At 39.4% G+C, this 230,686-nt stretch carries 242 protein-coding genes, 5 tRNA genes, 1 other RNA gene, 1 riboswitch and 2 other annotated features (1 of these 251 cut by a window edge); of the genes, 49 read left to right on the top strand and 199 right to left on the bottom strand.

Annotated elements, in window-relative coordinates:
* The 22 genes from NE558_RS01235 to NE558_RS01135 form a co-directional block, all read right to left on the bottom strand.
* Positions 1–1,083, bottom strand: partial view of a minor capsid protein gene (locus NE558_RS01235; protein WP_256148096.1) — the 5' portion only. It extends 420 nt beyond the left edge of the window; 1,083 of the gene's 1,503 nt are visible here — the first part of the coding sequence; the start codon lies at positions 1,081–1,083; its stop codon lies off the left edge, out of view.
* Positions 1,073–2,599, bottom strand: a complete 1,527-nt coding sequence (locus NE558_RS01230) for a phage portal protein (protein WP_256148095.1) — start codon at positions 2,597–2,599, stop codon at positions 1,073–1,075. Before NE558_RS01230 ends, NE558_RS01235 begins: the two co-directional genes overlap by 11 nt.
* Before the next feature lie 4 nt (positions 2,600–2,603).
* Positions 2,604–3,836 carry a PBSX family phage terminase large subunit gene (locus tag NE558_RS01225; RefSeq protein ID WP_256148094.1) on the bottom strand — a complete coding sequence of 411 codons (1,233 nt, stop codon included), beginning with the start codon at positions 3,834–3,836 and terminating at the stop codon, positions 2,604–2,606.
* Positions 3,823–4,281, bottom strand: coding sequence for a terminase small subunit (locus NE558_RS01220; protein ID WP_256148093.1), 459 nt, complete (start codon positions 4,279–4,281; stop codon positions 3,823–3,825). Before NE558_RS01220 ends, NE558_RS01225 begins: the two co-directional genes overlap by 14 nt.
* A gap of 65 nt (positions 4,282–4,346) precedes the next feature.
* Positions 4,347–5,090 (bottom strand): copper amine oxidase N-terminal domain-containing protein, encoded by a 744-nt coding sequence (locus tag NE558_RS01215; RefSeq protein WP_256148092.1) that lies wholly within the window; start codon positions 5,088–5,090, stop codon positions 4,347–4,349.
* A gap of 567 nt (positions 5,091–5,657) precedes the next feature.
* Positions 5,658–6,086 (bottom strand): hypothetical protein, encoded by a 429-nt coding sequence (locus NE558_RS01210; protein ID WP_256148091.1) that lies wholly within the window; start codon positions 6,084–6,086, stop codon positions 5,658–5,660.
* An 11-nt stretch (positions 6,087–6,097) separates the two neighbouring features.
* Entirely contained in the window at positions 6,098–7,354 is a 1,257-nt protein-coding gene (locus NE558_RS01205) for a phosphoadenosine phosphosulfate reductase family protein (RefSeq protein ID WP_256148090.1), read from the bottom strand.
* Between the two features lie 75 nt (positions 7,355–7,429).
* A complete protein-coding gene (locus tag NE558_RS01200; RefSeq protein ID WP_256148352.1) occupies positions 7,430–7,804 on the bottom strand; it encodes a hypothetical protein in 375 nt (124 codons plus the stop codon).
* On the bottom strand, positions 7,776–8,198 hold the full coding sequence (locus NE558_RS01195; RefSeq protein ID WP_256148089.1) for a hypothetical protein: 423 nt from the start codon (positions 8,196–8,198) through the stop codon (positions 7,776–7,778). The genes NE558_RS01200 and NE558_RS01195 overlap by 29 nt, the downstream gene beginning before the upstream one ends.
* A gap of 10 nt (positions 8,199–8,208) precedes the next feature.
* Entirely contained in the window at positions 8,209–8,604 is a 396-nt protein-coding gene (locus NE558_RS01190) for a RusA family crossover junction endodeoxyribonuclease (RefSeq protein WP_256148088.1), read from the bottom strand.
* Positions 8,601–8,831 (bottom strand): hypothetical protein, encoded by a 231-nt coding sequence (locus NE558_RS01185; protein ID WP_256148087.1) that lies wholly within the window; start codon positions 8,829–8,831, stop codon positions 8,601–8,603. The genes NE558_RS01190 and NE558_RS01185 overlap by 4 nt, the downstream gene beginning before the upstream one ends.
* A gap of 300 nt (positions 8,832–9,131) precedes the next feature.
* The gene (locus NE558_RS01180) at positions 9,132–11,165 is read right to left on the bottom strand and encodes an AAA family ATPase (protein WP_330643338.1); all 2,034 of its coding nucleotides are present in this window, start codon (positions 11,163–11,165) and stop codon (positions 9,132–9,134) included.
* A complete protein-coding gene (locus NE558_RS14540) occupies positions 11,132–11,335 on the bottom strand; it encodes a PriCT-2 domain-containing protein (protein WP_330643337.1) in 204 nt (67 codons plus the stop codon). Before NE558_RS14540 ends, NE558_RS01180 begins: the two co-directional genes overlap by 34 nt.
* A 27-nt stretch (positions 11,336–11,362) precedes the next feature.
* A complete protein-coding gene (locus NE558_RS01175) occupies positions 11,363–12,943 on the bottom strand; it encodes a DEAD/DEAH box helicase (protein ID WP_256148086.1) in 1,581 nt (526 codons plus the stop codon).
* A gap of 18 nt (positions 12,944–12,961) precedes the next feature.
* Complete coding sequence (locus NE558_RS01170) at positions 12,962–13,462, bottom strand: DUF669 domain-containing protein (protein ID WP_256148085.1); 501 nt, start codon at positions 13,460–13,462, stop codon at positions 12,962–12,964.
* Between the two features lie 12 nt (positions 13,463–13,474).
* Positions 13,475–13,624, bottom strand: a complete 150-nt coding sequence (locus NE558_RS01165; protein WP_256148084.1) for a hypothetical protein — start codon at positions 13,622–13,624, stop codon at positions 13,475–13,477.
* Between the two features lie 15 nt (positions 13,625–13,639).
* A complete protein-coding gene (locus NE558_RS01160) occupies positions 13,640–14,788 on the bottom strand; it encodes an ATP-binding protein (protein WP_256148083.1) in 1,149 nt (382 codons plus the stop codon).
* A complete protein-coding gene (locus NE558_RS01155) occupies positions 14,788–16,077 on the bottom strand; it encodes an ATP-binding protein (protein WP_256148082.1) in 1,290 nt (429 codons plus the stop codon). Before NE558_RS01155 ends, NE558_RS01160 begins: the two co-directional genes overlap by 1 nt.
* A 31-nt stretch (positions 16,078–16,108) precedes the next feature.
* Positions 16,109–16,369, bottom strand: a complete 261-nt coding sequence (locus NE558_RS01150) for a hypothetical protein (RefSeq protein ID WP_256148081.1) — start codon at positions 16,367–16,369, stop codon at positions 16,109–16,111.
* A gap of 62 nt (positions 16,370–16,431) precedes the next feature.
* On the bottom strand, positions 16,432–16,755 hold the full coding sequence (locus NE558_RS01145) for a hypothetical protein (protein ID WP_256148080.1): 324 nt from the start codon (positions 16,753–16,755) through the stop codon (positions 16,432–16,434).
* The gene (locus NE558_RS01140) at positions 16,739–16,975 is read right to left on the bottom strand and encodes a helix-turn-helix domain-containing protein (RefSeq protein WP_256148079.1); all 237 of its coding nucleotides are present in this window, start codon (positions 16,973–16,975) and stop codon (positions 16,739–16,741) included. Before NE558_RS01140 ends, NE558_RS01145 begins: the two co-directional genes overlap by 17 nt.
* Before the next feature lie 11 nt (positions 16,976–16,986).
* Positions 16,987–17,172, bottom strand: a complete 186-nt coding sequence (locus tag NE558_RS01135) for a helix-turn-helix domain-containing protein (protein ID WP_256148078.1) — start codon at positions 17,170–17,172, stop codon at positions 16,987–16,989.
* 121 nt (positions 17,173–17,293) lie between these two features.
* On the opposite strand from NE558_RS01135, the gene NE558_RS01130 reads away from it, so the two are divergent.
* Positions 17,294–17,539 (top strand): hypothetical protein, encoded by a 246-nt coding sequence (locus NE558_RS01130; RefSeq protein ID WP_256148077.1) that lies wholly within the window; start codon positions 17,294–17,296, stop codon positions 17,537–17,539.
* Here the strand turns inward: NE558_RS01130 and NE558_RS01125 are convergent.
* Positions 17,517–17,735 carry a hypothetical protein gene (locus NE558_RS01125; protein ID WP_256148076.1) on the bottom strand — a complete coding sequence of 73 codons (219 nt, stop codon included), beginning with the start codon at positions 17,733–17,735 and terminating at the stop codon, positions 17,517–17,519. The genes NE558_RS01130 and NE558_RS01125 overlap by 23 nt on opposite strands.
* Before the next feature lie 74 nt (positions 17,736–17,809).
* On the bottom strand, positions 17,810–17,986 hold the full coding sequence (locus NE558_RS01120) for a helix-turn-helix domain-containing protein (RefSeq protein WP_256148351.1): 177 nt from the start codon (positions 17,984–17,986) through the stop codon (positions 17,810–17,812).
* A gap of 230 nt (positions 17,987–18,216) precedes the next feature.
* Between NE558_RS01120 and NE558_RS01115 the strand changes: the two genes are divergently transcribed.
* Positions 18,217–18,600 (top strand): helix-turn-helix domain-containing protein, encoded by a 384-nt coding sequence (locus NE558_RS01115; RefSeq protein WP_256148075.1) that lies wholly within the window; start codon positions 18,217–18,219, stop codon positions 18,598–18,600.
* A gap of 350 nt (positions 18,601–18,950) precedes the next feature.
* Positions 18,951–20,153, top strand: a complete 1,203-nt coding sequence (locus NE558_RS01110; protein ID WP_256148074.1) for a tyrosine-type recombinase/integrase — start codon at positions 18,951–18,953, stop codon at positions 20,151–20,153.
* 148 nt (positions 20,154–20,301) lie between these two features.
* On the opposite strand, the gene NE558_RS01105 is transcribed toward NE558_RS01110, so the two are convergent.
* Positions 20,302–20,375, bottom strand: a tRNA-Pro gene (locus NE558_RS01105).
* A gap of 408 nt (positions 20,376–20,783) precedes the next feature.
* Complete coding sequence (gene aspS, locus NE558_RS01100; RefSeq protein WP_256148073.1) at positions 20,784–22,595, bottom strand: aspartate--tRNA ligase; 1,812 nt, start codon at positions 22,593–22,595, stop codon at positions 20,784–20,786.
* A gap of 279 nt (positions 22,596–22,874) precedes the next feature.
* Between aspS and NE558_RS01095 the strand changes: the two genes are divergently transcribed.
* A complete protein-coding gene (locus NE558_RS01095) occupies positions 22,875–23,477 on the top strand; it encodes an AAA family ATPase (RefSeq protein WP_256148072.1) in 603 nt (200 codons plus the stop codon).
* Positions 23,478–23,862: 385 nt separating this feature from the next.
* Here NE558_RS01095 and ilvC read toward each other — a convergent pair whose 3' ends face one another.
* The 3 genes from ilvC to ilvB are packed head-to-tail and all read right to left on the bottom strand — an operon-like array spanning position 23,863 to position 27,066.
* The gene (gene ilvC / locus NE558_RS01090; protein WP_256148071.1) at positions 23,863–24,849 is read right to left on the bottom strand and encodes a ketol-acid reductoisomerase; all 987 of its coding nucleotides are present in this window, start codon (positions 24,847–24,849) and stop codon (positions 23,863–23,865) included.
* Between the two features lie 32 nt (positions 24,850–24,881).
* A complete protein-coding gene (gene ilvN, locus NE558_RS01085) occupies positions 24,882–25,397 on the bottom strand; it encodes an acetolactate synthase small subunit (protein ID WP_256148070.1) in 516 nt (171 codons plus the stop codon).
* 10 nt (positions 25,398–25,407) lie between these two features.
* Positions 25,408–27,066: a biosynthetic-type acetolactate synthase large subunit gene (ilvB, locus tag NE558_RS01080; protein WP_256148069.1), complete on the bottom strand. Its 1,659-nt coding sequence runs from the start codon at positions 27,064–27,066 to the stop codon at positions 25,408–25,410.
* Between the two features lie 720 nt (positions 27,067–27,786).
* Between ilvB and NE558_RS01075 the strand changes: the two genes are divergently transcribed.
* Positions 27,787–30,090 (top strand): SpoIID/LytB domain-containing protein, encoded by a 2,304-nt coding sequence (locus NE558_RS01075; protein ID WP_256148068.1) that lies wholly within the window; start codon positions 27,787–27,789, stop codon positions 30,088–30,090.
* A 454-nt stretch (positions 30,091–30,544) separates the two neighbouring features.
* Here NE558_RS01075 and NE558_RS01070 read toward each other — a convergent pair whose 3' ends face one another.
* Both NE558_RS01070 and NE558_RS01065 read right to left on the bottom strand, forming a co-directional pair.
* A complete protein-coding gene (locus tag NE558_RS01070) occupies positions 30,545–32,932 on the bottom strand; it encodes a M56 family metallopeptidase (RefSeq protein ID WP_256148067.1) in 2,388 nt (795 codons plus the stop codon).
* Positions 32,932–33,327 (bottom strand): BlaI/MecI/CopY family transcriptional regulator, encoded by a 396-nt coding sequence (locus NE558_RS01065; protein WP_256148066.1) that lies wholly within the window; start codon positions 33,325–33,327, stop codon positions 32,932–32,934. The genes NE558_RS01070 and NE558_RS01065 overlap by 1 nt, the downstream gene beginning before the upstream one ends.
* A gap of 138 nt (positions 33,328–33,465) precedes the next feature.
* Here NE558_RS01065 and asnA point away from each other — a divergent pair, with 138 nt between their 5' ends.
* Positions 33,466–34,473 carry an aspartate--ammonia ligase gene (gene asnA / locus NE558_RS01060; RefSeq protein ID WP_256148065.1) on the top strand — a complete coding sequence of 336 codons (1,008 nt, stop codon included), beginning with the start codon at positions 33,466–33,468 and terminating at the stop codon, positions 34,471–34,473.
* A gap of 284 nt (positions 34,474–34,757) precedes the next feature.
* Positions 34,758–35,522 carry an alpha/beta fold hydrolase gene (locus NE558_RS01055; protein ID WP_256148064.1) on the top strand — a complete coding sequence of 255 codons (765 nt, stop codon included), beginning with the start codon at positions 34,758–34,760 and terminating at the stop codon, positions 35,520–35,522.
* Between the two features lie 74 nt (positions 35,523–35,596).
* Here the strand turns inward: NE558_RS01055 and NE558_RS01050 are convergent, their stop codons facing one another.
* The 15 genes from NE558_RS01050 to NE558_RS00980 all read right to left on the bottom strand — a co-directional run bounded on the left by NE558_RS01050 (position 35,597) and on the right by NE558_RS00980 (position 49,643).
* A complete protein-coding gene (locus NE558_RS01050) occupies positions 35,597–36,076 on the bottom strand; it encodes a tetratricopeptide repeat protein (protein WP_256148063.1) in 480 nt (159 codons plus the stop codon).
* Positions 36,077–36,336: 260 nt separating this feature from the next.
* Entirely contained in the window at positions 36,337–37,536 is a 1,200-nt protein-coding gene (locus NE558_RS01045) for a pyridoxal phosphate-dependent aminotransferase (RefSeq protein ID WP_256148062.1), read from the bottom strand.
* A gap of 518 nt (positions 37,537–38,054) precedes the next feature.
* A complete protein-coding gene (locus NE558_RS01040; protein WP_256148061.1) occupies positions 38,055–38,735 on the bottom strand; it encodes a V-type ATP synthase subunit D in 681 nt (226 codons plus the stop codon).
* Positions 38,736–38,741: 6 nt separating this feature from the next.
* Positions 38,742–40,118, bottom strand: coding sequence for a V-type ATP synthase subunit B (locus NE558_RS01035; protein ID WP_256148060.1), 1,377 nt, complete (start codon positions 40,116–40,118; stop codon positions 38,742–38,744).
* Positions 40,115–41,890 carry a V-type ATP synthase subunit A gene (locus tag NE558_RS01030; protein ID WP_256148059.1) on the bottom strand — a complete coding sequence of 592 codons (1,776 nt, stop codon included), beginning with the start codon at positions 41,888–41,890 and terminating at the stop codon, positions 40,115–40,117. The genes NE558_RS01035 and NE558_RS01030 overlap by 4 nt, the downstream gene beginning before the upstream one ends.
* A 24-nt stretch (positions 41,891–41,914) precedes the next feature.
* Positions 41,915–42,232 (bottom strand): V-type ATP synthase subunit F, encoded by a 318-nt coding sequence (locus NE558_RS01025; protein ID WP_256148058.1) that lies wholly within the window; start codon positions 42,230–42,232, stop codon positions 41,915–41,917.
* Complete coding sequence (locus NE558_RS01020) at positions 42,225–43,202, bottom strand: V-type ATP synthase subunit C (RefSeq protein WP_256148057.1); 978 nt, start codon at positions 43,200–43,202, stop codon at positions 42,225–42,227. Before NE558_RS01020 ends, NE558_RS01025 begins: the two co-directional genes overlap by 8 nt.
* A gap of 15 nt (positions 43,203–43,217) precedes the next feature.
* Entirely contained in the window at positions 43,218–43,778 is a 561-nt protein-coding gene (locus NE558_RS01015; RefSeq protein WP_256148056.1) for a V-type ATP synthase subunit E, read from the bottom strand.
* 30 nt (positions 43,779–43,808) lie between these two features.
* Entirely contained in the window at positions 43,809–44,294 is a 486-nt protein-coding gene (locus NE558_RS01010) for a V-type ATP synthase subunit K (protein ID WP_256148055.1), read from the bottom strand.
* Positions 44,287–46,281, bottom strand: a complete 1,995-nt coding sequence (locus NE558_RS01005; RefSeq protein ID WP_256148054.1) for a V-type ATP synthase subunit I — start codon at positions 46,279–46,281, stop codon at positions 44,287–44,289. Before NE558_RS01005 ends, NE558_RS01010 begins: the two co-directional genes overlap by 8 nt.
* Positions 46,268–46,594, bottom strand: a complete 327-nt coding sequence (locus NE558_RS01000; protein ID WP_256148053.1) for a hypothetical protein — start codon at positions 46,592–46,594, stop codon at positions 46,268–46,270. Before NE558_RS01000 ends, NE558_RS01005 begins: the two co-directional genes overlap by 14 nt.
* Before the next feature lie 657 nt (positions 46,595–47,251).
* Complete coding sequence (locus NE558_RS00995; protein ID WP_256148052.1) at positions 47,252–47,695, bottom strand: NUDIX hydrolase; 444 nt, start codon at positions 47,693–47,695, stop codon at positions 47,252–47,254.
* A gap of 39 nt (positions 47,696–47,734) precedes the next feature.
* Positions 47,735–48,613 carry an Hsp33 family molecular chaperone HslO gene (gene hslO, locus NE558_RS00990; protein WP_256148051.1) on the bottom strand — a complete coding sequence of 293 codons (879 nt, stop codon included), beginning with the start codon at positions 48,611–48,613 and terminating at the stop codon, positions 47,735–47,737.
* Between the two features lies 1 nt (position 48,614).
* Positions 48,615–49,373 carry a class I SAM-dependent DNA methyltransferase gene (locus NE558_RS00985; protein WP_256148050.1) on the bottom strand — a complete coding sequence of 253 codons (759 nt, stop codon included), beginning with the start codon at positions 49,371–49,373 and terminating at the stop codon, positions 48,615–48,617.
* Positions 49,374–49,421: 48 nt separating this feature from the next.
* Positions 49,422–49,643 carry a small, acid-soluble spore protein, alpha/beta type gene (locus tag NE558_RS00980; protein ID WP_066053663.1) on the bottom strand — a complete coding sequence of 74 codons (222 nt, stop codon included), beginning with the start codon at positions 49,641–49,643 and terminating at the stop codon, positions 49,422–49,424.
* A 147-nt stretch (positions 49,644–49,790) separates the two neighbouring features.
* Positions 49,791–49,968, top strand: a riboswitch (Lysine riboswitch).
* A 350-nt stretch (positions 49,969–50,318) separates the two neighbouring features.
* Here NE558_RS00980 and NE558_RS00975 point away from each other — a divergent pair.
* The 3 genes from NE558_RS00975 to dapB all read left to right on the top strand — a co-directional run bounded on the left by NE558_RS00975 (position 50,319) and on the right by dapB (position 53,208).
* Positions 50,319–51,317, top strand: a complete 999-nt coding sequence (locus NE558_RS00975; protein ID WP_256148049.1) for an aspartate-semialdehyde dehydrogenase — start codon at positions 50,319–50,321, stop codon at positions 51,315–51,317.
* Positions 51,318–51,355: 38 nt separating this feature from the next.
* Positions 51,356–52,240, top strand: a complete 885-nt coding sequence (dapA, locus tag NE558_RS00970) for a 4-hydroxy-tetrahydrodipicolinate synthase (RefSeq protein ID WP_256148048.1) — start codon at positions 51,356–51,358, stop codon at positions 52,238–52,240.
* Positions 52,241–52,455: 215 nt separating this feature from the next.
* On the top strand, positions 52,456–53,208 hold the full coding sequence (dapB, locus tag NE558_RS00965) for a 4-hydroxy-tetrahydrodipicolinate reductase (RefSeq protein ID WP_256148047.1): 753 nt from the start codon (positions 52,456–52,458) through the stop codon (positions 53,206–53,208).
* Positions 53,209–54,173: 965 nt separating this feature from the next.
* Here dapB and NE558_RS00960 read toward each other — a convergent pair.
* The 6 genes from NE558_RS00960 to NE558_RS00935 form a co-directional block, all read right to left on the bottom strand.
* Positions 54,174–54,659, bottom strand: a complete 486-nt coding sequence (locus tag NE558_RS00960) for a cob(I)yrinic acid a,c-diamide adenosyltransferase (RefSeq protein WP_256148046.1) — start codon at positions 54,657–54,659, stop codon at positions 54,174–54,176.
* A 17-nt stretch (positions 54,660–54,676) separates the two neighbouring features.
* Positions 54,677–55,342: a single-stranded DNA-binding protein gene (locus NE558_RS00955; protein ID WP_256148045.1), complete on the bottom strand. Its 666-nt coding sequence runs from the start codon at positions 55,340–55,342 to the stop codon at positions 54,677–54,679.
* A gap of 151 nt (positions 55,343–55,493) precedes the next feature.
* Positions 55,494–55,805: a hypothetical protein gene (locus NE558_RS00950; protein WP_256148044.1), complete on the bottom strand. Its 312-nt coding sequence runs from the start codon at positions 55,803–55,805 to the stop codon at positions 55,494–55,496.
* Between the two features lie 161 nt (positions 55,806–55,966).
* The gene (uvrA, locus tag NE558_RS00945; protein WP_256148043.1) at positions 55,967–58,801 is read right to left on the bottom strand and encodes an excinuclease ABC subunit UvrA; all 2,835 of its coding nucleotides are present in this window, start codon (positions 58,799–58,801) and stop codon (positions 55,967–55,969) included.
* A gap of 30 nt (positions 58,802–58,831) precedes the next feature.
* Positions 58,832–60,805: an excinuclease ABC subunit UvrB gene (gene uvrB, locus NE558_RS00940; protein WP_256148042.1), complete on the bottom strand. Its 1,974-nt coding sequence runs from the start codon at positions 60,803–60,805 to the stop codon at positions 58,832–58,834.
* Positions 60,806–61,394: 589 nt separating this feature from the next.
* The gene (locus tag NE558_RS00935; protein WP_256148041.1) at positions 61,395–62,090 is read right to left on the bottom strand and encodes a 4Fe-4S binding protein; all 696 of its coding nucleotides are present in this window, start codon (positions 62,088–62,090) and stop codon (positions 61,395–61,397) included.
* A gap of 113 nt (positions 62,091–62,203) precedes the next feature.
* Between NE558_RS00935 and NE558_RS00930 the strand changes: the two genes are divergently transcribed.
* Together NE558_RS00930 and NE558_RS00925 are read left to right on the top strand one after the other, a co-directional pair.
* Complete coding sequence (locus NE558_RS00930) at positions 62,204–62,878, top strand: Crp/Fnr family transcriptional regulator (RefSeq protein WP_256148040.1); 675 nt, start codon at positions 62,204–62,206, stop codon at positions 62,876–62,878.
* A 145-nt stretch (positions 62,879–63,023) separates the two neighbouring features.
* Positions 63,024–63,248, top strand: coding sequence for an alpha/beta-type small acid-soluble spore protein (locus NE558_RS00925; protein ID WP_256148039.1), 225 nt, complete (start codon positions 63,024–63,026; stop codon positions 63,246–63,248).
* A 336-nt stretch (positions 63,249–63,584) separates the two neighbouring features.
* On the opposite strand, the gene NE558_RS00920 is transcribed toward NE558_RS00925, so the two are convergent.
* On the bottom strand, positions 63,585–64,166 hold the full coding sequence (locus NE558_RS00920; protein ID WP_256148038.1) for a LysE family transporter: 582 nt from the start codon (positions 64,164–64,166) through the stop codon (positions 63,585–63,587).
* Positions 64,167–64,502: 336 nt separating this feature from the next.
* Between NE558_RS00920 and NE558_RS00915 the strand changes: the two genes are divergently transcribed.
* Entirely contained in the window at positions 64,503–65,669 is a 1,167-nt protein-coding gene (locus NE558_RS00915; protein WP_256148037.1) for a GGDEF domain-containing protein, read from the top strand.
* Positions 65,670–65,790: 121 nt separating this feature from the next.
* Here the strand turns inward: NE558_RS00915 and NE558_RS00910 are convergent, their stop codons facing one another.
* The 7 genes from NE558_RS00910 to ruvA form a co-directional block, all read right to left on the bottom strand.
* A complete protein-coding gene (locus NE558_RS00910; protein WP_256148036.1) occupies positions 65,791–66,954 on the bottom strand; it encodes a D-alanyl-D-alanine carboxypeptidase family protein in 1,164 nt (387 codons plus the stop codon).
* A gap of 69 nt (positions 66,955–67,023) precedes the next feature.
* Positions 67,024–67,716, bottom strand: a complete 693-nt coding sequence (sfsA, locus tag NE558_RS00905) for a DNA/RNA nuclease SfsA (protein ID WP_256148035.1) — start codon at positions 67,714–67,716, stop codon at positions 67,024–67,026.
* 197 nt (positions 67,717–67,913) lie between these two features.
* A complete protein-coding gene (gene rbr / locus NE558_RS00900) occupies positions 67,914–68,447 on the bottom strand; it encodes a rubrerythrin (RefSeq protein ID WP_256148034.1) in 534 nt (177 codons plus the stop codon).
* 137 nt (positions 68,448–68,584) lie between these two features.
* Positions 68,585–68,800 carry a hypothetical protein gene (locus NE558_RS00895; protein WP_256148033.1) on the bottom strand — a complete coding sequence of 72 codons (216 nt, stop codon included), beginning with the start codon at positions 68,798–68,800 and terminating at the stop codon, positions 68,585–68,587.
* Between the two features lie 217 nt (positions 68,801–69,017).
* Positions 69,018–69,281: a hypothetical protein gene (locus NE558_RS00890; RefSeq protein ID WP_256148032.1), complete on the bottom strand. Its 264-nt coding sequence runs from the start codon at positions 69,279–69,281 to the stop codon at positions 69,018–69,020.
* A gap of 49 nt (positions 69,282–69,330) precedes the next feature.
* Positions 69,331–70,350: a Holliday junction branch migration DNA helicase RuvB gene (gene ruvB, locus NE558_RS00885; RefSeq protein WP_256148031.1), complete on the bottom strand. Its 1,020-nt coding sequence runs from the start codon at positions 70,348–70,350 to the stop codon at positions 69,331–69,333.
* 19 nt (positions 70,351–70,369) lie between these two features.
* Positions 70,370–70,969 (bottom strand): Holliday junction branch migration protein RuvA, encoded by a 600-nt coding sequence (gene ruvA, locus NE558_RS00880; protein ID WP_256148030.1) that lies wholly within the window; start codon positions 70,967–70,969, stop codon positions 70,370–70,372.
* An 83-nt stretch (positions 70,970–71,052) separates the two neighbouring features.
* Here ruvA and NE558_RS00875 point away from each other — a divergent pair, with 83 nt between their 5' ends.
* Positions 71,053–71,322, top strand: coding sequence for a hypothetical protein (locus NE558_RS00875; protein WP_256148029.1), 270 nt, complete (start codon positions 71,053–71,055; stop codon positions 71,320–71,322).
* A 64-nt stretch (positions 71,323–71,386) separates the two neighbouring features.
* Here the strand turns inward: NE558_RS00875 and NE558_RS00870 are convergent, their stop codons facing one another.
* The 7 genes from NE558_RS00870 to NE558_RS00840 all read right to left on the bottom strand — a co-directional run bounded on the left by NE558_RS00870 (position 71,387) and on the right by NE558_RS00840 (position 78,030).
* Complete coding sequence (locus NE558_RS00870) at positions 71,387–71,833, bottom strand: deoxycytidylate deaminase (RefSeq protein WP_256148028.1); 447 nt, start codon at positions 71,831–71,833, stop codon at positions 71,387–71,389.
* Between the two features lie 163 nt (positions 71,834–71,996).
* Complete coding sequence (locus NE558_RS00865) at positions 71,997–73,304, bottom strand: acetyl-CoA hydrolase/transferase family protein (protein WP_256148027.1); 1,308 nt, start codon at positions 73,302–73,304, stop codon at positions 71,997–71,999.
* Positions 73,305–73,730: 426 nt separating this feature from the next.
* Positions 73,731–74,147, bottom strand: a complete 417-nt coding sequence (locus NE558_RS00860; RefSeq protein ID WP_256148026.1) for a twitching motility protein PilT — start codon at positions 74,145–74,147, stop codon at positions 73,731–73,733.
* 221 nt (positions 74,148–74,368) lie between these two features.
* Complete coding sequence (locus NE558_RS00855) at positions 74,369–75,316, bottom strand: ROK family glucokinase (RefSeq protein WP_256148025.1); 948 nt, start codon at positions 75,314–75,316, stop codon at positions 74,369–74,371.
* A 1-nt stretch (position 75,317) separates the two neighbouring features.
* Complete coding sequence (locus NE558_RS00850; protein WP_256148024.1) at positions 75,318–75,842, bottom strand: GNAT family N-acetyltransferase; 525 nt, start codon at positions 75,840–75,842, stop codon at positions 75,318–75,320.
* A 27-nt stretch (positions 75,843–75,869) separates the two neighbouring features.
* Complete coding sequence (gene feoB, locus NE558_RS00845; protein WP_256148023.1) at positions 75,870–77,792, bottom strand: ferrous iron transport protein B; 1,923 nt, start codon at positions 77,790–77,792, stop codon at positions 75,870–75,872.
* A gap of 1 nt (position 77,793) precedes the next feature.
* Positions 77,794–78,030 carry a FeoA family protein gene (locus NE558_RS00840; RefSeq protein ID WP_256148022.1) on the bottom strand — a complete coding sequence of 79 codons (237 nt, stop codon included), beginning with the start codon at positions 78,028–78,030 and terminating at the stop codon, positions 77,794–77,796.
* 137 nt (positions 78,031–78,167) lie between these two features.
* Here NE558_RS00840 and NE558_RS00835 point away from each other — a divergent pair, with 137 nt between their 5' ends.
* Positions 78,168–79,427 (top strand): stalk domain-containing protein, encoded by a 1,260-nt coding sequence (locus NE558_RS00835; protein ID WP_256148021.1) that lies wholly within the window; start codon positions 78,168–78,170, stop codon positions 79,425–79,427.
* A 175-nt stretch (positions 79,428–79,602) separates the two neighbouring features.
* Here the strand turns inward: NE558_RS00835 and ybaK are convergent, their stop codons facing one another.
* From ybaK to NE558_RS00815, 4 genes are read right to left on the bottom strand one after another with little or no spacing between them, the layout of a single operon-like run.
* A complete protein-coding gene (ybaK, locus tag NE558_RS00830; RefSeq protein WP_256148020.1) occupies positions 79,603–80,082 on the bottom strand; it encodes a Cys-tRNA(Pro) deacylase in 480 nt (159 codons plus the stop codon).
* A 5-nt stretch (positions 80,083–80,087) separates the two neighbouring features.
* Positions 80,088–80,927 (bottom strand): DNA-3-methyladenine glycosylase family protein, encoded by an 840-nt coding sequence (locus NE558_RS00825; protein ID WP_256148019.1) that lies wholly within the window; start codon positions 80,925–80,927, stop codon positions 80,088–80,090.
* A 22-nt stretch (positions 80,928–80,949) separates the two neighbouring features.
* Positions 80,950–82,182 (bottom strand): hypothetical protein, encoded by a 1,233-nt coding sequence (locus NE558_RS00820; protein WP_256148018.1) that lies wholly within the window; start codon positions 82,180–82,182, stop codon positions 80,950–80,952.
* Positions 82,172–82,588, bottom strand: a complete 417-nt coding sequence (locus tag NE558_RS00815; protein ID WP_256148017.1) for a DUF6762 family protein — start codon at positions 82,586–82,588, stop codon at positions 82,172–82,174. The genes NE558_RS00820 and NE558_RS00815 overlap by 11 nt, the downstream gene beginning before the upstream one ends.
* Before the next feature lie 565 nt (positions 82,589–83,153).
* On the opposite strand from NE558_RS00815, the gene nth reads away from it, so the two are divergent.
* The 6 genes from nth (at position 83,154) to NE558_RS00785 (ending at position 90,372) form a co-directional block, all read left to right on the top strand.
* Complete coding sequence (gene nth / locus NE558_RS00810; protein WP_256148016.1) at positions 83,154–83,798, top strand: endonuclease III; 645 nt, start codon at positions 83,154–83,156, stop codon at positions 83,796–83,798.
* 55 nt (positions 83,799–83,853) lie between these two features.
* Complete coding sequence (locus tag NE558_RS00805; protein WP_256148015.1) at positions 83,854–84,699, top strand: DUF6612 family protein; 846 nt, start codon at positions 83,854–83,856, stop codon at positions 84,697–84,699.
* Between the two features lie 559 nt (positions 84,700–85,258).
* Positions 85,259–85,693 (top strand): hypothetical protein, encoded by a 435-nt coding sequence (locus tag NE558_RS00800; protein ID WP_256148014.1) that lies wholly within the window; start codon positions 85,259–85,261, stop codon positions 85,691–85,693.
* A gap of 115 nt (positions 85,694–85,808) precedes the next feature.
* Complete coding sequence (locus NE558_RS00795) at positions 85,809–87,002, top strand: CaiB/BaiF CoA transferase family protein (RefSeq protein ID WP_256148013.1); 1,194 nt, start codon at positions 85,809–85,811, stop codon at positions 87,000–87,002.
* A 115-nt stretch (positions 87,003–87,117) separates the two neighbouring features.
* Positions 87,118–87,975 (top strand): MerR family transcriptional regulator, encoded by an 858-nt coding sequence (locus NE558_RS00790; RefSeq protein ID WP_256148012.1) that lies wholly within the window; start codon positions 87,118–87,120, stop codon positions 87,973–87,975.
* Between the two features lie 957 nt (positions 87,976–88,932).
* On the top strand, positions 88,933–90,372 hold the full coding sequence (locus NE558_RS00785) for an APC family permease (protein WP_256148011.1): 1,440 nt from the start codon (positions 88,933–88,935) through the stop codon (positions 90,370–90,372).
* Positions 90,373–90,734: 362 nt separating this feature from the next.
* Here the strand turns inward: NE558_RS00785 and NE558_RS00780 are convergent, their stop codons facing one another.
* Positions 90,735–92,024, bottom strand: a complete 1,290-nt coding sequence (locus NE558_RS00780) for a cytochrome c biogenesis protein/redoxin (protein WP_256148010.1) — start codon at positions 92,022–92,024, stop codon at positions 90,735–90,737.
* 193 nt (positions 92,025–92,217) lie between these two features.
* Entirely contained in the window at positions 92,218–95,331 is a 3,114-nt protein-coding gene (ileS, locus tag NE558_RS00775; protein WP_256148009.1) for an isoleucine--tRNA ligase, read from the bottom strand.
* A 203-nt stretch (positions 95,332–95,534) separates the two neighbouring features.
* Positions 95,535–95,779: a binding site (T-box leader), on the bottom strand.
* Positions 95,780–96,190: 411 nt separating this feature from the next.
* Between ileS and NE558_RS00770 the strand changes: the two genes are divergently transcribed.
* The gene (locus NE558_RS00770; RefSeq protein ID WP_256148008.1) at positions 96,191–97,645 is read left to right on the top strand and encodes a nicotinate phosphoribosyltransferase; all 1,455 of its coding nucleotides are present in this window, start codon (positions 96,191–96,193) and stop codon (positions 97,643–97,645) included.
* A gap of 114 nt (positions 97,646–97,759) precedes the next feature.
* Here NE558_RS00770 and NE558_RS00765 read toward each other — a convergent pair whose 3' ends face one another.
* From NE558_RS00765 to rpsT, 5 genes are all read right to left on the bottom strand, one after another.
* Positions 97,760–98,317, bottom strand: a complete 558-nt coding sequence (locus NE558_RS00765) for a GNAT family N-acetyltransferase (protein WP_256148007.1) — start codon at positions 98,315–98,317, stop codon at positions 97,760–97,762.
* A 163-nt stretch (positions 98,318–98,480) separates the two neighbouring features.
* On the bottom strand, positions 98,481–99,659 hold the full coding sequence (locus NE558_RS00760) for a phosphopentomutase (RefSeq protein ID WP_256148006.1): 1,179 nt from the start codon (positions 99,657–99,659) through the stop codon (positions 98,481–98,483).
* 20 nt (positions 99,660–99,679) lie between these two features.
* Positions 99,680–100,981, bottom strand: coding sequence for a thymidine phosphorylase (locus NE558_RS00755; protein ID WP_256148005.1), 1,302 nt, complete (start codon positions 100,979–100,981; stop codon positions 99,680–99,682).
* A gap of 307 nt (positions 100,982–101,288) precedes the next feature.
* Positions 101,289–101,702: a C-GCAxxG-C-C family protein gene (locus NE558_RS00750; RefSeq protein ID WP_256148004.1), complete on the bottom strand. Its 414-nt coding sequence runs from the start codon at positions 101,700–101,702 to the stop codon at positions 101,289–101,291.
* Positions 101,703–101,877: 175 nt separating this feature from the next.
* Positions 101,878–102,138 (bottom strand): 30S ribosomal protein S20, encoded by a 261-nt coding sequence (gene rpsT / locus NE558_RS00745; RefSeq protein ID WP_066047813.1) that lies wholly within the window; start codon positions 102,136–102,138, stop codon positions 101,878–101,880.
* 244 nt (positions 102,139–102,382) lie between these two features.
* Between rpsT and gpr the strand changes: the two genes are divergently transcribed.
* The 3 genes from gpr to NE558_RS00730 all read left to right on the top strand — a co-directional run bounded on the left by gpr (position 102,383) and on the right by NE558_RS00730 (position 105,848).
* Positions 102,383–103,396 (top strand): GPR endopeptidase, encoded by a 1,014-nt coding sequence (gpr, locus tag NE558_RS00740; protein ID WP_256148003.1) that lies wholly within the window; start codon positions 102,383–102,385, stop codon positions 103,394–103,396.
* A 311-nt stretch (positions 103,397–103,707) separates the two neighbouring features.
* Entirely contained in the window at positions 103,708–104,271 is a 564-nt protein-coding gene (locus NE558_RS00735) for a PadR family transcriptional regulator (protein WP_256148002.1), read from the top strand.
* Positions 104,268–105,848, top strand: coding sequence for an NAD(P)H-dependent oxidoreductase (locus NE558_RS00730; protein ID WP_256148001.1), 1,581 nt, complete (start codon positions 104,268–104,270; stop codon positions 105,846–105,848). The genes NE558_RS00735 and NE558_RS00730 overlap by 4 nt, the downstream gene beginning before the upstream one ends.
* 118 nt (positions 105,849–105,966) lie before the next feature.
* Here NE558_RS00730 and NE558_RS00725 read toward each other — a convergent pair whose 3' ends face one another.
* The 14 genes from NE558_RS00725 to NE558_RS00660 all read right to left on the bottom strand — a co-directional run bounded on the left by NE558_RS00725 (position 105,967) and on the right by NE558_RS00660 (position 117,279).
* A complete protein-coding gene (locus NE558_RS00725; RefSeq protein ID WP_256148000.1) occupies positions 105,967–106,263 on the bottom strand; it encodes a phage holin in 297 nt (98 codons plus the stop codon).
* Between the two features lie 257 nt (positions 106,264–106,520).
* The gene (gene accD / locus NE558_RS00720; RefSeq protein ID WP_256147999.1) at positions 106,521–108,218 is read right to left on the bottom strand and encodes an acetyl-CoA carboxylase, carboxyltransferase subunit beta; all 1,698 of its coding nucleotides are present in this window, start codon (positions 108,216–108,218) and stop codon (positions 106,521–106,523) included.
* Between the two features lie 5 nt (positions 108,219–108,223).
* A complete protein-coding gene (locus NE558_RS00715; RefSeq protein WP_256147998.1) occupies positions 108,224–109,546 on the bottom strand; it encodes an acetyl-CoA carboxylase biotin carboxylase subunit in 1,323 nt (440 codons plus the stop codon).
* A 4-nt stretch (positions 109,547–109,550) separates the two neighbouring features.
* The gene (gene fabZ / locus NE558_RS00710; protein ID WP_256147997.1) at positions 109,551–109,967 is read right to left on the bottom strand and encodes a 3-hydroxyacyl-ACP dehydratase FabZ; all 417 of its coding nucleotides are present in this window, start codon (positions 109,965–109,967) and stop codon (positions 109,551–109,553) included.
* Between the two features lies 1 nt (position 109,968).
* A complete protein-coding gene (accB, locus tag NE558_RS00705) occupies positions 109,969–110,424 on the bottom strand; it encodes an acetyl-CoA carboxylase biotin carboxyl carrier protein (protein WP_256147996.1) in 456 nt (151 codons plus the stop codon).
* 2 nt (positions 110,425–110,426) lie between these two features.
* The gene (fabF, locus tag NE558_RS00700) at positions 110,427–111,659 is read right to left on the bottom strand and encodes a beta-ketoacyl-ACP synthase II (protein ID WP_256147995.1); all 1,233 of its coding nucleotides are present in this window, start codon (positions 111,657–111,659) and stop codon (positions 110,427–110,429) included.
* A gap of 9 nt (positions 111,660–111,668) precedes the next feature.
* Positions 111,669–112,403, bottom strand: a complete 735-nt coding sequence (gene fabG / locus NE558_RS00695; RefSeq protein WP_256147994.1) for a 3-oxoacyl-[acyl-carrier-protein] reductase — start codon at positions 112,401–112,403, stop codon at positions 111,669–111,671.
* Positions 112,385–113,314 carry an ACP S-malonyltransferase gene (locus NE558_RS00690; RefSeq protein ID WP_256147993.1) on the bottom strand — a complete coding sequence of 310 codons (930 nt, stop codon included), beginning with the start codon at positions 113,312–113,314 and terminating at the stop codon, positions 112,385–112,387. The genes fabG and NE558_RS00690 overlap by 19 nt, the downstream gene beginning before the upstream one ends.
* The gene (locus NE558_RS00685; RefSeq protein WP_256147992.1) at positions 113,302–114,252 is read right to left on the bottom strand and encodes a nitronate monooxygenase; all 951 of its coding nucleotides are present in this window, start codon (positions 114,250–114,252) and stop codon (positions 113,302–113,304) included. Before NE558_RS00685 ends, NE558_RS00690 begins: the two co-directional genes overlap by 13 nt.
* A gap of 17 nt (positions 114,253–114,269) precedes the next feature.
* Positions 114,270–114,494, bottom strand: coding sequence for an acyl carrier protein (locus NE558_RS00680; RefSeq protein WP_082754207.1), 225 nt, complete (start codon positions 114,492–114,494; stop codon positions 114,270–114,272).
* A gap of 62 nt (positions 114,495–114,556) precedes the next feature.
* Positions 114,557–115,510, bottom strand: coding sequence for a beta-ketoacyl-ACP synthase III (locus NE558_RS00675; RefSeq protein ID WP_256147991.1), 954 nt, complete (start codon positions 115,508–115,510; stop codon positions 114,557–114,559).
* Between the two features lie 188 nt (positions 115,511–115,698).
* The gene (locus tag NE558_RS00670; RefSeq protein WP_256147990.1) at positions 115,699–116,007 is read right to left on the bottom strand and encodes a zf-HC2 domain-containing protein; all 309 of its coding nucleotides are present in this window, start codon (positions 116,005–116,007) and stop codon (positions 115,699–115,701) included.
* The gene (locus NE558_RS00665; RefSeq protein ID WP_256147989.1) at positions 115,991–116,497 is read right to left on the bottom strand and encodes an RNA polymerase sigma factor; all 507 of its coding nucleotides are present in this window, start codon (positions 116,495–116,497) and stop codon (positions 115,991–115,993) included. The genes NE558_RS00670 and NE558_RS00665 overlap by 17 nt, the downstream gene beginning before the upstream one ends.
* A gap of 122 nt (positions 116,498–116,619) precedes the next feature.
* The gene (locus NE558_RS00660; RefSeq protein WP_256147988.1) at positions 116,620–117,279 is read right to left on the bottom strand and encodes a B3/4 domain-containing protein; all 660 of its coding nucleotides are present in this window, start codon (positions 117,277–117,279) and stop codon (positions 116,620–116,622) included.
* A gap of 155 nt (positions 117,280–117,434) precedes the next feature.
* Here NE558_RS00660 and NE558_RS00655 point away from each other — a divergent pair, with 155 nt between their 5' ends.
* A complete protein-coding gene (locus NE558_RS00655) occupies positions 117,435–118,352 on the top strand; it encodes a LysR family transcriptional regulator (RefSeq protein WP_256147987.1) in 918 nt (305 codons plus the stop codon).
* Between the two features lie 220 nt (positions 118,353–118,572).
* Here the strand turns inward: NE558_RS00655 and megL are convergent, their stop codons facing one another.
* Positions 118,573–119,766 carry a methionine gamma-lyase gene (megL, locus tag NE558_RS00650; protein ID WP_256147986.1) on the bottom strand — a complete coding sequence of 398 codons (1,194 nt, stop codon included), beginning with the start codon at positions 119,764–119,766 and terminating at the stop codon, positions 118,573–118,575.
* A 194-nt stretch (positions 119,767–119,960) separates the two neighbouring features.
* Between megL and NE558_RS00645 the strand changes: the two genes are divergently transcribed.
* Positions 119,961–120,368, top strand: coding sequence for a hypothetical protein (locus NE558_RS00645; RefSeq protein ID WP_256147985.1), 408 nt, complete (start codon positions 119,961–119,963; stop codon positions 120,366–120,368).
* A 124-nt stretch (positions 120,369–120,492) separates the two neighbouring features.
* Here the strand turns inward: NE558_RS00645 and NE558_RS00640 are convergent, their stop codons facing one another.
* The 9 genes from NE558_RS00640 to NE558_RS00600 form a co-directional block, all read right to left on the bottom strand.
* Positions 120,493–121,137, bottom strand: a complete 645-nt coding sequence (locus NE558_RS00640) for a cyclase family protein (RefSeq protein WP_256147984.1) — start codon at positions 121,135–121,137, stop codon at positions 120,493–120,495.
* A 91-nt stretch (positions 121,138–121,228) separates the two neighbouring features.
* Positions 121,229–121,891, bottom strand: a complete 663-nt coding sequence (locus NE558_RS00635; RefSeq protein ID WP_256147983.1) for a hypothetical protein — start codon at positions 121,889–121,891, stop codon at positions 121,229–121,231.
* Between the two features lie 126 nt (positions 121,892–122,017).
* Positions 122,018–122,743, bottom strand: coding sequence for an AAA family ATPase (locus NE558_RS00630; protein WP_256147982.1), 726 nt, complete (start codon positions 122,741–122,743; stop codon positions 122,018–122,020).
* A gap of 91 nt (positions 122,744–122,834) precedes the next feature.
* Positions 122,835–123,251 carry a DUF3788 family protein gene (locus tag NE558_RS00625; RefSeq protein ID WP_256147981.1) on the bottom strand — a complete coding sequence of 139 codons (417 nt, stop codon included), beginning with the start codon at positions 123,249–123,251 and terminating at the stop codon, positions 122,835–122,837.
* 379 nt (positions 123,252–123,630) lie between these two features.
* Entirely contained in the window at positions 123,631–124,698 is a 1,068-nt protein-coding gene (locus NE558_RS00620) for a stalk domain-containing protein (RefSeq protein WP_256147980.1), read from the bottom strand.
* Positions 124,699–124,907: 209 nt separating this feature from the next.
* Complete coding sequence (locus tag NE558_RS00615) at positions 124,908–125,609, bottom strand: response regulator (protein WP_256147979.1); 702 nt, start codon at positions 125,607–125,609, stop codon at positions 124,908–124,910.
* Positions 125,602–127,137, bottom strand: coding sequence for an ATP-binding protein (locus tag NE558_RS00610; protein ID WP_256147978.1), 1,536 nt, complete (start codon positions 127,135–127,137; stop codon positions 125,602–125,604). Before NE558_RS00610 ends, NE558_RS00615 begins: the two co-directional genes overlap by 8 nt.
* Positions 127,138–127,398: 261 nt before the next feature.
* Positions 127,399–128,043, bottom strand: coding sequence for a potassium channel family protein (locus NE558_RS00605; RefSeq protein WP_256147977.1), 645 nt, complete (start codon positions 128,041–128,043; stop codon positions 127,399–127,401).
* Positions 128,044–128,066: 23 nt separating this feature from the next.
* The gene (locus NE558_RS00600; RefSeq protein WP_256147976.1) at positions 128,067–129,407 is read right to left on the bottom strand and encodes a TrkH family potassium uptake protein; all 1,341 of its coding nucleotides are present in this window, start codon (positions 129,405–129,407) and stop codon (positions 128,067–128,069) included.
* A gap of 437 nt (positions 129,408–129,844) precedes the next feature.
* Here NE558_RS00600 and NE558_RS00595 point away from each other — a divergent pair.
* A tRNA-Pro gene (locus tag NE558_RS00595) sits at positions 129,845–129,918 on the top strand.
* Between the two features lie 488 nt (positions 129,919–130,406).
* Here NE558_RS00595 and NE558_RS00590 read toward each other — a convergent pair.
* Together NE558_RS00590 and NE558_RS00585 are read right to left on the bottom strand one after the other, a co-directional pair.
* Positions 130,407–131,141: a copper amine oxidase N-terminal domain-containing protein gene (locus tag NE558_RS00590; protein ID WP_256147975.1), complete on the bottom strand. Its 735-nt coding sequence runs from the start codon at positions 131,139–131,141 to the stop codon at positions 130,407–130,409.
* A gap of 473 nt (positions 131,142–131,614) precedes the next feature.
* The gene (locus NE558_RS00585; protein WP_256147974.1) at positions 131,615–131,740 is read right to left on the bottom strand and encodes a hypothetical protein; all 126 of its coding nucleotides are present in this window, start codon (positions 131,738–131,740) and stop codon (positions 131,615–131,617) included.
* 217 nt (positions 131,741–131,957) lie between these two features.
* On the opposite strand from NE558_RS00585, the gene NE558_RS00580 reads away from it, so the two are divergent.
* Positions 131,958–132,170: a cold-shock protein gene (locus tag NE558_RS00580; RefSeq protein ID WP_256147973.1), complete on the top strand. Its 213-nt coding sequence runs from the start codon at positions 131,958–131,960 to the stop codon at positions 132,168–132,170.
* Between the two features lie 751 nt (positions 132,171–132,921).
* Here NE558_RS00580 and NE558_RS00575 read toward each other — a convergent pair.
* From NE558_RS00575 to NE558_RS00505, 15 genes are all read right to left on the bottom strand, one after another.
* On the bottom strand, positions 132,922–133,368 hold the full coding sequence (locus NE558_RS00575; protein ID WP_256147972.1) for a MarR family winged helix-turn-helix transcriptional regulator: 447 nt from the start codon (positions 133,366–133,368) through the stop codon (positions 132,922–132,924).
* 105 nt (positions 133,369–133,473) lie between these two features.
* Entirely contained in the window at positions 133,474–134,022 is a 549-nt protein-coding gene (locus NE558_RS00570) for a glutathione peroxidase (RefSeq protein WP_256147971.1), read from the bottom strand.
* Positions 134,023–134,339: 317 nt separating this feature from the next.
* On the bottom strand, positions 134,340–135,182 hold the full coding sequence (locus tag NE558_RS00565) for a histidinol-phosphatase (RefSeq protein WP_256147970.1): 843 nt from the start codon (positions 135,180–135,182) through the stop codon (positions 134,340–134,342).
* Complete coding sequence (gene hisIE, locus NE558_RS00560; RefSeq protein WP_256147969.1) at positions 135,179–135,829, bottom strand: bifunctional phosphoribosyl-AMP cyclohydrolase/phosphoribosyl-ATP diphosphatase HisIE; 651 nt, start codon at positions 135,827–135,829, stop codon at positions 135,179–135,181. Before hisIE ends, NE558_RS00565 begins: the two co-directional genes overlap by 4 nt.
* 11 nt (positions 135,830–135,840) lie before the next feature.
* Positions 135,841–136,599, bottom strand: coding sequence for an imidazole glycerol phosphate synthase subunit HisF (gene hisF, locus NE558_RS00555; RefSeq protein ID WP_256147968.1), 759 nt, complete (start codon positions 136,597–136,599; stop codon positions 135,841–135,843).
* Positions 136,596–137,321, bottom strand: coding sequence for a 1-(5-phosphoribosyl)-5-[(5-phosphoribosylamino)methylideneamino]imidazole-4-carboxamide isomerase (hisA, locus tag NE558_RS00550; protein ID WP_256147967.1), 726 nt, complete (start codon positions 137,319–137,321; stop codon positions 136,596–136,598). The genes hisF and hisA overlap by 4 nt, the downstream gene beginning before the upstream one ends.
* 643 nt (positions 137,322–137,964) lie before the next feature.
* A complete protein-coding gene (gene hisH / locus NE558_RS00545) occupies positions 137,965–138,576 on the bottom strand; it encodes an imidazole glycerol phosphate synthase subunit HisH (RefSeq protein WP_256147966.1) in 612 nt (203 codons plus the stop codon).
* Positions 138,577–139,164 (bottom strand): imidazoleglycerol-phosphate dehydratase HisB, encoded by a 588-nt coding sequence (hisB, locus tag NE558_RS00540; protein ID WP_256147965.1) that lies wholly within the window; start codon positions 139,162–139,164, stop codon positions 138,577–138,579.
* Between the two features lie 10 nt (positions 139,165–139,174).
* Positions 139,175–140,239 carry a histidinol-phosphate transaminase gene (gene hisC / locus NE558_RS00535; protein ID WP_256147964.1) on the bottom strand — a complete coding sequence of 355 codons (1,065 nt, stop codon included), beginning with the start codon at positions 140,237–140,239 and terminating at the stop codon, positions 139,175–139,177.
* Positions 140,236–141,519: a histidinol dehydrogenase gene (hisD, locus tag NE558_RS00530; RefSeq protein ID WP_256147963.1), complete on the bottom strand. Its 1,284-nt coding sequence runs from the start codon at positions 141,517–141,519 to the stop codon at positions 140,236–140,238. The genes hisC and hisD overlap by 4 nt, the downstream gene beginning before the upstream one ends.
* Positions 141,520–141,528: 9 nt before the next feature.
* Positions 141,529–142,155 carry an ATP phosphoribosyltransferase gene (gene hisG / locus NE558_RS00525; RefSeq protein WP_256148350.1) on the bottom strand — a complete coding sequence of 209 codons (627 nt, stop codon included), beginning with the start codon at positions 142,153–142,155 and terminating at the stop codon, positions 141,529–141,531.
* The gene (locus tag NE558_RS00520; RefSeq protein WP_256147962.1) at positions 142,148–143,275 is read right to left on the bottom strand and encodes an ATP phosphoribosyltransferase regulatory subunit; all 1,128 of its coding nucleotides are present in this window, start codon (positions 143,273–143,275) and stop codon (positions 142,148–142,150) included. The genes hisG and NE558_RS00520 overlap by 8 nt, the downstream gene beginning before the upstream one ends.
* Before the next feature lie 455 nt (positions 143,276–143,730).
* Entirely contained in the window at positions 143,731–144,801 is a 1,071-nt protein-coding gene (locus tag NE558_RS00515) for an anti-sigma factor family protein (RefSeq protein ID WP_256147961.1), read from the bottom strand.
* Positions 144,798–145,439, bottom strand: a complete 642-nt coding sequence (locus NE558_RS00510) for a sigma-70 family RNA polymerase sigma factor (RefSeq protein ID WP_256147960.1) — start codon at positions 145,437–145,439, stop codon at positions 144,798–144,800. Before NE558_RS00510 ends, NE558_RS00515 begins: the two co-directional genes overlap by 4 nt.
* A gap of 399 nt (positions 145,440–145,838) precedes the next feature.
* Positions 145,839–147,431, bottom strand: a complete 1,593-nt coding sequence (locus NE558_RS00505) for a peptide chain release factor 3 (protein ID WP_256147959.1) — start codon at positions 147,429–147,431, stop codon at positions 145,839–145,841.
* Positions 147,432–147,721: 290 nt separating this feature from the next.
* On the opposite strand from NE558_RS00505, the gene NE558_RS00500 reads away from it, so the two are divergent.
* On the top strand, positions 147,722–148,099 hold the full coding sequence (locus tag NE558_RS00500) for a RidA family protein (RefSeq protein ID WP_066047710.1): 378 nt from the start codon (positions 147,722–147,724) through the stop codon (positions 148,097–148,099).
* 277 nt (positions 148,100–148,376) lie between these two features.
* Here NE558_RS00500 and ssrS read toward each other — a convergent pair.
* Positions 148,377–148,566: non-coding RNA, 6S RNA (gene ssrS / locus NE558_RS00495), on the bottom strand.
* Positions 148,567–148,623: 57 nt separating this feature from the next.
* Positions 148,624–149,073 carry a signal peptidase II gene (locus NE558_RS00490; protein WP_256147958.1) on the bottom strand — a complete coding sequence of 150 codons (450 nt, stop codon included), beginning with the start codon at positions 149,071–149,073 and terminating at the stop codon, positions 148,624–148,626.
* Positions 149,074–149,221: 148 nt separating this feature from the next.
* Between NE558_RS00490 and fba the strand changes: the two genes are divergently transcribed.
* From fba to NE558_RS00475, 3 genes are all read left to right on the top strand, one after another.
* Positions 149,222–150,169 carry a class II fructose-1,6-bisphosphate aldolase gene (gene fba / locus NE558_RS00485; protein WP_256147957.1) on the top strand — a complete coding sequence of 316 codons (948 nt, stop codon included), beginning with the start codon at positions 149,222–149,224 and terminating at the stop codon, positions 150,167–150,169.
* Positions 150,170–150,398: 229 nt separating this feature from the next.
* Positions 150,399–151,286, top strand: coding sequence for an MBL fold metallo-hydrolase (locus NE558_RS00480; RefSeq protein WP_256147956.1), 888 nt, complete (start codon positions 150,399–150,401; stop codon positions 151,284–151,286).
* 195 nt (positions 151,287–151,481) lie between these two features.
* Entirely contained in the window at positions 151,482–152,840 is a 1,359-nt protein-coding gene (locus NE558_RS00475) for an MATE family efflux transporter (RefSeq protein WP_256147955.1), read from the top strand.
* A gap of 114 nt (positions 152,841–152,954) precedes the next feature.
* On the opposite strand, the gene NE558_RS00470 is transcribed toward NE558_RS00475, so the two are convergent.
* The 6 genes from NE558_RS00470 to NE558_RS00445 all read right to left on the bottom strand — a co-directional run bounded on the left by NE558_RS00470 (position 152,955) and on the right by NE558_RS00445 (position 158,382).
* Positions 152,955–154,130 (bottom strand): M20 metallopeptidase family protein, encoded by a 1,176-nt coding sequence (locus NE558_RS00470; protein ID WP_256147954.1) that lies wholly within the window; start codon positions 154,128–154,130, stop codon positions 152,955–152,957.
* Between the two features lie 124 nt (positions 154,131–154,254).
* Entirely contained in the window at positions 154,255–155,127 is an 873-nt protein-coding gene (locus NE558_RS00465) for a MetQ/NlpA family ABC transporter substrate-binding protein (RefSeq protein WP_256147953.1), read from the bottom strand.
* A 74-nt stretch (positions 155,128–155,201) separates the two neighbouring features.
* Entirely contained in the window at positions 155,202–155,879 is a 678-nt protein-coding gene (locus NE558_RS00460) for a methionine ABC transporter permease (protein WP_256147952.1), read from the bottom strand.
* Positions 155,876–156,907 carry a methionine ABC transporter ATP-binding protein gene (locus NE558_RS00455; RefSeq protein WP_256147951.1) on the bottom strand — a complete coding sequence of 344 codons (1,032 nt, stop codon included), beginning with the start codon at positions 156,905–156,907 and terminating at the stop codon, positions 155,876–155,878. The genes NE558_RS00460 and NE558_RS00455 overlap by 4 nt, the downstream gene beginning before the upstream one ends.
* A 60-nt stretch (positions 156,908–156,967) precedes the next feature.
* Positions 156,968–157,222 (bottom strand) — a binding site (T-box leader).
* Between the two features lie 345 nt (positions 157,223–157,567).
* Entirely contained in the window at positions 157,568–157,864 is a 297-nt protein-coding gene (locus tag NE558_RS00450; protein WP_256147950.1) for a hypothetical protein, read from the bottom strand.
* 71 nt (positions 157,865–157,935) lie between these two features.
* Entirely contained in the window at positions 157,936–158,382 is a 447-nt protein-coding gene (locus NE558_RS00445) for a S1 RNA-binding domain-containing protein (RefSeq protein WP_256147949.1), read from the bottom strand.
* Between the two features lie 102 nt (positions 158,383–158,484).
* Here NE558_RS00445 and rlmD point away from each other — a divergent pair, with 102 nt between their 5' ends.
* From rlmD to NE558_RS00415, 6 genes are all read left to right on the top strand, one after another.
* Entirely contained in the window at positions 158,485–159,855 is a 1,371-nt protein-coding gene (gene rlmD, locus NE558_RS00440) for a 23S rRNA (uracil(1939)-C(5))-methyltransferase RlmD (protein WP_256147948.1), read from the top strand.
* 172 nt (positions 159,856–160,027) lie between these two features.
* Positions 160,028–160,726, top strand: coding sequence for a transglutaminase-like domain-containing protein (locus NE558_RS00435; protein ID WP_256147947.1), 699 nt, complete (start codon positions 160,028–160,030; stop codon positions 160,724–160,726).
* 93 nt (positions 160,727–160,819) lie between these two features.
* Positions 160,820–161,419, top strand: a complete 600-nt coding sequence (locus tag NE558_RS00430; RefSeq protein WP_256147946.1) for a DJ-1/PfpI family protein — start codon at positions 160,820–160,822, stop codon at positions 161,417–161,419.
* Positions 161,420–161,480: 61 nt separating this feature from the next.
* The gene (locus NE558_RS00425) at positions 161,481–161,801 is read left to right on the top strand and encodes a hypothetical protein (RefSeq protein ID WP_256147945.1); all 321 of its coding nucleotides are present in this window, start codon (positions 161,481–161,483) and stop codon (positions 161,799–161,801) included.
* A 19-nt stretch (positions 161,802–161,820) separates the two neighbouring features.
* Positions 161,821–162,672, top strand: coding sequence for a hypothetical protein (locus NE558_RS00420; RefSeq protein ID WP_256147944.1), 852 nt, complete (start codon positions 161,821–161,823; stop codon positions 162,670–162,672).
* Between the two features lie 62 nt (positions 162,673–162,734).
* Positions 162,735–162,914, top strand: a complete 180-nt coding sequence (locus NE558_RS00415; RefSeq protein WP_256147943.1) for a hypothetical protein — start codon at positions 162,735–162,737, stop codon at positions 162,912–162,914.
* A 233-nt stretch (positions 162,915–163,147) separates the two neighbouring features.
* On the opposite strand, the gene NE558_RS00410 is transcribed toward NE558_RS00415, so the two are convergent.
* The gene (locus NE558_RS00410) at positions 163,148–164,161 is read right to left on the bottom strand and encodes an alpha/beta hydrolase family protein (protein ID WP_256147942.1); all 1,014 of its coding nucleotides are present in this window, start codon (positions 164,159–164,161) and stop codon (positions 163,148–163,150) included.
* Positions 164,158–164,766, bottom strand: a complete 609-nt coding sequence (locus NE558_RS00405) for a GNAT family N-acetyltransferase (RefSeq protein ID WP_256147941.1) — start codon at positions 164,764–164,766, stop codon at positions 164,158–164,160. Before NE558_RS00405 ends, NE558_RS00410 begins: the two co-directional genes overlap by 4 nt.
* 91 nt (positions 164,767–164,857) lie before the next feature.
* On the opposite strand from NE558_RS00405, the gene NE558_RS00400 reads away from it, so the two are divergent.
* The 3 genes from NE558_RS00400 to NE558_RS00390 all read left to right on the top strand — a co-directional run bounded on the left by NE558_RS00400 (position 164,858) and on the right by NE558_RS00390 (position 169,415).
* Entirely contained in the window at positions 164,858–165,670 is an 813-nt protein-coding gene (locus NE558_RS00400) for a MerR family transcriptional regulator (RefSeq protein WP_256147940.1), read from the top strand.
* A gap of 126 nt (positions 165,671–165,796) precedes the next feature.
* A complete protein-coding gene (locus tag NE558_RS00395; RefSeq protein ID WP_256147939.1) occupies positions 165,797–166,696 on the top strand; it encodes a hypothetical protein in 900 nt (299 codons plus the stop codon).
* A 973-nt stretch (positions 166,697–167,669) separates the two neighbouring features.
* Positions 167,670–169,415: a methyl-accepting chemotaxis protein gene (locus NE558_RS00390; RefSeq protein WP_256147938.1), complete on the top strand. Its 1,746-nt coding sequence runs from the start codon at positions 167,670–167,672 to the stop codon at positions 169,413–169,415.
* 299 nt (positions 169,416–169,714) lie between these two features.
* Here NE558_RS00390 and NE558_RS00385 read toward each other — a convergent pair whose 3' ends face one another.
* The 6 genes from NE558_RS00385 to yhbY all read right to left on the bottom strand — a co-directional run bounded on the left by NE558_RS00385 (position 169,715) and on the right by yhbY (position 179,380).
* Complete coding sequence (locus NE558_RS00385) at positions 169,715–171,199, bottom strand: glutamate synthase subunit beta (protein ID WP_256147937.1); 1,485 nt, start codon at positions 171,197–171,199, stop codon at positions 169,715–169,717.
* 17 nt (positions 171,200–171,216) lie between these two features.
* Positions 171,217–175,770 (bottom strand): glutamate synthase large subunit, encoded by a 4,554-nt coding sequence (gltB, locus tag NE558_RS00380; protein WP_256147936.1) that lies wholly within the window; start codon positions 175,768–175,770, stop codon positions 171,217–171,219.
* Positions 175,771–176,340: 570 nt separating this feature from the next.
* Positions 176,341–176,676, bottom strand: a complete 336-nt coding sequence (gene rsfS, locus NE558_RS00375; protein ID WP_256147935.1) for a ribosome silencing factor — start codon at positions 176,674–176,676, stop codon at positions 176,341–176,343.
* Positions 176,677–176,687: 11 nt separating this feature from the next.
* Positions 176,688–177,920 carry a nicotinate-nucleotide adenylyltransferase gene (gene nadD / locus NE558_RS14535; RefSeq protein WP_330643321.1) on the bottom strand — a complete coding sequence of 411 codons (1,233 nt, stop codon included), beginning with the start codon at positions 177,918–177,920 and terminating at the stop codon, positions 176,688–176,690.
* Between the two features lie 11 nt (positions 177,921–177,931).
* On the bottom strand, positions 177,932–179,062 hold the full coding sequence (locus tag NE558_RS00360; protein WP_256147934.1) for an Mbeg1-like protein: 1,131 nt from the start codon (positions 179,060–179,062) through the stop codon (positions 177,932–177,934).
* A gap of 18 nt (positions 179,063–179,080) precedes the next feature.
* Positions 179,081–179,380 (bottom strand): ribosome assembly RNA-binding protein YhbY, encoded by a 300-nt coding sequence (gene yhbY / locus NE558_RS00355; protein ID WP_066047668.1) that lies wholly within the window; start codon positions 179,378–179,380, stop codon positions 179,081–179,083.
* Between the two features lie 410 nt (positions 179,381–179,790).
* Here yhbY and NE558_RS00350 point away from each other — a divergent pair, with 410 nt between their 5' ends.
* Entirely contained in the window at positions 179,791–180,342 is a 552-nt protein-coding gene (locus NE558_RS00350) for a cupin domain-containing protein (RefSeq protein ID WP_066047664.1), read from the top strand.
* Positions 180,343–180,536: 194 nt separating this feature from the next.
* On the opposite strand, the gene NE558_RS00345 is transcribed toward NE558_RS00350, so the two are convergent.
* From NE558_RS00345 to NE558_RS00310, 8 genes are all read right to left on the bottom strand, one after another.
* On the bottom strand, positions 180,537–181,508 hold the full coding sequence (locus NE558_RS00345; protein ID WP_256147933.1) for a dipeptidase: 972 nt from the start codon (positions 181,506–181,508) through the stop codon (positions 180,537–180,539).
* Positions 181,509–181,548: 40 nt separating this feature from the next.
* Positions 181,549–182,766 (bottom strand): DUF819 domain-containing protein, encoded by a 1,218-nt coding sequence (locus NE558_RS00340; protein ID WP_256147932.1) that lies wholly within the window; start codon positions 182,764–182,766, stop codon positions 181,549–181,551.
* Positions 182,767–183,492: 726 nt separating this feature from the next.
* Positions 183,493–183,885, bottom strand: coding sequence for a 30S ribosomal protein S9 (gene rpsI / locus NE558_RS00335; protein WP_256147931.1), 393 nt, complete (start codon positions 183,883–183,885; stop codon positions 183,493–183,495).
* 18 nt (positions 183,886–183,903) lie between these two features.
* The gene (rplM, locus tag NE558_RS00330) at positions 183,904–184,341 is read right to left on the bottom strand and encodes a 50S ribosomal protein L13 (RefSeq protein WP_256147930.1); all 438 of its coding nucleotides are present in this window, start codon (positions 184,339–184,341) and stop codon (positions 183,904–183,906) included.
* A gap of 179 nt (positions 184,342–184,520) precedes the next feature.
* Positions 184,521–185,297: a tRNA pseudouridine(38-40) synthase TruA gene (gene truA, locus NE558_RS00325; RefSeq protein WP_256147929.1), complete on the bottom strand. Its 777-nt coding sequence runs from the start codon at positions 185,295–185,297 to the stop codon at positions 184,521–184,523.
* 144 nt (positions 185,298–185,441) lie between these two features.
* The gene (locus tag NE558_RS00320) at positions 185,442–186,266 is read right to left on the bottom strand and encodes an energy-coupling factor transporter transmembrane component T family protein (protein WP_256147928.1); all 825 of its coding nucleotides are present in this window, start codon (positions 186,264–186,266) and stop codon (positions 185,442–185,444) included.
* Positions 186,263–187,120 (bottom strand): energy-coupling factor transporter ATPase, encoded by an 858-nt coding sequence (locus NE558_RS00315; RefSeq protein WP_256147927.1) that lies wholly within the window; start codon positions 187,118–187,120, stop codon positions 186,263–186,265. Before NE558_RS00315 ends, NE558_RS00320 begins: the two co-directional genes overlap by 4 nt.
* The gene (locus NE558_RS00310; RefSeq protein WP_256147926.1) at positions 187,096–187,962 is read right to left on the bottom strand and encodes an energy-coupling factor transporter ATPase; all 867 of its coding nucleotides are present in this window, start codon (positions 187,960–187,962) and stop codon (positions 187,096–187,098) included. Before NE558_RS00310 ends, NE558_RS00315 begins: the two co-directional genes overlap by 25 nt.
* 364 nt (positions 187,963–188,326) lie before the next feature.
* Here NE558_RS00310 and NE558_RS00305 point away from each other — a divergent pair, with 364 nt between their 5' ends.
* Positions 188,327–188,506, top strand: a complete 180-nt coding sequence (locus tag NE558_RS00305) for a hypothetical protein (protein WP_256147925.1) — start codon at positions 188,327–188,329, stop codon at positions 188,504–188,506.
* A 166-nt stretch (positions 188,507–188,672) separates the two neighbouring features.
* Here NE558_RS00305 and NE558_RS00300 read toward each other — a convergent pair whose 3' ends face one another.
* From NE558_RS00300 to NE558_RS00100, 41 genes are all read right to left on the bottom strand, one after another.
* Positions 188,673–189,074 (bottom strand): hypothetical protein, encoded by a 402-nt coding sequence (locus tag NE558_RS00300; protein WP_256147924.1) that lies wholly within the window; start codon positions 189,072–189,074, stop codon positions 188,673–188,675.
* Positions 189,075–189,262: 188 nt separating this feature from the next.
* Positions 189,263–189,805, bottom strand: a complete 543-nt coding sequence (locus NE558_RS00295) for a bL17 family ribosomal protein (protein WP_066047640.1) — start codon at positions 189,803–189,805, stop codon at positions 189,263–189,265.
* A gap of 106 nt (positions 189,806–189,911) precedes the next feature.
* Positions 189,912–190,871 carry a DNA-directed RNA polymerase subunit alpha gene (locus NE558_RS00290; protein ID WP_256147923.1) on the bottom strand — a complete coding sequence of 320 codons (960 nt, stop codon included), beginning with the start codon at positions 190,869–190,871 and terminating at the stop codon, positions 189,912–189,914.
* Between the two features lie 90 nt (positions 190,872–190,961).
* Positions 190,962–191,564, bottom strand: coding sequence for a 30S ribosomal protein S4 (gene rpsD / locus NE558_RS00285; RefSeq protein WP_072743737.1), 603 nt, complete (start codon positions 191,562–191,564; stop codon positions 190,962–190,964).
* Between the two features lie 20 nt (positions 191,565–191,584).
* Entirely contained in the window at positions 191,585–191,986 is a 402-nt protein-coding gene (rpsK, locus tag NE558_RS00280) for a 30S ribosomal protein S11 (protein ID WP_066047634.1), read from the bottom strand.
* Between the two features lie 24 nt (positions 191,987–192,010).
* Entirely contained in the window at positions 192,011–192,379 is a 369-nt protein-coding gene (gene rpsM / locus NE558_RS00275; protein ID WP_066047632.1) for a 30S ribosomal protein S13, read from the bottom strand.
* A 215-nt stretch (positions 192,380–192,594) separates the two neighbouring features.
* Positions 192,595–192,708, bottom strand: a complete 114-nt coding sequence (gene rpmJ / locus NE558_RS00270) for a 50S ribosomal protein L36 (protein ID WP_004034721.1) — start codon at positions 192,706–192,708, stop codon at positions 192,595–192,597.
* Between the two features lie 16 nt (positions 192,709–192,724).
* The gene (gene infA, locus NE558_RS00265; RefSeq protein WP_066047631.1) at positions 192,725–192,943 is read right to left on the bottom strand and encodes a translation initiation factor IF-1; all 219 of its coding nucleotides are present in this window, start codon (positions 192,941–192,943) and stop codon (positions 192,725–192,727) included.
* Positions 192,944–192,956: 13 nt separating this feature from the next.
* On the bottom strand, positions 192,957–193,232 hold the full coding sequence (locus NE558_RS00260; RefSeq protein WP_256147922.1) for a KOW domain-containing RNA-binding protein: 276 nt from the start codon (positions 193,230–193,232) through the stop codon (positions 192,957–192,959).
* 28 nt (positions 193,233–193,260) lie between these two features.
* The gene (gene map / locus NE558_RS00255) at positions 193,261–194,010 is read right to left on the bottom strand and encodes a type I methionyl aminopeptidase (protein ID WP_256147921.1); all 750 of its coding nucleotides are present in this window, start codon (positions 194,008–194,010) and stop codon (positions 193,261–193,263) included.
* A 1-nt stretch (position 194,011) separates the two neighbouring features.
* Positions 194,012–194,650 (bottom strand): adenylate kinase, encoded by a 639-nt coding sequence (locus NE558_RS00250; RefSeq protein ID WP_256147920.1) that lies wholly within the window; start codon positions 194,648–194,650, stop codon positions 194,012–194,014.
* Positions 194,651–194,736: 86 nt separating this feature from the next.
* A complete protein-coding gene (gene secY, locus NE558_RS00245; RefSeq protein WP_256147919.1) occupies positions 194,737–196,002 on the bottom strand; it encodes a preprotein translocase subunit SecY in 1,266 nt (421 codons plus the stop codon).
* Positions 196,002–196,442, bottom strand: coding sequence for a 50S ribosomal protein L15 (gene rplO, locus NE558_RS00240; protein ID WP_256147918.1), 441 nt, complete (start codon positions 196,440–196,442; stop codon positions 196,002–196,004). Before rplO ends, secY begins: the two co-directional genes overlap by 1 nt.
* Positions 196,443–196,459: 17 nt before the next feature.
* Positions 196,460–196,639, bottom strand: coding sequence for a 50S ribosomal protein L30 (rpmD, locus tag NE558_RS00235; protein WP_256147917.1), 180 nt, complete (start codon positions 196,637–196,639; stop codon positions 196,460–196,462).
* Between the two features lie 13 nt (positions 196,640–196,652).
* Complete coding sequence (gene rpsE, locus NE558_RS00230; RefSeq protein ID WP_066047622.1) at positions 196,653–197,156, bottom strand: 30S ribosomal protein S5; 504 nt, start codon at positions 197,154–197,156, stop codon at positions 196,653–196,655.
* An 18-nt stretch (positions 197,157–197,174) separates the two neighbouring features.
* Positions 197,175–197,543: a 50S ribosomal protein L18 gene (gene rplR, locus NE558_RS00225; protein ID WP_066047620.1), complete on the bottom strand. Its 369-nt coding sequence runs from the start codon at positions 197,541–197,543 to the stop codon at positions 197,175–197,177.
* A 68-nt stretch (positions 197,544–197,611) separates the two neighbouring features.
* The gene (gene rplF / locus NE558_RS00220) at positions 197,612–198,154 is read right to left on the bottom strand and encodes a 50S ribosomal protein L6 (protein ID WP_066047618.1); all 543 of its coding nucleotides are present in this window, start codon (positions 198,152–198,154) and stop codon (positions 197,612–197,614) included.
* Between the two features lie 31 nt (positions 198,155–198,185).
* Positions 198,186–198,587, bottom strand: a complete 402-nt coding sequence (rpsH, locus tag NE558_RS00215; RefSeq protein WP_256147916.1) for a 30S ribosomal protein S8 — start codon at positions 198,585–198,587, stop codon at positions 198,186–198,188.
* 19 nt (positions 198,588–198,606) lie between these two features.
* Complete coding sequence (locus NE558_RS00210) at positions 198,607–198,792, bottom strand: type Z 30S ribosomal protein S14 (protein WP_066047615.1); 186 nt, start codon at positions 198,790–198,792, stop codon at positions 198,607–198,609.
* Positions 198,793–198,806: 14 nt separating this feature from the next.
* Positions 198,807–199,346, bottom strand: coding sequence for a 50S ribosomal protein L5 (gene rplE, locus NE558_RS00205; RefSeq protein WP_256147915.1), 540 nt, complete (start codon positions 199,344–199,346; stop codon positions 198,807–198,809).
* A 21-nt stretch (positions 199,347–199,367) separates the two neighbouring features.
* Entirely contained in the window at positions 199,368–199,679 is a 312-nt protein-coding gene (gene rplX, locus NE558_RS00200; RefSeq protein WP_256147914.1) for a 50S ribosomal protein L24, read from the bottom strand.
* A 13-nt stretch (positions 199,680–199,692) separates the two neighbouring features.
* Positions 199,693–200,061, bottom strand: a complete 369-nt coding sequence (gene rplN / locus NE558_RS00195; RefSeq protein WP_066047605.1) for a 50S ribosomal protein L14 — start codon at positions 200,059–200,061, stop codon at positions 199,693–199,695.
* 25 nt (positions 200,062–200,086) lie between these two features.
* The gene (rpsQ, locus tag NE558_RS00190) at positions 200,087–200,344 is read right to left on the bottom strand and encodes a 30S ribosomal protein S17 (RefSeq protein ID WP_066047601.1); all 258 of its coding nucleotides are present in this window, start codon (positions 200,342–200,344) and stop codon (positions 200,087–200,089) included.
* 31 nt (positions 200,345–200,375) lie between these two features.
* Positions 200,376–200,585, bottom strand: coding sequence for a 50S ribosomal protein L29 (gene rpmC / locus NE558_RS00185; protein WP_256147913.1), 210 nt, complete (start codon positions 200,583–200,585; stop codon positions 200,376–200,378).
* A complete protein-coding gene (gene rplP / locus NE558_RS00180; RefSeq protein WP_066047596.1) occupies positions 200,582–201,019 on the bottom strand; it encodes a 50S ribosomal protein L16 in 438 nt (145 codons plus the stop codon). Before rplP ends, rpmC begins: the two co-directional genes overlap by 4 nt.
* A 2-nt stretch (positions 201,020–201,021) precedes the next feature.
* Positions 201,022–201,681, bottom strand: coding sequence for a 30S ribosomal protein S3 (rpsC, locus tag NE558_RS00175; protein ID WP_256147912.1), 660 nt, complete (start codon positions 201,679–201,681; stop codon positions 201,022–201,024).
* An 11-nt stretch (positions 201,682–201,692) separates the two neighbouring features.
* A complete protein-coding gene (gene rplV / locus NE558_RS00170; protein WP_066047593.1) occupies positions 201,693–202,082 on the bottom strand; it encodes a 50S ribosomal protein L22 in 390 nt (129 codons plus the stop codon).
* 28 nt (positions 202,083–202,110) lie between these two features.
* Positions 202,111–202,395: a 30S ribosomal protein S19 gene (rpsS, locus tag NE558_RS00165; protein ID WP_066047591.1), complete on the bottom strand. Its 285-nt coding sequence runs from the start codon at positions 202,393–202,395 to the stop codon at positions 202,111–202,113.
* A 64-nt stretch (positions 202,396–202,459) separates the two neighbouring features.
* Positions 202,460–203,290 (bottom strand): 50S ribosomal protein L2, encoded by an 831-nt coding sequence (gene rplB, locus NE558_RS00160; RefSeq protein WP_256147911.1) that lies wholly within the window; start codon positions 203,288–203,290, stop codon positions 202,460–202,462.
* Positions 203,291–203,369: 79 nt separating this feature from the next.
* Entirely contained in the window at positions 203,370–203,669 is a 300-nt protein-coding gene (gene rplW, locus NE558_RS00155; protein WP_066047586.1) for a 50S ribosomal protein L23, read from the bottom strand.
* Positions 203,669–204,289 (bottom strand): 50S ribosomal protein L4, encoded by a 621-nt coding sequence (gene rplD / locus NE558_RS00150; protein WP_066047585.1) that lies wholly within the window; start codon positions 204,287–204,289, stop codon positions 203,669–203,671. Before rplD ends, rplW begins: the two co-directional genes overlap by 1 nt.
* A gap of 27 nt (positions 204,290–204,316) precedes the next feature.
* A complete protein-coding gene (rplC, locus tag NE558_RS00145) occupies positions 204,317–204,946 on the bottom strand; it encodes a 50S ribosomal protein L3 (RefSeq protein ID WP_256147910.1) in 630 nt (209 codons plus the stop codon).
* A 177-nt stretch (positions 204,947–205,123) separates the two neighbouring features.
* The gene (gene rpsJ, locus NE558_RS00140) at positions 205,124–205,438 is read right to left on the bottom strand and encodes a 30S ribosomal protein S10 (protein WP_066047582.1); all 315 of its coding nucleotides are present in this window, start codon (positions 205,436–205,438) and stop codon (positions 205,124–205,126) included.
* Between the two features lie 530 nt (positions 205,439–205,968).
* On the bottom strand, positions 205,969–207,348 hold the full coding sequence (locus NE558_RS00135; RefSeq protein ID WP_256147909.1) for a hypothetical protein: 1,380 nt from the start codon (positions 207,346–207,348) through the stop codon (positions 205,969–205,971).
* Between the two features lie 308 nt (positions 207,349–207,656).
* Positions 207,657–209,015 carry a PFL family protein gene (locus tag NE558_RS00130; protein WP_256147908.1) on the bottom strand — a complete coding sequence of 453 codons (1,359 nt, stop codon included), beginning with the start codon at positions 209,013–209,015 and terminating at the stop codon, positions 207,657–207,659.
* 17 nt (positions 209,016–209,032) lie between these two features.
* Positions 209,033–209,305 (bottom strand): ACT domain-containing protein, encoded by a 273-nt coding sequence (locus NE558_RS00125; RefSeq protein WP_256148348.1) that lies wholly within the window; start codon positions 209,303–209,305, stop codon positions 209,033–209,035.
* A 131-nt stretch (positions 209,306–209,436) separates the two neighbouring features.
* Positions 209,437–209,991 carry an RNA 2',3'-cyclic phosphodiesterase gene (gene thpR / locus NE558_RS00120; RefSeq protein WP_256147907.1) on the bottom strand — a complete coding sequence of 185 codons (555 nt, stop codon included), beginning with the start codon at positions 209,989–209,991 and terminating at the stop codon, positions 209,437–209,439.
* A gap of 93 nt (positions 209,992–210,084) precedes the next feature.
* Positions 210,085–212,067, bottom strand: coding sequence for a transketolase (tkt, locus tag NE558_RS00115; protein ID WP_256147906.1), 1,983 nt, complete (start codon positions 212,065–212,067; stop codon positions 210,085–210,087).
* A gap of 39 nt (positions 212,068–212,106) precedes the next feature.
* Complete coding sequence (fsa, locus tag NE558_RS00110) at positions 212,107–212,754, bottom strand: fructose-6-phosphate aldolase (RefSeq protein ID WP_066047572.1); 648 nt, start codon at positions 212,752–212,754, stop codon at positions 212,107–212,109.
* A 336-nt stretch (positions 212,755–213,090) separates the two neighbouring features.
* Entirely contained in the window at positions 213,091–214,557 is a 1,467-nt protein-coding gene (gene thrC, locus NE558_RS00105) for a threonine synthase (protein WP_256147905.1), read from the bottom strand.
* Positions 214,558–214,663: 106 nt separating this feature from the next.
* Positions 214,664–216,001, bottom strand: coding sequence for an RsmF rRNA methyltransferase first C-terminal domain-containing protein (locus tag NE558_RS00100; RefSeq protein ID WP_256147904.1), 1,338 nt, complete (start codon positions 215,999–216,001; stop codon positions 214,664–214,666).
* Positions 216,002–216,194: 193 nt separating this feature from the next.
* On the opposite strand from NE558_RS00100, the gene NE558_RS00095 reads away from it, so the two are divergent.
* Positions 216,195–216,776: a flavin reductase family protein gene (locus NE558_RS00095; protein WP_256147903.1), complete on the top strand. Its 582-nt coding sequence runs from the start codon at positions 216,195–216,197 to the stop codon at positions 216,774–216,776.
* A gap of 34 nt (positions 216,777–216,810) precedes the next feature.
* Positions 216,811–217,044: a hypothetical protein gene (locus NE558_RS00090; RefSeq protein WP_066047566.1), complete on the top strand. Its 234-nt coding sequence runs from the start codon at positions 216,811–216,813 to the stop codon at positions 217,042–217,044.
* 164 nt (positions 217,045–217,208) lie between these two features.
* Here NE558_RS00090 and NE558_RS00085 read toward each other — a convergent pair whose 3' ends face one another.
* The 3 genes from NE558_RS00085 to NE558_RS00075 form a co-directional block, all read right to left on the bottom strand.
* Positions 217,209–217,898: a metallophosphoesterase gene (locus tag NE558_RS00085; RefSeq protein ID WP_256147902.1), complete on the bottom strand. Its 690-nt coding sequence runs from the start codon at positions 217,896–217,898 to the stop codon at positions 217,209–217,211.
* 16 nt (positions 217,899–217,914) lie between these two features.
* Entirely contained in the window at positions 217,915–218,724 is an 810-nt protein-coding gene (locus NE558_RS00080) for a GTP pyrophosphokinase (protein WP_256147901.1), read from the bottom strand.
* 70 nt (positions 218,725–218,794) lie between these two features.
* Positions 218,795–219,328 (bottom strand): GNAT family N-acetyltransferase, encoded by a 534-nt coding sequence (locus NE558_RS00075; RefSeq protein WP_256147900.1) that lies wholly within the window; start codon positions 219,326–219,328, stop codon positions 218,795–218,797.
* Between the two features lie 380 nt (positions 219,329–219,708).
* Here NE558_RS00075 and NE558_RS00070 point away from each other — a divergent pair, with 380 nt between their 5' ends.
* From NE558_RS00070 to NE558_RS00060, 3 genes are read left to right on the top strand one after another with little or no spacing between them, the layout of a single operon-like run.
* Positions 219,709–219,993 carry a DUF2325 domain-containing protein gene (locus NE558_RS00070; protein ID WP_066047560.1) on the top strand — a complete coding sequence of 95 codons (285 nt, stop codon included), beginning with the start codon at positions 219,709–219,711 and terminating at the stop codon, positions 219,991–219,993.
* A 31-nt stretch (positions 219,994–220,024) separates the two neighbouring features.
* Positions 220,025–220,618 (top strand): DUF3793 family protein, encoded by a 594-nt coding sequence (locus NE558_RS00065; RefSeq protein WP_256147899.1) that lies wholly within the window; start codon positions 220,025–220,027, stop codon positions 220,616–220,618.
* A gap of 2 nt (positions 220,619–220,620) precedes the next feature.
* Positions 220,621–221,037, top strand: coding sequence for a flavodoxin domain-containing protein (locus NE558_RS00060; protein WP_256147898.1), 417 nt, complete (start codon positions 220,621–220,623; stop codon positions 221,035–221,037).
* Positions 221,038–221,414: 377 nt separating this feature from the next.
* On the opposite strand, the gene NE558_RS00055 is transcribed toward NE558_RS00060, so the two are convergent.
* The 12 genes from NE558_RS00055 to NE558_RS14715 form a co-directional block, all read right to left on the bottom strand.
* On the bottom strand, positions 221,415–223,562 hold the full coding sequence (locus NE558_RS00055; RefSeq protein ID WP_256147897.1) for a methyl-accepting chemotaxis protein: 2,148 nt from the start codon (positions 223,560–223,562) through the stop codon (positions 221,415–221,417).
* Between the two features lie 269 nt (positions 223,563–223,831).
* Positions 223,832–223,969, bottom strand: a complete 138-nt coding sequence (locus tag NE558_RS00050; protein WP_256147896.1) for a FeoB-associated Cys-rich membrane protein — start codon at positions 223,967–223,969, stop codon at positions 223,832–223,834.
* Between the two features lie 16 nt (positions 223,970–223,985).
* Positions 223,986–226,154, bottom strand: coding sequence for a ferrous iron transport protein B (gene feoB, locus NE558_RS00045; RefSeq protein ID WP_256147895.1), 2,169 nt, complete (start codon positions 226,152–226,154; stop codon positions 223,986–223,988).
* A gap of 76 nt (positions 226,155–226,230) precedes the next feature.
* Positions 226,231–226,452, bottom strand: a complete 222-nt coding sequence (locus tag NE558_RS00040) for a FeoA family protein (RefSeq protein ID WP_256147894.1) — start codon at positions 226,450–226,452, stop codon at positions 226,231–226,233.
* A gap of 12 nt (positions 226,453–226,464) precedes the next feature.
* Positions 226,465–226,674 carry a FeoA family protein gene (locus tag NE558_RS00035; protein ID WP_256147893.1) on the bottom strand — a complete coding sequence of 70 codons (210 nt, stop codon included), beginning with the start codon at positions 226,672–226,674 and terminating at the stop codon, positions 226,465–226,467.
* A gap of 442 nt (positions 226,675–227,116) precedes the next feature.
* Positions 227,117–227,188 (bottom strand) — tRNA-Gly (locus NE558_RS00030).
* 6 nt (positions 227,189–227,194) lie between these two features.
* A tRNA-Phe gene (locus tag NE558_RS00025) sits at positions 227,195–227,270 on the bottom strand.
* Positions 227,271–227,295: 25 nt separating this feature from the next.
* A tRNA-Leu gene (locus NE558_RS00020) sits at positions 227,296–227,379 on the bottom strand.
* Positions 227,380–227,549: 170 nt separating this feature from the next.
* Positions 227,550–228,164 carry a hypothetical protein gene (locus NE558_RS00015; RefSeq protein WP_256147892.1) on the bottom strand — a complete coding sequence of 205 codons (615 nt, stop codon included), beginning with the start codon at positions 228,162–228,164 and terminating at the stop codon, positions 227,550–227,552.
* The gene (locus NE558_RS00010) at positions 228,154–228,873 is read right to left on the bottom strand and encodes a permease prefix domain 1-containing protein (RefSeq protein ID WP_256147891.1); all 720 of its coding nucleotides are present in this window, start codon (positions 228,871–228,873) and stop codon (positions 228,154–228,156) included. The genes NE558_RS00015 and NE558_RS00010 overlap by 11 nt, the downstream gene beginning before the upstream one ends.
* Positions 228,860–229,198, bottom strand: coding sequence for a PadR family transcriptional regulator (locus tag NE558_RS00005; RefSeq protein ID WP_256147890.1), 339 nt, complete (start codon positions 229,196–229,198; stop codon positions 228,860–228,862). The genes NE558_RS00010 and NE558_RS00005 overlap by 14 nt, the downstream gene beginning before the upstream one ends.
* 298 nt (positions 229,199–229,496) lie before the next feature.
* The gene (locus NE558_RS14715) at positions 229,497–229,724 is read right to left on the bottom strand and encodes a DUF4367 domain-containing protein (RefSeq protein WP_420314579.1); all 228 of its coding nucleotides are present in this window, start codon (positions 229,722–229,724) and stop codon (positions 229,497–229,499) included.
* Positions 229,725–230,686: the final 962 nt, after the last annotated feature.

Below are 230,686 nucleotides of genomic sequence, written 5' to 3'. Positions count from 1 at the left end.
GTAGAGATTTCTGAGCATTCTTTCCTGTTTCTGTATGTTGGGATTTGTTTTTACATACTGTTCGTACCAATCAGCATACTTTATATCCGCAGGTAAGAAATGAGTTTTTTCGTTTTCACCTCTGGCAGCTCGTTCTTCTCCATAGGTGAATTCATCATCAAAGTAGGGGACTGTGGTACTACGGCAGTACACATGCAGAGGGGGTGCATTCAGTCCTACTTTATACTCTGATCTGTTGAACACCTTACCATCCATACTACGGCACAAGCTGCTGGTTTTCAAATCCAAAGTTGCCACAAACTCATATTGCTCGACTTCTAACGTTTGATAGGCATCTAAGCGGGAGGCAGATGCAAAGTAAGCACTCTCTGTTAATACCAATCTTCTAGCGGCATTCTTAGAGGATTTTAAGGCTCTTGAAATATCCTTTACTATCCCGTCCAAACCCTCACCACGAATAATACCTTGCGTCAGCCTCGTTTCCAATTGATAAAGAAGCGTGGTTCTATCATCGCCCCATATTCTTTGTGAGAAATTTTTGCCATCAGGCGCCCAGGGCTTAGACAATACCTTTTCAAGCTTCGTGGCATCCAACACAGCAAAAGCGTTGCCTGCGCCGATACCTCTTTGAATTTCATAAACCGTGTGATAATACCCCTGTTCATATGTTTTTTCTAATACTTCGTGGATTTTCTTTTCTTTCTCAGTCTCAAGCAGTTCAATTTGTTGTCGCATTTGGATCTGTAATGCTTTCAGACGATCCATGCGGTAAATGGTGCTGGCGTTCTCCAATTCTTTCATCCATCGTTGGTCTATGGCATTTTCTTTGCCTTTTTGAATGTAATCTTCTAGAATAAGCTGAAACTCCTGTCTTTGGTCAGAATCAAGAATTTTCTTAGCATCTGCATAAGTAAGTTCATTTTCTACCGCAAACCTACGGTAAAACACCTCAATCTCTTTCTGGATGTTAGATATAGCCACATCATAGCGTTTTTCTATGTAAGGGATACTCTCCTCGCCGATATGTAGCAGCTGTTCATTAAGGGCTTCAAATCGTCCCTTCCAATACTCACTATTCCTCACCGCCATCACCTAAATTCTGATATTCAGCATACTTTTTAATGTTTTGCTCTTCCTGCTGTTCTAACTCAATCAGCTCTGCATTTACATCATCTACAAAGGGGTGCTTGCTCAGCAATGTTTTGTCAGAAACAATGCCCTTGCTTACTGCTATCATCTGTACAGTTTCCAGATCATTTGTAATCATGGTCTTGTTAATAGATAGCTGGATATCTGAAACGCTATAATCCGTACCACTTAGCCTATTGCAATGGTCAGTATAAAACCAGAGTAATTCCTTGATTGCTTTTTTGAGTTTAGCGGAAAGAGCATTGGCCTTTAGATCCAACAGAGTATATCTAAACTTCAAACTAACCCCTGATGGTGCGTTACCAAATTTTTCAGAATCAGTATCAATCCCCTGTCCAAAATGATAAATGTCTCTACGCAACATTTCTAGGTATGCTATCCTACCCTCTACAGGAAGGGATACCTGCTTTGCTTCAACCTTCCCTGCGGAATCGTTGACATGCACTGCCCGATTGATGCGCAATCTTTCAGCTATGGCGTTGGCTGTCTCACCACCATACCCTTGGATAACCCAATATAGCTCTACTAAATCCAAAAAGTTATTTGTGCCTTCACTGGATAGTAAGTCATATGCATCAATTAAGCCTTTTATGGCTTGTAAATCTGTAGTTGCTTTACTATTGTTGCGCAAGATGATAAATGGTACCCTGCCCCACGAATGCTTCTCTCTTCGCTTTTCAAACCCATTCAGCTTTGTAATATCCCACCAATGGGGAGCGGGATTATATGGCCTCTCCATATCCTTGATAAATCGGTGATTATCTATTTCGGTGTAGTAGGTTACCTCTGTTTTTGTCCACCATTCCACTCTTTTTCTAAGATATTTCTCTTTTCCTTTAAACACAGTAATATCATAGTAGCGGACAACTTCTTGTAAATCTGTTTCATGCACCGAATCGTAAATCGGTATGATTTCGTTTGCCGGTGCAATATTGTACCGAAATTCTCCTGCTTCGTCATAGTAAACGTGAACGCACTCGAACCCCTTGTTGCTGGTCCCGATAACCCAATCCGAAAGCAGCTCATTAAATCCCTCATCGGCAAACTCTGACAAAAGACCTTCATAAGCCTTTTTTCCACTGTCCTTTTCTGCCCCTATAATGGAAATGGTGGGCTCCCGTCCAATCAGATAAGAGGCTTTCTGATCAACCAGAATCTTATGAAAAGGATTTACATTATGGTGATTGCTCCTATTTGGATTTACAAAGGGGACTCTGCGCCCCCTGGTAGTATCTTCGTATTCATTTTCACCCTCGGAAATAATTGTTTTCTTAAAATCCTTTTGGAGGACATCGTGCTCACAAACATAGTACTTCTCACCCTCTTTCATTAGTTGCTTTTGTGGGCTTAAAATATCGTCTCTGAGTAATGCCTCAACAATCTCACTATCATTCAATTTACTACCTATAGTCAATCTCAGATTAATCAAATCGGTTTCTGTTAAAAACACATTATCACCTTATCCTCACGTTTCTCATATCCATTTCACGACTGTAGCGAACAGCGTCAATGCTGTGATTATCCTTATCGGGGAATTTCGCTTTGAACCCACCATTGTTGTCTTTTTCTAGTTCATAGGAATTAAATTCCCTTGCAGTATTAGGACATCGTACAGGATCAATGATAATCTCCTCCAAATCCTGCAACCACTTGATTCCATATTCCACACTGTCAGGACCCTTTTTTGCGCCAATTACCCTGAGACCATATTCTGATACCTCTGCAATGCTTTTCGGCTCTGCACTATCACAGACAATCAATGCATTGCTCTTATTCTCCTGCTTGACTAATTTAGCCGCCTTTCGGTTGCTCAAATTTACAAGCTGGATTTCCCGGAAAATATAGAGCCGTCTTCGGGTCTTATCATAATGGTTGACTGTATAATGGAATGGATCCGTAGCGTATCCCCAGTCCAACCCTCTGGCGATTCTATCGAATCGTTTTATCTCTTCATCAGATATTTCTCGGATCGTAAGGTTATGGAATACTTCGCCTCCTGTACCGGTTACCTCTCCAAGATATTCATGTTTATAAGCATCCTCATTGACACTTTTCAAATGTTCAGCCTCAATGAAAAACTGTTTCCCCAACCAATGTTCGGGCACTTGCAAATAAGTACTGTGGTGTACAAATTTATCATCCTTCTTTTCAAGGATTTCTTTGTTCACCCAATTTCTCTGGCTTTTAGGCGGGTTATAGGAATAAAAAACGCAGAAGCTTTCGCCTCCACGCATTAGACTTTGATTGATTGTTCTGATTTCTTCCATTCCTGCGAACTCATCAACTTCCTCATACCATATGTACTTGCAATACCCATGGCGAAACTTAGTTGACTTAATTTTCTTTGGCTTGTCAGCACCTCGGAAAATAATCCTTTGCCCTGTAGGTATGTATATAAGCTCTAACGGGCTTAATTTTGATTGCCAGTAATTTTCTACCCCAAGCACCTTTATGGCCCATTCTAGCTGCTCATACACGCTATCTTTAAGGTTTAACCCAACTTTACGCAGAGCTACGCAATTGGCATGCGGATCCTTCATAATTCCTAAAATAATTTCAACAGACGCAAAAGAAGATTTCGTGGATCCACGGCCACCATTTAACCAATAATGGGTATACTTTTGCAGTTTTAAGTATTGATGTACCTCATAGAAAGAAGGTGCAATCACGCTATCAAGTTTTATCATTGCTGTCTCCTTTCGGGATATTATCAAGAATCTGTACGACCGAGCTGCCTTCAACTTTCACTTTGTCGGTAAAAATTCCGTAGCGCTTGCCGAGAAGCTCAGCAGCTTTTAATCGTTCTTTTTCGTCCGGAGCCTTTTCGATTCTCTTTGCCTCCGAATACCCATCTCCACACCCTTCGACTACAACCATCTCTGCCTTACTTTCCCCACGCAGTACCATCGTTAGATATTCCATAACCTCCGTTGCATTTGCAATCTTAGCATTAGATATTTCCTGAAGCTGTTCATCTATATAGTTTTTGACGTTAACATTGGTTAACATTCTACTCGCAGCTGCTTTCGCCACATCATCTTTCCTTACATTCGGATACGCCACTTTATATGCTCTGGTGGCATTAAGGTCAATTAAATATTCATCTGCAAATCGTTTCTGTTTTTCGGTCAATAATACCACCTCACTTTCTTCGCATTAAAAAAGCACCTATCAGATAATAAGTGCTTTCTGTTCAACTATTTTCGCTTGAACGATTCTATCATATTTTCTAATTGTTTATCTGATTCACTACTATCTTTTGTACTGCAATACATTACAAAAACAATGTTTGCTCCAGACTCAATAAAATAACCAGATTTTACTTTCACATTAACTCCGTTGTATTGTTTTTCAACATTTATATCAACTTTTTTGCCCTTAATATCACCAATTGTAAAATTCTTTTTATTATACTTATTACTATTACTATCAATAGCTTTATCAGATTTTAGAAATCCAGTTAAAAAACCATCAATTCCTCCATTCTCAAGTTCGTCATACTCTGTATCACGCCAACTTTCCATTAAGATAACTCCGTCATTAAGATAATAGGTAAATGACTCATCAGCTTTCTCTTCTTTCCATGTTTCTGGAACTGCAAAAGATAGGTTACCAATAGTTCTACTTACTGTTTTCATCTCTGATTTATTTGCAATTTGGCTTGCCTCACCTAAAATTACCGTCTGCGTTTTACTATCCCATTTTACATCCTTGCCAACAGCCTCAGCTACCGCTCTAACAGGTAAATAAGTTGTCCCCTCATATGTGAAAGGCTCCTTGCCAGTTTTTAGCTCCTTACCATCAATAACAACTTTAATGTTATTGAAACTGACTGGAATGTTCATTTTGCTCTCTTTTGCGAAAGCAGTGGGTGCAGTTCCAACTATTAATGTTGCAACCATAGCTACCATAATCATGTCTTTCAATCTTTGATATTTCATCATAACCCCTCCTGTTTTTTCTTCACTCTATAGTCTTCGACACAGAACAGTAAATTCCTACCATTTGTCGGAAATAGTTTTGTACAACAAATGAAAAAAGTATACCCTAAGGCCTCCTTAATCAAATATCTATCTATCGTACTCAAATGGCTTGCCACACTTTTTACAATGCTTGGTTCCGCTCTTTGACCATTGTGCTGGGGCAAGTGTTTTCCCACAATTGGGGCACCTCCGATAGAGGAAACTAATAATAACAGACAACATTGCAAACACTATCGTCACATAGCACCAGAACAAAGGAATTGATGGTGAATAGAAAAAAAATGAAGCTATCCAGCAAGAAACAGATAGAATCATAAGAACAATACACGCTCTTGCATAAGACCTTTTCAGCACACTCCCACCCCCAAAAGTATTTTAAATATTATACCATATTTTACAAATATATCAAGAAAAGGCACCAGCTTTCGCCAATGCCAAATAGGAGGTGTTGTATTGATTATACACTTCTAACTAATACCATTGTACTATATTGAAAACGGACATGCAGGACAATTGAAAAATAAATTAAAATCTTTCAAAATTTTTCCTAACACTTTCACCGGTTGCATTCCCCCCCATCTTATCTGCAACGGCGTTCCATGAAAGCTTATCAATAAACCTGTATCTTATAATCCGCCTCATACGGCAGTCTTCAATGGAATTTATGTATTTCTCAACTTCGCTTACCAACTCCACTACTCGCTTTTCGGAATTTCGCAGCTGGGATCTATAGCGGTACAGACGATCCAGTTTTTCATCCAGACAAATTACAGGAAAACCTTCAATACGGATATTTCCAATGGTACCATCTTTCCTTGTCCCCCTCACAGAATCTAATACCGTACCGCCTGCCTGTATGCGTTCTATCTGCGATTCAGTTTTTAGAATTCTGCGTTGCAAATCCTCAATTTCCGCTTGAAGGTCAGCGTACTGCGACAATAATTCTTTCTCCAACGCCACCACCTCTAATCTACATCCCCGTCATACTCGCTCATTGTCGTTTTATCCTTCACAATCCCAATATCATCAAACGCACATGGGCTGATTTCCCCAAGCTGTTCCGCATCCTTGAAATAATCCATTTTGGAAATCTTGCTTCCCTTCACCCTATGGAGTTTCATAATTTCATTTCCTAATCCTGTTTTCAGCATATACCCCTTCCATAGTCGTGGATGGGTTTTCCGCAGTGCCGCCATATGATTATTTTTAAATGCAATATCCGTTGCACAACCCACACACCCATTTCTTTTAATCTTAACCATGCGCCCCTTCTCGTCCTCATATTCAATATCGTAAAGAGGAGAATATGGCACATCGTATCTGTGTATGTACTCCCATATATCATCGTCTGTCCAGATCGCTATTGGCGAACAATGGAAGAAGTCTCCACAGTGAGGACGCTCAGATTGGAACAAATAACCTCTCGTGGCAAAATTCAAGTTTCGCATCTGGCTTTCACAGGCCATTAACCCCTTGAAAATAACGTCAACCATAAGCTTTGCCTGCAGCTTCTCGCTGGGCTCTTTTTTTAAAATGGCACAGCAGTGGTTGCTTATTTTTACCTGTCTCAGCAAATCATAATATTCCAACAGCTCCGGATCCTCACTTGCAGAGGTTGAATATTTCAAAAAACAATCTATGTTAATTCTCCGTGCTGTTAATTTTCCGCTGACAGCCTTCCCCAAAATCGGGTACCCGTACTGATCAGCGCACCAAAAATAATTTTTTCGGGTACCGGCTTTCCAAATGAGATTCCTCCGTTTGAAATCTTCGTACATTTCCGCAGGGCACACTTTTTGCAAAATGCCCGTCGACTTAAGCTTTCCGTCTTTTTTTAGCACAAGGTCAAGCTGTTTCGTATCCTCCAGCCACTTCAAAACCTCACATTGCGCCTCATATTTCAATTCATCCTTTTTCAATTTTTCCGGCTGTGCTTCAAAAAAATCATCACCGCCCCATTCCTCGCCCAACTTCCGGGCAAAATTAAGGCTTTCCGGAAACTCAACCCCAGTATTGCCGAATATGATGTAATACTGCTTTTCAGGGAAATGTGTCTTGATTAAATGCCAAAGAACCGTGCTGTCCTTCCCGCCGCTAAACGCAATAGCAGGATGGTGCTTGCTCGCAGAAAATCCCTCTTTAATTTCCCGTACAGCCACCTCAATTTTATAATCCAGGCTTTTCTTCTGTTCCTTTGATATATTGCTAAAATTCATAAACATTTTGATTCACAGGAGTAAACAGCTGTTTTCGGTCGACCAAACCTCTTTACTCCTTTCTTGTTTTTTCAATACTCCTTACTCATTATGTGGTATTGCAATCACCATCTTTGTTTTCTCCTGAATATCCTTCACAATATCGCCCCAAGTCACCATATCCTCAAGGAGACAGTCCACTTTGCTATTAAACCTATCCCTAAAACGATTTAACCGCACTGTACGGAAATCAAACTCATCGTATAAAACATGAATGGACATGGCCAACATTGTGGCAATCGTGTGCTCCTTGATAGGGGCAAGTGCTTTTTCCAAATCCTTTTGTGCTAACGGTGTATGTATATTACTAACCCCCCGAAACTTTATTTCCTTCTCCAGCGCTTCGATACCGTCCTCTTTTACAATTTTCAATGCAAGGGCAAGGCCGTCATTCCTGCCCCTGCTGTAATCCGCCATTTTCACTTTCAGTCCCCCTTTTGATACGCTTGTCAAAGTAATCTACCACACAGACTATGACGTCCTTGTACTCCTCATTTGGTTTTATTTGACCCATACCTTTTATCAGACAGTCACAAGCCTCTTCTAACCGACTCTGTCTAAGCTGCCATTCCGTACTAGCCATTACTACCCCGATTTTTTCAAGTGCCTCACAATGCTGACAGGCCCCTTGATAACTTTCACGCATGAGCAGCTTTTGTGCTGAAGCTTGTTCCTGAGATATACTGCCCTGGCGAAAATGAAGTATCAATTCACAAAAGTCAATCAGCACATCATTTTCCAGCCACGACAGATCCCCCGGCTTTGGAATATCCCCAAAAGCAATGTTTTCTATCTCATCAAAACTCCTCACGCCTATCGCCTCACAATTCTTCAATGCGTATGTATATTCCGGGCGGATCGTTCCAAAACTTTTCGCTTATCTCCGAAGCCACCAAAGCATCATCCGTCCAGTAGCGAAGATCCGTCATTACGTCTTTCAGCAGCTTTTGCAAATTATCTGTATCCGGCTTTGTTATTTTATACTCGCCATTCTTATGTTTCCCGTCACTAGGAAAACACCACTTTGTAATTATCCTTACTGCGCCGGTATATTTCTTTTCCGGAACATGCTTACTCAAGTGAGCCGCTAACTTTGCCCTTGCCTCCTTAAGCTCAGGTGGTTCATAAAACATCGGTTTACCATTCACCACCCGAACTTTCTTTTCTTGATGTGTACAGGTAGGCGGCACCATTGCCATGAAAAACTCAGTTATCATAATTTGATTCCCTTCAATGCACACATAGTGCAAACCGCCTTAACCTTTGGTTCTGATTCTATTATCTTTTGATGTGCATTAGATACCCAACATTCAGTATCACAAGCCGGGCATGTTGTTTTTCTCCAATCCGAATGTTTCTTATCCGCATCGGGTAGGTTACTTACAAGTGGCATGCATAATATTCCTGCATCGCCTTTTTTGTGAGGCCCAATTTTAATATCCATTCACTTCACCCCTTTAAATTGTTAAAAAATAATTCTTAAAGTATCCTATTGTCAAAGTTCAGGGAAAGTAGTCGTCGTGCGTAAGCTATCGCACGACTTCTTTTCCCCTTTGACCGACAGGGAAAAAAGCTATATATATTACGTAGTAATATATGTTTTTTTCTTCCCTCGGGAAAATAACGCAAATCATGTTTTTTTCCGTCTTTTTTGCCTTGTTGAAAAAAACGTTTGAAAAATTTTCTGACCTAAGGAAAATAACTTATATAATGTTTTCTTCCCGATTTGTGAAAATAACATATATCATGTTTTTTTCTTCCCTACCTCACTACCTTCAATCCAGAACCCACCATGCTCTTTTAATCTGTTTCGGACTGTTTTTTCACTGGTACCCATATACTCTGCCAAGTCATTGAGTGTTATTTTACCGTTTATTCCGCACGCTTCAAATGCATTCTCAAGGGACTCTTTTCTCTCTTTTGCCTTAACATCTTTAGATTTTCTGTTGTTCATTGCTTGTTTCCAAGGCGGCTGTTCCGACCCAGGCTGAATATCATTTAAAATCCCTACAGTATCGAATTTATGTATCGGATAATCAAACCAAAGATTTACCGGTGCAAACTTCGGAAACTCTCGAAGGGTACCTTCAATACGCCATGCTGTTACTGTAGAAACAGCTTTTTTTGCAAGCTCAATGTCTCGTTGCAGACCGTCTTGTTCTTGCTGTGTAAGCAACCGTTTTGCAATATCCTGCATGCGTACCTGACTGCATCTATCATCCTGAGAAACTTCATCCTCATACTCAGGTGCATGATTTTTCAGCCATTTATCGCATACAGCACACACCGCTTTATTTTCCTCCTGCTTCTTGATTGCATCCGTAAGATCCAATTCAATCAAGTCTAGGAGGGCATCAGGGTCACGGGCAAATACACCACTTCCCGAAGCTCTATCCATACTACGCTTATTTCCCTGACTGCCTTTACTATGATGATGGCAATAAATTACCGCACAACCCAGTTCCGTACAAACCTTGTCAAACTGATTACAGAAATGGGCCATCTGATCTGCGCTGTTTTCATCCCCTGTAATTACTTTGTAAATAGGGTCAATGATAATGGCCACATAATCCTTCTTCGCAGCCCTACGGATTAACTTGGGTGCCAGCTTATCCATAGGAACAGACTTCCCACGGAGATTCCATATATCAATGTTGGCTAAGTGATTGGGCTGCCATCCTAACGCCGTATAAACATCCTTAAAACGATGCAAACAGCTTGCCCTATCTAATTCCAGATTGACATACATGACCCTGCCTTGGGTGCATTTCCATGAGCACCATTCCTTACCTTCAGCCATGGCACAGCATAACTCAATCAAGCTGAAAGACTTACCCGCTTTTGATGGACCTGCAATTAGCATCTTGTGTCCTTTACGAAGAATTCCTTCTATTAAAGGCTCTGCCAAGTCAGGAAGCTTGTCCCATGCATCAGCCATGCTCTCTGGCTCGGGCAGCTCATCATTCATACTTTCAATCCATTCTTTCCAATCATTCCAGGATTCTTTTCCTATATCTTTTGCAACTAAGAATTGCTTTTTGCCGTTACGCAGCACACCGGGCATTCTGCTTAGACGGGAAGGGTTTCGGTTCTGGCTATCAATTTTCAAGCCATTTTTCTGACACACATCATATAAGTAGTCAACCCTTTTACGATATTCGTCATAGCTTCCTGCCTCAATTTTGACTATGGCATGGAGGCTTTTCCCACCACTGTGCACCAGGCATGCAACAGGTAATTCCAGTTCACGAATAATGGCATTTTGGCGCTCAATCTCCATGGTATCTGATTCTACCAAGGCATATCTAAACTCAGTAACATTGTCATTCTTAACTCCTTTACCATCTAGGGGATTAAAACGAATCCACGCACCTGCCTCCGTTTTATAATCACCAAGGACAGAGCCAATATCTCCATTACAGTTAGATAATGCTTCCACCAACTGCCCTGCCGTTCTATCATAATTCCCAGCGCTAGGAAGGTACCGTCCATCTTTCTCCCAGCTCTGGGTGACATAGCCCACATTTTCGGAGGCTTCAAAAATCGTTTCTAGGTATGTTATTAACTGCTGTGCAGGATTCCATGCATCCTCCGGTTCTTCTACTTCCTGATTTTCAATCCAGTTTTTATTAATGATAACTAGGTCCTCTTTACCACCGATTTCCCCGTCCCATTCAATTTCATAGCTGTTCTTTTCAGGGGACCAGCCTTGGTCTTTTGCCATTTGTACTATGGTTCCTATGGTTACTGGCTTTGGTTTCCGTGAAAGCCATCCCATTTCTTTTGGCATTCTCCAAAACGGTACCGGTGCATATCTCGAGCACTCCATTGATCCCATACCTCTACGGCATAACCGCCTTCTTTTAACGCCATTCCTACCATGAGCCAATCTGTATACTCAAGCATGGCAGGCTCAATATAGTCCAAAATTTCTATTAAATTTGTCATAAAGCAAAGTCCTCCCATGCTTTCACATTACTTCGGTTTATATGTACTAGGTTCAATATCACGAGGAATACGCCAACCATTTCCTGCAATCCGATCTATTAAATTCTTGGCCGTACCAAAATCCCACGTTCCTACATGAGTAAAGCCTCGGCCTTCCAAAAAACGGATTTGTTTTGGTGTCGTTAATCCTTCCGTTCTACGCTTGTCAAGGCGTTCCAATAGCTTTGTGGCCTTACCTGCATTATCAATTTCATCAGGCATAATCCCCAATTTTTCCAAGGTCTTTATCTGCTTATCTGATGGAGGAGCCATTTCCCATCCAAAAGAAGGTACGTAGCTTGATAAATCCTCCGCCTGTATAGACATTTCAAATTGGAGAGGATCCACCAACTGCTTTTTGCGTTTCTTCATTTCTTCTAAGCGTTTTGCCAAAGCTTCTTCCCTTTGTGCCACAACATCCTCCGAAGCTTTTTCTTCTGCCTCTTCAATATCCACAGCACAGCCGGCTATCTCCAAATTTTCAGTCATTTTTTGCGCAACTTCCGCATTTTCGCATATCAAAGAAGCTGGCCGACACAATTCATGTTTTTCAGTGTGCCACAGGAAATCCAATAATAATAAATGGTCTTTTCCTTCACATAATCGGGTACCACGCCCAACCATCTGACTATATAAACTGCGTACCTTCGTTGGCCGAAGAACTACAATACAATCCACACTGGGGCAGTCCCAGCCTTCCGTTAATAACATAGAGTTGCAGAGCACATTATATTTATTATTCTCAAAGTCGGCCAATACTTGCTCACGGTCTGTACTATCCCCATTTACCTCTGCCGCACAAAAGCCCTTCTCATTTAAAATGTCCCTAAACTTTTGGCTTGTCCTAATCAAAGGAAGAAACACCACCGTCTTTCGATCCATGCAATACTTACTCATTTCATCAGCTATCTGATATAAATAAGGATCCAAAGCTGTTCCAATATCTCCAACCTTATAGTCACCTGATTGTGTACCTACACCAGTCAAATCTAACTTTAATGGGATTGTAAGGGCTTTGATGGGAGATAAAAACCCTCCCTTAATTGCTTTTGGTAGGGTATATTCATAAGCAAGGCTTTCAAACACCTGCCCCAGGTTCTTCATATCCCCTCTATCCGGTGTAGCCGTTACACCCAAAACACGGGCGTCTGTAAAGTGTTCCAAAACCCTCTGATACCCATCGGATAAACTATGATGGGCTTCATCAATGATAATGGTGTCAAAATATTCAGGAGCAAATTTTTCTAGCCTCTTTGGACGTTGCAAGCTTTGAACAGAGCCAACTGCAATACGAAACCAACTCCCCAGACATGTTTCCTCTGCCTTTTCTGTTGCACACCCTAAGCCGGTAGCTTTGGCAATCTTGTCTGCAGCTTGATTCAGAAGCTCTCCACGATGGGCCATAATAAGCACCCGATCACCTTTTCGCACGCACTCCTCAGCAACCTTAGCAAAAACAATAGTCTTACCACACCCGGTAGGGAGGACAAGGAGTGTCTTTTGCACCCCGTTGTCCCATGCTGAAAAAATAGCGTCCTTGGCCTCCTGTTGGTACGGTCTTAATTCCATAACCACCAACCCCTTCTATTAAAATCTACCCGCTGTAAAGGATACTTGCTGTGGTGGAGCCGCATTGCCAGCTGTGTTTGTAGGTGTTCCTGGAGCTGTGTTGGTAGGCTCATAAAACTTTTTAATTTTATTGCTCTTTCGCTCTACCTTATCATCACCTGTCCAACTATCCTGGTAAACCCTGCAACGACCTCTCGCACCAGTGACAGCATTCCAGTTCATCGTTACCTTTTCACCTTTCTTTTTCTGTCCAATGGATGTAAAGAAAGAGGAAAGCATTGTTTCCGTCTTACTATGTAAAAACAGGTTATGGATAATGGATATGCTACCCTCAGGGGAGTCAATCTCTAGGGTTAAAATCGCCTTATTGCATGGTGGTAATTTTTCACTTCCCTGATGTCTCCCTCGTTCAAATTTCACAACCTTAAAATCATAGTCCCCTTCTGGCAGCAATATAAAATCACTGTCTTTTTCAATAGAGTCATTCCACCCTAATTCTCTTTCCACTGCATCTGACATTTATGTACCTCCTTATTTTGAAGCTTCTTCTAAACATTTTTGAAATTCTTTTGCTTCCTCACAACTATCACAATCATCATCACATGCAACATATCTGTCATGAAGTGGGCAAAAGTGTAATCCTTGCTCTTCCGCTAGTGCTTCACGTAACCATTCTTCCATACAAAACACTCCTTACTAGTATGGTATTTCATCAACTTTTGTTCTGTTTTGCTTAATCATTTCAAATACTTGCGGCCAAGCGGCTACCAGTACCCCAGAAACAAATCCCGGTTGGTATTCATCGTATTTTTCAACAGGAACATCCAAAGGGAAATACCCTCTTGCCGCCACAACTTCTTGAATTTCTTCGCAGGTAACATAATTAGTTACCATTAGATCTTTCAAAGGCTTTGGTAAATGATCAAATCCCGAAGTTTCAAAAGGATTCTGTTTCGCCTCTGATTCTGATACTGGTAAAAAAGAACTATCTTGCTCCTGAGCCAGCATATCTGATTGCTTCGGCTGTTCTTGCACTGTAGTTTCCTGTGTAAATTGCATTTGCTCCATAGGTGGCATTTGTTGCATTTCTCTTGGTTGTGTTGCCATAGGTTGCGCTTCCACCATAAAGCAATGAGCAATCAAGCTATAGTCAAATGGCATTTCTGCAGGTAATCCATGGCGGTTCTTTGCATCCCAGCATGGATGATGCACTGTATGCATAACCCGCTCACCGCCCTGGGCTTTATGCTTTTTACCATCCTTATCAGTAGCAACAGAGTAAGTTTTGTAGTTAGCAAACAGCACCATATCTGCCCATTCTTTCACCAATGGTGAAGTCTGTGAGGATGTCTTTTTTCCAAGCTTTAATTCATATCTGTCATAAGCCCCCATTTCGTCAGGCTGTTCAAATTTACGAATCTGCGCATGAGCAGCTAATACTACATGGATTCCCAAGTCCACCACATCCTCTAAAAGATTTAGGAATCTGCCAAACTCTTCTTTGGTATATACATAGCCGTTACCATAGCCAAAATCTTCAATACCCATTTTGTTGTGCCTTGCACAAATATCTTCAACACAAAGCTGTTCCGCCCAGTCCACGGTATCTATGGCAAGAGTTTTGCAAATATGAGGGTTTGCCTTCACATATCTAACCTCTTCCAGCAACATAGTGAAACTTGACGGCTTCGGTAGCCTTGCCACATCCATATGCTTTGTGCTGCCTTCTGTGTCAATAAATAACACACCCGGAAACTGTGCCAGAAACGTACTTTTTCCAATCCCCTCAGGACCATATACAACAACCTTTTGGGCACTTTTTAATTTACCCGTTGTAATCTGCATTAAAATTCACCTTCCTTCCACTTCTTCGCAGGAGCTTCTTGCACAGGCTGACCAACCACATACCCGTCCTCAATGACAATTGAGCACTCCTCTCCTTTACTTACCCTTGTAGCAATCACTTGTAAGCCTTCCCGTTCCGCCCACTGGGCAAACTCATTAATGGTCTTGGTATCCATCTGCTCCAATTTATCCAGCAATACAAAGCCACAATTCGGATTAATTTTCCGTACAATGGCAGTTGCTACCTTTAACTGTTCACTACCTGACATGTTGTCCCACTTGAAACCATTAAAAATCAGCTCTCCATTTTCTACAGATAGCCCTTGTAGGGGAAGATTAGCTCCTTGCAAAAGGTCTGTTTTGGCTTTTCGAATATCCTCAATCTGGGTAGTAAGGGTGGCATACTGAGCCTCATACAGCTTTGCATCATCCTCAGCTTTTTCTTTATTCAAGTTGCAACGCACCTTATTATTGATTGCTTCAATCTGCAGAATGTTGTTTTCTAATTCTGCAGTAGATGCATCCTGAAGCTCACTGGCGGACTTTTTAGCAATTGCAATATCAGAAATCAATTGATTTTCCTGAGCAATCAATTGATCCAACTTTTCATGTAACGAATGGATTTCATTTCGGACTCTCTGCGCCTCAGTCTCTAAGCCGCCCAAACGGTCACGCTTTCGTTGGTTTTCACCATTCTTGGCAAGAATCTCCTGCTGTTGTTTAATCAAATCGGAAACTGAAACAATATCCTTTGGTACACCGTCGAAGTATTCCATTTCATTGGCATACTTCTTTTTCTGATCTGCAATACGCCCGATTGCTAATCTCTCGTTGTAACAACGTTGTTCCTGGTCCTCAAACTGATGAAGCTTGTCCCCTACGCCGATAATTTGTAAAAGTGTATTTGCTTTATCTTTGTTGCTGGATTCTATAAACTTGGGTAAATCTAAAGCAAAGGTCTCAACAAATTCATTTAATAACTGCTGACCGCTTTTATTTCCACCTGGATCTGTAACCTTTAAAGTACTATTCTTGCCTGTACGTTCCACCACAAGTCCATTGCTAAGACTTATATGTAAGTTGGGCGGTATCACTGAACCCTCTCTATATGGATTGGAAGGTTTATATTTATCCCCACCTAGCACCCATGCAATGGCATCCAACACTGAGGTTTTCCCCTGGCCGTTGTCACCGCCGATAATGGTTAAACCACTCACTGTGGGTGTTAGCTTCACAGCCTTCACACGTTTCACATTTTCAATTTCCAGTTCATTTATTTTTACTGGCACGATTATTCCTCCTATTCCAAATCCGCAAACGTTAGCGATTTAGTTGATTAGCTTCATATAAACATTTTTGAATCCTATGGTATCCATACAAAGAACAAATTGAATTTTGACGCATTAATCTTCTCTTCCAACGGTGAAAACTAAGGATATTCTTCCCTCTATATTCAGCAAGTATTTCTTGCCTAATCATTTCCAACTCTCTTACTTCGTCTGACGTAAGTTCGGATTCAAGGAAATGTTGTTTGACTGTTCCTGTTTGAACATCACTCAAATTCCTATATATTTCTGACATATTGAACCTCCTTTGCTGAGTCTCACGCATTGACAAATTCATAATATTCTGGTATTTTAAATTTACACGTTATGTATTTGTCCCCTTATGGAATTGCCGTTCCTTGGGGACTTTTTTATTTTCTTTTCCATTTTATAAACTCCGGGTACTGATACCACCAAGAAGGAAAAAATAATAATCCATTTCAGTACAATCCTGTGCGGTAAAGCACATTCAACCGCTGCTATAATACCAAAAACAATCACTGCATAAAGTAGCCATAAAGCCGCTACCTTAATGCTTATAACAAAAATGGCATGTCCTTTCCGCTTTTCCTGCTTCATACGGCGTTCATTCTTTCGTCTGTCAGCGTTGCGGTATATCGGGTCATTATGTATATTTTGCATGCTTGTCCTCCCCCTGTATCTTCTTACTTTCCCACCAGCTGACGAACTCGTCTTTATCGATTCTCCACACTGCATGATTGCCTGTGCCTATTTTCCTTGCTGGGAACTCACCCGCTCGGCTTAACTGCCGCAAGCGTTCGCTACTGAAACCTGTTAAGGTAGCTGCAAAAGCAAGGTCGAAAATTATCGGGACCTCCTCCCAGCTTTTAGTTGTTTTCATTGAATCGCCTCCTATTCTTCTTCAAAAAATAGCCACCAATTTATATTTAGTGCTTTACCTATGATTTTGGCGGCATCAACAGTTAATTTTCTTTCGCCGCAAGAGTATTTGAGCATTGTTCTATATTTAATACCTGTTTGCTCGCTCAATTGTTTTACGGTTAAACCCCTACACTTCAATATCTTGTTTAATTGCATAAATCCTCCTCCTACATCTTGTGCTTTTCCACAAATTGTGGTAAAATAAGTAAATCAAGTAATCACGCCTGTTTTTGTGTGGATAGGCATGTGAAATAATAAAGGAAGGAGTGAATGATACATGAAAAGAGTGTATGCTTGTTTGGTCGGGCAATGGGTTTGCCTTAATGATGACCCCAGCTGTGTTATGGGCGACTATAAGAAGGATCCTTATTCTTGGTGGGAAGAGAATGCTTCTGTTTATGCCCCTCAAATCAGATCCAGAGAACTGGAAAACAGCGCCTATAGTCTCGATTACATAAATATCTACTACAAAGGCAAGGACTACAGGATAAATCCAATTTTTATCCAAATAGTGAATGAGTAGCCCTGTCCAAAGTGTCTTTGTCGGGAAGCTGAATATCTCTGTTCAGCTTCTCTTTTTCTAGTTCAAAGCTTTTGTTAATAATCATGGATAGCCTTTTCCACTCTTCGCATGTGATGCCATTGAGCTTTTCTAGATAACCATTTATCGCGTTATCCCGTTCTTGAATTCGATTCGTGTACTCCTCTAAATTTTCCATATTATCCTCCTATTCTCTGTTCGCTGCCGGTTGCTCTTCTAAAAAATACGTAATTGGTACGCCGAATAAATCAGCTATTCCTTTGTTACCGAAACTGTTCTGCGTTCATCTTCAAAAGCTGTTAAGTCCTCCTCTTTGATTCTATACTCCCTGCCAATTTTCATTGCTGGAAGTTTCTTATCACGAATCCAACTCCAAACAGTAATGAGTTTTACGTTATAGCGTTCTGCGACCTCTTCGCAGTTGTACATTTTTGACAAAATACCACCTCCTTTTGAATTAATACTTGCGCATACCTCGGTTTAGTGATATACTTTGTTTGTCGAACGAGGTATATCATTTTTCCGATGTACTTTACCTTTTTAATGCTTTACTATTTTCTACCGAGGTATGCTCATACTATACCACGCTTTTTCGAGGTAGTCAATAGTTTTACTGCGTTTTTTTTAGGTATTTATTTTTCAGGAAAGCAGGGACAAATATGTATGAGAATTTTAAAAAGCTTTTAGATAAGCGCGGCATAACGATCTACAAGTTTTGCAAAGACACTGGGATTTCGGAATCAACAATTTATACGTGGAAGAAAAAGCAATCTCAGATAAGTGGTGAATTAGGAAAAAAAATATGTGATTATTTTGAAGTATCATTTGATTATTTAATGACAGGAAAAGAGCCAGAGCCCACCGTTACCGTAGTGGATGAAGAAAACAACATTATTGTATTAGATGATGATACCCTTGAATTGATTGATAGTTTACGCTCTAAGCCTGAAATGAAAATGCTATTCTCTGTAAGCAAAAATGCTACACCAGAGGATATTATTAAAACAATAAAAATTATCGAAGCATTGAGGGATAAAGAATAAGGTTGGTGGTGCTATGGAAGATATGTGTATTAGGTTTATAGATTTGCCTTGTCGTATAAATGGTGTAACTGTTCAAGATGAGAGCGGGTTTTATAACGTATACATAAATGCAAGATTATCAATAGAAGCGCAACACGAAGCAATTGCGCACGAATTAACCCACATTAAAAGGGACGATTTTTATTCATTGGAGCCAATAACTAAGGTAGAAAGTTTTAAATAAAAAAATCCCCTCCTGCGCCAACAGGAAGGGACAAGCGGTCATACCGAGGTACAACAGCCCTAGACAAGCTAATTGTATCACAAGACCGCTTTATTTACCATACCAAAATAAAGGAGGTCTTATTTTTATGGCCAAAAAGAAAAATACCGTCCGTGCTGACGGTAGAATCGCCGTCCAGGTATATCTTGGAGAATTTGACGGAAAGAGAAAATATAAAACCGTCTACGGAAAAAATCAAAAGGAGGCAGAAGCAAAAGCCCAGGAATTAAAATCGTCTATGTACAGGGGAATTGATATTACCGCAGACAGAGACACATTCGAATTCTGGATGGAAGCATGGTGCGCACTTAAAAGCACGGAAGTTACCTACGGGCGCATGGAAAGTTATAAGCGTAGCTTAAAAAAGTATGCGCCGCTATATAGCCTCCCTATCACACGCCTTAAGACTGCTGATTTTCAACAAATCATCTTAACCCTTGCCAAAGAAAATCCCAACACCGGGGAGCCATCGGCAAAATCATCCCTTAAGCAGATACGGTCCGTCGGGCTACAGATATGCCAATTGGCCATTGATAATAGGGTCATGGACTATAACCCTGTTGGTCCAGTCAAAATCCCCCGTGTGCCACAAGGCAATATAAGACGAGCATTAACCCAAGAAGAACAACAATGGATCATTGATACTCCTCACAGAGCCCAAACGGCAGCCATGATCATGATGTTTGCAGGCTTACGCAGAGGCGAACTCCTGGCACTCACATGGTCTGATATTAGTTTTAAAGATGCTACAATTGATATTAACAAAACCGTTGAATTTATTAACGGCCAACCAGTTCTAAAAAACACGGCCAAATCAAAAAACAGTATCCGAACTATCAATATACCCGACATTCTTGTAGATTTTTTGCATGAAAAGAAGAAGATCTGCACAGATTCCGTAATCGTCTGCCCTTCTGCAAAGGGCCAGCTTATGAGCGAGATTAGTTGGCGTAGGCTATGGGACAGTTACTTTACAGATTTAAATATAAAATACGGAAACTTTAGAAATCAAATTTCAGGTCAGCCAAAAAGTAAATTTCAACCCCAAGGTGTCCCTTGTGTCATTCCTCGGTTCACTGCCCATTGGCTAAGACATACATATGCTACAATGCTTTACTTTGCGGAAGTAGATGTGCTAACTGCAAAAGAGCAACTGGGTCACTCAGACGTGCAAACCACCTTAAATATTTACACGCATTTAGATGGGAAGCATAAACGAAAATCAATGGATAAATTAAATTCTTACATCGCAGGTGGTACAAATAAAGATACTCATATCGTGAAAATCTGACTTGCATTTTGACTTGCATTGACTTGCATTTGACTTGCAAAATGATAATAAACGACAAAAAACGACACTAAATTATACGTCGTTTTCCCACAATAAAAAAGTGCCAAAACCCTTTAAAATCAAGGTTTCCAGCACTTTTTTATACCCATCGATGCGACAGGATTTGAACCTGCGACCTCGGCGTCCCGAACGCCGCGCTCTACCAAACTGAGCCACGCATCGAAAATAACAATAATTTTATTTTGCGCTTTTTTCAATTAAATGTCAAGAATGATATTATAATTTTCTACTACAAATAAAGCCCTTTTACTCAAGATTGCCCTTTCTAATAGTTTACTGTTTTACTTCTATATAAACCTGTACACGGAAGTATTTAAAAAACATATATGAAGTAACTCTCTGAGTCCCTATAGGCCATTCTTAAACCTTTGATTTTCATAGATACTGACTTTTTCATGCAAAATCTAGAGCAGAAACTATTCTACCAGCACAAATCAGGAACACCTTATATCATCCACTAAACTGAACAACAAATAAAGACAGAGGTATCCCTCTGCCTTCATTTTGTATCATATTCTATCTCTTCTTCGAATCAGCTTGTTTTATTCATTCCCTTTTGTTCTCAAAAAATTATTCAGCCTCTTGCGCCTCTAATATTTCTTTATTTATACAAATTGCCAATTCATCCAACTGTTTTTCGTCCACAACAGTAGGAGCATTGGTCATAGGGCAAGATGCATCCTTCACTTTAGGGAAAGCAATCACATCACGGATACTGCTTGCGCCGCACATAAGCATAATAATTCTATCCAACCCAAAGGCAAGACCACCATGAGGAGGTGCACCATATTTAAATGCATCTAGGAAATAGCCGAAACGCTGCTGTGCATCTTCCATTGTAAAGCCCAAAAGTCCAAACATTTTCTGTTGAACATCTCTGCGATGAATTCTGATGGAACCACCACCTAATTCATATCCATTTAATACAATATCATAAGCTTTTGCACGAACCTTGCCTGGATCTGTCTCCAGTAAATCAATATCCTCATCCATAGGAGCTGTAAACGGATGGTGTACTGCCACAAATCTGCCTGCTTCCTCATCCCACTCTAACATAGGGAATTCGGTAATCCAAAGGAAGCTGAAATCATCTGCCTTTGTTAATTCTAACATTTTAGAAAGCTCCAAACGCAATGCTCCTAAGGAATCAAATACAACCTTGTCTTGATCAGCACAAATCAAGATCAGATCTCCGGGCTTACCATCCATTTTTTCTACGATTTTGGCTAATTTTTCTTCTGTAAAGAATTTTGCAATCTGGGTTTTCAAACTGCCATCCTCATTAATAGCAATCCATGCCAGACCCTTTGCACGATAGGTTTTTACAAACTCAACCAAGCTGTCAACTTTCTTTCTAGGGAAAGCGCCACAGCCCTTTGCATTAATGGCACGCACACTGCCGCCTGCCTCCAGGGCAGTTTTAAATACAACAAAATCTGTATCACCAACTACCTCAGAGATATTTACAAGCTCCATACCAAAGCGAATATCCGGTTTATCGGAGCCAAAGCGTTCCATGGCTTCTTTGTATGTCATTCTTTTCAGTGGCAAAGGAACTTCAATATTTAAAATATCCTTAAATACTTTTTGCATCATTCTTTCATTAATATCCAGAATATCTTCAACATCAATGAAGGAAAGCTCCATGTCCACTTGTGTAAACTCAGGCTGACGGTCAGCTCTTAAATCTTCGTCACGGAAGCATTTTGCAATCTGATAGTACCGATCCATACCTGAAACCATTAACAACTGCTTATATTGCTGAGGAGACTGGGGCAATCCATAAAAGCTACCGGGATGTACACGACTGGGCACCAAGTAATCTCTTGCGCCTTCAGGTGTACTGATACCCAAAATAGGTGTCTCAATTTCCAAAAAGTTTTCCTGATCCAAGAAATTCCGCATCACTTGAACAACTTTATGTCTTAATACAAGATTATTTAGCTGACTGGGACGACGCAAATCAAGATAACGATATTTAAATCTTAAGTCGTCTTTAACCGTAATATTGTCCTCAATCTGAAACGGTGTTGTTTCAGCTTCAGAAAGAATACGAAGCTCAGTAGCAATAATTTCGATGGCTCCTGTTTTCATGTTGGGGTTTATATTCCCCTCAGTTCTAGGGGCAACTTGTCCACGAACAGCCAATACAAATTCGCTTCTTACACTTTCAGCCTTCTCAAACAGTTCTTTTTCTGCTACATTTCCGTCAATAGCAATCTGAACCAAACCGGTTTTATCTCTTAACGCAATAAAGATCAACTGTCCAAGGTCACGGCGACGCTGAACCCAGCCCATTACTGTAACCTCTTTGCCAATCATGGTTTCATTTACATCACAACACATACAGCTTCTCTTCAAGCCTGCTAATGCTTCACCCATTTTAAATTCTCCTTCAAATACAAAATTTTCTTTCTCTATCATACCATTTTTCTAAAAAAAGTAAAGTTTTCCCGAAAAAGTTTCAAGCTTAGTCTGCAAAAATATTGTGAAAAGAACGAAGTACAATTCGGGTTATTTCCTTTTTTATGTAAATGTGATATACTAAATATATTAGGAGGGGTATTCACCTCTTAAGCTATTATATATCCTTACTATTTTTTTGGTTTTTGTATTTTAGTATTATTATTATTTTAAAATTGACAAATAGGAGTGATTCATATGGATAAGCATAAAATTATTACTATCAGCCGTCAGTATGGCAGTGGCGGGCGTATCGTAGGTAAACTATTGGCTGAACGCTTAGGGATTCCTTTTTATGATAATGAAATCATTTCCCTTGCTGCAGAAAAAACTGGTCTTTCGAAGGAATGTTTTGTCAATGCAGAAGAGACCTCTACAGGAAATCTTTTGCTCTCCCTGACGACCCTTACCCCCAGTGTAGAATCCTTCGGTCTTCCTTTAAATGAGAAAATTTTCCTTGTACAATCTCAGGTAATAAAAGAGGTGGCTGAAAAAGGAAGCTGTGTCATTGTTGGGCGTTCTGCAGACTATATTCTCTCTGAAACAGAAAATTGTATTAATGTTTTTTTGCAAGCAGACTTAAAAGACCGTATAAACAGAGCAGTGGCACAATATGACCTGCCAGAAAAAAATGCTGAAGCTGCTGTAATCAAAACAGATAAACGCCGTGCCAATTACTATAACTATTTTACAGGATTAAAATGGGGTGCAGCTGATAATTACGACTTAATTTTAAACACCTCTCGTATGGAATTAGAAAAAATCGTTGATGTTATCGAAAAATATGTTTCTTTAATCTAATCAATATTATAATTAAAGAGTATCCCAAACTATAACATAGCTTAAGGGATACTCTTTTTTCACCCCTTTTATTCAATCTTAGCCAAATAAATTATTTCTAACACACTCTTATATCTTAATTGAACCCCCATTCAATACAAAAAGGTGCTATAAATAAATGATTATTTCATCTATCTACAGCACCCTTTTTAACTCCCTAAAGGAATAATCCCATAGGGAAGCCCCCCACATTTTAAAAGCATATATCATGAAAATATAAAACGGGTACACATTTCCATTATAAATGGAGATGCTGCTTGCAAATTCCCACTGCCAAGGGACAGTGGGTCTGCAAAAATCCGTAATGCTTCATTTGAAATATAACATTACATTATATAGGTAAAGATTAGTGTTGTCTCATGTGGCTTCTCAATTCAGCACCAACAGATTCGCTCAAATGTGCCTTCTGCATTCTTCTCATAGCATTGAAGTGAGGACGGTTTGCCTGATTTTCCAGAATCCACTCTCTTGCAAAGGAGCCATCCTGAATATCCTTCAAGATGCCGCGCATTGCTTCTCTTGTCTGTTCTGTGATAATCTTAGGTCCAGCTGTGTAATCGCCATATTCAGCGGTATCACTGCAAGAGTAGCGCATGAAGGAAAGGCCTTCTTTTACAACCAAGTCGATAATCAGCTTCATTTCATGGATACATTCAAAGTAAGCATTTTCAGGCTGATATCCAGCTTCAACCAAAGTATCAAAACCAGCTTTCATCAATGCGGAAACACCACCGCAAAGCACTGCTTGCTCACCAAAAAGGTCTGTCTCTGTTTCTTCTCTAAAGGTGGTTTCCAAAACACCTGCTCTAGTTGCACCCAAGCCATCAGCATAAGCCAACGCCACATCCTTTGCAGTGCCGCTTGCATCCTGGAATACAGCAATCAGAGCGGGAACGCCGAAACCTTCTTTATATGTACTTCTTACAACGTGTCCGGGACCCTTAGGAGCGATCATAATAACGTCTACATCACTAGGAGGCACAATCTGGCCATAGTGGATATTGAAACCATGGGCAAAAGCCAGAGTAGAGCCGGATTTCAAATATGGCTTAATGTCAGCCTGATACATTTTTGCCTGTGTTTCATCATTTACCAGAATCATGATGATATCAGCAGCCTTAACTGCCTCTGGTGTTGTCATAACTGTTAGGCCATCAGCCTCTGCACGAGCCTTGCTCTTGGAACCTTCGTAAAGAGCTACAACCACATCAGCGCCACTATCTTTGAGGTTCAGTGCATGTGCATGCCCCTGAGAACCATAACCAACAACTGCAACCTTTTTTCCTGCCAACATTTCTTTCTTTGCGTCCTGTTCATAATACATTTTAGCCATTTTACATTCTCCTTTGTAATTATATTTTGATATTACTCTACACCATATAAACATTTGCTGCCGCGTTCAACAGCGATGAGTCCGGTACGACAGTATTCAAGTATGCCGTAAGGGGCCACATAAGTAAGAAAAGCATTAAGCTTACTACTTTCTCCTGTGATTTCAATGCATACCGAACCGGGAGACATATCCACAACTTTTGAGCGGAATACATTTGCTGCTTCCAGTATGGTTTGAAGGTTTTCACCCGTTGCATTGACCTTTGCGATTAAAAGCTCTCGCAAAATTGTGTTATCTGTGGTCATCAGCTCAACCTTTTTCACATCATAAAGCTTGGAAATTTGTTTGAGCAGCTGATCCTTTTTATTGGCATCACCTGTAGCGGTTATGGTCATCCTTGAAACCTCAGGATTAATTGTTTCACCGCAGGTGAAGCTGTCGATATTAAAATTTCTTTGACTAAAGAGAGACGATATTCTAGTAAGGGTTCCCGATTGATTTGATACAATAATGGAAACCGCAAACTGTTGATCATTGGCATTACTCATTCAAATCACCTCATTTCAAAATAATGTCATCCATGGAACCATTAGGAGGTACCATGGGGAATACATTTTCTTCGTCGGGAATCAAACAATCAATTAATACAGGGCTGTTTAGAGCAAAAGCTTTGTCCATGGCTTCGTCTAATTCCTCTAAGTTTGCGGCACGTAAACCAGTTGCACCAAAGGCCTCCGCCAGTTTTACAAAATCAGTCTTTCGTTCTAGGTTACTAGACATAAAATGATTTTCGAAGAAAAGATTCTGCCATTGCCTAATCATTCCCAGCACCCCGTTGTTCAGAACAACAATGATTAGGGGAAGTTTTTGAGAAACCGCCGTTGCCAATTCATTTAGGTTCATGCCAAAGCTTCCATCACCGGTAAAAAGTACTGTTTTGTTTCCTGTTGCCATTGCGGCACCAATGGCAGCACCCATTCCGTAACCCATTGTGCCCAAACCACCGCTGGTTTGCAAGGTTCTAGGTTTTTTAAAGTTATAATATTGGGCAACCCACATTTGATGTTGACCAACATCAGTAGCGATATTTGTTTCAGGTGTAGCTCTGCAATTCACAGCACCAATCACCTGCCAGGGCAATAGATAACACTTTGGTACAGAAACCTCTTTTGTTTTGTTTTTATATCCCCTTACTTCTTCTTCCCAATCTGGGTGCTTTTGAGGCTCCAGCTTTGAGTTTATGTAGCACAATGCAAAATATAAGTCTCCGGAAATTTGCAGTGTAGCGTCAATATTTTTTCCATGCTCAGCCGAATCAACGTCCAAATGAATAATCTGGGCCTTTGGAGCAAACTTGCTTCTGTTTCCTGTGGCTCTATCAGTAAAGCGAACCCCTGCAGCAATAACCAAATCACATTCGCTAATCGCTTTGGTTGCAGCAAACCTACCGTGCATTCCACTCATACCTAGATACTTGGGATGGCTGTTATCCATTGCCGTTAAGCCCATCATACTGCAAACCATAAATGCATCGGTTTTTTCAATCAGCTTCGTTATAATTTCTGAGCAATTTGCGTTTATAACGCCTCCACCGCAATATATTACAGGGCATTTACTTTCGTTTATCATCTTAACCGCCTGATCTAATAAAGCTGTATCGGGCTTGGAATCTGTTAATTTTTCCGCGATACCTTTAGGTGCGTATTCGGTTTTATCTAACTGTATATTTTTCGGTATATCCACCAGTACAGGACCGGGACGCCCGCTTTTTGCAAGTCGAAATGCCTCTCTAACTGTTTCTGCAAGGGTTTCTACGTTATCAACGCGAAAGCTATGCTTTGTTACAGGAATGGATAAGCCAAAAGTATCTACTTCTTGGAAACTATCAGATCCGATTAGCTCCATTGGCACATTTCCTGTAATTGCAACCATGGGAATGGAATCCGCTTTTGCTGTTGCAAGCCCTGTCATCAGGTTTGTGGCTCCCGGCCCTGAGGTTGCGATACAAACACCAACCTGGCCGCTGGCACGACTATAACCATCTGCTGCATGGGTTGCACCTTGCTCATGGGCTGTCAGTACATGATTGATACGATGTCTGTTTTTGTAGAGCTCATCGTAAATACTGAGCACTGTCCCTCCCGGATAACCGAATAGCGTAGTAACACCCTGTTCAATAAGGGTTTCTATTAATATCTGGCAGCCGCTTAGCTCCATTCTTATTCCTCCTTACATAGATTTTTTTAAACAAATTTTTATCAAACAAAAAGGCTGTACAGTGGATACACTGTACAGCCTTTGATTTAGGATTTCATCTCATGCAATCTTTATCAAATGAACTTTATCAGCAGTCAACCACTTTTTACCAGCACAAATAACCTCACCGAGAATGACAAGGACGAGGTTAATGAGGCTAATAATAATGTAGTTAACAGACTGACTAAAGTTATGCATACGATGATCTCCCTTCCGTTTAAATTTGTTATTTGGAAGTTTAAAGCTTAATTGTATTTTTGTCAATACAAATTTTTGATCTTTTTTTCACGAGAAAGAATTTTTGTTAATGTGCTGTATGTTTTTATATTCGTACATTATTCTTTGTGCACTAATTCCTATACATTTTACGAAATTAAATTCAATTTTTTTATTATTTAACTCAGAACATTACATTTTTTTCTATTGGTTATCTTCTAACTGTCTCAAAAACTTATATTTTTCTGAGAATTTAATATAAAAAATATGATTCACCATTTCAAAAGAGTGATTTAGATATAATAAAAAAACGAAAAATAATTAATATTTTTCAGAAGGAGAAGGAAAAAACACTCTTTCTATATAGCTTTTGTTTCTAAAATGAAATCATATGAAAAAACAGCCTGTTCTTTTTTTATTTTAAAAGCATAAACTTGTACAAAGTCTGACGGGAGCGTGATACCAATGAAACGGTTATTTATATGGATACTTGCAATGGGTCTTTTATTAGGAGGATGCACTGGGGCCCCTCCTACCGAGCCCAAAGGTCAAGCGGCTCAAGGAGCCATCGGGGATGATATCCCCATCACCAGGGGGCAGGCGGCAAAAATGCTTGCTTTGGCTTTTTACACACCCCAAGAAATTAAAAATTTACCCCAGGATACATCCTTTCCCGATGTAAAAAAGGAGGATTGGGCTTATCCCTATATTAATGCGGCTGTGGAACTTAATTTCTTTTCCGGCGACGGAGAAGGCTTCCGCCCAGATGATGATTTACTACTTTGGGAGGCTCAAATTCTGATGGATCGTGTGGCTCCTGATTATGAAAAGCGGATGGTTCTTACGGATGATAATAAAGAAATGGCAGTTGCCTATAGCCTCTGGACACAACTTTTCGAAAAAGCATTGATGTCAAGGCGGGGTGAAGATAGCATATATTCCTACGGGATCAAAAAAGAAACCCAGGTCTTATTCACAAATGGCCAAGAAAATCTTTTTGATGGAGGGATTTACGGGGCAGATGGGTACGACCTATCAGCTTATATAGACGAGAAAATTTCATTTTGGCAAAAAGATGGTGAAATCATCGGGCTTCTCTCCGTAGATGAGGTTACCCCCACCATACAAAATATTTATTGCAGAAAAGAAGGCAATCAAATTATTGTAACCGGTGCCGGCGAAAAAGCCTTTATTTTTGAAGGAACAGATTTTGAACCGGGACTTTGCAATGTGACCATTGAAAACGGTAAAGCAACCGTAAGAGAAGGCACAAAACTTAGCGGCGAAGTGATAAAAAGAGTAGATAATAAAGAAATATACTTAAGTAGCAAAGGAAAAATGCAGTGGTCAGAGAACTTCCGTGTTTATGGACAGGATTTATCATACCTCAATCAAAATGCCCTCATCTGCGGCACTGACTTGGCAGATTTCTATGTTTTGGATGATACAGTTATGGGAGCTGTAATTCAAAAGGATGTTGTTCCTGAAAATATTCGTGTGCTATTAGGCGGTGGATTGCAAAAATCCGTTACAATAAAAGGCGTAGACGGCTTTTCCCTCTCTAATGGCGTAGGAGAAAAGGACTTTAGTGCTGGAACAGCCACCCTTACGGCAGATTTGGCTTGGTTTGACCACGGCATTGTGACTGTCTCAGGGAAGGTTCGTATGACCTTTGACAGCGGAGAAGAAAGAGCCTACTCCGGTCTGATCGAAATTGAACGGATTGGAGATAAAATTGCAATTATTAATGAATTGCCTATGGAAGAGTATCTCTTGGGTGTAGTTCCATACGAAATGCCGGTAAGATTCGGGCAAGCGGCTTTAGAAGCACAAGCAATCTGCGCCAGAAGCTATGCCTATAACCAGTTCTATGCCAATGCATATGGTCACTATGGTGCCCATGTAACAGATACAGTTGCCAGTCAGGTTTTCATGGGTTCGGATACTGCACCTGAAGCTGAAAAAGCCGTATCGGCAACAGCAGGTATGTGTGTTGTCGCCGGAGATCGGGTGGCGCAAACTTACTTCTACTCTACCTCATGTGGATACGGATCCAAGGATACTGATGTATGGTCAGCAGATGCTACCTTCAGTGGCAATAGCAAATCCTATTTGCAAGGGCAAGCCTACGGGGTGACCCAGGAAGTACCGAAAACGGAAGAGGAATGGCTTGCTTTTTGGCAGAATTGGCAAATGGATGGGTACGATAAATCCTCTGCTTGGTATCGATGGAAAGTATATTATAGCGCTGGACAGCTTGGTGAAATAACAGAAAAAACCTTTGCAAACATTTCTGCTTCTAATGGGGCATTGATTAAGGTAAAGCAAAGTGATGGCAGTTGGAAAGCAGATACACCAAAAGGGTTGGGAAAATTAATCGGAATATCTGTTGCAGATCGAGGAGATGGTGGTATTATTAAAGTATTGGAGATGAATTTTGAGAACGGCGCTGTGCAAGTATTTACCGAAAATGCCATTCGAAAAGTCCTTTCTCCAACAAAGCTAACCATTGGCGAAACTATTAACCTTCAAAGAATCAGCGGTGGTACTCTGACAGGACAAATCATGCTTCCAAGCGCATTTTTTGCAATCAAAGAAATGAAAAATAGCGACGGAGTTTTAACAGGAATTGCCCTGTATGGCGGTGGTTGCGGTCACGGCGTAGGTTTAAGCCAATATGGTGCCAAGGAACTGGCCGCCCAAGGACTTAAGGGGGAAGAAATTATACAAAAATATTTCCCAGGCACAACTGTAGAAAAAGTAATGTAATCCCTATCTTTGGGTAAAACACATAATAACCTGTTTTGATGATTACTAGGGCTGAAGGTCACTTGAGAACCTTCAGCCCTAAATATTTTCTTTTCTTATTTTTTTTCTACTCTTCTTGTCTTTCACATTTTAAAGGTGCTATGTTTCTTTTTGCCACATCAAGAATGGATTTTCTAAAGTTTAATTTCAAATCTCACTCAAAAATCTAATCCTATCTATCATATTTCTTAAATGGACAATAACACCTGAATGATATTAAACGCTCTAACTTTTAAAATGGATAAAGTGTCTTTTGGAATGGTAGGCACCACCCCCACTCTACTCATCTTTCATTCCGTTATTTATATTTACCCCCAAAAAACTGACTTCCCATAGGTGATTATGTATAACCTATTAGGTAGTCAGCTTATAGTGGCTCGTTTCTCTGCTAAAAAGTATAGAAAATATATAATTTTTAATTCTGTATAAAAGAAATATATTTTTGAATCTCCTTTATATCCGTTTCATCCATATTACTCGTATGATATACTGTAATATCCGTTCTGCCGTTTAAATAGAATATTAGATTTTGCTTAAGCAACATGCTCAACTCTCTACGGTCATATGAAATCAAATCCTTCGCAACCTCAGCATTGGCTCCTTGGCACATTTCTTCAATAGAAGGCGCATGATATGAACCATCCTTGGCTTCAACCCACTCCACCAAAGTCCACTCCTTATTCTTCCATTCAAAATCCAATCGAGAAGGAATATAGCTTCCACCCCCCTCTACCAGCTGATACCCTAGGTTCGGTGTACGTATAAAAGCATATTTATTTAACCCAATGACTGCATAAACGGAGAGTTTATCTTTATCTTGAGTAATATGACTAATCAATGGAGCAACAATTTGCACCTCTCCCTCGTTTGAATCCTCAGAATAATGCCGCTCCATAGCCACATACAAAGCTTTATTTATATCACTATGTCTTGTAATCAGGCCTTGCTGGGTTTTATCTTTCATAGACAACAATCCCCGCTTTTCTAACCCCTCTCCATATCGTTTTTCGTCGTAAACAAAGGGTTCTACCACCACGGAATCTAATGCGCAGTACGCCTTAAACCATTGGCTGGGCGTCATTTCTTTCAGTAAATTGGAAATTGTGGCTTCCGGAGTATTTAAAAGCTTCAAACACGTGGCCATCATAATATATCCCCTAGTATCTGCAGCCTGACCTTGATAGAACTGGCTTAATAACTCTGCCAAAGCCCCATCTCCAAGCTTAAGCATTTCTTCATATTTTTCATTTTTGCCCAATGCTTCATAGGAAAAAGAGTTTCCCATTTCATCTACAATTTCATCCAGCAATAAATTTATTTGATTGTTATCAGGATAAAGTTGATCCAACTCTTTCATAAAACCGCGGAACGCCTCTATGTCAGTGGTCATAGTACGTAAATCTGTCTCACCGAAATACTTTGAACCATCCTCTCGATCAAAATGCAGAATTTGCTCCTCTCCATTCTCGTCGATAATGGCATATTCAAAGAAGGAAGCATTATCGACCAATGCCAAGAAAATCATGGCATCCCGCTCAAACCACCCATCTTTTGGAATTTCCATTCCATTCTCTAAGGTCAAATATTGTCTTACTCCAAAGGGCTCTTCCTTGGTGAACAACTCTATTCCCTCACTGCTGGGTCGAATGCCTTCCGGTAACGTTAATTTGCCAAGAATCGCTCCAACCCCGATATGATTGCCAATATAATCAAGCTTGCATTCATATAGCATAGCCACTGAGTCAACTATCTCCTCTTTCTCTTGATTCTCATGATTCTTTCCGCAACCTACGAACGCTGTTCCAAACCAAACAATGAAAAGCAAAGCTAAGAAAAGTGGGATTCCCCTTTTCTTTTTTCTCATATCAAAAATATAATCAATGCGCACTTTTAATGCCTCCTTCCCACCATAAAAGGCCGTGGAAAAAGGACTTTTATGTCCGCCTTGTCGAATGGTGTCTAAAATGGTCAACCCATAGTCTTGACGTTGTACCAAGGAACATTTCTGTAAAACCAAGCTGTCACAAGAATACTCCAGATCCTGTTCCGCCTTAAGCCCCATCCAATGTACAAAGGGATTAAAAAAATGTATCCCTTTCGCAATCACCAACACGCCTTTATACCAAACATCCCGTCTTTTACAGTGCACCAGTTCATGCTTTAAAATAAATTGCAACTGATTTCTTGCATACTCTTCATGGTTTAAATATATTCTTTGATGAAAAAAACCTGTGCAAAGAGAACTGGTGAGTATACCACAAAAATAAATTTCCGGCCTCTGTTTCATTTCCATCTCTCGGCAAACATCATAATATACTTCCAGTACTTCTGCATCTCTAATACTACGGCTGTTTCTATTTAGATCTCTTAAAAACCTTTGATATTTTACGATTTGATACAGAAAATAAATAATCATACCAAAAATCCAAAATATCCAAATTTTATTCTGTAGCTTTTCCATGTCTATTGAAGTCCCTGTCGTTTGAGTAGACTGAATTTCCATGTTCTTTCCTATCTGCTTTTCAACAGGTACGGATAATTCACTTGGTTTATCCTTTTCCAACGGATAGGTCTTTGATGCGTATGTAGCCTCCGCTTTTGTCTGTATTCTAGGTATTTCCACAACTGGTCTAGGTAAAGTGATATCAATTGGCACAATCAGCCTCAATCCAATGATAAGCCAAACAAAATATCTCCATTTCACCCCATATTGTTTACCAATAAAATGTGACAGAACGCCTAAACAGATGATTGCAATAGAAGAAAATACAGAAATTTTAATAACGCTCTGAAACAAATACATTAGGCCTCTCCCCCTGTTTTGTTGCGAATATATGTAGCCAGCTCATCCAAATCATTTTCGGAAATAGCACGACTGTCATATAATGAGGCAACCAATTTTGTCAGAGAATTGTTATTTACCTTGTTTAGGAACAGCTTGTTTTCCATTGCCAAATAGTCCGCCTCTTCAACACAGGCAATGTAAAAACGGTTTTTGCCTTCTTTATAAGATTGCAAAAAACCTCGTTCGATCAAACGATTCAGCAGGGTTTGTAACGCAGAAATATTCCATGCCCGCCTTACCTCCAGTTGCTCCTTAATTTCTGCTGTAGAGTGAATTTTATCACCATTCCATATGACTTTCATAATTTCCAGTTCCGTGTCTGGTAAGCGAGAAATATCTTCTGTTTTTTTCATGCTATCAACTCCTACAATTGTATGTTATTTATATAATACAATTGTAGGAGTTCCTTGTCAAGTATCATTTTACTTGAATTTACAATGCCACTGTGTTATTCTTAAACAAGTAAAAATACTATGAAATGAGGATTATTTATGGGTAAAACTTTTATTCCTAAGGGCTATGCGTCCGCGCTTACATTATATGAAACACAAAACGCAATCGGTATGATCCATAATACCTTTGAAGAAAATCTTTCTCAAAATTTAAATCTCAAAAGAGTATCTGCACCTTTGTTTGTGGATGCACAAACAGGCTTGAATGATAACTTAAATGGCGTGGAACGTCCCGTTAGCTTTGAAGTTCCCGCAACAGGGGTTACGGCTGAGGTTGTGCATTCCTTAGCAAAATGGAAAAGAATGGCTTTGCATCGTTATGATTTCCATCCCGGCAAAGGAATCTACACAAATATGAATGCAATCCGCCGTGATGAGGTTTTGGATAATTTGCACTCTATTTATGTTGATCAGTGGGATTGGGAAAAAGTAATTACCACTGAAAAGAGAAATGTGCAGGAATTAAAATATACCGTGCAGGGCATTGTAATCAGCATTTGTGATACCTTGGATGTAATAAAGCAAAAATACCCTCGTATCACCACAGACCTTTGCAGAGAAGTAACCTTCATCACTTCTCAAGAATTAGAGGATAAGTATCCCGATCTTACCCCTAAGGAAAGAGAGAATGCCATTGTAAAAGAGCATAAAACTGTCTTTATTATGCAAATTGGGGATGTTTTAAAATCCGGTAAGCCCCACGATGGCCGTGCACCAGACTATGATGATTGGAAATTAAATGGAGATATTCTGTTTTACAATCCCGTTTTAGACTGTGCATTTGAAATTTCTTCCATGGGCATCCGCGTTGATCCAGTAGCTATGGATGAGCAATTGCGCAAAGCAAACTGCGACGATCGTCGTGAACTTCCTTTTCATAAAATGTTGCTGGAGGGCAAGCTTCCCTCTACCATCGGCGGCGGCATTGGACAATCACGTTTATGCATGCTGCTTTTAGGTAAAGCACATATTGGCGAGGTGCAATCCTCTATTTGGGATCAGGAAACCATTGATGCTTGCAAAGAAGCAGGAATTGTACTTCTGTAATTAAATAACCATATAAACCTAAGCGGAAACCATTAAAAAGTTTCCGCTTAATTTTTAAGAAATACACTTTTTGGGGGGGTGAAAACATGTGGATCAAACCAAGTAACTAAGCAAGGCAATATTTTTTGCTTGCTATTATTTAGAAAACTGATTGAAAAAATTTTTACGATAACCATCATAGTTGTTGTTTCTCACGCATTTCTACTGTAACTGAGCACAGCTTTAGAGTTACACTAATGGGCAAGTAGAAAAACATCAGTTAAAATAAATATTAGGAGGCACATATGTCATTTTTTACATTTCAACATAAGCAGATTTACTATCAGGAACTAGGACACGGAGCACCATTATTACTGCTTCACGGAAACACTGCATCCTCTGCCATGTTTGAGGAAGCTGCAAAAAAGTATATGAAAAACCATACGGTAATTCTAATTGATTTTTTAGGTCATGGAAAATCTGAAAGAACGCAAGAAATTCCTTCTAACTTATGGTTTTTAGAAGCACAACAAGTCATTGCCTTTCTTGATGAAAAAAACTACACCAAAGTAAACCTAATCGGAAGTAGTGGCGGAGCATTGGTAGCCATAAACGTAGCTTTAGAGCGACCGGATCTTGTCCATAAAGTCATAGCTGATAGCTTTGAAGGAGAATATCCACTACAAGCATTTATAGAAACAATCAGTGAACAGCGGGAGCTCTCAAAGCAAGATAAGGGAATCCAGGAATTTTATGTTTCCATGCATGGCGATGATTGGGAACAAGTTGTAGATTGGGATACGCAAGCCGTAAAACGGCATTTTCAGGAAATCGGTAAGTTTTTTCATAATCCTCTGGAGGATTTTATCCCACCACTCCTTTTCACAGGTAGCAAAGAGGACGAATTTATTTTAGAGCTGGATGTAAATTACTTTGAAAAGACCTATTCAAACATGATTCAAAAAATAGGTCATGGTGAAATTTTCCTCTTCGAAAAAGGCAATCACCCTGCCATGCTTTCAAATCTGGATGCCTTTGTTAGAATCACCGAAAATTTCTTACTAAAATAATGTACTGTCACAAAAAGCCACCGGACTCCTAATGGTGGCTTTTTCATTCTGGCTCTATTTCATTGAATAACAAATCATTCATCGGTAGTGCTCTCGGCCAAAACTTTCTCTTCTTCACTAGCATTTTCAAATATTTCTGCAAGTTTCATATACTTAGCAGCATTTTCCCATTGACCAAGCTCCCCATAACAAGTCCCTAGGCGTAAACATACAAAACTGATTTCTCCTCCATCCAGTCGGAGCGTATTCTCAAACCAAAAAATTGCCTGCTTCCAAACATGTTTTTTGTAGAAATACTCCCCTAAGCTTATACATACCTCTAAGGATGGGGTATCCTCCAGAGCGAAGGTTAATAACAATTGAAATCCTTCGTCTTCAATATCCTTCCCACGTAAGCGAGCCATAAGCTGTTTGGCTCGCAGTGCACGCTGCTCCGTTTCTTCTCCCCTTTGGTCTAAAAGTATGATTGCATCCGCCAAAGGACTGATACGTTCCAAACACTGAGATAGCCCTTCCTCATTTTCTATTGTCAAATAAACACCGATGGAACTCAATCCCATCACCCCCTGCTCTTAAAGTATATGCAGGGACAAAATTCGTCGTTCTAAAAACATTAAAAAACAACGTAGAAATAGGCTCATGAATGTGGAAAAATTTTTTATACCAAAATATATTAGAAGAACCTATTCCTTCTACCAATCAGACCATGCTAATCTTCCCTAAAGATTGCATTTGAAAACCCTTTGCTCTATTTAAAATAGATATAAAAAAACACCCCATTATGGGGTGTTTTAAAATCTTGTAAATGTGTATCTTATTTGTGGCCTGCAGCCTTATAAGCTTCGATACCTTTGCCTAACAGCTCGATACCTCTAGCCATATCTTCTGCATTCAAGATATAAGCGATACGCAGTTCGTTTTTACCCAAGCCAGGTGTAGCATAGAAACCTTCAGCAGGAGCGTACATAACTGTTTCGTTGTTCTCTCTGAATTCTTTCAATAAGAATACTAACAAGTCTTCTGTATTTTCAACAGGCATCTTGCAAGTGATATAGAAAGCACCACCAGGCTGTTCGCAAACAACACCAGGGATCTTCTTGAGTGCTTCGTAGGAAACGTTTCTTCTCTTTTCATATTCAGCTCTTACTTCTGTAAAGAAAGCAGGATCTAACTTATAAAGAGCAGATGCGCCAACCATTTCCAATGTAGGGCAGCAAAGTCTACCCATAGCAATCTTCATAACGTTAGCCATGAGATCAGCATTCTTGGAGATTAAGCAGCCAATACGAGCGCCGCAAGCGGAGAATCTTTTGGAGATAGAGTCAATGATGATAACTCTGTCAGCTACATCTTCGTACTGACCAAAGGATGTCATTTCTCTGCCATCATATGCAAATTCTCTGTAAACTTCGTCAGCCAAAATCCAAAGGTCATGCTTCTTAGCGAAGTCACAGATAACTCTCATGTCTTCTCTGGAAAGGATGCAGCCTGTAGGGTTACCAGGGTTAACGATAGAAATCATTTTTGTTTTCTCTGTTACAGCTGCTTCCAATCTGTCCATGTAAGCATATTTGTAACCATCTTCAGCGTAGGTTGTAACAGGCTTAATTACGCCGTCAGCAGCCTGGATGAATGTCAAATAGTTTGTGTAGTAAGGTTCAGCAACAATTACTTCATCGCCGGGGTTGATCAAAGACAAGAATGTCAAAGTCAAAGCTTCGGAACCACCACTGGTGATTAAGATATCTTTTCTTTCCAAACTCATATCAAAGGTTTTAAAGTAGTCAATGATAGAATCCTGTAATTCAGGAAGTCCGGGAGATTCAGCATAAGCCAGAACCTTCTGGTCAAACCCTTTGATTGATTCCATAAATACAGAAGGTGTTACGATATCAGGCTGTCCGATATTCAGATGATAAATCTTTGTTCCCTGTGCCTTAGCTTCTGCAGCCATAGGGTTAAATTTTCTGATAGGGGAATTCTGCATCGCTTGTACTCTGTCAGATAATTTCATTGTTTTTCACTTCTCCTTCATCATTTCATCATTATAATATGATATTATGTGTTATTTTTTAGGCAGTATACATTAGCAATTATTTTATTCGAACTGTAATAATGAAATAAAATTCATTTATTGTTCAATAATCCCACAATGCCCGCTAATTACCTACCTAATTGCATTTTCAGTATACCACTTTTCGTAATAAAAACAATAGTTATAGTGAATTTTTCTACAATATTTAGTATTTTTGGTTGTTTTTAGTACGGATTTTCTATTATTGAGAATAAAATTATTAATAAAAATACTGTATTTTTCATTTTTCCATTATTATTTTTCATTTTAACAAGCTTACTACCTTGGAATGAAGGTTTAATCGTCTTTTTGAACAAATTATGAAGAAAACTCTTCAATTAAACTTTCACAAAAAAAAATATTAAATTTCTTTATATGGAGACTTCTTCATAAATTTGAAAAAAAGTCTTTTTTCTCTGGAAAAAAGCCCCATGCAATTTATACATGGAGCTTCCTTTTTAAGAAATATTTTCGCCTTTGTCTTCACGCTTTTTCTTTTCTTCCAAGGCTTTTTTCAACACCATATCTTTGACTTTCATCAATCGCGTTGTACCTGCACGTTCGTTTTCTTCCAGCTTCATGGTAATATATTTAATTGTCTCCTGATAGTTTGGAATCATAACGTTTTCTAAGGCATTTACACGACGACGGGTGCGTTCAATTTCTTGGGCTAAAAGCTGTGCAGTTTTTTCACTTTCTGCCAAACGCAATAAAGGTTCCATTGCATTGGAAAAGGAAAGCATTGCACTGTCTAATTCGCCAGAAGAAAAAGCAAGTCCATAGGGATAAATATCCCCACTGCTCTCTTCTGCTTGGAAATCAAAAACAGGTACATTTACACTCATAATATTCTTTTTTGTAACCTTTACAGCCACAGATTGTTGAGGAATCATTAAAGATTCTCCCAAAACACTTTCGCTTAAAACTGCTCTGGCTATAATAAAGTCTTTATAAGCGTTTTCCAAAGCCGCCTCTGCTTCTTCACGCAGGCGCTTATTTTCCCGTACGATATTTAAGAACTGCTTCATCAGCTCATCCAGCTTATCCTTCAGAAGCTTATGACCTCTGGTTGCTGTCTTCAACAGCTGCTTTAATCTGGACATTTCCATACGGGTAGGGTTGACATTCAATCTAGCCACGACTCATCACTCCCCGTCTGCTAAATATTTTTCCAGATATTCGTCACGAATACGCTTCAATTCGCTCTTTGGCAACATACGAAGCAAGTTCCATCCGGTTTCCAATGTCTGTTCTATGGTTCTATCAGTTCTAAAACCTTGAGATACATATGTTTTTTCAAATTCATCTGCGAATTTCGCATATATCAAGTCTGTGTCTGACAATGCAGATTCACCCAAAATTGCCATCAATTCTTTTGCATCCTTGCCACGAGAGTAAGCTGCAAACAACTGGTTCATTGTATCAGCATGATCTTCTCTTGTTTTGCCTTTACCGATACCCTTATCCTTCAAACGAGAAAGAGATGGCAAAACGTTGATTGGAGGCTGAACGCCTTTTTTATAAAGATCACGGCTTAGAATAATCTGACCTTCCGTAATATACCCTGTTAAGTCAGGGATAGGATGAGTCTTATCATCTTCAGGCATGGTCAAAATAGGAATCATTGTGATAGAACCTTCTTTTCCCTTCATACGTCCTGCACGTTCATACATGGTAGCAAGGTCAGTATACAGATAGCCGGGGTAACCACGACGACCGGGAACTTCCTTCTTTGCGGCAGATACTTCACGAAGGGCTTCAGCATAGTTTGTAATATCTGTTAAGATAACCAAAACGTGCATCCCTTGTTCAAATGCCAAATATTCCGCAGCAGTTAATGCCATACGAGGGGTACACACACGTTCAACTGCAGGGTCATTTGCAAGGTTTACAAATACAACGGAACGGTCAATGGCACCTGTTGCCTTAAAGTCGTTGATAAAGAATTCCGCATCCTCAAAAGTGATACCAATAGCCGCAAATACAACGGCAAATTTGGAATCTGTGCCACGAACCTTTGCCTGACGGGCAATTTGAACCGCCAAGTTGGCATGTGGCAAGCCTGAACCGGAGAAAATAGGAAGCTTCTGACCACGAACCAAAGTGTTCAGACCATCGATGGCAGAAACGCCTGTTTGAATAAATTCTGCAGGATATTCTCTCGCCGCAGGATTAATAGGTGCACCGTTAATATCCAAACGTTTTTCAGGGATAATTTGAGGGCCGCCATCGATGGGCTTACCCATGCCGCTGAATACACGCCCTAAGATATCAGGAGATACGCCAAAATCCAAGCTCTTTCCTAAGAAACGCACCTTGCTTTCCGCAAGATTAATTCCTGTAGCACTCTCGAATAACTGAACCAGGGCAGTATCACCGTTTACTTCCAAAACCTTACATCTTCTTACTTCACCGCTAGATAATTCGATTTCGCCTAACTCATCATATTTTACGCCATCAACACCTGTTACAAGCATAAGGGGACCGGCAACTTCTTCAATCGATCTATATTCCTTTATCATAATTCATCCGCCCCCTTACTGATTAACTCATTAATTTCGGCTTTAATATCCTTTTCAATTTCATCGTAGCTTTTATCTACGTTTACTTCTTCCATATATTTTGCACGACCGATACGCTCAATTACATTTAACTTTGTAATTTTCTGAATATGAACCCCCGCTTTAATTGCAGTCTGTGCTTCGTGATAGAAGGTCAAAATCAATTTTAACATTCTATACTGCTTGTGCAAAGATGTATAGGTATCTACTTCATGGAAAGAGTTCTGGTGCAAGAAGTCCTCACGGATGGAACGAGCTGTTTCCAGAATCAATCTATCACTGTGGGACAATGAGTCAACACCAACCAACTGCACGATTTCCTGCAATTCAGCTTCTGTCTGTAAAAGTCTCATTGCTTCCGTACGATGCTCGGAAAAATCGGGATGCACATTGATATCTGCCCATTCGTCCACTCTATCCTGATACAAAGAATAGCTTGATAACCAGTTAATTGCAGGGAAATGACGCTTATACGCCAAAGATGCATCCAGACCCCAGAATACCTTTACAATACGTAAAGTAGCCTGAGATACAGGTTCGGAAGTATCACCACCAGGAGGGGATACTGCTCCAATTGCTGTCAGTGTACCAATTCTTCCATCCTTACCCAAGGATACAACGCGGCCTGCTCTTTCATAGAACTGTGCCAAACGAGAACCCAAGTATGCAGGGTAGCCTTCTTCACCTGGCATTTCTTCCAAACGACCACTCATTTCACGCAGTGCTTCCGCCCAACGAGAAGTCGAGTCTGCCATCAGTGCAACGTTATAACCCATATCGCGGAAGAATTCTGCAATGGTTATTCCTGTATAAATAGAAGCCTCACGCGCCGCAACGGGCATATCGGAGGTGTTTGCAATCAAAACAGTTCTTTGCATCAAGGATTCTCCTGTACGGGGATCTTTCAGCTCAGGAAACTCACATAAAACGTCAGTCATTTCGTTACCACGCTCGCCGCAACCGATATAAACAACGATGTCTGCGTCCGCCCATTTTGCCAGCTGATGCTGTGTAACTGTTTTGCCGCTGCCGAAAGGCCCGGGAATTGCAGCAACACCACCCTTTGTGATAGGGAAAAATGTATCAACAACACGCTGTCCTGTTACCAACAAGGAATCCGGAGATTTTTTCACTTTATATGGTCTTTCACGACGAACGGGCCATTTTTGCATCATACTTACAGAAACATCCTTACCCTTTTCATCAGTAATAATGCAAACGGTCTCTTCCACCGTAAATTCCCCTACATAAATTTCTTTAATTGTTCCCTTCAAACCAAAAGGAACCATAATCTTACAAACTACAACCGCTGTTTCATTTACAATACCAATCACATCGCCGGCTTCAACTACATCGCCATTTTTTGCTGTTGGCTCAAATTTCCATTTTTTGTCCCGATCTAAGGACTTAACTTCAATACCCTTTTGAATATTTGTTCCGCTGGCTTCATACAGCTTTTCCAGAGGACGCTGAATTCCGTCATAAATGGTTGATATCAAGCCGGGGCCCAATTCAACGCTCATTGGCATCCCTGTAGATACAACTTCCTCGCCGGGTCCAAGACCTGATGTTTCTTCATAAACCTGTATGGATGCTTTATCTCCGTGCATTTCGATAATTTCACCAATAAGGTGTTTCTCTGATACACGCACCACGTCAAACATATTGGCGTCTCTCATGCCCTCCGCTACTACCAACGGACCCGACACCTTTACTATCGTGCCTGTTTTCATATGCTCATTCACCTACAATCGTATTTATTCACTAAACAATATATCCGCACCAATCGCACGTTTTGCCGATTCTCTTACTTCGTTCATACCCAGACCCATGCTTCCACCAACACCAGGAATCACAATAATCGCGGGCAATTCAAAATCCTTGTATTTTGCAATGCTTTCCTTCGCCATTAAACTAGCCTGCTCTGTGATATAAATAATCGCATAGTCCTTTTCTGCCAGTTTATGAATTGCCTTTTTTACTTCCTCTGCATTGTAAGCAGGGAAAATGTCAATTCCAAGAGCGAGAAAGCCCAAAATGCTGTCCTTATCGCCAATAATTCCAACTTTAGACATAAGTCTCTCTCACCCTTTCTTTAATAATGGCCGCATCAATGCTATGCATCTTACAAGTCATGATGATACGAATACATTTCGCTTCGGTTTCTTTCGCCAATATAAACGCCATAACCGGTTCAGGAGTCAAGGTCTTATATTTTGCATCCTTGATATACTCCATCAGGTAATCATCACAAGCTTTTTCAAAGGCCGTAAAACCTTGATCCATATATTTCTCGCAGAGCAAGCCATACGGCGTTTCTTTTAAAACTGCCACCAAAGAATCACTACGGAATGCCCTGGAAATCAGCTCTAAGCTTATACTCCCCCCGGGTACAAAGCTTTCCTCCAAAACCTGAAACTCTCTTTCCATTTTTTTCACCCGATAAAGGGTTTTCAAATTCGTGATATCTGCCAGCATCTGAACATATTTGGAAACATAAATATTTCCTAATTTCGCTGCTGCCTTTTCCATTGTTGAAAAGCAAGCCTTATCCAAAATGGTGTCAATATATCTTCCGTTACGAGTTTTGGCATACATGCTAATGGCCTCTTCTACGGCCTCCCCGTTTATATTGGGTAACTCCGCATAGTTTCTTTCCCGCAAATTCTTACGCAGTGTTTCTATAGGGATTGTTCCGCCCAAAATTAAAAACTTCTTACCACTTACCTTGGAAACCTCTTCTTTTAAAAGAACCTTGATATTATGATAGTCATTTTTATAAAGGAAAATATCAATCAATGTTTCTTGAGGAATCAACCCTGCAACAGCCTGATAGGTTTCCTCCAAATGATTTCCAATCATTTTTTCAAATTCGTAAACGCCTCTTATCTGCGTTTTACCGTAAGCACTGTCAGACAATATACGCAAGGCCTCTTCAGCAGTTTTAGCATCTGCCATCTGCATTAGCTTTTGCTTTGTCACCAAGGAGTTTTCCATAGAACGGACACTAGCCACAGCGAAAGGGTAAATCTTATTTTTTGACATCAAGAATCCCCCTCCTTAAAACAAAATTTTTGCTGCTATTTGTCTAATCTCTTCTTGTTCCACCGTGATAATGGACTCAAAAGAATAATTATATTCAATATCTCCATTTTTCACTATAAACCCACCGTCAAGTTCCCTGCTTTGTTCAGAAAGGATAAAGCCTTTTTCCTCTATAACAGAAGCCAAGCGTTCTCTATCCCCTTTCGAAACAATAATTTCTTTACCGATATCCTTATCTAACTTGGCAAGCATAATGCCTACCGTTTCTGCATACTGGGCATCTGGTAACGTTTCCAATCTTCTTTTCGCCTCAGCAATGACATCCTCAAGAATGCTCTGCTTTTCTTGCAAAACTGTGATTTTTCCTTGCAGCTCTGCACCCGAAATCGCCTTTGCCTTTATTTTTTCTGCTTCAGCTTCGGCATTTTTTTTCAAAACTTCACTTTCACGCTTTGCTTTTTCTTCTGCTGCCTTTAAAACTGCTTCCACTTCCAAATTGGCTTTCTCTTTGATTGCCGTTGCTTCCGCTTCTGCCTTCTCTATGATTTTATCGATGATAATTTTACCGTCATTCATAGGAGTGCCCCTCCTTTTCTTTCAAGTTTATCATACCTGGATGCTGTTGAGCATCAGGAAGGAAATAAGCAAAGCCAATACTGCATATGTTTCTACCATCGCTGCGAAAAGCATACCTTTTGCCAACTCACTGGGTTTTTTACCAACCAACATAATGCCTGCCGCTGCTGCTTTACCCTGAGCAACACCAGAGAAGATGCCTACCAAGCCAACAGGTAAGGATGCTGCAAAAATACCTGCGCCCTGAATCATTGTCAATTCAATCATGCCATCGCCACCCAAAAGCCCTACTTTAACCATAACCAAGAAAGCAATCAGCAAACCATAGATACCCTGAGTTCCAGGTAATGCCTGCAGCAACAGAACCTGACCAAATTTATTAGGGTCTTCAGAAACAACACCCGCTGCCGCTTCACCAGCAACACCTACGCCAATCGCACTACCTATACCTGCAAGAGCAGCCATTGCTGCACCTGCCATCGCTAAAAATTCACCACTGAATAAACTCTCAACCATTATTCTTCTCCTCCTTAAGTATCTTGATATATTTTGTTCTTCTTTCAAAAGGTGCAAACGGTCTGCCGCCGCCTGTGTAAAATTTTCCGAAAAATTCTACATACTGCAATCTGCAGGAATGAACAAATGCACCCAGCGCATTGATTGCAATGTTGAAAATGGTACCAAATACAAATGCTATCAGCAAAATAATTGCGCCCTTTATTCCACCACCTGCCAAGGATCCTAAAGTATTGATTACCTTTGCAACAACACCCGTTGCCAAACCTAATGCAAGAAGTCTGGAATAGGAAAGAACATCAGATAAATAGCTGGTAATTCCGTAAAGACTGCCAAGCCCTCCCGTTATTTTACCAAAAATACTTTTTTTGCTTCTCCCTCCTGTTAGTACGATACCAACCGCACCCACAATAGACATTCCTTTGCCTACCGTGACCATTACAGGGGATACACTGCCGCCAATGCCAAACAAAACCAAACCAATCAATATTATGTACCAGAAACCAATGTCAAACAATGCATCTAGGGGATGACCATCCCGAATCAACATATAAGCCTGTATTCCCATACCCACGAACAAATGAATGCCACCAAGGATTAGGGAGAAAACTAATAATTTCATAGGTTCTGCTAATGGATCAAACCAAATCGGCTTAATCACGAAATCTACATCAAATAACGTTTTAGCCGTTACCGTGAAGAAATCTCCAAACCACCCTCCAAAAAGAGCTCCCCATATAAAAGTAGAAATACCGCAATAGAAGAACATTTTTATCATACGATAAGTCATGCCTTCCAGTTTATATTTCTTTAGTATAATCCAGCAACCTACCGCCATGATGATACCATAGGCAGCATCACTCAGCATCATACCAAAAAATATAAAATAAAAGGGCGCCAATAACGCTGTAGGGTCAATATCATGCCTTGAAGGCAAACTATACATATTTGTAACTGCCTCAAACGGAGTAGATAATCCGCCGTTATGAAGGCAGACAGGAACCTCGTCTTCTGGTTCAGGTTCATTTATACTATAATAAAATTCATATTTTTGTAAGAGTGCCTCAACTTCTGCCTGTGCCTTTTTGGGCACCCATCCGTCGAAGTAAAATACCATTTCTGTGCTAAGCATATCCCCAACGATTTTTGCTCGATCACGACGCATATTCAAGCTATCATAAAGGAATTCAATATTGCTTCTAGACACAGATAATTCACCTAAAATAGCCTCTTTGGCAAGTATTCTCTGCCGATTTTCTTCTACTTGTGTTTCATATTGCTTCAATGCTTCTCTAGGGGTTCCCCTGTGCTCCGCAAAGGAAACTGGATTAAAGGCAAACTCTCTAAGCGTTTCATAGACCTGCTCCCGTTCCTCCTTCAAACAGATAATAGAGATATAAATCTGCTGTGTATCCACACTTATCTGTTGTACTACTGCCGAAGGAACCTTTTCCAATACAGTCTGCAATAAGCTATCATACTTTGTTTTAACACCGACTGTTCCATAAATTACTGTAGAATACTTTGTTTCCTTCATTTCTAAAGGGATATCCATGCTTTCCCAAGGTTTCAGTCCAGCAATTATACCCTTTAAGCGATTGACTTCATTTTGTCCATCCGCAATTTGCTTATAGCACATAACCGCAGTATCCACGTTCATTTCTGTTTCTGTTTTTGTTCGATTCATGTGATTGACAAATTCTCCACGGTCAATTTCCTCTCGAACCTGAAACAGAGGTTTTTTTCGTGTATCGTAGCGGTTAATGGCCTCTAATGCAGTGCTGACACGGGCAATATCAGCCTCCAAACGGGAAACATCCGCACTGTTACTGGTTCTAAAAATATCAGGCATCCACTCTTCGTCATTTACTGTGCCTTCCTGAGAGTTGATTTCAACAACACCCAAATGCATCAGCTCATGAATAAAAGGGGTTCGGCTGCTATTTAAACCAATGACAGTAAGCTTTCGCATCTCAACGACTGCCATACACTCCCACAACCCTTCCAATTACCGCTTGAACAGCTTCTTCTTTCTTTTGTGCTGCCTGCTCTTTAATTTGCAAACAAACTGTTTCCGTATTTTTTTGAATGTTCTGGATTTCGACGCGACTTTCATCCTCTGCCTGTTTCGCAACAAGCTGCATTAGTTCTTTCCCTTGCTGTTGAACCTGCTGCAATAGCACTTCTCTTTGTTTCTGCGCATCTTTTTTCAAAGCTTCCGCGTCTTCCGTGGCCTGCGTTATGATCTGACCAGCTCGTTCTTCAGCCTCTACGATGCTTCTCAGGATCTCATGAGCCATTACCATCACCTCTCTTGTTTACAATTCGCCATGCAAATTGTATAGTATGCATTTCTGTTAGGAAGCGAACCTCTTTTGTTAAAGTTATAACACTGCTTAATACAAAAAAAGAAGAAGTTCTACCTAAAATTCCAGACCCATCTTTCATGAAAATATGAAAAAAAGACCTTTTCATCAGCGGAAACACACCAAATTACAAAGTTTTTATGGTTTCGCTTAGTATGTATTAAATCTAAAACATACCTCAGTGTAAATAATAAATTATTTGCCTTGTATTGTCAATAACCCATTACATCTCGACAATACAGTAATATTTTATCGTGGCTTTTCATAATTGTTAAATTAAAATCAGTATCTTTTTTCATTTTATACCCTTGTGTTGAGTTTTACAGGCTTTGCGAACGGTAGTTTGCATGCAATTTATTAGTGCCCAAAGTTTTTTATTGGCATTATTGACACTGGTAAATTTAGGGTATTGTGACTTTTTAACATACAAATCGAACTTTTTTTGTGCAAAAATCTATATTTTTTTATTTTTTTTCGTGTTTTTGACAGTCAGACAATGAAATATATTTCACTCGTTTCTCAAGAATCTGAAAATCACATCATTGAACTTGCCTATATGTAAAAAAATAAGCCCAGATAATCGCTCTAAGCCTACTCAATCTCTCCCATTTGTACATTTTTATCTCTATCCAAAGCACGCAGCAAATCCCTTTTCATCCAATTGGGCAGTGTACTTAAAACCACTTCCTCCTTTGTCATCCAAACAAAAGCATCGTGCTCTTCGCTTAATGCAACACTCCCTTTTTTCCAATGACAGGCATATGTAAAAATGCATAGATGGATATGATTTTTAATCACATCAAAAAGAGAAACAGGCTCCCCCACAAAAACTTCTAGGTTGGTTTCCTCTTTTATCTCCCGGCGCAGGCCATCCTGGGCATGCTCGTAGAAGTGTAGTCCTCCTCCCGGCAAATCCCATTTTTGCTGGTTATTCATATAACTGCAATTCATCTCATCTTGAGATCTGGATAAAACCAAAACCTTTTCATCTTTCACAATAACTGCCTTGACGGCAATTGCAAAATCTCTTTTCATAGGGTCACCTCCTTTTTCTCTTCTCTTAAATAACACTCTTTATTTTGCAGCTTCCAAAAGTGCTAAAATTTCTTCCTCAGAAAAATCGTATTCTTTACCACAAAAATGGCAATGTAGATTAGCTTTTTTATCTTCTTTCGCAATTTTCTCTAGTTCTTCTTTACCAATACTTATTAAAGCCTTCTCTACCCGCTCCTTTGTACAATTACAATAAAACTCTGTTGGAACTTTATCAAGAATTTTCATATCCATCCCTTGAAGAATCATTTCCAAAATTCCCTCTGGAGTTTGTCCCATATCCAACAAATCTGTAATATAAGGAATTGTGTTCAAGCGGGTTTCCAGTTGAGAAATCACCTCTTCAGATGCATCAGGCATGAGCTGAATCATAAATCCGCCTGCACAGCGAATAGAAGTATCCGTATCCACCAAAACCCCTAAGCCAATTGCAGATGGTGTTTGTTCGGATTGGGCATAGTAATAAGTTAAATCTTCGGCAATTTCCCCGGAGACCAATTGAATACGTCCTGCATAGGGCTCTTTTAGACCAATATCTTTGATTACACTCATATAGCCTTGGCCAATTGCTGCACTTACATCCAGCTTCCCTGGATATTTAGAAGGAACCTCTACATTAGGGTGAAAGACATAGCCTTTTACCCTGCATTTACTATCGGAAGTAACAACTGCTCCTTTAAGTGGTCCCAATCCTCTTATCTGAAGAGTAACCAAGTCCTTCTCACCCTTTAGCATACTTCCCATCATAGCTGCCGCTGTCATCATTCTGCCCAAAGCTGCCGAAGCCACTGGGGAGGTATGATGTACCTCTCTTGCATGCTGAACCATTTCGCCAGTGGTTGCGGCAAAAGCACGGATGCTGCCGCCTCCTGCTATCGCTCTTACAATATAATCACCCATTTTATTTTTCCTCCTTTAACTGCGCCACAAAAAAATAGCGTTGGCTATCTGCTTTTGCTCGCTCAAAACTATATCCATCATACACATTTAAAAGTGTAAAACCATTTTCTGCAAGGCAACATTCTATTTCTTCCATACTGAAAGCCCTTTCATAATGGTACTCTTCAACACGTTCGTAAGTTTCTTTGTCTTTTTGCTTTTTAAAAAAGCTTACATAGTATTCATTAATTCTTTCCTCTTCATCAAAGGAATTCTCCCAAAAATAAGCGGAATCCTCTGTCATAGCCGCATAAGTCTTGTCTCCCAAAACCTCTTTAAACTTATACTCCGAATTCATATCGAAAAGAAACAACCCCTGAGGGTTCAAGTGCTTTCTAATTGCAGAAAAGGTGGCTGAAAGCTCCCCCTCCTCCGTCAAATAATTCAAACAGTCACAAAGGCTCAAAACACAATCTACCTGATATGGTAACTCTAACTCCACCATATCCTGACAAAAAAAAGGTATGGAAACGCCTTCTGAAATTGCTTTTCTTTGTGCCTCAGCAAGCATTTCCTGGGAAATATCCACCCCTATAACAGAGCATCCTGTCTTTGCAAACGGAATGGTTATATTACCCGTTCCACAGCCTAAGTCAATCACACTTTCCGGGTTTGTGCCAAGTTTCTTCCATGAATCAATAATATATTGCACCCATGCAGGATAATCAATTTCTTCCATAAATACATCATATAAAGATGCAAAGCCCTCATAAGCTTCCATTTTTCGTTTCTCCTATACCAATACCTTCAAAATCCAACAATTTATATATTATAGCTTTTCCTCTGATGTATTGCAAGAATTTTTCCCCTTAGCCGCCGCATCTCTTTTCTTCTTTCCCATAATACCGCCAATACGTCCGCTCTCTCTGGCAGTAAGGCCTTTCCAGCCCACCTTTTCAACCTTTTCCATAAGACCCAGTTCCTCAGCAATTTCATACTTCATGGCAATATCTCGTTTTTGTTCTTCTGTCAATTCCTTCTTCTGACCCATTTAAAAAACTCCCTTCTTTTATTTCAGTATTGCCCATTTTTTATTTTTTTTACAGCCTCTGTCCTTGTGAAAAAAAATATTGTCTATGAACGAAAATCATTTGACAGAATCCTTTTCTGATGGTAGACTATGGATTAAGTAAATAGTTCTAAAAGTAGAGGTGCGTTTTTCATGAGTACACGGGCGAATATCATAAGGGATAAAGGCCGTCCGCCGAAAGGGGCAAACGCCGAAGAGAGAAGATGCCTTATCTTTTTTTCTCTGGTTGTCCGGTTAATAACCGTCCAACTGTCATTGGTACCCCCAATGGAGCGCTACGAAACTGATTTTTTTGCATTACCATTCTTTTGTTGTATGCAAAATTTTGAAGTCGGCGCTTGCCGGCTCTTTTTGTTTTTCCGGCAAAACTTGCCTTTGGAACATATACCACTAAGACGAAGAATCTGGGCATAAAACTTTAAATTAGTAGAATCAGACCAAAAATAAGAAACAACCTTCACATACCATTACATTTACATGGAAAACGCATACCTTATTTATAAATAAGATTTTCTGCGAAACAACTTTGGAAGATTTCTCAATACTATTTTTGCATTCTATTTTTGAAAGTTTTCGTTTCTTCGCACATACTCACATATTTGACATTATTATAATAAAGAAAGAAGGAAGTTTGAAATGAAAAAAATTAATCTTGCAGTTGTTGGCGCGACAGGAATGGTCGGCAGAACATTTTTAAAAGTTTTGGAAGAAAGACAGCTTCCCATTGAAAATTTCTATGTTATGGCTTCAAGCCGTTCCGCAGGAAAAACAATTACCTTTAATGGCAAAGATTATATTGTTGAAGAGCTAACGGAAAATTCCTTTGATAAACCTATTGATATTGCGCTGTTTTCTGCAGGTGGCAGTACCAGCGAAAAGTTTGCACCCATTGCTGCAGCTCATGGTTGTATTGTAATTGATAACAGCTCTCAATGGCGAATGGATCCAGAAGTGCCCCTTGTTGTACCTGAGGTAAATGCCAATGATATCTCTTGGCACAAAAATATTATTGCAAATCCAAACTGCTCTACCATTCAGGCAGTGGTTGCATTAAAGCCCCTTGATGAAAAATATAAAATTAAGCGTGTTGTATACTCCACCTATCAGGCAGTTAGCGGTGCAGGTCTTGCAGGTTGGATGGATCTTGAAAATGGTCTAAAGGGAGAAGCACCACAAAAATTCCCCCATCCCATTGCTAATAACTGCTTGCCTCATATTGATGTATTTTTAGATAATGGCTATACAAAAGAAGAAATAAAAATGGTGAACGAAACCAGAAAAATGCTTCATAATGACAATCTGAAAGTTACAGCTACAACAGTTCGTGTACCCGTTTTCAATTCACACAGCGAATCCATCAATGTGGAGTTCGAAAATCCATTTGATTTAGCTGAATTGATTGAAACATTAAAAAATGCTCCCGGCATCGTTATGATGAATGATTCTAAAAATAACGAATATCCTTTAGCAGAAAGCGCAACAGGACATGATGAAGTTTTTATTGGTCGTGTTCGTCGTGACGACAGTGTAGAAAACGGAGTAAACCTCTGGGTGGTTGCAGATAATATCCGTAAGGGTGCAGCTACAAATGCAGTTCAGATTGCAGAAGAAATTATCAAAAACATGAACGCTTAACTTATATCCTATTTAAAAATTTTGGAGGTGCTTGCATTATGTCAATTTTTACAGGCGCAGGTGTTGCTTTGGTTACGCCTACATTTCCCGACGGTACTGTTAATTTCGAAAAAATGAAAGAACTAATTGAATTCCAGCTTGCCAACGACACCGATGCTCTGGTTATTTGTGGTACAACAGGCGAGGCATCCACTCTTTCCGACGAAGTACAAATTGAATGCGTACGCTACGCAGTTGAGGTTGTAAATGGCCGGGTTCCTGTTATCGCAGGGGCAGGCAGTAATGATACGGCACACTGTATCGAGTTGGCTAAGGGCTGTGAAACCGCTGGAGCTGACGCCGTTTTATTGGTAACCCCTTATTACAATAAGGCTACCCAGAAGGGTCTCATTCTCCACTATACTGCTGTTGCGGAAAGTTTATCTATCCCCATTATCTTATATAATGTTCCTGGGCGTACAGGATGCAATATTGCTCCTAAAACAGTGTTAGAACTGTCCAAGGTAAAAAATATCGTGGCAGTAAAAGAAGCAAGCGGCAACTTGTCTCAGGTAGCTGAAATTGCAGCATTAGTTGGCCCCGACTTTGATATTTACAGCGGTAATGATGATCAAATTCTCCCAATCCTTTCTTTAGGTGGAAAAGGTGTCATTTCTGTTTTATCTAATATTGCCCCAAAAGAAACCCACGATATGGTTGTTAAATTCTTCGAGGGTGATCTAAAGGGCTCCATCGCTTTGCAGTTGGGTGCAATCGAGTTGATTTCTGCCCTTTTCTGTGAGGTAAATCCTATCCCTGTTAAAACAGCATTGGATTTAATGGGCTACGAGGTTGGCCCTTGCCGTATGCCTCTTTGTGCTATGGAAGACAAAAACCTGGAAACATTAAAGAAAGCAATGAAAAACTACGGTTTGCTTTCATAATGACGATTTGCGGCAAAGATATCTCTTTGCCGCATTTTAACAGATTTGATTGTGTATAGCATTCTAACAAGATATTGGCTTGGAAATCGTTATATTACAATGGACGCTGACATCAGTCAGTGAAAAAGACAAGCTTTAGAATGACTCATTTCCTAAAATGAAATGGGTATCATTCAAAAAGTAGGATAAGGTTTGATTTTAAAGGAGTGTACTATATGATTAATATTATCATGCATGGCTGCGGTGGTAAAATGGGACAAGTTGTGGCAGAAATCGTAGCAAACGATGCAGCCTGCCAAATTGTTGCAGGTATTGACCCAAGGGTACCTGGGGCTGATTTTCCTGTTTTCCCAACGCCTGCTGACTGTAACATTGAGGCCGATGTAATCATTGACTTCTCTACAGCAGTGGCTGTGCCCGCATTACTGGATTTTGCGAAAGCGAAAAAAATACCCATTGTTGCCTGCACCACTGCTCTTAGTGATGAAACCATGGAATTACTCAAGGAAACTTCAAAAGAGGTTGCCGTATTAAAATCCGCAAATATGTCTATCGGCATAAACTTGCTTATTGAGTTGGTTCAAAAAGCCGCAAAAGCTTTGTATGATGCAAATTTTGATATTGAAATCGTAGAGAAGCATCATAACCAGAAAATTGATGCTCCTAGTGGAACTGCCATGGCTTTAGCAGATGCTATAAATGAGGCAATGGAGCAACAATTCCATTATGTGTATGATCGTTCTCAAACAAATGAAAAAAGAGACCGTAAAGAAATAGGAATCCATGCTGTTCGAGGCGGAAATATTGTGGGCGACCATGACGTTATTTTTGCCGGAAGAGACGAGGTAATTGAATTAAACCATAAAGCCACCTCTCGAGAAGTTTTTGCTGTTGGTGCAGTAAAAGCAGCAAAATTTTTGGCTTCACAGGGTCCCGGACTTTATTCAATGAAAGATGTCCTAGCTTAATCATGAAAATCCCCTATTATGATAATTAAAGGGGATTTTTTAATTGCCTATGCATCAGTACAAAAGTGCAATCCCTTAAAATGCATTAAAATTCTATAATTACTCAAGTAAAATAAAAACAGTGTCAGTCACTTCAAACCAAAGCACTGGCACTGTTTTTCCTGATATCGTGCAGCTGTTGGCACTCTATCTCCATTCTTTCGTTGTTGCATCATAAAATCTTACTTAAGTTACTGTTGCCACTCCACATGAACATCTCACTTGTTGTTTTTTCGCGTTTTAAGCAACTTTCTTAATTTAGTTCATTTCAGCAAATTGGTTATGTATTGTTAGCATTAAAGATAAATCAGGATAATTTTTCATTTATTTTACAGCAATAATTTACTGTCTATATATAAGATTATTCTTTTTTTGCAATATCATCCGTACTTTCATTCGTCTTATCCCTATCCCTCTCAGCTAACCCCCTTCTGCATTTTCTTTTTTATAAATTGAAGAATTCGACATAGAATGGCAACATCAAATCCATTTCTACTTACTAAACCCCATTTCTTTTACCCATCAAACTCTATTTCTCACATCACCACCTACTTGTTCCGACTGCAAGAGATATGCGCACATCAATAAATAGTTATATTTAATATAACTATTTAATATATTATTATATATATTTTCATATGTCAACACACAAATATAATTTATATTTCTATAGCATGCATAATGTCACCTTTAATTCTAAATTTTCTCTATATCAAATCTACTTCTTTTATTTAACATGAAAACAAGTAAAAGGACTTCTTTCCCTTATTATTAAAATAAAATATCCACCACCAAAGGCCATATAGCTTTTGGTGGTGGATTTTCTTCAAATAAATAAAAAATATGAAACATCTCTTTTCTTAATTGGACTTTTTTCAATGGAATCCATCCTGGACCATGGGAAAGCCAAAACCCTCGTATAGGTCTTACTGCTTCTCAGTCTTCAACTGATAAATACAATCTACTCTCTCCGCTATGGTTGGCGGCAAAGCATCCCCTGTCAAAATAATATCCATATAATCAGGGCGTCGATCCAACAATTCGTCCAATTGCTCAGCAGACAAAAAGCCCTCTCTTATGCACTCCAAAATGCCATCCAGCAGAAGCATCTCGCATTCTCCCGTATCCACAATTTTTCTTGCAAAATTGAAAGCATTTTTTATTTCCCCGCTAATTTCCTTACGAACGGTTTCATCAAATTCCTGCTCTTCACGATTTTTTTCAAATCGAAAAATACGAAAATCAGGCTCAAGCTTTTTTAGTAACTCGATTTCCTTACTATTATGATAATCCATAAATTGTATCATCACAACACGCAAATCGTCCCCAATCGCTCTTAGCCCTCGGCCAACAGCTACACAGGTTTTTCCTTTGCCTGCGCCATAATAAACGCAAATCTGTCCACGTCTCACTTAATATTCAACTCCTGCTATTCTTCGGTAGTATCTTCAACTGTTTTTGATTTCTCATCCGTATGGGGAATTTCAATTTTTGAAACAGAAACTTCATAGGCAACTCTCTCTTCAATCAAATCACCCGTTTTTTTCTGATAACTTCTGCTTTGCACTCTACCCCAAACCTTAATATTTGCTCCTACCTTTAAATTTGCCATATATCTTGCATTACGCCCCCAAACAATGCAGGGGATATAGTCGGACTTATTGTATGCACGGTTTACAGCAACCAAAATATCTGAAATTTCCCGTCCAAAAGGTGTCTTTCTATAAATTGGCTCTTTGCAGATAAAACCATTCAGAAAAATTTGATTTTCATTCTTTTTTTCTTCATCAGACATCAGACGAATTTCTCTGGCAAAAATAGTAAGCACAAGCCTATTCTTCTTGCTGTTATAATTATTATAGCTACGAAGTTGTCCCATCACATCTACGCAAGTGCCTGCTTTTAGCTGCTCCTTATCTATCAACCTTTCCGAGACGGTGATCGGAAGGATGTCAGCCTGATCACTAAGACGCTCAGATGCTATCTTAAACGTATAGAAGCCCTCTCCATAAACCTCGTGGCTAAAGACACATTCCTCCACGATTTTACCGGCAATGGCAACACTGTTGTTTTCCGGCAATCCATCCATATGCATCGCTTTCTCCCCTTTTCTATGCCGATTTTTGCATCGACATTGCTTCCTTCTGTATTTCAGTTTACGCAAAAAAACAAACCTTTAGAAGTCCATATAAAAAAAAACTCTTCAAGGCCTCCTTCAGGTACGTTCGCTGATATCCTAGCCATTTTTATTGGTTTTGAGAGATATTTTTTTCGTTACTAAAAACAAACCCAATTTTAACACAATCGATGGCTACGACCATAGAGTAATCTTTCGTTTTATATATCAACGGCTCCCCGTTTTTCTTCACGATTACCGCTTCAACCTTTTTGCCGTCTTCTAACCAATAACAGAGGAAGTAAAAATCATCATCTCGACGCACCGTCCATTCAATATTCAAAAGAGGCTTTAAAAAGAAATCGCCCTCGCAGCCAAATAAATCTGTAACTCTTTTACTTGCCTGTACAAAACCCTGTACCGGTTCTTTTCCCTTAGCCATATCTTCCTCCACTCACCCAAAAATCTTATAATCTTATGGTAATGATTTCTAAACAACTTGTCAATATAAACATTTCTTTTGTACATAAACCTTTTTTCCGAATTATAACAAAAAAGGCAGGAAAAATCAAATAATCTGATTTTCCTACCGATTTATGCTCTTTAGCCCTTCTCTATCAGACTTTTTAGATACTTTCCTGTGTAAGACTCATTAACTTTGCATATTTCCTCTGGGGTACCCTTGGCAATTACCATTCCACCTTTATCGCCACCCTCAGGACCCAAGTCAATAATGTAATCCGCCGTTTTAATCACATCAAGGTTGTGCTCAATGACTACAACCGTGTTACCGCCTTCAGCCAATTGTTGAAGAATTTCCACTAATTTGTGCACATCCGCCGTATGCAAGCCTGTTGTAGGTTCATCTAAAATATACATGGTACGCCCGGTGCTTTTCTTGCTTAGTTCTGTGGCAAGCTTCACCCTCTGGGCTTCACCACCGGAAAGGGTTGTGGATGACTGACCTAACCGAACATAGGATAAACCAACATCATTCAGGGTTTGAAGCTTCGTTTTAATGCGCGGGATGTTTTCAAAAAATGCCAGAGCTTCTTCCACTGTCATTTCCAGCACATCGGAAATGCTTTTTCCTTTATACTTAACCTCTAAAGTTTCACGGTTATATCGCTTTCCTTGGCAAACCTCACATGGCACATAAATATCAGGTAAAAAATGCATTTCTATTTTAATAATTCCATCTCCGGCACACGCCTCGCAACGTCCACCCTTCACATTAAAGCTAAATCTACCCTTTTGATACCCTCTCATTTTGGCCTCAGTGGTTTGGGTAAATACATCTCGAATTAAGTCGAAAACACCTGTATAAGTTGCTGGATTACTTCTAGGTGTACGCCCAATGGGAGATTGATCAATGTCTATCACCTTATCCAGCACCTCATGCCCAATCATTTCTCCATGGGCACCAGGACGAAGCTTAGCACGGTTTAGATCTCTCGCCAAGCGTTTATATAAAATTTCATTGACTAATGAGCTTTTCCCCGAACCGCTGACACCAGTTACACAGGTGAATATGCCCAATGGGATGTCAACATCTATATTTTTCAAATTGTTTTCTCCAGCACCTCTAATTTGAATCACATGCTCTGATTCGAATTTTCTGCGTGTTTTAGGCACTTCAATTCTTTTCCTGCCGCTAAGGTAGTCTCCCGTAACCGAACGCTCACACGCCTTAATTTCCTCAACACTGCCTACACAAATTACCTCCCCGCCATCCTTACCGGCACCGGGGCCAATATCCACAATGCAATCTGCTGCATACATGGTATCCTCATCATGCTCAACTACAATTAAAGAATTCCCAATATCTCTAAGGTGCTGCAGAGATTTCAGCAACTTATCATTATCCCTTTGATGCAAGCCAATACTAGGCTCGTCCAAAATATAAACAACGCCAACCAAACCCGAACCAATCTGGGTTGCAAGTCGGATTCGCTGAGCCTCGCCACCGGAAAGGGTGCCTGCAGCCCGTGAAAGGGTTAGATATTCCAAACCCACGTCCATCAAAAACCCAATCCTGGCATTGACTTCTTTTAAAATACGCTGGCCAATCATTTCTTCTCGCCCACTTAAAGCAAGCTCGCTAAAAAACGTTTGAATTTCTGCTACAGAAAGTTTCGTCAATTGGGAGATATTCTTTCCCCCTACAGTAATGGCAAGAACCTCGGGGCGTAAACGTTGCCCATGGCAATCGGGGCACTGAATATTGGTCATATATTCCTCATATTCTCCCCGCATCCCTTCTGAAGTTTCGTTATATCTGCGTTGTAAATTGTTAATCAAACCATCATATTCGTAATCATAAGTACCTGTTCCCCGATAGTTTGTGTAGGTAATGCGAAGCTTTTCACCGCCAGTACCATAAAAAATTATTTTTCTAATTTTTTCAGGGAGGTCTTTAAAGGGTGTTTCCAGTGAGAAGCCATAACGCTCTGACAAAGCTTCAAACAAAACACGACTCATGCTGTCCTTTGCAGAAATAGAATTATATCCTGGGGCAACAATGGCTCCTTTTAATATACTAAGGCTATCATTGGGTACAATGAGGTTTTCATCAAACTTCATTTGCATGCCCAAGCCGGTACAAGTGGGGCATGCACCACTGGGATTGTTAAAGGAAAATAATCGTGGCTCAATTTCCATTAAATCAATTCCGCAGTCAGGGCAGGAAAAGTTTTGGCTAAACACCAATTCCTCTTCTCCTTGATTTACATCCACCACCAAAAGTCCCCCAGTCAGACTGGTTACTGTCTCGATGGATTCTGTCAAACGCTTTTGTATACCTTCCTTTACTACCAAACGGTCAACGACAATTTCTATGGTATGTTTTTTATTTTTTTCAAGCTCTATTTTTTCCGAAAGGTCATATAGGTTGCCATCCACACGCACACGCACATATCCGCTTTTTTTTGCATCTTCTAAAAGCTTTACATGCTCTCCTTTGCGTCCACGTACAACAGGAGCAAGAAGCTGTAGCTTCGATCGCTCAGGCAGTTCTAAAATACGATCTACAATCTGATCAATGGTCTGCTTTTTAACCTCTTTTCCACACTTCGGGCAATGAGGTATGCCGATTCTGGCATAAAGCAAACGCAAATAATCATAAATCTCCGTTACCGTCCCCACGGTAGAACGAGGGTTATGGCTTGTAGTCTTTTGGTCTATGGAAATGGCAGGGGAAAGACCTTCAATCAAATCAACATCAGGCTTTTCCATCTGCCCCAAAAATTGCCGTGCATAGGAGGACAGAGATTCAACATAGCGTCGCTGTCCTTCTGCATAAAGGGTATCAAAGGCCAAGGAGCTTTTTCCCGAACCGCTGACCCCGGTGAAAACAACCAGTTTATCTCTTGGGATGGTAAGGTCCACATTTTTTAAATTGTGCTCCCTTGCTCCCCGAATTACAATTTTATCCTTCATAGTTCCTCCTAACAGTGGAAATTACTGCTTTTATAACATCTTTTTCAGCTCTAAAATCTTATCTCTCAGCTCTGCAGCTCGTTCAAATTGTAACTCCAATGCCGCCTGCTTCATTTCTTTATCCATCTTCTGAGTCAACTTTTTCAACTCATCCTTACTCATAGATTCAGGATCCTTATCTAAGCCAAATTTCTGCTTCTCTGTAGCCGTTTTACTAATCTGTATAATATCATGAACTTTCTTTTGAATGGTCTGAGGTGTAATTCCATGCAACTCATTGTAGGCTTCCTGAATGCCACGACGGCGGTTGGTTTCTCGAATAGCCTTATTCATGCTTTCTGTCATCACATTTGCATACATAATAACCCTGCCATCCTTATTTCTCGCCGCTCGTCCTACAGTCTGTATCAGTGAGGTTTCCGAACGTAAAAAGCCTTCCTTATCCGCATCTAAAATCGCAACCAAACTCACTTCAGGAATATCCAAACCTTCACGCAAAAGGTTGATTCCAACCAATACATCAAAAACATCCATACGTAAATCTCTTATAATTTCCAAGCGTTCTAAAGTATCAATATCAGAATGAAGATACCGTACCCGAACCCCTGCTTCACGCATATAATCCGTCAGGCGTTCCGCCATTTTTTTTGTCAGTGTTGTTACCAAAACCTTTTGCCCAACAGAGGTTGTTTTCTTCACTTCCGATAACAAATCATCAATCTGCCCTTCAATGGGTCGAACAGAAATTTCTGGGTCCAAAAGCCCGGTAGGTCTAATAATCTGCTCAGCAATTTGCTCAGCATGCTCCTTTTCATAAACAGAAGGGGTCGCAGAAACAAACAAAAGCTGATTAATTTTCTCTTCAAACTCCACAAATTTTAGCGGGCGGTTATCTAAAGCGGACGGTAAACGGAAACCAAAATCCACCAAAGTGGTTTTTCTGGATCTGTCCCCCTCATACATCCCTCGTATTTGAGGTATAGAGACATGGGATTCATCGGCAATCATCAAAAAGTCATCAGGGAAGAAATCAATCAGTGTAAAAGGTGTGCTTCCGGGTTCCCTTAAAGATAAGTGACGAGAATAGTTTTCAATTCCCGTGCAAAAACCCATTTCTCGCATCATCTCAATATCATAATTGGTTCTCTGTTCCAATCGCTGAGCCTCTAAAAGCTTGTCCTCTCTACGCAGCTGGTCTAAACGCTCTTTGAGCTCCGCTTCAATGTGTTCAACGGACACACGAAGCTTTTCTGGGGAAGTCACATAATGTGAAGCAGGAAAAATAGAAATATGCGCCCTTGTTCCCAAAATTTCTCCTGTGAGGACATCAATTTCAGTGATTCTTTCCACTTCATCTCCAAAAAATTCCACCCTTACCGCATGTTCCGAGGAGCCAACAGGAAAAATCTCAACAACATCCCCCCGTACACGAAAAGAGCCTCTCTCAAAATTCATATCATTACGGTCATATTGCATTTCCAATAAGCTGCGTAATACCTCATCCCGATCCTTTTCCATACCTGGACGCAACGAAAGCATCATCCCATAATATTCCTCAGGGTCGCCCAATCCATAAATGCAAGACACACTGGCCACAACAATAACATCTTCCCGCTCCACCAAAGCTGCCGTTGCTGAATGGCGCAACTTATCAATTTCATCATTCACAGATGAATCCTTCTCGATATAGGTATCCGTACTGGGTACATATGCCTCGGGCTGATAATAATCGTAATAGGAAACAAAATATTCCACAGCATTTTCAGGAAAAAATTCCCGCAGCTCATTATAAAGCTGGGCAGCAAGGGTCTTATTATGGGCAATTACCAGGGTAGGCTTTTGCAGTTTTTCAATAATATTTGCCATAGTAAAGGTTTTACCGCTACCGGTAACCCCTAAGAGGGTCTGAAATTTTTTTCCTTCTTGAAATCCTCTGGCAAGCTTTTCGATTGCCTCCGGCTGATCCCCGGTCGGTTTGTATTGAGATTGAACCTTAAAATCCATTTTTCCACCTCCGTAAAACCCGAAAAAAGGTTCGCTTAATATAAATAAGAAGAAGACTCATCTTTTAGATGAATCAAACCAACGTTCCTTTTGGAAACAACTAAATAATTAGTATTTCATGGTAAAAACCACAATATTGTCTCGCGCAAATCTCAACAAATTATAGCACACATACTCTAAAAAGTACAGCACAAAATACAAACATTAGTTCTAAATTTTTACCAATTATAGAAAGTAAATTCTATTTTAAAAATAAAAAAAGCCATGCTTAATCTCATCTAAAAATATAAAAAACTAAATATAGTCTCTCCAATTTTATTAAAAATATAGTAATTCCTGGAATTCTTAAAAAATATTTCCATCCTATCACAACATAAATTTCAGTATTTTAATGACAAGGGGTACCTGAATATCCAATCACAGACACACACATATTTTATGGTAAAAGAAGGTGAATTTTTACGGAATATGTTAATTTTTTAAATGAAAAAGCTCTATTGATTAGATTACAAAAATTTCTTGCAATCCTAATAGAGCTTTTTCTAAATCATTTGTTATTCTCATTTAAAAGTAAGAAATCTCTCAGTAATCAGTCTAAAATTTCCCCTTGTGTGGAAATAGTAACCACCTGCCAAGGTAGAAACTTGCCGCTATTCTGCAATGCAGTCTTTACAGCCATTTCAATTCCTCCACAGCAAGGTACCTGCATTCTTACAACAGTTACGCTTTTAATATTGTTTTGCATAATAATCTGCTGTATTTTTTGAGAATACTCCACAGCATCCAACTTAGGACAGCCGATTAAGGTAACCTTGTTTTTCATAAATTTGTTATGAAAATCTCCATAGGCATACGCAGAACAATCCGCAGCAATCAATAGGTTTGCACCGTCAAAATAAGGTGCTTGAATAGGTGCCAGCTGAATTTGAACAGGCCACTGACGAAGCTGAGATTTTACCGATCCTGAAACCTGTTCCGTCTCATCATTTTGAATACTTGGTTGGAGCATTTGTGGTCTGCTTCCGGGGCAGCTAAATGCATGAGCTTTTTCTGCCATATTTTTCTTAACTGCCACTTCATCATATGCCAGCGCTTCTCTTTCTACAAATTGAATCGCTCCAGTTGGACAAGTTGGTAAGCAATCTCCAAGCCCGTCACAATAATCATCTCGAATCAGCTTTGCCTTTCCATCTACCATGGAAATGGCACCCTCGTGGCAAGCAGATGCACATAATCCACAGCCATTACATTTTTTTTCATCTATTTCAATAATTCTTCTAATCATTATTTTCTCCTCCAATATATTATCAAAAATTTTATTTTTCTTGTCTTTATGGGTAGAGTATACTATAATAAACATATAAATTCCGTTGTAATTACAACAAAGAGGTGGTATAAATGAAATATATTTCTGTTTTAAAAAATTCACCCCTATTCTCTGGAATAAAAACAGAAGAAATTCAAACGATGCTTGGCTGTCTTACTGCCATTGAAAAAAAATTTGATAAAAATGAGCTGGTCTTTCGCCAAGGAGAAACCGTAAATGCAGTTGGTCTTGTTATTTCAGGGCGTATTCATATTTTAAAAGAAGATTTCTGGGGCAATCGTACCATACTAAGCAACATCTCCCCTTCCCAAATGTTTGGAGAATCCTTTGCTTGCGCCCACACCCAAAGCATCACAGTCAGCGCCCTTGCCGTAGAATCGACCACCGTCTTATTTTTAGACATAAAACAAATTCTAAATACTTGTTCTTCAGCCTGCGTATATCACTCCCGTATGATTCGAAATTTGCTTTCCGTTTTGGCAGATAAAAATATTATGCTTACAGGGAAAATTGAGCATATTACAAAAAGATCAACCAGGGAAAAGCTTTTGTCCTATCTTTCTGCGGAATCAATCAAGGCTGGTTCGCCTGTATTTCAAATTCCTTTTAATCGTCAGCAGTTGGCTGAATATTTGGCAGTAGACCGCAGTGCTATGTCCCTTGAGCTTTCAAAACTGCAACAAGAGGATTATTTAACGTATCATAAAAATTCATTTCATTTAAAAGATAATCTTACAAATCAATAATGGTTGTAAGAAAAAATATGAAAATAAATTATACGCTGTTCGTTCCAAAATTTCGTTCCAAAATGTTCCTACATAATAATAAATGACTGTGTAATAATATCAGTGTAACACAAAAACACAGTTACTTTTTAAGGAGGTAATCAAAATGAGTGGAACAACTAACAGCACAAGCAATAAAATGAACGTACCCGAGGCTAGAGCAGCTATGGAACAGTTCAAATACGAAGTAGCAAACGAAATCGGCGTACCTTTGAAAAAGGGCTACAACGGCGACTTAACATCCGCACAGAACGGTTATGTTGGTGGCTATATGGTAAAGAAAATGATCGAAGCTCAGGAAAGAGCAATGGCCGGCAAAACTCAGGGCTAATCTCTGATAAGTATGTCGCTAATTATAACTAATTAGCTAAAACAGCTTTGATATCGCCTCTATAGACTATGTCTGAGGCAAAAAAAGAGTCTGAAGTATTTTTACTTCAGACTCTTTTTCATATTTTCACACAAGATCAACGTGCCTATTTTTAACCATCCTTAACAGTTCCCGATGCTTAGCATATTATAAAGTACATTCACTTGGTAAAACATTCTCTGTTTGTTTATCTTCTCAATCAAAAAAACAGCTCAAAATAAAAAAAGAGGCCATATTCTTGGAAACAAGGAATATAATTGTTGCTTTATCAAATAAACTTTACAAAAACATAATTCTCTATAAAAATAAAGCAACTGCACAGTAAACCAAAAGCAATGCCATAACTGTATTGGTCACTCTAGCATGATGAGAAAATAAAATTCTGAATACAGAACCAAAGGCGGCCCAGCAAAGATTAAAAAAACATCCGATTGTGGCTAATAAAATTGCAAAACCCAAAAGCTTTATCGGGCTGTTATGAAAATAAGGTAATATGTAAGATTCCATGGAAACCATACCATAAATATAAATCTTAGGATTGATAAATTGGAGAAACAAGCCGGAAAGAAACCCGTTTTTCACCTGCTTTTCTGAAATTTCGCCAGTTCTTTTTAGTGTTTTAAACGCCAAATACAGCATATAGGTGGCTCCCGCAATGAGCATAGGCGTTTTGATTATGGGCATCACCGCATTTAAAACACTGCTTAATACGGTACATATAATCATAACTGCCATAAATCCCACCCAAATCCCTAGATTAAAGGGATATGACTTCTTTAGTCCTACCCGTCCTGCATTGGACATAGACATGATATTATTGGGACCTGGTGTTGCTGTTGTTATTACCGCATACGTTAAAAAATTTAGCCAATGAAACATTTTAAAACCCCCATAACATTATCTTTTGTATTGTAGTTGATTTTTTCTTACGATCTATTGCATTCAAATTTAATTTATTGTACTTGTTTCAATACATAAAGTCAATCATTTTTCTTCTGTTGCCTACGCATTATAGTAGTACAAAGACAGGCTTTTGTTATATAAAATACGTTAAAATCCAACTTACAAATAATCTAATTATAAAAATTCTATTGAAACAGGCAAGCTTTTTATTTTATAAGAGAATTCATTTTGATTCCCTGATAACTTATCCCATCCTGTCCAATTTTACATATTACTTGGGAACTTCAAACGCACGTATTGAGGGGGAGAACCATGAAAATCGGTGCAGATATTAACATTTTCGTAATCATTCTGCTTGCGTTAATTATTCTCATCGGCAAAACCGCGGTGCAAGGACAAAAAAATTTCAAGCTCTTTTATAGAGTTATGGTTTTCTTTATTTTGACCTTAACAGCAGGCAGTTTTTATTTTATAATGGAAGGCTCAACGTTAAAAGGTGTTGTTCTTTTCAGCTATTTTATGATGATAGCATTCTATGTTTTTGGAGCAATGAGTGCATATTCATGGTTTATTTTTGTTCTTCATGAGACTGAGGTAAATTGGTCATGCAATTCGTCTATAAGAAAACTGTATATTCTTCCTTTGATTTTTCAATGTTCTCTTGTTATGGTCTATGCCACTACACATTGGCTATTATATTTTAATCAGAGAAATTTTTACCTAGGGAGCATCTATATTTTGCAATGTCTTTTAATTTTCGGTTATCTTTTCACTGGGGCATGTATTTCTTTTATCAAATATTTAAAAGAAAATAGATATTCCCAGGAAAAAAACTGCTTTTTTCTTTGTTTATTCTCGTTGTTGCCTTTGTTGGGAATGGTAATTGACATCATCTTTCCAAGTGTCAATTCCGTACTTCCCTTCCTAGTGTTTTCTATTATAATGCAATATCTTAATCTTATGAAAAAGGAAATCTTTCAGGATCCTTTAACAAAGCTAAATAATCGCAGAGAATTTCAACGCCATTTGATAAAAGTGACAAAATCCATGAGAAAAGAAGATGTATTCCTAATTTTCTTCGATATAAATGACTTTAAAGGCATTAATGATACCTTTGGTCATGTGGAAGGAGATCGGGCTTTGGTTATGATATCTCAGATATTGACAACAGCATTTTCAAATACAAAAGCTTTTATTGCTAGATATGGGGGAGATGAATTTGCAGTCATTCTTAAAAAAGAGGAAGCTGAAATTTTATCCTATTTAAAAAAAGTTGATGCCTCTTTAGCCACTCTTTCCGCTTCTCTACCATACAATATTTCTCTAAGTGTAGGTTATTCCATCTATGGGGAAGAGAATGCAAACACAATTGAAAGCTTGATACAATCTGCAGATAAAAAAATGTATGGGAATAAAGAGGAGCAAAAAAAAACAATATGTGAAAGTGACTCCATGGAAAGCTTTCACTCGACCCAATGACAATTATCCCAACGCTATCTTCTCACCCAAATAAAAAGGCACCCAATGATAATTTATCAAAAAGGGTGCCCCTTGTTTGTAACTTCAATTTTTGATATCAAAGCAAATCTAGATTTCTTCCTTAGCACCACTGTTTCATCATCCGCTGAAGCATCATATGTATGCTGGCCTTCTCCACTGCCTCAGCAGCAATTAAATCTGTTTTGCCTACTTCCTTACCATCAAGTGTATACACCATTTCGCCTACCTTGGAGCCTTGGGCTATGGGTGCCTTAACATTAGGCATGAGTTCCGTTTTTGTTTCCCATTGTCCTTTGCTGCCTTTACTCATCAGGACAGAAATTTCATCCTTTACGACAGCATTTATACCTTCCTTCATACCCTTTTCCACAGGAATCATTCCCATATCCTGACCAACGGGATATCCCTTTTCAATGGTATAATTTGCAAAACCATAATCCAGAAGTTTCATTACTTCTTGAAAACGAACTTTGAAATCTGGAGCCGCCATAACAACACCAACTAATGCGAAACCATTTCTTTCTGCTGTACCCGACAAACAATATAGCGCCTTCCCTGTTGAACCTGTTTTCAAACCAGTTGCACCCTCGTACCATTTAATCAGCTTATTGGTATTGGTTAGTCCAAACTCTGTTTCTCCCTTTCTGGTTTTATGGGTGATGGTGTCCATCCATGTGGTTGTATATTCCTTAATTTCAGGGAACTTTCTCATTAATTCCCGACTCATTACCGCAATATCATACGCACTGGAAACATGACCATCTGCATCCAGCCCACAAGCGTTAACAAAAACAGTTTCCTTCATTCCCAATTCTTTCGCTCTTTGATTCATTTTTTCAACAAATGCTTCCTCGCTTCCGGCTACAAATTCCGCCATTGCCACAGCGGCATCATTTGCCGATGCAATGGCAATGCATTTTGTCATATCAGCCGCTGTCTGGGTCTCTCCCGGCTCCAAAAACACCTGAGACCCCCCCATTGCTGCTGCATGGTCACTTACCTGTACCGTATCTGTCCATGCAAACTTACCATCTGCCTGAGCTTCATAAATCAGCAGTAATGTCATAACTTTTGTTACACTGGCAAGGGGCATCGCCTCATGGCTATTTTTTTCATATACTACCGTACCCGTCGCCTGATCCATCAAAACAGCGCTTTTTGACTGCAGTTGCAAACTGCTGTTGTCGCCTTCTTCCGCACAAACAGAAAAGGGCGCCAGAAAACAGAAAAATGCTGTCACTGCCGCCAATATCTTTTTTTTCATGCACGTTCCTCCCCAAAGACTATATTCTTTATCAGTCTATGTCCTAAAGAGATTAGATATACCCTATCTCTACTGTTCTAAAGAAGAGAAAACTTTTTGAGAAAGAGCCAATGTGTCTATGCCTACTTTACAATCATAGGCCAAAATCTTTACACCTGCTTGTTCTGCTTCAACCAAGGCTTGGGAAAATGCAGCATCTCTCTCCCAATGAGGGTAAAAGGCTTTTATCCCCTCCATTTGGATAACAAACAAAATGTATGCTTCAAAACCATCCTGAACCGCTTGAATTAATTCTAAAATATGTTTTCTGCCTCGACTAGTGGGTGCATCGGGAAATTTGCAAATCCCATTTTCCTCCAAGGTTGCACCCTTTACCTCAATGTATCCACGGCGTTCTCCCGCCTCAAAATATAGATCAAAACGTGAATTACCGTAAACAACTTCTCTTCGCAAAACAGAGACCTGACCAATTTCGGGAATTCTGCCTTCCGATATGGCCTCTGCCACAATCTGATTTGGTGCTTGAGAATCCATATTTACTAAAGTATTGCCTTTATAAACGGAAATTAGAGAGTATTTTGTTTTTCTCAAAGGATTCTCTGCAGGCTCCAAAAATACTCTAGCACCCTCTTGCAGTAATTCCTTGCATCGGCCTGTATTCTTTACATGAACCGGCGTTTCCACTCCATCTATGCTGACAAAAGCAAAAAAGCGATTGATTCGTCTTAAAAAAACAGCTTCTTTCATGTTCTTATAAATCATTTTATTAACCTCATCTGTTACAAATACATTCTAAAGACAAACCCTTTTATGTATCAAAGGGGAGACCCCCTTTTATCCCATATACAAAGTCAAAACTTCATAGTTATGACATGCTTTCTAACTAATTGTTATTTACTGAACCGTGTTCGCATAATAAAACTTTGTATAATCGGGACAAAGGAATCTCCCTATTTTACTTAATAATTGTTTGCTTTTCTTTCATAATATGCCTGTGGATACTGACATACGGGGCATTTCTGAGGAGGCTGCTTTCCTACATGCACATAACCGCAGTTTTTGCACACCCAAACAGTGCTCTCATCCCCTTGAAAAACCTTCTGTTCTTCCAATAATTTCAGCAAAGCCTGATAGCGCTCTTCGTGCTCCTTTTCTACAGAAGCAACATTCTTAAAGAAATTCGCAATTTCAACAAAGTTTTCTTCTCTAGCGGTTGCTTCCATCTCTTTATAAATATCTGACCATTCCTCATGCTCACCATAGGCACCTGCCTTCAGATTCGCTTCGGTCGTGCCGATACCCTTGGAAAAATCCAAAATTCGCTTTGCGTGCTGAATTTCATTATCTGAGGTTTCATCAAAAATACCCTTTATCTGCTCATAGCCTTCTTCATGAGCTTTTTCCGCATACAACTTGTATCGAACCGCCGCCATTGCTTCTCCCATAAAAGCGGAAAGTAGATTCTTTTCCGTCTTACTACCCTTTAATTCCATGTAAAATCCCTCCTAAGATATATTTCATTCTCAGTTTTCCCCAACCGAAGAAAAAAATACCTTAGAATAGGACTTTTCAATCTATATTGTTAACAATCCTGATATGCTCTAAATCTATAAACGGGTACCCCAATACCTTAATGCATTACATTTCCAAAGAATAATACAACGCCAAAAATAACGGCAATTAGTAAAATTGCCGCTAAAGCAACAAAAAGCCAAAGCACAACTTTTGCCCATTGAGGCAAGGTCTCTTTTTTTGTCGCCAAAGCCCAAATAGCAACTCCAGCCAAAATCATACCGCCAAATAAAAAAAATATCACAAAAATGCTTAATAACATTACAACGTTCATACGCATCAACTCCTCCAACTCCTTTTTTGTCTGTAAGCCAATATTATAAAAAAAATGAGTTCATGGATTCTCGACTCTACACAAATCAAATCACAATTCCCATTACCAAAAATCCTATTTCTCTCTTTCACTTTATTTAAATAGACATTTCCAGCAGGATACAGCATCAAAATAATTTTCCCTCTAACTATCTTAAAAATACAGGTCTTGAAAAGGATTAAAATTTCTCCCAATATTGCTTTATGCTGCCTTCATCAATGGCATCTATATAAGCGTTTGCAATTTCAAAAATTTCTTCTTCATCCTTTATTTTAAAGAAAACCTGATTTTGCTCTATCAAAATATCTTTGTTTTTCCCTTTGTTTTTATCAATCCAAAGACGAAACTCCTTTTCCCATTGTTGGGTAGCCTGCTCCATATCCTCGTAGCAAAGCAGTTCATCTTTTACATTTTCAATCAATTCCTCAATTCCTAATTTCATAAATATCTCCTTCTCCATATGATTCTTTCTTTCACATAGTGAAAACTACTTAAACTCTATCTCTTTCATCTTCTTTTGCCTTCAACCCAAAATGGGCATATCCTGCTCCCGTTACAATTCTACCCCTTGGGGTGCGTTGAATGTATCCCAATTGTAGTAAATACGGCTCATATACATCCTCAATGGTTTCCGATTCTTCTCCAATAGAAGCCGCTAGGGTATCTAGCCCTACAGGCTTACCATCAAATTTCTCTATCATCATCAGTAACATTTTACGGTCAATCAAATCTAGCCCCATTTTATCAACCTCTAATAAATCCAAAGCAAATCGGGCAACTTCCCCATTAATTGTGCCTTCATAACGCACCTGAGCAAAATCTCTTACTCTTTTTAAAAGACGATTTGCAATTCGGGGTGTTCCCCTTGAGCGACGGGCAATTTCCTCTGCACCATCTCCATCTATTTCAACCTGTAAAACATCAGCCGAACGGCAAATAATTGTTTTTAGACTATGAATGTCATAAGGCTCTAACCGCTGAACCACGCCAAACCGATCCCTTAAAGGCGCCGTAAGAAGTCCGATTCTGGTGGTCGCCCCAATCAGTGTAAACTTAGGCAAATCCAGCCTGACAGACCTTGCCCCCGGTCCCTTGCCAATCATGATATCTATGACATAATCCTCCATAGCAGGATATAATATTTCCTCAATCATACGATTTAAGCGGTGGATTTCGTCAATAAAAAGTATATCTCCTTCGCTTAAGCTGTTTAAAACAGCTGCCATATCCCCCGCACGTTCAATGGCTGGACCTGATGTGGTTTTGATATGAACCCCCATTTCATTGGCAATAATATTGGATAAAGTAGTCTTTCCCAATCCGGGAGGGCCGTATAACAAAACATGATCCAAAGCTTCTCCTCTTTGCTGAGCCGCTTGAATAAATACCTTTAAATTCTCTTTTACACTTTCCTGTCCGATATAGCTGTCTAACTGTTGGGGTCTGAGTTTAGGTTCAAATTCTTTGTCCTCTTCACCAAACGCCGCAGTTAGTATTCGCCGATTTTCCAATAGTAACACCTGCTTTTATCTAAAATGTAATCATCTTTTTTAATGCTGCTTTTAAAATATCTTCGGTGGTCATCCCTTCAGTAGCAACCATTCCCACTGCCTTAGCAGCTTCACTGCGACTGTATCCCAACGCTGTCATGGCTTCGATTGCTTCAAATTTTGCACCGCCTACTGCACCGCCATCCACCATTTCCATGGGGATTGCCAAAGCATCTTCCGTTGAGCATTTATCCTTCAGCTCCAAAATGACTCGCTGTGCTGTTTTTTTACCAACTCCCGGGGCTTTTGAAAGGGTCTTCGCATCCGCAGATAAAATCGCCATAACAATTTCCTGAGGTGTCAACTGTGATAAAAATCCTAAAGCACCCTTGGGTCCAACACCACCCACAGTTAATAGCTTTAAAAACATTTCCTGCTCTTCTTTCGATGAAAAACCAAAGAGAGAGATTCCGTCCTCTTTCACACTCATGTATGTGAAAATTTTCATTTCCTTGCCCGCTTCAGGCATCTTGGAAAGGAATCCGGCAGAAACAAAAATCTGATACCCAATTCCCCCAGTTTCCAAAATGATATAGCTTTCACCTCGATGCATCAAGGTTCCCTTAATATAAGAGATCATACCCTTCCCCTCTCTTTCTCCATGGAATTATTATACTGGACAAACAATGAAAGAGCAACCCAAACCACATAAAAAAAGAAACTATGTTCGCCATTGTTCCTGAAAAAAAGGTGCATATTGATATAAAAAGGAGTACTAAAATTGAAGCAAAAAATTCATCCTCAGTCGTTACAAAAGACGATTATACCAAGCTTCTCAAAAACGTAGGGGCTTTGCAGGATACACTCATGGCATTCCGCAAAAATATGGCGCTGGACGCCATCGCCCTACCTCAAAAAAGCATTGGTGCTCTCATCATTTCCATGAGTCCAATGCTTTTTTTGTATTCCTACGCTGTTTCCGTGCTTCAATAAATATGTAACCTCTTTCAAATTCCGGCCAAAACCGGAAAACCAAATATCTTAATTGTAATCTTTTTTATTCCGCCATAATGGTAATTTCTATCTTTGCCTCTTCCAAAATCCTTCTGGATAACTCATCCGGATATTCGCCCTTATGAACAATGCGCTTAATTCCCGCATTAATCAGCATTTTCGCGCAAATGACACAAGGCTGTAAAGTAATATAAATGGTTCCACCATCGGTAGAAATCCCTAGATTTGCCGCCTGAATAATTGCATTTTGTTCTGCATGCAATGCACGACACAGCTCATGACGCTGACCGGATGGAATCCCCAGCCGCTCTCTTTCACACCCCCCAAGCTCGGTGCAGTGCATCAAGCCTGAAGGCGCACCGTTATACCCAGTGGTAATGATTCTGTTATCTTTCACAATTACAGCTCCAACTTGTCTACGTAAACAGGTTGATCTGGTTTTTACAATCTCCGCAATCTGCATAAAGTACTCATCCCAACTTGCTCTCAAAGCTTCCATCCCCCATACTTGTTTTTTCAAAAATATCACAACTTTTGCTATTTGTCCAATGATTTAAAAAAACCTTTTCCCAAAATGATTTTCATTTCAGGAAAAGGTTTTATCATTTTAAATATTTCTAACCTTCATACAAGAGTAAATTGTACACAGATTCTTAAACAATCAAGTTCATTTTTCTTGCTTCAAATTCCAATTCTTCTTGGAACTGAGGAGCAGCAAGAGAAATAATCATTTTTGCTCTGTCACTTGCTGTCTGACCTTTCAAGCGTACAATGTTATTTTCCGTTACCAAAAAGTCTACTTCGTTTTTGGAGGTAGTAACAATAGAACCAGGTGTCAGAGTTGGCTTGATTTTGGAAATTGTGCCACCCTTGGTAGTAGAGGTCATTGCGATAAAGCCTTTCCCCCCCTTAGATAAATTCGCACCACGAACAAAATCTACCTGTCCGCCGGAACCGCTGTAATGCTTTGTTCCAAGGCTCTCAGCACAAACCTGTCCAAACAAGTCAATTTCAACGCAAGCATTAACAGAAACAAAATTATCATGCTGACCAATGATATAAGGATTATTTGTATAGTCAACGGGATGCATCTCAAAAGCAGGGTTGTTATCCATAAAATCATACATCTTCTGGGATCCCCATGCCAATGTAGCAACTGTTTTACCTACATTAATGGGCTTATTCATATTGGTTACTGCGCCACATTCAATTAAGTCCACCATGCTGTCAGTAAACATTTCTGTATGAATACCCAAGTCAGTTTTGTCCTTCAAAAGAACACCAACAGCGTTGGGAATACCACCAATGCCCAGCTGTAATGTGGATCCATTGATTACTTCATCAGCAATCATCTGTCCAATTTTTCTATCTACATCTGTCAAAGGTGCGTTAGGTAAGATAGAAAGTGCTCTGGAGGATTCACAAAGTGCTGTAACCTGAGAAATATGAATCTGGTTGTTCCCCAAAACACGAGGCATTTTATCATTAACATCCAAAAGAATAATTTTGGCTTTGTCACGCATTGCTACAACTTCTGCACCTGCCATGCCACAGCTAAAATACCCATGGTCATCCATTGGTGAAACCTCTGCATAAAAAACATCCAATCTAGGCTGAACATTTCTCCAGTAGCCTGGAATCGTGCTGTAGTTATTGGGAATATAAGTGTAGTAACCATCCTGAATTCCTTTTCTGCCGGCTGCACCGGTAAACCAAGAAACATAGTCATATTTTCCCTTTAAGTCATAGTTTAAATAAGCACCTGATTCTGCGCATAAAGTTTGATGATGGGTTACACCAGTCAATTCACCATTTGCAGCTCTTTGTCCAATGGCCTCACAAATTGCTGTAGGCGCCTCTAATCCTGTTGGTGCGGCACAAACGTCTCCTGATTTTACAAATTTAGCTACTCCCTCTGGAGTCATTTTTTTCGCCAAATACATTTCACGAAATTTATTCATACTATCTCACCTTTCCCCTTAACTCTCTCTGTTTTGCTAAGCAATCTGCACAATTATAAAGGTAAAATTCCCACATTTGAATACAAAATACTTTTCTTCCCCTGTATTTTAGCATATGCCGTAGCCCTCGTAAAGGCAAAACAGATAATGTTCTTTAAATTGTACAAAAAATAAAGACATATGCACTAATATTTTTACAATTATTTGGTTTTTTTCATATATCACTGGAAAAAGATATTATTTTATTGTAAACCGATTACATAAAAATCCAATGAAATTCAATATATTTTCAACACATAAAAATATTATGGAAACAAAGTTCTTGTCATACAACAATCTTCCAAAATAATAAAACTGATTATTGTGCAATCAAAAAACGGCCAACACATCTCTTTTGGAAATGGCTGACCGCTCAATATTCTTATTTTACTTTACCAGATACGGTTGAACTTCCTTGGGAAGCTCCTCCTCTTTTCGGCTTATAATCATTGTAAAATCCGTTTCAGATTCCTTTGAAATGGCTTCCAAATGATTAATGAATGTAATAAAATCTTTATCGTCCACTTTTTCCATAATATGGTTTAATCCATCAATATAAATTTTTTCTATATCACTGTTTTGAGAGAGGATACCGTACACAAAACCCCGGAAAACCTGTGTATTTTCCATGATGAATTTTGGAGTATCTACAAACCGGACACTATAATGAAGATCATACATGCGGCTGTTGTCATCATCTACAAACACAACGCAACCGTTTGCTTCCTTGCTTGCCTCATTAGCCATTGCGATGAGTCGTTTCGTTTTACCTACACCTTTTTCGCCTGCAAGAATCTGAACCATTGCAATCTCCCCCTTTATACTGGTGATATACCTCTGGATTTGTAAATTATTTAGTTTTCATTGCAAATAGAAAAATCTATTTGTTTGCTATTAGTATTCTCCAAATTCCTAAGAAATCCTCTTATATTTAAATGTTTTTGCTATGAAACATGATAATCAGCTATTTTCACAATAATTTCATCTATTTAACATATATTTTATAAAAATTTTGTGCCTATTGACTAATTAACAGCTTGAAAAACCAATGCTGCAGCACCAAAAATACCCGCATCATTACGGAGTTTTGCCAAGGAAAATTTCTTATTTCTGCAATGGGGAAACACATTCTGTGCGTAAGCCTTTTGAACCTTATCCAGCAAAAATTCTCCTGCTTGTGATACACCACCGCCAAGAACAATCATTTCTGGGTCGACAATATAGCATGCATTGGCAATGGCCAGCCCTAGCATTTTGCTTATATATTCTGTCAATTCCAGTGCCAACGCATCTCCCGTTTTTGCAGCATCCCACAATTTCTTAGCAGTAAGAACATTAATCTCTCTGAGAACAGATGGTTTATCTGTATTCGCTAGAGCCTTGCGTGCAACACGAACCATACCTTGTGCGGAGGCATACTGCTCCAAACACCCTTTTTTCCCGCAGTTGCATTGCTCATCCTCATAAGGATTCATGGTCATATGCCCAATTTCCCCTGCTGTCCCCGAAACCCCTGCAAGAATTTTTCCGTTTAGAATGACTCCACCGCCAACCCCTGTTCCCAATGTTACCATAAGGAGACTGCTGACCTCTTTCCCGGCGCCAAAGGTATACTCTCCCAATGCGGCAACTCTTGCATCATTTCCAATAAAAACAGGAGAAACACCAATCAAATTCTCCGCCTCTTTGCCAAGAAATACATCTCCCCAACCGATGTTCACTGTACCTCGCAAGCAACCATCCTCCGTCACTGGGCCCGGTGCCGCCATACCAATTCCAGCTAGTTCTTCTTTCTTTAGATCATTTCTATACAAGCACTCTTCAATTTCATATTTAATGTCTGCTAATAATGGCGTTGGCTCTGTATCTTTCCTTGTGGGAATTTCCCATTTTTCCAACAACCCTTTCTTTCGCGAGAATAATCCGAGTTTCACCGTAGTTCCACCAATATCCACTCCAAAGCAGTACTCCATTTTATTCCTCCTCGAAGTTATAAACAATCCTATGGATTATTCTTTTGTATCTTTCATACACATCCTGTGATATTCTTTCTGGCATAGTCATGAGTCGTAAAGGCAACCTTCCTTGTCCCATTCGCATAGGGGGCTGTAAATAGGGATACTCGTTAAAGAAAAACCCATGTCTTTCGTAAAACCCAATCCTTCTTTTTGTCATCTCATCTGTAGGAACCTCTACCTCCAGAACGACTGGTCTGCCTGCCCATGCGATTATTTCCCTCAGCTTTTTCCCACCGAACCCTCCATTACGAAAAGAAGGTTTGATAACAAAATGCTCTATATAAATAAAATCCTCAAAATCCCACATTGCAATTGCCCCTTGCAGGACGTCGCATTCATTTTTTATCCCGAATAAACGATACTGAGGCTTATCCAAAAGAGCCTCTTGTCTTTCCTTCTCTCGTAGCTCTTCCACAGGAAAAGCCTCCTCTAAAATGGGATATATCTCATCAAATGTATCCTTTGTAATTCTTTCAAGCATAATTTCATCTCCTTGTTCCAAAGGATACTATAAACCACTAAAAAAAGCAAATCCCAAACTTCCAATTTGATATACTAAAAAAGAAGCAAGCCACGCTGTTGATAACCAAAGCAAAAGAGCAAAAAATAGATTTTTCCAGCTTTTCTCTTCATACCAATAAGCAGATACCGCCGCAACGCATGGTATGCTTAGAAGATGAAATACCATAAAAGATACCGCCGACAATGGTGTAAATAAACCCTCCACGCCCCCCAAAACACCTAAGGATGATACCACCGCCTCCTTTGCCGCTATTCCGGACAGTATTGCTGCAGAAGCCTTCCAGCCATCATCTCCTCCTCCAAATCCAAGGGGTATAAAAAAGGGATTTAGCCCCCTTCCAAGAAAAGCCAAAATACTGTTAGATGAATCCATAGTCATATGTAAATGCGGCGTAACATGGGCAGACAGCCAAATGATGATGCTTGCTCCAAGAATTACCGTTGCGGCCTTTGTCAGGTATTCCTTTCCTCTTCTGTAAATTGCTCTTGACAAATTATTCCATCTAGGTAAATGGTAGGACGGCATTTCCATAATAAAAGAAGCCCTCTCCTTGCAGAAATACTTTTTATTCAAAAAGTTTGCCCAAAGAAAAGCAATAATAATCCCCCCTACATACAATGAAAAAATCACCATTCCACCGTTTTTGGGAAACAATAGCCCGACCAAAAGCACATATAGAGGAAGCTTCGCTCCACACGAAAAAAAGGGAATTATCAATCTTGTAATGCGTCTGCTCTCCTGGCGCTCTAACGTTCTCACACTGAGCATAGCAGGTACAGAACATCCAAAGCCTGTTAGAAGGGGTAAAAACGCCCTGCCTGATACCCCCACCCCACTCATCGGCCTATCCAATAAGAAAGCAACTCTTGCCATATATCCACTATCCTCTAAAAAAGTAAGCCAGAAAAATAAACATAAAATTTGAGGCAAAAACGATACCGCCTTGCCCACTCCGCCAAATATCCCTTCCAAAAGAAATGCCCTCCCCCAATAGGGCATTTGCGGAAAAAAATAGGATACCCCATCTCTCAAAGCTTCTATGCCATATGTTGCACCATCTTTTAAAAAAACACCAACAGATGGGAGGCCTGTCCCGAAAAAAGAAGGGGAAAAAGTGAAATGAAAAATAAAAGCCATACAAAGTAAAAAAATTGGAATCCCAAAAAAAGGGTGCAAAAAAATCTTGTCCAGTTTTTCAGTGAAATCCTTTTTTTCCTGTCTCTGTGTTATGACTTCTTGGCAGCAAAAAACAGAAAAACCGTAGCGACCAGCGGCAATTTCTCCTTCCCAGTCAATCTCTTCCTGCTGTTCTAGCCAACGCATCCCTAGAAAAAGACCTTGTTTGCGTTTCAAAAAAGGTTGCAGCAATGGTTCAATTCTTTGCCAAAGCTTGTCCCTTTGAAGTACAGTCTCTCCCTTACGTCCATTTTCCATGGCCATATTTAGAGATTTTGCCATATCCTCTTCACCCGCTCCGGTAATTGCAGATATTTCAACAATAGGAATTCCCAGCAGTTTAGATAGCTTTGAAATGTCAATGTTTATTCCTTGCTCCCTCGCCTTATCCATCATATTAAATGCCAATACCAGTGGAATATCCAGCTCCATAAGCTGCGTAGTTAAAAATAAGCTTCTCTCCAGCACAGTGCTGTCAACCACTTGTAAAAGAACATCCGGCACTTCCTCCAGAATAAACCCAACGGCAACCCGCTCTTCCGGAGTATAGGGTGAAAGAGCATATACTCCCGGCAAATCAATGCAAAGCAAATCCGCTTTTTTCCAAATACCCTCTTTGCGCTCCACCGTTACACCGGGCCAATTTCCCACGCGGGCGTCACTTCCTGTTAAGGTATTAAATAATGCACTTTTTCCACAATTTGGATTTCCCACTAGGCCCAGCTTCTTCACTTTAATCCCCTTCTTTCTCTATTAAAATAGAAGCGGCGTCGCTATATCCCACCGCCAATAGGTACCCCCGAATTTTCACCTCAATCGCCCCGTGCATCGGCGCCCAACGAATACAATATAAACGTGTATTTGGCGTTACCCCTAATTCTAAAAGTCTTCGGGCTGTTGCCTTTTGACAGGTTAGAGCCATCACCTTTCCCCACTGGCCTTCTTCCAAATAATTCAAACTTGTCTGCATTCCTTCTCCCTTTCATATCTATGCAAATAATTTCCTTATAATGCAAAAAACCTTAATATTTCCAAAGAGTACCATATAATTTGGGTAGCTATTTATGGAAAACTATGCTATACTCAGTCTGAAAAGGAAGTGAAAGAATGATTCAAAAATTTAGAGGATTTTTCCTCTTTTTAATAATCTGTTTATGTGCAGTCGTACCGGCTTCGGCAAAAAATATTATAGTAACTCTTGATGGCTCACCCCTACCCCTTTCTGCACCGGCAGTCGTACAAAACGACCGTGTTTTGGTTCCTATGCGTAGCATAATGGAATCTCTGGGCTATACCGTAATTTGGCATTCAGATAGCCACAGTGTTGAGGCAAAAAAGGAAGGAACAAATCTATTTCTTACCATTGATGACCCTGTTGCAATGGTCAATCAAAAGTCTGTTGTTTTAGATGCAGCGGCAACCTTGTCAAAGGAAACCACAATGGTGCCATTGCGATTTGTTGCTGAGCATAGCGGTTCCACCGTTGAATGGGACCCGGCTACCTATACAATTTATATCACCACAACCCAACAGAAGCAAAGTAAGCTATCGGATTCTGTGGTCTATATCCAAACGAATAAAATTCAGGGTAGTGGAATTGTTCTCTCTTCCGATGGCTTAATTGCCACGAACTATCATGTCGTAGAAAATGCGTCTATGCTTCAAATGGTATTTTCAGATGAATCTATTTATCAAGGAAATGTAACGATTGTAGGGTTAGACCAGCAAAGAGACATTGCCATTGTTCAAATAGATAAGAAAAACTTAATTCCGGCTTCCGTTGAAACGATACTTAAAAAAGGGGAATCCGTAGTAGCTGTTGGTGCACCAAACGGAAATCGCAACACCTTGTCAGAAGGGCAGCTAAAAGATTTTAACCAAGATATTATCTCCAGCAGTGCCTTTATTGATCACGGCAGCAGTGGCGGGGCATTGTTTAACAGCAAAGGAAAAGTCATTGGTATGACCTCCTCTTACAGTGATAATCAATATTTTGCAATTCCAATGAAAGAAATTTTAAAGGTACCCCAAACGCTGTCTGTTCCCATTCGACAGATGAAAAATTATACTTATACGCCAACTGCGCCGAAAAATCTGCGCTACTGGATTGAAGATGGATATGCCAACGTAACCTGGTCACCGGTTTATGATGCTGATTATTATTATGTTTACATTGCCTACTCCAAAAACGCTAAATATACAAAACTGCAAAATAAAGCGTTAGGCGGTGACGTTTGGTTCTGGGGATTTCCTCAATGCTTTGGCATTTCTACCGCCAACCACTCTACGGTTTATATTAAAGTCTCAACCGTTAGAAATGGTGTAGAAACGGAAACAACAGATCCTATGGAAATAGCTATGAATTAATATAAAAACAAAGTGCATCATCCCTCAAAAAGGATGATGCACTTCTTTTGAACTAAATAACCTCTTCTTTGAACCATTCTTATACAAAGCTCACTGAAAATGAAATACACCAACAGGAATTACACCGTAGAAGATTCCGTGTACAAGTCTATATTCTGGAAAGATTCTTTAATCCCTAACTTAATTCCTTGGTAATATCCCCTTCGATCCCTTCCACAAACCCAATGAGGTCATCAGGCTTCAAAATCACCTGTTCTCCCCGTATGCCTGCGCTTACCGCAATTTCATCAAACAATATTGCCGTTTCATCTATATAAGTAGGATATTTTTTCTTCATCCCCACTGGAGAGCATCCCCCCCGAATATACCCCGTTAAGGCCAGTAGTTCCTTTACATGAGTCATCTCTATTTTCTTATTTCCCGAAACCGATGCTGCTTTTTTCAAATCCAGCTCCATATTTACGGGGACACAAAACACTAAAATCCCTGTTTTATCCCCTCTGGTTACCAGTGTTTTAAAAACCTGTTCAGCAGGAATACCTATTTTTTCTGCAGCATTCAAACCGGAGAGGTTATTTTCATCATACTCATACTCTGCGGTGCGGTAAGAAATCCCTGCCGTTTCTAAAAGCCGCATTACGTTGGTTTTTACCATTTTTCTTACCCCTTTCCAATTTTCCGTTCCCTACCATAATAAAACAAATACTGTTGAGCGAAGCCTGCATCGTTGCCGAATTTTTCTGCGGCAGACATCTGTAATTCCTTTGCCAATAACTTTTTCCCTTCAAAGTAAGCATGGCTAAAAACACGATTAATCCACACATCTGTTGGAAACACCTCATATCTGCCAAAGGAAAATAACAAAATACAATCTGCCACCTTTTGCCCAACGCCACAGATCGACATTAACCTCTGTCGAAGCTCCTCCGTAGATAGTGTTTCCAATTTATCCGTCTCAAAATCCCCTGAAAGCACCTTCTTTACCGCATCTTCCAAATATCTCCCTCGAAAGCCGCAGCCTAGACCACGATAGGCTTCTTCCGTTACATCACACAATTGTTGGGGGGTGGGAAAACTGTAAAATCCCTCCTCTAAAGGCGTCCCATATTCTTGAGAAAGCCTCTGAATTAACCCTCTAATCCTAGGAATGTGATTATTTTGAGATATGATAAAGGACATCAGCATTTCAAAAAATTCTTGTTTTAATATTCGAATACCTGGCGCAAAAGAAATTGCTTCCGCCATTATGGGGTCATTCTCTTTTAAGCGCTGTTTAATTTCATTATAATTTCGTTCTCCATCAAAAAAACCTTTCCAAAAAGGAATATCCTCGTCGCCATAAAAAACAATACTGTCACCCACCTGCCTAAGGGTAATCACCTTTTGGCCGGAGATGACAGTATAGCAATCATCCTCTTTTTTTTCATAACGGAAGCATTGTCCGCATTCTAAGGTCTGTGACAGAGAAAAGTCGGGACATTCCCAAAAAACCTTCTCCATTTTTATTCACACCCTATTCCCATTAATCATCCAAAATTAAGAACCCATAATTGATTCCCGTTTTTTTCAAAAGGAAGTTTTTCGCCGCAATATCAGATGTTACAAATTCAGCCTTCCATCTACCACCTTCACTATAGCAAACATAACGATTTCCATTCGTTAAAATGGCATACGCACAAGCAGAGGTGCCACATTGATATGCAATTTCACTGGAACTTGTAATTGCCTTTGCACTAAAGAGAGCCGCCTCAACACCACCTTGGGTAGATACAATACTTCCTCTCCAAGAGGCCAAAGTATATGCTGGCAATAGCTCCAGATTAAAATTAGGCAGATAACGGTTGATTGATGTTATCGGATAATATTCAGTCTGAGCATTTGGCAAAACAACCTCCCAGAAGTTATTCTCATTCTCAAGAATATATTCTTTAATGTCTGCAGTATTTCTCCGGTTTGAAAAAACAACTACCGCATATCTTTCATCTAAACGAATTTCTCTCACATAGTATTCTTCAAAACGTCCTTCAAAAAGGCTGATATAATTCAGTATTCGCTCATACTCAGCAGATGCAGAGGAAAGCCTTAAGACCTTTCCGTTATTTTGATTATACTTCGCCAAAAGGTTATGAAAACTATCTTCACTGATTGTTCCAACCTTTCCATCGTTAGATGCAATCATATATTTTCCTGATTGCTTCACAGCAGCAAACACCTGAAAATCCATACTACTAGATGGAACAGAAGTGCCCTCCAAGGCTGCCAAATCAGCACCATTGATTAACAGAATTTTATAAGCAGAGGCTGTTAGACCACTTTCCAAATATCCATCTGCCACCAAAGTGTCTGTTGTTATGTATTTCCCTTCGTAATAATTGTAAAGTTCACCATTTTTACTCATCCAGCCCTTTTGGGAACCGTTTGCCTTATAATCAGCCTGTCCTGCTGTAGCAATGGCAATGATGTTATTTGTCAATCTGGTTGTTTCACTCACCCAAAAAGGTTTTGCACTAGCAGGCTGTGTCTTTTCCGGTTCAACTATTACGTTATTTTCCTCCTTGGCGGGGGGATTTTCCGGTTCAGTAGATGGATCATCTGTATTCTCCGTTACAGGTGGCACTTCAATCGGATCCTTTTCATTGTTCTGTTCCGCTCCCGGCAAAGTATCAACCTCAACTTTTCTCAATGCACAAGCGCAACATAAGAAAAGCAAAACACCTATCAAAATAAAGGCATTTTTCCACTTTTTATTCTTCACTATAATCATCCTTTTTGTCCGCTATAGCATCGTAAACCGAAAGCAGTTCTTTTTTATGAATATCCAGTATATTCGTAATTGTGTTTTCCATCTCTTCGTGTACATCAGAATAAGGGAATTGCACAACCCAGATTGGATTATAATGCCCGTCCTCTTCCGTTACATTGGTAGAAACCCCAACCAAAGCTTCTGTGTCATAATAATCAAAAATCGCATCATATTCCCAATCTTCAACTTCCCTATCACAGGTTAAACGCAAAACTACCCTTCTGCCATCCTCCGTGTCTTCACCATAAATATTGTAAATCATTCCTGCATTTTCCGAAAGAGAATAGCTTCCCAACTCTTTTTCTAAAAATCCCGTATCATTATCTTTAAGCATTATCACAATTACGGTCTCGTCCATATTCTTCTCCTTCAATAAGCAAAGCTAGTCTATTATTATTAAAATTATACTACAATTTATAATATGATGCAAGGAAAGGGCGGCTCCAATCCCCTTCCAATCTATGGCTAAAACCCCGAAATTACGCCATTTTTAATATATGACGTAAATTTTAAGAATTTGTTCCTATGTTTATAAAAAAAATTTTTCTAGTAATTATGCAAAAACATAAAAATATTAATGCCAGATTTATAAGTGTCATTACCCTGAAACATCACTGGTGCAGAAGCTTTTTTTAACAGCTTCATGAAGAGAGATTCTCTTTAGACTTCCAATAAAAGGTTTATACATTAACTTTGCATTTCCGTGTTATTTATAATATGATATAGTAGTAAAATTCTAAAGAAATAGAAACTATATAACGGATTATGTTTCTGAAATTCGACTATCTTGTCAAAAATGATAACATTGAAAAAACTACGGCAAAACTATTAGTTTTACAGTATTTAAGAAAAAGGGAAATATTTCTCGGGAAATCTTTGGATTTTTCGGGAAATATTCTTCTTTCGAGAAGGAGTAAATAAAAATGACAAAAAAAGAAACGATAGAACAAATTTTACTACTATTAAGAGAGCACTATGGTCCAACAAAATGCTATTTAGATCATGAAAATCCATGGCAACTACTTGTGGCCACTATTCTATCAGCACAATGCACCGATGATCGGGTGAATATTGTCACCAAAGATTTATTTCAGAAATATAAATCCGTTCAGGATTTTGCGGAGGCAGATTTAAAGGAGCTGGAAAAGGATATTCACTCAACAGGCTTTTATCATAATAAAGCAAAAAATATCATCGCCTGCTGTCAAAAACTATTGACTGAACACAATGGCCAGGTGCCTTCTGATTTAGAAGCTCTGACATCCTTGGCAGGGGTCGGGCGAAAAACAGCTAACGTAGTGCGAGGAAATTGGTATGGTATCCCAAGCATTGTTGTAGATACCCATGTAAAACGCCTATCTAACCTACTTGGTCTTACCAAAAATCAGGACCCCGTTAAAATAGAATTTGATTTAATGAAAATAATCCCCAAAGATAAGTGGATTGATATTAATACCCAACTCATCGCCCATGGCAGGAAAATCTGTATTGCCCGGCGGCCAAAATGTAATGAATGCTTTTTGCTTACATATTGCACCGGCGGTCAAAAACTGCAAAAAGGAAAATAATTTAAAAATTTGGATACAATACATTGATAAAGACAATGAATTGGAGGATTCTCAAATGAAGCATAGATTGCAATATTCCCTTTTTGCCTTTACCTTGCTACTCTCCTTATCGGGTTGCAGCAGTAAACAGCAAAATACAGGGGCTTTGATAGAGACAGCCCAAACAAAAATGTCCCAAATCACCAGCCTACAGGCAAAAATGAATATGGACGTAAATATGACCATGGGAACGGAGAAGGTAGCCACCACAACTACGGCAGATATTACTGCTTTCATAAAACCTTTAAAGATGAAGGTGGAGGCGGCCTCACACATGGAAGGCAGTACCGCAAAGGATACCATCATGGAAATGTACCTTCAAGAAAACAATGGTACCCTTGATTTATATACCAATACAGGAACCGGGTGGCTTCACACACAAGGTGACAAAGAAAAGCTAGGACAATTTGAAGTTTACGACAACATGTTAAGTTATCTTTCTGCAATAGAAAATCCCGTTAATAAGGGATCAGAAAAAGTTGGCAGCGTTTCAACCCAACGAGTAGAAGGCATCCTTAAGGGTGAAGTAATGAAAAAGATCGTGGAGGAATCGGGAATTCTATCCTCTGCCACCAGCATGGGCCTCTCTAAAGAGGATCTGCAAAAAATTTATGATGAAACAGGCGGCTTGCCTATCACCCTTTGGATTGGGGAAGATGGTCTTGTTTATCAATATAAAACTGATATTTCTAAGCTAATGCAGGTAATCATGGAAAAAACCCTTGCATTAATGGGTATAGATAATACGAAAAACGAAAACAGTTTATCTGTTGAAGGTGCTACAATCACCATGACCTGCAGCGAATTTAATTCTGTAAAAGAGTTTGATATTCCTAAAGAAGTCTTGGACACAAAAAAATAAGCTTTATTGTATGTAATAATACCCCTCATTTCTAATGCCTGAAATGAGGGGTATTGCATTAAATCGGTATTTCATAAACTCTCCCGTGGTTTTTACTTTTCCCATGATTTAGAAAAAAAAGGGTTCGTACTCCCACACAAAAATCCTTCCACCAGCAACACCTTTAAAATCATTTTTTAATGCTAAGGATTAAAACCCAAAATACAACTATATCTACAAGGAATTGCCGTTCTTTCCCATTTGAAATTCAAAGTTTTTTGCAAAAAAACTCTCCACCTGATTTTCATCTATTTTCCAAGAAAAAAAGTCATCTCACCATTTATAAGTCCCACAGCCCTTGAAAAACGGCCATTTCCAAAGGATGGATAAATCTGTTAAAAACTATCCCCTTAGTAGACTCTTTTCCTATTTTGCTTTTTCATTCTTCAAAATTTTTTTTCAGAACCTGTTGACTTTCCATTGGCTGTACCAGCTAAACTAAAGTCAAGGTTAAGGAAATCGCTTAACGAACTCAATTACAATCACAAATCATTATAAAAGATTAAAGGAGGAATTCTCAATGGTAGGTAAAAAGGTTATACATCATTTAATGATGAGCGCAAAAGACGCTCACTATACTGGTAATTTAGTTAACGGCGCTAGAATCGTAAATCAGTGGGGCGACGTTGGTACAGAATTAATGGTTTATGTGGATGGTGACATCAGCTTATTCTTGGGCTACAAAGATATTGAATTCACAGCTCCTGTATATGTTGGCGATTTTATGGAATATCATGGCTGGATTGAAAAAGTTGGCAACCAGTCCTATGCATGTAAATTTGAAGCTTGGAAAGTTGCTCAGATGGTAGATATCGCAAATCCTCAGGATACACGCGCAACAGCTTGTGAACCTCCTGTACTTTGTGGTACTGCAACAGGCAGCCTTTTCATCGCAAAAGCTAATCAGAGAGGTCCTCAGGAATCTTCCTTCAAGGATGCAAAGCACCCTCAATAATTTTTGGTGACATTTTCGAAGGAGCGGATATATCAATCCGCTCTTTCTTTTTCAACAAAATTGACGATTTTTGTAAGACAAACGTTAATCTTGTAAACAGAGAGGATGAATTATCATGAAAAGACCATTGGAAGGTATTCGTGTACTAGATTTAACACAGGCTTACAGTGGCCCCTTTTGTACAATGAATCTTGCCGATCACGGTGCTGAGGTTATTAAAATTGAACGCCCCGGCAGTGGCGATCAAACAAGAGGCTGGGGGCCTATGGAAAATGACTATAGTGGCTATTATGCTTACATTAACCGTAATAAAAAAGGAATTACCTTAAATCTTGCTTCCGAAGAAGGAAAGAAGGTTTTTGCAGAATTGGTGAAATCTGCCGATGTCATTTGTGAAAACTATAAGGTTGGTGTTTTAGAAAAATTAGGCTTTTCCTATGAAGTTTTAAAGGAACTCAACCCCCGCATCATCTACGGCTCTATCAGTGGCTTTGGATTAACAGGTGAATTGTCCTCCCGCCCCTGCTATGATATTGTTGCCCAAGCAATGAGCGGCATGATGAGTGTAACCGGCTTTGCAGATGGTCCTCCCTGCAAAATCGGCCCTTCTGTAGGAGATAGCTATACAGGTGCATATTTGTGCATGGGTGTATTAATGGCTTTATACGAAAGAGAAAAAACCGGTGTTGGCCGTCGTATCGATGTGGGAATGGTAGATACCCTGTTCTCCACAATGGAGAATTTTGTTGTTGAATATACTATTGCAGGCAAGCATCCTCATCGTGCAGGCAATCAAGACCCAAGCATAGCCCCTTTCGACTCCTTCCGGGCAAAAGATTCGGATTTCGTAATGGGTTGTGGTACAAACAAAATGTTTGCAGGTCTATGTCAAGCAATGGGCAGAGAAGACCTGATTGATGATCCTCGTTTTAATACAAACTTGAATCGTTGTGATAATTATTTGAAGGATTTAAAGCCTATCATTGAAGAATGGACACAAACAAAAACCGTTGCAGAGCTTGAGGAAATCATCTGCGGTCTTTCCATTCCCTTCGGCCCAATCCTCACGATTCCTGAGATTTCCGAACATTCCTTAACAAAAGAAAGAAATATGCTTTGGGAAGTTTATCAGCCTGGTATGAATAGAACAATTCGCATTCCCGGTTCCCCCATTAAAATTCACGGTGAAGAAGATAAAGCTCAGAAAGGTGCCCCTATTCTGGGAGAAGACAATTTTGCTGTCTACACAGAAATTTTAGGTCTCTCTGCAGAAGAAATCAAATCACTGGAAGAGAAAAATGTCATCTAAGGCTATAAAAAAAGGTAATACTGAGCCCTCTTTTTCGGTTGAGTCCTCTTTTGGGTTGTGGTATACTGATTGGGACAGCATGTATCATGACACAGATGCAAGGAGGGGCGATCATATGTCCGATGGAAAAAACTACTATTCGATCGGAAAAGTCTCAACACTCTGTAATGTTCCCATTAAAACATTACGATATTATGATAAAATCGGTCTATTGGTTCCGGAGTATCGAAAATGTGACAGTAACTATCGCTATTATACCCAGGATCAAATTTTGACATTATTCATTATTCGTAAGTTAAAACATTTGGGGATTCCCTTAAAAGATATCAGTCAAATTGTTTGCAAAAAAAACGCATCGGCGATGGGTGCTTGCATCCGAGAGAGATTGTATGAGATTAGCAATGCAATAGAATCTCTGAATAACCAGTATGCGGAGGGGCAGCTTTTACTTGAACGTCTGGAAAAAGGGCATAATATTCTTGAAACTGAGCAATCCAATTGGGCTACAGAAGGTATTCGCGTTGAGGATATCCCCCTTGGCAACGTATTGTTTACAAGGCGTATCAAAAAGAATTATAAAAACAGTGACGTATCTGTGGATCGATGGTTTGAATTGTTTGAAATGGTTTCTCAACAGAAACTGCGGATGGTAGGCTCTGTCATTCTCACTTATCATAACAATCCTTTGGAGCAATTTTTTAAAACTGATTGTGACTTGGAAATCTGTATTCCAATTAATGAATTCCGCCCTGACTTGGCAGAGTTTAAGCAGTTTGGTGGCTACAAAGCTGTTACCGCGCTACATATTGGGCGTAATGATGAGATCATACAGACACATATCAAAGCAATAAAATGGTTAAACCAACAAGGATATTCCGTTGCAGGCCCAATTTCGGAAGAATATATTATTTCTCCTGTTGATATAAATAATGAGGAAAACCATATTACAAAGGTAATGATACCCATAAACTGATATTTCGAGAGTAAAAGAAAAGACCAATGGGGAATACGATTCCCAGAGGTCTTTTTTGCTTTGACAAAACCTAGGTTTCAACTTGTTTTTAAATATTTGAAACACCGATGCCCGTTCTTGAATAAACGATTTTTGTTAATTTCTATTCACCTAATTTAACTAATTATTGTACCATTAGAAAAAGCACTTCTACCTAAAACACCAGAAAATACAATTCTAATAAAATTCTTCAACGATTAATGATTTTTAAAAATGAATTCTAAAGAAACAGATTTTAAATCTAATTATTTTATTTTATATATCCATTTTCAATTGAGAATGTTCTTAAACACCTTTAAAACCATGATTTTTTGTGTTAAAAAAATAATAAAATTCGACTCAGTTAAAAAAGTTTAGGAGTATTAAATTTACCAGTTTTTAAAGAGTTATTTTATCTAAAAACACAATAAATGTATTATCAAGGTGTATAAAAAGGGTGATTATGAATGTTTTTCTGCAAAAATCTACCGAATATCTGCTTCAATATAGTTTTTTGCAGCTTAAAAAACACTCTTCTTAGTGGATACTTTTTCCACCTAAAAAAAATAGGACATGTATATCTTCTTAAAAAAAAGATTGACTATACCTTTACTGAATAGACTATATTATAGTTATGTTATAGAATATCACCAAAAAATCAAATACAAAATTGCAATTTTTATATAATATTCTTGATATTTGACAATATAATGTATATTCGCGGATACATTATAGTGAAATTCTATAAACAAGTTCCGACAAAGGGTTAATATGAAAAAGCAATGTGAAATGAGTCTTTTTTATCAAAGAACCGTTGTCTGGCAACCTGATTCTCGAATTCGCATGCGGCTTCATTTTCACCTTAAAAGTCACCGTAAAAGCAATTATTTGTAGTATTTATGTTCGTTACAATTTATTACATTTAGGGAGGTTAGGTATATGTCAAAAAACCAACAGCAAGAAGGTGCATTTAAAAAGGATTTGCGTAAAATTGATATTTGGTCATTGGCTCTAGGCGCAATCATCGGGTGGGGTTGTTTCGTAATGCCGGGAACGTCCTTCCTGCCTAAGGCAGGACCCATTGGCTCTATTTTAGGTTTAATGCTAGGCGCAGTTATCATGTGTATTATTTGTATCAGTTATGGTTATATGATTCGAAAATTCCCCCTCTCCGGTGGAGAATTCGTGTATGCCGATACCGCTTTCGGTAAAAAACATGCTTTTATCTGTGGTTGGTTCATTGTTTTAGCTTATTGGTCATTGATTCCTTTGAACTCAACTGCATTAGCAATGGTTTCTCGTTACATATTACCCGGTTCCCCCTTGCAGGTCGGTTATCTATATACCATTGCAGGCTGGGATGTATATCTTGGCGAAATTGCCTTAGCGTACGCATTTATTATCGGGTTGGGTATTGTGAATATGCGCGGTATTAAAAGTGCTGGTTGGTTCCAAACATTAGTGGCAGTTGCCCTGTTCGCATCAGTTATGTTTGCATTAATTGGGGTACTGTTGACAAAACCCGATTTCAACAATTTAAGACCCTTCTTTTTGGAAGGACAATCAAAATTTTCGTCCATTCTGGCAGTATTAGCCTTCGCACCATATTGTTTTGTTGGCTTTGACTGCATCCCTCAAGCAGCCGAGGAATATAGCTTTTCTCATAAAGCCGCCCTTGGACTAATGGTTGCAGCAATTTTGGTTGGTGGTATTATTTATTCTTCCGTTGTTTTCATTACATCAGTTGTAAACCCTTGGGGACCCATGCTTGCATCCAACCCTGATTGGGCCACAGGTGATATGGTTATGAAGGCAATTGGCTATATCGGGGTATTCTTCATTGGTATTGCTATGTTCTGTGCAGTGGTATCTGGTATGAATGGCTTTTATATAGCTTCCAGCCGTCTTTTATACTCCATGGCTTATGCAGATGCACTCCCCAAGAAATTTGCCCATCTGACACCTCAAGGTACGCCAAAAAACAGTATTCTTTTCATGATGCTTTTGGCGCTGATTGCACCTTGGTTTGGCCGTCAGGTATTGGCTTGGATTGTAGATATGACCTGTGTTGGCGCAGCTATGGGCTTTACATATACTTGCGCTTCCGCCGCTAAGGTTGCAAAAAGAGATGGTGATAAAGGCCAAATGTGGATTAGCATATTAGGCGTTGCTGTTTCTTCCATCTTTTTAATCATTACTTTTGTTCCTGGTATGCCCGGTTTCTTATCCATCCCATCCTTTATTATCTTAGGAATTTGGACAGTAATCGGAATCGTTTTCTATCTCTCCATAAGAAAACGCTATATTTATGGACAGTGGCAAGGTGTTTCTGTAGAACAAATTTTGTACACAAAAATGAAGGAAGATGGAAAAATGTAGTCTTTCTCCTTTGAAAGTAACATTTATAATCCCTCAAAAAACGCCATCCTTTTCGGTGGCGTTTTTTAATATAATCCCCCGCTGTCATAATATTAAATAAGTAATGGTAAACACCCCCTACTCCAAACCCTTAGTTCGAATTGTCTAATGGATACACAAAAATCTAATTTAAAACCAATAATACCTATAACTTCACCTGTCTTTTTATCTCTAAGATAAATGGTTCTTTTTCCTTTACTAATAGAGCATCATTTTCCTCCTGTTCTTTCCATTCCTTTGGTATATTTAAATTGGTAAATTTAAAAAGGATATTCCTATGAACGGAATACCCTTTTACCATCAATTTATATCTTTTTCTACGCTTACTGACTAGAATCCGTTTTTTCACCATTCTCCTTTGTCTCTACTATAATGCGTTGCATCGTGGCTTTTTCCATGGCACTCTCCACATAGCCATACATTGATCCACTTTCATCAATCATAAACGTGGTAGGAAATGCTCTGATTCCATATTGGTCAAAAATTTCACTGCTTTCATCCATAACAACAGGGAAAGTATATCCGTTTTTATCTAAGAAAGAAATAATATCTTCCCTACTGCCTTCCCTTCCCAGATTCGGCGCCGCCACACCAAGGATAATAACATCCTCTTGATTCAAGCCATACTCCTTATATAATTCTTGAATATGAGGCATTTCACCACGGCAGGGAGGGCACCAAGTTGCCCAAAAATTTAGAAAAACTGTTTTCCCTTTATATTCAGAGAGAGTATGGGTATTCCCGAATTGATCTATCAATGTAAAATCAGGTGCTGCTATGGTCTCCTGCTCCTGTTCAGCAGGTTGGGATGGTGTATCTGAATTTTCGTTTGGCTCCTCGGGCGCAGCAGCCCCATCCGGCACCACGCTCTGCTCCTTTGTAGACGTGTTTCCAGATAGATAGCTTGTAAATCCATTCATAAATCCTGTAAAGGTCATAACACCCATTACAAGCATCAGTGTAGCACCAATTTTTACGGTATAACGCACCACAGACTGATGCTCTTTGAAAAATCCTAGCACCTTTTGCGTAAATAATCCCACTGCCAGAAATGGTAAAATAAATCCAATAGTAAATACCCCAATCAGAGCGAAACCAGCCCCAGATGAACCGGATGCCGCCATAAGCAAGACACTTCCTAATACAGGTCCTACACAAGGCGTCCATGCAAAGCTAAAGGTAAACCCCAATAGTAACGCTGATAAAGGCCCCATTGTCCAACGCTCTAGGCGTAAAGGAATACGATGCTCCCTCTCTATGGCTTGAGATCGACCAAAAAGTCCCATTTGATACAGCCCAAAAAAGACCATAATGATACCACTGATTTTGGCAAACATTAACCGATTATTGTTGAAAAAGTTGCCCAACGAAGTGACCCCGAGGCCTAGTACAAAAAAAGCAAAGCTTATGCCCAAAACAAAGAAAACTGTGTTTATCATCACCTGCTTTCTTGGATACTCAATGGTTCCCTCTGCAGAAACCGTCTTTGCCCCTCCTGATAAATAACTGATATATAGAGGAACCAAAGGCAACACACATGGGGAGAAAAAGCTAAGTAAACCTTGAAAAAAAACCGTAAGAATTGGTACACTCATATCCAATGAAAAGCCCATATTGCAACTCCTTTCTATTTATGTATATTCAATTAACTATATCTGAAACGAGGGATGCTGTAAAGTGATTTAATCACCCTCTCTAGTCCAAAGAAAAAAGAGGCATCCGTAAAAACGGATACCCCTAATAAATATTTTGTTTTATTTGCACCATCTCTACACTATGCCACAAATAATATCTTTCACATCTTTCTTATACTCTGGAAACACCTAAGGTTACAACCTCACCGTTGATATTCCATTCCTTAGAATGCTCGCCACCTTCTCCTGCAACAACCTCTTGCGCCAAAACATCAACAGATACATCATTATTTTTCAAGATCTCTGCGATTTTTTCGTTGCCGCTGTGGAATACACGAATACGGTCAGTTACATTAAAGTTGGCTTCCTTACGCATGGTCTGAATTTTGCTTACAACTTCACGAACGAAGCCTTCCTCAACCAATTCAGGTGTCAAGTTTGTATCCAAAACTACTGTCAAATTATTGTCACCGCTGGAAACAAAGCCGTCTTTTTCGGAAGTATCCACCAAAACATCATCCATCTCCAGAACAACCTCTTCCCCTTCTACAGTAAGGGTTGCTTTGCCTTCTGCACGTAAGGTAGCCATAAACCCAGCCCCTTCAACTTCTTTCAAAGCGGTGCCGATTGCAGGTACCAGCTTGCCGTATTTTTTGCCCAGAGTTCTCAACTGAGGCTTGAAGGTATATGCAGTAAAGTCTTCTACATTATCAGTAAAAGTCAAGCCTTTTACATTCAATTCTTCTGTGATGATGTTGCGGTAAAGCTCAGGCAATTCTTTTTCTGATTTTACATACATCATAGCCAAAGGCTGACGATTCTTCATGTTTGCTGTATTTCTCGCCGCACGACCTTCCACAACAACCTTCAATACAAAATCCATATTGCTTTCCAAATCAGCGTCTACCCAATCTGAATGATATTCTGGCCAATCGCAAAGGTGAACACTTTCAGGTGCTGTGGGGTCTGCCTTCTTCACAAGGTTTCCATAAATTTCTTCGGTGATGAAAGGTGTAAATGGTGATGCAAGCTTACACATAGTCTCCAGCACAGTATACAGGGTCATATATGCATTAATCTTATCCTGCTCCATGCCTTCTGCCCAGAAGCGTTCACGGCTTCTTCTAACATACCAATTGGAAAGAGCATCTACAAATTCAGCCATAGCTCTAGCAGGCTCTGTCAGCTTGTAACCTTCCAAACTTTCATCCACAAACTTATTCAAGGTTTGCAGCTTTGACAAAATCCATTTATCCATAGGAGGAAGTTTGTCATATTCAAGCTGATACTTGGTTGGGTTGAACTGGTCAATATTTGCATAAAGGATATAGAACGCATAGGTATTCCAAAGGGTACCCATGAATTTTCTCTGCATTTCACTTACCGCTTCATCGTAATAACGGCTAGGAAGCCAAGGTGCACTATTCGCATAGAAATACCAACGAACAGCATCAGCGCCCTGCTTATTCAATGCTTCCCAAGGGTCAACAACATTGCCCTTATGCTTACTCATTTTTTGACCATTCTTATCCTGCACATGTCCAAGCACGATACAGTTTTTGAAGGAAGCGCAATCAAACAACAGTGTGCTTACAGCCAACAGTGTATAGAACCAGCCACGGGTCTGGTCAACTGCCTCACTGATAAAGTCAGCAGGGAAATTTTCATCAAAAATTTCTTTATTTTCAAATGGATAATGCCATTGTGCAAAGGGCATTGCACCACTATCAAACCAACAGTCAATTACTTCGGAAACACGGGTCATCAGCTTACCACATTCAGGGCAAACAATATGCACTGCGTCAATAAAGGGCTTATGCAGCTCGATATTTTCAGGGCAGTCAGGGGACATTTCTTTCAATTCAGCAATACTGCCGATGGTATGTCTATGTCCGCATTCACATTCCCAAATGGGCAATGGTGTGCCCCAATAACGCTCACGAGAAAGACCCCAATCAATTACATTTTCCAAGAAATTACCAAAGCGGCCTTCCTTGATATTATCAGGATACCAGTTGATGGTACGGTTATTTGCCACCAATTGGTCCTTTAAAGCTGTCATTTTAATGAACCAAGTGCTTCTAGCATAGTAGATGAGAGGTGTATCACATCTCCAGCAGAAAGGATAATTATGCTCAAAAGGAATTGCGGCAAACAGAGAGCCATCCTGCTCCATCTGTTCAATTACCTTCGCATCGGCATCCTTCACGAACAATCCTGCAAAGGGGCCTGTTTCCTCAGTCATAAGGCCTTGGCTGTCAACATACTGACGGAAAGGTACACCATATTTCTGGCAAACACGAGCATCATCCTCACCGAAAGCACCTGCGGAGTGAACAATACCGGTACCGTCTGTTAAGGTTACATAAGGATCACAGGTTACGATAAACGCCTTGGGATCATTCTCTAAGAAGCTGAATAAAGGCTCATAACGCATATATTCCAATGCCTGACCTTTCATGGTTTCCAAAACCTCATAGTTTCCTTCACCCAGAACGTCATTCAGAAGGGCTTCTGCCATGATTGCAATAAAGCCTTGATATTTTACTCTTGCATAGGTTTCCTTCGCATTTACCGTTAACGCAATGTTAGAAGGCAATGTCCAAGGGGTTGTTGTCCAAGCCAAGAAATACTCATTCTCCTTGCCTTCTACCTTGAATTTTGCGATAGCAGAAGTTTCTTTTACATCTTTATAGCCCTGAGCAACCTCGTGGGAAGAAAGGGCAGTTCCGCAACGAGGGCAATAAGGAACAACCTTATGACCTTTGTATAGCAAATCTTTATCCCAGATTTTCTTTAATGCCCACCACTCAGACTCGATATATTCATTATGATAGGTTACATATGGGTGATCCATATCTGCCCAGAAGCCAACACGGTCACTCATAGAGCGCCATTCCTTCTCGTATGTCCAAACGCTTTCCTTACATTTTGCAATGAAAGGCTCTACGCCGTATTTTTCAATTTGTGGCTTGCCATCTAAGCCCAAAGCCTTTTCCACTTCCAACTCAACAGGCAATCCATGGGTATCCCAACCTGCTTTTCTCAAAACCTTGTAGCCCTTCATGGTTTTATAACGGGGGATCAAATCCTTTACCGCTCTGGTAATGATATGGCCGATGTGAGGCTTACCATTTGCCGTAGGGGGGCCATCATAAAAAGTAAAAACGGGAGCACCCTCTCTTGCTTTGATGCTCTTTCCAAAGATATCATTTTCCTTCCAAAATTTTTCTACTTGAACTTCTCTTTCCACGAAGTTCATATTGGTTGGCACTTTGTCATACATATGAATTCCTCCTTAACTTCATTTATAAATACACTATTTTTCAAATGAAAAGGGTGGTGATTGCATTCAGCATAAAATACACATACTCTTCCATTTTTGACTGGTTTCTAAAGGTCCATTCATTTTTTAAGAAAATTTGGAAAAAGTTATGCAAAACCTGTATTTTTGCCATTGCCTGAAACGAAAAAAGACCCATTCATCCAACACAGGACGAAAGGGTTCGCGGTACCACCTGATTTGATAGCAATTATGCCATCCACTCTAAGCATCACAATATAATGACGCCGACCCTTAACGCGGGCAAACGACAGCGCCTACTGGGTAAAAAACCGTTTGGACTGCCACTCCGGAGTGATTTTCTATATTTTCTATGACGAAGGGATCTCACCATGCCCCGACTCTCTGAAATCATATTGAAAATATATACTGTCTCCTTCATTGTGTTTTCTCTTATACGTTAGCATTATACATTGTGCCTAAAAAGAAGTAAAGGGTTTTTTGCAGTTTTTTCTTTGTTTTTAGCAAGTATGTTGTGTACATCGGTACAGTATACAACTTTTTAATAAAGCTCATCTTCAACCGAATCCGCGTCAAAGCTTGAATCACGAAAAAACAAAAAGTTCTCTCCCTGAGAAATGGTATACTGTATTATATCATAAAAATAATTATCAAAAATAAATGTATTTAAGCACATTGCATTAAATTTATGTGTATAATTTGTTCATCATAGACAAATCATTAGAAATATTGTATAAGAACCGATGGGTGGAAAAATTTGCTTTATTGCTTTAAATTGTGTATAATACAAGTGTTTGTTAATTGTTCCTGCAGATAGGAAAAAATAAAGGAGAAATCAGCGATGAAAGGACGAGATCTGGCTCTGTTAACTGACCTGTATGAATTAACTATGATGCAGGGTTATTTTACAACTGGAGCCTACAACAAAAAAGTAGTGTTCGATCTTTATTACAGAAAAAACCCAAGTGGAAATGGATACGCCGTAACCGCAGGTTTACAGCAGGTCATCGAGTATATCAATGGGCTGCGATTTACCAAAGATGATATTAACTATTTAACAAGTCTTAACTTGTTTACAGAGGATTTTATTGATTTTTTGAAAGACTTCCGCTTTTCTGGAGAGATTTATGCAATTCCCGAAGGAACGGTTGTTTTTCCTCATGAACCATTATTGCGTGTAAAAGCGCCTATTGTTGAAGCGCAACTTCTTGAAACTGCACTTTTGAATATTATAAATCATCAAAGCCTCATTGCTACCAAAGCTTCTCGTGTTGTTTGGGCTGCCCAAGGCGACCCTGTTATGGAGTTTGGCTTGCGCCGTGCCCAAGGGCCTGATGCCGGTGTTTTAGGTGCCAGAGCGGCAGTCATTGGCGGATGCTGTGGAACAAGTAATGTTTTAACAGGAAAATTGTTTGATGTACCCGTAAAGGGTACCCATGCCCATAGCTGGGTTATGAGCTTTCCCAATGAAATCACCGCATTCCGTGCATATGCAAAGCTATTTCCTGATAATTGCCTGCTGTTGGTAGACACTTATAATACCCTAAAAAGCGGTGTTCCCAATGCAATTAAAGTATTCCAGGAAATGAAAGCTGCAGGAATGCTGAAAGGTAAATATGGCATCCGATTGGACAGCGGAGACTTGGCATACCTCTCAAAATGTGCAAAAATCATGTTGGAAGAAGCAGGCTTTGGCGATGCAATCATCAGTGCTTCCAGCGATTTGGATGAAAACCTCATTGCAAGCTTGAAATCCCAAGGGGCAAAAATAAACCTTTGGGGCGTAGGAACGAAGCTCATCACCAGTGATGACTGCCCCGCTTTTGGTGGAGTGTACAAGCTGGCGGCTGAGGAAGACGATGATGGTACATTTGCACCCAAAATTAAGTTATCCAATAACCCTGGTAAGGTAACCAATCCCGGAATTAAAAAGGTATTCCGTTTTTATGATAAGAACACAGATAAAATCAAAGCTGATTTAATTGCCTTAGAACATGAAACCATAGATGAGAGTCAAGATATGGTCATTCGTGATAGTAATGCCAAATGGCGTAAAATGGAATTAGAAGCTGGTACTTTTTATGTAAAAGAACTTTTGGTACCAATTTTTATTGATGGAAAGCAAGTATATGAATCACCCCAAACCATGGACATTCAAGCATTTTGCAACAGAGAAAAGAAATCTCTTTGGGATGAGCATTTGCGCCTAAATAACCCTCACATTGTACCCGTAGATTTATCAGAAAAACTATCTCAATTAAAGAATCGTTTGATTGATGAAATGAGTACAACTTAATTATATTTTAAAAATTACGCCCTGCAAATTGCAGGGCGTTTCATTTTATGTATGCTGATTCTATTTTAAACTAAGCTCAAAAACATATCTTTTTTTGTATACTGCAAAATAAGCTTATTCATTTTTACCAAGCATAGAAAAAGGGATGACCGATGAGGGAATTGCATCATGTTCTCCTATATGCTTTTCAAACCAAACAATATCAACCCACTGTCCAAGTTTGTAACCACTCTGGGAAAAATGACCCACCTTGCAAAAACCCATTTTTTCATGGAACGCATTGCTGGGAGGATTGGGATAAGCAATACAAGAAATCATAGTCAAAACCCCTTGGGTTCTTAATGTCGCCTCCAGCGCAGAATAAAGCATAGAGCCAACACCGTAGCCACGAAAATCCTGTTTAATATAAATCGTTGTTTCTACTGACCAATCATATGCTGCACGTCCACGAAACGGAGCAGCATAACAATACCCTACGATTTCACCATCCACTAAAGCTACATAATAAGGGTATTTTTGCAGTATATTAACAATGCGGAAAGCAAATTCCTGCACCGTAGGAACTTCATACTCAAAAGTAACTGTCGTATCTGTAACATAAGGGGCATATATAGCCAAAATCCGTTCTGCATCTGATGCAGAAGCCAAGCGAAGAGTGATTTTTTTATCCATTTTTGTCATCCTTCCGTCGTTTTTTTGATTGTACACCCATATGAACCAATTGTCACCAAATTTTTATCGTCATCATTAAATTGAATAAAAATAATATAATTTCAAATAAAGCATTCAAAAAAATAAGGCGGTTCCTAAGAACCGCCCTTTTCATCCAAATCATTTACTTCAAAATCTCATTCAAAAAGCTCTCTGCTTCAAAGCTTGCATGAAGACCCAAATAATCAGAAATTGTCTGACCTAAATCAGCAAAGGATTTACGTACACCTAAATCCACACCCGATTTTACATTTTTTCCATATACCAGCAAAGGCACATACTCTCTGGAATGGTCTGTGCTGGGGGTTGTGGGGTCACATCCGTGGTCAGCAGTAATAAAGAGAATATCCTCCTCCTTCATTTGGGCAATAATCTCAGGCAGCTCGCTGTCAAAATACTCCAAAGCACCTGCATACCCTTCCACATCATTGCGATGGCCATAAATCATATCGGTATCCACCAAATTGGTAAAGAGAATTCCTTCAAACTCTTCTTTCGTATAGAAAATAGTCTTTTCAATACCCTCATTATTATTTGTGGTATGGTCAGCACGGGTAATGCCTCTGTGCTCAAAAATATCTTCGATTTTCCCAACGGCAGTCACATTAAGACCCTTTTCCTTGGCCAAATCCAAAAATGTAGTTCCTGTAGGAGGTAAAGAAAAGTCTCTTCTATTCTTTGTCCTTGTATAATTGCCTGCCTCTCCCACAAAGGGACGAGCAATGACACGGGCTACACCGTACTCACCCGTTAAGATTTCCCTAGCTTTTTGGCACATGTCATAAAGCTTTTCAACGGAAATCACTTCCTCATGTGCGGCAATTTGAAAAACACTGTCCGCAGAGGTATAAACAATAGGATAGCCTGTCTTTACATGCTCATCACCCAAATCCTGAATAATCTGCGTACCGGATGCCGCTATGTTCCCCAGTGTTTTTGTTCCGATGGCTTGCTCAAAGGCATCCATTACCTCTTTTGGGAAACCGGTTTTCGTAAAGGTCGGAAATGGCTTTGCTGTAATGATCCCCGCCATTTCCCAATGGCCTGTAGTGGTATCTTTACCAATGGATTTTTCAGCCATTTTACCAAATGCCCCTAGAGGCGCATCCGTTTTACCCAAAAGATGAATGTCCTCACCTTGAATATTGCCAAGCCCTAGGGCACTCATATTTTTCAATTCTGTTTGTGGGCGTACCTTCTTGATATTCACCAAGGTATTACTGCCAACATCGCCAAAATCCTTAGCATCAGGTAATTCACCAATTCCCACACTATCTAATACAACAATAATTGCTCTTTTCATAAGCATCGTCCTTTCCAAACTCAAATCGTTTTTAGTATCAATGGAGGCAGTGGTTGCCTTTGCATCCCGATTGTAATTGCCTGTTGTAAATATTTTGCTGCATTTTCACACTTTTCATCACTGGCTGCAAAAATCTCCGCCAAGGGCTCTCCAACCTTTACGCTATCACCCAAGCGTTTTTTCATAATAATCCCTGCACCAAAATCCAAAGGCTGCTCCTTATAGGCACGCCCTGCCCCTGTTTCTAAGGAGGCTCTTCCAATTAAAGCAGTATTCATATGATTTAGATAGCCTTCCTGCTGAGCAAAAACAGTGGCTTTACAGGCGGATAAAGGAAGTAAGGAATAATCCTCAATGATTGCAGGATTTCCACCCTGCTGTACCAAAAGCTCCCGAAACTTATCCAGTCCCATTCCATTTTTAATGTGATGCTGTAATAAATATTTCCCTTGATCTATGCTGTTTACACGCCCAGCCATCAGAATCATATAAGCCCCCAAAGTAAGGGAAACCTCTAGCAAATCACCGCCAACATTTCCTTTTAAAACTTCAATTGCTTCAATCACTTCCAAGCTGTTGCCAATATTCATCCCTAAAGGCTGATCCATGCCACTAATGACAGCAGTAACCTTTCGACCAACATGCCTTCCCATCTCAACCATAATGGAGGCAAGGGTCTCTGCCGATTCCAAGTCCTGCATAAAAGCGCCACTGCCACATTTCACGTCTAAAACAATGCCATCCGCCCCTGCGGCAATCTTTTTAGACATAATGCTTGCCGCAATCAAGGGAATGCTGTCTACCGTCCCCGTAACATCCCGCAGGGCATATAATTTTTTGTCTGCTGGGGTTAAATCGTCCGTTTGGCTCATTAATACGATATTACTTTCCTGTGCATAAGCAATTGCTTCTTTTTCACTCACGTTTACTTGAAAACCAGGGATAGATTCCAATTTATCTATTGTTCCTCCAGAAAATCCAAGACCTCTCCCGCTCATTTTTATCACAGGGACACCAACCGAGGCTACCAAAGGTGCCAAAATCAGCGTCGTCGTATCCGCAACGCCTCCTGTACTATGTTTATCCGCCTTAAAACCTTCTACTTGAGAAAAGTCAAACATCCCGCCGGATTGCGCCATCTCCATGGTCAGGCAGGCAGTCTCTTCTGCATCCATTTTTTTAAGGAACGCGGCCATCAAAAAAGCGGCTATTTGATAGTCAGGCAAGCTGCCATCTGTCACACCCTTTACAAAATATGAAATTTCTTCATTTGATAATCGACTGCCCTCTCTTTTTTTTATAATTATATCCACAATATTCATAAAAGCCCTCCTTTTAAATATGTTTCTATTTCAAAATGAACACCGCTTTAGAATTTGTTATATATAGTGGAAAAAAAATCTACCTTTTTAATGCCCTCATCAAAAACTATAGAATAATGGAATAAAAATAAGTCTTGCATCAAAATAACGTATAACTTCCAGTATTTTTAACGCAAAACCAAACAATTGTCCAAAATTAACCATGAGATTATTATACCACATCTTCAGAAAAAAATCATTAAAAGAAAAACCACTGGATATGTTTCATATACCAGTGGTTTCTATTTGTATCTAAGATTTTCAGCAATTATTTGCCCTCATTTAAAAGGTACGATTCAATAATTTCCGCCGCATCCTGCATACAACCCGGGCAGCTGCGCAAAACTACCCCAGTATCCATGCCTTTCAGGGTTCTGCATTCCAAAGATTGATTTTTATCAACAAATGCCTGAGTCATTGGCTTTAATGTGTTATAGCTGTTAACTTTACTCTTTGGGTTTTCTAAATTGACATCAGAAACCTTTAGCCCTACTAAATACGCCATGGCAGAAACAGCCCCGCAAGGCCCCATAATCCCCATGCCTCTACCAAAACACTCAACGGCACGAAAGGCGTCCTTCTCCTCCACACCAAACAAATCACAATAGGCACATGCTACAGCCTGTGAACAATTATAACCCTTGTGATGATTTTCCATCACTTTTTCAATTCTACTATCCATAAGATTCCTCCAAATTCCATATGTTTCATAAAATATTGCATTGGGAATTCAATCCCCACTCAACTTTCACAAAACTTTGTACATAATAAAATGAGTATTAAGATTAAGATTTCAGTATTCAAAAAAATAAGGGATACCCGATCATACGTAGGGTATCCCTTTAGGACTTAAAAAATTACAGGCTATTAACCAATTTTGTTAAAGAAGATTTTTTTCTAGCAACTGCATTCTTGTGATAGATGCCCTTCATATATGCTCTGTCAATTACAGAGGTAGCATTCTTCAAAGCTGCGGAAGCGATGTCTTTATCGCCTGCATTCACTGCTACGATTACTTTTTTCATAGCTGTTTTAACCTGAGATTTAATCATTTTATTTCTCAAAGTTTTTTTGCTGATTACTTTAATTCTTTTCTTAGCGGATTTAATATTTGCCACTGTGTTTTCCTCCTAGTTAAATCATTCATTTTCTGTGGTTTCCGATATTGGGGAATATCGCTTTTTATTACTACAATATTAACCACCTTTAAGGAGCTTCATCTCCTACGACACGGCTTGGGATATTTTATGTCTCAAATCCCTTGGTTAATTCAACACCATATATTCTACCCGATGAATGAAAATAAGTCAATGAATATATTTCAAATGGAGGGAAAAAATAAGGCAAAAAGCAGGAAGGACGGTGGGAAATTTGAAGGAAGTGGATGAAAAAAATACATTTCAAATCAGAACTGACTTAGCCATAGAGGCAAGAGAGCTAATTCAGGAGTCTCAAGAAAAAAAAGAAGACGAACCCAACGGCGTTAAAGTGGAAACCCAAGAAGGGGATTGCTATACTTTAACCAGGGTAAGTATTATAAATGACGCAGGCAGTAAAGCAATGGGGAAACCCAAAGGTGAATATATTACCATTGAATCTCAAAAATTAAAAGAAAATGCCGTTGATTGCCATGAAGAAATAATCAAGCTTTTGGCTGATCAGCTGCGTAAGCTGGCAAAAACCAAGGACGATGACTGTATCCTAGTTGCCGGACTTGGCAACTGGAACATTACTCCAGATGCCTTAGGGCCAAAGGTTATTTCCCGTATCTTGGTTACGCGTCATTTGCAGGGTGCCCTCCCTGTGGAAATTGAAGGAACGGTACGTCCCGTGGCGGCAATCAGCCCAGGTGTGATGGGGCTTACCGGCATCGAAACAGGAGAAATTATAAAGGGTTTGGTGGAAAAAGTAAAGCCCACCCTTCTAATTGCCATTGATGCCCTTGCCGCAAGACGTTCCAGCCGTATCAATGCAACCATACAAATGTCTGACACAGGTGTTGCGCCCGGTGCCGGCGTGGGTAATAAACGAATGATGTTAAGTCAAGAAACCTTGGGTATCCCTGTAATTGCCATTGGTGTGCCCACAGTTGTGGATGCCGCTACTTTGGTAAACGATACAATGGATCGTATTCTAGCCAGCATGATTCAACAAACAAAAAAAGGCACAGACTTCTACCGCATGCTGCAAGATTTGGAGGAAGAAGAAAAGTATACCATGATTACTGAAATTCTGGATCCTTATACAGAAAATATGTTTGTGACACCTAAAGAGGTGGATGCAGTTATTGACAGACTTTCTAATATCATTGCAAATGGTATTAATATAGCCCTTCACCCTGGCATTACCATGGAGGATATCAGTAAATATAGCTGATGCAAGACATAAACAAACTTTAAAAGCACCGCTGAAACACTCAAATTTATTTATTTCATTTTTTGCCGCAGTCTTGTTACTGCGGCTATTTTCTTTGAACAAAGTACAATGAATGTCTTCTCCCATTCACCAATTTCATACACCATGATTTTTTTCTTCCTAATTTATAATTACAAATATACCTTTCTCAATGAAAGATTTAGTATATGAAAAAAATTGCAGTAGAAAAACCAAAAGAAATCATTTCTTGACAACTCACTCCTTTTGTTATATATTCAACTTATTGAATATATAACAAAAGGAGTGTTATTGTGTCGTTAAAACATGGTCTGCTGGGACTTCTCAATTATTCCTCTATGACGGGATATGAACTGGATAAGGCATTTAAGGCTTCCCTCTCTTTTTTCTGGCAAGCAAAAACCAGCCAAATTTATCGGGAACTGGATGCTATGGAAACGAACGGTTGGCTGAGCAGCCAACGTATCATTCAAAGCGAAAAGCCAAACAAGCGGGTATATTCCATTACCGAAAGGGGAAAAAAGGAACTCGCAAACTGGTTATCTCTAGGGGAAACCCATATTGCCGATGCCATGCGGGTGAAAAGCGCTTTTTTGATGCGCATATTCTTTGCCGGAGAAACCACCACCCAACAGTCATTAGAATTGCTTGATAAATACCGGCAACATTGCTTAGAGGCTATGCAAGGCTTGGAAGAGGCTCACCTTGCAATCTCCCAATATGGAGAAATGGTTTGCGATGAAAGAAAATCAATGTACTGGGAAATCACACTGCTTTACGGAGAGTCCTACTATGAAGCCGGACTGCATTGGGCAGATAAAGCCATTGCAATTTTGGAAAAGGAGGCACAGAAATGAACGTTCTTGTTTTAAATGGTTCACCAAAAATAGAGCAAAGCAATACCATGTGCCTCACCCATGCTTTTTTAGATGGAGCCAGCTGGGCAGATGCAGAGATTATTGATGTGGCAAAAGCCCATATTAAAAGCTGTCTTGGTTGTTTTGCATGTTGGAATAAAACACCGGGAAAATGTGTTGTCTCCGATGATATGGAACAAATTCTTCCCAAAATCATTGCCGCCGATGTGATTATTTGGTCTTTTCCGTTATATTATTTTAGCATACCCGGTGGACTTAAAAATCTTATCGACCGACAGCTTCCTATGAATCTACCATTTATGGCAAAGGATAGTAAAAGCGGAGCACATCCCCAACGCTATGATTTGTCCCATCAAAAGTATCTTATTATTTCAACCTGCGGTTTTTGGACAACTGAACATAATTATGATTCTGTTCTTTCCATGTTTGACCATTTTCTGGGAGAAAACAACTATGCAACCATCCTTTGCGGACAAGGAGAATTGTTTCATATCCCTGAGCTAAAACGTCAAACAGACGACTATTTGGAAATAGTACGCCGTGCTGGAAGGGAGTATGCCACAGGAAGCATCCATTTACAAACACAATCAGCACTGGCAAAACCACTTTTTCCACAAGATGTATTTGAAAAAATGGCAGATGCCTCTTGGGGAATTGTAAAAGGTGAGAATGCTGAAATTCATCCAGATGAAAGTCTTTCCTTTACAACTCAGATGGCCGCCTTGTATAAACCCGATGGGAAAGAACGGGTTTTGGAGTTTCATTATACGGATATTGATAAAACCTATCAAATATTGTTATCCAAGCAAGGCTCCGAAGTCATCACCCATGGATTTCAGCCATATACCACAAAAATCGAAACACCTTTCTCCCTCTGGCAGGCCATCTCTCGTAATGAGATTTCAGGGCAAGATGCACTGTTTCAAAGACTTTATCAAGTCCATGGAGATTTTAGTCTTATGCTAAAATGGGATGATTTGTTTGGCATTTCTGTCCCCAAAGAACAAACAGCTTTGCCTAGCAAAACCAATATGTTGCTTCTCCTAGCACCATGGATTGTTATCTGGGCAGGTATGCCAATACATTCCATAATCGGCAGTAGCATAGCTGTTTTCATTGGAGCATTGATTCCAATATTCTGGCTGAAATACAAGCCTGTTATTTTTGAACAAATCAGCATTCCTATGGCTATAGGAATATCACTGGCAGGCTTATTAGGCTTAAATGTAAGATTTATCGTCTCTGCCAGCTACTTATTGTTTGGATTGTTGTGGCTGATTGGTTCCCTCACCAAAATTCCACTTACAGCCTATTATAGTGCCACCAATTATGGGGAAGAAAGTGCCTTTTCCAATCCCCTCTTCATCAGAACAAACCGCATATTAACTGCCGCATGGGGTGTAGTTTTTCTTCACTCAGCTGTCTGGGCCTATTTCTTGATGAATACTCCGCTCTCTCCATATATTGGTATAATCAATAATATCCTTCCTGCCCTCATGGGAATTTTTACAGCATGGTTCCAGCGGTGGTATCCGGCAAAGTACGCAAGAGGATAATAATAAGAATCTAAATTGTCAACAATCCTGTTATACCTGACCAAATTAAATGTATATTTATAAATTTCAACCTCCTAGCTCAAAGGTTAGGGGGTTCTATTTTTCAGAAGACTGCATCTTACACCTTATTATTTGTATCAGACTGGTTTGTAGTATCATCCCTAGGTTTCGAATAACTGAGCGCCTGCCTGCTATCGCAAACACCTTTTGTTGTTGGGTCAGTTACTACCCCAATCACAGCCAAAATTACACTAAACAATAAAAATGGATTGCCTAATACATTCTTTATTTCTTCCAAAACCAAAGCCCAACTGGTAAAATCCTCCGGTTTTGCTCCTATGGTTGACATAATTACCCCAAACAAACCAATCCAAAAATAGGGATTTTTAAAACGTACCTTCCAGTTTATCTTCATTTTCCACATCTCTCTTTTCTTAATTCATTATAATTTTAAATATTTTATCACCAATTCCCTTATACAGAAACAAGTCAATGAATATGGTAAAGGTACCGTAATGTGGTACTTTTTAAGGACATCGTCTATTTAATAATATATAATCATTTAAGTCGTAGTATTTCAAATAATTAAAATAGAGTAGGATAGGATTGAAAAAAGCAGTTCTTATCTCCATGAAAAAACCGCCTTTCTAAAAAGAAAAGCGGTTTCATGTCTTATTTGTTTTCCCTCCAGCTACCAAGTTTACGAAATCTTTCATATCTTTTTTCACTGATATTCGGAGAGTCTTTATAAATCTCTTTCAAATCACCCATAAGGGTGCTTTTCAATTCATGGCACATTTCTTCAAAACATACAAAATCTTCATATATAATACGCTCAGCAACGCCAAAGCGTTTCATATCCTCGGCAGTAATACAAAGGCATTTTGCCGCCTCTGCCGAAGCTTCTGGGGAAGATGCTCCCCATAAAATGCTGGCACAGCCTTCGGGAGAAATGACAGAGAACACTGCATTTTCCAACATATACAGCTTATTGGCAACAGAGAGCCCCAAAGCACCGCCACTACCACCTTCGCCGATAACAACGGTAATCACAGGTGTTGTTAAAGCCATCATCTCCATCAAATTATCTGCGATAGCCTGCCCCTGTCCCCGTTCTTCTGCTTCCTCACCGCAAAAGGCCCCTGCGGTATCAACCAAACAAATAATGGGTCTTTGAAACTTCTCAGCCTGCTTCATTAAGCGCAATGCCTTGCGATAGCCCTCGGGCATAGGACTGCCAAAATTGCACTGAATGCGTTCTTCCAGGTTTCTGCCTCGTTCAATACCAATAAAGGTAACAGGCATTTCTCCCAACATACCAATGCCGCCTACAATGGCATTGTCATCAGCATACTTTCTGTCTCCGTGAAGCTCTGTTCTATCTGTAAACATCTGCTCAATGTAAGCCCTCGCTGTAGGACGATCTTGGGCTCTTGCCGCCATCACTCTTTCATAAGGCGACAACGTATTGAATGAATACTTTTCAGCCTCTTGGTGAAACGAAGCATTTTCCAAGGCGGTGCTATGATCTTTCATTGCATGCTGATAGAGAAGTGTGGCAATTGTTTTCCTCATCTCAGTTCTAGGCACAATGGCATCCACAAACCCATGCTCCAACAAAAATTCCGCCTTTTGAAAACCATCGGGCAATTTTTTCTTAGTGGTCTGTTCAATAACCCTGCGTCCTGCAAAGCCAATGGTTGCATTCGGCTCAGAAAGGATAATGTCTCCAAGCATGGCAAAGCTGGCAGTCACCCCTCCTGTGGTAGGGTCGGTCAAAACGGTAATATATAAACCACCCCGCTTGCTGTGATAATCCACCGCTCCACTTACCTTTGCCATCTGCATCAAAGAGAGAATGCCTTCCTGCATTCTAGCACCACCGGAGCAAGTAAAGCCAACAACAGGCAGTTTCTCTGCCGCAGCATACTCAAACAGCCTTGCCAGCTTTTCCCCTACAACAGAGCCCATACTCCCCATCATAAATTGTGGCTCCATAACAAATAATGCACAAGGCTGACCCTTGAAGGAAGCACGGCCGCATAAAACTGCCTCATCCTCACCTGAACCCATCTTACCGCTTTCCATTTTCACGTCATAACCGGGAAAATCAAGGGGATCAACAGTAATAAGCTCCGTCAAAATCTCTTGAAAACTGCCTTTATCGCAAAGTGCCTTTACTCTGGTTCTTGCTCCAATGCGAAAGTGATGACCACATGAAGGGCACACCATTTTATTCTTGGCAACATTCCGTTTGGTATCAAAAGATTTACAAACGGGACAGCGCATTCTTTCATCCACAACAGGGGTAATGCCCCCTTCTTCTAAATTATTCTTCGATTTGCGGAATAAACCCACGATATCATGCAAATGAATCACTTCCCTTCCGCTAAGATTTCAGGCAAAATCAGGGTATCATATGCACCCCGCCAAAAGGTTTTGCTTCGTACCAGCTTTAACTGATCTTCTATATTTGTTTCAACGCCTTGAATGATCATTTCACACAAGGCAGCCTCCATTTTACGGATGGCATCCTCTCTGCTGTTTGCAAAAACAATCAGCTTACCAAGCATGGAATCATAAAAAGGCACAACCTCACATTCCTGAATTAAGGCAGTATCAAAGTGTACCCTTGCGCCACCGGGAATATGAAGAAAATCAATTTTTCCAGTAGACCTTGCATTAATACGGCATTCAATGGAATGCCCTTTTAAGTGAACATCCTCCTGCTTAAAATCCAAAGGGATTTGACAGGCAATGCGTATCTGCCATTTTACAATATCAACACCACTGATTTCCTCTGTGATAGGATGCTCAACCTGTAAACGTGTGTTCATTTCAATGAAATAAAACTCCCCATTGGGCGCCAACAAAAACTCCACCGTTCCTGCGTTGGTATAGTTTGCAGCCTTTGCCGCTTTGATTGCCGCCTCCATCATTTTAGAACGAATTTCCTGTGTCATGACAGGGCTGGGGGTTTCCTCCAACACCTTTTGCTTGTTCAACTGCAAAGAGCAATCTCTTTCTCCCAAGCATACCATATTTCCGAAGGTATCAGCTAAAATCTGCATTTCCACATGGCGCACATGGGTTAAATATTTTTCCAAAAAAACTTCTCCATTGCCAAAGGCACTTTTTGCCTCTGCCGATGCGGTGAGAAATGCATTTTCCAATTCTTCTCTGGAATTAACCACTCTTATCCCTTTACCGCCACCACCGGCCGTAGCCTTCACCAATAAAGGAAAGCCAATTTCTTCTGCCAAAGCTTTTGCTTCCGAAACATCCTTTAAAATTTCTGTTCCGGGAACAACAGGCACACCAATTTCCTTCATTAGCCTGCGGGCATTATCTTTGTCTCCCATGCTCTCCATTACTTGGCTTTTGGGTCCGATAAAAACAATATCATTTGCTTCGCAAAGGGCGGCAAACTCGGCATTTTCCGAAAGAAATCCATAACCGGGATGAATGGCGCCCGCGTTGCAGGCCAAAGCAGCACTAATGATATTTTTTTGATTTAAGTAGCTCTCCGTGGCACTTTTTCCACCAATACAAATTCTTTCATCTGCCAAAGCCACAGGCAGAGAATTGCGGTCTGCCTCGGAATACACCGCTACTGTCTCAATTCCCATTTCCTTGCAGGCACGAATGATACGCACTGCAATTTCTCCACGATTTGCCACGAGAATTTTTGTAAACATATACTCAAGTCTCCTTTATTAATGCAAACGAAAATTCTGCGCTTACACATGGTTTTCCGTTTACAAAGCCTTTTCCTTCGGCCCAGTAAAACACACCTTTATTTTTAATCAGTTTACACTGTGTTTCAATCACATCGCCGGGACGCACACTGTTTTTAAAGCGTACCTTATCAAGGCTGGTAAAAAAGGGTGTTGCCCCTGAATTTACCTCGGATAGAAGCACACAGGCAGACTGACCCAAAATTTCGCAAAGAATGACGCCGGGTACCACAGGTCTATCAGGAAAATGTCCCTGCAAAAACCATTCATCACCTGTAATGGCTTTTTTGCCATAAGCAACACCATCAGAAAGTTCTACCTCATCAATCAAAAGCATAGCATCTCTGTGAGGCAGAATCTTTTTAATTTCTTCTTGATTCATGTTACGCCTCCTCACGAATGCAAACCAATACCTGACCGTATTCTACAATTTGACCATTATCCACAGGAACTGCAACAACCTCGCCGTCCTTTTCTGCTTCAATGGTATTGAACATCTTCATAGATTCCACAATACAAACAGGATCACCCTTCTTCACCTTATCGCCAACTTTCACATAAGGCGCAGCACCTGCTTGAGCTGCTAGATAAACAGTACCAACCAACGGGGATTTCTGTTCATAAGCCGATGTAGATTCTTCTACCAGCTGCTTTTCTTCCATGGTTATTGTTGTCTCTTCCTGGTAAATTTCAAATTCCTTAGGCATATCTTGCAAAACTACCTTGCCACCGGCAGATTCTAAAACCAGGCGAACATCACCCTCTGTTAAGTCCAGCTTTGTCAGTTGATTTTGTTTTAATATTTTAGCCAATTCTGATATTTTTTTGAGTTCCATCATCATCATTCCTCTATTTTTCTAAATGCCACGCAGGCGTTATGTCCACCAAAACCCAAGGAAGTGGAAAGTGCACCTTCCAAATCTGCTTTCACTGCAACATTGGGGGTATAATTCAAATCACACTGTGGATCCTGCTCCTTTAAGTTAATGGTAGGAGGAACCATGCCGTTTTTCACTGCCAGAATGGCAGCAATGGCTTCCACCGCACCAGCGGCACCCAGCATATGCCCTGTCATGGACTTAGTGGAGCTGATATGAAGCTTCCCTGCTTCTTCGCCAAAAGCGTTGTGAATGGCATGGGTTTCTACAGTATCATTCATAGGTGTTCCGGTTCCATGGGCATTATAATACAGTTTTTCCGTTCCGATGCCTTCCAGACCTTTCGCCGCATCCCGAATTGCCTTTGCACTTGCCTTTGCCTCAGGGGATGGTGCTGTCACATGGTGCGCATCACAGGTAGAACCATAGCCTACCACCTCAGCATAAATCTTTGCACCTCTTGCTTTTGCATGCTCATAATCCTCTAGTATCAAAGTTCCTGCGCCCTCGCCCATAACAAAGCCGCCTCTTCTGCTATCAAAGGGCAGAGATGCTCCATGGGGATCTTCGGAAGGGCTTAACGCCATACAGCTGCCAAACCCTGCAATCGCCAAAGGCACAATTGCCGCTTCACTACCTCCACAAATTGCCGCTGTGGCATAGCCGTGCAAAATAGCACGATATCCCTCACCAATTGCAGTGGTTCCTGTTGCACAAGCAGTGGTAACAGAAACACAAGCACCTTCCGCACCATAACGAATGGCAATATTTCCTGCCGCAATATTACTAATCATTTTAGGGATAAATAAAGGAGATACTTTTCTTGCTCCTTTTTCAGCCAAGGTTGTGCTACTCTCACAAAAAGTCTCAAAACCGCCAATTCCGGAACCGAAGTATACATCCAATTCTTCTTTTTCCACTTTGCCTTCTAAACCACTGTCTTCCATAGCCTGGGCAGTAGCTGCCAATGCATAAATTGAAAAGCGGTCTAATTTTTTTGCCGCCAATTTCTCCATATATAAAGTGGGATCAAAATCTTTTAATTCAGCCGCCAAGCGGTATTTACTGTCTGAAGTATCAAAACGAGTAATATAAGAAATCCCGTTTTTGCCTTCCATTAAGCCTTGCCAAAAGCTTTCCACTGTATTTCCAATAGGGGTTACTGCCCCTAAACCTGTCACAACAACTCTTCTCATACAAACCTCCTACATTGCCATGCCGCCGTCGATGCGGATTACTTCGCCGGTAATATAATCTGATGCACCGCTGGCAAGGAATAGCGCCAATTTTGCCACGTCCTCCGCCTGCCCAAAGCGTTTCATGGGAATCGCGTTTTTAATCTCATCATTTGAAGTAAATGTCTCTGTCATATCCGTTGCAATAAAGCCCGGTGCAATAGCATTGCAGCAAACCCCACGGGATGCCAATTCTTTTGCTACAGATTTTGTCAAACCAATCAAGCCTGCCTTGGATGCAGAATAATTTGACTGCCCTGCATTTCCCATTAAGCCGGATACTGAGCTGACATTAATAATTTTTCCGCTTTTTTGTTTCAAAAACAGCGGGTATATCTGCTTAATCATGTAAAAAGCGCCTTTTAAATTAGTGTCTACCACACTGTCAAAATTCTCAATCTTCATCATAGGAATCAAACTGTCCTTTGTAATTCCTGCGTTATTAACCAAAATATGAATTCCACCAAAATCAGCCACAATTTCCTTCACCTTTGCTGCAACCTGCTCCGCATCAGCAACATTACATTGATAGCCTTTGGCCTTTACCCCAAGTGCTTCCAATTCCTTTTGGGTTTCCTCAGCCTTTTGGGTGTTTCCTGCATATAAAAAAGCAATATCTGCTCCATTTGTCGCGTATAATTTGCAAATAGCGGCGCCAATTCCTCTGGAACCACCCGTCACCACTGCTACTTTTCCTTTGAGCATATCAAATCCTCCTCTTTCAGCTTTTGTAACTCCTCCATAGAAGAAACTGCATAGACCTTGCTATCAGGCAAGATACGAGAAATTAATTTCTTAAGGGTATCCCCTATGCCCACTTCAATAAAGGTATCGAAACCATCTGCCGCCATTTGCTCTATGCTTTCTTGCCAACGCAAAGCATGATCAATTTGGGGTGCCATCCATGCCCGCACATCTTCCTCGTAAGGCTTTGCCCTATAATTGGAATATACGGGGATTTGGGGCTTATGAATCTGATATTCTGTTAGAACCTGGGCAAAATCCTTTGCCGCTTCTTTCATGAAAGGGGAATGAAAACCGCCACCAACTTTAATTGGCAACCCCCTGCCGCCGGCTTCTCTCACTGCCTTTGAAAAGCCTTCCATTTCATCTTTTAGCCCTGCAACAACCAATTGCCCGGGGCCATTATAATTTACAGGATAAACCTGTTCAAAACTTTTGCATATTTCCTCAACTTTGCTGTTTTCAAGCTTCATGATGGCAAGCATGGAGCCGGGATTCTTCTCTGCCTCCCTTGCCATAACCTTTCCTCTGTAAAAGGCTAGGCGAAAACCATCTAAGGGTGTGTAAGCCCCTGCAAAGGCCAATGCAGGAATTTCCCCTAAGGAAAAGCCAGCAACACCATCAGGAATAATGCCTTCTTCTTTCAATGCCAATGCCGCTGCTAAATCTGTTAGATATAAGCAGGGTTGCGTGTTTTCTGTATTTTTCAGTTCTTCCTCTGTGCCAAAAAAGCACTGATTCAAGGTATTGGGGCGAATTTCCTCCGCCCCATCAAATAAGTTTCGAATACTTTCCTTTGCGTCATAAAAGCTTTTGCCCATGCCCGCTTTCTGCGCGCCTTGACCAGAGAAAACAAATGCTATTTTACCCATTTTGCGCCTCCTTTTAACAAAAGCTCTGCTTCTGTCGCAATTTCCTTTAAAATTTCTGCGGCAGGCTGTTCTTTTTTCACCAAACCGGAAATCTGCCCCGCTAAGAAACATCCTTCCTTGGTGTCACCTTCCACAGCCGCCTTTCTCAAAGCTCCCACTCCCAATTCTGCCACCATTTCAGGTGTAGTTTCAGGTGCATACTCTTTTTTTAAGAATTCTCTTGTGAAATTATTTTTCAAACTACGGCAGGTATTTCCACCAAATCTTCTACCTGTTGTTGTGGTAGAAATATCGCTTGCCTTTAAAACCATTTCCTTATAGTTGGAATGAACGGAACACTCCTCTGCCAAAAGGAATCTGGTACCCATTTGTACCCCAACGGCTCCCAACATAAAGGCCGCCGCAATTCCTCTGCCATCACCAATGCCACCTGCCGCCAATACAGGAATTTTCACAGCGTCGCAAACCTGAGGAATTAAAGGCATAGTGCTCATGTCACCAATATGACCGCCGGATTCGCCGCCTTCGGCAATGACCGCCGTTGCCCCAGCTTTTTCCATCATTTTTGCCGCCGCTACAGATGCCGCAACAGGAATTACTTTAATTCCCGCCTCATTCCACATAGGAATGAATTTTGTGGGGATGCCAGCACCCGTTGTTACCACAGGAACCTTTTCTTCCACAACAATTTTTGCGACCTCCTCCACATGGGGGCTCATCAGCATAATATTTACGCCAAAGGGTTTATCAGTTAAACCTCGTGCAATTTTAATTTGCTCACGAAGATAATCGCCCCCGGCATTCATTGCAGAGATAATGCCTAAGCCGCCGCCGTTTGAAACCGCCGCCGCAAGCTTGCCATCGGCAATCCATGCCATGCCGCCCTGAAAAATGGGGTATTCAATTCCCAACATAGAACAGATCGGTGAAAGGATCATTCTGTCCTCCTCCTCTCTTACTTCAATTTGTTTTCGATAAGTGTAACCAAGTCGCCAACTGCATTCACTTTGTTTTCACCCAATTCGATTTCTGTACCGAATTCTTCTTCAACATTCATAAGCAATTCCATAACATCCAAAGAATCAATGCCCAAAGCTTCAAACTTTGTGTCCATTTTGATTTCACTTACTTCACATTCCAATTTTTCTGCCAACATTGCTGCAACTTTTTCAAATACCATGATTATAATCTCCTTTTAGATACAATTATTTTTTAGTTTATATATGAAGCCATTAGGCATCATTACCATCTTAAAATACAAGTGGCACTTGCCAAACCACCGCCAAAAGCAGGCAGTAAAAGCAAATCACCTTTTTCCAGCATTCCCTGTCGATTCATTTCATCCAATGCAATGGGAATGCTTGCAGAGGAGGTATTGCCAAACCGTTCAATATTTACATAGAACTTTTCATTTGGCACCTTCAGCTTTACACTGGCAAAATCTATAATTCGCTTGTTCGCCTGATGGGGAACAATATATTTTATATCATCCATGGTCAGCCCCTGTCTGTTCAAAAGGGTAGTGCAATCATTACAAATCGCATTTACGGCGAATTTAAAAGTTTCCTGCCCTGCCATATGGATATAAGGCTTTTTCTGAGTTCCTTTATAAAATGGGGATGTGCCCATAAACTGAGGGATATCCATTACATCAGAACCGCCTTTTACATCAAAGACAGCATCAATATAAGAATCACCCTCGCCAAGCACCATGGCGCCGGCGCCATCCGCAAAAATAACACAGGTTCCTCTGTCTTCCCAATCAACAATACGGCTCAAACGTTCCGCACCAATCACCAAAACCTTTTTAGCGCGTCCTCGCGCGAAAAAACCTGCCGCTGTTTCCAACATAAAAACAAAGGCTGAGCAAGCAGCACTAATGTCTAAAGCCATGCAGGAAACACCCAAAAGATTTTGAATCATGCAAGAAACAGAAGGAGAAATCGACTCACCACTTACACTGGCTGCTAAGATTAAATCAATTTCCTCTTTTTTAATACCACTATTTTCCAAAGCCGCCAAGGCAGCCTTGTATCCCATGTCCGCCGCAGTCTCATCCTCGCTGATATGTCTTTGCTTTACGCCCACTCTCTGCATAATCCATTCATCGTTGGTATCCACAATTTTTGAAATATCTTCATTGGTTACAATCCTAGGGGGTACATACATCCCCGTTCCAAGCACATTAAAAGTCATTATTCAATCCTCCGAGCCCCATTCTTTTGTGTTATGCATACTTAGTACCTAAAAATTTGAAAAAGGTTACAAGAAAAATAAAAAAATTTTCGACTTATCTCTCCAAAAAAAGAAAAGACAGGCTATAAAGCCTATCTTTCCAAGTTTTTATCATTTTTATTATATTTTTCTAATTTATGAAAATTTATTCATTTTCTCCTGATTCGCATGAAAAGCATAATAAATGCACACAAAGAAGCACTTACATATGCCAACGCTGAAACCAGCATCCAGAGCCTGCGGATTCGCATATGCTTTGCCAATTCTTTATAATCCCCAGAGGCATTCACATCAAATTTTAAAGATGCAGGTTGGGTATGTCCATACTGTTTATAATAATTCCGACAGCTTTTACATTCTTTTAAGTGTGCCTCCACAGCTGATTCGCTTGCTTCACTTGCCACACCGTCATGGTAAAGCGCCACAAGATCCTTCACAATATCACAATTCAAACTCATGTCTTAACACCTCCACCAGCATTTTTTTTGCTCTAAAATAAATAACCTTTGCGGAATTTTCGCTGATTTTTAAAACCAAAGCAATTTGAGAAAAAGATAATTCTGCATATATTCGAAGTAATATGACATCGCGATACTTTTTTGGAATACCATCAATAATTGCCCGAACTGCCTTTTCCACATCTTTTCTTCTCATATGCTCTTCCGGATCAATGCATCCATCACAATATGTGTTTACAACCAATTCCAGATTGGCTGAGTCCAAATCCAATTTATTTTTTTTCAAATATTTAAAATAGACATGTTTTCCAATGGAAGCCAACCAAGTAAAAAGCTCACACTCTCCACGGAACCTGTGAAAGGAAGTATATGCCTGTAAAAACGTTTCCTGAGTCATATCCTCTGCCAAATCCCCATCAGCGCAAAGCCGATATAAAAAACAATATACCCTATCATAATACTCTGTATAAAGGGCTTCGAAGGATTTCAATCCATCACCTTCTCTCAATAAAATCTAGTGACATCATATCATAGAATTCTTGAAAAATCCACGATAGATTTATTGATATCGAAGCATTCCCAGGTTGTCTCTTCTTTTCACCACAGAAACCATTACTTAACGATTTCTCTTAGAAAATCATGCCCTCCAGCATACTCTAGGAGCAGAGCTTCTGCTTCTTTCAGAAGCTCTAAAAGTTCTTCACCACCGTCAAAGGCATAAAAAACCAATATAATTTCCTTCGTTTTCTCTGTAATCATCGCCCTCGTATTGTCACTGGTGGGGTTTCCAAAAGGCCCTACTTCATCAAACAATGCAGGCAAAAACTCAATGTTCAATACATCCTTGCCAATTCCTTGATATGCTGTGCCCTCAGAAGCACGAGACCATAAAATATCCCCTTGTACCTGCTCCAAATCATATGTCCCCATGGAATAACCTGTTTTTATAGATAGATAATTATTAATATCTACCACATTATTAATATAATACAGTCCTCTTTCCTTGGAAATCCTGCGGCACATTGCCTCAGCAGAGCAACGATAACGATTTGCATCTTTCCCCAAAGCCTTATAAGCTTTTCTTGTGGATTGAATCTTTTCTCTCTTATTTGCTTGAGAAAGTTCAATCTCAGCCAACTCTGCAATTTTATCATTTAATATCTCCAAGAAAGAGGCGTCATCTTCTTTCACTGCAACCTTGCATTGCAATACCCCTAGAACTGCCTCTGGGCATCTTTCTTTTATACTGCTATCTATTGAAATATTTTTCATAATATGTTACTCCCTTCTAAAAATTCTCCTTCTACAAGCTTACGACAAAAAAACATCTTGTCAAGGAAAAACATTTGTTTTCTAAAAATTTGCTCTCCACTCACTTTTTCATGAAATATTATGATATGATAAAAAGAAAAAGGAGCGAATCCTGTATGACCCTAATGCAGTTAGAATATATTATGGAAATTTATCATTGCGGTTCTATGAATAAGGCAGCTCAAAATTTGTTTGTTTCCCAATCTGCAATTTCTACCGCCATAAAAGAATTGGAAGAAGAATTGGGGATTTCCATTTTTGTTCGCAGCAATAGGGGCATTTCCTTAACAGAGGAAGGGCAGGAGTTTATTGCAAAAATTCATCCTCTTTTGCAACAAGCAAAAGAAGTTTCCCTGTTCTATTCCGGTAAAAATGGCCCAATCAATAACCGTCTCTATATTTCAACCCAGCGCTACCCTTTCTGCGCAAAGGCCTTTGTAGAGTTTTTAAAAAAGCAGAATGACCCATTCTTTCGTTATGGTTTTAAGGAATGTCCCATGGGTAAGGTTATAGAAGAAGTACATAATGGAAAAAGTGACTTAGGAATCATTTTCCTTTCAGATATTACAGAAGTCTTTTTGAGTAAGCTCTTTGATTCTAAAAACTTAATTTTCCACGAGATGAAACGTCTGCGTCCTCATGTTTTTATGAATAAAGAACATCCTATGGCACAAAAGCAAGAAATCTCTCTAGTTGAGCTAAAAAATTATCCCTTTGTCATCTTTTCAAAGAAGGAAGAAAGCTCTCTTAATTTTTCAGAAGAAGCAGTCCTCAGTCAAAATATAGAATACAGTCAAATCATTTACGTGAATGATCGGGCAACTGCCTATAATATCATTGCCCATACCACCGCAATTTCCACAGGCAGTGGTGTTTTACCCGAAGGATATTATGATCCACGAATTTCCGCAATTCCCTTGGCGGCTCCAGTTTGCGATATGTGCATTGGATGGATTTCAAGAAAAGAAGAGCGTCTTTCCAAAAAAGCAAAGGAGTTCGTTGAAATTTTAGAAGACCAAATAAAGAAGTATTAATTCTCTTTATAAAATAAACATGACCGCCGTTTAAATAACGGCGGCCTTAAACCTGAATAAGTATATTTAGAACAAAGGGTTCTTACTTAATCTCACTTTATGCCTATACATTGCTATCACGAAAAAATCTAATACAATCCATTGATTCACAGCCAACGAAATACTCGAAAACAAGTTTTCAGCTTTTCATAGTATGATAAATTGAAAAATACACTTTTTATTAAATGTTTTCCAGGCCCATTCTTAAATCCTCAATTATATCCTCTACATTCTCTAACCCAACAGATAGACGAATGAGTCCCGCTGAAATGCCCGCGGCTTTCAAGTCTTCCTCTCCATAGGTGGAGTGAGTCATAGATGCGGGATGCTCGATTAAAGTTTCTGCATCTCCTAAAGAAACAGCAATGGTTGCCAGTGACAGACTGTTTACAAATTTCATGCCTGCTTCTTTGCCACCTTTTACCTCGAAAGAAATCATACCACCAAAATCGTCCATTTGTTTTTTAGCAATTTCATGTCCAGGATGGTTTACAAGTCCAGGGAAGTAGACTTTTTCAACCTTTTCATGACCTTCTAAAAATTCAGCAATAGCCTTGGCACTTGCACAATGCCTTTGCATACGAATTTCCAAGGTTTTTAATCCTCTTAAAATTAAGAAAGACTCAAATGGTCCAAGCACAGCTCCTGTCATATCTTTAAGACCAAACATCCTTACTTCCTGCATAAAGTCAGTCTTACCAATGACAAATCCTGCAATCACATCACCATGGCCATTCAAATATTTTGTTGCTGAGTGAACAACAACATCTGCACCCAGTTCCAAAGGTCTTTGCAAATAGGGTGATGCAAAGGTATTATCACACACAACCTTGATAGAAGGATTAAATTCATGAGCGATTCTTGATATCTCAGAAATATCGGCAATCTTCAAGTTAGGGTTCGCAGGTGTTTCCAAATAAACACACACAGTATTTTCTTTTAAATTTGCCTTTACCTCTTCTAAATCGGAAGTGTCCACAAAGGTAACCTCAACGCCATAGCGTGTCATTCCATGCTGTAATAATGCAAAAGTGCAACCATAGAGAGTTTCATCCGCTAAAATGTGCTTTCCCGCTCCTGCAATACTCCATAAACAGGAAGAAATTGCGCCCATCCCGCTAGAAGCAGCAACACAGGCTTCGCCATTTTCCAAAGCTGCAACTTTGCTTTCCAAAACAGAGGTGGTGGGATTTCCTAAACGGGTATAAATATAGCCATTCTCCTGTCCTGCAAAACGATGTCCCCCTTGTTCGCAGTTTTCAAAAAAGAATGTAGAGGTCTGATAAATAGGCATTGTCAGTGAACCGTATTGTTTATCCCTAATATTCCCTGCATGAATTGCTTTTGTGCCAAAACCGCCGCTCCCGTGTGCCATGTAAAACACTCCTTTTCCGAATATGATATTGTTATTATTATTATATCACAGAGAAATTTTATCCAGTTATTAGCAGTTTTTTATATTCAGTTATCTAAAAAACCGATAACCGCCTTTGCTTGTCCTTCCCCCTTGAAATTTACTTTAAAAACAGGTATCATACTCAGTGATGAATTGTAAAGGAGAGAACAAAAATGGAGCAAAAAGTATTGATTGTATCTTGCGTTGAATATTACAGTTTTCTAAAGAATATTCCCGCTGATAAAGTGTTTCTTTCATTTCGACAGACCTCTATTCTTGATATGATTTTAGAGAGCCATAGAAACTTCCCAGAAATGGATTTGGAGTTTTATGCAGGAATGATAGATGGAATCGTAGCTATGGAAAGCGACGCAGAGGAAAACGACTATGCCCACTACAAAGAGCGTACTGCTTTGGTTTCAGAGGTGGTTGCATTACTTGCAAAAAAATACGCTTTAGAGGCCTTGGAGGCATGTAGAAAGTATTATGAATCTCAAACAGCAAAGCTGGTATCCGAAGATAAAACAGGGTATTATCAAAAAATGGCGGTAGAAATCTATGCCATGATTGAAGCAGAATAAAAGTAAAACCCCCATTTGTAACAGCACAACTTGCTGTTACAAATGGGGGTTGATAATTTATATCTTAAATATATTAGGAAATCCTTTTAATTTCTGTATCCCCTGAAAAATGAATCCAGTTTTTCTATTCTAAAATGGCTACTGCCCGTATCGGTGCTCCGTCAGAATTTTCAAACTTCAAAGGAAGTGCCGCCAGCAAAAAATCTGCTTCCCCTATCATATCTAGATTACAAAGATTTTCAATGATAACCATGGTTTCCTTCTTCAAAATGATATGATGCAATGTGAGGGCAGTATCGGATATGGGATCTAATCCGATATTATCCAAGCCAATACCTTTTTTATTATGCTCTACCAGATATCTGGCAACTTCTTGTGAAATCACAGGATACTCTCCAAAATATTTATTTTGACCCCAATATTTTTCCCAGCCTGTTTTGAAAAGTATAAATTCGGCTCTGTCTACTCGTTCTTTATTCCTTTCAATATAAGAAATATCAATCGTACCACCCTCTGGTACATCGGTAGCATCAATGACACAGGCCTTACCCACAAAACCGGATGCGTCCTTTTTATCTAGGGAAATTCCATTCGGAATAATATGATGGGGCGCATCCATATGGGTTCCTGTGTGAGAAAGCAGCTTTAAGAGCGTTTCCTTAAACCCATCCTTTTCATAAGTATGGGTAATAGAAAGGTTGGGTTCCGCCGTCCCCGGGTAAACGGGTATTGTATTTGAAATGGTGTGGGTAAGATCAATAATTTTCATAATTTTCTCCTTTTCAATATATATTTCATATTATTCATGCAATCCTTCTTCACTGACATTCCTGAAATATCTTACAACAAATACTTAAAACTCAAACTATCATTTCATGATAAGATTTTTGTATCTTAGAACTCAAGAAATCTAAAAATGCTTCTTCACTGGAGGATTTTAAGTCCTTCTTTTGTAAAACAACAATCCTTTCATTCCAAAGGATAACATAAAAATCTGTTGTAACAAAAACCTCATCAATTTCTTCATATTTGATATTGGGTTCTTTCGAAAAAGAAATCACATTTTCAGAAAATTGAATTGATTCCGATTCTACGTTTTCATAAGTCTCCAAAAATTTATTTGCGGCTTTCGTGTACGGTGTACGTCTTTCTTTTTTAAGCAAGATTTCTTTTTTAAAAAGAGGTCTTTCTGTAGACGTTCCATCATTTTTTATTAACCGAAACCCAAAAACAATTGCCAATGCACCAAAAATCAGTACATCAAAAAGCGCTTCTGGATCCATAAATCCAGGTACGATGAGAAATATCCCAACAAATAAATATAGAAAGCCTAATATTTTATATTTAAGTAGAGTTTGTTTTGATTTCCCCTTTTTTCTTTTTACACGCATTTTGTCAATATATTTCCAAATGCGAGGAAACCTTTTCCGGCTGGACATCTCAGTTATTTTCTCTAACACCCTACTTATTTGCGGTAGAAATAGTGTTGAATGATAGTTCGTTAAAGAAAAAATAAACTCCATATTTACCTCCCTGATTAATCCTAGTCTGAATAATATGAAACCAAGAAGCGACATTTGGATGGTTCCATATTAAAATATACCCCTTCAATAATTTACTTTTTTAGTATTAGAATATATCAATAGTGGTCACGTCTCTAGCAGATACCTCAGCATAATTTCTGGATTTTCCAAAAAATTCTTTGTAATCTGAAAATGCTCAGTCTCCTTATAAGATACAGTTTGCACACCATTTTCCGAAAACTCCAATATCTCTGCACCGGGATACGCCATAAGAATGGGCGAATGTGTCGCAATAATAAATTGCGAATTGTTTTTCACAAGCATATCTATTTCCGCTATTAAGGTTAATAATCGCATTGGGGACAGAGCCGCTTCCGGTTCATCTAAAATATACAAACCATTACCTTGGAATCTATTTTGAACCAACGCCAAAAAACTTTCTCCATGGGATTGACGATGCAATGAGGTGCCCCCATAGCTATCTCGAGCATTAACCTCATCAACATAACTTGCCACATTGTAAAAGCTCTCTGCCCGAAGAAAAAATCCATCCTTGGCAAAAGCAGATTTCATCAGTGTCAAATGTTTATAAAGTTCAGAATGGGAGTTGTTTGTAGAAAACTGAAAATTCTTAGTTCCACCCTCGGCGTTAAACCCATAGGCAACTGCTATTGCTTCAAGCAATGTGGATTTTCCCGTACCATTTTCACCAACAAAAAAAGTAACTGGGCTTTTAATGGATAGTTTTTCATTTGCGATTAAGTGTTGTACCGCAGGAATCCCGAATAGATAAGATTCATCCGAAATAGGTAACGTTAATGCTACATCTCTAATATATCGGGGTGAATTCATGTCAAGCCCTCCTTTCCTTTCCTATTATAATGCATTGCATAGCAGCTTATAAAATAATTTAATTTCAGCTTTATATTTTTTCATTTAAAGTTTATTGAAAGGTTTGTTTATAAGAAACCAGAGTAAAGATGTCCTCAAGGTGCCCCTGATTTGAGATATCAATTGCAACACTCACCAGCTTCCCTTTGATAGGTGCATTTTCTAAGTGTACTTTTGTTTGAATGGAGATGGGAAGATTCATTACGCCCAATCGGGCTTTCTCACTAAAGTGAAAGCTCACTTTAAAAAAGCCCTGCCAAACGGACAGCCAAAAAACAGTTTTCTTTTTTGATACAGCTTTTCCAAGCCATGATTTACTATCATTATAATAATGCCATTCCAGCTCAATCTGATATTTTGAGAGACTATCTATCAATGCTTGATAAACTTCCATGCTGCTTCCCAATGCAGAAGCAAGCATAATATCTGTAGGATATTGATTCCCATCATTTAGTAATGGTCGCTCCAACTGTTTCCTCTCCCATCATATAATCTCATGTTCATATAGTTTCATTTATTATATCACAATATTTTCCATATTAAAACCCCTCCCAATTTTAATAACTCCCATAGATCGTAACACCCATAGGACTAAAGGTTGTGTCAAATGCCATAACCCCAATGAAGGAGCAACACAATAAACCAACATCATTCATGTTTCAACTGAATACGTAAAAATCTCAATCACATCATCATCAAACATTAACTTGTAGCACCAATATCCAACTATTTCCAAGTTTTATTGCCATAAAAATGGCACCCACTTGATATTATCCATAGGCGCCATTTTGTTTCACCATCTATTGCATTGATGCATTCCTATTCAGAGCTTCTAAATGCTCACTTACCTATTTTCCCACAGAGAGTTTCTTTTCAACTCTGATAATTCCTGAAGAATAAGGGGCAACTACCCCCGCTTCACTAATAAATGCAACCAATTGATTTTCAGCTGTCAAATAGAAGCCAATTTCTGCTTGGCTATCCTCCAACATTTTTTCTGCACCCTCAAAATAATTAGAAGGATTTTTCTTAATATCATCCTTTATAATATTCATCAAATATCCTCTCTCAGCATTTGTATCTTTCAGTGCTTCAAAATCAGACAAGGATTTTTCTTTGCCAGCTTTTAAATCATAGGTAAAACCTTTTGCGTAGGAATTGCCATGGGCGCCGCCTGTATAGGTATATTGATTGCTATAAAAAGAGAAGATATTGTCTTTATAATAAGGTGTTTCAAAATCTATGGCAAAATCATGGGTTCTAAAATCACTGCCCAATTCCGTAGCTTCCTTTGTTACCAACTCTTTATTCTCAGTCAAATAGGATTCTAAGTTTCCCTTAGCCCAAGATGCTATTTTATCATTGATTGCTCTTGCCTCTACACCTAATATATCAGTGTTAAGCTGAGGATATTTTACAGTACCCGTAATTAGAACTGTGCCATCCGCCGCCTTTAAATCCTTTTTATATGTAATGGCAGAATATGCATCCTCTTTCTTATCAATGGTAATGGATACAGTTTTACTCTTTCCATCCCAAGCCACCTGTCCACTAAAAAATTCTGCAACGGCTCTTAAAGGAATCATTGTTGAACCGCCTATCATTTGTGCAGGAGTTTCCAATTGAACCTTGCCACCTTCAAAAGATTTTTTGCCAATCACAAGTTTTGCTTCCTGTTTGTCCTTCTTCAACAAAACTGATTTTTCTTTTTCATTCCAAACCACTTGAACACCCATAGCCTCCAAGGCTCCCCTTACCGGAATTAAGGTGTAACCGTTAGAAATCACTGGCTGTTGACCTTGAAAAACCACTTCGTAATTATTTACAAAAACCTTAATGCCATCCGCCGCACTTACAGGCACTGTAGATGCCAACATTGTAACTGCACAAGCGATAGCGAAACCTTTTTTCATCATTTTAATACCCCCTGCATGTAAATTACTTATACTTTTAAGTATACACGTCTTTTATTTTTATTCTATTAGGAATTTCTGTCAACTTTCTTACACTTTGTTTCAAAATTATTGAATTTTTATTTAGTTTTAATATCATTCAAAAAAAGTACCGATGTAGGTTGTTGCCAGCCAACGCTTTGGTCAGCCAACTTCAATCAATCGGTACATTTTTATTCCTCAATGCGCAGCATCCTGTATCCCACACCAACATGAGTCTGAATATATTGGGGTTGCGCCGGGTTTTTTTCAATCTTCTTTCGCAAAGTTGCCATAAATACTCTTAAAGAAGCAATATCATTGTCCCATGTACTCCCCCATATTTCCTTAGTGATATAAGTATGCGTCAGAACCTTCCCCACATTTTTACTAAGCAGGCATAATAGTTTATATTCTATAGGTGTCAAATGCAACTCCTCACCAGCAAAATATCCACAGCCGGAAGCATAATCCACACGTAAATCACCATTTACAAATTCAACCTGTTCTCTACCTATGTGCTGAGTATAGTTAATTCTTCTTAATGACACTCGCAAACGAGCCAATAACTCCTCCACAGAGAAGGGTTTTGTCAAATAATCATCGGCCCCTGCATCCAAAGCTTCAATTTTATCCCGATCCTCCGCCCTTGCACTGATTACAATAATGGGCATATTTGACCATGAGCGAATTTTTTTAATAATTTCTACACCATCCATATCAGGCAGTCCTAAGTCTAATAAAACCACATCCGGATTTTGAGAAACGGCTTCTATTAAGGCTTCGCTCCCTGAAGCCGCAGTATGGTACTTATAATCTTGGGTTTCCATCGTCGTTGAAATCAGATTGCGTATTGCACTATCGTCCTCAACAATTAAAATAAAAGGCTTATTCATGTGTAGGTACCTCCTCTGCCTGTAATGTGAAGGTAAAAACTGCCCCATGAGGGATATTATCTGTTATGGTTATCGTGCCGCCATGGGCTAAAATGATACTTTTGCAAAGGGGCAATCCTAGACCAAGGCCCCTACTTCTGTCAGAAATCGTATACCCTGCGGTATAAAACAGTTCAAATAACTTTTTCTTCAAATGATTGGGAATTCCTTCTCCGTTATCCGCCACAGACACCTGAATTTGATCCCTCACTCGCTTCATGCTGATTTTTATTTCCGAACCCTTTTTTGTGTATTTGATTGCATTGTTTACTAGGTTTATTACTACCTGCATAATCAATCGGGCATCCATTTTTGCTAGGAGCATCTCGTCACTTTCTTCAATGGTAATCACATGCTCTGTCTTTTTACGGTCAATATGCCGCATTGCCTCAATAATCACTTCTTCCATCAGCTCCGCCTGCAAATACAGCTTCATGGTTCCATTTTCAATTCGGGTAACGGAAAGTAGATTTTCCACCAGATTGATCAGCCACATTGAATCGTCATAAATATCCAGATATAGATTTTTTCTACGCTTTTCATCGATGGTATCACCATTCTTCAATAATACCGCTGCATTCCCTGAAATACTAGTCAAAGGTGTTCTAAGGTCATGGGAAATTCCTCTTAGAAGATTTGTTCGCAGCTTTTCATTTTTTGCCTGAGCTGCTGCTTCTTCTCTTTGTCGGCTGATTCGTTCCTTTTCTAATGCCAAAGCACACTCCCCTAAAATAGATAACATTAGGTTTGTCTCAAAAGTATCAAAAGGCTTTCCTTGAATGGCTATTCCGTATACTCCAAAAACTGCGCCTTTGCTTCTTATCGCCAGATACCTGCAAAGGGCATCACCAAATTCATCGGTGCCAGTACCTGACTGTTTGTTATGATAAAATGTCCAGCGAGCCGCATCCATTTCCTTCTGGGTGAGATATGTCAAACCATTGGTTTTATGCGTCCCCTGAAATATAATTCCCTCTGACAATTGATTACCACGTTCTTTTTTGTAGCAGATAACCGTACGATCCAGCAATTTTACCAGTTGCTTTGCCGTTTCCTCCAAAATACCATCCATATCCTTGGCCTGCTGTAAAAGCTGATTTGTTTCCAACAGGATTTTCGTTCTATAGGCCATCGCCTCAGATTGCTCTGCCTGCAACTTAATTTTTACAGCTAAACTGCCTGCAAAAATAGCAACAACAAACATTATAAGTATTGTTATGGTATCCCCAGTATCATAGGAAGTAAAGGTAAAAATAGGCTCTGTAAAGAAAAAGTTAAAGGTTAAAACACTAATCATAGCAGAAATCATAGTATAAATACGATTTGATGTTAAAACCGCTGTGCACAGTACCCCCAGAATATATACCATAATAATATTAGAGGACTCAAAACCTACCGAATGGAATGCACCTCCCAACAAAGAGGTTCCGATTAATACTAAAATTGTCCAAACAATATTTAGCCATTTTATTTTGCCGTTTTTCCTCAAGCACGGTACCCCTTTCCCTCTAAAATGCTGCAATTTCTATAAACAAAAAATATATAGGGAACATTTCTGTTTGTCCCTAAGATATGTACAGAAAGTTCCCTAAATAACCTTTGCTTAAGCATGCAATGTTTCTTCTCTATGATATTATTCAAGAAATACTATGCCATAAGCCCACCCTGCATTTCTTTGGACTTTTCCTAATATTATATATCAAAACTCAGTACTATTATCTGTAAAATTGAAATGCTTCACCAAACAATCTTACTTTAATAAATCTCGTGCCGCAGTTTTCCCACCAAATACAATCAAGGTTTCATCCGAAGTGAAAACATGCTCCGGTTGAGGAAGGGGAATAATTTCTCCATTCTTCTTGGTTGCTAAAATACTAATATGATATCTGGTTCGTACACACTTTTCTAATATTGTTTTGCCATACCAGCTTTCAGGAACACGCATCTCATAGATCGCCGCTTCCGGTGTCAATTCAATATAATCAAATAAGTTTTTCGAACCATATTTTATAGCTAAGCGTTCTGCCATCTCCCGTTCAGCATAAACCACATGGTCTGCACCATTGCGAAGCAGTAGCTTTCGATGCACATCACGACTGGCACGGGCTAAGATAAATTTTGCTCCCAAATCTTTAAATAACACAGTGATTTCCAATGATGTCTGAAAATCGTCTCCAATGGCAATCACACAAAGGTCAAAATTGCTAACCCCTAAGGATTGGACAAATACTTCATTTGCGGCATCACCAATTTGAATATTAGGTACAATGTTAATGGCATTGTCTGCACGTTCCTCACTTTTTTCCACAGCTAAAACAGAGTTTCCCTGCTCAACCAGCTTGTGAGCCATATGTCTACCAAATCTTCCAAGTCCAACAATTAATATTGATTTCATTTTACAATCTTCCTTTCAAACAATCAACCTATTTGAATTTTCTCCAGCGGAAGTGTAGATACCACTGGGTTTTTTCTTGATGAAAAGGCCAATAGCATCGTCAGCGAACCCGCTCTGCCAATAATCATTAAAATAGTTAATATAATCAAAGATGCATTTCCCAAACCGGGTGTAATCCCTGTAGTTAAACCTACAGTGGCAATTGCTGAGACACTCTCAAATAAGGCTGAAAGCAGCGGAAGTCCTTCTATTTGAGAGATGACCATAGCGGAAAAGCAAACCAAAAAAAGATAAATCATAAAAACACAAGATGCCAATCGGGTTATACCTTCTTCCATTCTCCGCCCAAAAACCTCAATGGATTTCCTATGCCAGAAAGTGGTAAGCACACTTAGCGTTAGTACAGCAAAAGTTGTTGTCTTTATACCACCTGCTGTTGAGCCCGGGGAACCACCAATAAACATGAGACATATCATCAAAAACTGCCCTGTTTGTGTCATGGAGCCTATATCAATGGTATTAAATCCCGCAGTTCTTGCACTAACAGATTGAAAAAACGATGCAATAATCCGTTCTGATAAGCTTAGCATCTGAAATTCAGCTCCACCTTTTTCACTGATATACAGCAATGTGGCACCACCAAAAACCAATATACTGCTTAGAAAAATAACTAATTTCGTATGCAGATGCATTCTAGCAAAATGCAATTTACTTTCCAATAAATCTTGCCATACAAAAAAACCAAGACCACCCACAATAATTAAAAGCATAATAATAACATTTACATATAAATTGCCCACATGGTCTGTAAAGGAGACAAACTCTGTTTTCTCTCCCATCAAATCAAAACCTGCATTACAAAAGGCAGAAATACTATGAAATATTGAATACCAAATTCCTTTACTGAAACCATACTGAGGAATGTAAAACTTCGAAAGAAATAGAGCTCCGCTGCCTTCTACCAAAAGGGTACCATATAAAATAAATTTGGTCATCCGCACAATTCCTCCAAGCTGTGGTGCAGAAATTGAGTTCTGCATTAACGAGCGAGAAATGTAACCGATTTTTTTCTTCGTAAGTGAAATGGCAGCAATACAAAATGTCATAAACCCAATTCCGCCAATCTGAATTAAACAAAGTATTATCAGCTGTCCAGAAAAAGACCAATGGGTATATGTATTTACCACTATCAAGCCTGTTACACATGTTGCAGAAGTCGCCGTAAAAATTGCTGTAAGCAAATCCGTAGGTTTACCATCTTGACTGGAAAATGGCATAATAAGCAATAATGCTCCTAGTAAAATAATAAAACAATACCCAAATAGAATGACCTTCATTGGTGAGATATCCACAAAATGCTTCATGAGTTTATCCTTTATTTCAAACGCCTCCTAAAATCAATATTTAATACAGTTATCAGCATACGCCATACTCAGTTAAAACGGAATTAAAATATTCTGCTAAGTATTAAGATTGTATAAAGACACCTGTATTCTCCCCGTTTTGACCAAATAATATAAGCAGCGATAGGAAGAATAGTTAAGAGAATGCTTTGTTAGTTCAGCAAATACACATTAATTATTAATTAGCAAAGAAGGAGCCTTTAAATGTCTCATAATTTAAAAAGATTTCAGTAAGACTCATATAATTTGAGAACATTGTTTAGTAGCAAAGTTAAGGCATTATTTATTGTTAAAAATAAGTGCTAAATCAATGCAAAGTCTTTAATTATTTCTCGAAAATATAGTAAAAAAAGTGTTGACATTTGGTTTTTCCTGTAGTAATATATAGAAGTCGTCGACGAGGCGTGGCTCAGCTTGGTAGAGCGCTACATTAGGGATGTAGAGGTCGCAAGTTCAAATCTTGTCGCCTCGATGACTTATAAAAGGTGTTGAAAACGTTGATTTTACAGGGTTTTCGGCACTTTTTTGTTTTGAAGAAAAATACTTTTATCATTTAGTATGCTTTTTTGTCTTTTTACATTGTTTTGCAAGTCAAATGCAAGTCAGAATGCAAGTCGAAATTATTTCATTAATAGGGCAATAAATTATAAAAAATAAGCCCCTTTCGGGGCCTAATAAATACGGTCTATTGTGATTAATTAGCATTTATATTTGAAAGAGTCAGGCTTCGGTCTGGCTCTTTCTCTCTATAGATTTATTTCCTCTTCATTTATTTTCATTGCCATGCATTACGTCCTATACTGCTTAAGGATGAACTTTGCATTTTCTTCGAATAGCTTGTCTAGCATTGCGTTACGTGCGATATTTCAGCGGTCGTCCGCCCTTGCTTTTTGGCATTTCACCGCTCTTCTTTCATTGCAATAAAAAAGCACCTATCAGATAATAAGTGCTTTTGTTTCACTATTTTTGCTTGAACGACGCTATCATATTTTCTAATTGTTTATCTGACTCATTATTATCATTTGTACTAAAATATACTATACAAACAGTGTTCACTCCAGACTTTATAAAATAAACAGATTTTAATACCATATTAAATCCGTTATATTGTTTTTTGACATTCAAATTGATTTTTTTACTATTTAAATCTCCGATTTTGAAATCCTTTTCATCTAGATTACTTAAATCGATACTTTTATCAGATTTTGTAACTCCAGCTACAAAACCCTCTTTTCCTCCATTTTCAAGTTCTTCATACCCAAAATCACCCATGTCTATTATGATAAATCCATCATCAAGATAATATGTGATTATACCATTAGCTTTATCTTCTCTCCATGTTTCAGGAACTTGATAAGATAGATCACCAAAAGTTTTACTTACAGTTTTCGTCTCTGATTTATTTGCAATTTGGCTTACCTCACCTAAAATTACCGTCTGCGTTTTACTATCCCATTTTACATCCTTGCCAACAGCCTCAGCTACCGCTCTAACAGGCAAATAAGTTGTCCCTTCATATGTGAAAGGCTCCTTGTCAGTTTTTAACTCCTTACCATCAATAACAACTTTAATGTTATTGAAACTGACAGGAATGTTCATTTTGCTCTCTTTTGCGAAAGCAGTGGGTGCAGTTCCAACTATTAATGTTGCAACCATAGCTCCCAAAATCATGTTTTTCAATCTTTGATATTTCATCATAACCCCTCCTGTTTTTCTTTACTCTATAATTTTCTACGGAAAACAGTAAAATCCTACCATTTGTCGAAAAGTTTAGGGCACCAGCTTCCGCCAATGCCCATAAGGGGAGTTGTTAAATTTTCACGTTATTATAATATCATGAAAAAACCGACACGGTTAAATGTCGGTTTATCTGTTAATCATACGTTTTTTTCTTTTTCTTTCCACCTTGTTTTACAGTGCTGCCAGTGTTGTCTACAGTTTCCTTTTTCTTCTTTGTCTCTTTATTTTTGGGACTTTTGTCACCCATATTAAACACCGCCTTTATTTTTAGTATAACACAAAATTTTCCAGAAGTATATCTTTCAGATAAAGTTATCTCCACAGAAAAAGACACCTTTCGATGCCCTTCCCCGAGGAGGGTTTATTAAATCATACACTTCTTTCTAGTACTATTTTACTATATTGAAAACGAACATACCCAATAACTTTTACTTTTTTTCAAAAAATCTTGAAACAGCCATCCTCATTCCATCCTCTGTGTTGTTCTCACCCATCTTATATGCTACAGCATCCCATGAAAGTTTATCTATAAACCTGTATCTGATAATCTCCAACTCACTTAACCACCTCTCAAAACACATGAATCTATATATCTATTTCAATCCTGTAAAATTTTTCTTGACAATCCTTTTTTATTGGTGTATACTAAGTTTAATTTCGTATATATGATTATTCGTTCTTAAGTCCTAGTCGATAATTATTATTTGACTAATTCTTGAGAACTTTTTTTATTTATATGCCCGAGATAATATTTTTTAGGAGGTACTGATTATGAATAACGGTACAGTAAAATGGTTTAATGCAGACAAGGGTTTTGGTTTTATCACACCCGCTAATGGTGGCGAAGATGTATTTGTACACTTCTCATCTATCCAGACAAATGGTTTTAAATCTTTAAATGAAGGCCAGGCTGTAACTTTTGATACAGAAGCTGATCCAAAGGATAGCCGCAAAACACGTGCTATCAATGTTTGTGCGAACTAAACCTTTTTCATTTGCCACCCTTTAGGGTGGCTTTTTTATTTTCTTTAAAAGCTCCTGCTTGCACTCTTCTCATATTTCTAACTCATCTTAGCACCTAAATAGACTCCGTTGCTGCCTTTATTAGCATGGTCCTTTACATAACCCACTTTATATCTTTACTTCCATTCCCTTTGCTCTAAACCCTTTTGGTTATATTGTCTTTTCTTGAATCTGTGAATTAAAAAAGAGCCTGTTTAACGTCTGTACTCAAAGACGAGATAAAAGGGATCACCTCCACGCTACAAGTCCATCGGTAACATTATCATTTTGGTATCACCCCCTAATTCATTATATGAAGAAATCACACAAACGATTGTCCAAGTGATCAATTTAGTCATAATATTTATTTAAACTCACTTTGCACTCATTACAACACATCTAAAAAAACTTAAAGTTTTATGGTATGTTATTCTCGATCTTCATTTACTTCCATCCCTTAAACTATTTTTTAAAAAATTTCAATTTAACACCTTATCATTATCTTCAAACATATATGCACTTATTGATTTTAGTAGTTTGGGCACTTGTTTTCATCAGCGCCCAAGGTCAGTGTTTATAAATAGTATCACCTAGTATTATTGTATTGATTGTAGACATTAAACTACTCCCAAATATGCAACCCCATTTTAACCATACAAAATAAACCACTTCCCTAAAAAGGAAGTGGTTCTCTTTGAAAATTAGTGTGATTTTCTAATTTTTATTCATTTAGTTAAGGTAAGTTAATCTCCAATCCAGAAAGCACCTGATGCAAGAGTTTTTGCAATTGCTGAAATTCCTCAGGTAAAAGTTTCACACAAGCACCCAGCTTGATAGGAATCTCCGCAGCAGCTTCCTTCAATTTTTGCCCCTTCTCCGTAATTATGACGAATACATTTCTCTCATCTTCCTGTGATCGTTCACGGGAAATATAACCCTTTGTCTCCAGTTTTTTTAACACAGGGGTCAAAGTTCCGGAATCAAGATAGAGAATATTTCCTAATCCCTTGATTGTAATCTCACTTTTTTCCCACATAACCATCATTGTTATATACTGGGTATACGTCAAATCCAACGGATCAAGATAGGGTTTATATCGACGAATGATCTCCTTAGAGCAAGCATATAGAGGAAAGCAAAGCTGATTTTCTAACTTTAACATATCATACTCTTCATTCATAATTAGAACCTCCTAAATTGCATTTTAAACAATTTAGTTTATCATAATCAATGTTCACAAGCAACCCGCACGGAGCAGTAGCTTTATATCTTAATAAATATAATTTTATCCCAGTATTTCCTTGATTCTTTCTTCCACTTTTTTCATAGAAGCAGTTGGCTCAAAACGTTCAACAATTTCTCCATTACGATTAATCAAGAATTTAGTAAAATTCCATTTGATGGAGCTGCTCTTTTTGTATTCAGAATCCTGCTTTTTGAGCATACCTGATAATAGTATTCCTAGGGGATGGAGCTTATCAAATCCACCAAACTCTGTGTTTTGTGTAAGCCACTGATACAAAGGAATTGCCTGCTCCCCATTTACATCAACCTTTGAAAACTGTGGGAAGGTAATTCCGAAACGCCCTGTACAAAAAGTATGAATTTCCTCATCAGAACCAGGGGCTTGATCTGCAAATTGATTGCAAGGAAAATCTAAGATTTCCAGTCCGTCTTTATGATAAGTTTCATAGATTTTTTGCAAATCGCTATACTGGGGAGTAAAACCACAACCTGTGGCAGTATTTACTACCAAAAGCACCTTGCCTTTATAATCATTCAGTGAAACCTCGCTGCCATCTCTTGCTTGAACCTTGAAATCGTAAATACTCATATCTCATACCTCCAATTATATTAATTAATAAAATTCAATTTATATTTTTTACAATTATATTTTACGCAATTAATTTTGTTTTGTCAAGACCTATTTAAATTAAAAAATAATGTCTTCTTTCTGTATTATTAGGAAAAAATCTCTTATTATACCGGCATAATGTAGATGAAAATGAATTAACTTAATGTTTTGTTTAAGATAAATAACTTTAAACTAACCAGTATAAAAAAATAAAAAAATCCTCACAACATTACAAAAATTGTGAGGAGAATATGAATGACATAGCATGTAAAAACTTTTGATTTTTGGTTTTTCAATTAATAATTATCTTTTAGTACTGTATTCTTTAAACCCACTTCCTCGAAACCATTTCTAGTCCAAATTAACGTAGATTGAAAACCAATTTCTGTGGCTAGCTTTACCATATCCTCAAAACAAAAGCCTAAAGAATTGCAATCATGGCTGTCACTGGACAAAATTATCTTCCCCCCCCGTTTTTTGATTTCTTTCAAAAAATGGATGGAGGGATAAGCCTGTTTACGAAATCCCCGATAAATTGCGCCTGTATTTATTTCAAAGGGTTTTCCATAAGGAATTAAGGCTTCTATAGCACCAATTCCATACTCACAATATCGCTTGTTTTCTGTATCAAAAAAAATTTGATTCTCATTAAATTTACTTAGCAAATCAAAGTGTCCAATAATGTCTGCTCCTGTTTTTTTCAAAACTTCAGCTACAGTTTCAAAATAAGCCTTTGCATATGCATAAGAATCACCAGAAAATACCTCTCGAATATCCCTTTCCAGGATATCCGCCCTTTCATCCACAGGCAAATATTGATCCCCTTTTTTGATATAATGAACAGAACCTATGGCATATTCAAAATCAGAAATAGGTTCTCGGGAATAAAAATCCTGTTCTACACCGCAATAAACAGCAATCTTTGGGGCATAGACTTCCTTCAGCCGTAGGATTTCTTTTTGATATTCTTTTACGCCATTTTTGCTCATACAGTAGGCCTCATCAAAAAAGGTATAGCTGTGTCCACTGAAACCCAGTGCCGTAAATCCTTTCTCAATGGCCGCCAAAACCATTTCTTCAGGCGTATTTTTTCCATCACAAAAGGTTGAATGGGTATGAAAATTCATTTTAGGTATCATTTTGTCATCTTCTCCTGCTTCACTTTATGGTCGATTACATGGCGGGAAGCCAATTCACTTCGAACATCCTCCAAGGAGATTCCTGCTTCTACCATAAGTACCATCACATGATACGCTAAATCAGCAATTTCATAAATGGTTTCTTGTTTGTCGTTGTCTTTTGCGGCGATGATAACCTCCGTTGCCTCTTCCCCAATCTTTTTTAGAATTTTATCTGTCCCTTTTTCAAATAGATAAGTTGTATAGGAGCCTTCTTTTTTTTCTGCCTTTCTTCCCTCAATCAACTCCATCAAGCTATCCATTGAAAACCTTTCATGGCTATCCTGAATAAAAACGGGGTTATGGAAGCAAGAATCCGCACCTAAGTGGCAGGCAGGACCATTTTTATCAACCACAACCATTAAGGCATCTTTGTCACAATCCGCTATAATGGAAGCAATTCTTTGCACGTTCCCCGATGTTTCGCCCTTTCGCCACAGCTCCTGTCTGGATCTGGACCAAAAACAGGTTCTGCCTTCTTCTAAACTAATTTGGAGGCTTTCCTTGTTCATATATGCCAAAGTCAATACCTTTTTGGTTTTTGCATCCACAATCACAGCAGGAATCAGACCTTTATCATCAAATTTTAGTTCCTCTATATTCAGCATACCTTTTCTCCTTATCTTCTTACAATAATATTATTCTCTGCCAAAGTCCTTTTTAGGTTAGGAATGGTTACCTCACCAAAATGAAAAATAGATGCTGCCAGGCCTGCATCAACCTTAGGCAAAGCATGAAACAAATCCACAAAATCCTCCACACAACCAGCGCCCCCGGATGCAATCACAGGTACAGAAGCAATATCGCAAACCGCCTCAAGCATTTCCAAATCAAAGCCTTTCTTCACGCCGTCGGTATCTATACTGTTTACAACAATTTCTCCTGCGCCCATTTTTTCACAGCGCTTAATCCAGCTCAGCCCTTCCATGCCAGTATTTTCTCTGCCACCTTTTGCGAAAACCATGAATTTCCCATCTACCCTCTTCATGTCAACTGATAAAACCACGCATTGGTCTCCATATTTTTTTGCCGCCTCTAAAACTAGGTTTGGATTTTTAATTGCTCCTGAATTTACACTTACTTTATCCCCACCACATTTTAAAACGCGGTCAAAATCTTCAATGGCATTGATGCCACCTCCAACAGTCAAGGGAATGAAAATCTGAGAGGCAACTTGACGCAAAATATCAGTAAACAGACCTCTGCCTTCCACTGAAGCGGTAATATCATAAAAAACCAGTTCATCGGCACCGTTGTCACTATAAAATTTTCCCAATGAAACAGGGGAGGAAACATCGGCAAGCCCTTGGAAGTGAACACCCTTTACCACACGACCATCCCTTACATCCAGACAAGGTATAATTCTTTTTGTAATCATTGGCGTTCCCCCTTTGTTAACTCGATGGCACTTTTTAAATCAATATTTCCTGTATATAGGGCTTTTCCTAAAATTGCACCATAAAGCCCTATTTTTTGTAGTTGTTCAATATCTGCAAGGGTGGTCACACCGCCTGAAGCAACAAAATCCACTCTGAATTTTTCTGACAGTTGGTGATACAAAGCCAAGTTTGTACCAGCAAGGAGGCCATCCTTCGAAATATCCGTGCATATGATGGTTTTCACACCGATCTTTTCAAGCTTTTCGCAGAAATCGAAGCAACTTTCCTGTGAAAGCTCAGTCCAACCCTTTACCGCTACCATACCTTCCTTAATATCAACACCAACTGCAACTTTATCGGCATACTTACTCACCATGTCTTTTAGAAAATCAGGATTCTCCACAGCCGCCGTACCCAGTATAACGCGAAAAGCTCCCGCCTCCAAATATTTTTGAATGGTTTCCTCCGAACGTATGCCGCCACCCACTTCAACCAAAAGTCCACTTTCTTTCACAATTTCTCGGATTATCTCCAAATTTGGAGTGCCCCCATCCTTAGCACCTTCTAAATCCACCAAATGCAAATAAGTTGCTCCGGCTTCTGCAAAGCCTTTGGCAACAGAAACGGGTTCTTTACTATAGACTGTCTTTTGTGCGTAATCACCTTTTACAAGCCTTACGGCGCATCCTTCAATAATATCAATTGCTGGAAAAAGCTTCATAAAATCCTCACTTTCTATTCAAACAACCACAAAACATAAGACCTTGGGGCTTCAGGCCGAACCACACTATAAACCCTAGACCCTAGACCTTGGGGCTTTGCCCCAACTCCCCACAAGGGACTTCCTCCCTTGACCCTTTACAAACCATGTTTACACAGTTTAATATAAAAGATTTACTTCGCTTGCTTTTTTCAAAAAGCGGATGGGTTTGGGTGAAACATTGTGCAAAAGCTAAGACCTTGGGGCTTTGCCCCAACACCCCACAAGGGACTTCCTCCCTTGACCCTTTACAAACCGTGTTTACACAGTTTAATATAAAAGTTTTTGCTCCACTTTTTTCAAAAAGCGGATGGGTTTGGGTGAAACATATGCAAAAGCTAAGACTTTGGGGCTTTGCCCCGACGCCCCACAAGGGACTTCCTCTCTTGACCCTTTACAAACCATGTTTACACAGTTTAATATAAAGTATTTGCTCAACCCAAGTTAAAAGCTAAGACCTTGGGGCTTTGCTCCAACTGCCCACAAGGGACTTCCTCCCTTGACCCTTTACAAACCCGTGTTTACACAGTTTAATATAAAAGTTTTTGCTCCGCTTTTTTCAAAAAGCGGATGGGTTTGGGTGAAACCCAAGGTCTTATGCCTGTTACAACTCACAAAACGCCCTTAATATCTTAAGCCCTACCTCACCGCTTTTTTCCGGATGGAACTGGGTTCCGTATACATTCCCTTTTTCAACAGATGCGGTTAGCATTGCACCATATTCCGTGGTTGCCGTTACTGCAGAATCACAATCCATTGCCGCAAAGGAATGGACAAAATAAACGCACTCATCCTCTTCTACGTAGCGGTATAAAACACTTTTTTCCTTTGAAAAGATTAGACCATTCCAACCAATGTGAGGGACTTTCAACGCATCTCCAACCACAGGAGTAATGGACTTTACACTGCCTTCAATCAACCCCAGGCCAAGATGCTCACCATATTCATAGCTTTTTTCAAACAGCATCTGCATTCCTAGGCAAATACCCAGTAAAGGTTTTCCATTTGCCGCTTCCTCCAGTATCACCTTATCCAAACCTGTTTTACGAAGCTTTTCAATGGCGTCCTCAAAGGCACCAACACCGGGAAGTATAATTTTTTCGCTGTTGCGTAAAACCTCAGCATCCCCTGTAACTTCCACCTCAGCACCGATGACCCCCAGAGAGCTTTTCAAGGAAAACAAATTTCCTACGCCGTAATCTACAATTGCAATCATTCACAGTACCCCTTTCGTAGAAGGAATTTCATCCCGATAAGCCTCTTGAATGGTTACCGCCATTGCCAAACAGCGAGCAATCGCCTTAAATGTGCCTTCAATAATGTGGTGAGAATTTCTCCCTGCCATCTGTTGCACGTGCAAGGTAATGTTGCTTTTTCTGGTAAAGGCAATCAAAAATTCCTCCACCAGTTGTGTATCAAAGGTGCCCACCTTCTCTGTGGGAATTACCAAGCCATATTCCAGATGTCCACGGCCAGAAATATCTACTGCCGCTAAAATCAATGCCTCATCCATAGGCAAAATAATATGTCCATATCTGGTGATTCCTGCCCCCTTACCCAGTGCTTCTGCAAAAGCCATGCCCAAGCAAATGCCGATATCCTCCACTGAATGATGGTCGTCCACATAAGTATCTCCTTTGCATTTTACCGCCAAATCAAACCGCCCATGCTTGGCAAAAAGGGTGAGCATATGGTCCAGAAATCCACAACCTGTAGAGATATCACTTTTACCTGTGCCATATAAAGCAAGAGAAAGGTTAATCTCCGTTTCCGCTGTCTTTCTTGAAATTACGCTATTTCCCATGGAAATCCTCCTACCTCTCGTTTAAAATTTCTGCAGTTTTCTGTAAAAATATCTTCATCTGCGCATCCGTCCCAATGGTGATTCTCACAAAATCTTTTATTTTTTCTTTCTCAAAATGGCGAACCAATACGCCTTTTTTCTTAAGCTCTGCATAAAACTCTCCACCATAAATTTTGTCATGTTTCGCAAAAATAAAGTTTGCCTTTGAGTCTAAAACTATAAAACCTAGGTTTTTTAAAGCCTTTACCGTTGCTTCTCTGGTTGCAATAATTTTTTTAGAATTTTCCTTATAGTAAAAATCACTGTCCACCGCTGCTTCTCCTGCCACTAAGGTTAGGCGATTAATATTATAGGGATTTGTGGAAAACTTAATCTTTTCCAAATCTTCAATGATTTCCTTTGATGCAATGGCAAAGCCAAGCCTAGCCCCAGCCATAGAACGAGATTTTGAGTAGGTCATGGATACCATCAAATTAGGATACTTCTCCACAAGACCAACAGCTGAAGTTCCACCAAAATCCACATAGGCCTCATCAATCAGAACCACATGATGGGGGTTTGATTTCAAAATCTCTTCTATTTCATACAGACCGATTTCCATGCCCGTAGGTGCATTTGGATTGGCTATGACAACCATCTTATTGACATTGCAATAATCTTTATAATGAATGGAGAAATCCTCCTTAAGGGGAATCTTCATATGGGGCACTTGATATAAATCAGCATAAACAGGATAAAATCCGTAGCTAATCTCAGGAAAGACGGCCCCTCTTTCATTATCACAAAAAGCCATAAATGCGAAATTCAAAATATCGTCGGAGCCATTGGAAAGAAAAATATTTTCCTTTTCCACGCCATACAGCTTCGCGAGCTTTTCCTTTAAGAATTTTCCTTCTGGGTCGGGATATAAATGCAATCGCCTCACTTCGTCAGCATTGATCCTCTCTATTACCTCTGGGGAAGGTGGAAAAGGTGATTCATTGGTATTAAGCTTAATATATTGCTGATCCCGAGGCTGTTCCCCAGGGGTGTATGCCTCTAGTGCTTCAAATCTGGGGCTCAAAAAACGGCTCATTTCTCCACCTCCTTCTCAAAACGAATCATGGCTGACTTCCCGTGGGCAGTTAAGCCCTCTCTTTGGGCGAAGGTGTTGATTTTCTCGGCCTCTTTTGATAACGCATCCTTTGTATAATATGTAAAAGAAGATTTCTTTATAAAATCATCCACTGATAAGGGGCTCGCAAATCGTGCACTCCCCCCTGTGGGTAATGTATGGTTTGTGCCCGAAAAATAATCCCCAAGTGCTTCAGGAGCATTTCTACCCAAAAAAATGGAGCCTGCATGACGAATTTGAGCCAAATATTCGAAGGGGTTATCTACACACAACTCCAAATGCTCGGGAGCAATCTGATTGGAAATTTCAATGGCTTCTCCAATGCTTTTTGCCAGAATTATTTTCCCGTTATCATCAATAGATTTTCTTGCAATATCTTTTCTAGGCAAAAGAGGAATCTGCTCCTCCAAACATGCCGAAACCGATTCTGCTAATTTCTTGCTATCGGTAATCAAAACAGCACTTGCCATGGTGTCATGTTCTGCCTGAGACAATAAATCCGCCGCAACCACTGCTCCATCCGATTGACCATCGGCAATCACTAAAATCTCGCTGGGCCCTGCAATCATATCAATGGAGACCTTTCCGTAAACCTGTCTTTTGGCTTCCGCAACAAAGGCATTCCCCGGCCCTACAATTTTGTCCACCCTTGGAATGGTTTCTGTTCCATATGCCAAAGCGGCAATGGCCTGGGCACCGCCGATTTTGAAAATACGGTCTACCCCTGCAATTTTAGCCGCCGCCAAAACCTCAGCATTGATTTTCCCGCCTTTTGCCGGCGTCACCATGATAATCTCCTTAACGCCTGCAATTTTAGCGGGGATACCGTTCATTAAAACCGTAGATGGGTAATTTGCCGTTCCTCCGGGGACATATAAACCAACTTTCTCCAAGGGAGTTATTTTCTGACCTAAAATAACGCCCTCTCTTGGCATATACATCATGTCACCACGTTTTTGCTTTTCATGATACCCACGAATATGCTCTGCCGCATCCTCCAAAATAGAAATAAATTCTTTATCTACCGCATTGAATGCCTTTTGTATTTCCTCAGGGCTAACTTCCATTTCCTCCAAGGCGGCTCCATCAAAGCGTAAGCTGTATTCTCTTAAAGCCTTATCTCCTTTTTGGCGCACTGTTGCGATGATGTCTGCAACAACATCGGCTATTTTATTGTCTTCTTCTCCACGGGAAAAAATATCTTCAATATGAATCTCATTATAAGTATACTGTTTTATCATAGTTTCACCTCAGGATGTCTTAATAACCTCATTCATTGTTTCACACATTTTACGAATAGGTTCATTCAAAAATTTATAGCTGGCTTTATTTGCAATTAGTCTTGCACTGATTGGAACAATATCCTCCCATGGTTCCAAATCATTTTCTAAAAGGGTTGTTCCAGTTTCCACAATATCCACAATCACATCAGACATTCCCAAAATCGGCGCAATTTCAATGGAACCGTGGAGCTCAATGATTTCTATTTCTAAGCTTTGTTTTCTATAATACTCCCTAGCAATATGGGGAAATTTTGTGGCTACTCGTAGGGTTCGGTCTGTATCTATTCTGCCACCCTTTTTTCCTGCCACCGCCATGCGGCATTTTCCCATGTCAAGGTCTAATAGTTCGTAAACATCAGAGGACTGCTCCAACAAAATATCCTTGCCCACAACCCCCACATCGGCAACCCCTCGCTCTACATAAACTGCCACATCTGAGGGCTTTACCCAAAAATAACGAACACCGTTTTCCTCGTTTTCAAAAATCAGCTTGCGGTTTGTTTCCCGAATAGAAGGACAGCCATAGCCAATTTCTTCAAAAACGCCATAAGCCTTTTCACCAAGCCTGCCCTTTGGCAAAGCTATATTAATCATTTTCTGCAATGATTTCAAGCCCCCTTTCCTTCATACTCCACAGCTGTCTATATTTGACCGTTTGATTGTTCTGCCTTTGTACCATCACGCTTTGCCCATTATCTGTCAGCATTTCAACAGCCTTTAGCAATGCCCCTGTATCCGTGTTTTCTTCATACAACAATAAAATATCTGTATCATATTCCTTTTGTGGCGTATCATAGCGCTCTAATAAATCCAGATAGACGGCAAAGCCGATTGCATCACAATTTTTCCCTAGTTTGTGAACCAAATTATCATATCTCCCTCCGGAAAGAATCCCACTTGGCACACCATTGATAAAGCCCTGAAAGATGATACCCGTATAATAATCCATACCGTTGACAACAGAGAAATCCAGCTTCATTTTTTCACTGCCTCCATTGCTCTTAAGAGCCAAGAATACTCCCTCTAGCTCCTCCAAAGCCAGCTTCATTTTTTCATTTAAGCAAAGTGCCTTGGCTTTTTCCAGACAATCATCCATGGAGCCATATAATGAAGCCATTGAAACCAAGGCTGATTCTATGTCCTCCTTAACATAGAATTGCTTGCAAAGGGTCTGAATGCTATGTATATTTTTCTCACTGATCCCTTTGAGCAAAGCCTCATTTTGGCTAATGGTTAGCCCTAGCTCTTCAATCAATCCCATTACAAAGCCCATGTGGGAAATATCCATAATATAATCATGGCTGACAATTTCCAAACTTTTTTGAGCCAACCGAATGACTTCAAGTGTGGCATAGCGATCCACCTCGCCAATATACTCTAACCCCACCTGCATAATTTCTTTAAATTCTCCCCAGCCTTTTCTCACCCTATAAACATTCTCGTTGTAATAAACTCTCTCAGGCACTTTATCATTGCCTTTTGTATTTTTTACAATAGAAAGGGTTACATCTGGCTTAAGCGCCAACAGTTTTCCATCTAAACCGCTGAATGTCAAAATATTTTCGCAGCTTAAAAAGCTTCTGTTCTCCGCATAAAAATCGTATTCTTCAAACTTGCTCATCTTAAATTGCTTATATCCAAACTGCTCAAATAAAGCTCGCAAACGAAAGATAACTTCCTCTTCTTTTTTCAAAAGCATTTTCGGCAATGTCATGTTGCACCTCCGTATGTCAATTTACTTTAATCTTATATCAGTTTACCACTTTAGTCAAGTAGAACACTAAAGTTTATCACCTTTGCTGAAAGACCTTTTTATCTCTCCATTTTTTTATACAAATTGATATATATGGGTTTCTAATTACCAATTTGGTATACTATTTATGGTTATAACTAAGAAAAGACATGTTTACTATTTTTATGAAATGTAACAAAGCATGAAATTTTGATTAGCCGCCTTCAGAAGTGATTAGATTGAAGAAAACAAATCCGGATATTAGGTATCAGAACCCAAATGGGAGATGTATTCTTACGATAGATATGATCATTGGAAAATGAAGGAGCTTCATTGAGGTACCTAAAAAAGAGTATTTTTACCAATAGAAAAATGTAATGTCAGAATATTAGCAACAAAAAAACGCTTCTTCCTATATTAGAAAAAAGCGCTTATTTTCACTTTGTCTCAACAGTCACTTCAAAAAGTATGAATTCTGTATTTTGAGAAGGTTCTTCCATAGAACGAGTTTGTCCCAATGCCTTTAATCCGTCCATGAATTCCTTTGTTTTGTTTGATGGTACAAATATTTTTATGCTATCTGCTAAGGTATTCTCTCCCTCATATCCTCCAAGAGAGGTCCCCAAATCTCTTATTTTATTCAACATGCCCTCTTTATTTTCCACAGTCAGGATAACCTGCTGAACGACTTGAGGGGTCTCATCATTTTCGGCAATTAACATTCCTCTTGCCTCTGTCCGAGCTAGCTGAGGGCTTACCTCATCAGACATTTCATCCACAGAAGCCTCTGCCTTCAGAATACCGGACAGCTTGGGCTGTTCCAGCTGTGTGTTTTCCCCACCACTCTGTTCCTCTTTGGTTAGAGGTTCTTGCACTGCTATCTTTTCTTCTACCTGTTGGTTATTTTGGGTTTCAGGCACATTGCTTTCTACCTGTTTTGTCATTTGCTTTTCAGTCTCATTACCTTTTGCCTGTTTCGCCATTTGCATTTCAGGCGAAGTATCTTCTGCTTGTTTCGCCATTCTCATTTCAGGTGCTGTTTCATCTGCCTGCATTATTTTCAAATCAGCTTCTGGTACGTCTGCATTTTGTGACCCAACAAAATCATCCTGATGATTCCATTCACTGTCTACGGCCATTTTCTGTGCAATATCCTTTTGCCCACGCATATTCAAAATTCCTTGTGTACCACCGAAAGCAGCAACCAGAAGAACTCCTGCTGCAATCAATCCGAATTGTTTCCATTTATATTTAGGCTTTTTCTGAGGGGTTAAAGCTACAACCTTACCCTCCGCAGCCAACTTTCCCATCAGTTCGTCATGATACCCTTGGGGCAGTTCCTCCTCTGGAAGGCTTTTTATGGAATCCATAATCTTTTCTAGCTGCTTTGCTTCTTCCCGACAGTCCCCACATTCATTCAGATGTGATGCTACAAATTCTGTCTCTTCCTTCGTTAATTCCTGTGCCAAATACTCCCACAACAATTCCCTGCATTTTTCGCAGCTCATGGATTGCTTCCCTCCTTTCTATTCTTATGACGAGGTTTCCTGCCGTTTCGTTCCCAAATATTTAAGATTTCTTCTTTTAAATGATTTCTGGCTCTTGAAATTCGAGATTTCACTGTTCCCAATGCCAAGCCTGTAATATCGGCAATTTCCTCATAGGAAAGCCCTTGCATATCCCTTAAAACGAATACAGTTTTATAATCTTCTGAGATTGCTTCTAACGCCGTCACAATTTCGTTTTTCATTTCTTTGCGCATCAAGCTTTCTTCCGGGGTGTCGCTGTTATCTGCAACCTCTTGTTTCCAGCTTCCCTCATCATCCTCAAGCTCATTATCTAAAGAAAAACATTGCTTCCCTTTTCGTTTTCTCATTTCATCAATGCAGGTATTCACCGCAATTCGATAGATCCAAGTGGAAAAAGCAGAGCGTTCATCAAAATTTTCTATACTGCGATATGCCTTTATCCATACCTCCTGAGAGATATCTTTTGCATCCTCACTATGGTTCATCATTCTGAGCGTAACATTATAAACAATTTTTTCATGCTGTTCCACCAGCAGTTCAAATGCAGCCATATCCCCTTGCTTTGCTCTGGAAATAAGCAGTTTCGTCCCCTGTTCCGCGGAAGCCTCTATCGCCATTTTGGATCACCCCCATTTCATTTTTTTCTATACAACCATCATAATATAGATTGCAAAGAGAATCAAAAGCATTTTTTTGAAATATCCCTTTTTCTATGTCTTTTTACTAAGAAAATTATTTCCAGTAGAATAATAAAATTGTTTAGACGGTATTAACACCTCTTTGTTCCTACCAAATACAATTTTTATTTCACTTTCTACTATCTTTGGTGCCCCACAATGCATTCCTAAATGTGAAACCTGCAATTCACTTTTTAACCTTTTCATTTGCAAAAAACAAATATTATAACTTTAGTAAAGCCTTTTAAACCTTTTTCGCAAATAACACATTGACCTATAGTAAATCACCAATTTTCATTCGTTAAAAAAAGGCGAACCCTTTTGAGTCCGCCCTAAAAATTAAACTTCTTGGTATTCACTATCATCCAGATGAAAAGCCTCCCAAAGCTCAATATCAGGATTTTTCTGCATAAAATTATTCAAAGTGTATTGATTTGCGAAAAGCAAAATGGGTCGTTCAAAACGGTCATAAACCAATGTGCTTCTAGCCACCAAGTAGTCTCGAATATCGCCAACTGTTGCTGGATTTACCCACCGAGCAACACTATAATCCAATGATTCCATGCGTATCTCGGAGTTGTACTCATTATTGAGGCGGTATTCAAAAACCTCAAACTGCAACTGACCAACTGCACCTAAAATAATATCATTAAAATCATTACGATAAACCTGAATTGCACCTTCTTGTGCCAGCTGCTGCACCCCTTTTTGGAATTGCTTCGCCTTCAAGGAGTTGACAGGGTGAACACGCATAAATAATTCTGGAGGGAACGTCGGCAATGGTTCAAAAAACAGCTTTTCCTTTGTATCGGTCAACGTATCACCAATCTGATAATTTCCACTGTCATAAATACCGATAATATCCCCTACAACAGCGGTCTCCACGGTTTCCCGTTCATTGGCCATCAGCTGTGTAGATTGACTCAGCTTCATCTGCTTACCCGTTCTGGATAAGGTCACTGTCATCCCTCTTGTAAAGGTTCCCGAGCAAATACGCAAAAATGCCAGTCTATCTCGATGGGCAGGGTTCATATTTGCCTGAATCTTGAAAATAAAACCACTGAAAAATTCGTCAGTAGGCTTCACTTCTCCTTTTGTTGTTTTTCTGACCCCAGGAGCTGGTGCCCATTGCAAGAAATGCTCCAAAAATGGCGTAATACCAAAATCTGCTAGCGCAGACCCAAAAAATACCGGAGAAAGCTTTCCTTCCATAATCGCCTGCAAATCAAAAGAATTGCCTGCTCCATCCAAAAGCTCCATTTCATCTCGCAAAATATCTAAATTTGCTTGAGATATAATGCCATCCAGCGCACTTCCAAAAACCCCCTGAGGTCCAAGGTCAACCACGCCATTTTGTTTACGATACAGAAAAACCTTATTTTCCAATCTATCATAAATTCCTTCAAAGGTAAGGCCATTGCCGATGGGCCAAGTCACAGCCGTTGAAGGTAAACCTAAAGCATCCTCTAAATCCGCCATGCACTCCAAAGGATCCTTGGATTGACGATCCAACTTATTAATAAACGTAAAAATAGGAATCTGGCGCATACTGCAAACCTTAAACAGCTTCACAGTTTGAGCCTCCACACCTTTTGCCGCATCAATTACCATAACTGCACTGTCAACAGAGGTTAGGATCCGATAGGTATCCTCACCAAAATCATTATGGCCAGGTGTATCCATAATAGATACGACCTTTCCATTGTATTCAAACTGCATTACGGAAGAAGTAACGGAAATACCACGCTGTTTTTCAATCTCCATCCAATCGCTTTTTGCAAATTTTGCATTTCTTCTTGCCTTTACAGTACCTGCCTCACGTATTGCTCCGCCGTGAAGCAAAAGCTTTTCCGTTAATGTTGTTTTTCCGGCATCAGGGTGAGAAATAATCCCGAAAATCCGCCTTCTTTGGATTTCTTCCAAAATACTCATTTCTGTAAATTCCTTTCTATCCGTTGTTGATTCATATTCTTTCCAATAAAAATACGCATTATTTTTATTTTACCCGAAGTTTTAAAAAAAGGAAACATAAAATTATACAAATTCAAAAAATGTACAAACTAAATGTATGTGATAAAAACACATTGACGAGAAAATGTCTTTGATATAAAATATAGCTATACGTAATAGCGGTTAAGGGAGACATCAATTTTACGTAATCCCGCGGGGCTTTATCAAAGCCCTCTGAACCCATAAAACTAAAAAATTTGGAGGTATAAATTATGATTAAAGTTACAAGCACAGACAAAGCACCCGCAGCAATCGGCCCTTATTCTCAGGCTATTTCTGCAAATGGTTTCCTTTTTACAAGTGGCCAGATTGCCATTGACCCCGCTGTTGGTGATGTCGTTGCAACTACAATTGAAGCGCAGACAGAACAGGTAATGAAAAACCTCAGTGCAGTGCTGGAAGCAAACGGCTTAACCTTTGCTGATTCTATTAAAACAACATGTTTCTTAGCAGATATGGGGGATTTTGCAGCCTTCAACGAAATTTATGGTAAATATTTTACAAGTAAACCAGCTCGTTCTTGCGTTGCAGTGAAAACCCTTCCTAAAAATGTTTTGTGCGAAGTTGAAGTAATTGCATTGTTAAAGTAATTCATGCTCTGATGTAAATGTATAAGTCAATTTGCTTTTCTACTATATAAATAAAGAGTATTTTAGAAAACCATAAAACCTACCCCGTATTGGAGAGACCTCTGATACGGGGTTTTTATTGCCACATTCTATAAGAATGCCATCAGCCAACAATTTTTAGCAGATAATCAAACATTCTAAGTTTCAACTGGAGAATTAATTACAATATACTTGACACAAAAAAAGCTAAGTAACCTTTAGGAAACTTAGCAAATAATGATTCTTAAATTCTTCGGAAAAATATCCCGAAGTGCCGTTCTTACCGCTTGACACCTAGCCTAAGCCAGGTGGGTAACCGCAGCCAAAGTCTCTGCCTTCCCCTGCCCAAAGGGAATTATCTTGGGGCCTGACATAACTTCTGCATATAGGAATCCCGAGTCAGTATTGTAGGTTCAAATATAGTAAGCTCTCGAACACTTCAGGATTTTGTATTTACATTATACAACGTAATCTGTCATTCATCAATAGGGAATCTTCTACATATTTTATTTATCTTTTAAAGACATAATTCCCACTAAAAATGCTCCTAAGAGCAATGCCCCATCGGCAATATTAAAAATTGGTGGATTTTTACCCTTATCAATCAATATAAAATCTGTTACCCTTCCCTTTTTCCATCTTTCCAAAAAATTTCCATACGCACCACCAAGGGTTATTGCCAAAGGAATACCATATCGCTTAGCTTCCTCATTGCCACAGCATGCCCGCAAGAAGAAGAAGCTATAAACGGCAGTCAAACCGCCTGTAATCCAAAGAATTATATTTCTCTTTCCTTCAAGCTTATGATATGCCATTCCGGAATTCTTTATGTGCTGGAAATATAGTAGATTTTTGGCTATTCTTTTTCGCTTACCAAGTGGCAACATTACATCTGCCCATTTTTTGGTTCCCAAATCCAAACCCAAAACACTCAAAAAAACTAAGATATTTTTCAAAACCCATCACCTTTCTTTTGATTTGTTGTGCTTTTTTTCCAAAAGGAGTTGTTGTCAATGAAATTTCCTTGCCACAACACAAGTACCGTATTATAATTTTATTACAGGTTACAATGATTTGCAAATAAAAAGAAAGAGGTGTAATAAAATGGCGTTGGTTACAACAAAAAAAATGTTTGAAAAAGCTTTTCAGGGCGGCTATGCCATTGGCGCATTTAATATTAATAATATGGAGATTATTCAAGGGGTTGTGGAGGCCGCAAAGGCACAAAATTCAGCTGTTATTCTTCAGGTTTCCAAAAGTGCATTAAAATATGCCCATCCTAAATATTTAAAGGCTATGGTAGATGCTGCTGTTGAAGAAACAGGCTTAGATATTGCATTGCATCTGGATCACGGTTCTGATTTTCAAGTTTGCAAGAACTGCATCGAATATGGTTTCACCTCAGTCATGTTTGATGGTTCTCACTTAGAATATGAAGAAAACGTGGCACAGACAAAAGAAATCGTTGAATATGCCCATGCAAGAGGGGTTGTTGTTGAAGCAGAATTAGGCAAGCTTGCAGGTGTTGAGGACGACGTTAAGGTTGACTCTGCAAATGCTACCTACACAGACCCTGATCAGGCAGTTGATTTCGTAAAGCGTACTGGTGTAGATTCCCTTGCTATTGCCATCGGCACAAGCCATGGTGCGTATAAATTTAAAGGGGACGCAAAACTGGATTTTGACCGTCTGGAATCCATCTCAAAGAAATTAGAAGCACAAGGCATTCATAATTTCCCTATTGTTTTGCACGGTGCATCCTCTGTTGATGAAACCAGCGTAGAAACATGCAATAAATTTGGTGGAAGTATTTCCGGTGCCAAAGGCATTCCTGCAGAAATGCTAAGAAAAGCTTCCGCTATGGCAGTTTGCAAAATTAACATGGATACAGACATCCGCTTGGCAATGACCGCAGCAATCCGTAAATCTTTTGGCGAAAATCCTTCCGCTTTTGACCCTCGTGGCTATTTGGGTGATGCTAGAGAATTGATTCAAAAATTGGTTGAAGAAAAAATTAAAAATGTCATTGGCTCTACAAATTCTATGGACTAATAATTCAAACATCATTGAAAAACTATGTCTGCTATATTTTATTCAATGATTTAGAGGAAAAACAGAGGTATAATCGTTCTTTCTTTTCCTCCAATAGATAAAGCCCATACTGCGGATTATCTTTGGAACCTATTTGTTTCAAATTCGTCCGCTTTATAAAATGACATTGTCTGCAATCCAAGCTGTTCCGATAAACGGAACAGCTTTTTATAAAAAGGAGGCATTCTATATGTACGAATTAATGCAAGCTGGAGAAAATACTTTTTACATTAACTGCCCCTCAAAAATTGGAGTATACCGCACCTCTTCGGAAGAAGTCTGGTTGATTGATAGCGGTAACGATAAAGATGCAGGGCGCAAAATCCAAAAAATCTTAGATCAGCAGGGTTGGAAGCTCAAGGGAATCATCAACACCCATTCCAACGCCGATCATATTGGTGGGAACACCCTATTGCAGGACAGGTTAAAGTGCCCTGTCTACTCCACCCCCATGGAAAACGCTGTTATTGAAAATCCTATTCTTGAACCATCTTTTTTATACGGCGGATATCCCTTCCAAAAGCTGCGAAATAAATTTTTGATGGCAACACCATCAAAAGCACAAGACATTACTCAAGCACAGCTTCCCGAAGGTATGGAGATTTTCCCGTTGGGTGGTCATTTCTGGCAAATGATTGGAGTGAAAACACCGGATAATATATATTTTTTGGCTGACTCTGTTTTCAGCGAAACTATTTTAGATAAATATCATATCAGCTTTAATTACGATGTAACCGCTTATTTCAAAACCCTTGATTTCTTGGAAACCTTAGAGGGGGCTCTTTACATCCCTGCCCATGCAGAACCCACAGAGGATATTCGTCCATTGGTTGAGGCAAACCGAAAAAAATCCAATGAAATTTTAGAAAAGCTGCTTTCTATTTGTCAAAGTCCAAAATTTTTTGAAGCTATCCTAAACTCCATTTTTGAAGAATACAGCCTCACTATGGACTATGGACAATATGTATTAGTGGGAAGCACCATCCGCTCCTATCTATCCTATCTTTATGATTCAGGTAAAGTAGAGTCTTTTGTGGAGAACAACTATCTTTTATGGAAAACTGTTGTTGCCAAATGAAAATCAGACTAAATTGATTGGATATACATTTCTTCCCCCTAAAATTTTTGTTGACAATAAAAATATATGGGCGTATCATAGTTTAATGTTACACGAAGAAGCCAATAAAGCTAGGAAGGCGCTGTCTCGGCAGCGCTATACTTTCGCAAATTTTACAACTGTTCTAAACTTACGATACGGAAAAGGAGGTATTTCATGAGTTCCGTTACAACAGAAATAAAAGAAAATAAAATGGGTGCTATGCCTATTAATAGATTACTTTTTTCAATGTCTGTTCCAATGATAATTTCTATGTTGGTTCAGGCGCTTTATAATATTGTAGATAGCGCTTTCGTTGCCCAAATCAGTGAAAATGCATTGTCTTCAGTATCCTTAGCCTTCCCTATGCAGAATTTTATGATTGCTGTGGCAGCCGGTACAGGGGTTGGTACAAATGCTTTGCTTTCCAAAAGCTTGGGAGCAAAAAAGTTCGATACTGCTAACAAGACAGCCAGTGTCAGCATCTTTCTGGCTTTTTTAAATTGGCTTATTTTCATTGTCATCGCACTTGTTTTTACAACACCATTTTTAAAAGGTCAAACAAATGTTGCAGAGATTATTGAGGGCGGTGAGGTTTACCTACATATTGTACTGATTGGTTCCCTGGGTGTATTTATCCAAGTAGCCATGGAGCGACTGCTTCAATCTACAGGCCGAACCTTTGAAGCTATGATCAGTCAGGGTGTGGGTGCTGTTGCAAATATCATCCTAGATCCAATTTTAATTTTTGGTTTATTTGGCTTACCAGAAATGGGCGTAGCCGGTGCGGCAATTGCCACAGTAATTGGTCAGTTAATCTCCTGCGCAGTGGGAATCTATCTGAATTTAAGAAAGAACCATGAAATACACATTCATTTTAAGAATGTGCTTCCAAACAAATTTATTCTGAAAAGCATTTATATTGTTGCAATCCCATCCATTTTAATGATTTCCATCGGTTCCATTATGATTTTTTATATGAACCGCATTTTAGATAGCTTTACCCCAACAGCAATCGCTGTTTTCGGTGTATACTTTAAACTGCAAAGTTTTATTTTCATGCCAGTGTTTGGTTTAAATAATGGTATGATACCTATTATTGCCTATAACTACGGTGCAAGGAATAAACAACGTATTCATCAAACGATAAAGCTCAGTGTAATTGCCGCGGTGGTTATTATGCTTGCTGGTTTTGGCATTTTCCAAATCCTTCCTTATAAGCTTTTAGCTCTGTTTAAGGCTTCTGATAATATGATTGCCATTGGTGTTCCTGCGTTACGAATTATTTCCTTCAGCTTTTTGCTGGCAGGATATAATATTGTTACCAGCGCTGTATTTCAGGCCTTGGGTAATGGCGTTTACAGCCTCATCATTTCTGTTGTGCGCCAGCTGGTAGTGCTATTGCCCGCAGCCTTTTTATTATCTCGTACAGGAGATTTGAATAATATTTGGCTTGCTTTCCCCATTGCGGAAATTGCTGCCCTTGCCCTTTGTACTGCATACCTATTCAAAATAATGAAAAAACTAGACTTCTAATTTTGGAGCTTTTTCAGATAAAAAGAGCCCATTGGAAATTCAGCATGCCATGAAAATAAAGCCCATTGCAAAATAATAATTGCAAATGGGCTTTTCTGTTTTAATTATCTTTTTTTATTTTGCTAAAACCTGCAAAGCGTAATCAACATATAAATTGCAGGAAAGCAATAATGCCTCCTCATCTATATCAAATAAACCATGATGATGTGCCGTATTTGTGTTGGGCTTCTCTTCATTGGCCGTGCCAATATAGGCATACATTCCTTTTGTCACTGCCAAGTAATCAGCAAAATCGTCAGCTCCCAAAGATTTGGGGTAATCTGAAACAATATCGGCAGGGTCAATCAGTTGTTGGGCAATCTTCGTCACCTCTTTCACTGCGTCTTGGTCATTTGCCAGTGGAGCGGCATAATCCAAAAAAATCACCTCTGCCTCTGCACCATACATTGCCGCTGTCTGCTTTGCAATTTGCACCACCTTATCATTGGTGAACTTGCGCACCTCTGGCAAAAAGCTTCTGGTTGTTCCTTCAATTTCACCGTGCTCTGCAACAATGTTATACTGGGTACCCGCTCTGACGACACCAATACCTACCACCACAGTTTCCAAAGGTGCTGTGCTTCTGGCAACAATGGACTGTAAATTTACAACAATCTGGGCTGTGATATAAGCCGCATCTATACCCAAGTGAGGTGTGGAAACATGGGCTCCTTTCCCCTTAACAGTTATTTTAAAATAATCACAGCTGGCGCATTGGGGACCTTTGGTTAGTGCAACCTTTCCTTTGTCCAATCTGCTTGTTACATGGGCACCAAATACTCTTTCGCAGCCTTCTAATAGCCCTGCCCCTACAAATAACCTAGCCCCTTGGCCGATTTCCTCAGCCTGTTGAAAAAATAAGCGAACCTGACCTGAGAATGCTTCTTCTTTTGCTTTTAATACTTTTGCCGCTCCAAGCAAGGTTGCTGTATGTGCATCATGACCACAAGCATGACAGAATCCTGTGTTCTGGGAACGATAGGGAACTGTTTTCAAATCCTCCATAGCTAGTGCGTCCATATCTGCTCTTAAAGCAACAATTTTTCCTTGGGATGCTTTTTTCCCATCAATCCAAGCATATACCCCCGTTTCTCCAATTCTTCTATAGGGAATATTCAAGGCATCCAATTCCTCCTCAATTTTCTTACAGGTTTCATATTCCTTTAAACTAACCTCTGGATGGGCATGAAAATGCCTTCTCAAAGAGATTATATAATCTTTTTCTTCTAAAATATAATTCTTTATCGCCATACTTTTACCACCTTCTCCATGATACTTATCATTATACAAACAGATGAGCCATCGGAATAAAGCCGATGAACCCATCTGTTTTGATCGGATGGGGAGCCCCCTCCTAATAATTGTTTTTTATTGCTTATTCCCAAGTGCAAAGGAATGCACCTTTATATTGATCATTTACTGTTGTTTTTACCTCATCAGTATGGTAAGCATCAACGATTTTTTTGTATACCTCATTATCTTTATCTGCTGTACGACTAACAATAACATTTACCAACTGTGGCACTGCTTCGTTTACTGTAGGATCAACATTTTCTGTAAAGATTGTATCTTTATTAGGGTCTAAGCCCGCAGTAAATGCATTTCCGCCGTTGATGATTGCCGCTGCGCAGTCGGGCAGGATATTTGCCAGTGTTGCGGATTCTGCCTCTAAGATTTCAATGTTTTTGTTATACTTTGTAATATCCTGCTTTGTGGGAACATAGCCCTTTGCAGGGTCACATTCAATTAAGCCTGCTGCTTCCAGTAATTTCAGTGCACGACCACCATTGGTCAAATCACTGGGGATTGCAATGGTGTCACCATCTTTAATCTCCTCAATGGAGGAAATCTTATCTTTATTGTTATAGATTGATAAAGGCGCAATAATGGTATCGCCAATATCTACAATATCATAACCCTTTTTTTCAATATCATTGGCCAGAAAAGCCTTATGCTGGAAGGCATTCAAATCAATTTCTCCATCATTTAATGCACGGTTTGGCGCCGCATAATCAGAGAATTTTACGAGTTCTACCTGAATATTGTCATCTTTCAGCAATTCATTAATGGTATCCCATTGGGCATTGTATTCTCCTACCACACCAACCTTTACCACTGTTACCTGGGCCTTATCGCCCTCTGCTTTTGCCGGTTCATCCTTGCTTGGTGCAGAACCACAACCTGCCAAACCCAATACCAACGTTGTTGCCAATGCCGCCGCAAATAATTTCTTAAAATTCTTTTTCATTATACATCTCTCCTTTTTCTATCTATGTCCTTCTTTTTTATATGCTTAAAATGTTTCCATTGAAGAGCCTAAGTTTAGTGGGTTGTTCTTCGAATAATAAAATTCCCAACACCTTGAAATACCGAAATAATCAATAAAATGATAGCAACGGTAACCCAAATCATATCTCTATAGCCCATTTGATGACCATAGCGAATAGCGAAATCCCCCAGTCCACCTGCACCAATGGCTCCGGCAATGGCAGTAATACCAATTAAGCTGACAAAGGTTATCATGGTTACACGGGTAATCCCCGGGATGCTTTCTTTTAAGTAAACGCTGAAGATTATTTCTATAGGGCTAAAGCCCATGGCTTCGCTGGCCTCAATTACCCCATGATCCACATCAGCTAAAACAGTCTCAATCTGCCTTGCAAAAAACGGAACTGTTCCACCAATGAGTGCAACATAGGAGCCCGCAACACCGGAGCCCGTTCCAACAATGGCACGACTTAAAGGAATTAAGAGTACCATTAAAATAATAAAGGGAATGGAACGAATGACATCAATGGCTTTATCTAAAAATTTGTATAATAGAGGTGATTGCATCAAGCCACCTTTTTTTGTAACAATGAGCAACACACCTAAAACCAAACCTAAGAGAAAGGCAATGCTTCCCGAAATAAAAAGCATTTGAAAAGTTTGTTTCATACATTTCAATAATTCCCCCTGCAAAGATTGCAAATTTGGTGCAATATCATATAAATAACTCATTCACGAATCACCTCCATTTGAATTTTCCTACTTTGAATATACTGAATTGCCTGTTTCATATTTTCTTCTGTTCCGCTTAAAATAACAACCAGCTTGCCCAGAGGCTTATTCTTCAAAATATCCACATTACCAAAAATAATATTTGCCTGCACTTGATATTTCTCAGCAAGATAAGAAATTACAGACTCTCCTGCATTTCCCCCTGAATAGGTGAGAAGTACCAGTTTCTCCCCTTTCTTCAACTGAGTTAGTTCATGCTTTTCATCCAACAGCTCATAAATTTTATTAATGTTGCTTGCAGTATCCATAAAATCTCGAGTCAGCTTTTCCTTGGGATGGGAGAAAACCTCCACCGTATCCCCCTCTTCCACCACTCGCCCAAGCTCCATAATGGCAACTCTATCACAAATATCCTTTACCACTGCCATTTCATGGGTAATCAAAACAATGGTTATGCCTAGCTCTTGGTTTACCTTTTTTAACAGATTCAAAATGGATTTTGTGGTCTGGGGGTCAAGGGCACTGGTGGCCTCGTCACAAAGGAGCACCTTTGGGTCATTGGCTAACGCCCTAGCAATGGCCACCCTTTGCTTCTGCCCTCCCGATAGTTGAGAGGGATAAACATCTTTTTTATCCGTCAAACCCACTAGTTCCAATAAGGAGAGTATCTTTTTATGCTTTTCTTCCTTGGAAAGCTTACTTTTGCGTAGAGGAAAAGCAATGTTTTGAGATACCGTGCGGGAGCGCAGTAGATTGAAATGTTGAAATATCATCCCAATTTTTCGTCTCTCCTCTCTCAATCTCACCTCAGGCATACTCATTAAGTCAACCCCGTCAATTATCACCTTTCCTCCTGTGGGTCTCTCCAAAAGGTTGATACAGCGAACCAATGTGGATTTTCCTGCCCCTGAAAACCCAATGATTCCAAAAATTTCTCCTTTTTTAATATCCAAACTCACTTCCGTTACTGCCTGAATTTCATCCCTGCCTTGACGAAAGGTTTTACTTACCTTCTCCAGCTGAATCATAACCTTCTCCCCCTTACTCTTAAATCTAAATAAAAAAGCCCTCGCCCAAATGATTTAAATCATTAGGGCGAGAGCAGAGCATAGCTTCGCGTTACCACCTAATTTTATTTGTTTTTCACAAAACAAACCTCAACGAGTACGTCCATGTAAATTGGATAATACCCCGGCACTATAACGGGTGCACCCGTCATGATCTAAAAAATTCGACCATGCAGCTCCAAGACCATCTTCATCAGCCTATCTTTATCCTCTTCCACCTAACGAGGACTCTCTGTAAAAGCATCCGCTCACTACTCTTCTTTTCCATGCCTTTGTTTCTTAATTGGACTTATCATAATACAACAACTTTTTCTTGTCAACTCTTTTTCCATGGAGCCTTTGGCTTGAAATCATGGGACGCAAAAATAATCCACAAAAAAAATTTGATATTTTTTATAATACTAGTTACATTGTGACTTCCAATGAGAACTAATCCCATATCTCTTACGTAAAATCGTTATCTATTCGTTGGAAACTTTAATTGTTTTTATATTTATTATATAAACCAAGCTTTCAAAGAAAACTTAAGTTTCTCGCTTCAATTTTTTGGATATTTCCCGGGAAACCAACAAGAAGCAAACATAAGAAAAGCCTCCTTGCATCTGCAAAAAGGCTAAACCATTACTTTTTAATATACCGCTCATTACAACGGGAAAGAAAATAAACACAAACAGCCAATAACACAAGAAACATAGCCAGAAACACCTTGTTTAAAGGAAACACAATATCAAGTAAAGCCTTTCCAACAAAAATTGTTCCTGCCACCATATGCCAAGCTCCTGATTCCTTCAAGTAAGCAGGTAAATTTTCCGGCTCAATCAGCTCTAGTGTGCGTTTGGTGTAGAAAATAGTCTGCCCAAACAATGCAAATATACCACGCGCATAAAAGTATATTCCCACTACAAAAAACAAAGACATAATATCCCTCCCACTGCGCCGTCATTTATTGCATCTAAAACAGTTTCATGGTAAGATGTTTAAGCACTATTTTAAAAAGAACGCTTATTTGCTCTTTTATTCAAGCTGGTGTGACGCTCGTTCGACTGCTTCGCCCATTCCTTCATTTTTTCTTCAAAATCTGAAGAAGGATTGGCTGCGGATTGAGGACGGAAATATTCCTCAGCAGGGCTTGCGGGCTTTTGTGTCTGATTTGGTTTACGGAAAGGCTTCTCATTTCTAGGCTGACGCTCTTCTCTTGGTAAAGCATCCCGAATGGATAAAGCAATTTTATGGGATTCTTCATCAATGGATAATACCTTAACCTTAACAATATCTCCGATTTTAATATGGTCGTTGATATCTTGTACGAAGCTGTTGGCAACCTGAGAGATATGCACTAACCCTTGCACAGAGCCTAAAGAAACAATTGCGCCAAAAGGTTTAATGCGTACAATCTTTCCTTCAACGATACTGCCTACTTCTAATTTTTCAGACATTCCAATATACACTCCCGTTCAGAATTTTAAGATTACTGGAACAGTATACCATAGATTAAACTTGAATACAAACAAAATCTAACCACTTTCGGAGGAGAATTTATGAAGAAAAAAGACATTATTACCATCCAAATTGAGGATGTTTCCTTCCCTAATAAAGCCTATGGTTTTGTGGATGGCGAGAAGGTTGTCGTAAAAAACGGCATACCGGGACAAACCATTCAAGCCCAGGTTATCAAGAAGCGAAGCAGTGGAATAGAGGCTAGGCAAGAAGAGGTTTTGGAGCGTTCTCCTTTGGAAAGACAGGATGGTGTCTGTTCTCATTACACCCTTTGTGGTGGATGCACCTATCAAACCCTGCACCACGAGGAAGAATTGAAATTGAAGGAACGCCAAGTAAAACGTCTTTTGGCACAAGAAAGCATTCAAATAGAAAGCTGGGAAGGCATTGTTCCTGCACCATCAGAAAAAGGCTATCGCAACAAATGCGAGTTTTCCTTTGGCGATGAAGAAAAAGGCGGCGATTTGGCCTTAGGCATGCGCAAACGAATGAGTCATTATGAGGTGGTATCCTTAAAGGACTGTAACATCATTGACGAAGATTATCTAAAAATCATTCAAGGCACTTTGACGTTCTTTCAAGAAAAAAATGTGCCTTTTTACCATAAATTGCGTCACGAAGGCTCACTGCGTCATTTAGTGGTTAGAAAAGGAGCGGCAACAGGGGAGATTCTAGTCAATCTGGTAACAAGCAATGAAGTGCCTTTTTCAACCCAAGCGTTTAAAGAAATGCTTTTGGCATTACCTCTGGAGGGCGCTCTCTGCGGCATACTGCATTCTATAAATGATAGTGTTGCCGATGTTGTACGTAGTGATGAAATGTCTGTACTTTATGGAAGAGATTTTTTTATAGAAAAATTATTTGATTTAGAATTCAAGGTTTCCGTCTATTCCTTTTTTCAAACCAACACAAAGGGTGCAGAAAAATTGTATTCCATGGTAAAAGAATTTGCAGGAGATGTTTCCAATAAAATGGTCTTCGATTTATACTGCGGTACGGGAACCATCGGGCAGATTATGGCAGAAGCAGGTTCAAAAAAAGTGGTTGGCATTGAATTAATTGAGGAGGCCGTTGTTGCAGCCAATGAAAATGCCACACGGAATGGCTTATCAAATTGTACGTTTATCCCAGGGGATGTATTGCAAAAGGTGGATGAATTAACAGATAAGCCTGATCTGATTATCGTGGACCCTCCCCGTGATGGTATCCATCCAAAGGCGATTGGCAAAATCATTGATTTTGGTGCTCCTGAAATCGTTTATGTTTCTTGTAAGCCTACCTCATTGGCTAGAGATTTGGTAGTTTTCCAGCAAGCAGGCTATCAGGTGAAGCGGGTGAAATTGATGGATATGTTCCCGAGAACAGTACATGTTGAAACAGTTTGCCTCTTACAGAAGAAACAAAACAATTAGAAGAATTTCAAATATACTCTATTATCATAGGTGAAACAAATAAATTTTTTCATATTTAAAAAAGAATATGGTACTATAACGGCATGAAACCAAATTTGCATAGGCATTGGCTGTTGCAGCTATTGATTGATAAGGATATGACCATTTTAGGTATCTATAAGGAGGCCATTGTATGAAAGAGTATTTACAGGCAACACCTATGTTGGATTATAATAGTACTGTGATACAGCATTTAGTAGCCAGCAGAAATTGGAAAGAGAAAGATGAATTTCAAAAAATACTAGAGATATATTGTTTTGTAAGAGATGAAATAAAATTCGGTTATAATGTTGATGATGCTATACCCGCTAGAAGTGTTCTAGCGGACGGCTATGGACAGTGTAATACAAAAGGCACTTTATTTATGGCACTACTTAGATCAGTTGGCATCCCATGCCGAATTCATGGGTTTACTATAGATAAATCTCTTCAAAAAGGGGCAATGTCAGGTTTCATATATCATCTTGCTCCCAAAAATATCGTCCATAGTTGGGTTGAAATTTTCTTTCAGGAGAAATGGCTGAATATTGAGGGCTTTATCCTTGATCTTCATTATTTAAATAAGCTACAGGAAAATTTTTCTGAATGCAGTGGTTCTTTCTGTGGCTTTGGTGTAGCAACAAATGATTTTAAAAATCCACAAATTGATTGGAATAAAAATGAAACCTATATACAAAAAGAAGGCATAAATCAGGATTTTGGAATATTTAACTCACCGGATGAATTCTTCAAAAAGTATAGTCAGAAATTATCACCATTTAAAAAATGGTTTTATCAGAATATTGCTAGAAAAATGATGAATCGAAATATCTCTAAAATCAGGGATAAATAATATACTCATTATGACATCCATTTTAAAATATTTTGTCTCTTTAATGCATGTGAAAAACAGATTAATTATAAAAAAAAGAAAGAGGTGAATCAAATGCCACGCATAAAAGTAGGAATACTGCTTTTTAATGAGGTTGAGGTAATGGATTTTGCAGGCCCCTTTGAGGTTTTTTCCATTACAGAAAACGAAGATGGAAGTGGAAAAGCATTCGAGGTACACACCGTTTCCAGAACAAAACAATTAGTCAGTGCCCGCAACGGATTAAAAATCCAACCTGAATATGATTTTTATGATGCACCTCAATTTGACATTTTAATAATTCCGGGGGGTTATGGCGCAGAAGAAATTGAAATCCATAATCAAGAAACCATTGATTGGCTTAAGCATCGTTATCCTCATGTAAAGATTATGGCATCAGTGTGCACTGGGGCTTTTCTATTGGCTGAATCAGGCTTACTGGATGGAAAACAGGCCACAACCCACTGGATGGATATTGAAAGGTTGGAAAAACAATATCCTAAGGTCAGCGTGGTTCGCGATGTAAAATATGTGGATGCATTTCCTATTATTACTTCTGGTGGCATATCCGCTGGAATAAACATGTCATTTTATATTGTAAAACAAACATTAGGCTTAAAAGTTGCACAAATTACTGCTAGAAGAATGGAATATGACATTGATTTAGAAAATTAATAAATCAAAGCATATCTCTAGTCTTAAAAAACGGAACTGATATTAATGAGGTGAATGAGAGATGATATCCAGAACATGGCATGGAGCTGTACCCGCCAAAATGAAGGAAGCCTTTGAAAAATATGAATATGAAACTGGTGTAAAGGATACCCTTGCCATCCCAGGGAACAGAGGGGCCTTTTTAAAAATTGTTGAACAAGGGGAATATGCCCATTTCTTTTTATGTACAAAATGGGATAACATGGATAGCATGTTAGCATATGCCGGAAGCAATCCAACAATTGCGGTGACATATCCTGAGGATAACACCTATGGTTTAATTTCTGATCCCATTGTGATCATTCAAGAAGTATCGGATGATAAGAATCCGTTTATAGATTAAGGTAAGGAAGGCGAAACCATTGTCATTTCAAAAATTCATGCCAATTTCATTTATGTCTCCAGCCATTGCAGTGGGAGCTTTTGTTATGTATCAGCATCATGTCCCCGTTGCAATCTTGAGCCAAAATATTGCTTGTCTTATTTTTATGAGCTTTATTTCCTTGATACTGTTCACTCAAAAAATAAATATTCTAGAAGGTAATCTTCGAAATTTCATATTGCCCGCCTGTATGATTCTTTTGATGGTAACATTGGTAAGTCAAGGAATGGAAGGCGTCCATCGATGGATATCCATAGGTTTTATAAAATTAAACATTGCAATGATTGTACTACCTATTATTCTAATAGAGTTATGGCACGTACTCAATACCAAGGGTTTTCAGTCTGGTTGGGTAATAGCTTCAGTTGTAATGTTGATGTTGTTCCTTCAACCGGATGCTTCCCAATTGACGGGATTTGCCCTTCCAATGATGGTAATGCTATGCCTACAGGTAAATCATAAGGCAATAAAATGCTCCATAATAGCTGTATTTACCTTGTTTATTGCTTTATCATGGGTTTTCCTGGACAACCTCCCTCCCGTTGCGTATGTAGAAGGAATTCTGACAATGGCGGCAGATGTGGGATTGCCTTGGTTGATATTAGGGATACTTTCTTTAACTGCATTTCCTATGCCCTTTCTACTTTTCCCTCCTAAAAATAGGGAAATCCTGTCAAGGTGTATTGGCTTTTACTATGTGATCATTATGCTCTCTGCCTTATTTGGAAACTTCCCTGTGCCTTTGATGGGGTATGGATTATCTCCTGTCATCGGAATTTATATATCACTTATCTGGTATGTTGGATCCAGAAATGCTAAAAATGTAATATAATGCATCCCAAAAGATACTTTGACAGAAATAAACATAATATAATTCATTAAGGAGGGCTAAAAATGGAAAAAATTATTTGGGTTAGAAGTACTGAAAAAACCTTAGGGGTGAAAGAGGATGATGGCTTGGATACCGTAAATAGATATTTAGCGGAAGGCTGGAGTGTAAAGCATATAGCGGCATGTGCTGTAGGTGAAAGTTTATCCAGAGGCCAAGCCTATATCGTAATTGAAAAGAAATAAGGAATTGAATTACATTAAACTCATAATGAGCCCATTTAGCCAGATGTTTCCTTACAGGATAGTGCACCAATGGATTGGTGTGTGGATGCAAAGTGGCTATCGGTGGGCAATGATACCACGGGAGAAGGGTTGCGCCATATATTTTCTTCCAAACAAAAGCAACGTATCGTGTAACAGCTTTCTTCATGAAACGTTGCTCTATTAATTTTCAGGCTTAATTATAAAAAAATTTATCAGGCATGATTTAATGACCTTAAAAATTCTCTAATCTCATTATAATAACGTTCATCAACAAGCTGTCTTGGTGCAACAATTGCAGTGGAAACTGTCAACCATTTGGAATCCACCAGGGAGGCTCGCAGCATAGAATGATCCGCGGTGGGAATCACTGTGACACTTAGAAGCTCCTTTGGGATTACAGCTTCATATACTTCCTTTGTATTGTTGCTGTCAACATTAATATCCTGCCCACCTAAAAACAACTTAACAGGACTATAAAAATGCTTTATATCTTCAGTAGAATCCGATTGATAATTTTTGATTATAAAATTCCAGCGTTCTTCTGAAATACCCTTTTCTGCCCTTTCATCTCGCTGATATTCTTGATAAGGCGTATTCTTTTCCAGCAGTGATAGGGTCCATTGGTAATCTTCCTTTGCTTGTTCCATCTCTGCTAAAGAGCTGCCCTCTTTTTTCATTCTCCCAAGAGTGTTATAAAGACCTTGATCCACCCAATTGACGGCAGGTGCCACCAAAATAGAAAAGGCAATGCTTTTATCCAGTTGAACAATTTTGGGAATGACCCACCCTGCTTGGCTTGCTCCCCATAGCCCAATTTTTTTCCCATCAATTTCTGGCAGGGATTTTGCCCAATTTATAACCTCAACTGCCTCCGTTGCTCTGTCCTCCATGGATTGATCAAGCCAGTTACCCTCAGAACCGTTAATTCCAGGCTTGCTCCAAGACAAAGATGCATACCCCTCCTTCGCTAGCTCCTCCCACAAAGGTTCATAAGCACCATTATAAGATGCATCAGCAGGGCCATCTCCATGTATGAAGATAACTAAACCAACGTTAGCCTCTATTTTCTCTGGTAAGACTAGACTTCCATTTAGACTCCCTTTAGACGTAGGTATCTGGACAGACGTGACTTTCATATCATAAGTATTCTGAAATAACACTATACCAACACAAAGAATAATAAAAATACCCAGTACCGATATTATTTTGCTACGCTTCGTTTTCATTCATGTAACCTCTTTTCCATAAAAATCCACTCTTTTACTCCTATAAAGTATCCCTGAAATGGAGTTTTTTTATAAATAATATCTTGAAATCCCTCTCTATCATACAAATGCTTTGCTGGGTTTCCTTTGGCAACCGCCAAGGACAAACTGGAGTAACCCATCTTTTTCAAATCCTCTTGTCCTTTGGCTAACAGCATTTCACCAATTCCCCTACCTCTCACAGATGCATCTACTGCAATATGCTCAATATAGGCTCCATCAGGTTTATAAATCTCTAAAATTGAAATTATGAAGATTAAAAATAGAATATTAAATAATCCGTACCGACGGAATAAAGGAAAAATAGGAACCTTCTTTTTTTCTTTCTGTATTATGCTATGCTGAATTAGCATCACTCCAACCACCTCGTTTTCCATTTCGGCAACGTAATGCAGATATCCTGCATCGCATGCCCTTATATTCCATGTAAGTTGAAGGATGTCCTTTATTTCATTGGGCTTCAGCCTCAGTCTATGGCATAATTTACTTTCAAAAGAGGTAACAACCAATTCTATCATCTCATTAAAATCTACATCATTATATTTCTCAATACTAATTGGCTCCATGTTTTCTCTCCTTTACAAGCACTGCTGAATAGAATATACTCATGATAAACCCTAGAGCAACTCAAGAGTCAATACTTTCAGGAGATTATATATGCGAAATTTATTAAGGATTGGTCAAGTAAGTAATTTATATGGAATTTCATTAGATACCTTACGATATTATGACCACAAAAATTTGCTAAAACCAGTGGTAGAAAAAGAAAGCGGCTACCGATACTATTCCTTAGAACACCTTGATGTATTAGAAATGCTTTTAGTCGGAAAGCACCTGGAAATCCCCTTGGAACAAATGAAAGTTGCAGTGGATTCTGAGAGCATAAATGGATATCTATCAATGCTGGAAGAACAACATTTACGCATAGAAGACCAGCGTAAGCTATTGGAGAAGCTTAGTCTTTATACAACAGAAATGGTTCAACTGCTTAAACAGATTCAAGGATTCCAAACCGATTATACTTTTGCTGAAGTAAAAACCCAGAAAAACATGGATATCACAATTTATAATGCGGAACTGAAAGATCTTTTTCGCAGCAAAGAAATTGCCTCACTCCATGGAATTGAATCTTTTGATCAATGGTTTACTTATTATGTCAATACAGATGGAAAATTAACCGAAAATACTCAGATTGTAGGACTTTCTCTCCATCAGCAACCAGATGAGGCGGGGCAATTAAGGAATTATTTGAATTCCTTAGCCTTAGAAGGAAAAGTGTCTTTATCCACCCTCTCGGGAGATTATAAACTTATCCATTTCTGGGGAAAAGAGTCCCAGCTCATGACATATTTAAATACTCTCTCCAATCATTTCAGATTGGTTAATACCACAATTGCAGTCAAGTTTTCCTTCGCATTACTCCATAAAGATATGGAACATGAGTATTTTGCGGAGATTTATTTCAGCTAGTGTTATTTTCAATTATCACAAATCTTCCTAGAATGACAAAGCATTAGACAACGATTATTTCTAGAGCCATCATGTTGATACTGTGACATTTTGTTTCGTGAAGATATGTTCAGAAAGAGGTGTAAAATGGATCAAACCATTATTAATTTCCATACTTTTATAAGAAGATACTGTATAGACAGAAGAAATACGTTAAAAGAAAATCGTTTAATCGCTCAATTAAAAGCATTGGGTATTTATGAAGAAGTAAAAGCTATGCCAGAAGATCAAGCCATTGAAGCAATCTTTGAAAAAATAAAATGTTTAGACCACGATGAATTCATAAATATTGAGAATGACCCTGCTTTAAGTAAAAAAACATACAATATCAATATTGATATTTTGGAAATCATTTTACAATATATTGAAAAAATAGATCCCTTACAATTCGAATCGCTGAATGACATAAAAAGTGCATCCCTCCAAAATATTCAATCCTCCAAAATATCCGATAATAGCCATTACCACAGTTGGAGCAAAAAAGAGAAAGAAAAGATTATTGAAACAGAAATCAGTCATTTGATATCCCTGATTAAAAAAACAGACAAAGACGATCTAATAGAAATTTCTCCTCTATTTTTTCGTAGAGTTTTATCAAATGATGAAGAAAAAACGCTCTTGCTCACATTCAAAAACAAATGGCACAAAAAGGAGGAGCAAAGCGAGCATATCTCAAATACAGATTATCTACGACTTCATGAAGATGAATTTAAAAAGATTTTTAAACGAGAAAATGTTGTTGAAATACTACTCCATCGTGGGGAAAACAGAGTTTATGAACTTAATACATGGGATATAGATGGGGCTTCTTATGAAATGGATACACATATCATACTAACAAACCCCAATAGTCAACTGTATTGGTGTACTCAAAAAATGGATTGGGCACTGATTAAGGATCATGAAGGGTATTACCATATTTGGGGTGATTGTTTCATTAACCATGCAATACAAAATATGAATAACTCTGAAGTAACTAAGCCTTAAAAACATGGAGAGCGGATGTATAATTTCAATATGTTAAGGAGTAACCTATCTTAGAATCATTGCTAAATTCAATAAATTACTTCTTATTTTCCAAGAAAGTATGCTACTTAAGATGATTACTTGCATATATACGAGCCTACAGACAGATGTTGGAAATTTGATATTTTCATTGTGGTTACATGGGCTTATAGCTTTCTGTGACCTATTGCCAAATCCATTAAAACGGTTTTATTCTTTGTAAATGACAGCCTAAGGCCAAAACTTTACAAGAATAAAACCGTTTTTTCATATATACACTTCTAAAATCTGACATTACAACCTATATTTTTCTTCCCTATAAATCATGGGTCTCTTGATCCTTTTTCTAAAACAGGGAGACCTCTCCCATTTTATTTATTGATAAATATTATTATTTAATAATAAAACACAAGTATTATTGACAATACAACCAAAAAATGCTAAAATCCAAAAATATAAATACTAGGTTGGTTACGCTGTATCACTCCCTTTTATAATTTCTTATTTTTATATAGAGTTTAATTTCGTGAGTAAAAATAAAGCCCTAATCAATAAATGTATTTCATGATAAAAAAAAACCTTAATCCTTATTTTTAAGCAACGATACAAAGGAGGTATTCTAAGCCATAAATGATATGTCACTTTAAGATTTTACAGAATAGTTAGCGTCTTAAAACTTAATTACATAGTTTCGCAGTAAAATATAAGTCAGTATTTCTCCATATCTCTTCTATTTTAAAAGTGAACTCTCCCTTATTTTGCGAAAAAACATGGCAAACACATATATACTTTTAGTTCCTCGATATTGCATCAAATCAAAATATGAATTAGGTCTTTCAAAGCTAATAAGCTACCTTGAATGAAAAAATGCATATCCGAAACAATGCAGCTAACAATCTTAGAGAATCAATTAAGCATAAACCTATTCAAATCAAAATACAAAGGAGCGTGCAACATGTTAAAAACTGCAAAACTTAAGACAAAAATTGTGCTTTTATTCGGCGCAATAATTCTATCAACGATTCTTATTCAGGGTACGGTATCATTTATACAACTTACAAAATCCCACAATACAATCATTAATGCTTACAAGAATGACTTTGACACATTAATTGAATTGAGCGTCAACAATTTAATCAGTGTTTTGGATGTTAATCATCAACGTTATTTAGATGGAGAAATTACCCACGAAGAAGAAATGAAAACTGCTGAAAAAATCGTTCGTGATTCCCGATATAATAATGGTGAAGGATACTTTTGGGCAGACTTAGAAAATGGTGTTTGTGCTATACATATGAATCCCCAAATTGAAGGTACACAACGGCTGCAGGATCAAGATAAAGCAGGGAACTTCTTTATAAAAAATTTGATTGCTGTAGGAAATCAACCGAATGGCGGGTTTACTGAGTATTACTTCCCTAAACCAAACGAAGATGGTGTCTTTAAAAAACGAGGGTATACCAAAAAATATGAACCTTATGGTTGGTATATCAGCGCAGCCAATTTTTATGATGATATTGATAAAATCATTGCACAATATGAAAAAGAAAAGTACATGTCTCTCCTTAGTCTTGCTGCCTGTGGTGCCGTAGTTGGCTCCTTCGGTATCTTCTGGATGTTTGTTGTTGCCAGAAGAATCACTGGTCACCTGAAGCGTGTTACAGATCGCTTAACTCTTCTCAGCCAAGGGGATTTACATTCCCCAGTAATTGAAGTTTACACAGGAGATGAATTTGAAACCCTATCCTTTGCTACAAAACAAACGGTAGATAGCTTAAGGGGAATTATGAATGATATCCATGAAGTAATGAAAAGATTTTCTGATGGAAACTTTGTTCTCAATTCAACGTTAGAATATAGCGGTGATTTGTCTGGAATTAATGACTCCATTCAAAGCTTCTCAGCTAATATATCTAGAACATTGGCACAAATTAATGCTACCTCAACGGAAGTTGCCCGGGGCTCCAGTCAGGTGTCAGAGGGTGCCCAAGTCCTTGCCCAAGGAGCTACGGAACAAGCCGCTTCCATTCAAGAACTGGCTGAGCTTGCCAATGAAATGACAGCAACCATTCACCGCACTGCAAATGATGCCGCACAAGCTAAGCAAATTGCCATAGACTCCAGTCATTCTTCTGCCCAAGGTCAGCAGCAAATGCAAGAAATGATTGTAGCAATGGAAAAAATCAGTGATGCTTCCAATGAAATTGGTAAAATCATTAAAAACATTGATGACATTGCATTTCAAACAAATATCCTTGCCTTAAATGCAGCCGTTGAAGCAGCACGGGCAGGAGAAGCAGGAAAAGGGTTTGCCGTGGTGGCAGATGAGGTTCGTAATCTTGCAGGAAAGTCAGCAGAAAGCGCAAAGCTAACCTCACAGTTAATTGAGAATTCTATTACTGCTATTGCAAATGGCTCAAAAATAGTCTCTGAAACTGCGGGTTCCTTAAATCATATTATTTTAAGCTCTGAAAAAACTGCTGACGTCATTCAAAGCATTGCAGACGCAGCCATCCAGCAAAAACATTCAATGGATGAGGTAAGTAATAGCCTTGCAGAGGTTTCAAATGTAATTCAAATAAATAGTGCAACCTCTGAGGAAAGCGCCGCTGCCAGCGAAGAAATCTCTAGCCAAGCTGAAATTCTGAAAGATTTAATCAATCATTTTCAGTTTCAAAATCAAGACTCATTTACTGAATAATTGAATGCTTTAAAATCATATGAGTGCTACATTGATTGTTGAAGCGCTTTCATTCAGAGGAAGCGCTTTTGTCCCCTCCAATTTGAGAATGCTCATAAAAAATAAGTAAATTCCTATTTTACAAACAACCACCTTATTTTTCAAGGTGGTTGTTCTCGTTTCTAATCACATCTATCAGACCAAAAGATAAGCCGAAAAATCAGTTGTTGAAAAGAACAAGGAAAGGGATATGCTTTCCATCTGCATATTCCTTTCCTTAATTATTATCTATTATCTTTTCTATTTTCTTTATCTTACTTTTAAACCAAATTTGTATAACCCATAAGTGTCTCATCCACTTCTCTTGCCACACTGCGCCCTTCTTTAATGGCCCAAACAACCAGTGATTGCCCTCTGTGCATATCCCCCGTAACAAAAATCTTTGGGGCATTTGTATGAAAGCTGTTTTCTGCCGTCTTGACATTTGTTCGCTCGTTCAAATCCACTTTAAATGCTTGTGCTACATAGCTTTCCGCACCGACAAAGCCTGCCGCAATCAACACCAAATCCACATCAATTGTCTTTTCACTACCCTTCACATGACCAAAGGAAGCTGTTCCGCTTTTATCCACCTTTTTCTCCAGCTTAACAATTTTTGCTTTTACAACATTTCCATCCTTATCTAAAACAAACTCTGTTACTGTTGTTTCATAAAGGCGGGGGTCGCGCCCGAAAACAGCAAGTGCTTCCTGTTGCCCATAGTCGGTTTTTAAAACCTTTGGCCATTCCGGCCAGCGGTTATTGTCTGCTCTTTCTACGGGAGGCTTTGGCATCATCTCAAGCTGAACTACACTTTTTGCTCCATGACGGATAGACGTTCCCACACAATCGTTACCGGTATCGCCGCCGCCAATCACCAAAACATTTTTTCCTTTTGCTGAAATATATTTGCCATCTTTCAATTCACTGTCTAAAAGGCTTTTGGTTGTGGCCTTTAAAAAATCCACTGCAAAGAATATGCCTTTCCCTTCTCTTCCGGGCACTTTAATATCTCGAGGGTTGGATGCACCACAGGCAAGAATGATAGAATCATATTCCTTAATCAGTTTTTCTGCCTTAATGGAATTTCCAATGTCAGCATTGATTACAAATTCGATGCCCTCCGCCTTCATGATGTTTATTTTGCGCTCTATTACGTTTTTTTCCAGCTTCATATTGGGAATGCCATACATCAGCAATCCGCCGACTCTGTCATTACGCTCAAAGACTACAACGCTATGCCCTCTTTTATTCAGCTGATCCGCCGCCGCAAGGCCTGATGGCCCACTGCCAACCACTGCAATTTTCTTTCCCGTTCTTACTTTAGGTGGGTTTGGCTGAATCAAACCATTTGCATACCCATTTTCAATTATGCTCCATTCATTCTCCTTAATGGAAACAGGAGTATCATTCAGCCCACAAGTGCAAGCCGCTTCACAAGGAGCAGGGCAAACCCTGCTTGTAAATTCAGGAAAGCTGTTTGTTTTTAAAAGTCTGCCCAAAGCCCGATCTGGCTTTTCCAAATAAATCAAATCATTCCATTCCGGAATTAAATTATTCAAAGGACAGCCCGAGGTCATTCCTTTTATCATCATTCCACTTTGACAGAAGGGTACGCCACAGTCCATACATCTTGCCGCCTGTTGTTCTTGTTCTCTTTTTAATAAATGCTCGTGAAAATCCTGAAAGTGTTTAATCCTTTCCTTCGGGCTTGTTTCACCCCCGGATTTTCGTTCAAATTCCAAAAATCCTGTTGCTTTTCCCATGCATAATCCCCCCTGTCTTATTTATTTGAATAGAATGCATAGAATGCCTCAATCAATGCCTCATCACCACTTAGCCCTTTTTCCTCCAAACGAAGGGTAGCCTTATGCATCTTATCAAAATCATGGGGCAAAACCTTTTTAAACTTAGGCAGATAATTTGCAAAATCCTCTAGGATTTCCTTTCCCTTCTTGGAACCCGTCAACTTCACATGATTGGTCAGCATCTCTTTTAATAAGGTAACATCCTGCTTATGCAAAATCTCCTCCAAGGACACCAGCTCCTTATTTACTCTGGTGTAGAAATCTCTATTTTCATCCAAAACATAGGCAACACCACCGCTCATGCCTGCGGCAAAATTTTTGCCTGTATTTCCGATAATCACTGCAATTCCTCCTGTCATGTATTCACAGCCATGGTCGCCAACGCCTTCAACAACGGCTCTGGCACCGGAATTGCGGACGCAGAAGCGCTCTCCCCCAACACCATTGATATAAGCCTCACCATCCGTTGCGCCATACAGTGCAACATTGCCGATAATAATATTTTCATCTTCTTTCAGCTTGCTTTTCCTTGGTGGATACACGACTAGCCTGCCACCGGAAAGACCTTTTCCGAAATAGTCGTTACTGTCCCCTTCCAATTCTAGGGTTAGCCCCTTTGGAATAAAAGCACCAAAGCTCTGTCCCCCTGCACCGTTGCATTTAACATGTATTGTGTTATCTGCAAGACCTTCAGGATATTTCTTTGTCATTTCAGAGCCTAAAATGGTGCCTACGGTACGGTCCGTATTCTTTACGTCCACCTCAATAAAAGCAGGAGCTTTACTTTCTATGGAACCCTTCAGCTTTGGATATAATACCTTTAAATCTAAGGTATCTTCCAAATGGTAATCATAAACCTGCTTGGGATCAAACCCAAAGTGCTGTCCCGGTTTCGCAAAAGGATTATTAATGATTCTTGCCAATTCCACCTTCGTGGTTCTTGTTCTTGCACCATCACGAATCTTTAACAGGTCACTGCGTCCAACCATTTCCCCAATGGTTCTAAAGCCAAGCTTCGCCATGTACTCTCTCAATTCTTGGGCAATAAAATACATAAAGTTCACTACATATTCGGGTTTGCCTTTAAATCTTTTTCGTAGCTCTGGGTTCTGGGTAGCTACACCCACAGGACAAGTATCCAAATTACAAACACGCATCATTACACAGCCCATGGTTACCAATGGAGCTGTTGCAAAACCAAATTCCTCTGCTCCCATCAAAGCAGCTAGGGCAACATCCCTGCCACTCATAAGCTTTCCGTCTGTTTCCAACGTAACCTTATTTCTAAGGCCGTTGCGAATCAAGGTTTGATGAGTTTCCGTCAAGCCCAGTTCCCACGGAATCCCTGCATGCTGAATAGAGGTTCTGGGTGCCGCACCCGTGCCGCCATCATAGCCTGAAATCAAGATAACCTGAGCACCAGCCTTTGCGACACCTGCGGCAATGGTGCCTACCCCTGCCTCAGCGCAAAGCTTTACGGTTATTCTTGCATCACGGTTGGCATTTTTCAAATCATAAATCAACTGTGCCAAATCCTCAATGGAGTAAATATCGTGGTGAGGCGGAGGGGAGATCAGACCAACTCCAGGGGTAGAATGTCTTGTTTTCGCAATCCAAGGGTATACCTTTTCCGCAGGCAAATGACCACCTTCCCCCGGTTTTGCTCCCTGAGCCATTTTAATTTGAATTTCCTTTGCACTTACCAGATATCTGCTGGTTACCCCAAAACGACCAGACGCAACTTGCTTAATTGCAGAGCATCGGCTGTCTCCATTGGGGTCAGGGGTCAAGCGATCAATGCTTTCTCCCCCCTCCCCACTATTGCTTTTGCCGCCAATACGGTTCATAGCAATGGCGAGGGTTTCATGGGCCTCCTGACTGATGGAGCCATAGCTCATTGCCCCCGTTTTGAAGCGCTTTACAATAGACTCAACACTCTCTACCTCTTCAATGGGGATGGGATTATCCAAAAACTTAAAACCTACCAATCCTCGTAATGTCACCTTTGCTTCATCATTCACCATGCGGGTATATTCTTTAAACAGGTTATAATCTCCCGTTCTGGTGGCTTCCTGCAACAGGTGAATGGTTTGGGGATTATACAAATGCTTTGACTTATTGCTTCTGAATTTGTGACTTCCAACGCTATCCAACGTTAAGTCAGTATCCAAACCCAAGGGATCAAAGGCACTGTTGTGCCACTCGTGGAATTCCTTTTGGATGTCGTCTAAATCAACACCCTCAATTCTGGTAACAGTATTGGTGAAATACTTATCCACAACCTTTGAATCAATGCCTACCGCTTCAAAAATCTGCGCTCCTTGATAAGATTGAATTGTAGAAATACCCATTTTAGATGCAATCTTTATAATACCATGAAGAATGGCACCGTTATAATCATTCACCGCCGCATAATAATCCTTATCCAAAATATCATCATCAATTAAATTTGCAATGGTATCTTGGGCTAAATAAGGGTTTACCGCACAAGCACCATAACCCAGCAATGTGGCAAAATGATGTACTTCCCTTGGTTCTGCGGTTTCCAAAATCAAAGCAATGCTGGTTTTCTTTTTGGTTTTCACCAGATATTTACTGACTGCCGAAACTGCCAATAGGGAAGGAATGGGCACGTGGTTTTCATCCACATCACGGTCGGAAAGAATAATAATATTCGTTCCTTCTCTGTAAGCCCGATCCACCTCTACAAACAGTCGGTCAATAGCTCTTTCCAGCTGGGTATTCTTGTAATAGGTAATAGGTATTACCGTGGACTTAAAGCCCGCAATATCCAAATCCCTGATTTTCATTAAATCTGTGTTGGTAAGGATGGGGTTATTCACACGAATAACCTTGCAGTTTTCCGGCTTTTCTTCCAAAAGGTTTCCTGCTCCACCAATATAAACGGTAGTACTTGTTACAATCTCCTCCCTAATTGCATCAATGGGCGGGTTAGTTACTTGGGCAAACATCTGCTTAAAATAATTAAACAACGGTTTATTTGTTTCCGAAAGAACCGCCAAGGGTGTATCTGTACCCATAGAAGCAATGGCCTCTTCCCCTGTTTTAGCCATGGGCAGGATTGCCGTCATTACCTCTTCATAGGTATAACCAAAGGTCTTTTGTAATCTTGCCAATTCTTCCTTGGTATATTGAGGTGTTTTCTTATTTGGAATGGCAATATCCTTTAAGTGCACAAGGTTTTTATCAATCCACTCGCCGTAGGGTTGTCGTGTTGCATATTGTTCTTTCAAATCATCATCATCTATAATGGTTCCCTTTGTTGTATCCACAAGAAGCATTTTTCCCGGGCGCAAACGGTCTTTTTTTATGATTTTCTCCACAGGAATATCTAAAACGCCGACCTCCGAGGATAAAATCAATCTATCATCATCGGTAATGTAGTAACGGGAGGGTCTTAAACCATTTCTGTCTAAAACTGCACCCAATACCTCGCCATCAGAAAATAAAATGGAGGCAGGGCCATCCCAGGGCTCTAGCATTGTGGCATAATATTGGTAAAAATCCTTTTTCGCCTGACTAATGTGCTTATTATTGCTCCAAGGCTCAGGAATGGTAACCATAACCGCCAAAGGCAAATCCATGCCACTCATGGCGAGGAACTCCAGGGTATTATCCAGCATGGCACTATCGGAGCCTGATTGGTTAATAATCGGTAAGACTTTGTGCATTTCTCCCTTGAAAACGTCTGCCGCCATGGTTTCCTCACGGGCAAGCATCAAATCGGAGTTACCACGGATTGTATTAATTTCTCCGTTATGTAAGATATAGCGATTGGGGTGAGCCCGATCCCAACTTGGCGTAGTATTTGTGCTGAAACGAGAATGTACCATACCAATGGCAGATTCATAGTCTCTGTCCTGCAAATCCGAAAAGAATAATCGCAGCTGATTTACCAAAAACATCCCTTTATATACAATGGTTCGAGTAGAAAGAGAAACCACATAAGAATCATCATTGCTTTGCTCAAAAACTCTTCGTGCCACATATACCTTGCGCTCGAAATCCAGACCCTTCTTGGTATCCCCTTTTCTTTTGATAAAGCATTGTAAAATATATGGCTTACAGTCCAAAGCCTGCTTTCCCAAAATAGAAGCATTGGTAGGAACCTCTCTCCAACCAACAAATTCCAATTCTTCTTTTTCAACAATGATCTCAAACATCTTTTTCGCACGGTTTCTTTCCAGCTCCCCTTGGGGTAGAAAAAACATACCCACTGCATAATCGCCTTCTTCGCCAATGCAGTATCCTAATCTTTTTGCCTCTTTTAAAAAGAACTTGTGGGAAATCTGCAATAAAATTCCTACACCATCTCCGGTCTTGCCTTCTCCGTCCTTACCTGCTCTGTGTTCCAAGTTTTCTACAATTTTTAATGCATCTTCTACTGTTTGGTGGCTTTTGATGCCTTTGATATTCACGATTGCACCAATCCCGCAGTTATCATGCTCAAAGCTTGGGTCATACAGCCCCATTGCTTCGTTGGGTTGCTGAAACAAATTGTTCCCCATACGCCTCATCCTTTCAAAACTTCATCTGTGTTCTCCACGTTTTTTCTAAGGTAACTTGACCCTTAAAACGTTTATCACCTATTCCCTATTTTTTCGGAAAAAAAATTTCCCCATTTAATTTGGAGAAAAAAAAAAGCCCTTAAACACGCAGAACTACACCGTTTAAGAACTCCTTTGATCTTGGGCACAATTATAATACATTTTTTTTGGCATTGCAATGATGAAAAAAGGAGCAAAAAAGCATATTTGAAAAAAGAATAAAAAACTAAACATTTGTTACCATTCCCTTTGGCCCTAAGGAAAATTTCATTGGATATATTTATTAAAAAACAAGACAGTCTTTCATAAAATATATGAATAATTACATGGGTCATGAAAAAAAACGACTGATAGTTTTTTTTAGTTTCCATTGCAGGCGTACAAATGTTTTTAATATATGTACAAGAATTAACTTGTTTTCCTAGCATTTCTATGCTTTTGTAGACCATGCCTTCGTCCTAGTAATAAAGAAAAAAGCGTCATCTATTTTACTAGATAACGCTCTTTTAATGGTTTTATTTTTCCTAAAGATTATTTTACGTCCTTTGCATCGCTCCAAACATGATCCAAACCATAAAAATCTCTTTGTTCTTTATTAAACAAGTGAATCAGCAGGTTCCCATAGTCCAGCAAAATCCAAGTTGCGCCGCTGTATCCTTCCGAGTGATGCAGTTTTACATCCTCCAGTGTCAGCTTACGCACAATTTCATCTGCCATACCTCTTAAATGATTTACATTATTACCGCTTGCAATTACAAAGCAGTCCGCAATATTGGATAAACCTCTTAAATCCAAAACGCGTATATCTTGCCCTAATTTATCCTCCAATGCCTCCTGGGCAATCTTGGCAGCTTTCATTGCGTCCATGTTATTCCTCCTTAACATTCCTTATAATATTCTATTGCTTCTAACGAAAGAGGGTGTATTTCCCGTCCTTTGGTTTTTACATATTTGATTGTTTCTTCTAAAATATATTTCATTGCCATATTAAGATCCAGATATGCCAGCCTTCTAGCTTCCTCTATTCCATCAAAAGATTCCCGATTTGGTTCAATGTAGTCAGCAATATAGATAATTTTTTCTAGCAAAGTCATGTTTGCCTTCCCTGTTGTATGAAAGCGAATTGCTCCCAAAATTTCTTCATCTGCAACCAAATACTCTCTTTTTGCTACCTCTGCCCCTAAAAAAGGATGAATCAAATCAGGTATCTTTATCATATATTCGTCCATTGGTACCTTATATTCCTTACAAAAACGATCCCTCATTTCAGGTGGAAAGTCCTTGGCGCAGTCGTGTAATAAGCCTGCCACCCGGGCTTTTTGCTTGTCCCTTTGGGTACCGTAAATCTCTGCTAGGCGTTCCGCTTCATCAGCAACACCCATGGTATGGATATATCTTTTAATTGACAATGCAGACTGCAATTTTTCCTGCATTACCCCCAAATCCAGCATAAATTTCACCTCATCCTTTTCCTCGTCCTGATACAGGCAGAATTTATGAATATAATCCTCCACTGCCTGAGGCAATAAATATTTAATTGGTTCCCCTCTTTTTTCCCGATTTCTAATATCAGAGGAGGAAATCGCCAGTGCAGGCACTTCCATAAAATGAATTCGGCTGGTAAATTTCTCTTTGATTTCCCGAATATCCCCATATAAACGCTCTCTATCATACCCCGGTCTGGTCACTGCAACAAAATCGCATAGGGATAAAAGTCGTTCCGGTTCCTTCCAGTTCATGATTTGGTGAATGGCATCCGCCCCTGTAATAAAATAAAGCCTTACATCAGGCCGACACATCTGCTTCAACGCTTCAATGGTATCAATGGTATAGGTCATACCCGGTCGGTCAATCTCAATGCGAGACACCTCAAAATTTTGATTGCGCATGGTTGCTAAAACAGTCATCAAATACCGATGCTCATTTGCTGTTATCTGACGCTTTGCCTTATGTGCAGGTCTGCCGGTAGGAATAAAAATAACCTTGTCCACATTAAAACGATGGCGCACAGCCTCCGCCGTCACCAAATGTCCATTATGGATAGGATCAAAAGTTCCACCCATAATGGCTATGCTTTTGCATTCCTTAAAACTTGCTATTTCACTTCGCATAGAAACGCCTCTTATCTTTTCTTTTCCAATAGTTTCACTTCAGCCAGTCTTTGCAATGCCAACCCATAATCTCCTGCTGTTTTTCTTGCAGCAACCCACAATAAATGCAGACCCTCAAAGATGATGTCTCTTGTTTCCTCATCCTCATCCTTTAAGGTTTGCAGGGTTCGCAACGTATTTTTGGTTGATAAAACCACCTCGCCCTGTTCATCTGCATGAGTGGCAGACAGCAGTTCAAACAATGCATCCACAAACTTTTCTCGCTTTTGGGGTGTTAAACTTTTCAACCAGCACTTTAAGGTTTTATTCCAAAATTTGCTTTCCATAGAAACGGCCTCTAACCGAATAAAATCTGCCCCCATAACTTCCCAAGAATAAGGATCGTGCTGCATTACGCCTTTCTCTGCACTTTTCACCACAGTATATTCTCCTTGGTGATTCATCAGCATTCCAATAATAGAGGATTGTGGCACAAAAGTATGCAGTTTTTCAAGAATATTACGATACCCTTGAAAACGAAGCATCCCCTCCTGAAAACCGGGCCCATCATGGTTATATATACAAACAATTCGATCTTGAACTTCTTTAGGATTCACTGCAGATGCAAAAACAGCCAAATTTCCACCTTTTGAATGTCCTCCAACACGAATCTTTCCTGAAAGCCGCTGCGCCACATACAAAAGGTACGCCGCTGCCGCTGTCTGCGCAGGAACAAGATCCAAAAAGCTCATATTAAAATCCTCTTTCCAGCCAATCAAAGATAAATCCGTTCCTCTGTAGGAAACAAAAAAAGTGCCATCTCCCACAAGAACCGTAATCGCAGAAAACTGCGCTTCCTTTTCTATGTCAATATGGTCTGCATAAAAACAAACCGCCATATTCTGAAAGCGTGGACTTTTCCCCATGAGCTGCAGTAATACCACATCTTGTGGGTCTCGTATATGAAGCTTTTCCTGGGGGAGCTCTTTAACTCTTAGTGCCAAGTCACTAATAGTGACAGGCTGAGCATCATATTGTTTTAAAACTTCTGTTAAAAAATGATAGGATAAGCATGTTAAAATAAAGCCATCCACATCCTGAAATGGGGATTGCTCCAACGTTAAATCTCCTCTCCAAAGGAGATAATCTAATACGTTAGCCATGGCACCCTCTCCAAAGTATTATTTTGACTTAGGCAATTCTATCACAGGCTTAGTCTTTGATTGACGAAATAACACAAATTTATTTCCAATCACCTGAACGACGTCCGCCCCAGTTCTGCTGCCAAGCAGTTCTGCCGCTTCCGCAGCCGATAACATATTATTATCCAGGACGCTGACTTTTATCAATTCTCTTGCTTCCAGCGCATTATGCACCGTATCTCTCAGTTCAGGTGTTACACCGTTCTTCCCAACCTGAAAAATAGCATCTATTCCGTTTGACATGGAACGTAAATATGCTCTTTGCTTACTTGTCAACATAAAATCCTCCAATTATAAATACTTATTCCGATTACAAGTGTAATAATAACAAACTCCGTAACCACTCTTCTGATGAGTCTTTAAATACTCACACAAAACCAGCTTATAAAAGTTCATTAAACACCTATAATATACCTTAAACATCATAGCACACAACCCCCTATTTTGCAATCTTCCCCAAGAAAAAGCATTTCTACTTATCATGTTATATACTTTTTTGAAAAAATCATTGTTCCATGATTGTATTGATGATAAAATGTAGTATAATAAATAAAATCACATAATATGGACTTGTTATGCCACACAAGCGGTATTCAGTTTCACTATACTATTTGCAATTTTGTTTAAAATAAAACACTTTCACAGCAATTGGTCTGTTTTTCATACCTTAAATAAAGGAGGAACGCGACATGGATTTTCAAATCGGTTCACGGCTTAAAGAACTACGGAATAAAAAAAAATTAAGCATTGCCGAGCTTTCTAAAATTTCAGAAGTAAGTACCGGCTTAATCAGTCAAATAGAGCGTGATTTGGTTGTACCTTCAGTGGTCAGCCTCTGGCGCTTGGCCAGTGCCTTGGATACAAATATTAATTATTTTTTTGAAGATAAGGAAAAAGAGGATGGCATCCTCATTCGTCGAGGAGATCATAAAATCATTGTAACCCACCACAATAACAGCTTTTATAAATTATTGTCTCCCACTCGTGCTGGGCATTTATTAGATATGACAGAGGTTCGTTTGGAAAAAGGGTGTACCTATGAAAAGGAAACCCTTTGTCATGAAGGAGAAGAATGTGGATATGTACTAAAAGGTACTTTGACCGTCCACTTAAACGGGAATGAGTATGTGCTTTATGAAGGTGATAGCATTTATTTCAGCAGTTCACTGCCCCATAAATATATTAATAATACGGATGAAGAATGCATTTCAATTTGGGCAATGACCCCTCCTTTCTTTTAAAAGATAACGACGCTGCTGTATAGCGTTTTAATTTGAAAACTAGTAAGTCTATAAAGCATAAAAATAAGACATATCCATGAATAAAGAATATGTCTTATTTTTATGTATCCTTTAAATACACATCTTATGTTTTTTACACCATAAAACTTCTTTCATTGTTTCACAGTTTTTTTCATCTGTATTCTATGGCTATCTTAGCCCAAAACCTTTTGTATCAAGCTGAACCAGTTTTTATATGAAATCATTTCCAGCTCCTTTTCCGTAAAACCTGCCGCCTTCATTTTTAAAAGCAAATCAGGAATCTTAGAGCAATCCTCTAAGCCTACAGTATAAGATGTATCTTGATCACTATAGCTTTTCATTGACTCCGTTGAAAGAAACTCAAAGAAATCAAATCCAAAACCAAGGTGCTCCACCCCAATTTTATCCGCTATGTAGGATGCATGCTTCACTAAATTATCAACAGTTTGCTCGTTCAAATTTTGACTCACAAATAAATTGAAGGAATTTAAGCCAATCAGACCCTTTGTATCTCGTATAGCCAAAAGTTGTTCGTCTGACAAATTCCTTGCAGCAGGCGCCAGTGCCTTCGCATTGGAATGGGATGCCAAGATGGGGCCCTCTGCCATATCCATTACGTCCCAAAAGGAACGCTCATTTAAATGAGAAACATCCAAAATCATATGTTTTTCCTGTAACATGCGAACTGCTTTTTTCCCCAGTCCTGTGACTCCTCTGGAAGGATCACCTTGAACCCCTGTGGCCAATAGATTTTCCTCGTTCCATGTTAACATGGCATGACGCACGCCAAAATCATACAGCATATGGATTTGATCCAAATCTTCCCCAATTCCAGAAAGACCTTCCATGCCAAGCAAGATGAAGAACTGTCCAGCCTTTCTAGCTGCTTCGATTTCTGCCATATTATGAACCAAAACCGCATCTTCACACTCTGCCATTTCATCCTTTGTTGCCTTTAAAATCTGTTCCAGCCTTCTCGACGGTTCTTTGTCAAAAGGTGGATCAATCCAGATGACGAAGCAGCCTCCTTCAACTCCGCCCTTACGCAGTCTTGTTAAATGGTGATTTTTTATAACCTGCGTTTCGCCAAGCAGGCGTCTGATGGTGACATCACTAAAGATGTCAGAATGTCCGTCAAATATCATATTACTCCTCTTTTCGTCTCTTCAAAAAAATCTCTTATGCTTATGCGCCTAACATGTTACCAATAAATGTACCAAAATATGTGCCAATAACATATCCCAATGTACCAACCAACATGATAGGACCTACCAATTTCACCCAGCCCTTGGAAATTGCCATGGCTGCCGCTGTTGTAGGACCCCCAATGTTTGCATTGGATGCAAGAATAATGTCCTCTAAGTTGTACTTAAACAGCTTGCCGAAAACAAAGCAGAACAGCATGTTACCAATAACCATAATCAAACAGAATACAAACAGCATTGGAGCATTCACCAAAATTTGCTTAATGGATGCGGGAACGCCGATTACAAACAAGAATAAATAAATCAAATATGTACCGATTTCCTGTGCACCTGCTGTTTTCTCTACGTGCTTAGAGCCAAAGGTGGCAACAGCCATTGCTACCGTTGTCATAACCAAATATTTATTGCCTAATAGGCCGTTAAGCATTGTTAATCCACGATTACTTGTTGGAATAATATTGCCAAAAACTTTTGCAATTTCAACAGAAACCCAAACAATAATTGCACTGATGGCAAAGTCTACAGCAATATCTCTTAAAGAAATGGGCTTTCTTTCCCAATAAGCAGCAGCTTGGGTTTTAGCAGTCTCATCAACACCAACACTTTCCACCTCATCTAAATGGGGATGGGTGAAAGCCTTACGGAAAAAACCAATGCTTGGAATGGCAATTAAAATAAAGAAATAACATGCCATTAGAAGATTATCTGCAACTGTTGTAGATGCAACAGTCTCACCGGGAATCTCAAAGGCGCCTGCCAATGCTGCAAAATTCACACCACCACCAATGTAAGAGCCTGTCATCATCGCCGCAACACCTGCCGCATTAGGAACGCTATTCTTCAATAAACTGAAGGCAACAACGGCGGAAACAGTTGTTCCAACAGAACCAACTAAAAATATAATCAGCAATTTTCCCGATTCCTTCCAAATCTTACGAATATCACACTGTAGCAGCAACAGAGGAATCGCCAATGGAACCACATAGCCCCAAATAATATCATCAAACCAAGGTGCATTTGTGGGGATAATGTTCAAATTCGTTAATACCAATGCACCAATCAGTGCAATAATTGCACCGGAAAGCTTGGATGCCCAAGTCCATGTCTGCTCTGCGTAAATGGAAAACGCAACCCAGCCACAAGTGATAGCCATGAGTGCCCACGTATTGTCAGCACTAATTAAAGTTGTACCCGTCATAATATCTCCTCCTTCAAAAAAATAAATGATGTAAAATTCCAATGCCTCTTTTTCCGTTGCTGCATAACAGAAATATAAGGCGAGATTCATGATGAATCGTTGAATATTTTGAATTAATTCAACATATTGAATCTTTGTTCAAAATATACCACCCTTTTCATTGCCTGTCAATAACAAAAATAGCAAAATATCACTACTTCCATTATATTTTTTTACATCGAAGTTCATGCTAATACAAAAAATTGCATTAACTACAAATTTTTTTCCTCAAAAAATTGTCAATAATTCTAAAATGATTATTTATATTTTTTATTTTAATAAAAAATTGCTTTTTCGTTATTTTATTTACATATTAAAAGAAAGACATTTGATTTTTTCTGTAAGACAATTTCTATTTATTTGGTTCTAAATACTAGGGAAAGAAGTGTACTAATCTAGAATTAACGATTTAAAATATCCTAATTAAAGTCTGGAAATATCTATTAGTTATAATCGGTTATAGTAGAAAATATCTCGTTTCAGAAAATTAGAGAATTGAATTCTATTGTACTTTGTGTCATATGTGTGTCATTTGAATATTATTAACCCTTATTTGCATGTGTATATTTGAGATGGTTTCATGTATTCTAATTACCTATATCTCTTGAATTGTATCTAGATAAATAAAATAAACCCCGAAAACTTGGTGTTCTCGGGGTTTTGATGTTTCGTATAAAGTTGAAATAATTATCTCTTGCTGAACTGAGGCGCACGTCTCGCTGCCTTGAGACCATATTTCTTTCTTTCTTTCATTCTAGGGTCACGAGTTAAGAAGCCAGCTTTTTTCAAAGCGGGTCTGTAATCCCCATCTGCCTGAAGTAATGCTCTGGAGATACCGTGTCTGATTGCACCTGCCTGACCTGTAAATCCGCCACCATTTACATTAACCAAAATATCAAACTTTGCTGTTGTTTCTGTTAATTCCAAAGGCTGACGAACAATCAGCTTCAATGTTTCAAGACCAAAATATTCGTTGATATCTCTTTTATTTATTGTTACTTTACCGTTGCCGGGTACCAAATATACTCTAGCTACGGAAGATTTTCTTCTGCCTGTACCGTAATATCTAGCTGCTGCCATTATGCTTTCCTCCTCCTATTAAAATTTAATTTCCAAATTTTCGGGTTTCTGTGCTGCATGGGGATGCTCTGCACCTGCATATACATGCAATTTGCCAAACATCTTTCTTCCCAGAGCATTTTTAGGAAGCATACCTTTTACAGCATGTTCAATAACTCTTTCAGGGTGTGTATCCAGCATCTTATCCAGTCTAGTTGTTTTCAAACCACCTGTGTAACCGGAGTGATGATGATATACCTTCTGCTCCAATTTCTTGCCTGTTACAGCAACCTTCTCAGCATTGATAACGATAACATAGTCACCCATATCAACGTTTGGTGCATACTGTGGTTTATTCTTGCCTCTTAAAATGTTTGCGATCTCTGTAGAAATACGACCTAAAGTCATATCAGCAGCATCAATCAAATACCACTTTTTTACTACATCAGATTCCTTCGCAATGTAAGTTGTTCTCATGGTTTCTACCTCCCTATTCATATTTTGTTTGATCCGTTGACTTTGCCGTTTTGCGGGAACAAAACGGTCAATCTCCATTATGTGCTTCACATAACTTATTGGATCCCACCTTGAGAAACATATATATTTAAAGCCAAAAGGCTCTAAAATCAAAATACAGCTTTTTAATTATAGTACATTCAGCCTTCGCTGTCAACAGCTTTTCCATGCAAATCATAATAAATTTCCTGTAAAGTCAAGCCTTGTGGCTCCGCCGTTATCCCAGCCCTTTCCCGGTTCTCACTTTGTATGATTTCTAAAATCTCATCAGGGGAGATTTTTCCCTGCCCAACAGAAATTAAAGTTCCTGCCATAATCCGCACCATATTATACAAAAAGCCGTCACCGGTCACATAAATTGAAATCACGTTACCTTCACTTTTTACAAAACAATCAAAAATGCTTCTCACCGTTGATGAAACAGTGCTTCCCGCTGCACAAAACGCAGCAAAATCGTAGGTACCAATAAAGTTGCTAGCCGCTTTATTCATTTTTTCCAAATCTAGGGGACTATATACAAATGTTGAATAGAGCCGCTCCTTAGGATTTCGCATGGGGCCATTCCAAATACGATATTCATAAGTTTTTTTGATACAATCATACCTTGGATGAAAATCAGCAGAAACCTCCTCTGCCTTTACCACCACAATATCCAGCGGAAGCAAAGGACGTATGGCAAGGGGAATTTTTTCGACAGGTATGGTTGTTTCTACATCAATTGTTGCCCTTTGCCCCAATGCATGTACCCCTCTGTCGGTTCTGCTTGCTCCGATACAGGTTAAATTTGGGGAACGAAACAGACTTCTTAGCGCCTTTTCCAATTCCCCCTCAACAGTAATGACCTCCGGCGACAATTGCTTTTGCCATCCGCTATAGTTGGTTCCATCGTAGGCAATGGTCAATAGTATACGCTTCACAAAATGCCTCCTGACAGATAGAAAAGGGAGTTGCATTCTCTCCCTTAACATAGTTTTATAAAGTCTTATTTTTTTGAAAATTCTTTCTAGCCTAAGGATTTATTCTCCTAAATTGGGAGTGTTATTCCCAAAATAACAGAAAGCTTAAATCAAGAATCCAAATATTTTTGTTGCATATCTAATGCCAAGAACCGCCACAAGATAAAGTACCCCTATGGCAAATGCGTTGTAGTCTCTTTTTTGCATTTGCATACGGTTCATGCGGGTTCTATTTTCATCTCCATGATAGCACCTTGCCTCCATAGCCATTGCCAGCTCTTCTGCACGGCGAAAAGCAGAAATAAAAAGGGGAACAAGGATAGGAATCAAGCTTTTTGCTTTTTGCATCAAGTTACCTGAATCAAAATCTGCACCTCTTGCCTGCTGAGCCTTCATAATTTTATCCGTCTCGTCCAGCAAGGTTGGAATAAAGCGCAGAGCAATTGTCATCATCATTGCAATTTCATGGGCAGGCACCCCAATTTTTTTAAAAGGACGAAGCATGAATTCAATACCATCGGTTAATTGAATGGGCGTAGTTGTCAAAGTCAGCACAGAGGATCCTACAATCAAAAGTACCAAACGAATGCACATTTTTGCAGCCAGCATAATTCCTTCCATTGTCAAACTTAAAAATCCCCATTGCCAAAGTACATGTTCTCCCTTTGTCATAAAAAGATTGATAAAAGCTGTAAACAGAATAATAATCATGATGCCTTTAATGCCCTTTAGCATAAACTTTAAAGGCACCTTGGACAACTGAATCACTGCCCCTAAAATCAAAATTACAAATAAATATCCAACAAAACTATTAATCATAAACAATGTAATAATATACAGAAAGGTCAAGCTGAGTTTAACTCTAGCATCCAACCGATGGATGGGTGAATCCACCGGATAAAACTGTCCTATGGTAATATCCCGAATCATACCCTCACCTGCCTTACTAAATCCATCAATACTTTTTTGGCATCTTCCACCGTGAAAATATCCAAGGGAACATCAAAGCCCCTTTCTTTTAGTGCCGCAAAGACATAGCTCACCTGAGGTGCTGCCAAGCCCATAGCTTCCAGCTCCTTAACATGACAAAAAACCTCTTTGGGCGTGCCTTCCATAGCTGCTTTGCCTTCGTGCATTACGATAATACGGTCAACCAATTTCGCAACATCCTCCATGCTATGGCTCACCAAAATTACGGTTATCCCTCGCTCTTCATGAAGATGCTTGATCGCCTGTAGTATTTCGTCTCGCCCCTTAGGGTCTAAACCTGCTGTAGGCTCGTCCAATATTAATACCTCAGGATTCATGGCTAAAACCCCAGCAATGGCTACACGACGTTTCTGCCCGCCGGATAGTTCAAAGGGGGATTTTTCATATAGCTCAGGGGCAATCCCTACAGTTTCCAATGCTGCAACCACATTTGCATGAATCTCTTCCTTAGATAGTTGCATGTTGGTAGGGCCAAAAGCAACATCTTTATAAACTGTCATTTCAAAAAGTTGATACTCCGGGTATTGAAATGCCAAACCAATGCGCCTGCGTACCTCTTTTAATTTTGCTTTATCCCTATGAATATTTTCACCGTCTAATAAAATTTCACCCTTACTTGGGGTGATAATACCATTCAAATGTTGTATTAAGGTTGATTTGCCCGAGCCTGTATGCCCAATAAGACCAACAAATTCTCCTTTTTTAATTTCCAGAGAAACATCATCCAGCGCTTTTTTCTCAAAAGCGGTTTCAGGATTATAAATATATGTTAAGTGGTTAATTTTAATTGACATAGTGCACCTACCATTTCCTCGACTGTTAAAATATCTGCGGGTATGTCAACGCCTTCTTTGCGTAAAAGATGGGCAACCTCTGTCACCTGCGGTACATCCAAGCCATACTGCTGTAACCGCTCAACCTGAGAAAAAATCTCTTTGGGCTTTCCCTCCATCACTACCTCGCCATCATCAATCACATAAACCCGATCCCCGCGGACTGCTTCGTCCATATAATGGGTAATCAGAATAATGGTAATGCCTTCGTCTTTATTTAAGCGTTCAATGGTCTCTAATACCTCTTTGCGTCCCACAGGGTCCAGCATGGCTGTAGGCTCATCTAAAACAATGCAATCGGGCTTCATAGCAAGCACACCTGCAATGGCAATACGCTGTTTCTGACCGCCGGAAAGCTTTGATGGCGTATGCTTTGCATACTTTTCCATATGAACCGTAGCCAAAGCCTCATCCACCCGATGACGAATTTCCTCTGGGGCTATGCCCATATTCTCAGGGCCAAAAGCTATATCCTCTTCTACAACCGTAGCTACCAATTGGTTATCTGGATTTTGGAAAACCATGCCTGCGGATTGACGAATTTCCCAGATCAATTCTCCATTTTTCGTATCCATACCTTTCACCCATAACGTACCTGCTGTGGGCTCCAGCAATGCATTAATGTGCTTTGCAAAGGTAGATTTTCCGGAGCCATTATGACCTAAAACAACGACAAATTCCCCTTTATCAATCTCTAAATCAACTGCTTTCAAAGCAGTAACTTTTTCTTCCTCAGTGCCGTGGTCTGTTTCAAGCATTTTGGTATACTCATACGTCAAACCTTCGGCCTTCACCATTTTCATAATTTCACCTTTTCTATAAAGGATTTTCATCCTCTTAAGTCTATGACAAATAATGCTCACAGCTATGAATAGGATACGTTTTTTCCACAAAAAAGTCAAGAAAAACAGGGCTTTGCTATACAAAAAGTACAGCTTAATCCCTTAATAAAATCTTCAATTTTTCGTAAACACATCGTAAATCTGCCTTAAGGGTATCTTCTACTTTCTGTGTTATGATTAGATCATAGAAATCAAGTGCTGTAATCTGTTGGTAACATAGGAGAAAGGTGACTGTAACAACATCGTAAACCCACTGTAACCTACGTGAGCCCCCTTTATGCTACAATAATAAAAACAAAGTTTCTTTTTGAAAGGAGAGACATTTATGAAAAAACAATTATTGAAACTTGCAGGTGCATCCATTTTAGCTTTTTCCCTATCCTTCGTTACATTTATGTCTCTGACAGTAGCAATCCAAAATAACCAAGAAAAGAAAGAGGCTGCCACAATTCATGCAGAGCAGACCCTTAGTAACGATACTACTTTAACATCGGTTCTTCACTAAAATTAGAAATCCCTTTCTTAATATAAAAAGTCACATACAAATCTTTGTGTGTGGCTTTTTCATATCTTACAATCTTTATTTTAATGAAAAGTCAATCTAATTATTCCTGCCTCTTACTGAAGTAACCTTGTTTCTATATCTAAAGTGACTTAGAATTATTTCAAGGTTATCCAGCTAGTTTTTTGACTGTTGCTGTAATCATAGGAATTTCATATATTTTCTTAAAGCTCAATTCTGTTTCTCCATCTAAAAATTGAAAGGAACGTTCTTTGCTGGTAATGCTTTGGGGCGTAATTTTCTTTCCCGACAACGTGTAGGTGTCTTTTGCAGATTCTTTAAAAAAACCCTTATAATAAAAAATAGCTTGATTATAATAATAAAAGTCTCCATTTTTATATACAGTAAAATAGCATTGTGAGTCTGTTTCACAAGTATAAGTACCGATAAACCGGTTGGTCATCCCTACCCCTTCTGGTAGCTTCAGATACCAAAGAAAAAGGAGAATTGAAATTGCAATAAATATTTGCTTTTTTTCATATTCAACCTCCATGCAAATATTATATGCCAATCTTTTCCTCGTAGGCGTCTCCAACAGTTCAGACGAACCATTGCTTCCTTTTAATTTCATTATTGGCATAATTACATATATATTATTTGTTATATTTTTACAAATAGAGGTCACATCTAATTAAATGTTTTGATAAGAACGCATGCAAAAAGCGGCTCCCCAAATGGAGAACCGCTTTCATTTATCTATTAAACCAATTCAATGAATACTTCCATCGCGCCGTCGCCTTTTCTTGCGCCCAGCTTAACGATTCTAGTATAACCACCGTTACGGTCAACATACTTAGGAGCGATTTCATCAAACAATTTCGCTGCCATGTCAACTTCTTTACTCATTGTTCTAACTTTCTTGCCATCAGCAGGAACTTCAGTTACAGGGTAAAGATAAGCCAACAGTTGACGTCTTGCTGCAAGTCTAGAAGGTTTATCCTTCTTTACTGTTTTCTTTTCTTCATTGTAAACAGTTACTTTCTTGCCGTTTACAACTTCTTTAACACGCTTGCCGCTTGCGTCTTTTTTTGCAACTTTTGCTGTTACTTCAACTTCATCGAAGTTGTCTTTTTCTTTCACAGCAATTGTGATGAGCTTTTCAGCAATTCTTCTTACTTCTTTCGCTCTTGTTTCTGTTGTTTTAATTTTGCCGTGGTACAGCAAATTTGTTACTTGGTTTCTTAACAAAGCCTTTCTCTGAGGTGTTGTTTTACCAAGTTTTCTATAACCGGATGCATGCATGGTTTGTATCCTCCTAGTTGATCCCCGTAAGATAGTGCCCGCCGCCACTGCTCCTCGGGCTTATGTGGTGGCGTAATCTTACGGTAATAATAGTAACGGGCAGAACTTATTCGTCGCTGGGTCTTAATGCCAAGCCAAGCTCTGCCATTTTGTTTAAAACTTCTTCCAAGGACTTGCGTCCCAAATTTCTAACCTTCATCATTTCTTCTTCTGTCTTATTGGCAAGGTCTTCCACTGTGTTGATACCTGCTCTCTTCAAGCAGTTGTAAGAACGAACAGAAAGATCCAGCTCTTCAATACTCATTTCAAGAACCTTTTCTTTCTTACCTTCCTCTTTCTCAACCATAATAGAAGCATCCTTTGCGTTATCAGAAAGATCAATAAACAGGTTCAGATGCTCATTTAAAATTTTTGCACCGTAGCTGACTGCATCATCGGGTGCAATAGTACCGTTGGTCCATACTTCCAATGACAATTTGTCATAGTCGGTAATTTGACCAACACGAGTATTTTCCACAAGGAAATTTACTCTGGTAACGGGGGTGAAAATACTGTCAACAGGGAGCATGCCGATAGGTTGGTCGTCCTTTTTGTTTTTGTCCGCACCAATATAACCGCGTCCTTTGTTGATGGTAATCTCCATATAAAGCTTGCTGCCAGCGCCGCCGGAAAGTGTTGCAATGTGATGATCAGGATTTAAAACCTCAATATCACTGTCTGTTTTAATATCAGAACCTTTTACTTCCCCCTCACCCTCAACGTCAATATAGGCAATCTTGGGTTCGTTTCCTTCGCTGGTGTTTTTAATTGCAAGTCCCTTTAAGTTCAGGATGATTTCTGTTACATCTTCCTTTACCCCAGGAATTACGCTAAATTCATGAAGCACGCCATCAATTTTTACATTGCTGACAGCTGCCCCAGGAAGAGAAGATAATAAAATTCTTCTCAGGGAATTTCCTAATGTTGTGCCATAGCCTCTTTCCAAAGGCTCTACCACGAACTTGCCATAAGTTCCGTCCGGTGCCATCTCAGCAATCTCAATACGAGGTTTCTCAAATTCAAACACTCATTCAAACCTCCCTTTTTTATATTAAGGTGCTGCGGGACATTTTGCCCCACAGCTTTTTGATTGACTTTTTTGCACAACCGTTTCAGATTATTTGGAGTACAGCTCGACAATAAATGTTTCTTCAACAGGAATGTCAATCTGTGCTCTTGTAGGTTTTGCTACAACTGTGCCGCTTAACGCATCATGGTTTGCGGTCAGCCACTCAGGAACGATTTTGCCATCAGTAGAAGCCAAAACGTCTTTGTATCTCTGAATGGATTTATATTTTTCTTTTACTTCAATTGTGTCGCCAACCTTTACCTGATAGGAAGGGATATCAACAGGCTTACCGTTAACGGTTACGTGTTTATGACGAACAATCTGTCTTGCTTCTTTTCTTGTTCTGCCGTAGCCAAGACGGAACATTACGTTATCCAGTCTCATTTCAAGCAGCATAAGCAGGTTTTCACCAGGAATACCTTCTTTTTTCGCAATTTTTTCAGCCTGAGCATAGTAGCCTCTGAACTGTTTTTCTAAAACGCCGTAGATGAATTTAGCTTTCTGCTTTTCTCTCATCTGAAGGCCGTATTCGCTCATTTTTCTATTTGCTTTTAAGTTTTGCTTTTTGGATTTTTTATCAATACCAAGGTAGATGGGATCCAAGTTCAAGGATCTACATCTCTTCAGTACGGGTACTCTATCTCTTGCCATTTATCTACACCTCCTGATGATTATACTCTTCTGCGCTTAGGTGGTCTACAGCCGTTGTGAGGAACGGGTGTTACGTCTCTAATCATTGTAACATCCAAACCTGCAGCCTGCAATGCACGGATTGCAGCTTCACGACCTGAACCGGGGCCCTTTACAAAAACTTCAATGGTCTTCAGACCGTAGTCAGAAGCAGCCTTTGCAGCTGTATCTGCAGCCATCTGTGCTGCATAAGGTGTGGATTTTTTGGATCCTCTAAAGCCCAGCTGACCAGCACTTGCCCAAGAAAGCGCATTGCCAATAGCATCAGTGATTGTAACGATTGTATTATTAAAAGTAGACTGAATGTGAGCCTGGCCACGTTCTACTTTTCTTTTATCACGGCGTCTGCGAGTTGTTGTCTTTTTCACAGTTTTCTTAGCCATTATTCAAACCTCCTTTGAAATCAATTATTTCTTCTTATTCGCAACGGTCTTTCTAGGACCTTTTCTTGTTCTTGCGTTTGTCTTTGTTTTCTGTCCTCTTACAGGCAAGCCTTTTCTGTGGCGGATGCCTCTGTAACAGCCGATTTCAATCAGACGTTTGATGTTCAAAGCGATTTCTCTTCTCAAGTCACCTTCAACCTTTTGGGATTTATCAATGACTTCACGAATTTTAGCCACTTCATCATCAGTTAAGTCTCTTACTCTAGTATTAAGATCTACACCAGCTTCGTTCAAAATACGAACTGCACTAGGGTGACCGATGCCATAAACATAAGTCAGACCAACTTCAACGCGCTTTTCTCTTGGTAAGTCTACACCAGCAATACGTGCCATGTATATCTTGCACCTCCTATAATTTTCACTCAGTTATTTCATCTTCAAAAATTTTCGCATAAATAATTTATACCCATTGGGCATTACAAACAGAGCGAACAGCCGTCAGCCTGTACGCTGCCTCTGCTATTAACTGTATGCTCCTCCCGGTACATTGACGGATTTATCAAACGACTCTAAAAGGTATTCCCTTCGGATAAGTCATAAAATATATATCAGCCTTGTTTCTGTTTATGCTTTGGATTTTCACAAATGACCATTACACGACCTTTTCTCTTAATAATTCTGCATTTTTCACACATAGGTTTTACAGATGGTCTTACCTTCATTGTGATCGCTCCTTCCTTATTTCGCTCTCCAAATAATTCTGCCCTTAGACAGATCGTAGGGAGACATTTCAACTAATACTTTGTCGCCCGGCAAAATACGGATGAAGTTCATACGCAATTTCCCGGAAATGTGTGCCAGGATCTGATGGCCGTTTTCCAGCTCTACCTGAAACATGGCATTGGGTAATTTCTCCAGTATGGTTCCTTCTACTTCAATTACGTCATCTTTTGACAAGCCAAGAACCTCCTTAACAGTCTGCTGCTTTTACTTGATACATTTTTATAGCCTTACGAATATCTGCATCCAAAATGTAAGCATTTTGAATTACTTTTTCGGCCATAACTGCGTCCACAAAATTGGTAGGCTGTACATGAATCATTTTCTTGCGCTTGGGCTTCTCAACCTTACGCGTTTTTCCGTTGGCCAAATATAAATACCTGCCTTCAACGGAAAGAACCATCATTGCCTCACCCTTGTCGTGTCCGTCTTTAGAAAAAACGATTTGCCCGATTTGATATTCCAACGCAATCACCTCTATTCTTTCTTATCTATTAGGGTAACGTGAGAATCTCGGGGGCACCGTCAGTAATCAATATAGTATTTTCATAATGCGCTGCGTTTTTCCCATCTTTGGTAACCGTAGTCCAACCGTCTTTCAACAAGTGAACATTGTAATCACCCACATTTACCATAGGTTCAATAGCAAGGGTCATACCCTTTTTCAACTGAGCTCCTTTGGATAATGTTCTGAAGTTGGGAATCTCCGGCGCCTCATGCAGTTCCTTGCCAATACCATGGCCAACATAAGCACGAACAACGGAAAATCCATTTTTTTCTACGTATTTCTGGATAGCAGAACCTATATCATTGAGATGATTGCCTTCTTTTGCAAATTTTATGCCTTCAAAAAAGCTTTGTTTGGTCACTTCAATTAATTTTTTTGCTTCAGCTGAAATTTCACCTACTGCATAAGTTCTGGCCATATCACCATGATAGCCTTCTAAGATACATCCCATGTCAACACTAAGGATATCTCCTTCTTTTAAAATTCGCTTTCCGGGTATCCCGTGCACAACCTCCTCATTGATTGAGGTGCAAAGTGTTGCGGGAAATCCGCCATAGCCTTTAAAGGAGGGAATACCACCTTGACTGCGAATATAATCCTCAGCTAGCTGATCAAGATATGCCGTTGTTACACCGGGTGCAATAGCCTTTGCAATGAGTTCTTCTGTTTTTGCCAGAAGCTGCCCAGCTCTACGCATTTTCGCAATTTGATTTTCTGTTTTAATCGTGATTACCATGTTATCTCTCCAGACCTTCTATGATTGCCTTGGTGATTTCGTCAATGGGCATTGTACCGTCCACTTCGATTAATATGTTTTCTTTTTCATAAAATGCAACCAAAGGCTCACTTTGTTCGTGGAATGTTTTAATTCTTGCAAGTCCTGCCTCTGTTGTATCATCTTTGCGCTGGGTCAGTGTTTCACCGCACACATCGCAAACACCAGCAACCTTCGCAGGCAAGAATAATTTATTAAAAGTCGCACCGCACTTAGGACAAGTTTCTCTTGCAGTTAATCTGGCAAGCATAATCTCGTCAGGCGCATTAATATAAACAACTTTATCCAGAGCTACCATTTCTTCAAGCTTTTCCGCCTGAATGACAGTACGAGGGAAACCATCCAAAATAAAACCGTTTTTGCAGTCATCCTTCTGAATTCTCTCTTTTACAATAGCAATGATTAATTCGTCAGAAACTAAGCCGCCAGACGCCATAATGCTCTTCGCCTGAATACCCAGCTCTGTACCCTTTGCAACTTCTTCTCTTAGCATGTCACCCGTTGAAATATGAGCGATACCATAATGCTTTACCAAACGTGCAGCCTGTGTACCTTTACCTGCAGCGGGTGCACCAATGAGAACCAATTTCATAACAATCATTACCTCTTTTCTTTAGATAGCCCTTCTCTTTTTGAACTCCCCATTCAACCCCGGGAAATGCCTAAGCATTTCCCAGCAGGTCAAGATTATTCACTCAAAAAACCTTTATAATGGCGCATGAGCAATTGGCTTTCCAAAGACTTTACAATATCCAGTGCAACACCAACCACAATGATTAATGTTGTACCGCCAAAGCCTACGTTAATTTTAAATATCCATTGAAGCACAACAGGTACCATAGCCAAAATTGAGTAGCAAATGGCGCCAACCAAAGTAATTCTGTTTACAACCTTTGTGATATATGTGCTTGTGGGTTGACCCGGTCTAATACCAGGGATAAATCCACCATTCTTCTTCATATTCATTGCGATTTCGTTGGGGTTAATCACAATAGAAGTATAGAAATAGGTGAAGAATAAAATAAGCGCAATATACAGACACGCACCAATGGGATGTGTCATATTAAGAATTTCTGTAATCTTTGTAAATGTTGCACCTTTATTGGGGATAAAGTTGCCGATTTGCTGTGGGAACTGCAACAGGGAAATCGCAAAGATAATTGAAATAACACCTGCAGTATTTACCTTAATAGGCATTGTTGTGCTGCTTCCACCCATTTGCTTGTGTCCTGCCATTTTGGAAGAATACTGCACAGGCAGTCTTCTTTCACCAGTATTTACACATACAATAAATGCCAATACAACCAGCAAAATAATCAAAATCGCTGCAACCTTTGCAACACCGGCTACGCCGGAACCAGAAATTGTATAATACATACTTGCAATACCTTGAGGCAAGTTAGAAACGATATTGATAAAAATAATCATGGAAGAACCGTTTCCAATGCCCTTTGCAGTTATCTGCTCAGCCAGCCACATTACAAATGCAGAACCGGTAACCAAACAAATTACAGATGCTGCATAAATCAGCGTACTGTTGGTCAAGAACATATTCTGATAAGTATATGTGAGACCTGCACCCTGGATCAGCGCCAACACAACTGTCAGATATCTGCTGTAAGACTGTAACTTTTTACGCCCTTCCGGGCCTTCTTTTGAAAGCTGTTCAAACTTCGGAATGGCAATCGTCAGCAACTGCATGATGATCGATGCATTAATATATGGGCCGATACCCATAGCAAAAAGGGACCAACTTGAGTTTGCGCCACCGGCGATTACACTATACAGTGTACCAACACCAGTCGCTCCCCTTGCTGCGATTACACTTGCCGCGTCAATACCGGGTAAAGCGATTAATGTACCTAATCTAACGATTGCAAAAATCATCAGAGTGTACAATATTTTGTTTCGAATTTCTTTCGTTCTCCAGGAATTAACGAAAATCTTAAACATTAAATCACCTCTGCTTTTCCGCCGGCTGCTTCAATCTTTTCAAGCGCAGTTTTGCTAAACTGATTTACTTTGATTGTAAGTTTTCTTTCAAGCTCACCCTCTCCGAGAATCTTAACGCCATCTCTGGGATTGCTAACTAAGCCAACAGCTTTTAAAGCATCGATATCTACTACTGCATCGTTTTCAAAAACGTTTAACATGTTAACGTTGATGGAAATGATTTCTTTACTGTTTCTGCATGTGAAGCCTCTTTTGGGAAGTCTTCTGTATAAAGGCATCTGGCCGCCTTCAAAACCGCACTTACCGCCGGCACCGGAACGCTGACCCTGGCCTTTATGGCCTCTGCCTGCTGTTTTACCGTTACCTGTTGCATGACCTCTGCCGCGTCTCCATGCACTTTCCTTGGAGCCTTCTGCAGGTCTCAAATCGCATAAGTTCATTTTTGCACCTCCTCAAATCAAATTTCTTCAACTTTTACAAGGTGGCTTATCTGATGGATCATTCCTCTGATAGCCGCATTGTCCTGCTGAATGACACTGCTGTTAGTCTTTCTCAGTCCCAAAGCCTGCACTGTTTTTTTATGTTTCGGAACTGCTCCGATTGTAGATTTCACTAATGTGATTTTAATTTCAGCCACTGTCAATTCCTCCTTAACCTAAGAGTTCTTCTACAGTAATGCCACGAAGCTTAGCAACTGCTTCAGGTGTTGTCGCTCTGGACAAACCTTCAATTGTTGCACTTACAACGTTGCGCTTATTGTTGGAACCCAAGGATTTTGTTCTGATGTTACGTACGCCTGCCAATTCCAGTACCGCACGAGCGGGACCACCGGCGATAACGCCAGTACCTTCAGCAGCTGGCATCAATAATACGCTAGCACTGCCGAATACACCCTGTACATCATGATAGATGCTGTCTACATCGTTTCTTTCAACTTTGATGATGTTTTTGATTGCATCCTCTTTGCCTTTACGGATGGCATCGGGAATTTCAGCCGCTTTGCCCATGCCGCAACCAATGTGGCCATTGCCATCGCCAACTACAACCAGAGCTGCGAATCTGAATGTACGACCACCCTTAACAACCTTTGTTACACGGTTGATAGTTACTACTTTATCTTTCAGATCTAAAGTGCTTGGATCGATTCTCTTCAACTTGCTTTCCTCCTTGCCTTAGAAATTTAATCCGGCTTCTCTTGCTGCATCCGCCAAAGCTTTCACTTTACCATGGTAAATGAAACCGCCTCTGTCGAAAACAACTTCTGTAATGCCTTTTTCAACTGCTCTCTTTGCCAGTACTTCACCAACAACAGCTGCTGCAGCAACAGTGGAAGTAAATTCAACTTTGCTTGCAATTTCAGATTCCATTGTGGAAGCTGCAACCAATGTGTGATGTGTAACATCATCGATGATCTGTGCATACATATGCTTATTGGATCTGAACACTGCCAATCTAGGTCTTTGTGCAGTTCCATTCACATGATTGCGGATTCTATAGTGTCTTTTCACACGAGCCGCCGCACGAGATGGCTTTCTAATCATAGTATTTCACTCCGTTTCTAAAAATTAGTCATTTTCCGATATAAATAGCTCAAGCCGTCAGGCGTTGATTATTTCTTACCGGTCTTACCAACTTTACGTCTAATTTTCTCGTCAGCGTATTTAATACCTTTGCCTTTGTAAGGTTCAGGGGGACGTTTTGTTCTGATTTCAGCTGCAAACTGTCCAACTTTTTCTTTATCAATACCCTTAACAGTAATTTTGTTTGTACCTTCAAGGATTGTTTCAATACCTGCGGGATCTTCCATCTCAACGGGATGAGAATAGCCCAAAGTAAGTGTCAACTTCTTGCCGGACTTAGCTGCTCTGTAACCAACACCGTTGATTTCCAAAACCTTTGCATAGCCCTGTGTTACACCAACAACCATATTGAAAATCAATGTTCTTGTTAAACCGTGTAAAGCTTTATGCTTTTTCAGATCACTAGGTCTAGTAACTACGATCTGACCTTCTTCCATTGCGATATGCATGTCAGCGGATAATTTTCTTTCCAGAGTACCCATGGGGCCCTTCACTGTGAGCAGGTTACCTTCGCCGATTTTAACATCAACGCCGGCAGGCACTGCAACAGGGAGTTTACCGATTCTTGACATGGTCTGCACCTCCTATTTTCTTTAACAATTATTACCAGATAAAAGCAATAACTTCGCCGCCTACGCCAACTTTTCTTGCTTCTTTATCTGTCATCAAGCCGCGGCTTGTGGAAATGATTGCAATACCCAATCCACCCAAAACCTTAGGCAGTTCTTCTTTGTTTGCAAAAACTCTAAGACCTGGTTTGGAAATTCTTTTCAAACCTGTGATTACTTTTTGGTTTTTGTCTGCGCCATATTTCAAGCTAACGCGAATTGTGGATTTTACACCATCCTCAATTACTTCATAGCCCTTTACATAACCTTCTGTTGTCAAAATATCAGCAATTGCTTTCTTCATTTTGGAAGAAGGAACATCTACTGTATCGTGCTTTGCTGTGTTACCGTTTCTGATTCTTGTCAGCATATCTGCGATAGGGTCGCTCATTGACATTATGAATTCCTCCTTTCTTTTACCAGCTTGCTTTCTTTACGCCGGGAATCTGGCCCTTGTACGCCAATTCACGGAAGCAAATACGGCAAATTCCATATTTTCTAAGCACAGAGTGGGGTCTGCCACATACTCTGCAACGTGTGTAAGCTCTAGTGGAGAACTTAGGAGTTCTCTGCTGCTTCACGATCATAGATCTTTTAGCCATTTTTGTCCCTCCCTTTATTTTGCGAATGGCATACCAAATAATCTAAGCAATTCTCTTGCTTCTTCATCAGTCTTTGCTGTTGTAACAAATACGATATCCATACCTCTGATTTTGTCAACTTTATCATATTCGATTTCAGGGAAAATCAGCTGTTCTTTGACACCCATTGTATAGTTACCTCTGCCGTCAAAGCTATTCGCCTTTACACCACGGAAGTCACGTACACGAGGAAGGGCAATGTTGATCAATCTGTCAGCGAACTCGTACATTCTGCCGCCTCTGAGTGTAGTCTTACAGCCAATGTTCATACCTTCACGAAGCTTGAAAGCTGCGATGGATTTTTTCGCCTTAGTTACGACAGGCTTCTGTCCAGTAATGATAGTCATATCCTTTACTGCACCATCTAAAATTTTCGCATTTTCCTTTGCTTCGCCAACGCCCATGTTGATAATGATTTTTTCCAGCTTGGGCACTGCCATCTTGTTTGTATATGAAAATTTCTTAATCATTTCAGGAACTACTTCTGCTTCATAAAAATCTCTTAATCTGCTCATTGTTTACCTCCTTTCCAAGGATCAGTCGATAACTTCGCCTGTCTTTTTTGCTACTCTTACTTTTTTGCCGTCTTTAATCATAGCACCAAGACGTGTCGCCTTGCCATTATGAAGATACATTACGTTGGAAACGTGAATATAACTTTCCTTCTTAACGATACCACCCTGCTGATTTTTAGCATTGGGCTTTGTATGTTTAGAAATCATGTTAACGCCTTCTACAAGAACTCTGTTGTTCTTAATATCAACAGCAAGAATCTTGCCTTGTTTGCCTTTATCTTTACCTGTTGTTACAACGACTTTATCGCCGCTTTTCAATTTCAAGTTAGCCACCTAGCACACCTCCTTATAATACTTCAGGTGCCAGAGAAAGAATCTTCATAAACTGTTTCTCTCTCAGCTCTCTGGCAACGGGTCCAAAAATACGTGTACCCTTGGGGTTTTTGTCATCTTTGATAATAACCGCTGCATTGTCGTCAAATTTAATATAGCTTCCGTCTGCTCTGCCCACGGAGTGCACTGTTCTAACCACAACAGCCTTTACAACATCGCCTTTTTTAACAACGCCGCCGGGTGTTGCGTCTTTAACAGCTGCAACAATGATATCGCCAACGCCTGCATATCTTCTTGTAGAGCCGCCGAGTACTCTAATACAAAGGAGTTCTTTTGCTCCGGAATTATCTGCTACTTTTAATCTGGTTTCCTGTTGAACCATGTGATTGCCTCCTCTCCAAAAAGGATTATTTTGCTTTTTCGATAATACTTACAAGTCTCCATCTCTTGTCCTTAGACAAAGGTCTGGTTTCCATAACCTTTACGCGGTCACCGATGCCACATTCGTTGTTTTCATCATGTGCCTTGAGCTTGTAAGTTCTGTTTACGATTTTACCGTACAAAGGGTGTTTTACTTTATCTTCCACAGCAACAACAATTGTCTTGTCCATTTTGTCGCTGACTACTTTACCAATTCTGGTTTTACGAAGATTTCTTTCTTCCACAAAGAGTTCCTCCTTTCAATAGACCGGATTATTATTCTGCGGCTCTAGCCTTTTGTGTAATCACTGTCTGAATTCTTGCAATACTTTTACGAACTTCCTTGATTCTTGCTGTATTATCCAACTGGTTCGTTGCGTTCTGGAATCTCAGGTTGAATAATTCTTTTTTAGCAGAAACAAGGTCTCTTTGTAATTCATCTGCAGTCTTACCTGTCAATTCATTTACATAACCTTTTGTTTTCACTGCTGATCACCTGCCATTTCTGCCGCCTCTGCCTTGGAAACAATTTTACATTTGATAGGAAGCTTATGAATAGCCAGTCTCAACGCTTCTCTTGCTGTTTCTTCTGCAACGCCGCCAATTTCAAACATTACTCTGCCGGGTTTTACTACCGCTACCCAGAATTCAGGAGCGCCTTTACCGGAACCCATACGAGTACCGATAGGCTTCGCGGATACTGGTTTATCGGGGAATACTTTAATCCAAACGTCACCGCCACGCTTGATATATCTTGTCATAGCGATACGTGCTGCTTCAATCTGGTTTGCTGTAATCCAGCTTGGCTCCATAGCCATAATACCGAATTCACCGTAAGTTACTTTGTTGCCTCTATGGGCACGGCCCTTCATGGAGCCTCTTTGCTGCTTACGATATTTCACTCTTTTAGGCATTAACATAATTACTTAGCGCCTCCTTCCTTTTTCGCTGCTTTTACAGGAAGTACCTCACCTTTGTAGATCCAAACCTTTACACCCAACTTGCCGTAGGTTGTATCAGCTTCTGCAAAACCGTAGTCAATGTCTGCACGCAGTGTCTGAAGAGGAATGGTACCTTCATGATAGCTTTCTGTACGAGCCATATCCGCGCCGCCCAAACGACCGCTAACAGATGTTTTAATACCCTTTGCACCGAATTTCATTGTTCTGCCCATGGACTGTTTCATCGCACGACGGAATGTCACACGGTTTTCCAACTGCAGTGCAATATTTTCAGCTACCAGCTGTGCATCCAATTCAGGTTTTTTGATTTCGTCAATATTTACAGCAACCTTCTGTGTTGTCATTTTCTGAATGTCAGCCTTCAATTCTTCAATTGCCTGACCATTCTTACCAATAACGATACCGGGTTTTGCTGTGCTTACTGTAACCTTTACTCTGCCAGCAGTTCTTTCGATGGCAATTCTGGAAACGCCGGAAGCGTATAATTTAGATTTGATGAACTTTCTTATTTTAACGTCTTCTATAAGGTAGTCAGCGAATTCTTTCTCTGCATACCATTTGGTATCCCAATCTTTGATGATACCGACTCTTAATCCATGAGGATTTACTTTCTGTCCCATTTCGTACCTCCTTATCTCTCATTGAGAATGATGGAAATATGGCAGGATCTTTTCAGGATCCGATATGCTCTGCCTTGTGCTCTAGGGCGGATTCTCTTCATTGTGGGGCCCTGATCAGCACTTACCTCTTCCACATACAATTTGTTTACGTCCATACCCAAGTTGTTTTCTGCATTAGCCATTGCGGATTTCAAAACCTTCGCAATGATTTCGGAAGCATATCTTGGGGAATAATTTAACAATGCTGCTGCAGTAATAACATCCTTGTTTTTGATCTGATCCAAAACGATCTTCGCTTTTGTGGCAGGGATGCCAACATACTTTGCAGAAGCATGGGGTCTTTTTTCTTGTGTTGCAATGTTTCTTTCCTTCTTAATTTGGCTTCTATGACCTTTTGCCATGAACGAAACCTCCTTTCGTTATCAGATATTAGCGAACTCTTGATTTCTTTTCTGCGTCTTTGCCATGACCTCTGTAGCTTCTTGTCAGTGCAAATTCACCAAGTTTGTGACCTACCATATCTTCAGTAATATATACAGGCACATGTTTCTTGCCGTCGTAAACTGCGATTGTATGACCGATCATATCGGGGAAAATTGTAGAACGACGAGACCATGTTTTGATTACGTTCTTTTCGCCCGCTGCATTCATAGCATCAATCTTCTTTAAAAGATGATCATCAGCGAAGGGTCCCTTTTTGAGTGATCTGCTCATGTTTTAATCCTCCTTGTTTCGTGTTTTTGTGCTTTAGGCGGCCGCCTTTACACAATCCGATCTATTAGCCGTTTCTGCGGCGAACAATATACTTGTTGGAAGCTTTGTGCTTGTTTCTTGTTTTGTAACCCATAGCAGGCTTGCCCCAAGGTGTCATAGGAGATGGACGACCGATAGGTGCTCTACCTTCACCACCACCGTGAGGGTGATCGTTAGGGTTCATTACGGAACCTCTTACAGTAGGTCTGATACCCATGTGACGTTTTCTACCAGCTTTACCGATGTGAATCAGTTCGTGATCCAAGTTACCAACCTGACCAACAGTTGCTCTACATTCGATAGGCAGTAATCTCATTTCGCCGGAGGGAAGTTTTACTGTTGCATACTTGCCTTCCTTTGCCATCAACTGTGCAACGTTACCAGCGGAACGAACCAACTGACCGCCTTTGCCGGGCTTCATCTCAATGTTATGGATGCTTGCACCAACGGGGATTTTGCTCATAGGCATTGCATTGCCGGTTTTTACTTCTGCGTCAGGGCCGTTCATCAGCTTGTCGCCAACATTTAAGCCTACGGGAGCCAAAATATAAGATTTCTGACCATCAGCGTAAACAATGAGTGCGATGTTTGCTGTTCTGTTAGGATCATATTCGATCGCCTGAACTGTTGCAGGAACACCGTCCTTATTACGTTTAAAGTCTACCAATCTGTATTTAATTTTGGAGCCACCGCCGTGATGACGTACTGTCAATTTACCCTGATTATTTCTACCTGAATTTTTCTTAAGGTGTACCACCAAAGATTTTTCAGGAGTTGATTTTGTAATTTCATCAAAAGCGGACACTGTCATGTGTCTTCTAGATGGTGTATATGGTTTATATCTCTTAATTGCCATCTTCTGCACTCCTTTCGAGTTTCTTTCTATCTTCTACACGTTTCCGTGTGTTTTGCATTTTGCGTCTCATCTTAGGAAATTACATTCCCTGGAAGATTTCGATGTCTTTGCTGTCAGCTGTCAACTTAACAACTGCTTTTTTAAACTTAGGTGTAGAACCGAAGTGCACACCTCTTCTTTTGGGCTTGCCGTCGTAGTTCATTGTGTTAACGGCTGCAACCTTTGCGCCTGCGAACATTTTTTCAACTGCATCCTTTACCTGAGCCTTTGTTGCTGCAGGGTGTACAATGAAAGTATATTTCTTTTCATCTAAAACAGACATACTGCTTTCTGTGATAACGGGCTTCAAGATTACGTCATAATATTTCAAATCAGCCATTATGCGTACACCTCCTCGATTTTCGCTACCGCATCTTTTGTTACAACCAATGTGTTGTACTTCAAAAGATCATATACGTTAATTGTATTAACGGAAGCTGTTTTTACTTCAGGAATGTTTCTTGCGGAAAGCATTACATTGCTGTTTGTACCGTCCATAACGATCAAAGCCTTGCCGCATTTGATGTTTTCAAGTACCTTAGCCATTTCCTTTGTCTTTACTTCCGCCAAAGTCAATTCATCCATTACGATAATTTTGCCTTCTGCTGCTTTTACGGAAAGAGCGGACTGAAGTGCCAATCTCTTAACCTTCTTGTTCAGCTTGAAGGAATAATCTCTGGGCTTAGGAGCGAATACAACGCCACCGCCAACCCACTGAGGGGAACGGATGGAGCCCTGTCTTGCGCGGCCTGTACCTTTCTGTCTCCAAGGTTTTCTACCACCACCGCGAACTTCCGCGCGTGTCTTTGTGCTCTGTGTGCCCTGTCTCTGGTTAGCCAGATACTGAACAACTGCCAGATGCATTACATGTTCATTTGCTTCTATACCGAAAATAGCGTCGTTCAGTTCGACTGTGCCAACCTGATCGCCCTTCATGTTTAATACTGCAACATTTGCCATGTTAGTTTCCTCCTTTCGTAAAGTTTATCAAGCCTTTACGCTGTTTTTGATAACCAGAATAGAACCTTTTGCACCAGGAACTGCGCCCTTGATCAAAATTAAGTTCTTTTCTGCATCAGCACGAACGATTTCAAGGTTCTGAATTGTTACATTTTCACTGCCCATGTGACCTGGCATTCTCTTGTTCTTCTTAACACGGCTAGGTGTTGCGGAAGAACCCATGGAACCTGTAACTCTGTGAGATTTGGAACCATGAGCCATAGGCCCTCTGCTTGCATTATATCTCTTAATTGTACTCTGGAATCCTTTACCTTTGGAAACGCCGCTAGCGTCAACCTTGTCGCCTGCTGCGAATACATCAGCTTTGATTTCTGCGCCGATTTCATATGCGCTTGCATCTTCAATCAGGAATTCCTTTACATACTTTTTAGCTGTTACACCAGCTTTTTCAAAATGACCCTGAACAGGCTTTGTTACGTGTTTTGCTTTTGCATCTACAAAACCAACCTGAATTGCTTCATAGCCGTCGTTTTCAGTTGTTTTCTTCTGAACAACAACGCAAGGGCCTGCCTCAAGAACTGTTACCGGTACTAATGTGCCGTTTTCAGCGAAAACCTGTGTCATACCGATTTTCTTAGCCATAATAGCCTTCTTCATTTCCTGCACCTCCTAATTTTCTACAGCGGATTGCCCCTTTCAGGGAAATCATACTAGATTCATATAAGAGCTGTTGCCGATACAATATTTCGCATTTACTTCTTATATAAACCAGTTTTGGATTTTTTCTTTTCGGAAATACGTTCGGTTCGTTGCAATCCGTTCATACTTCAGATTTTATTTCATTACTTTTAATGTGATATCTACGCCAGCGGGCAAATCCAGACGGCTTAAAGCATCTGCTGTTTTTGCTGTAGGGCTGAGAATATCAATCAATCTCTTGTGGGTTCTCATCTCGAACTGCTCTCTGGAGTCTTTGTACTTGTGTACTGCTCTGATAATGGTCACAACTTCCTTCTTTGTGGGAAGAGGGATCGGGCCACTGATCTGTGCTCCTGTTTTCTTCGCTGTTTCGATGATCTGCGCCGCAGACTGGTCGATCAACTTATGATCGTAAGCTTTGAGACTGATTCTGATTTTTGGGTTTGCCATAAAAAAAGTCCCCTCCTTTTCGTACTTTTGATTTCAGCACGACAAGTGGTGACTGCACACTTATCCGGGTGTGTCCTGCAACGTAAGACACGAGTAACTACCCCCAAAAGAGGGCAGAAAATCCCTAATATTCAGTACAGTGACCTTGTCGCCCGGTTTCTTGAACTGGACATCGCTCCACAGAAAAACCCGCAAACCTTTATTTTATAGGCTTTTGGCAACCTTCTGCTTCAACACTCTATGTCACAACAGAAATTAGTATACACGAAAAAGCTTTGAATTGCAAGCTTTTCTTCTCATTTTTTTCAAAAAGTTCTTCTGATTTTAATAAAATTTTCCCTTCATATCCTAACTTTTTTTAAACAATATGCACAATAAATTAATTGGACTTCATTTATGACTTTCAGTACCATCTTTTTTGCAATCTCACAAACACTCAAACCATTTCATATTTATTGCCAAATTTTTTAAAAAAACTCCCATATTCTGTTTTTTTTATTATTAATAATCACTTCCAACCCTAAATAAATCTAAATACAAAAATCCGCCAACTGCTTCTCTGTGATTTTTAACATTTCCTCCAGTCCATATACATACGTGAAATACCATTCTTGTTCAGTAGTAGAGTTCTCATAGTCAAAGCATCTGCCTATTTGCTGATTTTCCATTGAAATATATCCATCCAGCGCACAAGGAAAATTTCCTGTTTTTCTCCTAAATGCTTTTAGTCTTTTAAGCCAGTCCTCTATACTTTCCTCTAGTTTTTTGATTTCTATAGGCACCTGTACCTCATCATCAAAATCTTTTTTGTATTTTCCAAAAAAATGACTGCGGCTTTTGCTGAAGATTTTCTGTATTTCGTCACGGGTAGACTTCAACTCTGCATTCAGCAAGCCTAACTCATCCAACAGCCCTTCCCTTTCCTGTTCAAGGTTTTCTTTGTCACAAAATTCCCACTTAACGTCTGCACTATGCTCTATATTCAGTTTATCTTGCGGATATAACCCATGAACCTTCTCTGACTTTTCGAATTCTGTTTTATCCATTTCATCCACTAAATTACCCTCAGCTCTACGTTCTCTTTTCAGCTTTTGAGAAAGACGCTGTCCATCCTCTTCCATTGCCGCAAATGTTTCCACCAGTATTTTCTGCAGATTCTCCATTTCATCTTGTATGGTATACAGCAGAGCATTTTCTTTGATGTTTTCCATTCCATTCTGTATTGCATATATTTTAGAATTTATACGTATTCTCCCTATACTATTTCTCTCGCCTACCAATACCATGGATTTTGTATTAATTTGTTTCATGTTATTCCAATTCTCCAGCTTTTCATATTCTTGCCACAATCTTTTAAAAAAGCTGTTTGCTTTTTCAACTATTTCACATACACCCGTTTGTATACTATTGATCTCACTGCCTTGTGCCTTGGCGTTATTGCTGCGTTCTATGCATACCAGTAAATCCGCTAAAAAAGTTGTGACGCTGTCAGAAATGGAAATAGCCTCTTCAACCAACTCACACCAAACAATCAAAGATTTTCCAGTGGTATCAACCTCATTTAGCAGGACAGAAGAACCTGAATGAACCATATCGAAGCACATTTCGTCCGCCAGTTGCCTTTCCAGCTCAGGAATTCTTTTTTTCTCTTCCTCAATATAAAATTCTACTTTTTCATAGGCTTTTTTTGCCTCATCCGCTTCCCACTTTACTTTTTTCAACTTTTCTTCAAAATTTTCGCTAAATAAAAATTTTAATACACTTCGTTCCATCCGATCCACAACATCTTTCTTTAGCACATACTCACTTTTTAACGCTTTCTTCCGTGCGCCATAAATACTCCTCCGCCCCCTCCAAAGATCCAATTCTGCCCGAGTGCACAAACCTTCCACCACTTTTTTGTCTAACATACTACTCCCCCATTCTATCCTGATCTTACTTGTTTTATTTTCTGCATACACAAAACTCTTTCCTCCATCTTACAATAAATTGTAAGAAATTGTTAAACTTCTTTCATCCTTTTAAGAAAGCATATAATGCTTAATGGAGCTAATAAAAAAGTAGTCCCATTGATTGGAAACCACTCGTAAATTTGTCTCACTAAAATACGAATTACGTCCATAAATATCAATAGAACTACTCTTATTCTTTAGGTAATCCACCATAATTATAGGAAAATGCCTGATTCACCCAGATTTATGTGATTTTACTCCTAATATTAATTTTTAAAACTATGAATTGGCGCAGGTATACGTCCCCCGCGGGCAATAAAGTTTTCACAGCTATAACGGTTCACCGGCATAACAGGTGCATGTCCCAATAAACCACCGAACTCCACATGGCCGCCTTCTTTTCTACCAATTACCGGAATCAACCGTACCGCTGTGGTTTTGTTATTCACCATTCCTATTGCCGCTTCATCTGCAATGATACCGGAAATGGTGGATGCAGGGGTATCTCCCGGAATGGCAATCATATCTAAACCAACAGAACAAACACAAGTCATGGCTTCCAGCTTCTCCAAGGTAAGTGCACCCTTTTCCGCCGCTTCAATCATACCATGATCTTCACTGACAGGAATAAATGCACCGCTCAAACCACCAACATAGGAAGATGCCATTACGCCGCCTTTTTTCACATTATCGTTCAGCAAAGCCAGGGCCGCTGTTGTTCCCGGTGCACCGGGCTCAGCAAGACCCATTTCCTGAAAAATTTCAGCAATACTATCACCAACAGCAGGGGTAGGTGCTAAGGAAAGGTCGATAATCCCAAAAGGAACATTTAATCTCTCAGAGGCTTCTTTTGCAATCATCTGTCCAACTCGAGTGATTTTAAATGCAGTGCGCTTTACTGTTTCACAAAGAGTTTCAAAATCTGCACCACGCACCTCTTCTAATGCTTTTTTCACAACACCGGGGCCGCTTACACCAACATTAATGGCACAGTCAGCTTCTCCAACTCCATGGAATGCTCCTGCCATAAAAGGATTATCCTCAACAGCATTACAGAATACAACTAGCTTTGCACAGCCAATGCATTCCGCATCTTTGGTCAATTCAGCTGTTTTTAGAATAATTTCCCCCATCTCTTTCACGGCATCCATGTTGATACCATTTCTGGAGGTTCCAATGTTAATGGAGGAACAAACTCTATCGGTAACCGCCATCGCCTCAGGAATAGATGCAATCAGCGTTCTATCGCTTTTGGTATAACCTTTATGTACCAAAGCAGAAAAACCGCCAATAAAATTCACGCCTACTTCTTTTGCCGCCCGATCCAAGGTCTGGGCAATACTCACATAGGAATCTGTTTGGCAGCCTGCCGCCGCAATCGCAATGGGTGTGATAGAGATTCTTTTGTTTACAACAGGAACGCCGTACTTCTTAGCCAGCTCATCCCCAACCTTTACCAAATCTTTAGCATAGGTAGTGATTTTGTTGTAAATCTTCTCATTGAACTTGTCAACGTCTGCATCGGCGCAGTCTAATAAGCTAATTCCCATTGTAATGGTACGAACGTCAAGGTTCATATCGTCAATCATGCGGTTGGTCTCTAAAATTTCATTTCTAGTTATCATTGTTCAGCCCTCCCTGATTAAATGCGATGCATAGCATCAAAGATTTTTGTGTGCTGAATTTTGATTTTCAGACCCATCTCATCGCCAAGGGTATTAAGCTTCTCTGAAATTTGGTCATAACCAAGCTTCATGCTTGTAATATCCACAACCATCACCATATTAAAGTAGCCCCCAACAATTGTTTGGGAAATATCTAAAATGTTAATGTTGCTTTCCGCCAAAACCGTACATACCTTTGCGGTAATTCCTACACAATCTTGTCCTAAAACGGTAATCACTGCCTTTTCCATTTCCTGCATTTTCTTTTTCCTCCTTAATAATCCGAAAAACAAAAAGCACCTTTGACCTGCCCTATCTTTCGTTTCGCAATAAAATTTTTATATTTTATCCCATAAACGCAATCTTATTGGCAAAATTACCCTTATGCACGATAACCCTTTAATTCCTGCCGATAAATCGGCTTATATATTAAGCGCGGACCTCGCCGCACACTTTCCATTAAAGTGATTTTTTCCACTGTAAAACTTTTGCCTTCCATTATAACGGCTTTTTGCACATCGGCAAAGCCTCTTTGGGGCTCAACTTCACGCCCTAAAGTGATGTGGGGACTAAGGCCTTTCTTTTCCCTTGCAAAACCCTGGCGCTCTAAGCTTTTTTCCAGCCCAAAAAACAACCTTTGCAAAGAATCACTTTTTTCCAGCCCAGCCCAGAGAATACCTCTATCCCCTCTACCAAAGAAACCGATTTGCCCTAACTTCAAATCAAATACACGATTCCTTTGCGCCGCCTCAAACATAGCTTCCTTCACATACTCCACATCTGAAGGGTCAATCTCCCCTAAAAAATGCAACGTAACATGAAAATTATCTTGGGGAGTATAATTCCCTCGACGACAATATTTTTGGGTTTCTGTCTGAATCTCAGATAGATATTCCCTAACCTCAGGGGATAGTTCAATGGCAATAAATGTACGCATATGTCCCCTCCTTCCTATGAAAAAAGCCCTTTGGGGATTAGAAACCATAATAATTTCATAACCCCCCCGAGAGCTTCTCGCTTCATCCCAATATTATGCTTTTACCAATGCAAGTGCTTTTTCCACAACGTTTTCAACGGTAAAGCCAAAATCCTTAAATAATAAGCCTGCCGGCGCAGATGCACCAAAGCCATCCATGCAAATGGTAGCGCCATCGAGACCTACATACTTATGCCAGCCAAAATCAGCCGCCGCTTCAACAGCAAGTCTTGCTCTTATCGCTTTAGGCATGATGCTTTCTTTATATTCAGGGCTTTGCTCTTCAAACAATTCCCAGCTTGGCATACTGATGACTCTTGCTTTTACACCCTTTTCAGCCAAAACATCATAAGCCTTGTAAATCAGTTCAACCTCAGAACCACTTGCCATTAATAAAACATCAGGTGTTCCGGTACAGTCCTTCAAAACATAAGCACCCTTTAATGCATCCTTACCTGTACCCTCCAAAGCGGGCAGGTTCTGTCTGGAAAGGATCAGAGCCGTAGGTGTACTTGTTTTTGTCAATGCTGTATACCAGCCTGCTGCTGTTTCTCTTGTATCGCAAGGACGGAAAGCAGTATAATTCGGCATACTGCGCAGCATCGCCAAATGCTCAATAGGCTGATGTGTAGGGCCATCTTCACCAACACCAATGCTGTCATGGGTCATAATGCTGATTACAGGTAATCCCATTAAGGATTCCATACGAAGGCCAGCCTTCATATAATCTGCAAATACAAAGAACCCTGCTATATAAGGACGTAAACCACCATGTACTGCCATACCGTTTGCCATAGCAGTCATAGCAAACTCACGAATGCCAAAATGCACATTGGAACCCGCTGGGTTTTCTTTGCTATAATATTCTCTGTCCTTCATAACGGATTTATTGGAAGGAGCCAAATCGGCAGAACCACCAAATAAGTTAGGCACAGCCTTTGCAACCTTTTGCAATACCTTTTCAGACGCCGCACGGGTAGCAATATCTCCTTCATTTTTCCAGAAGTCCTCATCATTTAATAAATCAACAGACAATTCGTCGCTGTGCCAAGCCGCATATTCTTTAGCCAATTCAGGATTTTTTTCAGCATAAGCCTTGAACATCTCATTCCAAGCAGCCTCTGCTTTTCCCCCATTTGCAATGATTTCAGCCATATGCGCCTTAACTTCCTCAGGAACGAAGAATTCATCGGCATATGTCCAGCTTAAATTCCCTTTTGCAAGACCAATTTCATCTGCACCAAGAGGTTCGCCATGAGCAGAAGCCTTGCCCTGCTTATTTGGTGCGCCATAACCAATCTGGGTGTTTACTTTTATTAAAGCAGGCTTATTTGAAGCTTTTGCTTCTGCAATGGTTTTAGCAAGCACATCTACATCGTTGCCATCTTCCACTTCAAAAACATCCCAGCCGTAAGCAATAAAACGAGCTTTTACATCCTCTGTAAAGGCAACATCTGTACTGCCTTCGATTGTAATTTTGTTGCAATCATATAATAAAACCAATTTGGAAAGACCCATTGTTCCAGCTAAAGATGCCGCTTCAGAAGCAACGCCTTCCTGTAAGCAACCGTCACCGCAAAGGGCGAAGGTATAATGGTCTACCACTTTAAAATCAGGTGTGTTAAATTTTGCTGCCAAGTGGCTTTCAGCCAAAGCCATACCTACTGCATTGGCAATACCTTGTCCCAAGGGGCCCGTTGTTGTTTCTACACCGAGGGTATGCTTATACTCAGGATGACCGGGTGTTAAAGAATTTCTTTGACGGAAATTTTTCAAATCTTCAATGGTCAAGCCATAGCCGAATAAGTGCAATAATGAATATAACAATGCAGAACCGTGTCCAGCTGAAAGAACGAAGCGATCCCTATCATTCCAAGCAGGATTCTTAGGGTTGATCTTCATTTCCTTTGCCCATAAGGTATATGCCATAGGTGCGGCACCCAAAGGCAAGCCGGGATGTCCGCTGTTTGCTTGCTGAATTGCTTCTGCGGAAAGAAAACGCAGGGTGTTAATCGTCAATTGATCCATAGGGTTCATGTTTTTACCTCCAAAAACAATAGTAACGGTTGTGTCAGATTATTTTTTAGGTACGGTTTCCCAATCTTTCAAGAAACGTTCAATACCAAGGTCAGTCAAAGGATGCTTTGCCATCTGTATTAATACGTTGTAAGGGATGGTTGCAATATGGCAGCCAACTCTTGCCGCATCAATTACGTGTAAAGGATTGCGAATGCTTGCCGCAATAATTTCTGTCTGAATGCCGTGTACATCAAAAATTTCAACAATTTCTTCGATTAAAGTCATGCCTACCGCACCAATATCATCAACTCTGCCTAAGAAGGGGCTAACATAAGTTGCACCTGCTCTTGCAGCCATTAATGCCTGTGTAGCGGAGAAAATTAATGTTACGTTTGTTTTGATGCCTTCAGCTGTCAAAATCTTTACAGCCTTTAAGCCTTCCAATGTCATAGGGATTTTAATTACTATATTTTTATGGATTTTAACCAGTTCTCTGGCCTCTGTTACCATGCCTTCATGCTCAAGGCTGATGACCTCCGCGCTGATTGGGCCGTCAACGATTGTTGTTATTTCCTTTACTACCTCAACGAAGTCCCTGCCTTCTTTTGCAATTAAGGAAGGGTTTGTTGTAACGCCGCAAATAACGCCTAAATCATTTGCCTCTTTGATGTGCTCCACATTCGCAGTGTCGATGAACATTTTCATGGTATAATCTCCTTTTTATTCTTTTTTAGATTCCCTGTTTTGTTTCCTGCAATTGTTGCCTGATTGAATATGGTTGTACAGACAATTAAATGAAATCCCAAAGGTCGTCCAAGTGGGAAATAATCAATTCTGATGTACACATACAATGAATCAGTGTTCCAAAATACATTGTAATCCATCCAAACGACAAAATCAACGGCTTTCCGCTTTGCATTCCCACTTTCTCAAAGGCAAGCAAAGGCACTGCCTTATGTGGGACATTTCTTGTACTTTGTGCATAATAGAAAATGGGGGATTTCCAAAAGAATTACATAATCTACCTATAAAAACCATCCTCTATGCTAAATATCCTTTTACAAAATCCTTAATTTTATCCCTGTCACAAACATTTTTGTGTAAAATTGCTCTATGTTCAATGCCTTGGATAGGCTCTGGGATCGCAACACCACTGATTTTTTCTAAAACATCCATTAAAGCAAATGCATCTTCCTGCTCATATTTTTTATCCAATGCCATCATAACATCTTTTGTAAATTTATATGGACTTGCCGTTGAGACAATCACCATAGGTCTGGTGTCATTGCTCTCATCTTTATATTTCTGATAAGCGGCATAAGCAACTGCCGTATGTGTATCCATCACATAGCCTGTTTTTTCAAAGAAACCTCTAATTGCACCATAGGTTTCCTCTTCCGTTGCAAATTCGCCGCTGATTTTCTTTTCAGTAATGGTAACAGCATATTTCCCATCCTTACTTAGCTTCATCATATCTGCCTTTGTGGCGTCCTGCCCAGCCAAATGGCTCAGTAAACGTTCCAGATTACTGGAAATCAAAATATCCATGGAAGGAGAAACTGTCACACGGAATTCCCTATTTCTATCATAAATTCCGGTACGGAAGAAGTCATACAACACCTTATTATCATTGGATGCGCAAACAAAATGACCAACAGGTAGACCCATTTTCATAGCGTACCAGCCCGCCAAAATGTCACCAAAATTCCCTGTAGGCACCGTGAAGTTTAATTCCTCGCCCATTTCTAATGCGCCTTGCTTCACTGCTTCCAGATAAGCATGGAAATAATAAACAATCTGAGGAACCAAACGTCCAATATTTATGGAATTTGCAGAAGAGAATACATATCCCTTTTTCTCCAATTCTTCTCCCAAAGCCTTATCGGTAAAAATACTTTTCACTGCACTTTGGGCATCATCAAAGTTGCCCAAAATCCCAACAACACAAGTGTTTTCTCCCTCTTGTGTGGTCATTTGCAATTTTTGCACGGGGCTGACCCCATCCTCAGGGAAAAATACAATAATTTTTGTTCCCGCTACGCCTGCAAAGCCTTCCAACGCCGCTTTTCCCGTATCTCCTGAAGTCGCCGTTAAAATAACGATTTCCTTCTCTATGCCTTCCCGTTTTGCCGCTGTTTTCATAAAATAAGGCAAAATAGACAAGGCCATATCCTTAAAAGCTAAGGTCTTGCCATGGAACAGTTCCAAAAAGAAAGCATCCCCTTTTTGAACCACTGGAGCGATTTCTTTTGTATCAAATTTATCATCATAAGCCCCATTAATGCAGGCCTTTAATTCCTCTTCTGTGAAATCTAAAAACAGACTCAAAACCTCATATGCCAGCTCTTGATAGCTTAACTTGCTCAATTCCTCCAATGATTTTTCCATGGTAGGAATTACTTCGGGTATATAAAGCCCCCCATCGGGACAAATTCCTCTTAAAATTGCTTGAGAAGCTGTCGCTCGTATGGATGCATCCCGAGTCCCCATATATGTCAAATTTGCCATAATATTTCCCTTCTTCCTTAAGCTTAAATTTACGATAGTTCTATTTTACAAATTTTTCGAAATTTGTCAACCGTAATTATACATATGTCCTCTAATTGCGGACACCTTATTCCCATTTCCAACCTACGGCATATTTATTTTTCAGCCTTCCCCCTTGGCGTTTCGCCCAGCCCAAAGGAAGGCCATCCACGCAAACCAGAGTCCATCCTTCTTTTCCATCTGCTTCAACGGTTTCACCCTTTAAATAACGAATGACTCTGTCATCTGCCAAAGAAAAATCCTCCACATTGGTTACCTCCCCTTGAGAAAGACCCATGGCAAATGCTTGAGAGGGCTCAAACCTCCCTTTTTTCATTGTTCCCAATTGCCAACCTGTACGTAAAACACGAAGTCCTTTCATGGCAGGCATTCCTTCCGGCAAAAGATATAGGCTGTCCCCGAAAATTTTAAAGGTTCCACTCAATTTTATTTTTAACACTTCTTTTTCAAATTCTAGATAGGGCAAAATGTCCTTTTCTTTTTCCCCAGTTTCTTCTAATGTTAAGTCTTGAGACCCTTCTTCTGTCTTTTGCATTAACGCAAGAAAATGCCCCTCACCCTTTATTTTATGGGGGTATAATCTGGCACACTGGGCAAGCGCCCCCATTCCTGCTGAAAATCCATTTTCTTTCTCAATGGGAACAAGAGAGAACTCCTGATGTCTTTCTAAAAAATCGGAAATACTTTTTTCGTTTTCCTCCACTGCAAAGGTGCAAGTAGAATAAAGCATCATTCCTCCTGGACGAAGCATTCCAGCGCAAGCCTCCAAAATTCCCCCCTGCTCCTTTTGACAATAAACAAGCATCTCCTCATTCCAGCTTTTCACCATATCTGGCTCCTTACGAAACATACCCTCTCCCGAACAAGGAGCATCAATAAGAATTTTATCAAAAAAATTGGGCAATCTCTCTTTTAGACGCTCAGGTGGTTCACTCATTACAACACTGTTGCGAATACCAAACAGTTCAATGTTCTTTAACAATGCCTTTGCCCGTCCAGCACTGATGTCATTGGCAACCAAAAGCCCTTCCCCTTGAAGTCTGGCACCCAATTGCGTGGACTTACCACCCGGTGCAGCGCAAACATCCAAAACCCGTTCACCGGGCTGAATAGGCAATATGGCACCTGGGCTCATGGCACTCGGCTCCTGCAAGTAATAGAGTCCTGCATGATAATAAGGATGTTTCGAGGGTCGTTGTTCCCCTGCATAATAAAATCCTTCCCTACACCATGGCACCGAGGTAAGAGAGAAAACATTTTTATCTCGAAACATCTTTGGTGTGAGCTTTAAGGAATTCACCCGCAACCCAAAATATCTTGATTCCTCAAAAGATTCTAAATATTTTGAATACTCATCCCCCAAAAGCTTCTTCATTTTTTCCGTATATTGAATGGGTAACTCCATAAAATTCCTCCGTTATTTTGCATTCTTTTTAACATCATACTGAAAATCAGCATAGAATACAAGAAATAGGAAAAAAAACATATAAAATCTAAACTCTTTTTTATCTTTACAAAGCGCTGTATCTCGTATAAGATAAATAACGTCACTTTATATTTTATGATGCACCTTTTCATTTAAACAAGGAGGTTGTTACATGGGAAAAGCGGTATGGAAGCCCGGCACCGTGCTATATCCGGTACCCGTTGTGATGGTATCTTGTGGTACAGAGGATAAAGGAAATATTATTACCGTTGCATGGACGGGAACCATAAACAGCGACCCGGCAATGACCTATGTTTCCATACGTCCTTCACGCCACTCCTTTGAGCTGATTCAAAACAGTGGGGAGTTTGTTATTAATTTGGTCAACAAAGACTTGGCATATGCCTGTGATTTTTGTGGTGTGAAAAGTGGGCGGGATATGGATAAATTTAAGGAAATGAACCTGACTGCTAAAAAAGGGGAAAAAGTAGATGCACCTATCATTTATGAAAGCCCTGTAAACATTGAGTGCAAAGTAAAGGATATCATTCCTTTGGGCACCCATCATATGTTTTTGGCAGAAGTCGTTTCCGTTAGCGTCAGTGATGAATATTTAGATGAAACAGGAAAATTTCATTTCAATGATACTGAACCTGTTTGTTATTCCCACGGCGCCTACTTTACCCTAGGAAAACAACTAGGTACTTTTGGTTATTCTGTAAAAAAACCAAAAAAGTCGAAAAAAAAGAAATAAGAAGGAAAATGTATTAAAGGGAGGATCTTTTGCAATGTTACAAATTACAGAAGTCAATATCTATTCTATCGATAAAGGCGAGGACAGTTGGGCAATCGAAGGGGAAATCTTATTTGAGGATGATTTAACTTCGGCCTTTGAAGCAACCTATCTTGTAGACGAAGATGAATTGGAGAGTTTTTCCTTAGAATTGGACTTGGAAGAGGATTATAACACACGAACATTGAAAAAACGCATTGTGGAAGCTGCAAATGATTTTGAAGATTAAAAAATAACGGCGATTGATACTCAATCGCCGTTACCTAAAAAGGTCAAAAACTTGAGGGTTTGCCCGCAAATACCCACAAGGGTTTTATCTTTGAATCAATATAACCTTCATAATGCCCAAGGTTTGTTGGGCTACGGTTAAAATCAATCACCGTTGACATCACTCTAAAATAACCTTTTCGGACAAAAATTAAGGTAATCGGCGGAAACCAAGTGATAAACAATTCCGTCCCTCTCACCCTTTATACCACTTTCGTGGCTGGGTCTCCCATGTAAATGTCCATACACCACATGTCTTATAGGGTATTCCCGAATGATTTCTAAAAAAGCAGAATTTTCTTGCCTATCATTCACCGGAGGAAAATGCATCATCAGAAGAATTTCCTCCGCCCCCTTTCTCATGGCGCTGTCTAAAGAAAGCCTCAATCTAATCTGTTCTCGTTCATAAAGCTTTTGATCTTGCGCTGTGAAGCGGGTGTCATTTGGGCATAGCCAGCCCCGTGAGCCACAAATATATAAATTCTCATAAAGGTCGCAGTCATTTTTCAGAAAACGCATCCCTTCAAAATTTCGTTCCAGCCTAGCGGCAGATTTCCACCAGTAATCGTGATTTCCCTCTAAAAATATCTTCCGTCCAGGCAGACCTTGAATCACCTGTAAATCAGCCACAGCATCTTCTTCTTTCATAGCCCAGGAAATATCCCCGGGGATTAAAACCGTGTCCTCCTTGCCAACTTCTCGCCGCCAATTTTCAATAATTCTCTCACTATGACCTTCCCAATTGGCACCAAAAATACTCATTGGTTTATTTACAGAAAATCCAAAGTGGAGATCTGCAATTGCAAATAGCCCCATGCTGCTGCTCCTTTTTTCACACCCGATAAACCTCTGCCAAAACATTCAGCTTTTCATTAAATGCTTTTAGTTCATCAATATCTTCGTTGTTCCAAACATCTACAAATTCCTTATTGATTTCATCCATCTCTTCTAAGTTTGCCCCAAAATGCAAACTCTGTATGTTGTCTAAAATATTTGTCACCAAGCTCCCCTTAATTTCATTCAGTCGTTGAGCATTGGTAATTTCCTCTCGAATGGTAGACATTTCTCGATCCAAATGAAATGCGGCCTCTGCACATATTCTCAGACGATGCTGCAGATTCTCAGGAATATTACCACTATATTTATACCTAAGGGAATGCTCCGCCGTTGCCCAAAAATTCATGGCATTGGTACGAATTTGGATTTCAGCCAAGACTTCCTTGGGCCCTAAAGCAGTACTCAGTGGATATCGAATAATCATATGATAACTGCGGTATCCACTGGGCTTTGTATTGGTTATGTAATCTCGCTCTTCCAAAACAGTCATATCCTTTCTGGAATGAACCATGGTTACAACCTTTTCAATATCCTCAACAAACTGACAAAGAATACGGATACCCACAATATCCTCAATTTTTTCCTCGATTTTTTCCGGGGGTATTTGTTTTTTACCCGCCTTTTCCAAAATACTTGCCGGCTTTTTCAAGCGCCCTGTTACCGAGTCAATGGGGGAATATATCCCCAGATGCCTACACTCCTTGTCTAAACAGCGAAATTTTAAAAGCAGTTCATCCACTGCCTGTTCATACGGATACAAAAGCTCTTTCCAGTTGACTATTTCCACAAAAACACCTCTTCTCATCGCACTGACTCCTATTTTACTTCAAAAACCTGCTTTTGTGTTACGAAATTACATACGAAAACCTTTGTTTTTATTTTATTTTACGACAAAACTCATCCTTTGTGATTGAATACCATCTTTTATCCTTCATTACCCCATCATAACGTAACTCTGACTGACGTTGTACCCCTTCAAACTGAAAACCGCACTTTTCAATGACTCTTTGGGAACGCAAATTGTCTGTATAATGAGAAACTGAAATTAAATCATAGCCCTTCTCACGAAAGGCATAGGAAAGAATGGCACCTACTGCTTCGGTCATATACCCTTTTCCCCAAAAGTTCTTACCAATGGCATAACCAAGCATCCTAGATGCTTCATTTTCTCTGGTAACGTCAGGTACCAAACCTATGGTACCAAACAGCTTGCCATTTTCCTTTTCCACCAGACCAAATATATCTTCCTTATCTAAAAAAACAGCATCTAATAATTCTTTCGTTTCCTCTATGGTTTCGTGGGGTTTCCAACCAGCATTCTCCCCCACTTCCTGCTCTTTGCTATATTCAAAAATATCTGCGGCATCCCTTTTGGTTATGCTGCGTAATATCAATCGCTTTGTTTCCATTGTTCTTTCTCCTTTGATTTGTAAAAAAATAAATAAATTGTCACGTTATTCTCGTTAGCTATCTGAAGATGTGAGCAAAGGCTTAGCCCTTTAAAAAAACCATTGCTACCTTTTTGGGCAAAACAGATTCCCTATGAAAATCTCTTTGCTTCCCAATGTCATCACATCATTTTGTAAAATAAAGTGTGTTTCAATTTGTTTTTAACATCAACATCTCTCCTTTTCATTATTATAGCATAATCTCAAACATTAATCCATATTGCACTGTAGTATAAAAAATAAATAAAATAGTAAAAAAAGCCTTGACATTTCTTTCTACCAATGGTAGCATTAGCACATAGTTAGTAAAGACTAACTAAAAACAATTTAGGAGGTATTCCATGAGCGTTGTTATCGTAGGGGGCCATGATCGTATGGTTCGTCAATATATGGATATTTGTAAAAAGTATAACTGCAAAAGTAAAGTTTTCACCCAGATGCCCGGAAACTTCCGCAGCCAAATTGGAAAGGCTGATTTGATTGTGCTTTTTACTAGCACAGTTTCTCATATTATGGTTGCGGGTGCAGTACAGGAGGCAGAACGTAATCAAATTACCATTGCCCGTTCCCACAGTTCTTCCTCATCTGCTTTAAACAAAATTTTAAGTTCATACTGTCAGGCTTAAGTTAGCCATTACTAACAAAGGAGGTTACTTAATGTCTGATTTTGAAATGCAGATGCTTTATCATGGCGCTCCAACACTTTTCGGGATTAAACAGGCAAATTTATTTTCTTTACCCTTATCCTGCTTGCAAACCTTGAAAGATGAAGTTGCGGCCTATCAAAAACAGCTTGAAAAAAAAGGTATTTCTTTGCAGTATCTTTATTGCTGTAAAAAACGAGTTTTTTTCTTGGTCTACAGAAAGGAATGTTTGTTGGAATATTTCAGCAATCCTGCCGTAAAAGCTTTTTTGGTTGAGACGGGTTATCCTTTTCATGTAAACCAAGAATCTGAATTGGTAAATACCTTGGCTTTTCTGCGCCGCCGAATTCAAAAGTGTAATGAATTCCCACACGAAATCGGCTTTTTCTTAGGCTATCCGCCGGAGGATGTTTTTGCCTTTATAGAGGAAAAGGGGCAAAATTATAAACTCTGCGGCTATTGGAAGGTATACGGTGACGAAAAGACCGCCGTAGCAACCTTTCGTCAATACACATATTGTAGAAAAAAATTATTACATCAGGCTTCCAAGGGAATACCAATTCTCTCTTTATTAGAAGCAAAACAAACATTACAGGAGGTTTTTTAAACATGAAAAATGCTGTTATTTATTGGAGCGGAACAGGTAATACTGAAGTTATGGCAAAAGAAGTCGCTCAGGGCATGGGGGCTGACACAGAAATTTTCACTGTAGATGCTTTTCATGGTAATATCAGTGAATATGATAAGATTGCATTTGGTTGCCCTTCCATGGGTGATGAAGTTTTAGAAGAAGCTGAATTCGAACCATTCTTCTCTTCCATTGAAAGCAAACTGTCAGGCAAAAAAGTTGCTTTATTCGGTTCCTATGGTTGGGGTGATGGTCAGTGGATGCGCGATTGGTGTGCTAGATGCGAAAAAGCAAACGTAAACCTGTTTAACGAAGAAGGTTTCATCCTTTGCGGTTTCCCTGATGCAGATGGTAAAGCTAGCTGCACAAAATTAGGACAGGATTTTGCAGCTTATTAAAAACGATAGACTAGATCATTTTCGACCTTTTCCTTTGGGGCGCCTGTAATAACAGGTGCCCCCTTCCTTTGCATTTTTCTCTGTGCTGACCCTTGTGCTGAACGTTTATGGAAAATCTTTTAGAACTGAATTGGTTCGTCGTACTGGAGTCTGTTTCGTCCAGAATTCACATTTCTTTTATCAATCATTCAAAATTATAGCACTCATTAGCCCAACACAAGAACTGCTTTTAGATTCTTGAATTCCTCTCTTTGCAATTGCATTCCACAAGCTAATTATTTATCATAAATGCCATTTACCCATAAAAATCTATTTTAGGCTCTTCAACTAAATAATCGTAAAAAAAGTGGCTCAGGAATTACCCCAAGCCACATTCTTTAATATTTATCCTCAAATGCCTCACTATTTTCTGTTGTTGCCTCTTCAGAAATCTCATAAACATTTTTCGTAATATTTTTTTCGTCTTTTGTTTTGAAATTTGAAATTAAGTCTTTTAAAATCTCAGCTTGCCCCGAAAGCTCCTCGCTAGTAGCAGCACTTTCCTCAGCCATTGCCGAGGTAGTATGAACCACATCAGTAATCTGCTCCAAGCCAACATTGACTTTGGTAATTGCCTCCGCCTGCTCCTGAGCATTTTGAGATATGTGATTGATCGAAGTGATGATTTCTCTTGCTTCAACTACAACATTTGACAGAGCATCCGCAGTATCCTTTGCCACTCTAAAACCATCATCCACAGAAAGAAGCGTGCTTTCAATTAATTTAGTAGTATCTTTTGCGGCCTCTGCGCTTTTTGCAGCCAGATTGCGCACCTCATCTGCAACAACTGCAAAGCCTTTCCCCGCAGAACCTGCCCTTGCCGCCTCAATTGCTGCATTTAAAGCAAGTATATTGGTCTGAAATGCAATTTCTTCAATGGTTTTTATAATTTTTCCAATTTCACTGGATTTATTATGAATACTATTCATAGCATCCAGCATTTGGCTCATTTTCTGATTGCTGACTTCCATTGCCATGCCCACTTCAGTTGCCTTTTGACTTGCTTCCTCTGCCTTTGTGGCGCTGCCATCAATTTGCCTTGTAATATCCAGAATCGTTCTTGTAAGGTCTTCTACGGCGCTAGCCTGCTGGGTCGCCCCTTGACTGAGCGCCTGCGCCGCACCGGCAACCTGCTCGGAGCCGGAGGAAACCTGCTCCGCAACAAAGGACATTTCTCCAAAGGTTTTGCTTAGGGCAGTTTGGATATGATTGAAGGAATGCTGTATGGCAGTAAAATCACCAATATAATCCCTTTGGATTTCTTCTGTTAAGTTGCCAGCAGCGATTTCTTCTAACAAATATGAAATTTCTTGGATATATCCTGATAATACTTCCGACGTTTCTTTAAAAATATTAGCCAAAATACCCAACTCATCCTTTGACGTAACCATCAAGCTTTGATCCACACTAAGTTCTCCCGCCCCCATTTTTTCTGCCATAGCCATTACATCGTTCACTGGCGCCAATGCCCTTTTCAGTGTGTAATAGCTAAAAAGAGTAGGAACAATCAAGCCCAACAATCCAATTGCCCCCATAGTATAGGTAATCTGATTCACCACCGCCAGAGCCTCAGATTTACTCACAACATAAGCACTGGACCATAATGAGTCTGTTCCCGCTAAGGATACGGGTATATGTACAATCCAAGCAGCTTCATTATTAAATGAATCATTTTTATCCTCAACTAATACAGAAGCCCCTCTAGCGGCGGCATCTAATATTTTTTGATCACTTTCAGAATGCACCTGGAAACTTTGACCAATAACTTCCTTATCTAAGTTATCTGCAATTAAAGTTCCCTTTCCCGTCATTAAATAAGTATGGGCAGTTTTGAAATCTCCATTATTATAGTCCAATGAATTCACACTATCTGTCAAAATATCGCAATTTGCAACACCAATAAATTTGCCGGTACTATCCGTTATTGGAGAGCTTAGTGTTACCATCCAAACGGTTTGTCCATTGGATAGTTGATAGGAGTAAGGCTCTGTAATATGGGTGGACATTCTATCTCTGGCTGGAGCGTAATAGTCAGCCCCTCCATAAATCTCATAATCATCATTTACATCTAAAGCCGTACCAGAACCATCCCTATATAAATAATAAGAACGTCCCTTGGGTGTATCTGGGAAAAACTTATTTGGTTCAAAGGCAAAATATGCAGAAAAAATCTTCTGATCTTTCAGAACGTTTTTCAATGAATCCTTCAACATTTTTTCAGATATTTCTGGCTCTAGGCTCTGAAACCTTGAAACCTCTGAAGCCAAGCTAGTTGAAAAAACATACATTTTTTGTAGGTAAGCCCGGGCAACTGCTGCATTTGCATCAGCAATATAAGTGATTTCTTTTTTAACTTGATTCGTTACCACCTTTCTTGTCATTCCGGCCAAAGAAAAACATATTGCCCCGATAATTACAAAAATAATTCCTGTGTTCATGAACGAAATTCTAAAAGATAACTTGTTTTTGCGGCTTAATTTGCTCATACACTCACCTCATTCATCTACCAATAACAGCTAAAATACCACATATTTCTATTATGTCTCTATTATATCGGTCTTTTCCACTAAGTCAAATACTATTCAATAATCTTTTGTTCATTCACTCATATTCGTAACATTATCACAGAATTTTTTAGGAATACAATCTTTTTTCTAACATTCATATCGATGAAAAAAAATAGGTCTTCTATGAGTAAAAGCTTTTCATAGAAGACCTATTTAAACTACAATTTTATAAAGCTCTACCGAAGTTTTTAGGAATGGTCACAGTGATTGCAGGAAGAACAATCCGTTCCACAACTGCATCCACCTTTCTTCTTTCTCAAACTTCTTATAATCACAACTACGACTCCAAGTAAAACCAACCCAACTATCACTGTTCCCGGTGTCATAATCCTTACCTCCTTTTTAGCCTGCAAGGCTAACAGAAACCTTATTATCTTTTGCTTTTGTATTTGAGCGAATCATTAAATACAAGAAACCAATGATAACTAAAATCGCCATTACTGTTCCCACGCCAAATGCCAAATCCCCAGTAATCACTGAACCAATTTGATATACACAGAATGATACAGCATAAGCAAAAATCGTCTGATATCCAATTGCAAACCATGTCCATTTTGCACTATTCATTTCTCTACTGATTGCCCCAATTGCTGCAAAACAAGGTGCGCACAGTAAATTGAAAACCAAGAAGCTATACGCAGCAACCTGTGTGAAGCTTGCCGCCAATGTGCCCCAAATTTCAGCACCATCCTCTGCAACCTCAGCAAATCCATAGAGCACACCAAAGGTACCTACTACATTTTCCTTTGCTACCAACCCAAGAAGTGCTGCCACTGTGGCCTTCCAATTGCCCCAACCTAGTGGTGTAAAGATCCAAGCAACTGTATTTCCGATGGATGCAAGGAATCCATCACTCAAATCCTCTACCATACCGAAGGAACCATCCACATAACCAAAATTGGAAAGGAACCACACGCAGATAGCAGAAAGTAAAATGATAGTACCAGCCTTTTTTATGAAGGATGAGCCTCTTTCCCACATACTGCGTAAAACATTAGAAACTGTAGGCATGTGGTAAGCAGGAAGCTCCATAACAAAGGGAACAGGATCTCCTGCAAACATTTTTGTCTTTTTTAGAATGATACCCGAAACAATAATTGCTGCAATCCCTACGAAATATGCACTGGGTGCCACCCAAGGTGCTCCATCGAATAACGCACCTGCAATCAAAGCAATTACAGGCAGCTTCGCTCCACAGGGAATAAATGTTGTTGTAATAATGGTCATTTTACGATCTCTATCACTTTCAATGGTTCTGGATGCCATAATGCCAGGAACACCACAGCCGGAGCCAATAAGCATAGGAATAAATGACTTTCCTGATAAACCAAAGCGGCGGAAAATTCTATCCATGATAAATGCAATACGTGCCATGTAACCGCAAGCTTCCAAAAATGCCAAGAAAATAAATAAAATAAGCATCTGAGGCACAAATCCCAATACGGCACCAACGCCGCCAATAATACCATCTAAAATCAAGCCCTGCAACCACTCAGCACAATTAATGCTTGCCAAAAAGTCTCCAACAACAACAGGTACACCGGGAATCCATAAGCCAAACAATTCCCAACCCTCACCAAACACACCCTCATTGGCCCAGTTTGTTGCATAATCACCAACTGTGGTCACAGAAACATAATAAACCAAAAACATAACTAGGGCAAAAATAGGCAGTGCCAGCCAACGATTTGTAACAACCCTATCTATGCGGTCAGATAATGACAAATTCCCTTTATTGTGCTTTTTATAGCAGCCTTTTATAATTTCACCGATATAAATATATCTTTCATTTGTAATGATGCTTTCGCTATCGTCATCAAATTCAGTTTCAATCTTAGAAATGATATCTTCAAAAGCCGAAGGGGAAACTTTTCCCTCCAAAATTTTCTTATCTCTTTCAAACAACTTAATGGTATGAAAGCGTTTTTGCTTTTCTTCTATTCCTTGAGGTAAACGGGCAGAAATGGTAGATAAAGCCTCTTCTACTTGCACTGAATAGCTATGGAATTTAGGAGAACCGCCTTGGGTTGCTGCCTGAACTGCCGCCTGAGCCGCTTCTTTAATCCCCGTTCCTTTTAAAGCGGAAATTTCCATAACTGTACAGCCCAGCTTCTCCGCTAACTGCTTAATATGTAGGGTATCACCATTTTTCTTAACTACGTCCATCATATTGATGGCAATTACCATGGGGAAACCCAATTCTAACAATTGCGTTGTTAGATATAAATTTCTTTCAAGGTTAGTACCGTCTACAATGTTTAAAATTGCATCAGGCTTTTCTTGCATTAAATAATTTCTTGCCACAACTTCTTCTAAAGTATATGGAGATAAGGAATATATACCAGGTAAATCCGTAATGGTTACATCCTTGTGACCCTTCAGCTTACCTTCCTTCTTCTCCACGGTAACCCCTGGCCAGTTTCCTACAAACTGATTGGAACCGGTCAAAGCATTGAATAATGTTGTCTTACCACTGTTTGGATTTCCGGCAAGCGCAATTTTTATTGACATAATTATCCTCCTTGTCGTTAGTTTGAACTAACCATTCAGTAAAGAATTAGTTTTTACTAACTATTTTATAAATGTTTTATTCAATCACTACCATCTGGGCATCTTCTTTTCTTAAAGAAAGCTCATACCCTCTAACCGTTACCTCAACAGGATCACCCAATGGAGCAACCTTTCTTATAAAAATCTCAACACCCTTTGTAATACCCATATCCATAATTCTGCGCTTCACAGGGCCTTCTCCTGTTACCTTAACTACAGAAATTCGTTCGCCTATTTTTGCATCCTTTAATGTTCTCATCATATCCCCGCCTTATACCATAATTCTATTTGCCATTGACTTACTGATTGCAACTCTGGATTCTTTCACATTTACTATAACATTTCCATCAAATTCAGAAATAACTGTGACTTCACTTCCTGCTACAAATCCAAGGGAAGCCAAAAAACGCTGGGTCTCATCTTTTCCACCAATACGTTTAATCACTTGTGGAGTTCCTGTACTTGCTAATGTTAGTGGCATATTCACTCCCCCTTTCGACATAGTAGCCACAACTAACTTAATTAAAGTTTACCACTCCTAACTCATTCCGTCAAGATTTTTATCCATTTTTATAAAGAATATCCTCAATCTTGTGTTCATTGTTTTATATTTTTCGGCGGCAACCCTCCATGGATATTGGTTATAAATATAATAAAAACCTTGTATACACCATTATACAAGGTTTTAGTTGAAGTATTGAACAAATCTTATTTTTTCAGAGATTCTAATCAGCAAAAAATACACAATAATTAAGCACTACTCCTTTTTTGTTATTTCATTAAAGAAAACACCCAAAGTCCTTAGAATGTTTGCAATATTAAAAGATTTTAGATATTGCAAAAATCATTTCTACCATATATAGTGAAAGTAATTGTCTAAAAATAAAGCATAAAAAAAAGTGTCTAAAAAGACACTTTTCAGAAGCGCGAGACGAGATTCGAACTCGCGACCCTCGCCTTGGCAAGGCGATGCTCTACCACTGAGCCACTCGCGCAAAATATGGTGCCCAGAGCCGGAATCGAACCAGCGACACGAGGATTTTCAGTCCTCTGCTCTACCGACTGAGCTATCTGGGCACATATTGATTTTTTAAAGCGGTTATGCCCGAGACCGGGGTCGAACCGGTACGGGTGTTACCCCGCAGGATTTTAAGTCCTGTGCGTCTGCCAATTCCGCCACTCGGGCAAGTTTCTTGCTCGTTTAAACCGCTCATTTAATATATCAAAGACAAGCTAATTTGTCAATACCTTTTTTCAGGATTTTTTTCTATCGTACTAATTTGGGTTAAGCTTTCTTTTCTATGCTTGTGCCCCATAGAAAACAACTTTTTGATCCTAATTTGTCAGCCTTATGCCCTATTCTCTCTTGCCTTCTGTGTCGTTTAAAACACCATCTTTATAATATGTACCATCCGAAGACTTTCCATCCCTGTAAATCACTTGCCCCTTGCCGTTTTTCCCTTCTAGATAAGAGATATATTCATAGTAATCCTCCCCTTTTTGCTCCCCCCAAATTCCTGTAAAATAACCATCCTGGTCAACCAGCATGGAAATCTCCTTAATGGATGGATAATTAATATCTCCGTACTCAATTCTGCAAGAAACCTCTTTGACATCTTTATTAGAGGTTAGCCCTATGATTCTGCCATCCCCGACGAAATACGTGGATATTTCTTTGTCACTAGGAATCAAACCACTGACTCCTCCACTTTTTAGCTTCCAGAGTATTCCGAAAGCCGGTTCCACTGGAATTGCCGAAAGATTACCCTCCCATTTCCCAACAATCAATTTACTCCCCTTGGAGAGCTCATATTGTGCAAGTATCTTTTCAGAAGGTCCATAGTGAAGCCCTTTTTCACAAGCATAGAATACACGCTCTGCTGTTAGATAATACCCTTCCAGCCGTAAAAATGATATATAGAGCAGAGGAATTATGATTATAAAAATTAAGATTTGCCTCTTACGATTCATTCGCCATCATCCGCCCCTCTGCTAAATCAATGGAAATTTCTTTATTGTTATAGATTAAAGGAATGATAATTTTTGTTGCATCTAAAGGCACATCTTCCCTAAATTCCTGTCCCCGACCGTAGTAGCTTCCACTTTTCCATCCTTTTCCTCTTCTAGGCAATTGTGTTTCACCCACATATATCTCCGGGCTGATTGATAAACTCCATTTTATGCTATCAGAAAACGGATTCGTCCAAGTAGCATAGCGAATTTCCATTGTATTATCCTCATAATATAATATCTTATCAATGATGTAAGTGGTATCATATACTTTTTCCTTGTAACCTACATCAATGGTATATACCAACGGGCTGTCCTCTTTATCCTCATAAGTTTCAAAAACAGAAATGAAAGCGGAGGTAATAAGAAAAAACACAGGAAATAAATTTATAAGTATTAATATAATTAGTAGGTTCCGTAGGCTTAACCAAATCCACCCAACCAGAGGAGAGTGAACTTTATTCAATTCTTCCCCAAGAATACCCGCGTCCCCCATACAAGTAATGACTTCTTTCTGCCCTTGCTCTTTATCCATTCCATTTGATATAAAATCCTCATAGCGATCTTCCATATGGTTATTTAACTCAACATAAATGGGGTTATGGTCATATTTGAATTTTACGTGAGATAAAACCTCCTTCAAATATTTCTCCCAATCAGGTACACGCATACCCCGCACCCCCTAATACCTTTTGGACAGAACCTGTAAATGAACTCCACTGTTCTTTTTCCTTTGCAAGCTGCTCTTTCCCTTTTGTTGTAATTTGATAGTACTTTCGTTCCTTGCCATTCTCAGCCTTTGCTTTATAAGACTTTAGAAATCCTTGGGTTTCCATGCGATGCAAAACAGGGTATAACGTTCCCTCTTTAAACTGAAAAACAGAGTTGCTTCTTTGCTCTATTTCTTTAATTATTTCATAGCCATAGTAATCCCTTTCCTGCAATAAAGAAAGCAGCATTAAAACTGTACTCCCTGCGATAAAACCTTTGTCCACTTTTCATACACTCCTTTCATACATAGAACAACTAGGTATATCTTACCTAGATACTCTATGTATGTCAAGTAAAAAAATCTCTAGCATTGTACTAGAGACGTGGTAATCATTGCTTCTTATAGTATTTTCTTATATACAGTTTATTAAACATAAAGCAACAATGTACAATAGAACTTAGATAAATGATTTGATCCATCCAATTTGCTTTTAAAAGGCTCCAAATGCCCCCATAAAATAGGGCTAATGTTTTTTGCCATGGGAGTTGCCAGTGAATGGTAAACGGGCAATAAAAGGCATATTATGCTAAAATAGACCTATTTGTTACAATGACATTGGCAAGTTGTTTTAGTTTGTCCTGATTCATGTTACTCATAAGACATAGCCTATAACCATCTTGAAACCAATAAAGAATATTTTGATCTTTTTTTTTGCAAAAATAAATGGTATTGGGTTTGCACTTTACAGCGGAATCTATATAGTCGGAATATAAATCCGTTGGTAGACCTTTGTATTGGGGAAATTCCAAATGTTCAGTTTTCCATCTTGCGTTTGCATCTGACTCAATAGAAGTATTTACATCAAATACACTAGGTTTAGTAAATGTATACCTTTCATTGTAGGAAAACCTTGGATTATACTTACCTTCTTTGGTTCCCAGAAGAACAAATTTAAATTTGTCGGAAGAAGTGTCCCTATCTTTGGAGTCTGGGATAAGTCTCCATTTCTATGGGATAACTTACTACATAACCTTTAGGTGATATTTCTGGTAACCAAATATATTCCCAATCCTCTAAAATAGTAATTTCTTTCTAAATAGTTTCTAGATGATATCCCTCTGTAGCTTGATGTACTTCCAACATATTTGGATATTCCTCAGAATTAGGTTTTAGAAAAAGAGATAGTGCTAATATAAAAATCGATAAAATTCTCCTAATTAAAAAATCAGTATAACTTCTATTCGTTAATTTCAAGAAATTCTTTACAAAATGATTTTTATATTTTTAAGCATTACTTCCCCCCCTTCCGCCAATAAAATATGTAGTAATACAGAATATCTATAATCTATCGCCTTTTATTTATTTTTGAAAATCTATATTCAGTAGTAATTGCTTTTTTTGTTGATATAAAAACGATTGCATATTTGCTTAGATAAAATAATCTACCTATAAAAGCCCCTGAATTAGGTAAGAAACATCTATATTAAAAGGTTATTTGAAGCATATCAATCTATGTCTTATTCTCAAGATATCCCATATATCCTTGTGTTACGTCAAAACAGTGACCGACAAGGATAAAGCAGAATACCAGCGTCGACCAACCATCCTTTTTCTTCAAATACTCTAAAGATACCATAACATAGTCATCACTAAACATCCGCTAAAAATTACCAATTTATAAGCACAAAAAAAACAAACCTTATGGTTTGTTTAAAATATGGGCGGAGAAGGATTCGAACCTTCGAAGCTATCGCAACAGATTTACAGTCTG

Source organism: Anaerotignum propionicum (assembly GCF_024461735.1).
In the GTDB taxonomy this organism is placed as follows: domain Bacteria; phylum Bacillota; class Clostridia; order Lachnospirales; family Anaerotignaceae; genus Chakrabartyella.
Note: the sequence above shows the minus strand (reverse complement) of the source record. Positions and strands in the feature narration are given on the sequence as shown.

Bases quoted from the DNA above. Each gene is read 5' to 3' on its own strand.
- NE558_RS01225 (WP_256148094.1), bottom strand. From the start codon at position 3,836: ATGATAAAACTTGATAGCGTGATTGCACCTTCTTTCTATGAGGTACAT.
- NE558_RS01215 (WP_256148092.1), bottom strand. From the start codon at position 5,090: ATGAAATATCAAAGATTGAAAGACATGATTATGGTAGCTATGGTTGCA.
- NE558_RS01205 (WP_256148090.1), bottom strand. From the start codon at position 7,354: ATGTTTATGAATTTTAGCAATATATCAAAGGAACAGAAGAAAAGCCTG.
- NE558_RS01200 (WP_256148352.1), bottom strand. From the start codon at position 7,804: ATGGCGGATTACAGCAGGGGCAGGAATGACGGCCTTGCCCTTGCATTG.
- NE558_RS01190 (WP_256148088.1), bottom strand. From the start codon at position 8,604: ATGATAACTGAGTTTTTCATGGCAATGGTGCCGCCTACCTGTACACAT.
- NE558_RS01185 (WP_256148087.1), bottom strand. From the start codon at position 8,831: ATGGATATTAAAATTGGGCCTCACAAAAAAGGCGATGCAGGAATATTA.
- NE558_RS01180 (WP_330643338.1), bottom strand. From the start codon at position 11,165: ATGGGATGGCTTTCACGGAAACCAAAGCCAGTAACCATAGGAACCATA.
- NE558_RS14540 (WP_330643337.1), bottom strand. From the start codon at position 11,335: ATGACAAATTTAATAGAAATTTTGGACTATATTGAGCCTGCCATGCTT.
- NE558_RS01175 (WP_256148086.1), bottom strand. From the start codon at position 12,943: ATGGAATTAAGACCGTACCAACAGGAGGCCAAGGACGCTATTTTTTCA.
- NE558_RS01170 (WP_256148085.1), bottom strand. From the start codon at position 13,462: ATGTCAGATGCAGTGGAAAGAGAATTAGGGTGGAATGACTCTATTGAA.
- NE558_RS01165 (WP_256148084.1), bottom strand. From the start codon at position 13,624: ATGGAAGAATGGTTACGTGAAGCACTAGCGGAAGAGCAAGGATTACAC.
- NE558_RS01160 (WP_256148083.1), bottom strand. From the start codon at position 14,788: ATGCAGATTACAACGGGTAAATTAAAAAGTGCCCAAAAGGTTGTTGTA.
- NE558_RS01150 (WP_256148081.1), bottom strand. From the start codon at position 16,369: ATGTCAGAAATATATAGGAATTTGAGTGATGTTCAAACAGGAACAGTC.
- NE558_RS01145 (WP_256148080.1), bottom strand. From the start codon at position 16,755: ATGCAAAATATACATAATGACCCGATATACCGCAACGCTGACAGACGA.
- NE558_RS01140 (WP_256148079.1), bottom strand. From the start codon at position 16,975: ATGAAAACAACTAAAAGCTGGGAGGAGGTCCCGATAATTTTCGACCTT.
- NE558_RS01135 (WP_256148078.1), bottom strand. From the start codon at position 17,172: ATGCAATTAAACAAGATATTGAAGTGTAGGGGTTTAACCGTAAAACAA.
- NE558_RS01130 (WP_256148077.1), top strand. From the start codon at position 17,294: ATGAAAAGAGTGTATGCTTGTTTGGTCGGGCAATGGGTTTGCCTTAAT.
- NE558_RS01125 (WP_256148076.1), bottom strand. From the start codon at position 17,735: ATGGAAAATTTAGAGGAGTACACGAATCGAATTCAAGAACGGGATAAC.
- NE558_RS01120 (WP_256148351.1), bottom strand. From the start codon at position 17,986: ATGTACAACTGCGAAGAGGTCGCAGAACGCTATAACGTAAAACTCATT.
- NE558_RS01115 (WP_256148075.1), top strand. From the start codon at position 18,217: ATGTATGAGAATTTTAAAAAGCTTTTAGATAAGCGCGGCATAACGATC.
- NE558_RS01110 (WP_256148074.1), top strand. From the start codon at position 18,951: ATGGCCAAAAAGAAAAATACCGTCCGTGCTGACGGTAGAATCGCCGTC.
- aspS (WP_256148073.1), bottom strand. From the start codon at position 22,595: ATGGGTGAAGCATTAGCAGGCTTGAAGAGAAGCTGTATGTGTTGTGAT.
- NE558_RS01095 (WP_256148072.1), top strand. From the start codon at position 22,875: ATGGATAAGCATAAAATTATTACTATCAGCCGTCAGTATGGCAGTGGC.
- ilvC (WP_256148071.1), bottom strand. From the start codon at position 24,849: ATGGCTAAAATGTATTATGAACAGGACGCAAAGAAAGAAATGTTGGCA.
- ilvN (WP_256148070.1), bottom strand. From the start codon at position 25,397: ATGAGTAATGCCAATGATCAACAGTTTGCGGTTTCCATTATTGTATCA.
- ilvB (WP_256148069.1), bottom strand. From the start codon at position 27,066: ATGGAGCTAAGCGGCTGCCAGATATTAATAGAAACCCTTATTGAACAG.
- NE558_RS01075 (WP_256148068.1), top strand. From the start codon at position 27,787: ATGAAACGGTTATTTATATGGATACTTGCAATGGGTCTTTTATTAGGA.
- NE558_RS01070 (WP_256148067.1), bottom strand. From the start codon at position 32,932: ATGTATTTGTTTCAGAGCGTTATTAAAATTTCTGTATTTTCTTCTATT.
- NE558_RS01065 (WP_256148066.1), bottom strand. From the start codon at position 33,327: ATGAAAAAAACAGAAGATATTTCTCGCTTACCAGACACGGAACTGGAA.
- asnA (WP_256148065.1), top strand. From the start codon at position 33,466: ATGGGTAAAACTTTTATTCCTAAGGGCTATGCGTCCGCGCTTACATTA.
- NE558_RS01055 (WP_256148064.1), top strand. From the start codon at position 34,758: ATGTCATTTTTTACATTTCAACATAAGCAGATTTACTATCAGGAACTA.
- NE558_RS01045 (WP_256148062.1), bottom strand. From the start codon at position 37,536: ATGAAATTATCTGACAGAGTACAAGCGATGCAGAATTCCCCTATCAGA.
- NE558_RS01035 (WP_256148060.1), bottom strand. From the start codon at position 40,118: ATGATAAAGGAATATAGATCGATTGAAGAAGTTGCCGGTCCCCTTATG.
- NE558_RS01030 (WP_256148059.1), bottom strand. From the start codon at position 41,890: ATGAAAACAGGCACGATAGTAAAGGTGTCGGGTCCGTTGGTAGTAGCG.
- NE558_RS01025 (WP_256148058.1), bottom strand. From the start codon at position 42,232: ATGTCTAAAGTTGGAATTATTGGCGATAAGGACAGCATTTTGGGCTTT.
- NE558_RS01020 (WP_256148057.1), bottom strand. From the start codon at position 43,202: ATGTCAAAAAATAAGATTTACCCTTTCGCTGTGGCTAGTGTCCGTTCT.
- NE558_RS01015 (WP_256148056.1), bottom strand. From the start codon at position 43,778: ATGAATGACGGTAAAATTATCATCGATAAAATCATAGAGAAGGCAGAA.
- NE558_RS01010 (WP_256148055.1), bottom strand. From the start codon at position 44,294: ATGGTTGAGAGTTTATTCAGTGGTGAATTTTTAGCGATGGCAGGTGCA.
- NE558_RS01005 (WP_256148054.1), bottom strand. From the start codon at position 46,281: ATGGCAGTCGTTGAGATGCGAAAGCTTACTGTCATTGGTTTAAATAGC.
- NE558_RS01000 (WP_256148053.1), bottom strand. From the start codon at position 46,594: ATGGCTCATGAGATCCTGAGAAGCATCGTAGAGGCTGAAGAACGAGCT.
- NE558_RS00995 (WP_256148052.1), bottom strand. From the start codon at position 47,695: ATGAAAAGAGATTTTGCAATTGCCGTCAAGGCAGTTATTGTGAAAGAT.
- hslO (WP_256148051.1), bottom strand. From the start codon at position 48,613: ATGGGTGATTATATTGTAAGAGCGATAGCAGGAGGCGGCAGCATCCGT.
- NE558_RS00985 (WP_256148050.1), bottom strand. From the start codon at position 49,373: ATGGAAGCTTATGAGGGCTTTGCATCTTTATATGATGTATTTATGGAA.
- NE558_RS00980 (WP_066053663.1), bottom strand. From the start codon at position 49,643: ATGGGTCAGAAGAAGGAATTGACAGAAGAACAAAAACGAGATATTGCC.
- NE558_RS00975 (WP_256148049.1), top strand. From the start codon at position 50,319: ATGAAAAAAATTAATCTTGCAGTTGTTGGCGCGACAGGAATGGTCGGC.
- dapA (WP_256148048.1), top strand. From the start codon at position 51,356: ATGTCAATTTTTACAGGCGCAGGTGTTGCTTTGGTTACGCCTACATTT.
- dapB (WP_256148047.1), top strand. From the start codon at position 52,456: ATGATTAATATTATCATGCATGGCTGCGGTGGTAAAATGGGACAAGTT.
- NE558_RS00955 (WP_256148045.1), bottom strand. From the start codon at position 55,342: ATGCATATGGATGGATTGCCGGAAAACAACAGTGTTGCCATTGCCGGT.
- NE558_RS00950 (WP_256148044.1), bottom strand. From the start codon at position 55,805: ATGGCTAAGGGAAAAGAACCGGTACAGGGTTTTGTACAGGCAAGTAAA.
- uvrA (WP_256148043.1), bottom strand. From the start codon at position 58,801: ATGAAGGATAAAATTGTAATTCGGGGAGCAAGGGAGCACAATTTAAAA.
- uvrB (WP_256148042.1), bottom strand. From the start codon at position 60,805: ATGGATTTTAAGGTTCAATCTCAATACAAACCGACCGGGGATCAGCCG.
- NE558_RS00935 (WP_256148041.1), bottom strand. From the start codon at position 62,090: ATGATTAGAAGAATTATTGAAATAGATGAAAAAAAATGTAATGGCTGT.
- NE558_RS00930 (WP_256148040.1), top strand. From the start codon at position 62,204: ATGAAATATATTTCTGTTTTAAAAAATTCACCCCTATTCTCTGGAATA.
- NE558_RS00925 (WP_256148039.1), top strand. From the start codon at position 63,024: ATGAGTGGAACAACTAACAGCACAAGCAATAAAATGAACGTACCCGAG.
- NE558_RS00920 (WP_256148038.1), bottom strand. From the start codon at position 64,166: ATGTTTCATTGGCTAAATTTTTTAACGTATGCGGTAATAACAACAGCA.
- NE558_RS00915 (WP_256148037.1), top strand. From the start codon at position 64,503: ATGAAAATCGGTGCAGATATTAACATTTTCGTAATCATTCTGCTTGCG.
- NE558_RS00910 (WP_256148036.1), bottom strand. From the start codon at position 66,954: ATGAAAAAAAAGATATTGGCGGCAGTGACAGCATTTTTCTGTTTTCTG.
- sfsA (WP_256148035.1), bottom strand. From the start codon at position 67,716: ATGATTTATAAGAACATGAAAGAAGCTGTTTTTTTAAGACGAATCAAT.
- rbr (WP_256148034.1), bottom strand. From the start codon at position 68,447: ATGGAATTAAAGGGTAGTAAGACGGAAAAGAATCTACTTTCCGCTTTT.
- NE558_RS00895 (WP_256148033.1), bottom strand. From the start codon at position 68,800: ATGAACGTTGTAATGTTATTAAGCATTTTTGTGATATTTTTTTTATTT.
- NE558_RS00890 (WP_256148032.1), bottom strand. From the start codon at position 69,281: ATGAAATTAGGAATTGAGGAATTGATTGAAAATGTAAAAGATGAACTG.
- ruvA (WP_256148030.1), bottom strand. From the start codon at position 70,969: ATGATCTCTTATATTAAGGGAACCTTGATGCATCGAGGTGAAAGCTAT.
- NE558_RS00875 (WP_256148029.1), top strand. From the start codon at position 71,053: ATGTTCGCCATTGTTCCTGAAAAAAAGGTGCATATTGATATAAAAAGG.
- NE558_RS00865 (WP_256148027.1), bottom strand. From the start codon at position 73,304: ATGAATAAATTTCGTGAAATGTATTTGGCGAAAAAAATGACTCCAGAG.
- NE558_RS00860 (WP_256148026.1), bottom strand. From the start codon at position 74,147: ATGGTTCAGATTCTTGCAGGCGAAAAAGGTGTAGGTAAAACGAAACGA.
- NE558_RS00855 (WP_256148025.1), bottom strand. From the start codon at position 75,316: ATGGAGTACTGCTTTGGAGTGGATATTGGTGGAACTACGGTGAAACTC.
- NE558_RS00850 (WP_256148024.1), bottom strand. From the start codon at position 75,842: ATGCTTGAAAGAATTACAAAGGATACATTTGATGAGATATATCCCATT.
- NE558_RS00840 (WP_256148022.1), bottom strand. From the start codon at position 78,030: ATGCAGACAAGTTTGAATTATTTGGAAGAAGGCCAGTGGGGAAAGGTG.
- NE558_RS00835 (WP_256148021.1), top strand. From the start codon at position 78,168: ATGATTCAAAAATTTAGAGGATTTTTCCTCTTTTTAATAATCTGTTTA.
- ybaK (WP_256148020.1), bottom strand. From the start codon at position 80,082: ATGGTAAAAACCAACGTAATGCGGCTTTTAGAAACGGCAGGGATTTCT.
- NE558_RS00825 (WP_256148019.1), bottom strand. From the start codon at position 80,927: ATGGAGAAGGTTTTTTGGGAATGTCCCGACTTTTCTCTGTCACAGACC.
- NE558_RS00815 (WP_256148017.1), bottom strand. From the start codon at position 82,588: ATGGACGAGACCGTAATTGTGATAATGCTTAAAGATAATGATACGGGA.
- nth (WP_256148016.1), top strand. From the start codon at position 83,154: ATGACAAAAAAAGAAACGATAGAACAAATTTTACTACTATTAAGAGAG.
- NE558_RS00805 (WP_256148015.1), top strand. From the start codon at position 83,854: ATGAAGCATAGATTGCAATATTCCCTTTTTGCCTTTACCTTGCTACTC.
- NE558_RS00800 (WP_256148014.1), top strand. From the start codon at position 85,259: ATGGTAGGTAAAAAGGTTATACATCATTTAATGATGAGCGCAAAAGAC.
- NE558_RS00795 (WP_256148013.1), top strand. From the start codon at position 85,809: ATGAAAAGACCATTGGAAGGTATTCGTGTACTAGATTTAACACAGGCT.
- NE558_RS00790 (WP_256148012.1), top strand. From the start codon at position 87,118: ATGTCCGATGGAAAAAACTACTATTCGATCGGAAAAGTCTCAACACTC.
- NE558_RS00785 (WP_256148011.1), top strand. From the start codon at position 88,933: ATGTCAAAAAACCAACAGCAAGAAGGTGCATTTAAAAAGGATTTGCGT.
- NE558_RS00780 (WP_256148010.1), bottom strand. From the start codon at position 92,024: ATGGGCTTTTCATTGGATATGAGTGTACCAATTCTTACGGTTTTTTTT.
- ileS (WP_256148009.1), bottom strand. From the start codon at position 95,331: ATGTATGACAAAGTGCCAACCAATATGAACTTCGTGGAAAGAGAAGTT.
- NE558_RS00770 (WP_256148008.1), top strand. From the start codon at position 96,191: ATGAAAGGACGAGATCTGGCTCTGTTAACTGACCTGTATGAATTAACT.
- NE558_RS00765 (WP_256148007.1), bottom strand. From the start codon at position 98,317: ATGGATAAAAAAATCACTCTTCGCTTGGCTTCTGCATCAGATGCAGAA.
- NE558_RS00760 (WP_256148006.1), bottom strand. From the start codon at position 99,659: ATGAAAAGAGCAATTATTGTTGTATTAGATAGTGTGGGAATTGGTGAA.
- NE558_RS00755 (WP_256148005.1), bottom strand. From the start codon at position 100,981: ATGAATATTGTGGATATAATTATAAAAAAAAGAGAGGGCAGTCGATTA.
- NE558_RS00750 (WP_256148004.1), bottom strand. From the start codon at position 101,702: ATGGATAGTAGAATTGAAAAAGTGATGGAAAATCATCACAAGGGTTAT.
- NE558_RS00730 (WP_256148001.1), top strand. From the start codon at position 104,268: ATGAACGTTCTTGTTTTAAATGGTTCACCAAAAATAGAGCAAAGCAAT.
- NE558_RS00725 (WP_256148000.1), bottom strand. From the start codon at position 106,263: ATGAAGATAAACTGGAAGGTACGTTTTAAAAATCCCTATTTTTGGATT.
- NE558_RS00715 (WP_256147998.1), bottom strand. From the start codon at position 109,546: ATGTTTACAAAAATTCTCGTGGCAAATCGTGGAGAAATTGCAGTGCGT.
- fabZ (WP_256147997.1), bottom strand. From the start codon at position 109,967: ATGAATCAAGAAGAAATTAAAAAGATTCTGCCTCACAGAGATGCTATG.
- accB (WP_256147996.1), bottom strand. From the start codon at position 110,424: ATGATGGAACTCAAAAAAATATCAGAATTGGCTAAAATATTAAAACAA.
- fabF (WP_256147995.1), bottom strand. From the start codon at position 111,659: ATGAGAAGAGTTGTTGTGACAGGTTTAGGGGCAGTAACCCCTATTGGA.
- fabG (WP_256147994.1), bottom strand. From the start codon at position 112,403: ATGCTCAAAGGAAAAGTAGCAGTGGTGACGGGTGGTTCCAGAGGAATT.
- NE558_RS00690 (WP_256147993.1), bottom strand. From the start codon at position 113,314: ATGGGTAAAATAGCATTTGTTTTCTCTGGTCAAGGCGCGCAGAAAGCG.
- NE558_RS00685 (WP_256147992.1), bottom strand. From the start codon at position 114,252: ATGATCCTTTCACCGATCTGTTCTATGTTGGGAATTGAATACCCCATT.
- NE558_RS00680 (WP_082754207.1), bottom strand. From the start codon at position 114,494: ATGGTATTTGAAAAAGTTGCAGCAATGTTGGCAGAAAAATTGGAATGT.
- NE558_RS00675 (WP_256147991.1), bottom strand. From the start codon at position 115,510: ATGACTTTTAATGTGCTTGGAACGGGGATGTATGTACCCCCTAGGATT.
- NE558_RS00670 (WP_256147990.1), bottom strand. From the start codon at position 116,007: ATGAGTTTGAATTGTGATATTGTGAAGGATCTTGTGGCGCTTTACCAT.
- NE558_RS00660 (WP_256147988.1), bottom strand. From the start codon at position 117,279: ATGAAAAATATTTCAATAGATAGCAGTATAAAAGAAAGATGCCCAGAG.
- NE558_RS00655 (WP_256147987.1), top strand. From the start codon at position 117,435: ATGACCCTAATGCAGTTAGAATATATTATGGAAATTTATCATTGCGGT.
- megL (WP_256147986.1), bottom strand. From the start codon at position 119,766: ATGGCACACGGGAGCGGCGGTTTTGGCACAAAAGCAATTCATGCAGGG.
- NE558_RS00645 (WP_256147985.1), top strand. From the start codon at position 119,961: ATGGAGCAAAAAGTATTGATTGTATCTTGCGTTGAATATTACAGTTTT.
- NE558_RS00640 (WP_256147984.1), bottom strand. From the start codon at position 121,137: ATGAAAATTATTGATCTTACCCACACCATTTCAAATACAATACCCGTT.
- NE558_RS00635 (WP_256147983.1), bottom strand. From the start codon at position 121,891: ATGGAGTTTATTTTTTCTTTAACGAACTATCATTCAACACTATTTCTA.
- NE558_RS00630 (WP_256147982.1), bottom strand. From the start codon at position 122,743: ATGAATTCACCCCGATATATTAGAGATGTAGCATTAACGTTACCTATT.
- NE558_RS00620 (WP_256147980.1), bottom strand. From the start codon at position 124,698: ATGATGAAAAAAGGTTTCGCTATCGCTTGTGCAGTTACAATGTTGGCA.
- NE558_RS00615 (WP_256147979.1), bottom strand. From the start codon at position 125,609: ATGAATAAGCCTTTTATTTTAATTGTTGAGGACGATAGTGCAATACGC.
- NE558_RS00605 (WP_256147977.1), bottom strand. From the start codon at position 128,043: ATGAAATCAATATTAATTGTTGGACTTGGAAGATTTGGTAGACATATG.
- NE558_RS00600 (WP_256147976.1), bottom strand. From the start codon at position 129,407: ATGAAGCATTTTGTGGATATCTCACCAATGAAGGTCATTCTATTTGGG.
- NE558_RS00590 (WP_256147975.1), bottom strand. From the start codon at position 131,141: ATGAAATATCAAAGATTGAAAAACATGATTTTGGGAGCTATGGTTGCA.
- NE558_RS00580 (WP_256147973.1), top strand. From the start codon at position 131,958: ATGAATAACGGTACAGTAAAATGGTTTAATGCAGACAAGGGTTTTGGT.
- NE558_RS00575 (WP_256147972.1), bottom strand. From the start codon at position 133,368: ATGAATGAAGAGTATGATATGTTAAAGTTAGAAAATCAGCTTTGCTTT.
- NE558_RS00570 (WP_256147971.1), bottom strand. From the start codon at position 134,022: ATGAGTATTTACGATTTCAAGGTTCAAGCAAGAGATGGCAGCGAGGTT.
- NE558_RS00565 (WP_256147970.1), bottom strand. From the start codon at position 135,182: ATGATACCTAAAATGAATTTTCATACCCATTCAACCTTTTGTGATGGA.
- hisIE (WP_256147969.1), bottom strand. From the start codon at position 135,829: ATGCTGAATATAGAGGAACTAAAATTTGATGATAAAGGTCTGATTCCT.
- hisF (WP_256147968.1), bottom strand. From the start codon at position 136,599: ATGATTACAAAAAGAATTATACCTTGTCTGGATGTAAGGGATGGTCGT.
- hisA (WP_256147967.1), bottom strand. From the start codon at position 137,321: ATGAAGCTTTTTCCAGCAATTGATATTATTGAAGGATGCGCCGTAAGG.
- hisH (WP_256147966.1), bottom strand. From the start codon at position 138,576: ATGATTGCAATTGTAGATTACGGCGTAGGAAATTTGTTTTCCTTGAAA.
- hisB (WP_256147965.1), bottom strand. From the start codon at position 139,164: ATGGGAAATAGCGTAATTTCAAGAAAGACAGCGGAAACGGAGATTAAC.
- hisC (WP_256147964.1), bottom strand. From the start codon at position 140,239: ATGAGCCGTTTTTTGAGCCCCAGATTTGAAGCACTAGAGGCATACACC.
- hisD (WP_256147963.1), bottom strand. From the start codon at position 141,519: ATGATAAAACAGTATACTTATAATGAGATTCATATTGAAGATATTTTT.
- hisG (WP_256148350.1), bottom strand. From the start codon at position 142,155: ATGATTAATATAGCTTTGCCAAAGGGCAGGCTTGGTGAAAAGGCTTAT.
- NE558_RS00520 (WP_256147962.1), bottom strand. From the start codon at position 143,275: ATGACATTGCCGAAAATGCTTTTGAAAAAAGAAGAGGAAGTTATCTTT.
- NE558_RS00515 (WP_256147961.1), bottom strand. From the start codon at position 144,801: ATGAGCTGCGAAAAATGCAGGGAATTGTTGTGGGAGTATTTGGCACAG.
- NE558_RS00510 (WP_256147960.1), bottom strand. From the start codon at position 145,439: ATGGCGATAGAGGCTTCCGCGGAACAGGGGACGAAACTGCTTATTTCC.
- NE558_RS00505 (WP_256147959.1), bottom strand. From the start codon at position 147,431: ATGAGTATTTTGGAAGAAATCCAAAGAAGGCGGATTTTCGGGATTATT.
- NE558_RS00500 (WP_066047710.1), top strand. From the start codon at position 147,722: ATGATTAAAGTTACAAGCACAGACAAAGCACCCGCAGCAATCGGCCCT.
- fba (WP_256147957.1), top strand. From the start codon at position 149,222: ATGGCGTTGGTTACAACAAAAAAAATGTTTGAAAAAGCTTTTCAGGGC.
- NE558_RS00480 (WP_256147956.1), top strand. From the start codon at position 150,399: ATGTACGAATTAATGCAAGCTGGAGAAAATACTTTTTACATTAACTGC.
- NE558_RS00475 (WP_256147955.1), top strand. From the start codon at position 151,482: ATGAGTTCCGTTACAACAGAAATAAAAGAAAATAAAATGGGTGCTATG.
- NE558_RS00470 (WP_256147954.1), bottom strand. From the start codon at position 154,130: ATGGCGATAAAGAATTATATTTTAGAAGAAAAAGATTATATAATCTCT.
- NE558_RS00465 (WP_256147953.1), bottom strand. From the start codon at position 155,127: ATGAAAAAGAATTTTAAGAAATTATTTGCGGCGGCATTGGCAACAACG.
- NE558_RS00460 (WP_256147952.1), bottom strand. From the start codon at position 155,879: ATGAGTTATTTATATGATATTGCACCAAATTTGCAATCTTTGCAGGGG.
- NE558_RS00455 (WP_256147951.1), bottom strand. From the start codon at position 156,907: ATGATTCAGCTGGAGAAGGTAAGTAAAACCTTTCGTCAAGGCAGGGAT.
- NE558_RS00450 (WP_256147950.1), bottom strand. From the start codon at position 157,864: ATGTCTTTGTTTTTTGTAGTGGGAATATACTTTTATGCGCGTGGTATA.
- NE558_RS00445 (WP_256147949.1), bottom strand. From the start codon at position 158,382: ATGTCTGAAAAATTAGAAGTAGGCAGTATCGTTGAAGGAAAGATTGTA.
- rlmD (WP_256147948.1), top strand. From the start codon at position 158,485: ATGAAGAAAAAAGACATTATTACCATCCAAATTGAGGATGTTTCCTTC.
- NE558_RS00435 (WP_256147947.1), top strand. From the start codon at position 160,028: ATGAAAGAGTATTTACAGGCAACACCTATGTTGGATTATAATAGTACT.
- NE558_RS00430 (WP_256147946.1), top strand. From the start codon at position 160,820: ATGCCACGCATAAAAGTAGGAATACTGCTTTTTAATGAGGTTGAGGTA.
- NE558_RS00425 (WP_256147945.1), top strand. From the start codon at position 161,481: ATGATATCCAGAACATGGCATGGAGCTGTACCCGCCAAAATGAAGGAA.
- NE558_RS00415 (WP_256147943.1), top strand. From the start codon at position 162,735: ATGGAAAAAATTATTTGGGTTAGAAGTACTGAAAAAACCTTAGGGGTG.
- NE558_RS00410 (WP_256147942.1), bottom strand. From the start codon at position 164,161: ATGAAAACGAAGCGTAGCAAAATAATATCGGTACTGGGTATTTTTATT.
- NE558_RS00405 (WP_256147941.1), bottom strand. From the start codon at position 164,766: ATGGAGCCAATTAGTATTGAGAAATATAATGATGTAGATTTTAATGAG.
- NE558_RS00400 (WP_256147940.1), top strand. From the start codon at position 164,858: ATGCGAAATTTATTAAGGATTGGTCAAGTAAGTAATTTATATGGAATT.
- NE558_RS00395 (WP_256147939.1), top strand. From the start codon at position 165,797: ATGGATCAAACCATTATTAATTTCCATACTTTTATAAGAAGATACTGT.
- NE558_RS00390 (WP_256147938.1), top strand. From the start codon at position 167,670: ATGTTAAAAACTGCAAAACTTAAGACAAAAATTGTGCTTTTATTCGGC.
- NE558_RS00385 (WP_256147937.1), bottom strand. From the start codon at position 171,199: ATGGGAAAAGCAACAGGATTTTTGGAATTTGAACGAAAATCCGGGGGT.
- gltB (WP_256147936.1), bottom strand. From the start codon at position 175,770: ATGGGGAACAATTTGTTTCAGCAACCCAACGAAGCAATGGGGCTGTAT.
- rsfS (WP_256147935.1), bottom strand. From the start codon at position 176,676: ATGGACGCAATGAAAGCTGCCAAGATTGCCCAGGAGGCATTGGAGGAT.
- nadD (WP_330643321.1), bottom strand. From the start codon at position 177,920: ATGCGAAGTGAAATAGCAAGTTTTAAGGAATGCAAAAGCATAGCCATT.
- NE558_RS00360 (WP_256147934.1), bottom strand. From the start codon at position 179,062: ATGGCTAACGTATTAGATTATCTCCTTTGGAGAGGAGATTTAACGTTG.
- yhbY (WP_066047668.1), bottom strand. From the start codon at position 179,380: ATGTTGACAAGTAAGCAAAGAGCATATTTACGTTCCATGTCAAACGGA.
- NE558_RS00350 (WP_066047664.1), top strand. From the start codon at position 179,791: ATGGATTTTCAAATCGGTTCACGGCTTAAAGAACTACGGAATAAAAAA.
- NE558_RS00345 (WP_256147933.1), bottom strand. From the start codon at position 181,508: ATGATATTTGACGGACATTCTGACATCTTTAGTGATGTCACCATCAGA.
- NE558_RS00340 (WP_256147932.1), bottom strand. From the start codon at position 182,766: ATGACGGGTACAACTTTAATTAGTGCTGACAATACGTGGGCACTCATG.
- rpsI (WP_256147931.1), bottom strand. From the start codon at position 183,885: ATGGCAGCAGCTAGATATTACGGTACAGGCAGAAGAAAATCTTCCGTA.
- rplM (WP_256147930.1), bottom strand. From the start codon at position 184,341: ATGAGAACAACTTACATTGCGAAGGAATCTGATGTAGTAAAAAAGTGG.
- NE558_RS00320 (WP_256147928.1), bottom strand. From the start codon at position 186,266: ATGATTCGGGATATTACCATAGGACAGTTTTATCCGGTGGATTCACCC.
- NE558_RS00315 (WP_256147927.1), bottom strand. From the start codon at position 187,120: ATGTCAATTAAAATTAACCACTTAACATATATTTATAATCCTGAAACC.
- NE558_RS00310 (WP_256147926.1), bottom strand. From the start codon at position 187,962: ATGAAAATGGTGAAGGCCGAAGGTTTGACGTATGAGTATACCAAAATG.
- NE558_RS00305 (WP_256147925.1), top strand. From the start codon at position 188,327: ATGAAAAAACAATTATTGAAACTTGCAGGTGCATCCATTTTAGCTTTT.
- NE558_RS00295 (WP_066047640.1), bottom strand. From the start codon at position 189,805: ATGCATGCATCCGGTTATAGAAAACTTGGTAAAACAACACCTCAGAGA.
- rpsD (WP_072743737.1), bottom strand. From the start codon at position 191,564: ATGGCAAGAGATAGAGTACCCGTACTGAAGAGATGTAGATCCTTGAAC.
- rpsK (WP_066047634.1), bottom strand. From the start codon at position 191,986: ATGGCTAAGAAAACTGTGAAAAAGACAACAACTCGCAGACGCCGTGAT.
- rpsM (WP_066047632.1), bottom strand. From the start codon at position 192,379: ATGGCACGTATTGCTGGTGTAGACTTACCAAGAGAAAAGCGCGTTGAA.
- rpmJ (WP_004034721.1), bottom strand. From the start codon at position 192,708: ATGAAGGTAAGACCATCTGTAAAACCTATGTGTGAAAAATGCAGAATT.
- map (WP_256147921.1), bottom strand. From the start codon at position 194,010: ATGGTAATCACGATTAAAACAGAAAATCAAATTGCGAAAATGCGTAGA.
- NE558_RS00250 (WP_256147920.1), bottom strand. From the start codon at position 194,650: ATGATTGTTATGAAATTGGTTCTCATTGGTGCACCCGCTGCAGGTAAA.
- secY (WP_256147919.1), bottom strand. From the start codon at position 196,002: ATGTTTAAGATTTTCGTTAATTCCTGGAGAACGAAAGAAATTCGAAAC.
- rplO (WP_256147918.1), bottom strand. From the start codon at position 196,442: ATGAACTTATGCGATTTGAGACCTGCAGAAGGCTCCAAGGAAAGTGCA.
- rplR (WP_066047620.1), bottom strand. From the start codon at position 197,543: ATGATTAGAAAGCCATCTCGTGCGGCGGCTCGTGTGAAAAGACACTAT.
- rplF (WP_066047618.1), bottom strand. From the start codon at position 198,154: ATGTCAAGAATCGGTAAACTCCCTGTTGCAGTGCCTGCCGGCGTTGAT.
- rpsH (WP_256147916.1), bottom strand. From the start codon at position 198,587: ATGTCAATGAGCGACCCTATCGCAGATATGCTGACAAGAATCAGAAAC.
- NE558_RS00210 (WP_066047615.1), bottom strand. From the start codon at position 198,792: ATGGCTAAAAGATCTATGATCGTGAAGCAGCAGAGAACTCCTAAGTTC.
- rplE (WP_256147915.1), bottom strand. From the start codon at position 199,346: ATGAGCAGATTAAGAGATTTTTATGAAGCAGAAGTAGTTCCTGAAATG.
- rplN (WP_066047605.1), bottom strand. From the start codon at position 200,061: ATGGTTCAACAGGAAACCAGATTAAAAGTAGCAGATAATTCCGGAGCA.
- rplP (WP_066047596.1), bottom strand. From the start codon at position 201,019: ATGTTAATGCCTAAAAGAGTGAAATATCGTAAGCAGCAAAGAGGCTCC.
- rpsC (WP_256147912.1), bottom strand. From the start codon at position 201,681: ATGGGACAGAAAGTAAATCCTCATGGATTAAGAGTCGGTATCATCAAA.
- rplV (WP_066047593.1), bottom strand. From the start codon at position 202,082: ATGGCAAAAGGTCATAGAAGCCAAATTAAGAAGGAAAGAAACATTGCA.
- rpsS (WP_066047591.1), bottom strand. From the start codon at position 202,395: ATGAGCAGATCACTCAAAAAGGGACCCTTCGCTGATGATCATCTTTTA.
- rplB (WP_256147911.1), bottom strand. From the start codon at position 203,290: ATGGCAATTAAGAGATATAAACCATATACACCATCTAGAAGACACATG.
- rplW (WP_066047586.1), bottom strand. From the start codon at position 203,669: ATGGCTGATTTGAAATATTATGACGTAATCTTGAAGCCCGTTATCACA.
- rplD (WP_066047585.1), bottom strand. From the start codon at position 204,289: ATGGCAAATGTTGCAGTATTAAACATGAAGGGCGATCAGGTTGGCACA.
- rplC (WP_256147910.1), bottom strand. From the start codon at position 204,946: ATGAAGAAGGCTATTATGGCTAAGAAAATCGGTATGACACAGGTTTTC.
- rpsJ (WP_066047582.1), bottom strand. From the start codon at position 205,438: ATGGCAAACCCAAAAATCAGAATCAGTCTCAAAGCTTACGATCATAAG.
- NE558_RS00135 (WP_256147909.1), bottom strand. From the start codon at position 207,348: ATGTTAGACAAAAAAGTGGTGGAAGGTTTGTGCACTCGGGCAGAATTG.
- NE558_RS00130 (WP_256147908.1), bottom strand. From the start codon at position 209,015: ATGATAACTAGAAATGAAATTTTAGAGACCAACCGCATGATTGACGAT.
- NE558_RS00125 (WP_256148348.1), bottom strand. From the start codon at position 209,305: ATGGAAAAGGCAGTGATTACCGTTTTAGGACAAGATTGTGTAGGAATT.
- thpR (WP_256147907.1), bottom strand. From the start codon at position 209,991: ATGCGTACATTTATTGCCATTGAACTATCCCCTGAGGTTAGGGAATAT.
- tkt (WP_256147906.1), bottom strand. From the start codon at position 212,067: ATGAACCCTATGGATCAATTGACGATTAACACCCTGCGTTTTCTTTCC.
- fsa (WP_066047572.1), bottom strand. From the start codon at position 212,754: ATGAAAATGTTCATCGACACTGCGAATGTGGAGCACATCAAAGAGGCA.
- thrC (WP_256147905.1), bottom strand. From the start codon at position 214,557: ATGGCAAATTTGACATATATGGGGACTCGGGATGCATCCATACGAGCG.
- NE558_RS00100 (WP_256147904.1), bottom strand. From the start codon at position 216,001: ATGGAGTTACCCATTCAATATACGGAAAAAATGAAGAAGCTTTTGGGG.
- NE558_RS00095 (WP_256147903.1), top strand. From the start codon at position 216,195: ATGGGAAAAGCGGTATGGAAGCCCGGCACCGTGCTATATCCGGTACCC.
- NE558_RS00090 (WP_066047566.1), top strand. From the start codon at position 216,811: ATGTTACAAATTACAGAAGTCAATATCTATTCTATCGATAAAGGCGAG.
- NE558_RS00085 (WP_256147902.1), bottom strand. From the start codon at position 217,898: ATGGGGCTATTTGCAATTGCAGATCTCCACTTTGGATTTTCTGTAAAT.
- NE558_RS00080 (WP_256147901.1), bottom strand. From the start codon at position 218,724: ATGAGAAGAGGTGTTTTTGTGGAAATAGTCAACTGGAAAGAGCTTTTG.
- NE558_RS00075 (WP_256147900.1), bottom strand. From the start codon at position 219,328: ATGGAAACAAAGCGATTGATATTACGCAGCATAACCAAAAGGGATGCC.
- NE558_RS00070 (WP_066047560.1), top strand. From the start codon at position 219,709: ATGAGCGTTGTTATCGTAGGGGGCCATGATCGTATGGTTCGTCAATAT.
- NE558_RS00065 (WP_256147899.1), top strand. From the start codon at position 220,025: ATGTCTGATTTTGAAATGCAGATGCTTTATCATGGCGCTCCAACACTT.
- NE558_RS00060 (WP_256147898.1), top strand. From the start codon at position 220,621: ATGAAAAATGCTGTTATTTATTGGAGCGGAACAGGTAATACTGAAGTT.
- NE558_RS00055 (WP_256147897.1), bottom strand. From the start codon at position 223,562: ATGAGCAAATTAAGCCGCAAAAACAAGTTATCTTTTAGAATTTCGTTC.
- NE558_RS00050 (WP_256147896.1), bottom strand. From the start codon at position 223,969: ATGACACCGGGAACAGTGATAGTTGGGTTGGTTTTACTTGGAGTCGTA.
- feoB (WP_256147895.1), bottom strand. From the start codon at position 226,154: ATGTCAATAAAAATTGCGCTTGCCGGAAATCCAAACAGTGGTAAGACA.
- NE558_RS00040 (WP_256147894.1), bottom strand. From the start codon at position 226,452: ATGAGAACATTAAAGGATGCAAAAATAGGCGAACGAATTTCTGTAGTT.
- NE558_RS00035 (WP_256147893.1), bottom strand. From the start codon at position 226,674: ATGCCACTAACATTAGCAAGTACAGGAACTCCACAAGTGATTAAACGT.
- NE558_RS00015 (WP_256147892.1), bottom strand. From the start codon at position 228,164: ATGAATCGTAAGAGGCAAATCTTAATTTTTATAATCATAATTCCTCTG.
- NE558_RS00010 (WP_256147891.1), bottom strand. From the start codon at position 228,873: ATGCGTGTACCTGATTGGGAGAAATATTTGAAGGAGGTTTTATCTCAC.